186 protein-coding genes and 6 pseudogenes (2 of these 192 cut by a window edge) are annotated in these 230,686 nt (G+C 73.9%); 113 read left to right on the plus strand and 79 right to left on the minus strand.

Translation table 11 applies throughout. The features are described from left to right. Positions 1-162, minus strand: the 5' portion of a protein-coding gene (locus tag BX286_RS32055; protein ID WP_100864876.1) for a DUF5988 family protein. The gene continues 51 nt to the left of window position 1, outside the view; only the first 162 of its 213 coding nucleotides appear in the window; it begins with the start codon at positions 160-162; the stop codon falls past the left edge of the window. 49 nt (positions 163-211) lie between these two features. Next, positions 212-511 (minus strand): annotated as a pseudogene (locus tag BX286_RS32060) (cytochrome P450); the annotation flags it as partial. A 73-nt stretch (positions 512-584) separates the two neighbouring features. Here BX286_RS32060 and BX286_RS32065 point away from each other — a divergent pair. Then, complete coding sequence (locus tag BX286_RS32065; RefSeq protein ID WP_100864680.1) at positions 585-1,511, plus strand: hypothetical protein; 927 nt, start codon at positions 585-587, stop codon at positions 1,509-1,511. Here the strand turns inward: BX286_RS32065 and BX286_RS32070 are convergent. Then, positions 1,504-2,118: a hypothetical protein gene (locus BX286_RS32070; protein WP_100864679.1), complete on the minus strand. Its 615-nt coding sequence runs from the start codon at positions 2,116-2,118 to the stop codon at positions 1,504-1,506. The genes BX286_RS32065 and BX286_RS32070 overlap by 8 nt on opposite strands. Positions 2,119-2,610: 492 nt before the next feature. On the opposite strand from BX286_RS32070, the gene BX286_RS36825 reads away from it, so the two are divergent. Then, on the plus strand, positions 2,611-2,943 hold the full coding sequence (locus BX286_RS36825; RefSeq protein ID WP_187344238.1) for a transposase: 333 nt from the start codon (positions 2,611-2,613) through the stop codon (positions 2,941-2,943). Between the two features lie 348 nt (positions 2,944-3,291). Here the strand turns inward: BX286_RS36825 and BX286_RS32080 are convergent, their stop codons facing one another. Continuing rightward, positions 3,292-4,509 (minus strand): VCBS repeat-containing protein, encoded by a 1,218-nt coding sequence (locus tag BX286_RS32080; protein ID WP_121017185.1) that lies wholly within the window; start codon positions 4,507-4,509, stop codon positions 3,292-3,294. Between the two features lie 624 nt (positions 4,510-5,133). On the opposite strand from BX286_RS32080, the gene BX286_RS32085 reads away from it, so the two are divergent. Next, complete coding sequence (locus tag BX286_RS32085; RefSeq protein ID WP_079423877.1) at positions 5,134-6,207, plus strand: BTAD domain-containing putative transcriptional regulator; 1,074 nt, start codon at positions 5,134-5,136, stop codon at positions 6,205-6,207. Positions 6,208-6,280: 73 nt separating this feature from the next. On the opposite strand, the gene BX286_RS32090 is transcribed toward BX286_RS32085, so the two are convergent. Together BX286_RS32090 and BX286_RS32095 are read right to left on the minus strand one after the other, a co-directional pair. Beyond that, positions 6,281-7,297 (minus strand): alpha/beta hydrolase family protein, encoded by a 1,017-nt coding sequence (locus tag BX286_RS32090; RefSeq protein WP_237292587.1) that lies wholly within the window; start codon positions 7,295-7,297, stop codon positions 6,281-6,283. 83 nt (positions 7,298-7,380) lie between these two features. Next, positions 7,381-9,840 (minus strand): penicillin acylase family protein, encoded by a 2,460-nt coding sequence (locus tag BX286_RS32095; RefSeq protein WP_121017187.1) that lies wholly within the window; start codon positions 9,838-9,840, stop codon positions 7,381-7,383. Positions 9,841-10,053: 213 nt separating this feature from the next. Between BX286_RS32095 and BX286_RS32100 the strand changes: the two genes are divergently transcribed. The 7 genes from BX286_RS32100 to BX286_RS32130 all read left to right on the plus strand — a co-directional run bounded on the left by BX286_RS32100 (position 10,054) and on the right by BX286_RS32130 (position 18,608). Beyond that, on the plus strand, positions 10,054-11,040 hold the full coding sequence (locus BX286_RS32100) for an alpha/beta hydrolase-fold protein (RefSeq protein ID WP_107438218.1): 987 nt from the start codon (positions 10,054-10,056) through the stop codon (positions 11,038-11,040). Further along, positions 11,037-12,542 (plus strand): peptidoglycan DD-metalloendopeptidase family protein, encoded by a 1,506-nt coding sequence (locus BX286_RS32105; RefSeq protein WP_121017189.1) that lies wholly within the window; start codon positions 11,037-11,039, stop codon positions 12,540-12,542. Before BX286_RS32100 ends, BX286_RS32105 begins: the two co-directional genes overlap by 4 nt. Before the next feature lie 441 nt (positions 12,543-12,983). Next, positions 12,984-13,277, plus strand: coding sequence for a hypothetical protein (locus BX286_RS37660; RefSeq protein WP_237292585.1), 294 nt, complete (start codon positions 12,984-12,986; stop codon positions 13,275-13,277). Between the two features lie 501 nt (positions 13,278-13,778). After that, a complete protein-coding gene (locus BX286_RS32115; RefSeq protein WP_185117342.1) occupies positions 13,779-14,588 on the plus strand; it encodes a serine/threonine protein kinase in 810 nt (269 codons plus the stop codon). Beyond that, a complete protein-coding gene (locus tag BX286_RS32120) occupies positions 14,585-16,027 on the plus strand; it encodes a serine/threonine-protein kinase (RefSeq protein WP_079423868.1) in 1,443 nt (480 codons plus the stop codon). Before BX286_RS32115 ends, BX286_RS32120 begins: the two co-directional genes overlap by 4 nt. Positions 16,028-16,779: 752 nt before the next feature. Continuing rightward, positions 16,780-17,487, plus strand: coding sequence for a DUF6426 family protein (locus tag BX286_RS32125; RefSeq protein WP_079423866.1), 708 nt, complete (start codon positions 16,780-16,782; stop codon positions 17,485-17,487). Further along, positions 17,487-18,608 (plus strand): Fic family protein, encoded by a 1,122-nt coding sequence (locus BX286_RS32130; protein ID WP_079423864.1) that lies wholly within the window; start codon positions 17,487-17,489, stop codon positions 18,606-18,608. Before BX286_RS32125 ends, BX286_RS32130 begins: the two co-directional genes overlap by 1 nt. Before the next feature lie 94 nt (positions 18,609-18,702). On the opposite strand, the gene BX286_RS32135 is transcribed toward BX286_RS32130, so the two are convergent. Continuing rightward, positions 18,703-20,547 carry a BTAD domain-containing putative transcriptional regulator gene (locus BX286_RS32135; RefSeq protein WP_121017791.1) on the minus strand — a complete coding sequence of 615 codons (1,845 nt, stop codon included), beginning with the start codon at positions 20,545-20,547 and terminating at the stop codon, positions 18,703-18,705. A 267-nt stretch (positions 20,548-20,814) separates the two neighbouring features. On the opposite strand from BX286_RS32135, the gene BX286_RS32140 reads away from it, so the two are divergent. From BX286_RS32140 to BX286_RS37665, 3 genes and pseudogenes are all read left to right on the plus strand, one after another. Further along, a complete protein-coding gene (locus BX286_RS32140) occupies positions 20,815-23,649 on the plus strand; it encodes a LuxR C-terminal-related transcriptional regulator (RefSeq protein WP_121017192.1) in 2,835 nt (944 codons plus the stop codon). 397 nt (positions 23,650-24,046) lie between these two features. Beyond that, positions 24,047-24,478 (plus strand): VOC family protein, encoded by a 432-nt coding sequence (locus tag BX286_RS32145; RefSeq protein WP_079423860.1) that lies wholly within the window; start codon positions 24,047-24,049, stop codon positions 24,476-24,478. 33 nt (positions 24,479-24,511) lie between these two features. Then, positions 24,512-24,661, plus strand: a pseudogene (locus BX286_RS37665) (ATP-binding protein); the annotation flags it as partial. 383 nt (positions 24,662-25,044) lie between these two features. Here BX286_RS37665 and BX286_RS32155 read toward each other — a convergent pair. From BX286_RS32155 to BX286_RS32170, 4 genes are all read right to left on the minus strand, one after another. Continuing rightward, positions 25,045-25,431, minus strand: a complete 387-nt coding sequence (locus BX286_RS32155) for a hypothetical protein (protein WP_148710317.1) — start codon at positions 25,429-25,431, stop codon at positions 25,045-25,047. A 95-nt stretch (positions 25,432-25,526) separates the two neighbouring features. Then, the gene (locus tag BX286_RS32160; RefSeq protein ID WP_079423855.1) at positions 25,527-26,876 is read right to left on the minus strand and encodes a cation:proton antiporter; all 1,350 of its coding nucleotides are present in this window, start codon (positions 26,874-26,876) and stop codon (positions 25,527-25,529) included. A 40-nt stretch (positions 26,877-26,916) separates the two neighbouring features. Then, positions 26,917-28,350, minus strand: a complete 1,434-nt coding sequence (locus tag BX286_RS32165; RefSeq protein WP_100864672.1) for an FAD-binding oxidoreductase — start codon at positions 28,348-28,350, stop codon at positions 26,917-26,919. 95 nt (positions 28,351-28,445) lie between these two features. After that, entirely contained in the window at positions 28,446-30,032 is a 1,587-nt protein-coding gene (locus BX286_RS32170) for a hypothetical protein (RefSeq protein WP_121017198.1), read from the minus strand. A 323-nt stretch (positions 30,033-30,355) separates the two neighbouring features. Here BX286_RS32170 and BX286_RS32175 point away from each other — a divergent pair, with 323 nt between their 5' ends. The 7 genes from BX286_RS32175 (at position 30,356) to BX286_RS32205 (ending at position 41,823) form a co-directional block, all read left to right on the plus strand. Next, a complete protein-coding gene (locus BX286_RS32175) occupies positions 30,356-31,528 on the plus strand; it encodes a cytochrome P450 (protein ID WP_261993571.1) in 1,173 nt (390 codons plus the stop codon). A gap of 211 nt (positions 31,529-31,739) precedes the next feature. After that, positions 31,740-32,693 (plus strand): prolyl aminopeptidase, encoded by a 954-nt coding sequence (gene pip / locus BX286_RS32180; RefSeq protein ID WP_079431530.1) that lies wholly within the window; start codon positions 31,740-31,742, stop codon positions 32,691-32,693. A 13-nt stretch (positions 32,694-32,706) separates the two neighbouring features. Next, positions 32,707-34,248: an NAD(P)-binding domain-containing protein gene (locus BX286_RS32185; protein ID WP_185117343.1), complete on the plus strand. Its 1,542-nt coding sequence runs from the start codon at positions 32,707-32,709 to the stop codon at positions 34,246-34,248. A 29-nt stretch (positions 34,249-34,277) separates the two neighbouring features. Then, positions 34,278-35,495 carry an acetyl-CoA carboxylase biotin carboxylase subunit family protein gene (locus BX286_RS32190; protein ID WP_100864670.1) on the plus strand — a complete coding sequence of 406 codons (1,218 nt, stop codon included), beginning with the start codon at positions 34,278-34,280 and terminating at the stop codon, positions 35,493-35,495. 65 nt (positions 35,496-35,560) lie between these two features. After that, the gene (locus BX286_RS32195; protein WP_121017200.1) at positions 35,561-38,611 is read left to right on the plus strand and encodes a glycoside hydrolase domain-containing protein; all 3,051 of its coding nucleotides are present in this window, start codon (positions 35,561-35,563) and stop codon (positions 38,609-38,611) included. A gap of 54 nt (positions 38,612-38,665) precedes the next feature. Then, positions 38,666-39,934: an MFS transporter gene (locus tag BX286_RS32200; RefSeq protein ID WP_187344239.1), complete on the plus strand. Its 1,269-nt coding sequence runs from the start codon at positions 38,666-38,668 to the stop codon at positions 39,932-39,934. Further along, positions 39,931-41,823 carry a non-ribosomal peptide synthetase gene (locus BX286_RS32205; RefSeq protein WP_079423843.1) on the plus strand — a complete coding sequence of 631 codons (1,893 nt, stop codon included), beginning with the start codon at positions 39,931-39,933 and terminating at the stop codon, positions 41,821-41,823. Before BX286_RS32200 ends, BX286_RS32205 begins: the two co-directional genes overlap by 4 nt. 63 nt (positions 41,824-41,886) lie before the next feature. Here BX286_RS32205 and BX286_RS32210 read toward each other — a convergent pair whose 3' ends face one another. Beyond that, positions 41,887-42,894: a LysR family transcriptional regulator gene (locus BX286_RS32210; protein ID WP_121017793.1), complete on the minus strand. Its 1,008-nt coding sequence runs from the start codon at positions 42,892-42,894 to the stop codon at positions 41,887-41,889. 99 nt (positions 42,895-42,993) lie between these two features. Here BX286_RS32210 and BX286_RS32215 point away from each other — a divergent pair, with 99 nt between their 5' ends. Further along, positions 42,994-44,181 carry a M6 family metalloprotease domain-containing protein gene (locus BX286_RS32215; RefSeq protein WP_121017202.1) on the plus strand — a complete coding sequence of 396 codons (1,188 nt, stop codon included), beginning with the start codon at positions 42,994-42,996 and terminating at the stop codon, positions 44,179-44,181. A gap of 68 nt (positions 44,182-44,249) precedes the next feature. Here the strand turns inward: BX286_RS32215 and BX286_RS32220 are convergent, their stop codons facing one another. Continuing rightward, on the minus strand, positions 44,250-46,004 hold the full coding sequence (locus BX286_RS32220; protein ID WP_187344240.1) for an ABC transporter substrate-binding protein: 1,755 nt from the start codon (positions 46,002-46,004) through the stop codon (positions 44,250-44,252). 219 nt (positions 46,005-46,223) lie between these two features. On the opposite strand from BX286_RS32220, the gene BX286_RS32225 reads away from it, so the two are divergent. Beyond that, a complete protein-coding gene (locus BX286_RS32225; protein WP_100864666.1) occupies positions 46,224-47,489 on the plus strand; it encodes an alpha/beta fold hydrolase in 1,266 nt (421 codons plus the stop codon). A 61-nt stretch (positions 47,490-47,550) separates the two neighbouring features. Next, positions 47,551-48,729 carry a M6 family metalloprotease domain-containing protein gene (locus BX286_RS32230; RefSeq protein WP_121017205.1) on the plus strand — a complete coding sequence of 393 codons (1,179 nt, stop codon included), beginning with the start codon at positions 47,551-47,553 and terminating at the stop codon, positions 48,727-48,729. Between the two features lie 78 nt (positions 48,730-48,807). Here the strand turns inward: BX286_RS32230 and BX286_RS32235 are convergent, their stop codons facing one another. The 4 genes from BX286_RS32235 to BX286_RS32250 form a co-directional block, all read right to left on the minus strand. Then, positions 48,808-50,070 (minus strand): MFS transporter, encoded by a 1,263-nt coding sequence (locus BX286_RS32235; protein WP_159036882.1) that lies wholly within the window; start codon positions 50,068-50,070, stop codon positions 48,808-48,810. A gap of 16 nt (positions 50,071-50,086) precedes the next feature. Further along, positions 50,087-51,022, minus strand: coding sequence for a RimK family alpha-L-glutamate ligase (locus tag BX286_RS32240; RefSeq protein WP_121017209.1), 936 nt, complete (start codon positions 51,020-51,022; stop codon positions 50,087-50,089). Between the two features lie 194 nt (positions 51,023-51,216). Then, on the minus strand, positions 51,217-51,774 hold the full coding sequence (locus tag BX286_RS32245; protein WP_079423830.1) for a TetR/AcrR family transcriptional regulator: 558 nt from the start codon (positions 51,772-51,774) through the stop codon (positions 51,217-51,219). A 5-nt stretch (positions 51,775-51,779) separates the two neighbouring features. Next, positions 51,780-52,142 carry a DUF1304 domain-containing protein gene (locus tag BX286_RS32250; RefSeq protein WP_079423828.1) on the minus strand — a complete coding sequence of 121 codons (363 nt, stop codon included), beginning with the start codon at positions 52,140-52,142 and terminating at the stop codon, positions 51,780-51,782. A gap of 237 nt (positions 52,143-52,379) precedes the next feature. Between BX286_RS32250 and BX286_RS32255 the strand changes: the two genes are divergently transcribed. Next, complete coding sequence (locus tag BX286_RS32255; protein WP_398898848.1) at positions 52,380-52,901, plus strand: DM13 domain-containing protein; 522 nt, start codon at positions 52,380-52,382, stop codon at positions 52,899-52,901. Positions 52,902-53,070: 169 nt separating this feature from the next. Beyond that, positions 53,071-53,385, plus strand: a pseudogene (locus tag BX286_RS32260) (dienelactone hydrolase family protein); the annotation flags it as partial. Positions 53,386-53,387: 2 nt separating this feature from the next. On the opposite strand, the gene BX286_RS32265 reads toward BX286_RS32260, so the two are convergent. The 3 genes from BX286_RS32265 to BX286_RS36185 all read right to left on the minus strand — a co-directional run bounded on the left by BX286_RS32265 (position 53,388) and on the right by BX286_RS36185 (position 57,139). After that, positions 53,388-54,278: an NUDIX hydrolase gene (locus tag BX286_RS32265; protein ID WP_187344241.1), complete on the minus strand. Its 891-nt coding sequence runs from the start codon at positions 54,276-54,278 to the stop codon at positions 53,388-53,390. A 79-nt stretch (positions 54,279-54,357) separates the two neighbouring features. After that, positions 54,358-56,352 (minus strand): ABC transporter ATP-binding protein, encoded by a 1,995-nt coding sequence (locus BX286_RS32270; RefSeq protein WP_121017794.1) that lies wholly within the window; start codon positions 56,350-56,352, stop codon positions 54,358-54,360. 514 nt (positions 56,353-56,866) lie between these two features. Then, a complete protein-coding gene (locus tag BX286_RS36185; RefSeq protein WP_148710318.1) occupies positions 56,867-57,139 on the minus strand; it encodes a hypothetical protein in 273 nt (90 codons plus the stop codon). A gap of 428 nt (positions 57,140-57,567) precedes the next feature. Between BX286_RS36185 and BX286_RS38125 the strand changes: the two are divergent. Further along, a pseudogene (locus tag BX286_RS38125) lies at positions 57,568-57,699 on the plus strand (hypothetical protein); the annotation flags it as partial. Positions 57,700-57,734: 35 nt separating this feature from the next. On the opposite strand, the gene BX286_RS32285 reads toward BX286_RS38125, so the two are convergent. After that, a complete protein-coding gene (locus BX286_RS32285) occupies positions 57,735-60,221 on the minus strand; it encodes an MDR family MFS transporter (RefSeq protein WP_121017215.1) in 2,487 nt (828 codons plus the stop codon). A gap of 207 nt (positions 60,222-60,428) precedes the next feature. On the opposite strand from BX286_RS32285, the gene tsaD reads away from it, so the two are divergent. The 12 genes from tsaD (at position 60,429) to BX286_RS32345 (ending at position 70,798) form a co-directional block, all read left to right on the plus strand. Further along, positions 60,429-61,487, plus strand: a complete 1,059-nt coding sequence (gene tsaD, locus BX286_RS32290; protein ID WP_121017217.1) for a tRNA (adenosine(37)-N6)-threonylcarbamoyltransferase complex transferase subunit TsaD — start codon at positions 60,429-60,431, stop codon at positions 61,485-61,487. A gap of 199 nt (positions 61,488-61,686) precedes the next feature. Further along, positions 61,687-61,947 (plus strand): BON domain-containing protein, encoded by a 261-nt coding sequence (locus tag BX286_RS32295; RefSeq protein ID WP_079423818.1) that lies wholly within the window; start codon positions 61,687-61,689, stop codon positions 61,945-61,947. Beyond that, positions 61,944-62,729: a metallophosphoesterase gene (locus tag BX286_RS32300; RefSeq protein ID WP_079423816.1), complete on the plus strand. Its 786-nt coding sequence runs from the start codon at positions 61,944-61,946 to the stop codon at positions 62,727-62,729. Before BX286_RS32295 ends, BX286_RS32300 begins: the two co-directional genes overlap by 4 nt. A gap of 356 nt (positions 62,730-63,085) precedes the next feature. After that, a complete protein-coding gene (locus BX286_RS32305; protein WP_187344242.1) occupies positions 63,086-64,036 on the plus strand; it encodes a SagB/ThcOx family dehydrogenase in 951 nt (316 codons plus the stop codon). 3 nt (positions 64,037-64,039) lie between these two features. Continuing rightward, on the plus strand, positions 64,040-65,128 hold the full coding sequence (locus BX286_RS32310; protein ID WP_121017221.1) for a hypothetical protein: 1,089 nt from the start codon (positions 64,040-64,042) through the stop codon (positions 65,126-65,128). Then, complete coding sequence (locus tag BX286_RS32315) at positions 65,125-66,489, plus strand: YcaO-like family protein (RefSeq protein ID WP_121017223.1); 1,365 nt, start codon at positions 65,125-65,127, stop codon at positions 66,487-66,489. The genes BX286_RS32310 and BX286_RS32315 overlap by 4 nt, the downstream gene beginning before the upstream one ends. Beyond that, positions 66,464-67,234 carry a CPBP family intramembrane glutamic endopeptidase gene (locus BX286_RS32320; protein WP_121017225.1) on the plus strand — a complete coding sequence of 257 codons (771 nt, stop codon included), beginning with the start codon at positions 66,464-66,466 and terminating at the stop codon, positions 67,232-67,234. The genes BX286_RS32315 and BX286_RS32320 overlap by 26 nt, the downstream gene beginning before the upstream one ends. Next, positions 67,231-67,992: a type II CAAX prenyl endopeptidase Rce1 family protein gene (locus tag BX286_RS32325; RefSeq protein ID WP_079423806.1), complete on the plus strand. Its 762-nt coding sequence runs from the start codon at positions 67,231-67,233 to the stop codon at positions 67,990-67,992. The genes BX286_RS32320 and BX286_RS32325 overlap by 4 nt, the downstream gene beginning before the upstream one ends. Then, positions 67,989-69,014: an ABC transporter ATP-binding protein gene (locus BX286_RS32330; RefSeq protein ID WP_121017229.1), complete on the plus strand. Its 1,026-nt coding sequence runs from the start codon at positions 67,989-67,991 to the stop codon at positions 69,012-69,014. Before BX286_RS32325 ends, BX286_RS32330 begins: the two co-directional genes overlap by 4 nt. Before the next feature lies 1 nt (position 69,015). Beyond that, positions 69,016-69,765: an ABC transporter permease gene (locus BX286_RS32335; protein WP_079423802.1), complete on the plus strand. Its 750-nt coding sequence runs from the start codon at positions 69,016-69,018 to the stop codon at positions 69,763-69,765. Between the two features lie 2 nt (positions 69,766-69,767). After that, entirely contained in the window at positions 69,768-70,655 is an 888-nt protein-coding gene (locus tag BX286_RS32340; RefSeq protein ID WP_187344243.1) for an SAM-dependent methyltransferase, read from the plus strand. After that, positions 70,652-70,798 carry a respiratory nitrate reductase subunit gamma gene (locus BX286_RS32345; protein WP_185117345.1) on the plus strand — a complete coding sequence of 49 codons (147 nt, stop codon included), beginning with the start codon at positions 70,652-70,654 and terminating at the stop codon, positions 70,796-70,798. The genes BX286_RS32340 and BX286_RS32345 overlap by 4 nt, the downstream gene beginning before the upstream one ends. Positions 70,799-70,812: 14 nt before the next feature. Here the strand turns inward: BX286_RS32345 and BX286_RS32350 are convergent, their stop codons facing one another. Further along, complete coding sequence (locus BX286_RS32350) at positions 70,813-71,571, minus strand: ABC transporter ATP-binding protein (RefSeq protein WP_261993572.1); 759 nt, start codon at positions 71,569-71,571, stop codon at positions 70,813-70,815. Between the two features lie 143 nt (positions 71,572-71,714). Between BX286_RS32350 and BX286_RS32355 the strand changes: the two genes are divergently transcribed. The 4 genes from BX286_RS32355 (at position 71,715) to BX286_RS32370 (ending at position 79,741) form a co-directional block, all read left to right on the plus strand. Then, entirely contained in the window at positions 71,715-74,984 is a 3,270-nt protein-coding gene (locus BX286_RS32355; RefSeq protein WP_121017235.1) for an FtsX-like permease family protein, read from the plus strand. Beyond that, positions 74,981-77,851, plus strand: a complete 2,871-nt coding sequence (locus tag BX286_RS32360; protein WP_121017237.1) for a hypothetical protein — start codon at positions 74,981-74,983, stop codon at positions 77,849-77,851. The genes BX286_RS32355 and BX286_RS32360 overlap by 4 nt, the downstream gene beginning before the upstream one ends. Next, positions 77,848-78,816 (plus strand): ABC transporter ATP-binding protein, encoded by a 969-nt coding sequence (locus tag BX286_RS32365; protein WP_100864661.1) that lies wholly within the window; start codon positions 77,848-77,850, stop codon positions 78,814-78,816. The genes BX286_RS32360 and BX286_RS32365 overlap by 4 nt, the downstream gene beginning before the upstream one ends. A 184-nt stretch (positions 78,817-79,000) precedes the next feature. Next, positions 79,001-79,741: a class I SAM-dependent methyltransferase gene (locus BX286_RS32370; RefSeq protein ID WP_079423792.1), complete on the plus strand. Its 741-nt coding sequence runs from the start codon at positions 79,001-79,003 to the stop codon at positions 79,739-79,741. A 100-nt stretch (positions 79,742-79,841) separates the two neighbouring features. On the opposite strand, the gene BX286_RS32375 is transcribed toward BX286_RS32370, so the two are convergent. The 4 genes from BX286_RS32375 to BX286_RS32385 form a co-directional block, all read right to left on the minus strand. Next, positions 79,842-80,954, minus strand: a complete 1,113-nt coding sequence (locus BX286_RS32375; protein ID WP_121017239.1) for an aliphatic sulfonate ABC transporter substrate-binding protein — start codon at positions 80,952-80,954, stop codon at positions 79,842-79,844. Between the two features lie 218 nt (positions 80,955-81,172). Further along, positions 81,173-81,271 (minus strand): putative leader peptide, encoded by a 99-nt coding sequence (locus BX286_RS38130; protein WP_398898851.1) that lies wholly within the window; start codon positions 81,269-81,271, stop codon positions 81,173-81,175. 138 nt (positions 81,272-81,409) lie between these two features. Next, positions 81,410-81,868, minus strand: coding sequence for an Rrf2 family transcriptional regulator (locus tag BX286_RS32380; RefSeq protein ID WP_079423788.1), 459 nt, complete (start codon positions 81,866-81,868; stop codon positions 81,410-81,412). Positions 81,869-81,963: 95 nt separating this feature from the next. Next, the gene (locus BX286_RS32385) at positions 81,964-83,148 is read right to left on the minus strand and encodes an acyl-CoA dehydrogenase family protein (RefSeq protein WP_121017241.1); all 1,185 of its coding nucleotides are present in this window, start codon (positions 83,146-83,148) and stop codon (positions 81,964-81,966) included. 774 nt (positions 83,149-83,922) lie between these two features. Between BX286_RS32385 and BX286_RS32390 the strand changes: the two genes are divergently transcribed. Genes BX286_RS32390 through BX286_RS32400 form a run of 3 tightly spaced genes read left to right on the plus strand, consistent with a single transcriptional unit; the run spans position 83,923 to position 87,544 of the window. Then, entirely contained in the window at positions 83,923-84,978 is a 1,056-nt protein-coding gene (locus BX286_RS32390) for an NAD(P)-dependent oxidoreductase (protein WP_261993573.1), read from the plus strand. Continuing rightward, entirely contained in the window at positions 84,972-86,279 is a 1,308-nt protein-coding gene (locus BX286_RS32395; RefSeq protein WP_121017243.1) for a DegT/DnrJ/EryC1/StrS aminotransferase family protein, read from the plus strand. Before BX286_RS32390 ends, BX286_RS32395 begins: the two co-directional genes overlap by 7 nt. Next, entirely contained in the window at positions 86,276-87,544 is a 1,269-nt protein-coding gene (locus tag BX286_RS32400; protein ID WP_123995884.1) for an MFS transporter, read from the plus strand. The genes BX286_RS32395 and BX286_RS32400 overlap by 4 nt, the downstream gene beginning before the upstream one ends. 100 nt (positions 87,545-87,644) lie before the next feature. On the opposite strand, the gene glpK is transcribed toward BX286_RS32400, so the two are convergent. The 3 genes from glpK to BX286_RS32415 all read right to left on the minus strand — a co-directional run bounded on the left by glpK (position 87,645) and on the right by BX286_RS32415 (position 91,678). Then, positions 87,645-89,162 (minus strand): glycerol kinase GlpK, encoded by a 1,518-nt coding sequence (glpK, locus tag BX286_RS32405; RefSeq protein WP_079423779.1) that lies wholly within the window; start codon positions 89,160-89,162, stop codon positions 87,645-87,647. A 39-nt stretch (positions 89,163-89,201) separates the two neighbouring features. Continuing rightward, positions 89,202-90,050 (minus strand): MIP/aquaporin family protein, encoded by an 849-nt coding sequence (locus BX286_RS32410; protein ID WP_079423776.1) that lies wholly within the window; start codon positions 90,048-90,050, stop codon positions 89,202-89,204. Positions 90,051-90,250: 200 nt separating this feature from the next. Then, entirely contained in the window at positions 90,251-91,678 is a 1,428-nt protein-coding gene (locus BX286_RS32415; RefSeq protein WP_237292572.1) for an amidohydrolase family protein, read from the minus strand. Positions 91,679-92,034: 356 nt separating this feature from the next. On the opposite strand from BX286_RS32415, the gene acs reads away from it, so the two are divergent. From acs to BX286_RS32435, 4 genes are all read left to right on the plus strand, one after another. After that, positions 92,035-94,014 carry an acetate--CoA ligase gene (gene acs / locus BX286_RS32420; RefSeq protein WP_121017245.1) on the plus strand — a complete coding sequence of 660 codons (1,980 nt, stop codon included), beginning with the start codon at positions 92,035-92,037 and terminating at the stop codon, positions 94,012-94,014. A 203-nt stretch (positions 94,015-94,217) separates the two neighbouring features. Next, entirely contained in the window at positions 94,218-94,970 is a 753-nt protein-coding gene (locus BX286_RS32425; RefSeq protein WP_079423770.1) for an N-acetyltransferase, read from the plus strand. 59 nt (positions 94,971-95,029) lie between these two features. Continuing rightward, positions 95,030-95,251 carry a translation initiation factor IF-1 gene (infA, locus tag BX286_RS32430; RefSeq protein ID WP_079423768.1) on the plus strand — a complete coding sequence of 74 codons (222 nt, stop codon included), beginning with the start codon at positions 95,030-95,032 and terminating at the stop codon, positions 95,249-95,251. 137 nt (positions 95,252-95,388) lie between these two features. After that, positions 95,389-96,468 (plus strand): LacI family DNA-binding transcriptional regulator, encoded by a 1,080-nt coding sequence (locus tag BX286_RS32435; RefSeq protein ID WP_079423766.1) that lies wholly within the window; start codon positions 95,389-95,391, stop codon positions 96,466-96,468. Here BX286_RS32435 and BX286_RS32440 read toward each other — a convergent pair. The 4 genes from BX286_RS32440 to BX286_RS32455 all read right to left on the minus strand — a co-directional run bounded on the left by BX286_RS32440 (position 96,452) and on the right by BX286_RS32455 (position 101,051). Then, positions 96,452-97,162, minus strand: coding sequence for a sulfite exporter TauE/SafE family protein (locus BX286_RS32440; RefSeq protein ID WP_121017247.1), 711 nt, complete (start codon positions 97,160-97,162; stop codon positions 96,452-96,454). The two genes, BX286_RS32435 and BX286_RS32440, sit on opposite strands and share 17 nt — an antisense overlap. Continuing rightward, on the minus strand, positions 97,159-98,589 hold the full coding sequence (locus BX286_RS32445; protein WP_121017249.1) for an amidohydrolase family protein: 1,431 nt from the start codon (positions 98,587-98,589) through the stop codon (positions 97,159-97,161). The genes BX286_RS32440 and BX286_RS32445 overlap by 4 nt, the downstream gene beginning before the upstream one ends. Positions 98,590-98,623: 34 nt before the next feature. Beyond that, entirely contained in the window at positions 98,624-99,973 is a 1,350-nt protein-coding gene (locus BX286_RS32450; RefSeq protein WP_079423760.1) for a uracil-xanthine permease family protein, read from the minus strand. A gap of 283 nt (positions 99,974-100,256) precedes the next feature. After that, positions 100,257-101,051: a helix-turn-helix domain-containing protein gene (locus BX286_RS32455; protein ID WP_261993574.1), complete on the minus strand. Its 795-nt coding sequence runs from the start codon at positions 101,049-101,051 to the stop codon at positions 100,257-100,259. Between the two features lie 397 nt (positions 101,052-101,448). Between BX286_RS32455 and BX286_RS32460 the strand changes: the two genes are divergently transcribed. The 5 genes from BX286_RS32460 (at position 101,449) to BX286_RS32480 (ending at position 107,484) form a co-directional block, all read left to right on the plus strand. Beyond that, the gene (locus BX286_RS32460) at positions 101,449-102,861 is read left to right on the plus strand and encodes a phenylacetate--CoA ligase family protein (RefSeq protein WP_079423757.1); all 1,413 of its coding nucleotides are present in this window, start codon (positions 101,449-101,451) and stop codon (positions 102,859-102,861) included. Then, positions 102,858-103,799 (plus strand): hypothetical protein, encoded by a 942-nt coding sequence (locus BX286_RS32465; RefSeq protein ID WP_121017250.1) that lies wholly within the window; start codon positions 102,858-102,860, stop codon positions 103,797-103,799. Before BX286_RS32460 ends, BX286_RS32465 begins: the two co-directional genes overlap by 4 nt. A gap of 112 nt (positions 103,800-103,911) precedes the next feature. Beyond that, positions 103,912-104,424 carry a GNAT family N-acetyltransferase gene (locus BX286_RS32470; protein ID WP_079423754.1) on the plus strand — a complete coding sequence of 171 codons (513 nt, stop codon included), beginning with the start codon at positions 103,912-103,914 and terminating at the stop codon, positions 104,422-104,424. 106 nt (positions 104,425-104,530) lie between these two features. Further along, positions 104,531-106,909, plus strand: coding sequence for a SpoIIE family protein phosphatase (locus BX286_RS32475; protein ID WP_315974772.1), 2,379 nt, complete (start codon positions 104,531-104,533; stop codon positions 106,907-106,909). Positions 106,910-107,109: 200 nt separating this feature from the next. After that, entirely contained in the window at positions 107,110-107,484 is a 375-nt protein-coding gene (locus BX286_RS32480; protein WP_123995888.1) for a hypothetical protein, read from the plus strand. Positions 107,485-107,496: 12 nt separating this feature from the next. On the opposite strand, the gene BX286_RS32485 is transcribed toward BX286_RS32480, so the two are convergent. Then, positions 107,497-108,321, minus strand: coding sequence for a class I SAM-dependent methyltransferase (locus BX286_RS32485; RefSeq protein WP_261993576.1), 825 nt, complete (start codon positions 108,319-108,321; stop codon positions 107,497-107,499). Between the two features lie 121 nt (positions 108,322-108,442). Between BX286_RS32485 and BX286_RS32490 the strand changes: the two genes are divergently transcribed. The 9 genes from BX286_RS32490 (at position 108,443) to BX286_RS32535 (ending at position 119,017) form a co-directional block, all read left to right on the plus strand. Continuing rightward, the gene (locus BX286_RS32490; protein WP_079423743.1) at positions 108,443-109,186 is read left to right on the plus strand and encodes an IclR family transcriptional regulator; all 744 of its coding nucleotides are present in this window, start codon (positions 108,443-108,445) and stop codon (positions 109,184-109,186) included. Between the two features lie 97 nt (positions 109,187-109,283). Next, complete coding sequence (locus BX286_RS32495; protein WP_079423741.1) at positions 109,284-109,610, plus strand: putative quinol monooxygenase; 327 nt, start codon at positions 109,284-109,286, stop codon at positions 109,608-109,610. Positions 109,611-109,756: 146 nt separating this feature from the next. Next, complete coding sequence (locus BX286_RS32500) at positions 109,757-111,034, plus strand: hypothetical protein (protein ID WP_148710319.1); 1,278 nt, start codon at positions 109,757-109,759, stop codon at positions 111,032-111,034. Positions 111,035-111,118: 84 nt separating this feature from the next. After that, complete coding sequence (locus BX286_RS32505) at positions 111,119-111,733, plus strand: TetR/AcrR family transcriptional regulator (protein ID WP_079423737.1); 615 nt, start codon at positions 111,119-111,121, stop codon at positions 111,731-111,733. After that, positions 111,717-113,351 carry an isovaleryl-CoA dehydrogenase gene (locus tag BX286_RS32510; protein WP_121017254.1) on the plus strand — a complete coding sequence of 545 codons (1,635 nt, stop codon included), beginning with the start codon at positions 111,717-111,719 and terminating at the stop codon, positions 113,349-113,351. The genes BX286_RS32505 and BX286_RS32510 overlap by 17 nt, the downstream gene beginning before the upstream one ends. A gap of 130 nt (positions 113,352-113,481) precedes the next feature. After that, positions 113,482-114,651, plus strand: a complete 1,170-nt coding sequence (locus BX286_RS32515; RefSeq protein WP_100864651.1) for a S8 family peptidase — start codon at positions 113,482-113,484, stop codon at positions 114,649-114,651. 222 nt (positions 114,652-114,873) lie between these two features. After that, positions 114,874-115,983, plus strand: coding sequence for an IS630 family transposase (locus BX286_RS32520; RefSeq protein WP_100861852.1), 1,110 nt, complete (start codon positions 114,874-114,876; stop codon positions 115,981-115,983). Between the two features lie 55 nt (positions 115,984-116,038). Beyond that, positions 116,039-117,247, plus strand: a complete 1,209-nt coding sequence (locus BX286_RS32525) for an IS701 family transposase (RefSeq protein ID WP_121017256.1) — start codon at positions 116,039-116,041, stop codon at positions 117,245-117,247. A gap of 225 nt (positions 117,248-117,472) precedes the next feature. Beyond that, entirely contained in the window at positions 117,473-119,017 is a 1,545-nt protein-coding gene (locus BX286_RS32535; RefSeq protein WP_079423731.1) for an IS1182 family transposase, read from the plus strand. A gap of 59 nt (positions 119,018-119,076) precedes the next feature. Here BX286_RS32535 and BX286_RS32540 read toward each other — a convergent pair whose 3' ends face one another. The 8 genes and pseudogenes from BX286_RS32540 to BX286_RS38135 form a co-directional block, all read right to left on the minus strand. Next, on the minus strand, positions 119,077-119,430 hold the full coding sequence (locus BX286_RS32540) for a UBP-type zinc finger domain-containing protein (protein WP_100864650.1): 354 nt from the start codon (positions 119,428-119,430) through the stop codon (positions 119,077-119,079). Then, positions 119,427-120,932, minus strand: coding sequence for an ATP-binding protein (locus BX286_RS32545; protein ID WP_121017258.1), 1,506 nt, complete (start codon positions 120,930-120,932; stop codon positions 119,427-119,429). Before BX286_RS32545 ends, BX286_RS32540 begins: the two co-directional genes overlap by 4 nt. Further along, positions 120,929-122,605: an FAD-dependent oxidoreductase gene (locus tag BX286_RS32550; protein ID WP_079423725.1), complete on the minus strand. Its 1,677-nt coding sequence runs from the start codon at positions 122,603-122,605 to the stop codon at positions 120,929-120,931. The genes BX286_RS32545 and BX286_RS32550 overlap by 4 nt, the downstream gene beginning before the upstream one ends. A 244-nt stretch (positions 122,606-122,849) precedes the next feature. Beyond that, positions 122,850-123,638 (minus strand): crotonase/enoyl-CoA hydratase family protein, encoded by a 789-nt coding sequence (locus BX286_RS32555; protein WP_079431522.1) that lies wholly within the window; start codon positions 123,636-123,638, stop codon positions 122,850-122,852. Between the two features lie 203 nt (positions 123,639-123,841). Continuing rightward, positions 123,842-124,987 (minus strand): galactokinase, encoded by a 1,146-nt coding sequence (gene galK / locus BX286_RS32560; RefSeq protein WP_121017261.1) that lies wholly within the window; start codon positions 124,985-124,987, stop codon positions 123,842-123,844. Continuing rightward, the gene (gene galT, locus BX286_RS32565; protein ID WP_121017263.1) at positions 124,984-126,015 is read right to left on the minus strand and encodes a galactose-1-phosphate uridylyltransferase; all 1,032 of its coding nucleotides are present in this window, start codon (positions 126,013-126,015) and stop codon (positions 124,984-124,986) included. Before galT ends, galK begins: the two co-directional genes overlap by 4 nt. A 42-nt stretch (positions 126,016-126,057) precedes the next feature. Further along, positions 126,058-126,558, minus strand: a complete 501-nt coding sequence (locus BX286_RS32570; RefSeq protein WP_261993577.1) for a substrate-binding domain-containing protein — start codon at positions 126,556-126,558, stop codon at positions 126,058-126,060. 83 nt (positions 126,559-126,641) lie between these two features. Next, a pseudogene (locus BX286_RS38135) lies at positions 126,642-126,713 on the minus strand (hypothetical protein); the annotation flags it as partial. Between the two features lie 342 nt (positions 126,714-127,055). On the opposite strand from BX286_RS38135, the gene BX286_RS32575 reads away from it, so the two are divergent. After that, the gene (locus BX286_RS32575) at positions 127,056-128,294 is read left to right on the plus strand and encodes an acetyl-CoA carboxylase biotin carboxylase subunit family protein (protein ID WP_079423719.1); all 1,239 of its coding nucleotides are present in this window, start codon (positions 127,056-127,058) and stop codon (positions 128,292-128,294) included. Positions 128,295-128,371: 77 nt separating this feature from the next. On the opposite strand, the gene BX286_RS32580 is transcribed toward BX286_RS32575, so the two are convergent. Then, positions 128,372-129,340 (minus strand): glycosyltransferase family 2 protein, encoded by a 969-nt coding sequence (locus tag BX286_RS32580; protein WP_187344244.1) that lies wholly within the window; start codon positions 129,338-129,340, stop codon positions 128,372-128,374. 229 nt (positions 129,341-129,569) lie between these two features. Between BX286_RS32580 and BX286_RS32585 the strand changes: the two genes are divergently transcribed. The 4 genes from BX286_RS32585 to BX286_RS32600 are packed head-to-tail and all read left to right on the plus strand — an operon-like array spanning position 129,570 to position 136,576. Further along, entirely contained in the window at positions 129,570-130,847 is a 1,278-nt protein-coding gene (locus BX286_RS32585; protein WP_079423715.1) for an FAD-dependent oxidoreductase, read from the plus strand. Continuing rightward, positions 130,844-132,676 carry an aminotransferase class I/II-fold pyridoxal phosphate-dependent enzyme gene (locus BX286_RS32590; protein ID WP_100864644.1) on the plus strand — a complete coding sequence of 611 codons (1,833 nt, stop codon included), beginning with the start codon at positions 130,844-130,846 and terminating at the stop codon, positions 132,674-132,676. The genes BX286_RS32585 and BX286_RS32590 overlap by 4 nt, the downstream gene beginning before the upstream one ends. Next, positions 132,676-135,138, plus strand: a complete 2,463-nt coding sequence (locus BX286_RS32595) for an HAD-IIIC family phosphatase (RefSeq protein ID WP_121017265.1) — start codon at positions 132,676-132,678, stop codon at positions 135,136-135,138. Before BX286_RS32590 ends, BX286_RS32595 begins: the two co-directional genes overlap by 1 nt. Further along, entirely contained in the window at positions 135,131-136,576 is a 1,446-nt protein-coding gene (locus BX286_RS32600; RefSeq protein WP_079423708.1) for an SDR family NAD(P)-dependent oxidoreductase, read from the plus strand. The genes BX286_RS32595 and BX286_RS32600 overlap by 8 nt, the downstream gene beginning before the upstream one ends. A gap of 8 nt (positions 136,577-136,584) precedes the next feature. On the opposite strand, the gene BX286_RS32605 is transcribed toward BX286_RS32600, so the two are convergent. Then, positions 136,585-137,334: an HAD family hydrolase gene (locus BX286_RS32605; RefSeq protein WP_159036875.1), complete on the minus strand. Its 750-nt coding sequence runs from the start codon at positions 137,332-137,334 to the stop codon at positions 136,585-136,587. A gap of 59 nt (positions 137,335-137,393) precedes the next feature. Here BX286_RS32605 and BX286_RS32610 point away from each other — a divergent pair, with 59 nt between their 5' ends. The 24 genes from BX286_RS32610 to hypE all read left to right on the plus strand — a co-directional run bounded on the left by BX286_RS32610 (position 137,394) and on the right by hypE (position 162,847). Then, the gene (locus BX286_RS32610) at positions 137,394-139,283 is read left to right on the plus strand and encodes an amino acid adenylation domain-containing protein (RefSeq protein ID WP_148710320.1); all 1,890 of its coding nucleotides are present in this window, start codon (positions 137,394-137,396) and stop codon (positions 139,281-139,283) included. Continuing rightward, positions 139,280-139,528, plus strand: a complete 249-nt coding sequence (locus BX286_RS32615; protein WP_159036874.1) for an acyl carrier protein — start codon at positions 139,280-139,282, stop codon at positions 139,526-139,528. Before BX286_RS32610 ends, BX286_RS32615 begins: the two co-directional genes overlap by 4 nt. Before the next feature lie 12 nt (positions 139,529-139,540). Next, the gene (locus BX286_RS32620; protein ID WP_079423700.1) at positions 139,541-140,860 is read left to right on the plus strand and encodes a condensation domain-containing protein; all 1,320 of its coding nucleotides are present in this window, start codon (positions 139,541-139,543) and stop codon (positions 140,858-140,860) included. Beyond that, positions 140,853-142,094, plus strand: coding sequence for an MFS transporter (locus BX286_RS32625; RefSeq protein WP_159036873.1), 1,242 nt, complete (start codon positions 140,853-140,855; stop codon positions 142,092-142,094). The genes BX286_RS32620 and BX286_RS32625 overlap by 8 nt, the downstream gene beginning before the upstream one ends. Before the next feature lie 48 nt (positions 142,095-142,142). Next, positions 142,143-142,844, plus strand: coding sequence for a ribonuclease H (locus BX286_RS32630; protein WP_079423696.1), 702 nt, complete (start codon positions 142,143-142,145; stop codon positions 142,842-142,844). 119 nt (positions 142,845-142,963) lie between these two features. Beyond that, the gene (locus tag BX286_RS32635) at positions 142,964-145,657 is read left to right on the plus strand and encodes a SpoIIE family protein phosphatase (RefSeq protein WP_398898853.1); all 2,694 of its coding nucleotides are present in this window, start codon (positions 142,964-142,966) and stop codon (positions 145,655-145,657) included. 204 nt (positions 145,658-145,861) lie between these two features. Beyond that, positions 145,862-146,488 (plus strand): hypothetical protein, encoded by a 627-nt coding sequence (locus tag BX286_RS32640; RefSeq protein ID WP_121017271.1) that lies wholly within the window; start codon positions 145,862-145,864, stop codon positions 146,486-146,488. A 397-nt stretch (positions 146,489-146,885) separates the two neighbouring features. Next, positions 146,886-147,299, plus strand: a complete 414-nt coding sequence (locus BX286_RS32645; protein WP_121017273.1) for a DUF3040 domain-containing protein — start codon at positions 146,886-146,888, stop codon at positions 147,297-147,299. A gap of 57 nt (positions 147,300-147,356) precedes the next feature. Beyond that, on the plus strand, positions 147,357-147,728 hold the full coding sequence (locus BX286_RS32650) for a hypothetical protein (RefSeq protein ID WP_079423689.1): 372 nt from the start codon (positions 147,357-147,359) through the stop codon (positions 147,726-147,728). 198 nt (positions 147,729-147,926) lie between these two features. Continuing rightward, positions 147,927-149,699, plus strand: coding sequence for a hydrogenase maturation protein (locus BX286_RS32655; RefSeq protein WP_121017275.1), 1,773 nt, complete (start codon positions 147,927-147,929; stop codon positions 149,697-149,699). A 69-nt stretch (positions 149,700-149,768) separates the two neighbouring features. Further along, positions 149,769-150,824, plus strand: coding sequence for a hydrogenase expression protein HypE (locus tag BX286_RS32660; RefSeq protein WP_079423685.1), 1,056 nt, complete (start codon positions 149,769-149,771; stop codon positions 150,822-150,824). Positions 150,825-150,901: 77 nt separating this feature from the next. Next, positions 150,902-152,686, plus strand: coding sequence for a nickel-dependent hydrogenase large subunit (locus BX286_RS32665; protein ID WP_079423683.1), 1,785 nt, complete (start codon positions 150,902-150,904; stop codon positions 152,684-152,686). Further along, on the plus strand, positions 152,683-153,204 hold the full coding sequence (locus BX286_RS32670) for a hypothetical protein (protein WP_100864639.1): 522 nt from the start codon (positions 152,683-152,685) through the stop codon (positions 153,202-153,204). The genes BX286_RS32665 and BX286_RS32670 overlap by 4 nt, the downstream gene beginning before the upstream one ends. Continuing rightward, on the plus strand, positions 153,201-153,836 hold the full coding sequence (locus tag BX286_RS32675; protein ID WP_100864638.1) for a DUF5947 family protein: 636 nt from the start codon (positions 153,201-153,203) through the stop codon (positions 153,834-153,836). The genes BX286_RS32670 and BX286_RS32675 overlap by 4 nt, the downstream gene beginning before the upstream one ends. Further along, complete coding sequence (locus BX286_RS32680) at positions 153,833-154,528, plus strand: DUF6084 family protein (protein WP_121017277.1); 696 nt, start codon at positions 153,833-153,835, stop codon at positions 154,526-154,528. The genes BX286_RS32675 and BX286_RS32680 overlap by 4 nt, the downstream gene beginning before the upstream one ends. Continuing rightward, positions 154,525-155,943, plus strand: coding sequence for a hypothetical protein (locus BX286_RS32685; protein ID WP_121017279.1), 1,419 nt, complete (start codon positions 154,525-154,527; stop codon positions 155,941-155,943). The genes BX286_RS32680 and BX286_RS32685 overlap by 4 nt, the downstream gene beginning before the upstream one ends. Continuing rightward, positions 155,940-156,476: a hydrogenase maturation protease gene (locus tag BX286_RS32690; protein ID WP_107438212.1), complete on the plus strand. Its 537-nt coding sequence runs from the start codon at positions 155,940-155,942 to the stop codon at positions 156,474-156,476. Before BX286_RS32685 ends, BX286_RS32690 begins: the two co-directional genes overlap by 4 nt. Next, complete coding sequence (locus BX286_RS38140) at positions 156,473-156,577, plus strand: DUF6893 family small protein (RefSeq protein WP_398898854.1); 105 nt, start codon at positions 156,473-156,475, stop codon at positions 156,575-156,577. Before BX286_RS32690 ends, BX286_RS38140 begins: the two co-directional genes overlap by 4 nt. Positions 156,578-156,680: 103 nt before the next feature. Next, positions 156,681-157,058, plus strand: a complete 378-nt coding sequence (locus BX286_RS32695) for a hydrogenase maturation nickel metallochaperone HypA (RefSeq protein ID WP_079423675.1) — start codon at positions 156,681-156,683, stop codon at positions 157,056-157,058. Positions 157,059-157,060: 2 nt separating this feature from the next. Then, a complete protein-coding gene (gene hypB, locus BX286_RS32700; protein ID WP_079423673.1) occupies positions 157,061-157,927 on the plus strand; it encodes a hydrogenase nickel incorporation protein HypB in 867 nt (288 codons plus the stop codon). Further along, complete coding sequence (hypF, locus tag BX286_RS32705) at positions 157,927-160,302, plus strand: carbamoyltransferase HypF (protein WP_121017281.1); 2,376 nt, start codon at positions 157,927-157,929, stop codon at positions 160,300-160,302. The genes hypB and hypF overlap by 1 nt, the downstream gene beginning before the upstream one ends. Continuing rightward, a complete protein-coding gene (locus BX286_RS32710) occupies positions 160,271-160,624 on the plus strand; it encodes a HypC/HybG/HupF family hydrogenase formation chaperone (RefSeq protein ID WP_079423669.1) in 354 nt (117 codons plus the stop codon). Before hypF ends, BX286_RS32710 begins: the two co-directional genes overlap by 32 nt. Next, positions 160,621-161,793, plus strand: a complete 1,173-nt coding sequence (gene hypD / locus BX286_RS32715; protein WP_121017283.1) for a hydrogenase formation protein HypD — start codon at positions 160,621-160,623, stop codon at positions 161,791-161,793. The genes BX286_RS32710 and hypD overlap by 4 nt, the downstream gene beginning before the upstream one ends. Beyond that, positions 161,786-162,847: a hydrogenase expression/formation protein HypE gene (gene hypE, locus BX286_RS32720; RefSeq protein WP_121017284.1), complete on the plus strand. Its 1,062-nt coding sequence runs from the start codon at positions 161,786-161,788 to the stop codon at positions 162,845-162,847. Before hypD ends, hypE begins: the two co-directional genes overlap by 8 nt. A 22-nt stretch (positions 162,848-162,869) precedes the next feature. Here hypE and BX286_RS32725 read toward each other — a convergent pair whose 3' ends face one another. The 4 genes from BX286_RS32725 to BX286_RS32735 form a co-directional block, all read right to left on the minus strand. Next, positions 162,870-163,172: a DUF1876 domain-containing protein gene (locus BX286_RS32725; protein ID WP_079423663.1), complete on the minus strand. Its 303-nt coding sequence runs from the start codon at positions 163,170-163,172 to the stop codon at positions 162,870-162,872. Positions 163,173-163,336: 164 nt separating this feature from the next. Beyond that, positions 163,337-164,086, minus strand: coding sequence for a 3-hydroxybutyrate dehydrogenase (locus BX286_RS32730; protein ID WP_260338135.1), 750 nt, complete (start codon positions 164,084-164,086; stop codon positions 163,337-163,339). A gap of 199 nt (positions 164,087-164,285) precedes the next feature. Beyond that, on the minus strand, positions 164,286-164,453 hold the full coding sequence (locus BX286_RS36830; RefSeq protein ID WP_167747563.1) for a hypothetical protein: 168 nt from the start codon (positions 164,451-164,453) through the stop codon (positions 164,286-164,288). 131 nt (positions 164,454-164,584) lie between these two features. Further along, on the minus strand, positions 164,585-166,162 hold the full coding sequence (locus BX286_RS32735) for an alpha/beta hydrolase (protein ID WP_121017286.1): 1,578 nt from the start codon (positions 166,160-166,162) through the stop codon (positions 164,585-164,587). 173 nt (positions 166,163-166,335) lie between these two features. Between BX286_RS32735 and BX286_RS32740 the strand changes: the two genes are divergently transcribed. Then, positions 166,336-166,860: a GNAT family N-acetyltransferase gene (locus BX286_RS32740; protein ID WP_121017287.1), complete on the plus strand. Its 525-nt coding sequence runs from the start codon at positions 166,336-166,338 to the stop codon at positions 166,858-166,860. A gap of 139 nt (positions 166,861-166,999) precedes the next feature. Further along, entirely contained in the window at positions 167,000-167,689 is a 690-nt protein-coding gene (locus tag BX286_RS32745; RefSeq protein ID WP_121017289.1) for a phosphatase PAP2 family protein, read from the plus strand. A gap of 25 nt (positions 167,690-167,714) precedes the next feature. Here BX286_RS32745 and BX286_RS32750 read toward each other — a convergent pair whose 3' ends face one another. Continuing rightward, complete coding sequence (locus BX286_RS32750) at positions 167,715-168,983, minus strand: serine hydrolase (RefSeq protein ID WP_260338116.1); 1,269 nt, start codon at positions 168,981-168,983, stop codon at positions 167,715-167,717. A 422-nt stretch (positions 168,984-169,405) separates the two neighbouring features. Here BX286_RS32750 and BX286_RS32755 point away from each other — a divergent pair, with 422 nt between their 5' ends. The 3 genes from BX286_RS32755 to BX286_RS32765 all read left to right on the plus strand — a co-directional run bounded on the left by BX286_RS32755 (position 169,406) and on the right by BX286_RS32765 (position 171,801). Further along, the gene (locus BX286_RS32755; protein ID WP_261993660.1) at positions 169,406-170,206 is read left to right on the plus strand and encodes a PP2C family protein-serine/threonine phosphatase; all 801 of its coding nucleotides are present in this window, start codon (positions 169,406-169,408) and stop codon (positions 170,204-170,206) included. Positions 170,207-170,286: 80 nt separating this feature from the next. After that, positions 170,287-171,258 carry an MASE1 domain-containing protein gene (locus tag BX286_RS32760; protein WP_121017290.1) on the plus strand — a complete coding sequence of 324 codons (972 nt, stop codon included), beginning with the start codon at positions 170,287-170,289 and terminating at the stop codon, positions 171,256-171,258. Positions 171,259-171,339: 81 nt separating this feature from the next. After that, on the plus strand, positions 171,340-171,801 hold the full coding sequence (locus BX286_RS32765) for a MarR family winged helix-turn-helix transcriptional regulator (RefSeq protein WP_079423651.1): 462 nt from the start codon (positions 171,340-171,342) through the stop codon (positions 171,799-171,801). 176 nt (positions 171,802-171,977) lie between these two features. On the opposite strand, the gene BX286_RS37080 is transcribed toward BX286_RS32765, so the two are convergent. Both BX286_RS37080 and BX286_RS37085 read right to left on the minus strand, forming a co-directional pair. Then, positions 171,978-172,334: a hypothetical protein gene (locus BX286_RS37080; RefSeq protein WP_079423648.1), complete on the minus strand. Its 357-nt coding sequence runs from the start codon at positions 172,332-172,334 to the stop codon at positions 171,978-171,980. A 61-nt stretch (positions 172,335-172,395) separates the two neighbouring features. Then, positions 172,396-172,851: a zinc-binding dehydrogenase gene (locus tag BX286_RS37085; RefSeq protein WP_222842067.1), complete on the minus strand. Its 456-nt coding sequence runs from the start codon at positions 172,849-172,851 to the stop codon at positions 172,396-172,398. Positions 172,852-173,079: 228 nt separating this feature from the next. Here BX286_RS37085 and BX286_RS32775 point away from each other — a divergent pair, with 228 nt between their 5' ends. Together BX286_RS32775 and BX286_RS32780 are read left to right on the plus strand one after the other, a co-directional pair. Beyond that, positions 173,080-173,481: a ribonuclease domain-containing protein gene (locus tag BX286_RS32775; RefSeq protein WP_100864862.1), complete on the plus strand. Its 402-nt coding sequence runs from the start codon at positions 173,080-173,082 to the stop codon at positions 173,479-173,481. Positions 173,482-173,638: 157 nt separating this feature from the next. Continuing rightward, positions 173,639-174,847: a cytochrome P450 gene (locus BX286_RS32780; protein ID WP_121017292.1), complete on the plus strand. Its 1,209-nt coding sequence runs from the start codon at positions 173,639-173,641 to the stop codon at positions 174,845-174,847. Positions 174,848-174,890: 43 nt separating this feature from the next. Here the strand turns inward: BX286_RS32780 and BX286_RS32785 are convergent, their stop codons facing one another. The 3 genes from BX286_RS32785 to BX286_RS32795 form a co-directional block, all read right to left on the minus strand. Beyond that, positions 174,891-175,415, minus strand: a complete 525-nt coding sequence (locus BX286_RS32785) for a DUF5133 domain-containing protein (RefSeq protein ID WP_123995905.1) — start codon at positions 175,413-175,415, stop codon at positions 174,891-174,893. Positions 175,416-175,556: 141 nt separating this feature from the next. Continuing rightward, on the minus strand, positions 175,557-176,342 hold the full coding sequence (locus BX286_RS32790; protein WP_121017294.1) for a maleylpyruvate isomerase family mycothiol-dependent enzyme: 786 nt from the start codon (positions 176,340-176,342) through the stop codon (positions 175,557-175,559). Positions 176,343-176,389: 47 nt separating this feature from the next. Beyond that, on the minus strand, positions 176,390-177,052 hold the full coding sequence (locus tag BX286_RS32795; protein ID WP_100864624.1) for a TetR/AcrR family transcriptional regulator: 663 nt from the start codon (positions 177,050-177,052) through the stop codon (positions 176,390-176,392). Between the two features lie 133 nt (positions 177,053-177,185). Here BX286_RS32795 and BX286_RS32800 point away from each other — a divergent pair, with 133 nt between their 5' ends. After that, positions 177,186-178,622 (plus strand): amidase, encoded by a 1,437-nt coding sequence (locus BX286_RS32800; RefSeq protein ID WP_100864623.1) that lies wholly within the window; start codon positions 177,186-177,188, stop codon positions 178,620-178,622. Positions 178,623-178,713: 91 nt separating this feature from the next. Here BX286_RS32800 and BX286_RS32805 read toward each other — a convergent pair whose 3' ends face one another. Continuing rightward, positions 178,714-180,060 (minus strand): cytochrome P450, encoded by a 1,347-nt coding sequence (locus tag BX286_RS32805; RefSeq protein ID WP_398898855.1) that lies wholly within the window; start codon positions 180,058-180,060, stop codon positions 178,714-178,716. A gap of 166 nt (positions 180,061-180,226) precedes the next feature. On the opposite strand from BX286_RS32805, the gene BX286_RS32810 reads away from it, so the two are divergent. Further along, positions 180,227-180,715 carry a DUF4440 domain-containing protein gene (locus tag BX286_RS32810; RefSeq protein WP_079423633.1) on the plus strand — a complete coding sequence of 163 codons (489 nt, stop codon included), beginning with the start codon at positions 180,227-180,229 and terminating at the stop codon, positions 180,713-180,715. Here BX286_RS32810 and BX286_RS32815 read toward each other — a convergent pair. Further along, the gene (locus tag BX286_RS32815) at positions 180,673-181,650 is read right to left on the minus strand and encodes an SMP-30/gluconolactonase/LRE family protein (RefSeq protein ID WP_100864621.1); all 978 of its coding nucleotides are present in this window, start codon (positions 181,648-181,650) and stop codon (positions 180,673-180,675) included. The two genes, BX286_RS32810 and BX286_RS32815, sit on opposite strands and share 43 nt — an antisense overlap. A 201-nt stretch (positions 181,651-181,851) precedes the next feature. Between BX286_RS32815 and BX286_RS32820 the strand changes: the two genes are divergently transcribed. Then, positions 181,852-182,565, plus strand: a complete 714-nt coding sequence (locus tag BX286_RS32820) for a hypothetical protein (RefSeq protein ID WP_121017298.1) — start codon at positions 181,852-181,854, stop codon at positions 182,563-182,565. A gap of 57 nt (positions 182,566-182,622) precedes the next feature. On the opposite strand, the gene BX286_RS32825 is transcribed toward BX286_RS32820, so the two are convergent. Next, complete coding sequence (locus tag BX286_RS32825; protein ID WP_121017299.1) at positions 182,623-183,354, minus strand: DUF4232 domain-containing protein; 732 nt, start codon at positions 183,352-183,354, stop codon at positions 182,623-182,625. Between the two features lie 465 nt (positions 183,355-183,819). Here BX286_RS32825 and BX286_RS32830 point away from each other — a divergent pair, with 465 nt between their 5' ends. Together BX286_RS32830 and BX286_RS32835 are read left to right on the plus strand one after the other, a co-directional pair. Next, positions 183,820-184,530 carry a tRNA-dependent cyclodipeptide synthase gene (locus BX286_RS32830; protein ID WP_121017301.1) on the plus strand — a complete coding sequence of 237 codons (711 nt, stop codon included), beginning with the start codon at positions 183,820-183,822 and terminating at the stop codon, positions 184,528-184,530. Continuing rightward, on the plus strand, positions 184,527-185,723 hold the full coding sequence (locus BX286_RS32835) for a cytochrome P450 (RefSeq protein ID WP_079423622.1): 1,197 nt from the start codon (positions 184,527-184,529) through the stop codon (positions 185,721-185,723). The genes BX286_RS32830 and BX286_RS32835 overlap by 4 nt, the downstream gene beginning before the upstream one ends. 74 nt (positions 185,724-185,797) lie before the next feature. Here the strand turns inward: BX286_RS32835 and BX286_RS32840 are convergent, their stop codons facing one another. Beyond that, entirely contained in the window at positions 185,798-186,211 is a 414-nt protein-coding gene (locus BX286_RS32840; protein ID WP_079423620.1) for a rodlin, read from the minus strand. 210 nt (positions 186,212-186,421) lie between these two features. Here BX286_RS32840 and BX286_RS32845 point away from each other — a divergent pair, with 210 nt between their 5' ends. The 3 genes from BX286_RS32845 to BX286_RS32855 all read left to right on the plus strand — a co-directional run bounded on the left by BX286_RS32845 (position 186,422) and on the right by BX286_RS32855 (position 189,236). Next, positions 186,422-187,414 (plus strand): GlxA family transcriptional regulator, encoded by a 993-nt coding sequence (locus tag BX286_RS32845; RefSeq protein ID WP_079423618.1) that lies wholly within the window; start codon positions 186,422-186,424, stop codon positions 187,412-187,414. 140 nt (positions 187,415-187,554) lie between these two features. Continuing rightward, positions 187,555-188,199, plus strand: a complete 645-nt coding sequence (locus BX286_RS32850) for a cysteine hydrolase family protein (protein ID WP_237292559.1) — start codon at positions 187,555-187,557, stop codon at positions 188,197-188,199. 68 nt (positions 188,200-188,267) lie between these two features. Continuing rightward, positions 188,268-189,236, plus strand: coding sequence for a TAXI family TRAP transporter solute-binding subunit (locus BX286_RS32855; RefSeq protein ID WP_237292558.1), 969 nt, complete (start codon positions 188,268-188,270; stop codon positions 189,234-189,236). Here BX286_RS32855 and BX286_RS32860 read toward each other — a convergent pair. The 5 genes and pseudogenes from BX286_RS32860 to BX286_RS32880 form a co-directional block, all read right to left on the minus strand. Next, complete coding sequence (locus BX286_RS32860) at positions 189,215-189,493, minus strand: sensor histidine kinase KdpD (protein WP_187344245.1); 279 nt, start codon at positions 189,491-189,493, stop codon at positions 189,215-189,217. The two genes, BX286_RS32855 and BX286_RS32860, sit on opposite strands and share 22 nt — an antisense overlap. 274 nt (positions 189,494-189,767) lie before the next feature. Beyond that, positions 189,768-190,613, minus strand: a pseudogene (locus BX286_RS38145) (HAMP domain-containing protein); the annotation flags it as partial. A 23-nt stretch (positions 190,614-190,636) separates the two neighbouring features. Beyond that, positions 190,637-191,356, minus strand: a complete 720-nt coding sequence (locus BX286_RS32870; protein ID WP_100864617.1) for a response regulator transcription factor — start codon at positions 191,354-191,356, stop codon at positions 190,637-190,639. Positions 191,357-191,398: 42 nt separating this feature from the next. Next, a complete protein-coding gene (locus tag BX286_RS32875) occupies positions 191,399-192,760 on the minus strand; it encodes an MFS transporter (RefSeq protein ID WP_185117347.1) in 1,362 nt (453 codons plus the stop codon). A 175-nt stretch (positions 192,761-192,935) separates the two neighbouring features. Then, positions 192,936-193,319, minus strand: a complete 384-nt coding sequence (locus BX286_RS32880) for a hypothetical protein (RefSeq protein WP_123995913.1) — start codon at positions 193,317-193,319, stop codon at positions 192,936-192,938. Between the two features lie 316 nt (positions 193,320-193,635). On the opposite strand from BX286_RS32880, the gene BX286_RS32885 reads away from it, so the two are divergent. Next, a complete protein-coding gene (locus BX286_RS32885) occupies positions 193,636-194,253 on the plus strand; it encodes a CAP domain-containing protein (protein WP_237292557.1) in 618 nt (205 codons plus the stop codon). 135 nt (positions 194,254-194,388) lie between these two features. Beyond that, complete coding sequence (locus BX286_RS32890) at positions 194,389-194,865, plus strand: hypothetical protein (protein ID WP_100864616.1); 477 nt, start codon at positions 194,389-194,391, stop codon at positions 194,863-194,865. A gap of 6 nt (positions 194,866-194,871) precedes the next feature. Here BX286_RS32890 and BX286_RS32895 read toward each other — a convergent pair whose 3' ends face one another. Beyond that, positions 194,872-195,747: a dienelactone hydrolase family protein gene (locus BX286_RS32895; protein WP_121017306.1), complete on the minus strand. Its 876-nt coding sequence runs from the start codon at positions 195,745-195,747 to the stop codon at positions 194,872-194,874. 171 nt (positions 195,748-195,918) lie between these two features. Further along, positions 195,919-197,319 carry a hypothetical protein gene (locus tag BX286_RS32900; protein ID WP_079423608.1) on the minus strand — a complete coding sequence of 467 codons (1,401 nt, stop codon included), beginning with the start codon at positions 197,317-197,319 and terminating at the stop codon, positions 195,919-195,921. Between the two features lie 349 nt (positions 197,320-197,668). Between BX286_RS32900 and BX286_RS32905 the strand changes: the two genes are divergently transcribed. Next, complete coding sequence (locus BX286_RS32905) at positions 197,669-199,774, plus strand: efflux RND transporter permease subunit (RefSeq protein WP_121017308.1); 2,106 nt, start codon at positions 197,669-197,671, stop codon at positions 199,772-199,774. Here the strand turns inward: BX286_RS32905 and BX286_RS32910 are convergent. Then, complete coding sequence (locus tag BX286_RS32910; protein ID WP_107438210.1) at positions 199,753-200,412, minus strand: intradiol ring-cleavage dioxygenase; 660 nt, start codon at positions 200,410-200,412, stop codon at positions 199,753-199,755. The two genes, BX286_RS32905 and BX286_RS32910, sit on opposite strands and share 22 nt — an antisense overlap. A gap of 134 nt (positions 200,413-200,546) precedes the next feature. Further along, a complete protein-coding gene (locus BX286_RS32915; RefSeq protein ID WP_079423602.1) occupies positions 200,547-201,224 on the minus strand; it encodes an MBL fold metallo-hydrolase in 678 nt (225 codons plus the stop codon). Between the two features lie 141 nt (positions 201,225-201,365). Between BX286_RS32915 and BX286_RS32920 the strand changes: the two genes are divergently transcribed. Further along, positions 201,366-202,274, plus strand: coding sequence for a GlxA family transcriptional regulator (locus tag BX286_RS32920; protein ID WP_079431509.1), 909 nt, complete (start codon positions 201,366-201,368; stop codon positions 202,272-202,274). 91 nt (positions 202,275-202,365) lie between these two features. Here BX286_RS32920 and BX286_RS32925 read toward each other — a convergent pair whose 3' ends face one another. The 12 genes from BX286_RS32925 to BX286_RS32985 form a co-directional block, all read right to left on the minus strand. Next, positions 202,366-205,413 (minus strand): tetratricopeptide repeat protein, encoded by a 3,048-nt coding sequence (locus tag BX286_RS32925; protein ID WP_121017309.1) that lies wholly within the window; start codon positions 205,411-205,413, stop codon positions 202,366-202,368. Further along, positions 205,413-207,287: an HSP90 family protein gene (locus BX286_RS32930; RefSeq protein WP_079423600.1), complete on the minus strand. Its 1,875-nt coding sequence runs from the start codon at positions 207,285-207,287 to the stop codon at positions 205,413-205,415. Before BX286_RS32930 ends, BX286_RS32925 begins: the two co-directional genes overlap by 1 nt. Before the next feature lie 69 nt (positions 207,288-207,356). After that, entirely contained in the window at positions 207,357-208,334 is a 978-nt protein-coding gene (locus tag BX286_RS32935; RefSeq protein WP_261993579.1) for a hypothetical protein, read from the minus strand. Positions 208,335-208,448: 114 nt separating this feature from the next. After that, positions 208,449-209,033, minus strand: a complete 585-nt coding sequence (gene thpR / locus BX286_RS32940) for an RNA 2',3'-cyclic phosphodiesterase (protein WP_100864610.1) — start codon at positions 209,031-209,033, stop codon at positions 208,449-208,451. 27 nt (positions 209,034-209,060) lie between these two features. Further along, a complete protein-coding gene (locus BX286_RS32945) occupies positions 209,061-210,302 on the minus strand; it encodes an alkaline phosphatase family protein (RefSeq protein ID WP_121017311.1) in 1,242 nt (413 codons plus the stop codon). Positions 210,303-210,395: 93 nt separating this feature from the next. Beyond that, positions 210,396-211,421, minus strand: coding sequence for a galactokinase (locus tag BX286_RS32950; RefSeq protein ID WP_261993580.1), 1,026 nt, complete (start codon positions 211,419-211,421; stop codon positions 210,396-210,398). Next, positions 211,418-213,814, minus strand: a complete 2,397-nt coding sequence (locus BX286_RS37950) for a class I SAM-dependent methyltransferase (RefSeq protein ID WP_315974773.1) — start codon at positions 213,812-213,814, stop codon at positions 211,418-211,420. The genes BX286_RS32950 and BX286_RS37950 overlap by 4 nt, the downstream gene beginning before the upstream one ends. Continuing rightward, positions 213,811-214,992 (minus strand): glycosyltransferase, encoded by a 1,182-nt coding sequence (locus tag BX286_RS32960; RefSeq protein ID WP_121017313.1) that lies wholly within the window; start codon positions 214,990-214,992, stop codon positions 213,811-213,813. The genes BX286_RS37950 and BX286_RS32960 overlap by 4 nt, the downstream gene beginning before the upstream one ends. Then, the gene (locus tag BX286_RS32965) at positions 214,989-215,774 is read right to left on the minus strand and encodes an alpha/beta fold hydrolase (protein ID WP_261993581.1); all 786 of its coding nucleotides are present in this window, start codon (positions 215,772-215,774) and stop codon (positions 214,989-214,991) included. The genes BX286_RS32960 and BX286_RS32965 overlap by 4 nt, the downstream gene beginning before the upstream one ends. 43 nt (positions 215,775-215,817) lie before the next feature. Next, positions 215,818-216,225 (minus strand): acyl carrier protein, encoded by a 408-nt coding sequence (locus BX286_RS32975; protein WP_261993582.1) that lies wholly within the window; start codon positions 216,223-216,225, stop codon positions 215,818-215,820. Beyond that, a complete protein-coding gene (locus BX286_RS32980; RefSeq protein ID WP_121017316.1) occupies positions 216,215-220,942 on the minus strand; it encodes a type I polyketide synthase in 4,728 nt (1,575 codons plus the stop codon). Before BX286_RS32980 ends, BX286_RS32975 begins: the two co-directional genes overlap by 11 nt. Beyond that, positions 220,935-229,091, minus strand: a complete 8,157-nt coding sequence (locus BX286_RS32985; RefSeq protein WP_261993583.1) for a type I polyketide synthase — start codon at positions 229,089-229,091, stop codon at positions 220,935-220,937. The genes BX286_RS32980 and BX286_RS32985 overlap by 8 nt, the downstream gene beginning before the upstream one ends. 496 nt (positions 229,092-229,587) lie before the next feature. On the opposite strand from BX286_RS32985, the gene BX286_RS32995 reads away from it, so the two are divergent. Together BX286_RS32995 and BX286_RS37675 are read left to right on the plus strand one after the other, a co-directional pair. After that, a complete protein-coding gene (locus BX286_RS32995) occupies positions 229,588-230,481 on the plus strand; it encodes a LysR family transcriptional regulator (protein WP_121017318.1) in 894 nt (297 codons plus the stop codon). A 130-nt stretch (positions 230,482-230,611) separates the two neighbouring features. Continuing rightward, on the plus strand, positions 230,612-230,686 hold the start of the coding sequence (locus BX286_RS37675; protein WP_261993584.1) for an Ig domain-containing protein. It continues 1,167 nt past the right edge of the window; 75 of the gene's 1,242 nt are visible here — the first part of the coding sequence; its start codon is at positions 230,612-230,614; the stop codon falls past the right edge of the window.

Below are 230,686 nucleotides of genomic sequence, written 5' to 3' on the forward strand. Positions count from 1 at the left end.
CTGCGCCGTGTCCTGCGCGCGCTCGGTGCGCCTGAAGTGCTCGTATCCGCCCCGGAAGAGCAGCTTCACGTCCGCTCCCGCTTCGGGCTGGGCGACGACGCGTTCTGTGAGGTCCGCGGGGCCGCCCTCAAGGACGGCCTTCGCGGTGTCGGAGTCGTTCATGATGCAGAGCGTAGCCATCCGGGCTCCGGTTTCCGCGGCGGTGCGGCCGTCAGGCCCTGGTGTCGCTGAAGGGCCACCGGGCTTTCCGGGGTGTCCGGGGACGGTCCGCGCGGGCCGGCCGGGGCCGGTATCCCGGCGGGGTGGGGTGGCAGGTGCGCGGTCCACCGCCGAAGGGCATGAACGCGTACTTGGGCAGCGGACCGGCGGGGGAGCGGCCGGTCCAGCGGTCGGGGCGGAACGTGTCCGGCTGGTGGTAGTGGCGGGGGCCGCGCTGGAGGACGAAGGGGCTGAAGGCGACGCGCTGCCCGGGGCGCAGGGGGTAGCCGGCGAGTCCGGTGGGCTCTTCGACGGGTCTCGGTGTCGGTCAGCCGGACGGGCGGCCATGACGTGCGGCTCCCGGGTGGGGCGGACAGACTGGCCGCATGCCCGTGAAGGCGCGGCGGCCGCCGACGGCCCCTCCTCAGAGGTCCTTCCTCGACGTGGCGGCGTTGGTCGCGGCGCCCGGGACAGTCGTCCTCGGGCTGCTCTACTACTTCGGCAACCAGTACAACGAGGCCTACTACCGGGCGTTCGGCGTCCCGCCCAGCGACCTGCCCCTCTCCATCCAGGCCGTCCTCGCGCGCAGCCCCCAGGCCGTCTTCTTCCCGGTCTGGGTCCTGCTCGTCTGCGGCTTCGTCGTGCTGCTCGCCCTCGGCTGGCTCGGGCACGCCCTGGCCCGCCCGGAGAACGAAGGACGGCGCCGCACGGCGTATCGCGCGCTGCTGGCGGTGGGCCTGCTCCTGGGGGTGGTCGGGGGCTACCCCGTGTTCTTCCGGGCCGACCTGTTCACCTTCCTCCCCGCGGGCTGGCCGCGCGGGCTGCTACCCACCCTCGTGGTGGCCCTGGGCGCCAGCCTGGCCTTCTTCGCCGTTCAGGTGCGCCTCGGGCAGCACGATCCCTGGCGGCGGAACCGTCGGGTTCGTGATGCCGACCGGCTGTGGCTCCTGTCCGGGGCGTTGCTCTTGGGGATGCTGACCTTGAGCCTGTTCATCGGCATGTCCCGGTACGCGGCGATGGCGGGCGAGGCACAAGCGGAGACGGACGCGAACAGCGGTATGAGGCGGTTCCCGGCGGTGGAGGTCCTTTCGCGCCTGCGGCTGGTTCACCACGCCACTGACATCGGCTTCGAGGACCTGGGGGCCGGCGCCGGGCCCTACCGTTATCAGTACCGGAACTTCCGCGTCCTGTTGAAGACCCCGACCCGCTTCTACCTGGTCCCTCACTTCGCCCGGTACAAGGACAGCGTGACGGTCGTGCTCCCGGACGACGACGGCACCGTACGGGTGGTGATGAAGGGCTCGGTCAGCTGAGCTCGGGCTCAGGTGTCGAGGTCTCGGTCTCCTCAGGGGTTTCCGAGGTCTCAGCCGGCGCCGGCGTCGGGGATTCGGAGGCCGGTGCTGTCGAGGCAGCGACAGCCTCTCCGGTCAGGGTCACCGAGAACGTCGGCCCCTCGGCGGTCGGAGCGGTGACCTTCCCCGTCCACGTTCCGGCCTCCTGGGTGGTGTGGCTGACCTGGACGCGGCAGGTCTCCTGCGGTTGGAGCGTGACGCCCGTGCAGCCGTCCTTGACGATCGAGAGCTCCCCGCTGTCGGTCGTGGCCCTCAGCGGCTGGACGGTCAGGGGCACCTGCTGGTCGTTGGACAGTTCCATGGTGCCTCCGGCGGGCTCGTCGAGCTGCGTCGTCGGCACGGCGAGCGTCGAGTTGTCGTTGGAGTCTCCGTCGGTGCCGGGGAAGACCTTTCCCAGGTCCTCGCCCCTCGGCACGGTAGGCGTCGTCGGAACGTCGGTGTTCGTGTCGGTGGGAGCAGTGTCGCGCGTCGGGACGGGCTCGGGCTCGGATCCCCCGCACGCTGTCGCCGTCGTGATCAGGGCTGTCAGCAGCGCGACCGCCGCGCAGCCGCGTCTGATGTCCGGCATTGGTGTCCGTCCCTCCGCTCCGGATTGGGGCCGCGGCCCAACGTCGCACAGCGACTCGCCGTAAGCACGGAACCCGCGCGGTGACACCGCGCCAGGGCCCCGGGCGGCGGAACACCGACCAGGTGTCCGTCGTAGGCGGGGTCATGGAAGAGGCGCCGAGGCTTGTCCGGTTCTGTGGCGGACATCAGCGAAACCGTACGCGCTATCTCTATGCCGGCGCCTTCGAGCAGCGCCGAGGTGTAGTCGATGGTGGCCCCGGTCCAGACATCCTCGTCCACGAGGACGATCGGCTTGGCCGCGATCGCCCCCGCTTGCTCCTGTGGACTGGGCCACCCCGGCGGGCACGACTGTTCCATGCGTGAACGACGAGACGCGGATGTTCTTCCCGCGCGGGGTCGGGCTCGCCCGCGGGTGCGGCGGCCGTTCGTGTCCGCATGGGCTAATTGCGTGGCGCCTGGCGCGGTCGGCGGCGGCTCACCAGGGCGCTGGCCCATGCCTGGCGGCGCGATTCCCGGGCCATGCCGGAGGTTCAAGGCCGGAAGGAGCCACGAGGCCGCCAGCGCGGCCCGAGCCGAACAGGAGACCGTGACCCGGCAGGCCAGATACGCCCTGCGCGCCGGAATCGAGGGCGCCATCGACCAGGCTCTCGACGTCACGGGGATACGCCAGGCCTGCTACCGCAGACTGCCGAAAGTCCGCCTCCAGCACGCCTTCTCCGCCGCCGCACTCAATGTGATCAGACTGGACGCCTACTGGAGCGATCAACCCCTCGGCCGCACCCGCACCAGCCGTCTCGACCAACTGGCCCACACGCTCACCGTGTGAACAGCCGGAATTGAGCACCAGAGTCCGGGCTCTCGTCCCCATGCTGCTTGAAGAGAGCCGGTGCGGGCCCTGCTGGTCCTGACGAACCGGGAAGTCGCGCGCCCGATGTACGGAGAGCAAACCGAGTTGACACCTGCGCGGGTCAGAGCAGAGCCCCAGTGACAAGCGACCGCGGCAGTCACAGTCCGCGACCGGCTCGGGGATGCGACCGCGGCCCAGGTGCTGTGGAGCGCACCCAGGCTGATCTGCGTCGCGGACCTGCGGAGGACGCCCCGAGCACCGACGTTTGAGGCCGTGGCGGGCGCCCTCCGCAGCTCCCGTCGGCGGATCGGATCCGCGGAGGGGCGGCTAGTTGACCGCCGGCCCGGAATTGTTCAGCCAGGCCCACTCCGACCAAGTGGCGAAGCCGGTCTGCCACTTGTGGTAGACACCGGCGCCGCTGGTCGCGAACACCTCGATGCGCCCGTCGGCGTCGTTGCCCGCGGCGATCTCGGTGCCGCCGCCGCCGAAGGTCTCCCACTCCGAGTACGGCGCGTTCGGGCGGGTCTGCCAGGCGTGGCTCGCGGCGGTGGCGTTGATCGCGAACACCTCGACGCGGCCGTCGGCCGACCGCGAGTGGGTCAGCTCGGCGTTGGAGATCCCTCCCATGCCCGCCCATTCCGACCACGAGGTGGGGCCGGTCTGCCAACGGTGGAACACACCGGTGGAGTTGGAGGCGAACACCTCCAGCCTGCCGTCCTGGTTGTAGCCGGCCGTGAGGTCGTGTCCGCCGCCGCCGAAGTTCTCCCAGGCCGACCAGGCGCCGTTGACCCCGGTCTGGTAGAGGTGCTGGAAGGTGGTGTCGGAGAGGGCGAAGACTTCGAGTCGGCCGTCGGGTGCGGTTTCGAGGGCGAGGCGTGAGGTCGCGGGGCCGCCGCCGGTGCCTTCCCAGTTGGCCCAGTTGCCGCTGGGTGCGGTCTGCCAGCGGTGGAAGACTCCGTTGGTGTTGGAGGCGAAGACTTCGATGCGGCCGTCGGCGTTGTTGCCGGTGGCGAGTCGGTAGCCGCCTCCGCCGAAGTTGGCCCAGGTGGACCAGGAGCCGTTCACCGCGGTCTGCCACATGTGGTCGAAGGTGCTGTCGGAGAGGGCGAACACTTCGAGTCGTCCGTCGGCGTTGGCCGCTACGGAGAGTTGTGCGTTGCGGGGTCCGCCTCCGAACCGCCACTGCGACCAGACGCAGCCCCGGTCCTTGACCGCCTGCGTGACCATCCGCGCGCAGGACACCTTGTAGGCGTCCATGTAGCCGGCCATCTTCGCGTGCAACTGCGGGTTGAGCTGGTCGGCCATGATGCCGTCGGCGGCCGACGGACCGGCCGGATCACACGGCACGGTCGGAATGGCGAAGCCCTGGGGGCCGCTGAAATACCGGGAGACCCCGGAGTGGTCCTTGCCCGGAACCGGAACCGGAACCGGAACGGGCGCGTGTGCGGCGACGGCGACCGAGGCAGTCATCCCGACGGCCAACGCCCAGGTGCCGGCCACGAAGGCCAGTCTGGTGAACACGCGGCGCAAATCAGTTATCGCCATTGTCTGCCCTTCTGTCGTGAAGTGAAATGTGCGGAGTTCACGCGATGCCCGGCCCTGCGGAAGTGCCCACCCAGCCCCACCGGTACTGCCGTTGATCGCGAACACCTCGACCCGGCCGTCCGCCGAACGGTCCGAGGTCATCTCGGAGTTCGCCGGGCCGCTCATTCCCTCCCAGCCGGACCAGGCGGAAAGGACTGGGCCCGCCAGATCACCTCGCTACGGGTGATCGGGCCGCCGCGGTCGGACGAGACGGCCGCCATCGCGGCAGTGGGCGCGGTCGCGGCGATGGCGGCCGCGCCGGCTATCAGCAGCAGGAGCACTCTGCCGCACCGTGATCTCAAAGCCGTCACCGGAACCCCTCCCGTCGTCGGCGGCCGACAGTAGGGCGCGCCGATGAAATGCCGATGGAATCGGCAACTCCCTTGGATGGGAGGGCAGATGGGCCAACGGTCCTACGCCGCGGGGGCGGCGCAGTGTCCAGGGATGTCGGGGGCTCCGCGTCTGTCACTCCGGATCGTTCCGGATGCCTGGCCCGGCGCTCTCCCCCCTACTTTGTCGACGGCTTCCGCCAGACCTGCGGAACCGACCGACCGAACCGATCAGCCCGGAGCCCGGGGAGCAGCGATGCCGACGACAGCCACCACCTGCCGACCGATCGCCACTGCGCTCGGGCACCAGGAGCGCAAGGTGCTCCACGCGGTCGGCTGCGGCCTGCGGGACGACGAGATAGCCGCCGCTCTCGCCCTTTCCGAGGACGCCGTCGCCGGACACCTCGCGCGGGTCCTCGTGAAACTCGGGCTGCGCGACCGGGCCGCCGCCATCGTCCACGCCTTCGACAGCGGCCTGGTCGTCCCCGGCAGCGGCCCGCGTACGCAGGCGGCGAACCCGGCGCCGCGGGCCCCCACCCGCCGCGATGCCGGACCGACGATGCAGATCTCCCTGCTCGGACCGCTGCAGGCATGGCAGGACGGGCGGCCGCTGAAGCTGGGGCACCTGCGCCAGCAAGCCGTACTGGCGGCGCTCGCGCTGTGCGCGGGCCGCACGGTCGGTCAGCAGGAACTGCTCGACGGAGTATGGGGGATGGACTCGCCGGTCACGAACGTGGTGCCGGTGTACATCTACCGGCTGCGCAAGACCCTGCGCACCGGGGACGGCCGCCCCGACGCGGTGATCGAGCACGACCGGTGCGGCTACCGGCTGGTCTCCGGCCTGGTCGACGTGGACGTATCCCGCATGGAGAAGCTGGTCACCGACATCGCGACGGCCGACCGGGCGGGAGAGCCGGCGGAGGCGGTCCGCCTGTGTTCGCAGGCGCTGGACCTGTTCCGCGGGGAGCCCCTGGCCGGCCTGCCCGGGCCGCTCGCCGAGCTGGAGCGGTTGCGGCTCACCGAGCGCCGGATCACCATCGCGCAGCGGAAGCTGGAGTGGCAGCTGCGGCTGGGGCAGCATTCCGAAGCGGTCGCCGAACTGTTCGCCCTGTCCGCGGCCCACCCCCTGCACGAGCCGGTGGCCGCGATGCTGATGCGGGCGCTGTACCGCAGCGGCCGACGGGCCGACGCGCTGACCGTGTTCGACCAGGTCCGCCGTCGCCTGGCCGACGAACTCGGCGTTCCTCCGGGCCGGCTGCTGCAGCGGACGCGCCAGTTGGTCCTGCGCGGGGACGAAGCGGGCCTCGGCCTCACCACGGCGCCGAGGTGACCGCGCCACCGTGGTGACCGGGCCGCCACCGGACCGGGCCGCCACCGGATCGGGGCGGCCCGGCTCCGCGCGGTCAGGAGGCGAAGGACCGTTCCAGCCGGGGAACCAGGTCCTGGAGGTCCGCTTCCCAGCACCAGGCGTTGTGGCCGCCGTTGCAGTTGGTGCCCCAGCCGGCGCCGTCGCCGTAGTCCACGTAGTGGTAGGGCATGCGCAGGGCGTCCATGCTGTCCTTGACGTGCTTGGACGCGCTCTCCACCCAGAACTCCAGGTCGGTGACGTCTCCGCGTCCGTTGCCCACGTAGATGGAGACCCCGACTCCCGCGAGCTTGTCCATGTGCGCCGCCGGATCCACCTCGTTGAACCTCCAGTCGGCGTTGAACACCGGGTAGGGCGAGCCGAACGCGGCGTCACTGTCCACGCCGGGGGAGTAGCCGACGAGGGAGGCGACGACGGCCATCCGCAGGTCCATGGACCGGACCGACAGGTCGATGTCTCCGGACAGGGACGCGGTCTGGCCGAACAGGTCGGGGCGGACCTGGGCGTAGTGCAGGGCCCCGAACCCGCCCATGGAGACACCGGCGACGGCCCTGGCCTTCTTGGCGGCGATGGTCCGCAGGTTCGCGTCGATGAACGGAATCACCTGCTTGAGGTGGAAGTTCTCCCAGTTCTGGGCACCGGCCGCGGTCCTCTGGTTGAGCCAGTTGGCGTACCAGCCCCGGGCACCCCCGTCCGGGATGACGGTGATCATTTCGTTCGAGGTGGTCAGCGCCGGGTAGTTCTGCTGGATCGGGTCGTCGGGCGAACCGTGCAGGAAGTACAGCACCGGGTAGCGCCTGGCCGGGTCGGCGTAGTAACCGCTCGGCAGGATGATCTTGATGTGGTGCTTGCCCGAGACCTCGGGTGTGGTCACGGTGATGTAGAAGTTGGTGGGACCGCCCACCGTCGTGTCGACCTGGGTCAGGCCGAACCCGTCCGTCATCCTCGGCGGTTCGGTGCCTTCGGCGGCCTGGGCCGAACCGGCGGGCAGCGCCATTCCCACTACGGCGGCCATCAGGGCCACCACCATGCGCCACCGACTCGATGTCCTCATCACAGCGTGCTCCCTCGTGAGCCTTGTCGTTGCGCGGGTGCGGGACCGATCGGGAGACCGGTCCCGGTTCAGGACCTTCGGTCTCAGTCCAGGACCTTGACCTCCAATGCCGGCGAGGCCGCGATCTGCTCCTCGGTGAACCGCTCGGTCACCCACTGGCCGGCCGAGAACAACTTGGTCTGGTCGGCGTAGTGCGGTGAATTCGGGTTGGCCGACTGGGAGTAGGCCAGTACGGAAGAGGCCTGCGGCGGACCGTCGGCGGTGAACCGCACCTGCTGGACGAAGCTGGAGCCGAAGGTGATGTCCATCTTGCCGTCGACCGAGCCGGGGGTGACCACGTTCAGCACGCCCAGCTCGTGGACCGCCCCGTGGATCGGGATCTGCTCGCCGTTGCGCGTGATCTTCTGTACGTCCGACAACGCCGCGTTCAGCGGGATCCCCGCGTTGCGGAAGGCGATGACCGTCCGGCCGAACGCGTCGCGGACGGCGGAGCTCCCGGAGTCCAGCGAGTTGGGGGTGTGCACCGGGTCGTTGGGGTCGAAGGGGATCCGCCACGGCAGCTTCTCCACCGACTGGCCGCCGAGCAGGGCGTACCAGTAGTTCTCGAACAGCCAGGACCCCCGGCTGTCCGCCGTGAAGTCGTGGCTCTTCCACCCGGCCAGGATCGGGCAGGCCTCGCTCACGTTGACCAGCTGGCCGTCCACCAGGATGAGCCCGAAGGGCTGTGCCCGGCACATCGCCACCGTGGCGTCGAGGGCCAGATCGGCGGCCCGGCTGTTGTCGGCGAACAGCAGCTGCCGCATGTCCTCCGGCGTGAACCCCCGGCCGGGCAGGCCGTCGGTTCCGTTGATCCGCTTCTGCGCGGTCAGGATCAACTCCTGGGTGCGCAGCGACCGGGGCGCCGCCGTGTCGCCCATCACCCGGGGGAAGGACAGCGGTTGCTCGGGGTTGGCCAGCCAGGCGCTGTCGTTGGCGTTGCCGACGAAGTCCTGGCGGATCAGCCGCGGCTGCTTGTGCGGGTCCAGCAGCCCCGGTGCGACCGCGTTCGGATCGGCGGGCCAGTCACACGCGCTGCGTTTGCCGTCGAAGATGGAGACCGGCGGCACGTTCGGCAGCCGCAGCACCTGGTTGAACAGAGCCTGCCCGGTCAGGGTCAGGCACGACTGGGCGTGCTCGTCGGTGATGTTCGGGGTGGCCTGGATGTCCGCGTACAGGGCGTTGCCCTTGCGGTCGGAGGCGACGGTGTTGAAGAAGGGGACGCCCTGCGTGGTCTCCAGGGTGTTCACCACCTCGTCGACGTCCTTGGCCTGGTCGAGGTGGAACCAGGTGTTCAGCGCCCGCAAGTTGTCCATGTTCACGTCGCGCACCGCGTGCGCGCTGACCACCCAGGGCAGCGGCACGGTCAGCACCTGTGTGGTGATCGGGCCGTAACGCGTCGCCCACAAGGTCCTGTTGACCCTGCCGATGGAGCCGTCCGCGTTCAGCACGTCGACACCGACCTGCTGTGAGGTCATCGCCTCCCAGGCGCCGTCGACCAGGTAGTTGGTCGGGTTCAGCGGATCGACCTGTACGTCGAACAGCCCGAAGGGGGCCACCGTGGCGACGGTGTGGCTCCAGGCGACATCGTCGTTGTGCCCGATGTTCACCGCGGGGAAGCCGAGCAGGCTGGCCCCGGAGACATTGATCCTGCCCGGGATCGTCAGCTGGCTCTGCCACATCCGGTTCTTGCCCTGCCAGGGGAAGTGCGGATTCGCGAGCAGCATGCTCGTGCCCCCGGACACGCCCTGCGAGCCGACCGCCAGCGCGTTGCTGCCCATGCTCTGCTGCCGGCTGACCGCCATCGCGTCGCGGATCTTCGCCGCGGTCTCCGCGGCCGAGGAGGCCGGCGGGGCGGCGCCCGGAGCGGCGGCCGAAGCCCCCGGGGGAGCCGCGTTCACCTGGCCGTCGAGCAGCACGTCCGCGGTGCCCATGATGATCTCGGCGTGCGCGTGCCGGTAGACGTCCAGCTCCGTGATCGGCCGCACCCACGCCTTGCCGCGGCAGGCCGGGTCGGTGATGTGGTCCACGCCCGTCTCGGCCAGGTACCTGTTGTACCCCTGGACGTAGCCGCGAATGGCCTCCTTGACCTCCGGCTCCGGCCCGCCCGGCGCGGGCAGGTCGATCAGCCGTTCCACCACCCGGTTGTCGTTCATCCGCTGGAAGTAGAGGTCGCTGTTGAGGTTCGTCGTGGTGTTCTGGTGCTCGCCGGGGCTCGCCTTGCCGTCCGGCCCCAGATAGCGGGACCGCTGGGCGTTGACCATCAGATAGGTGTCGGCCAAGGTGCAGATGTTGTCCTTGGCCGCGGCGTATCCGTAGCCCGTGCCCAGTCCCGCCCAGTCGGAAGCGATGATGTGCGGGATTCCGTACTCGGTGTAACGGATGGTCGGCTTGTCGGGCGCCTGTCCCGGAGCCGGCGCCCCGGTGGCCGCCATCGTGCTCAGCACCGCCGCCACCGCGGCCGTGGCCACCATCGGCAGCCTCGCTCTGAATCTCCTCCGCGCCATCGAGCCGTCCTTCCCCTGTGGTCCGGGCCTTCGTCTGACCGCGGCCACGCTAGGGAGGAGCGATGAAATCCCGATGACGCCGGCTCCGACAGTTCCCGACAGGCCATAGCCGACGCGCCCACCCCTGTCAGTCCGGAATCTTCCGGGGTCTCCCGGCCCGGCACCGTTGCTACCTTCCGGACGCATCGTCAGGCTCCCGATCAGGAGGACACAGTGAGCGCGCAGCACCCCAGCCGCAGGAACATCCTGAAGACCGCCGGTGCCCTCACGGCCGCGATGGCCATGGGCGGCGCGGGAGTCCTCGCCGCCGCGTCGACCGCTTCCGCCGTCGGTGACATTCCCGGCCTGCACATCACGGAACGCGGCGAGCAGGATCCCCGGATGTGGTACTACCGGTTCCAGACTTCCGCCATCGGCGGCTGGACCCCGGCCGTCAACGTGCTGCTCCCCGACGGCTACCACACCAGCGGGCGCCGCTACCCCGTCCTCTACCTGCTGCACGGTGGCCTGGAGGACTTCATCACCTTCGACCGGTTCCACGACATCCGGGGTCTGACCGCCTGGAAGGACCTCATCGTCGTGATGCCCGACGGCGGGCGCGCCGGCTGGTACTCCAACCCGGTGAGCTCCAACATCGGTGCCCGGAACTGGGAGTACTTCCACATCGGTCAGCTGATCCCGTGGATCGACGCGAACTTCCGCACCTACGCCGAATACGACGGCCGCGCCGTCTCCGGGTTCTCCATGGGCGGCTTCGGCGCCCTGAAGTACGCGGCCAAGTACTACGGCCACTTCGCCTCGGTCAGCGCCCACTCCGGCCCGGCCAACCTGCGCGGGGGCAACGGTGACCTGGTGACCCACTGGGCCAACGCCTCCTCCGCCGCGGTGGAACTGAACGGCGGCAGCATCTATGGCGTGCCCTTCTGGGACCAGGCCCGGGTCAGCGCGGACAACCCGTGCGAGCGCATCGAGAGCTACCGGAACAAGCGGGTCTTCCTGGTCGCCGGTACCAGCCCCGAGGACATCCAGGGTTACGCCAATGAAACCCTGGTGCTGGCCACCCAGCGGGAGTTCAAGTGGAACCTCGACCGCGCGGGCATCCCCTACGAGCAGCACGAGGTGGGCGGCGGTCACTATGTCCGCCGGGATCTGCTGCAGGACGACATCAACGGCATCATCGACCGGCTGCGCAAGGCGTGAACGGCCCCCTGAGCCGCGTCCTCGCGGCGACTGCCGTACTCCTTGCGGCGCTGTCGGTGCCGGCCGCCACGGGTTCGGCCGAGGCCCGGCCCGCCGAGCTCACCGCGGCCTGCCCGACCACCGGCTGGGTGTCCCAGCACTTCCACAGCGGCCACAACGGCGTCGACATCGCCAACGACGTCGGGACACCGATCTACGCCGTCGGCGACGGCGAAGTGACCATCTCCGGATACACCGGCGACTACGGCCAGTGGATCCGCGTGCTGCACCCCGACGGGCGGATCTCCGAGTACGGGCACATGTCCCGCCGCGACGTCTCCGTGGGCGACCACGTCGTGGCAGGCCAGCAGATCGCCCTGATGGGCGCGGAGGGCACCGACGTCGACGGCTCCCACCTCCACCTGCGGATCTGGGGGGACCGGTCCACCTCCTACGGCATCGACCCCGAGGTCTACCTGGCGGAGCGCGGCGTCGTCCTGCCCTGCACCCCCGGCAGCGGGCCGCGCCCCAAGCCGCCGGTGTATCCGGCGGAGTCGGGCCGCGTGGTGTCGGCGCGGTCGGCGGACGGACGGCTGGAGGTGTTCGCCGCCGGCGCCGACGGGGTGCACCACGCCTGGCAGCAGGAAGTGAACGGCAACTGGTCGGCCTGGGAACCGCTCGGCGGGCCGGGCAACGCCGAACTGGCGATCGCGCCCAATGCCGACGGCCGTCTGGAGATGTTCGCCCTGTCGGGCAGCACCTTCCAGCACCGCTGGCAGCTCTCCCCCTCCGGCGGCTGGTCGAACTGGGAGACCTTCGGCGGTGGCGGCCGCGACACCGCGGCCGGTGTCAACGCCGACGGCCGCATCGAGGTCTACGCCTCAGGTCCGGTCGGCCTCTTCCACCGGTACCAACTCGCCCCCAACGGCGGGTGGTCGGAGTGGGAGGCCACCGGCGGCGGCCCCGCCGACAGCCGGGTGGAGATGGAGAAGTCGCCCGACGGCCGCCTGGAGGTGTTCGCCCTGGGCGCCGACACCTTCCAGCACGCCTACCAGACGGCCCCCAACGGCGGCTGGTCGACGTGGGAGACCTTCGGAGGCGGCGGCCACGACCTCACCGTCGACCACAATGCCGACGGCCGCCTGGAGGTGTTCGCCTCCGGCCCGAACGGGGTGTTCCACAAGTACCAGACCAGCACGGTCAGTTGGTCGGGCTGGGAGGGGACCGGCGGTCCCGCCGACGCGCAACTCAGCAGCGAACGCACACCGGACGGCCGGGTCGAGGTCTTCGCCATGAACGGCAGTACGGCCATGCACACCTGGCAGCGCGCCGTCAACGGGGCGTACGGCGACTGGAACGCCTTCGGCGGCGGCACCGAGGTCACGGCGGCCACCAACGCCGACGGCCGGATGGAAGTCTTCGGCACCAACCACACCGGCACCTTCCACACATGGCAGACCGGCTTCTCCACCTGGTCCGAATGGACCTGGCTCAACACCACCGCCGGCCCCACCCAGGGCTGACCGGTCTCCGGCCGCCCCACACGCGCTCTCCGTGGCCGGCCGTGCCCCCCCGTTCGGGCACGGCCGACCACGCGGCCCCTCTGGAGAGACTCATGCCCGCGATCAGCAGACGCACCCTCCTGCGGGGCGCCGCCGGGGCGGGCGCGCTCCCGTTCCTGGACACCGGCCGGACCGCGACCGGCGCCTCCCACGTCGCCGATGCCCTACCACCCGCCCGGTGGGCCGGCGCCGGCCCCTTCGCCTACGTCTACGACCCGTCCACCCCCGCGGGCCCGCGCTACCTCAACGACCACACCCTGATCAAGGCCCAGGGCCACTGGCACCTGTTCAGCATCTTCGGGGACAGCGCTCCACGCGGCGAATCCCCGGACAGCACGGGGGAGACCTCCTTCGTCCACGCCTCCGCGCCGAGCCCGAACGGTCCGTGGACCACCCACGCTCATGTACTACACGGAGCTCTCCAGCGCGGGCGGCCACCATGTCGTGGCCTTCCGGCGGTCCGCCGATCTGCTGCACTGGAGCGAGCCGGGCGTCGCGTTCACCGACGCGACCACGGACACGACCGTCTCGGTCACCGAGTTGCTTTCCACCGGGCGGACGCACGTCTTCGCCGTCACCGCCGAAGGCCGGATGCGCACCCGCGTCCAGGACCGGCCGAGCGGCGGATGGCGGCCGTGGACGGCCTTCGGCGACCGGGCGGTCGCACCCGTCGTATCGGGCAGCCCCGCGCTCTGAGCGCGGAGGGCGGTGCGTGGAGGGCGGCGTGTGGAGTGTGGATTTCGCCAAGTGAAAGGGGAAAACGGGAGGGCAGGCGGCGCCGTGATCCCCCGGGCACGGTGACCTTCCCCACCCTGCCGGGGCCGGGGCAGGCCACCGGCCAGGCCACCGGCGGCCACGGCCGGAGGGACGGATACCACTCCGATGCCCCTGTACCGGCCGCACCGTCTGCTGCTCCGATCCGTTCGGCAGAGAGTCGAAAGCAGCCCCAAAGCACCACTGTTGACACGGAGTCGACGTGGCCCGGCACACAACGGGCGGCCCTTGCGTGAGGGTGGGTCAGGCGGATGGGAAGGGAGACCCGGGAGGCTTCCACGGCCGCCAGGGTGGGCGTCCCGACCCGGCGGAAGCCGGGCAGGCGCCGCCCTGCCGAAGTGGCCGAAGTGCGCCGATGAACTCCCTTGAGAGATGAGTATTGTTCCACTCGTCCGAGCAGCGACGCGTGGAACAGGGGGAACCGTGAGCGGTGTAGTCGTCCACCTGCCGCAGGGGTGCAGTGGCGCCGACGGCGGCGAACCGTACGGTGACCCCGTGACGCTGCGGCTCGGACCGGGCGAGGCCGCCCGCTTCGGACGGGGCTCCGCGACGGTCCCCGTCGAACTGCGCCTCGCCGACCCGGCGATCTCCCGGCTCGCCGGGGAGATCCGCGTCGCCGACGACCACTGGCAGCTGACCAACCACAGCGCCACCCACAGCTACCTGGTGGAGAACCCGGAAGGAGCGGGGGAGTACCTGAGGGTCCCGCCGCGCCGGGTCGGTGCGCCCGTCCCGTTCGAGTTCTCACGCGTGGTGCTGCCCACCCGCAGCGACGTCACCGTGTCCTTCCAGGTGTTCGCGCCCGACCACGTCTATCTGGACCCGGACGCCATGGGCGCACCCTGGGGCCGCCTCACGGTCACGGCGTACTCCCTGGACGAGACGGCCGCCTACTTCCTCGTACTCGTCGCGCTCTGCGAACCGCGCCTGCGCGACCAGTCCCGCGTGGCGGTCCCCACGACTCCCCAGATCGTCGAGCGGCTCAGGGGACACCCCACCTGCGGCACGCTGACCGCCCGCGCGATCAGCTCGCACATCGACTACCTCGCCGAGGAGAAGCTGCGCATCGGCGCCCCGGACCTGCGCGAACCCGGCAGGAGCGAGCGCCGCAACGGCAAGCGGGAGGAGATCGTCGGGCTCGCGCTGCGGTTCGGGCTCGTACGGGAGGAGCACCTCACGCTGCTGCCGCCCCTGACGGGGGCCGGCGGGCGGGAGCGGCAGAGCAGGCGATGACGCCGCCGAACGGCCTGCGCGACACCACGGAGTGCGAGCGCAGGGACCTCCTGCCGCCCGGCTACCGGGTGCGGGACTGGGCGGTCACCGACTTGATCGGGTCCGGGGGCTGGTCCACGGTCTACGCGGCACGGCCGGCCGACGGGTACCCCGGGCGGACCGGCGGCGCGGCCCCTGCGGGCGGGCCGGCGGGACCAGCCGACGTCGCGCTGAAAATCATGCCGACCGCCGGGTACGCCCCGCGCCAGACGCGCAGGATCGTGGAATCCGCGCGCCGCGAGGTCGAACTCGGGCGCAGGGCGGGCCACCCCCGGCTGATCGGTCTCCTGGACTCCTTCGTCCTCGCCGCACCCGACCGCCCCTCGCTGGACGGCGCGATCGTGCTGGTCATGGAGCGGGCCGCGGGCAGCCTGCGCGAACTCCTCGACGCGGGGGTGGCCGAGGCCGACCGCCCCCGGCTGATCGCGGGGATCTGCGAGGGACTGGCCCACCTCCACCGCTCGGGCTGGGTCCACGCCGATCTCAAGCCGGAGAACGTCCTACTGGGCACCGACCGTTCCGTGAAGCTCTCGGACTTCGGCCTCGCCACCGAGATGACGGGCACGCACGGGTACGCGCCGCCCATGGGCACCCTGGACTACCTCCCGCCCGAGCGCTGGCGGGCGCCGCTCGGGGAACTCGGCGTACAGGTCCGGCCGAGCGCCGACATCTGGGCCCTGGGCATCATCATCCACGAGGTGTTCGCGTCCGGCGCCTCCCCGTTCTCCGGCGCCACACCCATGGCCCGGGGCGCCGCCGTGCAGGGGTACGGCGAAGGGCGGGTGGCGCTGCGCATGGACCACGCGGTGCCGCCGTTCTGGCGGGCGCTGGCGGCCGACTGCCTCGCCCCCACTCACGCGGCGCGCGCCCCGCACACCGCCGAGAGCCTGCTCGCCCGTATCGCCGCCGAACAGGGAACCCGCGGGACGGGGGCGGGACGGCTGCGGGGCCGGGCCCGCGCCGCCGTCCTGGCCACCGCGCTGTGCGGGATCGCGGGCGCGACCCTGTGGTCGGACGCGGTGCGGGCGAGCCCGTCCGCACCGCCCGGTGGCGCGGAGGCGAAGGCCGGCGCGATCCGGGTGTTCAACGCCGAGAAGGGGTGTCGGGAGCGGGCCGACCGGGACCGGCAGTGCAGTCTGGGCCTGGCGATCGACCCCCGGCGGCCGTACGCCGCGGACAACGTCGTGGCGACCCGGGTGTGGCACGGCGACGTCCTCGCCGCCGACTGCCAGGTGTCCGACGGGCAGCCCATCATCAACGAGGAGGACCAGCAGTCCACCCGCTGGTTCCGCGTCCGCCTCCCTCCCGGCTCCACACCCCCCACGGCCTGGCTCCCCGCCGTACGCACGAAGGACCGGCCGGCCCTGCCGGGGTGCCCGGCCCCCACGACCGCGCGCTGATCCGCGGGGGCTGCCGCCCAGGTGGGTCGGGAGGAGGATGAAGGGAGGCCGACAGGGCGAGCCGGGGGACCGGGCCATCGGCCCCAGGCCCGCTCACCGTGGGTGAAGGAGCTCCGTTCGTGGTCGCGTCAGAGACGGTCCGGGCCGGGTCCGGGACAACGCGATGGGCCCGGTGGGCGGCTTGTCGCATCGCCGCGTGACGGGCATCCAACCCTCTGCCCCGTCGGCTGCCACCCGGTGTCCCGCGGCCTGGGCGGCGGGTTGTGATCCGGTCTACCCGCGGTTGCGGACCGGTATGGGGGCTGCTGGGGGGGGGCCTCACCGGGGGCCGGCGGGCCCGCGGTGAGGCCCGCGCCGCTGCCGACGGAGCCGCGTACGGGCCGCTGACCTGGGTCACCACCGTTTGCATACCGGTGGTCGGGTGTTGCCGAACTCCCGCCTCCTAACTTCTGCTCATGCCGGACCGCGGGCTTCGCGGTCGGCCCGGTCCCCACCACGCCAGGGAGATTCACATGGCTGCGAACGCCGACCCCACCGAGGAGCGGGCCGAGGACGTCGCCGAGGTCGAGGCGCACAGCTCGGTGCTCGACGCCTAGGGCCCGGCAAACGGCATGGACCAGGGCCAGACCTCCTCCATCAGCGTGGTCGGCGCGACCGCCGCCGAGGTCTGATCACCGAAGCGGCGTGCCCGACGCCACGCCGGGCACCCCTCTTCTCGCATCGCCAGACAGCTCTCTCAGGGAAAGCAGAGAATGAACCTCAGGAAATTCGTGGTGGCCGCCGCACTCGGCGCCACCGTGCTCACCGCCGTGCCCGCGCTGGTCGCCCCGCACCCGGCTGCCGCCGACGGCTGCTGGGGCGAGTACTACAGCGACTGCCAATGGGACCCGGGCGCGGGCTACGACCCGGGCGGCTCGGGCGGTGGCGACTACGGCGGTGGCGACTACGGCGGTGGTGGCGGTGGCGAAGTGGTCATCATCCCGGGCTCGAAGGAGTCGGAGCCCGCTGAGCCCGCCTACCCCGGCGACCCGAGCTACAGCTACGAGTCTGACAGCAGCGGTGCGAGCGGCGGGGGCAGCAGCGGCGGCGCGGACTCCGCCGTCCCCTTCCGCGAGGGCGAGAAGGCGAAGCTGAGGCTGCCCTGCAAGAGGAACGACGGCCCCGCGCCGATGAAGTGGAACGAGAGCTCCAAGTACACGGTGAGCTACAAGGTCAGCGGGAACATCTCGGCCACGGCGGCGAAGCTGCTCACTGTCTCCGTCGGCGGCGAGCTCAACTCGACGACCGAAAAGTCCATCGGCTTCGAGATCACGCTCAACCCGGGACAGGGCTTTGCGCTGGACGTGGAGTACCAGACCAAGGAATACATGATCACGACGACGAACTGGCTCGGTCAGACCACCGTCGAGTTCGCGAACGTCACCGCGCCGACCGGCGCGATCACGGCCGTCCCCTGCTGATGCACGACCGTTCCACCACGGCGGCGGTGCGACGGGTGCTTCCCGTCGCACCGCCGCTCGACGCCGTCGCGATCCCGCCCGCCGCCCGCCGCCGGGCACTCGACGGGCTGGCCGAGCTGACGGCCGCAACCCGCACGCATCTGGACGACCCCGACCTCTTCCACCGCCCCCGGTGGCGGCCCAAGCTCCACCTGAACCGCATCGCCGGAATCGACCCGGCACAGCTGGCCGAGCAACTCGCCGCCGCGGCCGAGACACGGAGCGCGACCGGCCTGCTCGCCGTCCACTCGGTCCGCGCCGAGCTGCTTGAACACCCCGGCCGACGACCCTGCTTCACCCCGGACGCGCTCGCCGAACTGCACCGCATGCTGATCGCGGGGGACCCCAACATCACCGCCCGAGGCGGCTTCCGCCGCTCGTCCTCCACCGTCACCTGGCCCGACGGGCAGATCTTCTCGATCGCGACCGCGGCGGGTCCGCAGTTGAGGGAGCGGATCGAGTACTGGCACCACTGGGGCACCCGCACCACCGCGCCCCCGCTGGACGCCGCCGCGCTCGCCATGGCAGGACTGCTGACGATCCATCCGTTCGCTGACGCCAACGGCCGCACCGCCCGCCTGCTCGCCCAGTGCGACCTGGTGGCGGCAGGCCTGTTGCCCGGCCTGCTGCTCGATCTCGACGCCTGGGCCGAACAGCACCACGCCGAGCACGACACGGCCCTGGTCGCCGCGGCCGACGGCGACCTCACCCGCTGGGGAGCACTCTTCGCCCGCGCGGTGACCGAGACCGCCCGGCACCGCACCCGCACGCTCACGGCCCACGGCCGGCTGCTCGACACCGCCCTCGCGCAGGTGACCGACGATCCCGCGGCCGTGGCCGTCCTCACCCAGCTCCGCGCCGCACCGGCGGTCTCGGCCGCCTGGCTGCGCGACCGCGTCGCGCACGAGCCGCAGCCGGCGCTGGACCGCCTGCGCGCAGCAGGCATCCTCACCGACCACCCCCGCCTCCCCGGAGCACTGATCCACCCGCAGCTCCTCGAACTGCTCGACACCCCCTACCGGCCCGACCCGGAGAGGAAACCCGACGATGCCGAAGGAGGAGGGCCCGCCGCGCCGCGCTGACGGCCCATGCCCGCAGGCCGGAGGCGCGATGCCGCTGGTACCGGCATCGTCCCCCAGTCCGCCTCCGCTCCCCCGCCCCTCCACGGAGGCTCGGTCAGCGCACACTCGGCTCCCACCCGTGCTGTTCGGCGGGCGTCGTCCACCGGGCCTGCTCCCGGGCGAGCAGGCAGGTGAGGTGCGGCAGCGTGTACACCGCCAAGTGCGCGGTGACCTCGCTCGCCGGCGAGAGGACCAGCCCGGCCTCGATCAGCCGCTCGATCTGACGCCGTGCCGCGTCCGGAGCGCACCCCAGCGCGACCGCCGCACGCTCCGCGGTGAACACCGACGGGCCCGGCAGCGCCCCGAGCCGGACCAGCGCGGAACGATGGGAGTCCTCCAGCCGCCGCCACTCCTCGGCGACCAGTGACCGCACGTCGAGGTCGCCCACGGCGAGTTCGTCCAGCACGATGCGCGGATCGGACAGCCGGTCCGCGTACTCCGCGAGCGGCAGGTGCCGCAGCACGGTGAGTTTGAGGCCGGCCACGCGGACCGCGAGCGGGAGCATGCCGCAGGACCGCACGACGCGTTCGGCCGCCGCCAGGTCGCCGCGCACCCGGCCGGTGATCCGGTCCAGCAGGTCCAGCGCCTCCTCGACGGAGAACGGCGGCAGGTCCACCCGATGGGTGCCGGCCAGCCCGGCGAGCCGGGTCCGGGCCGTGACGATGACACTGCTCTCCCCGGTGCCGGGCAGCAGGGGGCGCACACTCGCCTCGTCGGGTGCGTCGTCCAGCACGAGCAGTACTCTGCGGTCGGCCAGCCAGTCCCGCCACAGCGCGGTGGCCTGGTCGAGGTGTTCCGCCGACCGGATGTCCCGGCCCGCGTACCGCAGGAGTTCGGCCGCCACCGACGCGGGTGACCGACGGGATCCGTCCGGCTCGCGGAGCCTGAGGTGGATCCGGCCGTCGGGGAAGCGGTCCGCCATGCCGTGCGCGGCGTGGACCGCGAGGACGGTCTTGCCCACGCCGGCCGGTCCGGTGACCAGGGCGACGGCCCCGCCGTCCGACACCGCCACCAGCAGTTCCCCGAGTTGCTCGCCGCGACCGGTGAAGTCGCAGACGTCGGCGGGGAGCGCGACGGGTGCGCGGCGCTGTGCCGCCCCGCTCGGCCGACCGGGGCACGGGGCGTGCCCGTCGTCGGCGAGGATCGACTCGTACAGCGTGGTCAGGGCGGCGCTCGGGGGCAGTCCCAGTTCCCTGGACAGGAGCTGTCGTACCTCCTCGTACCCGGCCAGGGCCTCCGCTCGGCGCCCGCAACGGTGCAGTGCCGACAGGTGCGCCGCCCGCAGCCGTTCCCGCATCGGATGCCGTTCCAGCAGGCCCGTTGTCACCTCGACGACCTCCGCGGGCCGGCCCGACTCCAGCCCGGCCTCGGCCCAGTCCTCGCAGACCGCGAGGTAGCGGCCGACCAGCAGGCCGGCCTGCCCCCGCACCAGCTCGGAGCAGCGCAGCTCGGGGAGCGGCGGCCCGGTCCACAGCCGCCTGGCGCGGTCGAACAGATGGAAGGCCGCCTCGAGTTGGCCATCCGCAGCGGTCTGCCGCGCGGTCCTGGCCAGCGCCTGGAACCTGAGGACGTCCAGCTCGGGCTCGGCGAGCCGCAGCAGGTAGCCCCCGGGCCCGTGGACGATCCGCTCTCCGGCGCTGTCCAGCGTCCTGCGCAGGGCCGAGACGTAGACCTGGATGTTCTTCCGCGCCGTTCGGGGCGGTTCGTCGGCCCAGACGGCCTCGATCAACTGGTCGACCGGGACGAACCTGTTGGGACGGCAGAGCAGCATGGCGAGGACGACCCGCTGTTTGAGCGGGCCGAGCGCGAGCAAGTCGTCCCCGACCTGGACCGACATCGGCCCGAGGAGGGAGAACCGGACGGCTGCCATGCCCTGCCGTACGACCGGCATCTCACGCATGGTCACGGTGTACCAGCCTTTCGGTAGCGGAAGCGACCCCAGCTTCATCGGCCGCGGATCCGCAGACGTCGGGGGAACCACGTAATCGCTGTACGTATCTGCCGGAGTCGCTGTACGTATCCCTCCCGTGCCGCCGCGGTGACGGCGTATGCGTCCCCGTGGCCGCAGTCAGTAGAATGATCACGCTGCTTCACATGTGGAAGTCGAGCCGCCCGTCCGGTATCTGTAAGGTTGTCATATACACGTCCCAAGAGGGAGGACGGCGCCATGGCCGCAGTGCGTCCTCCGGCCGCCAGCGGGCTTCTCGTCGGGCGAGAGGCCGAACTCGACGTTTTCAAATGGTCATTGGCGACATTGAGTGACGGTCGGGGCTCGATCGTCGAGCTCTCTGGGGAACCCGGCAGCGGGAAGACCCGCCTGGCCACCGCCCTTGCGCAGCTGGCCGACCAGCGGGGGATCCCGGTGATCCGCACCCGCGCCCTGCGTGGCGGCTCCCTCCCCCTGCAGGTGTTCCACGATGCCTGGCAGGCACGGCGGGCGGCCGGCGGTCCGCGGCAGCGGTTCGACGAGGCTGCCGGCCGGCTCGCCGAATGGGCCGCGGGCTGCGTCCTCGTGCTGGACGATGTCCACCTGTGCGATCCGGACTCGACGGCGCTGCTGGTACGGCTGGTGCGCTCGGTGCCGCCCGCCCCGTTCCTGCTCGCCCTCGCCCACCGCCCCGGCCGGACCGCACCCGAGCTGCGCGAGGCCCTGGCCGAGGGGGCGCGCACCGGAACGGTGACGCAGGTCCAACCGAGCCCCCTCACCCCCGAAGCCGTGGCCGCACTGCTGGCCGACCGGCCCGCCCCCGCGGGCTCCGGACCGCCCACCCCGGCCGAACTCCAGGACTACGCGGCCGGGTTGTGCGCCGCGGCCGAAGGCAATCCGCAGTACGCGCAGCTGCTCATCGCGGCCAACTGGCACCCCGCGTACTGGCCCGACCGCGCCGGCACCGACAGCGCCGGGCTGCTTCGCACCGCGGAACCGCTGATCGCCGAGTTCGACGCGCTGTCACCGCAGGCCGTGCTCACCGCATCGGCCGCCGCCGTGGTCGGCAGCCCGTTCCGGCCGGAGGACATCGCCCGGATCTCCCAACTGGGAACGGACCCCACCCTCGACGCACTCGCCGAACTGGAGGCCGCGGACCTGGTCCGCCGGGCGGACTGGCGAGGCGGCTTGGCCTTCCGCCACCCCGTCGTCGGCCACGTCGCGCACGAGCGGGCCGGGCTCTCCTTCCGGCTGCGCGCCCACCGCCGGGCCCTGGACCTCATCACCGCCCGGGGCGGCCGGGCCCACGACCGGGCCCGGCACGCCGAACAGCTGCTCGGCAGCGACGCCGCACTCGCCGCGCGCGCCCTGGCGGACGGGGCCACGGAGATCGCCGCACAGGAACCGGGGGCCGCTGCGCACTGGCTGCGACTCGCCCTGGAATCCCTCCCCGACTGCGAAGCCGGCGCCGCCGCCCGCAACGAGCTGGAACTCGCCTGCTGCCGTGCGCTGATCGACTCGGGCCAACTCGACGAGGCCCGCACCCGCGCGCACGACCTGCTGGGACACCGGGCGGCGGCACTTACCGGACGGCAACTCCTCCACGCCCACGCCGTCTGCGCCGGCGCCGAACGACAGCTCGGCCGGTTCGCGGAGGCGACCGCCATCACCGACACCGCCCTCGGCCTGCTCCCGCGTCCGCTGCCCCGCCCGCTACCGGCCGAAGCCGTCGAACTGGTCGTCGAGCACGGGCTGGTCCACGTCCTGAGCGGAACGCACGACCAGGCCCGCGCATTGCTCCGGCAGGCCGTCCAGGCCCTGGGAGAGACCGACCGCACCAACGAGGCGAACCACGCCGTCCTCCGGGTACTCGACGCCCTCTGCCACACCCACTCCAGCGACGCGGCCGAAGCGATCGACGAAGTCGCCCACTGCGCCAGGCTCGTGGATGCCCTCCCGGACCCGCACGCCGGACGCACACCCGAGACCCTCGCCCTACTCGGCAGCGCCGAACTCTACCTCGAACGGTTCACCGACGCGGCCCGCCACCTGAGCCGAGGACTTACCACCGACCGCAGACGCCACCTGCGCCCCGTCCTGCTCCACCGGCTCCTCGGACTCGCCATAACCGAACTCTGGACCGGCCACCTGGACGCCTCCCACCAGCACGCCCGGGGAGCTGAGAACCTGGCCGGCTCCCTGGGCGTACCACCCGCGGTCACCCTGGCACAGGCGATCAGCGCGCTCGCGCTGATCTGGACCCGCGGACAGGAGTACGCCGGTGCCGCCATCGCCCTCACCGAGGAGGCGACCGGCGCCGCCCCAGCCGGCCACAGCTGGTGGACCGCCTCGGCGACCTGCCTGCTCGCCCACGCCCGACTCCTCGCCGGTGACCCCGCCGGATGCCGGCGGACCCTGCTGGACCCCGGGCGCGGCAGACAACTCCCCCACGTCAGACCCTTCTCACGGCCTTACATGCTCTCCCTGCTGGCGACCGCCACCCTCGACCTCGGCGACCGCGAAGAAGCACAACACCTCATCAAGACCGCCGAAGCGGAAGCCGACCGCCTCGGCCTGCCCGTCCAACAGGCCCACGCCCTCGCCGCCCGCGCCCACCTCCACGCGACCGACGGCGAACACCACGCGGCGGCCGCACTGTTCGCCCTCGCCGCCGACGCGTTCCAGTCCGCCGGGACGCCCGTGCAGTACGCCTGGACGCTGGCGACCGGAGCACGCTCCTTCCACCAGGCCCACGGCGCGGCCGAAGCTTTCGCGCGGCTCGACGCCGCCGAGGCGATCGCACGCACCCGCGGGGCACTGCTCGTCGGGCAACTGGTGACCCGCGCGCGAACCGAACTCGCCGCCGACTCCCGCACCGCGCACCCCTTGGGCCTGCTCAGCGGCCGCGAACGGGAGATCGCCGAACTGGCCGCGACGGGCCTGCGCACCCGCGAGATCGCCGAACGGCTCTTCCTCAGCCCCCGCACAGTGGAGACCCACCTCTCCCGCGCCTACCGCAAACTCGACGTCTCCTCCCGCCTCGCCCTCTCCGACCTCCTGCGCCGCGCCGGCTAGCCCTGTAGTCCGACATCGCCGATGTCCCGGACGGTGGGTCCCTCGCCGCGGAGAGCCAGGTACTTGCTGATGATGTCCGTGATCCGGCGCTGGGTGTGGGTCAGATGGACGCTCACGCAGCGGGTGCCACTGGCCGGCGCGCGCGGCGTGGACGAAGGCAGCCGGGAGGGGAACGGCCCGTTCTGTGGGTGATGGCATGTCGTCGAGGCCCGCGTCTGATCGGGATCGGGGTCCCGGCTCTGTAGCTGATCGCCTCATCTTGCCGAGGGGAGCGCTGACCTCGGTTCCCCCCTGCGACCGCATGACACAGCAGCGGTAGCAGGCGCCTCCTCCCGACCACGTGCGGACCTCCCGACCTGCGGAGATGAGCAGGGCCGGGCCCTGTTATCGTACGCCGATGCCAACGATCAAACAGTTCCAAGTGACCTTCGACTGCACGGAGCCTGCGCGCCTCGCCGCCTTCTGGTGCGAGGTGCTGGGCTACGTCGTGCCGACGGTCCCGGAGGGCTTTGCCACGTGGGAGGAGTACCACCGCACGCTGCCGCCCGAGGATGAGGTCTACTTCGCGTGCACTGATCCCTCGGGAATGGGCCCGCGCTTGCTCTTCCAGCGAGTCCCCGAAGCCAAGGTCGTCAAGAACCGGATGCATCTCGATGTACGGGCCGGCGTCGGGCTCGTGGGTGAGGAGCGCCTGGCCACACTCGAGGCCGAATGCGCACGGCTGATGGCGCTCGGCGCGAAACACGTGCTGACGCAGCGCGCCGATGGCGTCAACGAATCGTGCATCACGATGCAGGACGTCGAAGGCAACGAGTTCTGCCTCGCCTGATAGTCCTCCGACACTGCGAGGTGGGGAGCCGCCTCCGAGGCCGCGATTAAGGGCTACCGGATCCGCTACACGCTCACCACGAAGCTGGTGGACGAGCTGGTCGAGGCCGCCGACGTGGTGCGGCTCAACAAGACCGTCACCCGCAACGGCCGCGTCGATCTCCTCTGCATCGACGAACTCGGCCCCTGTCGCCGCGTTGCCGAGCACCGGGTGAACGCATCTGGATACACCACATACAGTCATCTGTCTCATGACCAGGGGTGTCCAGAGTGGAGGTGGGCCGGCCGGGGGTGTCGGTCAGGGGGCGGATGAGGTAGCGGCCGCGCAGGCCGCCCTTCGCGGTGGCCCGGTGGGCCTCGGCGGCGCCGGTCACCAGCAGGCGAGCGGCCCGGCCACCCGGGTGCCGACGGCCAGATCGACGCCGGGGCCAGCCGCGTCCACGAGGCCGGCGCAGTCCCAGCCGCCCGTCTTTCCGAGCCGGTGTGCCGTGTCGTTCGCTCCGGTGCGTTGCTCCGGCTATGAGGGACGGATCGATCGCGCGAAGGGAAAGGCGAGGTCGGTGCCTGTCAGCGGATGATCTGGTGCAGGGGACAGCGGTCGCGCTTCCGTGGTGACGGGCACGGATTCCGCGGTTGGACGGCGAGCATCGCCCGGCGGCCGGGCCGCAACAGCGTATCCGCCTGACCCCGCTGGGCCACCGGCTGAACCAGGACCTGCGGCCGGGCTACGACCAGACCCAGGCCGGCCTCGACCGCGCGATCGCCGACGTCCGCAACACACACGGCGCGCTGCGCGTTGGCTTCGTCGGCGCGGCCGCCGGGCAGGTCGTCCACCAAGCCCGCGACCTGTTCGCAGAACGCGAGCCGGACCTCCGACACCCCGCCCATCGACTGCGCGCCGGTATGGCTCAAAGCAAGCAACAGCCCTCGCATCCGCGCCTTCGCCCGCGCCACGCAAGAGGTCGCCAACCGCATCTACCTCGCCGCCACGCTCCAGGGTCCACCCCCACGGCCACTGCGTGCCCCGCCCCCGCTCGGCCAAAGGAGGGTCAGGCGTGCGCCGGCTCGTCCTGGGAGTCCGTGGCGGGTGCAGTTGCGCCGGGTGCCGAGGAGGTGGGCATGCGCTTCTCGTACCGTTCGGGCAGTGCCCACCGGTACAGCGGCATGGCGCTCGCGGTGGTGATCACGGCGACCAGCACGAGCATGGAGAACACCTCGGACGTGATCATTCCTTGTGCCAGGCCGATGTTGATGAAGATGAGGATCATCAGACCACGAGCGTTCATCAGGCCACCTACGGCCCAGGACTCACGCCAGCTGAACCCGATGGTGCGCATCGCGGCGGCGCAGCCGACGTACTTCCCGATGAAGCCCGCGACCAGGATGAGCAGGAACGGAACGAGCATGGACCAGCCAGCGATGCCGCCCAGCTCGGTGTTGAGCCCGGAGAAGGCGAAGAAGATGGGCAGCAGCAGCACACAGACGACATCCATCATCCGGCTGTGCAGCGCCTCGCGGAACGCGGGGTTGCGGGGCATCGCCAGCCCGGCGATGAACCCGCCGAACACCGAGTAGATTCCGATGTAGTCGGTGAACAGGCCGGACAGCAGCACGATGCCGACGATGAGGTACATCTGGTCGAAGCCAAAGGTGCCGGTGCGCTCCACCCGGTCTCCCAGCGGGCGCAGCAGTGGCCGGACGACGAGAAGCATGACGGCGGCGAAGACGGTGGTGAGGCCGATGGTGCGCACCACGTGCATCGCGCCTGCGCCGGTGTGCATGGCCGAGAGCACGGCGAGGAAGCACCAGGCGGCCGCGTCGTCGACGGAGGCGCCGAGCAGGGTCATCCGACCGAGCGGGGTGTTCTGCAGGTTCCGTTCGTACAGGATGCGGGCGAGCATCGGGAACGCCGTGATCGACAGGGCACCACCGACGAACAGGGCGAATTCGAACGTGCTGACATCGGGGCGGGAGAGCTTGTCGTACAGGACATGCGCGGCTGCGGCGCCGAGCAGCAAGGGTGGGAGGATGCCGGAGACGGCCAGCACGGCTGCGTTCCTGGTGTCTTTCGTGCCCTGGCCGGAGCTGTGCTCAAGACCGGTTCCCACCAGGAACATGAACACCGTCAGGCCGATGGTGCTCAGGACGTACAGGATGGGCTTGACTTCAGGGGCGAAGACGAATTCCTGGGCCGTGGGGAAGAGTGCGCCGAGCAGGGTGGGGCCAAGGAGGACGCCGGCGACCATCTCGCCGAGCACGCGAGGCTGCTTGACGAGCATCGCCAGCCGCCCACACAGGGCCGATGCGGCCAGAATGACCACGATCGCGGGCAGGACCTTGAGGACAAGTTGCAGATTCTTGTCGGTGGTGACGGATGCCAGATAGGTGGCGTGCTGCACGGGGACTCCCCTCGGTGATCACGTCGGTGCCGGACAGGCCTTAGCTCCATGCCTTGTAGTAGGCACTCAGCGTGTTCCGCAGGGTGTCGTTGAGCTTGGGGATGAACTCGGCGGGCGGGGTGAAGCAGGGGTGCAGCGCGTCGATCGTGTCGGCGTAGCTGCGGCGCAGCTGCTCTTCCATGCGCTCCGGCCACTCCGGCGTCACCCGCCACCGGGTCTCGTAGCCCGAAGCCATCATCTGGTCAACCACCGAGTCGAGGATTTCCTGGCGGGTGCCGGAGGGCAGCGGGGCGCGCACCGGGGTGAAGGCGGCCAGCTCCGCTACGAGTGGCCGGCCGTCCTCGATCGACGTCGCCATATGCTTGGCCAACAGCGGCGATTGGTGCAGCCCGTCGCGGTAGGTTCCGGTTGCCAGCCAGAGGCCGTCCATGCCTGCCGAGCCGACGAGCGGGAATCCATCGACCGGGACCGGGCGGTTGCCGACCTGCACGGCGCGGACGGCTCCGCGCGGCAGCCCCGAGTAGAGCTGGTCCACCGCGCACTCCAGGAGGAATTGGAGGTCCCGCACGGTGGCGTACTTCCGGGGATGTTCGGACAGGACATTGGTGCCACCCACGTAGAGGGTCCCCTCGCTCCGCGGAACGCAGTGGATGCCGCAGGCGAACGCCCGATTGGGGCTGCGCAGGACACTGCGCGGAAGACTTCTGTCCGGGGTCTCGACCAGCGCCGAGACCCCGTATCCGCTCACCATCGGGGGAATCTGCCGGCGGAGGTCCTCGACCTGGCCCAGGAGTTCCAGTGAGCGGGCGCCCGCGGCCACCACTACCTGCCCGCACGGCAACAGCCGACCGTCGGTGAGGCGTACCCCGAGGACCCGGCCGCGCCGCACCTCGACCGCGTCCGCCTCGGCGTCGACCGTCTCGCCGCCCAGCGCGCTGAACGCCTGGTCGAGCTTGGCCAGCAGCCGGTGGGCGTCGACCGCGTGTTCCCCCGGAAGGTGGATTCCGCGCAGCGCACGGGCCAGCTCGTCGGGGGAGAACCAGTCCAACTCCTCCGGGTCGATCAGCTCGTGGGGTTCCCGGTACTCGCGAAGGGCGGTCTCGATGGCCCGGAAGTTGGCCGAGTCGACCGCAGCCGTTCCGGCGGTGTTGAGTACCACCACGGTGCCGTCCGCGGTGAACAGGGTCTCCTCGGATCCGGACGCGGCGGCCAGTTCGCGGTCCCAGTCCGGCCATTCCGCGCGGGCCCGGTAGTCCGTCGCCAGCTTGGCCCGGCCGCTCGGGGTGGCCAGCATCGACGAGGTGACCTCTCCGAAGCACCCCAGCATCGCGCCGGCGGCTGACGAGGCCGCGAACGGGCGGCCCTCGGCTCCGATCCGGGTCACTGAGTGCCCTCTTCGCACCAGTTCGAAGGCGACGGACGAGCCGACGGCACCATTGCCGACCACAATGACATCCGGCCTGGGACTGTCCATGGAATATCCTCCAGATCACCTTGCGCGGACGCGTGGGACGATTGTCGGGTCATCGCCGCGGACGGCTTCGCGGCGGGCGGCTTCGCGGCGGGGAATCACACGGGCACGTCGAGGATCAGTTCGTCACGCAGGCGGACCCAGGTCTGTCGCCCGCTTTGGTAGTAGACCTCCTGGTAGCGGATCTGCACTGCCTCCAGCGGGCCGCGATCCAGCCGGTAGGCGGGCAGATCGCCCCAGTAGTACAGATGGCCCCCGGGTGCTTTGAGCCACCGTAGGGAGCGCGGGAGCGGGCTCTTCGGGACCCCCTCGTTCAGGCGGGCAAAGAGTTCTCGAAGGTAGGAAACGTGCAGGGCGCGGTCCTCGTCGTCGCGGTAGACCCGGCCGTACTCGCGCTTGATTTCGGCCAGGTCCTCTCCCTCAAGCCGTAGCGCGTTGAGGCGGTCTCTGACATGTGCGTCCTCCACGCCGCCCAGCGGAAACGTGACGAACTCCTCGTCCGTGAGCGCATATCCGCGCATTCGGGAGAACTCTCGGTCGAAAGGACTCATGAAGCCGTTGTGAATCCTGAAGACCTCGCCGGTCGATGTTCGGCCGGTCCAATAGACTCTCGCCACGAACGGCGTATCCCACCAGCCGAGCTTGCTCGGCCGCCACGCCAGGCCGGACAGCACGGCGAGGAGGACCGCCATGGTGATCAGCCAGGATTCGACGCCGAATACCGGGGCGGGCGCCGCGCTGAGAGCCATGATGAGCGCAATGCCGACTGCAATGTTTTCCCAGAAGAAAATCCCGGAGGTGATGAAGACCACGAGGCTGAATACCACCGCGATGGAGATTGCCGCGACGGTCAGCCCGCGGGAGAGAAAAGCCGTGAATCCCAGACCTTCGGCCACGATGGTGCCGGCATTCATCCAGACGGCGACCGTGGCGAGCGGCCGGAGGATCCGGCGGACCTGCCGCTCCGTCAGGAAGCGGGCCCAGCCCCAGGAGTAGGCCGAGGCGACCAGGTGGTCGGTCCGGTTCTTCGTCACCCAGTCCCACGGCCGCGGCCCCAGCCGCAGCTTGCTCACGCAGGCGACCACGTAGTGCGACAGGAAGACCGCTACGACCAGCACGAGCAGGACGGAGCCGGTCTCCGGTGCGCTCCTCGGCGCCAGGTGCTCATGGACCCCGGCCGTCACCGACCAGGCGAACGTCATCTTGAGGATGCGGATCGCCGCCTTGGAATGATGCGTCCAGGCACCGAGCCGTCCGCACAGCAGGATCAGGGCAAGCATGCCGCATTGCGGCCAGACGAGCGCCGCACCGCCGGTCGCTGCAATCACCAGGCGATCGACGCGTTGCCAGGAGAGGCCGCGGGAAACGTCGTAGTCGAAAGTCAGGCACTTCCACAGGACAGCCGCCAGGGCTGCGGTCGAAACCCAGGAGGCCGGGGCATCCGGGGTCCGGCCCAGGACCAGCGCGATCGCAGTCAACGGGAGAAACACCAGAGCGGTGTGGACGGCGCCGCGCCCCGGAACGGCGGCATCCGGATACAGGCCGTTCGAACCCGTGGCGGGAAACCTCCCGGACCCGAGAGCGTATGCGCCCCATTTCATGGCCGGGGAAATTGCCAGTCGGTACAGCGCGAATGTGCCGACCACATCGCAGGCGTCCCACAGCCAACGGACCGACGGATCCATTGAACCTCCTAAAGGGCCGTGCGGCAGGGTAGCCAGACGGTGCCGACTGGCACAATACATTCCAGGTAGGCTTGAGGAAGCGATTGCTGAGGGGCGGTGTAAACCCTCCCATCTCGGGCAAAACGAGATTGTGCGGGAATTGTCAATTCCTGTCCGTCTGTAAAATTCTTCGCAGTGAGTGCCTCTTGACACCGAACCGGAGGCTCTGCATGCTGATCATTAGAGCGCACGCCGGTAACCGGATTTCCCCATTCCTACAGGTCAAGCTGTTGCGCGCCCGTTCACCGCATGGGAACGGGCGCGCGTGAGGGGTTTGATAGCTCATGCCTGGTACGAGCGTTTACAATCCGCTGCACCCCGACACGTTGGCCAATCCGTATCCGCTCTATGCAGACCTCCGCGAGCAGACACCAATTTTCTGGCACGAGCAGTCGAATTCGTGGGCATTGACGCGTTACCGAGAATGCCGTGAGGTTTTGCGGGACAACGAAACCTTTGCTCGGGACCGCCGCAGGGTCGGGGTCGAGGTTCCCGAATTCCTACAGAACATACAGACCCTCGATCCGCCCGCGCTGACTCCGCTCAAGACCGTGCTCTCGGACGCCCTGCGGAGCCAGGACCTGGACGCGATGGGGCAGCGGGCCCGCAGAAGCATCGAGCGCCTCTTCCTCGCCCTGGCCGGACGCGAGCGGTTCGACTGGATCCACGAGGTCGCGGCCCCCGTCGCGCTCTCGGTCACCTCGGAGCTGTTCGGCGTCGAAAAGCCGGCGCAGGACCTGTACGTACCGCTGTCGGACAGCATCGCGAGACGGATGGACGTCGGCCTCGACCCAGGCCGCGCCGCCTCGGGCGACGAAGCCAAGAACCAGCTCAACAAGCTGGTCGAACAGTGGTACGCGGCCGCGGACCGACCCGGGGTGCTCTCCGTGATCAGGCGTACGGGCGGCAAGGCCGGGGTTCCGGAGCACTACATCCGCAACACCACGGGCGTCATGTTCAACGCCAGCTACGGCACGCTGTTCGCCACCATCAGCAATGTCGCCCTGGCGCTCGTGCAGCACCCCGAAGCACTGGAGGCGATTCGCCGCCGCGGGAATGAGAAATTGCTGGAGACCGCGGTCGACGAATTGATCCGCTTCGAGGGCCCCGCTCAGGGCACCAGCAGGGTCGCCGTCCGTCCGACCACGATCGCAGGCCAGCCGATCGAACGCGGTGACGTCGTCCTCGCCCTCGTGGCCTCGGCCAACCGCGATCCACGGGAGTTCGAACGCCCCGAGGAACTGGTGCTGGACCGCGCGCCCAACCGCCACCTCGCCTTCGGCTGGGGCCTGCACGGGTGCCTCGGCGCAGTGTTCGGACGCATCGCCGTCCGAGAGATCATCTACTGCCTCGCCGAGGCCCCGGATCTCTGGTTGGCGGGAACGCCGAAGCGGCGCACCACCGCGACCGTGCGCAGTCTCGACCTCCTTCCCCTCACCTTCCGGCAGCCGGGCTGACCCGCCGCAGCAACCTCATGGAGCCACGGGCGTCCGCCCGTGAAATCGGAGCGCCGAGATCGGAGAGGGGGGAGGGGCCATGAGCTACGACCACTGATCAGCAACGGCGCTCAGTGTGCTCCGGGACCTGGCAACGGGTCCCGGAGCACGCTGAGGGCCCCGCAGGAGGAGTGGGCGCCACAGGCGGAAGGTACTTTCGGGGAGTATGCGGATGGGTCCCTTTCCAAAGATCGAACCGTACGACTGGGGATTTCTCGATGTTGGTCACGGGCACCGGATCTACTGGGAAACGAGCGGGAATCCGGACGGGGTGCCGGCGCTCGTCCTCCATGGCGGCCCCGGCTCGGGCAGCAGCCCGGGACTGCGCAGCATCTGGGATCCGGAGCGCTACCTGATTGTCCAGATGGACCAGCGGAACTGCGGCCGGAGCACCCCGTCCGCCGCCGATCCGGCCGTCCCGCTCACCCACAACACCACGCACGATCTGATCGACGATGTCGAAAGGCTGCGGGACCACCTCGACGTCGACCGGTGGGTGCTGTGGGGCGGTTCGTGGGGGACGACCCTGGCGCTGGTATACGCGCAGAAGTATCCGGAACGGGTGCGGGCGCTGCTGCTGGTCTACCTGATGCTGAACCGCCCGGCAGACCTGCGGTGGCTCTACCACGACGTGGGTCGCTACTTCCCCGCGGAGTGGCGGGAGTTCCGTTCCGGGGCGGGGGAGGGCGCAGGGGAGGACCTGGTGGCGGCATACCACCGTCTCCTGAACGAGAGTGGCGACGAGGCGGTGCAGCGGGAGGCTGCGCGACAGTGGTGCGCCTGGGAGGAGACCGTATCGAGCCTTGATCCGGGCTGGCGGCCGTCGCCGCGCCTGGCCGATCCCGACTACTGCCTTGCCTTCGCACGGATCGAGGCGCACTACTTCAGCAACGACGCCTGGTTGACGGAGGATCAGGTACTCCGGGACGCCCACCGTCTCACGGGCATACCCGGCGTGATCATTCACGGCCGGGAGGATCGGGCGAATCCGTACGACATGGCGTGGCTGCTGGCCGAAGCCTGGCCGGACGGTGAATTGGTGACACTCCCGGGGGGCCACACCACGGGGAAACCGAGCAGTGACGCGATGCTGGCCGCCGCGGCCCGGTTCGCGCAGCTGCCTTGACCGGGAGAGCGATGTGACACCGGAAATTCTCGACTGCCTGATTGTCGGTGCCGGACCCGGCGGCCTCCAGGTCGCCGCATGCCTCCGGGAAGAGGGGCTGACCTACGAGATCGTCGAGCAGGGGGGTATTCCCGGATCCTTCTTCACCACCTATCCCCGACATCGGCAGTTGATATCGAGCAACAAGCGCTACACCGGCAATGACGACCCGGAATTCAATCTGCGTATGGACTGGAACTCGCTGCTGTCGGACGATCCCGACCTCAGGTTCACCCGGTATAGCGAACGGTATTTTCCGGCCGCCGACGACATGGTCCGCTATCTTGCGGACTTCGCCTCCGCGCGCGAACTGAATATAACCTACAATCGGAGGGTCGTGTCGATCTCCCGATCCGCGGGGGTTTTTGCTGCGGTCGACGATTTCGGTGACACGCGCCGAGCGCGCCGCGTGGTCATCTCCACCGGGGTGAGTCTGCCGAATATCCCCGATATTCCGGGCATCGAGCTCGCCGAGCAGTACGCGACCGTCTCCGTGGACCCGAACGACTTCATCAACCAGCGCGTCCTCGTTCTCGGCAAGGGGAACTCGGCGCTGGAGACGGCCGACAACCTGATCGAGACGGCCGCGGTCATACACATCGCGGGGCCCAACCCGGTGAAGCTGGCATGGAAAACTCATTTCGTGGGCCACGTCCGTGCGGTCAACAACAACTTCCTCGATACCTACCAGCTGAAATCGCAGAATGCGGTCATCGATGCGGAGCTGGTGGAACTCAACAAGGATGCGGCCGGATATCGGGCCACGTTCAAATTCACCCGCGCAACAGTGGAACACACCTACGACCGAGTGATCGTCTGTACCGGTTTCAGGTTCGACTCCGCCATATTCGCGGAGGATTGCCGACCGCGGCTCGCCATCGACGGGCGATTTCCCGAACTCACCGGCACCTACGAGTCGAGCAACGTCAGCGGCCTGTACTTCGCCGGCACGCTCACGCAGCAGATCGATTTCAAGAAGTCCACCAGCGGGTTCATCCACGGCTTCCGCTACGGGGCCCGCGCCCTGGGCCGGGTGCTGGCGCACCGCCACCACGACAGGCCGTGGCCGCGGCGCCGGGTGGGCAGGTCGGCGCAGGAGCTGACGGCGGCGGTCATCGGGCGGATCAACCGGTCCTCCGGGCTCTTCCAGCAGTTCGGTGTCCTGGCCGACGTGCTGGTCCTCCCGCCGGACGGACCCGCCAGGTACTACGAGGAGGTTCCGGCGCCGTACCTCGCAGACGGCATGGTCGACGAGGAACGGGACGACGCGTTCTCCATCACCCTGGAGTTCGGTCCGGACCACGACACGGTGGACCCGTTCGTCCCCCGGCTCTCGTCCTCGGTGCTCGGAAGGGAGCACATCGATACCTTCCTGCACCCGGTGGTCCGGCACTACCGCCGCGGAGAGGTCGTCGGGACCGTGCACCTGCCGGACGATCTGGAGAACCGGTGGGACCGGCCCGACGTGCACGTCGAACCGCTGGCCGAGTTCTTCGCCCATGCGGTGTCCGGCTGAGCCCGGGGGCGATGAGGGAGGGAAGACACGTGCACCTGGTTCTCCTCGGCGCACAGACCGAAGCGATCGACGAACTCGCGGATCTGGGCCACACGCTGACGGTGCTGTACACGGAGCGGAACCTGGGCCTGGTCGAGCGATCCGCCGACCGCATCGCGCTCCGGGGCTTCGTACCCTCCTACGACTGCCCAGAGCTGGCCTGGTCGGCGCTGCTCCACCTGGGCGTGGCGGACGAGGTCGACGCCGTGATCCCGCTGCACGAGATGGCGGTGGTCTCGGCGTCGGTCCTCAACCGCCTCCTCGGCCTCGCCGAGCGCATCGATCCGCGCACCGCGATGGCCGGCCGGGACAAGGCGTTTCAGAAAACCCTCTGGTCCGCGCGGGGGGTACCGACCGCGCGGTTCCGCACGGTCACGAACACTCCGCGGTCGCTCGACGAACTCCGCGCGAGCATGGGTGATCTCCGGGGGCCCTTCGTCGTCAAACCACCGGCCCTCGGAGGGACTCGGCTGGTGACCTCCTGCGCGAACCCCCCCGAGGTCTTCGAAGTGCTCCGGGACACCCCGGAGCTGCGCCATGCGGTCATCGAGGAGCGCCAGCCGGGGGACGAGTGGCACTTCGACGGGACGCTCGTCGGGGGACGGATCGAGAGCTTCATGGTCTCCCGGTACCTGGCGCCGCTGATCGAGACCAAGTCGGGGCGCACCAACTGCTCAATCGCCTACCCGGTCGGCCGGAACCCAGGGCTCTACGCCGAGGCGAGGGCGTTCGCCCAGTCCGCGGTCGACGCCCTGATGGGGACCTGGGGCGTCTTCCACCTGGAGGTGTTCGGCGGCCCGGGGAACTTCGTCGCCGGGGAGCTGGCGTGGCGGCCTTCGGGCGCGTTGGCGAGCCTGACCGCCCTGCACACCATCGGGGTGAACCTGTGGGGGGCGCACGCACGGTTGCTGGCCGGCGAGGAGGTGACCCCCGGGACGCCCGCACCGGACTCGGTGGTCGGCTTCGCCTGTCTTCCGGTGCAGCCCGGTGCCAGGAACGGCATCAGGCAATCGGACATCGAGGCACTTGAGGGTGTGCGCCACGTGCGGATGAAGATCGGAGTCGGCGAAACCATGGGAGAGCCGGTGTCCAGCACCGTATGCGTCGCGATGGTCCTCGTCGAGGCGCCGGATCTGGAGTCCTTGGAACTCCGAATCGAGGACGCGTGCCGGCGCACTCGTGAACTGCACGCCGAACTGAGCGGATGAGCGGCCGGCGCCCCCGCCACCCTGCCCGATGTGTGGTCCGTCCCGGCCCGCCGGAAAGGAATGCCGTGAGAGCTGTTTCGCCACCGGGCGATGTCCGCACCGACGAGCGGGAGCGCCCGCACCCCGAACTCGACTGCGCCGTCGGCCTCTGGGACTCGCGGCTGTTCGGAAACCACCGGATCGTCGTGCGCGTCGCCCGGTACGCGCGGGCCGTACGCGTTGTGTTGCCCTGGCGGCGCCAGGACGAGAACCCGCACAAAGTCGACTTGATCGTGGTCTCCGCGCGGTCCGGGGAGCGGGTGCGCAACGTCGTGCGCCTGTGTTCCGACCCCACCAGCGGCGAGATCGTCTTCGAGCCGATCGACGGCCTCGGCGACTACTACGTCTACTACCTGCCCTACGCCCTCCTTGGCGCCCGGAACTACCCGAAGGGCTACTACCTGCCGTGGCGTCCGCTGGAGAGCCCGCAGTGGCGGTTCGCCGTCGGGGCGGACGACCCCCGGGCGGTGGCCTCCATGGTGCAGGCCGAAGCAGTGGCCTACCACGCCGCCGGGGAGCGCGAGAGCTTCGCCCCGATGGGCTTCCCCGCCTCACCGGACGAGCTCCAGGTGCTGCGCCGGCGCCATCCGGGGAAGAACCTCCTCCTCTTTCCGGAGTCGCGCTCGCGCCCGGTGGAGATGACCCGGAGCATTCCGGCGCTCTGGATCCGGCGGGGCGCGTATGTGCCGCTGGACGCCGTCGTGCGACGGGGGGAGTTCTTCGCCTTCCAGGTCGGCGTCTATGCGTTCTCCGACGCCGAGGTACGGGTCGACACCGGGGCGATGCCCTGGCCAACCCGGTCGCTGCTCACCGAGGGGGTCCGGGCCGACGGATCGGAGTTCACGAATCGTCCGGTCCGGCTCCTGGGCGGGGAGGTCCGGACGCTCTGGTTCGTCACGGAGGTACCCCCGGACGCCCCCTTCGGCGGTCACACGGGGAGCATCCGAATCGGGCCCGAGCACGCGTGCGTCACCCTCGGTGTGACCGAGGGCGAACCGGTCGCCGACGGAGGGGTGCGAGACCTCCGGTCGATGGCCCGACTCGGCTGGCTGGACTCACGAAAAGCGCAGGACCACAGCCTGGTGGCCCCCTTCCGGCCGGTGGCGGTCGACGGCGGGCGCCGCCGGATGGAGATCCTCGGGCGGTCGGTGGTGCTGGGCGCCGACGGGTTTCCCGAGCGGATCGCCTCCACCTTCTCCGACGAGGTGACCACGTTCGGCGGGGCCGAGCGCGCCATCCTGGACGGTCCGGTGCGGCTCGACGTGGGCAGGGAGCTGGAGCCTTGCCACGCAGTGGAGATCCAGCAGCCGGGGGACGCCACTGCCACCTGGCGCCAGACCCTCTCGGGGGAGGGCTGCACGGTGCGCGTCTCGGCGGCCTTCGAGGCCGACGGATGTCTGGAGTACCGCTGCGAGCTGACGGCGGAGGGAGGTCCGGTGACGTTCCCGGACGTCCGTCTTGTCGTACCCCTCCGGCGCACTGTCGCCCAGTACCTCATGGGCCTCGGCCGGCCGGGCGGGCCCTGCCCCGAGGAGTTGGACTGGACCTGGGACGTGGCGCGGAAGAACCAGGACTCGGTGTGGGTGGGCGACGTCAGCGCCGGGCTCCAGATCTCCTGGAAGGACGACTCCTACCGGCGCCCGCTGAACAGCAACTGGTACCGGGGCTCGCCGCTGGTGGAGCCCCGGTCCTGGGGGAACGGAGGGCTCGGCGGGGTGCAAGTGCGGAAAACCGACCGCGCCGTGGCGGTCGAGGCGTACTCCGGCCCGCTCCGCCTGGAGGCCGGCGAGGCGCGCCGCTTCGACTTCAGGGTACTGGTGACGCCCTTCAAGACGATTTCGACCCGGCGGCAGACGACGGAGCGGTACTACCACGCGCCGAACCGGGCGGAAGAGGTCTCCGGGGCCGGAACGCGCCCGGTCCCGATCAACCATCCCGGGTCCCCGGACGAGATTCGGGAGTACGGCGCGACGGTGGTCAACATCCACCATGCCACAGAGGTGATGCCCTACATCAACGACCCGATGCTCAGCGCCGATTCCCTGGCCGCGTACGTCCGTCGCGCCCATCTGGCGGGGCTTCGGGCGAAGGTCTACTACACCGTGCGGGAGCTGCCGTCCGCCGCCCCGGAGTGCCAGGCGCTGAGGGCGCTGGACGGGGAAGTCTATGCGCGAGGTCCGGCACTCGGCCCGAGCGGACCCAACGTCGGCCACATGTGGCTCCAAGAGCATCTGGCCGGGGGCTTCATCCCGGGGTACGCCTCGTCCAACGTCGACGACATTCCCATTGTGACCAGCGGCGAGTCGCGGTGGCTCAACGTATATGTGTGCGCACTCGACTGGCTCGCCAGGGAGTGCGGGATCGACGGCATCTACCTCGACGAGGCGGGATTCGACCGCACCACGATGAAACGCGTCCGAAAGGTCCTCCAGCGGCACTGCAGCGATCCGCTCATCGACCTGCACTCCGCCAGTCAGTACCGGGAGGCCGACGGTTTCGCCTCCTCGGCGAATCTTTACATGGAGCACTTTCCGTATGTGGACCGGCTCTGGTTCTCCGAGTACGTCGACTATGACGAGATCGATCCCGTTCGCTGGCTCGTCGAGCTCTCCGGTGTCCCGTTCGGCCTCCTGGGGGAGATGCTGGAGAACGGGGGAAACCCGTGGAAAGGCCTCCTCTTCGGTGCCACCGCCCGGGCACCCAGAGTCGATCTTCGTCCGCTGTGGAGGTTCTGGGACTCGGTCCGCCTGCCCGAAACCCGCATGATCGGCTGGTGGTCCGGCTCCGCGCCGGTGGTGACGGACCACGACGAGGTCTTGGCCACCTCCTGGATCGGCGCCGGGTACGCCGTCGTGGCTCTGGCAAGCTGGGCTCCGGGGGACGTGGACGTTTCACTGGAGATCGACAAAGCTGCCCTCGGTTTCGATGACGTGGTGATCGAGTCCCCGGAAATCGAAGGATTTCAGCAGGCGATGGTGGTCAGCGGGGCCGAAAAGATCCCTATACCCTACAACCAAGGCCGTGTGCTCGTTCTCCGCGGAACTCCTTCCGAGGAAGTCCCGCCGCAGTCCTCGTAGGTCGCGGGGTGTATGAGAGCGTTTCCACCGCGACATTTCCGGAGGTTCCCGCAGGTGCGCTCACCTCTCTTGGGGCAGACGGAGTTCCGGTGGTTCTTCTCGGGACGTCTGATCTCACTCCTCGGCAGCTCGATGGCTCCGGTCGCCCTCGCCTTCGGCGTCCTCGACTCGACGGGGAGCATCACCGACCTCGGGGTCGTGCTGGCGGCCCGCATGGTGCCGCTGCTCGCGTTCCTCTTGGTCGGCGGGGCGACGGCCGACCGGTTCTCCCGGAAGACGGTCCTGGTCTGCGCGAACCTGGGGCTGACGCTGACCCAGGGCACCGTTGCCGGACTCGTGCTGAGCGGCCACTTCTCGATGCCGGCTGTCGCCGCGCTCTCCGTACTCGACGGCGTCCTCACCGCGTTCATGACGCCGGCCCTGCGCGGCATCGTCCCGCAACTCGTCGACAAGGACCAACTCCGCCCGGCCAACGCCCTCCTGGGATCAGCTCGGAACGCGACCAAGCTCCTCGGGCCGAGCCTGTCGGGCGTCCTCGTCGTCGCGGTCGGCAGCGGCCCCGCCATCGCCTTCGACGCGCTGAGCTACCTCTTGGCCGCGGGCTGCCTGGTCCGCCTGGCCCTCCCGCCGAGCGCGCCCGCCGAGCGCTCAGCCCCGCTGCTCACCGACATCCGGGCCGGATGGACGGAGTTCCGCCGCATTCGCTGGGTGTGGCGGGTGACTCTCTCCTTCTGCCTGATCAACCTGGTGCAGACCGGCACCTGGCAGGTCCTCGGGCCCTCTCTCACCAAGCAGCTCGGCGGCGAGGCGCTATGGGGCGTCGTGCTCAGCGCGCAGGGCGCCGGGATGCTGGTGATGAGCACGCTCCTGCACCGGCTGACGGCCCGCCACTTTCTCAGGCTGGGGCTGCTCATGGGCGCGCTCGGCGCCCTGCCGTTCCTCGTGCTGGGCGCGAGGGCAGACGCCGGATGGCTGGTCGGGGCCGCGTTCGTGGCCGGACTCGGCGGATCCATCTCCGGAATCAGCTGGGACACCTCGCTCCAGGAGCACGTACCCGCCGGCGTCCTCTCCCGCGTCACCTCCTACGACGACCTGCTCTCCTACATCGCCATCCCGGTCGGGCAGCTCTGCGTCGGCCCGCTGGCCCATGCCTTCGGCGGCTTCCGGGTGACCGTGATCGCCGGCATCGTCTACGCCCTCACGGCCGTGCTCCCCCTGGCCTCCGCTGCCGTACGTCGACTGCCCCACGCCCAGCCCGAACCCGCCGGAGCGGCCGCCGACCACTGCCCCACCGCCACACCCTCTGGAGGAACGACGCCATGACCAGCGCAGTCAGCAACCAGTCGGCCGGCCCCGGGGGCCGCCTGAGCGGGTGGACCGGAGACGTCTTCGAGATACCTGCGCTCACCGTCCACGAGCTCTTCGAGCGCGCGGTCCGCGCAACGGGCACGGGGGACGGCACAGGTCCCGAGACGGTCGCCGTGGTCCACGGTACGCGCACAGTGACCTACGGCGAGCTCGACCGGCAGGCCGACCGCGTCCGGGACGGGCTGTTGGACGCCGGGGTCGCGAGCGGCGATGCGGTCGGCCTGTGCCTACGCCGTTCCCCCGAGCTCTTCGCCGCGATGCTGGGCGTCCTCAAGGCGGGTGCCTGCTACCTGCCGATGGACAGCGCGGATCCGGACGAGCGGCTGCGCCATGTCGTGGACCAAGCCGGCGGCATCGGCGCGTACGTCGTCGACGGATCCCGCGACCTCCCCGTCGGCACGGCCCGGGTACTCGTTCTGGACGAGCCGTGGCGTGCCGCGGCCGGGGAGGAGGGGGGCGGCGGGGGCGGAGGTGGCCGGGCGGTCGGTCAGGACGCCGCGGCATACGTGCTCCACACATCAGGGTCGACCGGCCGCCCGAAGAGCGTCGCCCTGACCCACCGGTCGCTGGTCAACATGCTGCTGTGGCACGACCGCACCCGCCCCGGCACCTGCCGCTCCCGGACCGCCCAGGTCTGCACCGCGAGCTTCGACTTCTCTTTCCACGAGATCTTCTCCACGCTCTGCTTCGGCGGCACCCTCGTAGTCGCCGACGACGAGGTCCGGCGCAACCCCGTCGCGCTGGCCGGGTTCCTCTCCGAGCAGCACATCGAGCGGCTGTTCGCCCCGGTGACCGTACTCAAGCAGCTGGCGGAGGCCGCCGCCGGGGGCACGGCCCCGCTGGTGCTCGCCGACGTGGTCACGACGGGGGAACGGCTCCGGGTCACGCCGGCGATGGCCGAGCTGTTCGGCCGCAGCGGCGCGCGGCTGCACAACCACTACGGCGCGACCGAGTTTCAGGACGCTGCCACTCACACCCTCAGCGGCGACCCCGGCAGCTGGCCCGCGAGCGTCCCCATCGGCAGGCCGATCGACAACGTCCGGGTCTACCTGCTGGACGCGGAGCTCCGGCAAGTACCGGTCGGCGCCGAGGGCGAGGTGTGCGTGGCGGGCGCGGGAGTGGCTCGGGGCTATCTCGGGAGCCCCGAGCTGACCGCCGAGCGCTTCGTCCCGGACCCCTACGGGGACGGCCTGCTCTACCGTACGGGCGACCTCGGCCGTGCCACGGCGGACGGCACCATCGAATGCCTGGGCAGGATGGACGATCAGATCAAGATCCAGGGCATGCGTGTCGAGCCCGGCGAGATCGAGGCGCTGCTGAGCGCTCGTCCGGACGTCCATGAGGCGGCGGTCCTCGCGCACGAGCTGGACGGTCACCCCCGGTTGGTGGCGTACCTGGTGCTGCGGAAGAAGGCGCGCCGGGACGGGGCGACTCGGCGGCTGCACCGGCACCTCGCCGGACTGCTTCCTCCGTACATGATGCCGGATGCCTACGTCGTCCTCGACGCGATGCCGCTGACCCCGAGTGGGAAGACGGACCGGCGCCGGCTCACTCCGCCCGCCGTCTTCGAGAGGCTTCAGGACGCCGGGCCCGCCCGCCCGGGATCACCCACCGAACAGCTCGTCATCGAGGTCTGGCAGGACGTCTTGCGCCTGGACTCGGTAGGCGCCGAGGACAACTTCTTCGAGATCGGCGGAACGTCCCTGCATGCGGTCGAGGTTCAGGACCTGCTCGCCGGGCAGCTCGGCCTCTCCGTCTCCGCCGCTGACATCTTCCGACAGCAGACGGTGCGGGAGCTGGCCGCCCAGCTCGACCGGGCGCGGACGGGCACCGGCCACGGTTGAGGTTCCAGGACTCTCCCGCTCTACCGCTCCCCAGACCGTGGGCCGGCGGCGGCATCCACTGCGTCACCCAGCAGCATCCGGTGCCGTATCGGGGCCGCGGGGGCCGGCGTGCGGGAGCCGGGCCAGGTCCGGGTGGCGGCGGCGCCAGTCCGCGTAGACCGGGCTGGCGGCACAGGTGTCCAGGTAGCCGGCCGCCACCGTGCGCAGGACGGCGTCGCCGTGGGGGGCCAGCGGGCCATCATGGTGCCAGGCCAGGACGTGGCGGTACCAGAGCGGGTTGCCCGCGAGGGGGCGGACGGTGAGGCCGGGGGTTTGCGCGAAGGTGGCCTGGCAGAGGCTGACGGCCAGGCCCGCGCGGACCAGTTCGATCAGCTGGCGTCCCTCGGCCTCGTGCGGGGCGGAGGGGCGGCGGCCGGCCAGCGCGCACACGGAGGACCAGTACTCGCTGGTGCGGTCGCCGTCGGGCCGGGGCATCGCCCAGTCGTGGTCGGCCAGTTCGGTCAGGGACACGGCCTCCTGGCCGGCCAATGGGTGGGTCGCGGGCAGCAGGGCGAAGACGGGTTCGGTGACCAGGGGGGTGAGGATCACCCCGTCGCGCGGGGGCAGGACCTGCTCCGGGTGGTCGCCGAGGACCGCCGCCTCCAGGCGTCCGGCGGCGAGTTCGTCCAGGAGCGTGACGGGGGAGTAGTGGCATCGGGACGTCACCTCGGCGTCGGGCAGCAACGTTCCTATGGCCAGGACGAGGTGGCCGATGAGGGGCGCGCCGACCGATCCGATGCGCACCCGGTCCGGGGCCGCCAGGTGGCGGGCCGCGCGGGCGGTGTCGGCGAGGAGCGCGTCGATGCCCGGCAGGACGGCGTGGGCCCGGGCCAGCACCAGCTCGCCGAAGGCCGTGGGCGTGGCTCCGGCCCGCCGCCGGTCGAAGAGGACACCGCCGAGCATCGACTCGATGCGGCGCAACTGCGTGCTGAGGCCCGGCTGGGTCATGGACAGCGCGGCGGCGGCCCGCGTGAGGCTGCCGGCCTCGGCGATCGCGCACACCACACGCAGGTGCCGTACCTCCAGTTCCATGCCGCGCATGTTATGGAGCGACGACAGCTTTCGGACAGGAGCCGACTCCCGTCAATCTTATGTGAAATGTCACACATGGCAATGGGAGGTTACGCATCCATGAGACCCATCCACCGCCTGGCCGCCTCGCGCGGGCTGCCGGCTGCCCTGGCCGCCGTACTGCTCCTCCTCCTGCTGGTGGCGCCGCCCGCCGGCGCCGCTGACAGCCCGTCGGCCTGCGCTCTGCGCGGCACCACCGGCTGGACGGACGAGGGACACGACACGGACTACTCGGTGTTCCGGCGTCCCGCCGGGACGCTCAAGGTCGCCATGGTCTTCGTGGACTTCCCGGACGCGCGGGCCACCGAGGCCCCGAGCGAGGACTCGGCGCAGATCACGCCCGGGGCGGACTGGCTGTGGTACGCCTCGTACGGCAAGGCCTGGCTCGCGATCGACCAGTACCAGCGGTGGGTCCGCATGCCCCGCGCCTCCACCGACTACGGTTTCGCGCGCGGCCTGGACCACGAGACGCACGAGGCGTACGTCAAGGACGCGGTGGCGGCCGCCGATCCATACGTGGACTTCTCCGGCTACGACATGGTGTACGTCGTGCCGACGCGCAACGCGGCGGCGATCTCCTTCACACCCACGTACGTGTACCAGCCGGGCACGGCGGGGGTGGTGGCCGACGGCCGCCGCATCTCGTGGGCGGTGACCTCCGGCCAGGACATGTGGCACTGGGGTGCCAAGCTGGTCGCCCACGAGACCGCCCACACCTTCGGGCTGCCCGACCTGTACGCCTTCGAGACGGGCAGCGACGCGCACCGCTTCGTCGGCGGCTGGGACGTGATGGGCCTGATCGGCGGCCGGGGGCCGCAGTTCCTCGCCTGGCACTCCTGGAAGCTCGGCTGGACCGGCGACGGCCAGGTCGTGTGCCGGGCCTCGAAGGGCAGCGACACGGTGTACCTCACGGCGGTCGAGTACGGCAGCGGCACCAAGCTGGCGGTGATCCGCACCGGCCCCACGACCGCGTACGTCGTCGAGTCGCGGCGCGGGATCCAGGCGGACGCGGGCTCCTGCTCGACCGGCGCCCTGATCTACCGGATCGACGCTTCCGTGCGGACCGGCCAGGGGCCGGTCAGGGTGGTGGACGCCAAGCCGGCCGCCGCACCCGCCGGCGGCTGCCGCCCGCTGGACGACGCCCCGTTCTGGGCCGGCGAGTCGTTCACCGACGCGGCGGCCGGGGTGCGGATCGACGTCCTCTCCGCTGACGGCTACGGCGAGACCGTACGCATCACGAAGGCGTAGGAGCGGCGCGGACGCGGCAGTGCCCCCGGCTCCGCACCAAGGAGCCGGGGGCACTGCGCGGGGCGGGGTCAGCTGCCGCTCCTCGCCGGGTTCTTGAGCCCGATCGTGGCGTAGTCGAGCTGGCCGCCGAAGGACGTGTGGCCGAAGGCACCCGCGACGTTGGTGCCGATCAGCAGCGGCATGCGCTCGATGACGGCGGGCGCCGTCGGGGCCTTGGCGAGGATCTCCCCGTCCAGCTGCCGCCACGCCGCATTGGCCTGCGCGGTGTCGGTCATGCCGGCGATCTCGTCCATCCGCTTCATCGTCGCCTCGTCGCGGAAGAGCGAATGGTTGCCGGAGTTCCCCTTCTCCTTGATGTAGCGGCCGTCGAAGAGGAAGGGCAGGAAGGTGGAGCCGGAGGGGTAGTCGGGGCACCAGCCGGTGTAGACGAGGTCGGTGCGGTTCCTGGTGTCGCCGATGGTGTCGTAGAAGGCCGAGGGGTCGACGGCCTCGATCGTGACCTTGATCCCCGCCCTGCCCAGGGACTGCTGGACCGCCTCGGCAACGCCCTTGTCCCCGTTGGAGACGGTGATGGAGGTCGTGAACCCGTCGGGCTTGCCCGCCTCCTTCAGCAGCTGCTTCGCCTTGTTCACGTCACCCGTGGCCGGGATCCCCAGCGTGTCGGGCTGCTTGCCGCCGAAGAGCGTGCCCGGCATGAGCGCGGTGGCCAGGTCGTTCAGGGCCGGGCCGCCCGAGGCGGTCAGCACCGCTTCGCGGTCCAGGGCGTACTGCACGGCCCGCCGGACCAGGACGTTGTCGAAGGGGGCGCGGCCGGTGTGCATCTGCACCATCTCGGTGCAGTTGCTCGACTCGGCCAGCAGCCGCGCCCTGACGTCGGCCTTGGTGAGCACCTTGGGGGTGCTCTCCGGGCGCAGCTTGCCCCAGGAGACGGCAGAGGCGTCCACGCCCTCCGAGGCGATGAGCCGGTCGTCGATCTGGTTGGCCCTCAGCCCCATCACCACGACCAGCCTGTCCGGGTACGCCTTGCGCACGGTGTCCGTCGCCGGGTCCCAGTGCGGGTTGCGGACCAGCACCAGCCGCTTGTCCCGGTCGTACGACTCGATCTTGTACGGGCCCGAGGAGAACGGGCGGCTGTCGTACTGGGGGCCCTTGTCCTGGGCCGGGGGCACCGGGGCGAAGGTGGGCAGGACGGTGGCGTTGGGGAATTCCGCGAAGGGCTTGCGGAGTTCGAAGACGATCGTGTGGTCGTCCGGGGTCTTGACGGAGTCGAGGTGCTGCCCCTGGGCGGGGCCCCGGTAGCCCTCGGCGCCGGCCAGGTAGCGGGCGGCGTAGTCCGGGCCGCCGGGCAGGTCGGGGGAGAAGGACCGCTCCACGTTGTACTTGACGTCCTGGGCGGTGATCGGGGTGCCGTCCTCGTAGGTGAGGCCCTTCTTCAGCCTGAAGGTCCAGGTCTTGGCGCCGTTGGAGGAGACACCGAGGTCCTCGGCGAGGTCGGGGACCAGCTCTCCGCCCTTCGTGCCCGGTTCCGGCTTGTACGCCACCAGGGTGCGGTAGAGCAGCCGGGTGCCGAAGTCCATGTCGCCGATGACCCAGTTGCGGGCCGGGTCGAGGTGGGTGAAGTCCTGGTCGGACAGGACGGTCAGCGTGCCGCCCTTCTGCGGAGTGCCGCCGACGGTAGCCCCCGCGTTGGCGAGGGCGGAGTTCTTCACGTCCTTGTCCTGCCGACTGCCGCCGGAGTGGCTGCCGGTGGAACAGCCGGCCGTGCCGAGTGCGAGGGTCGCCGCCAAGGCGGTGGCGACGGCGTGGAGAGTGCGCTTGTTCATCAGTGGTCACTTCCGTGAACAGTCGGACAGCCCGAGGCTGAGGAGGGAGGTTGGAATGTGACCGATAACATAGTTATGTGAAATGGCACTCACAATTGTCGCGCCTCCATAGCGCGGAGTTATGGGTAAGTGAGGGCTCCACCGCCCCGGTTGGGTCGCGCCATGCTGTCCCGCGATGTCACACGTCACCGTGCGGCCATGCGGCCGCGAAAGGGATTCATGAACCCCGCGTACGCGACCGCCGACCACGTCTTCACCGTTCCCCTGGACCACACGGCCCCGAACGGACCGACCATCGAGCTCTTCGCCCGGGAGGTCACCGACGCACGCCACGTGGACCGGCAACTCCCCTGGCTGCTCTATCTGCAGGGCGGCCCCGGCGGCAAGTCGCCCAGGCCGTCGGCCGGTTCACCCGGCTGGCTGCCCCAGGCCCTCACCACCCACCGGGTCCTCCTCCTCGACCAGCGCGGCACGGGCCGCTCCGCACCCGTCACCGCCCGCGCGGCCGCCCGCTTCGCCTCACCGGCCGGCCTGGCCGACCACCTCGGCCACTTCCGCGCCGACTCGATCGTCGCGGACGCCGAACTGATCCGCCGGAAGCTGTGCGGTGACGAGCCCTGGGAGACCCTCGGCCAGAGCTACGGCGGCTTCATCACCCTCACCTATCTCTCCCAGGCCCCCGAAGGCCTGCGGGCGTGCTACGTGACCGGCGGCCTGCCCGGCCTCTCGGCCACCGCCGACGACGTCTACGCCCGTACCTACCCCCGGGTGCGCGACCGCGTCCTGGACTTCTACGCCCGCTACCCCGACGACGCCGCCCGGCTGCGCGAGATCGCCCGCCTGCTGACCGCCACCGATGTGCGCCTGCCGGACGGAGACCGGCTCACCCCCCAGCGCCTCCGCACGCTCGGCCTCGTCCTCGGCATGGGCGACGGCTTCGAGCGGATCCACTGGCTGCTCGACGAATCCCTCGACGCGCAAGCGAAGCCCACCGACACGTTCCTGCACCAGGTGATGACACTGACCGGCTTCACCGACAACCCGCTCTTCGCCGTCATGCAGGAGAGCTTGTACGGCCAGGGAGCGGGGCCGACGGGCTGGGCGGCGTCCAGGGCCCTGGCGGCCTTCCCCGAGTTCGCCGAGGACGCCGACCCGCTCCTGCTCACCGGAGAAATGATCTACCCCTGGATGTTCCGCGAGATCCAGGGCCTGCGCCCCTTCGCCGACGCCGTCGACCTGCTCGCCGAACGCACCGACTGGCCACCGCTGTACGACCCCCGCCGCCTCGCCGCCAACCGGGTCCCGCTCGCCGCACTCGTCTACCACGACGACATGTACGTGGACGCCGGGCTCTCCCTGCGCACCGCGCGCGAGGTCGGCGCCACCCGGGTATGGGTCACCAACGAATGGGAGCACGACGGCGTCACCGCCTCCGGCGGCCGCGTGCTGTCCCGCCTGATGGACCTGGCCGCGGGCCGCGCCTAGGGCCTCCCCTCCCTCCTCCACCCTCCCTCGCACCCCTCAACCTGCCTCCGACGGGAGAGACATGACCAACCCGCTCCGCCGCCTGCTGCCGCTCCCCGCGGCTGTCGCCCTCGTCTCCTGCCTCTCCGCCCCCACCGCGGCCGCTGCCCCCGGCCCGCCGGACCCCGCCGCCGGCTGCGCCCTCCCCGGCCGGACCGGCTGGACGGACGAGGGCCATGACACCGACCGGACCCAGTTCCAGCCCGCCACCGGAACCCGCCGCGTCCTGACGCTGTACGTGGACTTTCCCGACGCCCCGGCCACCGACTCCACCGAGCCGTACGCCGCTCACCTCGCCCCGGCCGCCGACTGGATGGGCCGGGCGAGCCACGGCCGTCTGCGGCTGGAGAACACCCCGCTGCACCGCTGGATCCGGATGCCCGCCGACTCCACCTCCTACGGCTTCGCGCGCGGCCTCACCTTCGAGGCCCACGAGAAGTACCTCCGCGACGCGATCACGGCCGCCGACCCTTACGCGGACTTCTCCCGCTACGACATGGTCTACGTCGTCCCCGCCAAGGCGGCGACCGCCATCCCCTTCTCACCGACCTACCTGTACGACCCGGCGACGCCGGGCATCACCGCCGACGGCACCCGCCTCAAATGGGCCGTCACCTTCGGGCAGGACATGTGGCACTGGGGCCCCAAGGTCGCGGCCCACGAGACCGCCCACACCTTCGGGCTGCCCGACCTGTACGCGTTCACCGGCGCCCCCCACCAGTACGTGGGCGGCTGGGACCTCATGGGCGACATCGCCGGCCACGCCCCGCAGTACCTCGGCTGGCACTCCTGGAAGCTCGGCTGGACCCGCGACGACCAGGTGGCCTGCCTGCCCGCGTCCGGTCGCCGGACGGTACGGCTGACCCCAGTGGAACGGCCCGGCGGAACCAAGATCGCCGTGCTGCGGACCGGTGAGACGACGGCGTACGTGGCGGAATCCCGCCGTGCCGAGGGCAACGACGCGGCGGCCTGCTCCAGCGGCGTCCTCATCTACCGGGTCGACTCCGCTGCCCGGACCGGCGAGGGCCCGGTGCGGATCATGAACGCGAACCCGGCCGTGCCCCCGCCCGCCGGCTGCGCCCCGCTGGACCTGGCCGCGTACGCACCCGGACAGAGCTTCACCGACCCCGCGTCCGGCGTGCGCATCGACGTCCTCGCGGGCGGACGCACGGGAGACACGGTGCGGCTGAGCAAGGAGTGAACCCGGTCCGGGCGCGACCGCCGTTCACGCGGTCCCGAGCGACCCTGGCGGCCGGAGGACCTGCGGGGTCTGTTCCGATCACGCGTGGCCGGCGGGTGCCGGCCGGCTGAGGTGTGATCCCGGGGGTGTGGGCGGGTGTGGGTGGAGCAGGCCGACGGTGATGGCCGCGGCGGCGGATACGGCGCCGCCCAGGGCGAGCGCGGTGCGGGGGCCGGCGCTCTGTGCGATCCATCCGATCAGCGGGGCGAGCAGGGGTGTGGTGCCCAGGGTGGCCAGGAGGTACAGGCTCATGATCCGTCCGCGTATGCCGTCGCCGACGCCGAGCTGGAGGCGGGCCTTGGCGGCGGTGAGGAAGACCAGCAGCGCCGTTCCCGTCGGGACGAGCAGGACGAGGAACGTGACCGGTCCGGGCATCAGGGCGCAACCGGTCTCCAGCGTCCCGAAGGCGAGGGCGGGGGCCGCCAGTCGGCGGCCGGCCACCCGCGGGTGGCGGGCGGCCAGGAGCGAGCCGATGACGGAGCCGGCGGCCAGGGCGGTGTTGCCGAGCCCGAACACGGCGGCCGGGGCCCGGTAGACGCGTGTGATCATCAGCGCGGTGGTGATCTGGAAGTTCATGCCGAACGCGGCGACGACGGCGACGAGGACCAGGGTGAGGGCGAGCTCGCGGTGGTCGCGGACGTAGCGCAGGCCCTCTCGTACTTGCCGTTGGGCGCGGGGAAGCGGCGGGGCCGGGCGGCCGGCTCGGGGGTCCATGCGCAGGAGGCATGCGATCACGGTCAGGTAGGAGAGGGTGTTGGCGAGGAAGGCGGGGCCGGGGCCGAAGAGGACGATGAGGGGGCCGGCGAGCGCGGGGCCGGCCATGCGGGCGAGGTTGAGGGCGGCGCTGTTGAAGGCGAGGGCGCTGACGAGCTGGCCGGGTGCGACGGATTCTCCGATGAAGGCCTGCAGGGCCGGTTTCTCGACGACCATGGTGAGCCCGAGGGCGAGGGCCAGGACGTAGAGGGTGTCCAGGCGTGCTGTGCCGGTGGCGACGAGCAGGGCGGGGACCAGTGCGAGGGCTGCCATGACCGTCTGGGAGGCGAGCAGGATCCGGCGCGTGGAGTGCCGGTCGACGAGGACGCCGCCGTAGGGGCCGAGCAGCAGGAGGGGCAGGAACTGCAGGGCCGTGGTGATGCCCAGGACCGTGCCGTTGCCGTGTGACAGTTGCAGGGCCAGCCAGTCCTGGGCCACCTTCTGTATCCATGTCCCGGTGTTGGATGCCGTCTGGCCGAGGGCGAAGAGCCGGAAGGCCGGGCTTTTCAGCAGCGGCCACCGGTGCAGCCGGGGCGTGGGTACAAGCACGGGCGGGCTCCTCCGCCTATCGGTCCGACGATGCGTCTCGGCGTCCGCCAGCCGTGAGACGACGCCGGCAGGCTGCGGCGAGCGCGGGGGCGACCTCTTTCATCTCGGGCTGCCAGCCGGCGTTGGCGTTGACCTCGCAGACCGTGAAGTCGCCGTCCGGGGCGAACAACAGGTCCACGCCCGCGACCCCGAGCCCCATGACGGCGGCGGCCCGGACCGCTAGCTCCTCACCTTGGGGGTACCGGCCGGTACACGGCGCAAGGGACGCGCCCAGAGCCAGATTGGAACGGAACTCCCCTCCACTGGCGGTACGCACGACCGCCCCGGCCGCACGCCCGTCGACGACCACCACCCGCAGGTCCCGGCCGTGGGAGGACGCCACGTACTCCTGGAACAGACAGGCGGCCTCCGGTGCGAGCCCGTCGTGCACAGCCCGGAGGGTGTCGGCGTCCGGCGCCAGGAACACCTGCTCGCCGCGGTGCCCCCGCACCGCCTTCACCACGCACGGCTGCGGTATCCCGCCACCGGTCACCGCATCCAGCGAGCCACCCGCACCCATGAAGGTCTCCGGCACCGCGAGACCCGCTGCCGCGAGCCGCTGCACCTGCCAGAACTTGTCCAAACAGGCCAGGACCGCATCCGCCGGGTTCAGCAGGACACTGCCCATCGCCTCCAGGTGCCGCAACAGCGAGACCTCCCTGCCCACCTCCGTTCCCGGCGTCCACACACGTCCGTACGCCACCCGGGGAGCCGCCACCACACACCCGTCCCGACCACGCAACGTCAGGCCGTCCGGCCCGGCCCCCATCAACAGCTCACCGCTGCTCACGACAGCGAACCGGTCACCGAACTCCTCCTCCAGAGCCGTCCTGATCAGCCCGGTCACCGGCCGCCGCGACAGACCGGCACCCAGCACCAGCCACACATCGGCCCCGCGGCCCGCCACATCCATACGCCTCGCACCACGACCAGCCACGGACACCCCGAATCCTCCCGATCACCAGGCCGCCGGACAGTCCGCCACCCCTACCAAGCCCTGCCCATATCAGGCGATGGCAGGCAGAACGCCCTGGGTCTCACTCAGATGGCGCAGGCCGGGGTCCGGGTTGGGTCCCCATCAGACGCTCAGGCAGGGGTGACCGGCGCTTACGGCAGGGGGGTGCGGTGGAGGCTGATCAGCAGGCGCCAGACGCGTCCCGAGATCTCGGCGGGGGAAGCCTCGATGAGGCCGTGCAGCCAGTCGGCGAGCACCCCGGCGAAGGCGGAGGCCACGGCGGAGGCGATGAGGTCGGGCTCCGGTGCGCCGGCCAGGGCGCGTTCGGCCCGGCTGCGGGCCCGCAGGTCCCGGTGCAGGGCGTGGCCGAGCGGACCGCCGCCGCCGGGGCGGAGCAGCTCCCGGTAGAGCCCGGCATGCCGGGGGAGACCGTCGAAGAACTCGACCAGGGCGGGCGGCGGGCTCGCCGGGTCGGGGACGCCGCGCCAGGCGTGCAGGGCGTCCACCGCCTCCCGGACGATCTCGGCGCAGGTGTCGACGGCGAGCGCCTCCAGGTCGGCGTAGTGCAGGTAGAACGTGGCCCGGCCTACGCCGGCCCGGCGTGCGACGGCGGAGACGCCGACCTTCTCCAGCGGGCGGCTCCCGCACTCCTCCAGCAGGGCCTGCCGCAGCCTGGCCCGGGTCCGCTCGGTGCGGGGGTCCTCCGGCACGCCCCTCACCCGGCCGGCAGGACGGCGCCGAGCGCCAGGGCCCCGGGCAGGGCCTGCGCGATCAGGATGCGACGGTTCGCGGTGAGGCCGCCGTAGATCCCGGCGACCACCACGCAGACGAGGAAGAAGACCCGGACCCGGAAGGCGGTCGGGTCCCCGGCGAACAGGCTCCAGACCAGCCCGGCCGCCAGGAATCCGTTGTAGAGCCCCTGGTTCGCCGCGAGGCCGGCGGTCGCGCGGGCGAGCTCCGCGTCGAAGCCGGAGAGCTTGCGGCCGGGCGGCCGCTCCCACAGGAACATCTCCAGCACCAGGAAATACACGTGCAGCACGGCCACCAGGCCCACCAGCACCGTCGCGGTCGTCTCCATCGGCGTGACCCCGCCCCTTCGTCATTAATGGACAGGTGTCCAGAATAACTGGACAGCTGTCCATGATGTCAATCTCCCACCGCAAGGGCTGTGGGTCCGGCGGCCGCCCGGTCCGCCGTAAGACTTCCGTCAGGGGTGGACCTGTGGCCGCGGGGTCCGGGATGCCGTTGAATGCGTGTCTGAGTACGGACGAAGGGGCGGGTCGTGGGACGTTGGGGCAGGCGGAGCGGGCCGCTGGTGACCGGAGCGGCGGCGCTGGCGGTGGTGTTGGTGGCGGCGGGGCTGTACTGGTTCCAGCCATGGAAGCTGTGGCAGGACCAGGCGATCAGTGAGGCGCTGCCCGGCGCGGCATCGTCTGCGTCGGCGCCTGGTCCGGCGGCGGTCGCGCCCCCGGCCGCCGACCGCCCGCAGACCGTTTCCGGCGGACACCTGATCAGCCACGAACACACCACCACCGGCACGGTGAAGGTCGTCCGGCTGGCGGACGGCTCGCACGTCCTACGGCTGGAGGGGCTGGACACCAGCAACGGGCCGGACCTGCGTGTGTGGCTGACCGACGCCCCGGTGAAAGAGGGCGTGGCGGGCTGGCGTGTGTTCGACGACGGCAAGTACCTCAGCCTGGGCAAGCTCAAGGGCAACAAGGGCGATCAGAACTACCCGATCCCGGCGGGTGTGAAGCTCTCCGAATACACCAGCGTGACGATCTGGTGCGACCGCTTCGACGTCTCCTTCGGCGCCGCGGCCCTCACCGCGCCCTGACACCCCGACCGGGCGGCAGGGGCGATGCTGCCATGACGAGGCCGACGGCCAAGGCACCCCGTCGGCCGGCGCAGCAGCGGACGCCACGCTCAGCGAGTACCGTCGGCGAGTACCGCCAGGGCCACGGCCAGTCGGAGCAACGCGTACGGTCGAGTATCCGGCCGACGGTGTGACGAGGATCGGGCACCTCGCGCTCCCGGCCGGTGTCGACCGCCGGCCCGCGGTGCTGCTCGGCCCAGAGGGCATGGGGCTCAGCGAGGTCGAGCGCCGCAGGGCCGATGCTCTCGCCGAGCTGGGATACGTAGCGCTGGCCTTCGACCTTCACGGCGGGCGCTGTTTGGGTGACCCCGAGGAGACGCTGGCCCGTTGCATGCCGCTGCTCGCTGATCCCGACCGGATAGCCGCCGTCGGGTCGGAAGACCCGATCATGCCGCCCGCGCAACGGAACGCGTTCACCGCCGAGATGCAGGCCGCGGGCGTCGACTGTCAGGTCCAGCCGAGTTCGGTGTAGGTGCGGCCCGCCCGGATGCCTTCGATCGCGGCGCGGGTGTAGGGCACGATCCGGTCGGGGAGGGCCTCGGCGGGCCACCAGTCCCAGGACACGCAGCGGTCCGGCTCGCGGACCTGCGGTGTGCCGGTCCACTGGTGGGCGCGGAAGACGAGCTGCATGCGCGGCCGGCCGCCGGGATGGTCCACCACGTGCACGACGTGCACGAGTTCGACGTCGGCCGGATCCACGTCGATGCCGGCCTCCTCCTGCGCCTCGCGGACCAGGCAGGCGACGGCGGACTCCTGCTCGCAGTGCCCGGCGAGGAAGTGGTGGGTCGTGGCCGCGAACGCCGAGTCGGGGTGCCGCAGGCCGAGCAGCACCTTGCCGCCCTGCTCCAGGTAGAGGTGCACGCCCACGACGTTGAGGCGCGCCCGCCCTCCGTTACGGGTCTGCACCGGGACCGGGGCGAGGGTGGGGGCCTGGGCCTGGTGGAGGTCGATGACCTCCTTCGTCCACGGGCACATCGTCAGGTACCGGATGGTGCCGGCGTCGAAGTGCCGGAACATGATGCCCTCGGGACACGGCAGGCTGTCGGCGTCGCCGTCCCAGGATCCGAGGTAGACGCGGATCCTGCCCTTGACCCCGTCGGGGCCCCGGCTGTCGACCACCGTGAACTCCTCCAGCGGGACCACCAGACCGGTCTCCTCCAGCAGTTCCCGCTCCACCGCTTCCCGGGAGGACTCCGCTCCTTCGCGGTCGCCGCCCGGGATGCTCCACGTCCCCGGGTCGCAGATCCTCTTGTTGGCGTCCCGCAGGTGCAGCAGGTAGCGGCCTCGGGAGTCGACGAGCAGCGCGGCGGTCCCGCGGGGGTCGTCGGTCAGGGTCATCACAGGCTCCTTGAGGTGGGGGTGCGGCGGACGCGCCGGCAGGGCGGCCGGCGGCAGACGAGCGGGGACGGGCCGGTGCTCAGGAGCGGTCCCTTGCGGCCGGTGCGTCGTGGTCTCCGGTGGCCTGCGCCGGTACGGAGGCATCGAAGGCTGCGGCCTGGACGAGGTAGGCGTCGCGGAAGTCACCGGTGCCGGTCTTCTCATGCATCAGCTCGGCGAAGGTTCCCGACTCCGCGACCCGGCCGTCCTTGAGGACGTGGATCAGGTCGGCGTGACGTACGGAGTGGAGGCGGTGGGTGATGAGCACGATCGTCTGCCCGGTGGTCGAGGCGAGTGCCCGGATCTGGTCGAAGACGCGCTGCTCGGCGACCGCGTCCAGGGCGCTGGTGGGCTCGTCCACGATCAGGATGTCGGCTTGCCGGTACCGGGCGCGGGCGATCCCGATGCGCTGCCACTGGCCGCCGGAGATCTGGTGGCCGCCGCGGTAGCCCCGTGCCAGCAGGGTGCCGAGCCCCCGGGGCAGGTCCGCGAGGACCTCGTCGGCCCCGGAGAAGGCGGAGGCCCTCTCCACCGCCGGGTCGTCGATGGCGTGGCCGGGCTGGCCGATGCCGACGTTCACGCGGAAGGTGAACGGCCAGTGGTAGAAGTCCTGCGACATCAGGGCGACGCGTCCGAAGACCTGGTCGCGGTCGGCGGTTGCGGCGTCGACGTCGTCCCACCAGATCGTCCCGCCTCCCTCGTCGGGCAGGTACAGGCCGGCGAGCAGTTTGACCAGGGTGGACTTGCCGGAGCCGTTCTCGCCCACCAGCGCGATGATCTTTCCCGTGGGGAAGGCCAGGCTGACGTCGCGCAGCGTGGGCGCCGGCTCCTCGGCGCCGCTGCCGGGGTAGGTGAAGGTGACCTTCTCGAAACGGACCTCCCGCAACCGCTCGGGCAGCGGGACCCCGCCCACGGAGATGGCCCGGGTCCTCGCTTCCCGGCACAGTCGCTCGAAGTCGGCGACGAACAGCGATTCCTGGTGCAGCTCGGTGATCTGCAGCACCAGGGTGTCCAGACTCGCCGCGCCGGTACGGATGGCCAGCACGGCCGTGCCCGCGACGGCGAGTTCCATCGCCCCGCCCCATAGCAGCGCACCCAGGGCCCCGTAGGTCAGGAGGGTGGCGACGCCGCCGGCGCCGTCGGCGACCAGTCCGATCCGCGCGGCGCGGCGGGCCAGCCGGGTCTGCTCGCGCTCGCTGGTCTCGGCCATGGTCCGGAAGTGGCCCAGCAGGAACGGGCCGACGCCGTGGACGCGGACTTCCGCTGCCGCCTCCTTCTGGGTCAGCAGCTGGCCGAGGAGGTGCCCGGCCCGGGCGTGCTGGACGAAGGCGTGGAAGGAGATGTACTTCTGGCGGGAGATCATCAGCGAACTCCACGCGCTCGGCAGGGTCATCAGGACGAGCAGCGGCAGCAGCAGCGGGTGCAGGACGGTCAGCACGCCGGCCGCGGCGATGAGGGAGACAGCGGAGTTGAGGGTGTTGGTGCAGTAGCGGATCATGCGCCGGGCGGAGTCGGCCCCGTACCGGGCTGCGTCCAGGAGCCGGTGGAACTCGTCGTCCTCGATCGCTGCGAGCTCCGTACGGTGCACCAGCCCCAGGTACTGCTCGGTCGCGACACGCTGCACCTTCGGCTCCAGGGCTCCGGTGGCCGCCGTCGACGCCGACCGCAGCAGCGAACCGAGGAACGCCGTCACGGCCACGACCGTGAGGGCGGGCACCGCCTGCGTGAGGCGCTCGTTGGTGCTGCCGCCGGCGAGGATGTGCCCGAGGACACGGTTCACGGCGACCAGTCCCACGGCCTGGGCGACACCACGGCCGGCCTCGGAGGCCAGGACCACCCGCAGAGCGCGGGCGTCGGCCAGGCGCGCGAGCCGCAGGCCGGTCCCGACCAACCGCGGCAGTTGCTTCGCCATCGTCCACAGCCCGAGTTTCAGCCAGGCGCCTTCGTGCCGGTCCCAGCCGATGTCGTAGGCGAGCTCGCCACCGAAGAGGAGCCGCTCGGAGTCGGACACCGTCGCGGTGCCGGGTCCGGTCATGGTGCCCTTGCTCACGCGGCCCTCCCGGCATCCGGTCGTCGGTCGCGGCCACGGGAGGAGGGGGCGTCAACCGGGCGGCCATTTGCCGCTCGCGGGCACGGGGTGGACTGGGGATGTTCGATTGCGGCAGGAGCTTCGGGGCGGATCGGCAGGGGATGCACGGGGTCCTCCGGATGGGCGCACGGCTGGTACTGGTGCTCTAAGAACGGCTCCCGATCGGGCGAGTCACGGTCGGTTCCGGGGCGGACGGTGAACGAATGTTCTGGTCGGCGTTGGGGGGCTTGGCGTGCCTGAGGTGGCGGCGCTGAAACTCGCTCGAACAGGGTCGTGTCACCCGGCCGGGGGATTGTCGGCCCGACATGGGCGACACCATCGCCCTGCGCTGGGGCGCCCGGGTGCGGTCCCCGGCGGACCGGGGTCCGCACCCGTTTCGGACCGCCCTGGGCGGTTCTCCTCCTCCGGCAGCTCTGCCGGCTCGACGAAGGGACGCTCTCACAGCCATAGCGGGACGGCCTCACTCCCCGCCCAGTGCCTCCGCGTACTCGGTGAGCCGGCTCTCCTGGTCCCAGGTCAAGTGCCGGACTTCCCAGAGCAGGGCGGCCGTGTCGACCACAGCGGGTGTGAGCTCCCTGCCCTCCGCCGATCGGCGGACACCGGTCAGCTCGGCCAGTACGGCGACCGGCACGCCGAGCGTCGCGGCGAAGCCGTCGAGCATCTCCGCATCGATCTGCTTGGCCCCTCGACCCACCGCGCCGATGGTCGAAGCCGCCTTGCAGACACCGGACATCAGACACATCACCTTGGCCGTTCCCAACCAGTTCAGGTTACGGAGCGAGAGCATCCGGAGCAGGAGCGAGCCGAAGCCCGGTGGGTATTGCTCGTACGGGCGGGGCTTCCACGGAGTGAGCATGTTCGCCGGCGCGGTCATGGAACGCGCACGGGTACGCAACAGCTGCCGGCCCGGCACGGGCAGGGCCAGGCAGCGCGACACCAGGGAACCGGAAGCGCCGGCCGTCCCGTCGAAGAGCCACGCGGCTTCGGGTACGGGGAGTTCCGCGACGAGCAGGAAGTCGTGGGTGCGTAGCCCGGTCAGCTCCGCGAGGCCGTCGAGGAAGCCCTCGGTGGGCGGCCACGTGGGCGTGAGGCCAACCGCGCCGGCGAGGCGCGCCAGGCGTACGTCGGGTGCGGGGTAGGTCGGGGGTTCCAGGCCCTCGCCGTCGCCGCATGCAGGTCGCGCGGGGGCTCGCCGGGCACGGCTACCCGCGCGAAGCCGGCCCTGGTGTCCGGGGCATCCACTCGCCCCGCGTCCCGTCCACGCAGGAGGCGGCGGCCCTGCGGCTGCGGGGCGCGAGCGAACACGGGCCCGGACCAGCCGGCGCCGGTCACCTGGCGTTGGCGCCGGCCGGCCCGGGGGCCCGGGTCTTGACCAGCAGGCCGGCCACCAGCGCCGCCAGCAGCAGGGCGCCGGCCGCCCACCAGAGGGTGTCGGTGTAGCCGCGCAGCATCTGCTCGGACCGGTTCTCGTCCGACGAAGCGGCCAGACGGGCGCTGACGAGGGTTACGAGCAGTGCCCCGCCGATCGCCTCGCCCACCTGCTGGGCCATGAGCACGACCGCCGAGGCCGCGCCGGAGTGCTGCGGGGCGACGCCGGAGGTGGCGGTGGAGAAGAGCGGCCCGAGGGCCAGACCGCCGCCGGATCCGGCGAGGAGCATGCCGGGCAGCACATGGGGCCCGTACCCGCTGCCGGCGTCGGCGACGGCGAGGACCAGCGTCCCGGCGGCGGCCATGACCAGTCCCGACACGATCAGCACGCGGGGCGCGGTGCGGTGCTGGAGGCGCGCCGAGACCTGCGTGGCGGTGAGGCCGGCCGTGGCAGCCAGGGGCAGGAGCATCCCCCCGGTCATGGCAGGGCCGGCCCCGAAGACGTACTGCAGGTAGACGGTGAGTGCGGGGAGCAGCGTCAGGAGGCCGGCGCCGGTCAGGACCATCGCCAGGGCACAGCCGACGCGGTGGCCGTCCCAGCTGAGGTGCCCGGCCGACGGGGTGCCGGACGTCCTGGTCTGCCGCCACAGGAAGGCGATGAGCAGGAGGACGCCCACCGCGAGGAGGCCAAGGGCCAGGGGAGTGGTCCAGCCGAGCCGCCCGGCCTCGTCCATGCCGTGGACCAGGGCGGCGAGTCCGCCGGAACCGAGCAGCACGCCGAACCGGTCGGAACGGGCAGGATCGTCCGACGGGCGGCCCGGCAGCAGGGTGGCAGCGCCGGTCACCGCGAGGGCCGCGAGCGGGACGGCGGCGTACTGAGACATCCGCCAGGACGCCAGCTCCGCGAGCCAGCCACCCGCGAACAGCCCGAGCGCCCCGCCGCCGGCCGCGACCGCCCCGTAGATCCCGAAGGCCCGGGCGCGTTCCCTCGGGTCGGGGAAACCGGTGGACACCAGGGACAGTGCGGACGGTGTCAGCAAGGCGGCGAAGGCGCCCTGCAGGGCGCGCCCCGCGATCAGCAGACCGGGCTCGCCGGCCGAGCCGCAGAGGACGGAGGCCACCGCGAAGCCGGCCACGCCGGTGATCAGGGTCCGCTTGGCGCCGACGAGGTCGCAGAGGTACCCGCCGACGAGCAGCAGCCCGGCGAAGGCGAGGAAGTAGACCGTGACCGGGTTCCAGCCGTCGCCGGCGAAGCCGAGATCGGCCTGGACGGTCGGCAGGGCGATGCTGAAGCCCATCACGTCGAGCAGTACCAGCAGTTGCGTCAGGGCGATCACGCCCAGGCCCCACCAACGCCTCGGGTGCGGGGCCGCCGGGCCGGGGAGGGCGGCCGGGGGCGGCCCGAAGCCCCGCGCGGGGACGGACCGCGCCGCGGCAGTGGCCGGGGTCGTGGGCGCGTACGGGGGCGGCCCGGGCTCCGGCTGGTGCTGGCGCGGCACCGAGGGGATACGGGGGTCCGGCAGCGCGGCGGGTTCCCCGGCGGGTGTCTCGGGGGCCCAGTCCAGCAACCTCGCGGCACGGCGGCCGAGTTGTGCCAGCACCGTGCCCGGCAGCCACTCCCCGGCCTGTTCGACCGCCGTCCGGTCGGCCACCTCCTGGGGGGTCGGCCGGGCGGCGGGGTCCTTCTCCAGGCAGGCGCGGACGAGTGCGGTCAGCGGCTGCGGAACGCCGGTGAGGTCCGGTTCCTCCTCGGCGACCCGGAAGAGGTGGGCGTTCAGCCCGGAGTCGGCGGCACCGAACAGGAGCCGTCCGGTGGAGGCGTACACGAGGACGGCGCCGAGGCAGAAGACGTCGCTGGCGGGGGTGAGTTCGCGGCCGCGGACCTGTTCGGGAGACATGAAGCCGGGGGAGCCGATGAGCATGCCGGTGCGGGTGTGCAGGCTGTCCCCGGTGAGGCTGTCCATCGCCCGCGCGATGCCGAAGTCGATGACACGGGGGCCGTCGACGGTGACGAGCACGTTGGACGGCTTCAGGTCACGGTGGATCAGGCCCGCCTCGTGCACGGCCCGCAGGGCGACGGCCAGCCGGTTGGCGAGGGTGTGCACCGAGTACGCGGGCAGCGGCCCGAAGTCCTCGGCGACCACGGTGCGCAGGTCCGGTCCCGGGATGTACTGCGTCGCCACCCACGGCACGGCGGCCTCCGGGTCGGCATCGAGCACCGCTGCCGTCCAGTCCCCGCCCACCCGCCGGGCGGCGGCCACCTCGCGGGCGAAGCGCCTGCGGAACTCGGGATGGCCGGCGTGCTCGGCCTGTACGACCTTCACCGCGACGGTGCGCCCGCCCTCGGAACGGCCCAGATACACCAGACCCATGCCGCCCTCACCCAGCCGGGCGATCAGACGGTACGGGCCGATGTGGGTCGGGTCTGCTGCGATCAACTGGTCCACGGGGACGAAGTATGCCAACTGTCCGGCGGGGCGGCGGGCGTAGGCGAATCTTGCGCACGACGGCGCCCGGGTACGCCGCAGCGGTGTGATGCTTCCGCCTCCTCGACGGCGACCCGGCGAACGGGGGGCGGGCGCCGACGGAGTACCTTATTGCACACAATATGCAATTGCGTTACATGTGCGAAAGAGGTTGAAGTGGCAGCTCCGGTGGTGCTCGGGATCGAGTCGTCGTGCGACGAGACGGGTGCGGGCATCGTGTCCGGCGGGAGACTGCTGGCCCATGTCGTGGCGTCGAGCATGGACGAGCACGCGCGCTTCGGAGGTGTCGTGCCGGAGATCGCGGCCCGCGCGCACCTCCAGGCCTTCAGCCCCGTCGTGCAGGCGGCGCTGGACCAGGCAGGGCTGCGCCTGCGTGACATCCACGCCGTGGCCGTCACCACCGGCCCCGGCCTGTCCGGTGCGCTCCAGGTCGGCCTGGCCGGGGCGAAGACCCTCGCGTACGCGGCCGGGGTGCCGCTGTACGGCGTGCACCACCTCGCCGGCCACGTCGCCGCCGACACGCTGGAGCACGGGCCGCTGCCGAATCCGTGCATGGTGCTGATCGTCTCCGGCGGGCACACCTCGCTGCTCCTCGTACGGGACCTGGTGCGCGACCCGATCCTCCACCTCGGCGACACGGTCGACGACGCGGCCGGGGAGTGCTTCGACAAGGTGGCCCGCGTCTTCGGGCTGCCCTACCCGGGCGGACCCGCCATCGACCGCGCCGCCCGCGAGGGGAACCCGTGCGCCGTCGCCTTCCCGCGCCCGCTGACCGGCCCGCGCGACGCCCCGTACGCCTTCTCGTTCTCCGGCCTGAAGACCGCCGCCGCCCGGTGGGCCGAGCGGCACCGCCTGAGGGACGAGGAGATTCCGGTGGCCGACGGCGCCGCGTCGTTGCAGGAGGCCGTCGCGGACGTCCTCACCCGCAAGGCACTCGCCGCCTGCCGCGCGTACGACGTGCGCACGCTCGTGGTGGTCGGCGGGGTGGCCGCGAACTCGCGCGTGCGCGCCCTGGCCGAGGAGCGGTGCGCGGCCGCGGGGGTCGAACTGCGCGTGCCGCCGCTGACCCTGTGCACCGACAACGGCGCGATGATCGCCGCCGTCGGCGACCTGCTCGTCCGCGCCGGCTCGGACCCCGGCGGGCTCGACCTGTCCATCGACCCGTCGGCGCCCCTGGAGTACGCCGCCCTGCACCCCGTCGCCCGGCCGGCCGTGGGAGTGGCGTGAGGCCGTGAGGCCCCGGCGACCCCGGGTACGCGGCCAGGGGCGTCGATGTCCAGCGGCCCCTGCCCCACCGGTAGCGCTGTGTACGCGTCCGGTGACGGCGAGTGGCGCCCGGCGCCCGGCGGGCCCGCCGCCCGGGTTTGTGCCGCGTGGCCGGGGGCACGTGCCAACCGAGCCATCGAGGCCGGAAAGCAGGCCCGACATGAGTCCCCATGACCCCGCACTGCCCGAGTACCGGGCCCAGCACCTGCGTGAGCGGCTGGCGCAGGAGGACATCGCCGAACTCGGGGTCCGCGTCGAGCTGCGCGGCCCCACGGTCCTCGTCTGGGGGCCGGTGTCCAGCGCGGACTGCCGCGAGACGATCCTCCGCATCGCCGCGGAATCCCTGCACCCGCTCGCATGGCGCCACGACCTCACCGTCGTCAGCGCCCGTCCGCCCGACCGCGAGGAGGACCTGCCGTGATCCGCGTCGCGGCCGTGGGGGACATCCACCTCGCGCCGGGCTGCGAGGGCACCCTCCGGCCGGCCTTCGAGACCCTGGGGGACCACGCCGACCTGCTCCTCCTCGCCGGTGACCTCACCCGCCACGGCACGCCGCGGGAAGCCGCCGTCGTCGCCGGTGAGGTCGCCGGCCTGCCCGTGCCCGTCGTGGCCGTACTCGGCAACCACGACCACCACGGCGACCAGCCGCGCGAGCTCACCGCCGTCCTCGCCGAAGCGGGGGTGACCGTCCTCGAAGGGGAAGCAGTCGTCCTCGACCTCCACGGCACCACCGTGGGGGTGGCGGGGGCCAAGGGATTCGGCGGGGGATACGCCGGCCGCTCCGGCAGCGACTTCGGCGAACCGGAGATGAAGGCCTTCATGCGGCACGCCCGGACCTGCGCCGACGGGCTCCGCCGCGCCCTCACCACCCTGGCGGAGGCGGGCACCGACCTGCGGATCGCCCTGACCCACTACTCGCCGGTACCGGACACCCTGGCCGGCGAACCCCCCGAGATCCACCCCTTCCTCGGCAGCTACCTCCTCGCCGAGGCCATCGACGACATCGGCGCCGACCTCGCCGTCCACGGCCACGCCCACCTGGGCACCGAGCACGGGATCACGGCCGGCGGGGTCAGGGTCCGCAACGTGGCCATGCCGGTCATAGACCGGGCGTACGCCGTCTACCACCTCACTCCGCACCCCGCAGCACCGTCGCCCGCCACTCAGGCCTCCGGGCAGGCGGCGGCCCCGGGTCGGGCGTGAGCGCGAGGGATGTTCAACTGGGCTCTCAACAAAGGGAGTTGAGCCTGCGCGCGACCGCTTCTCGCCACCCTTGGCGGCTGCTACGCTCCAGGCGGCCTGCGGGTCGAGGCCTCGTTCTTCGCGTCCTCGATGGGAGGTGAGGAAACAATGCTGAGCTTCTCCGGCCAGGTCGGGAGCACCGCCACGGGCGGTGCGTTCGTCCAGGTGGCTCCGGGTGCCAGCACCACCTGTGGTGGCGGGAACTGCTGCTGCAGCTCCTGCTGCAGCTGGTAGCCGCCGGTGTCGGGCGGGGTCGCCGGCCCCGCTCGACGTCCATGCCGTCCCGAGCGCGGACCGTCGTCGAAGGAAAGGCCGAGATGTCACTGAAGGACTCGCAGGAAGCCGTATCCGACCACCTGGACCGCAACAGCCATATGGCGACGGTGGCGGCCTTCGGCCAGCAGCACACCTCCGTGTCGATGTACAGCGCGACGACGGTGGTGCGGGCGCCGGAGTCGGTGGTACGGGGGCGTTGGAGTCCGGCCGTGCACGGCTTCGTGGGGGAGGAGTTACTGCTCAACCACCGCCGCGGTGGGCGCGATCTCGGGATGCAGCTGGGCGTGTCCAGGTTCTACGGCCACGACGCCGTCCTCTCCACCGCGCACGGCGACCTCCAGGAGCGGCTGGACGGGGCGATCGCCCTGCCCCCGCACCGGCGGCTGCGCAGCGGCCTGACGGACACCGTCGCCGGCCGGCGCAGCGGCCGGGGCTTCTCGGGGAAGCCGGTGTCGCTGGAGGAGCTGGCCACGGTGCTGTGGCACGCGCAAGGGGTGTCGGGCAGCCTGCCGGTGCCGACGGCCCAGGACGGCGAGGCCGCGGTGGCGCTGCGCAACGCGCCCTCGGGCGGCGGGCTGTACCCGGTCCGGGTGGCGGTGCTGGCCCAGCACGTGAAGGGCCTGGCCCCGGGCGCGTACGCGTACCAGCCGCACAGCCACACCCTGTTCCCGTACCGGCCGGTGCCGCAGCAGGTCGAGCTGGCACGGCAGTTGCAGACCAAGGACGTGGAGGCGGACAAGGCCGCCCTGGCCCTGGTCTACGTCTACGACCTGTACTCCAACTCGCAGAAGTACGGGGACAGCGGGCTGGTGTTCGGGCTGATCGAGGTCGGCGGGATCTCGCAGAACGTGCACCTGGCCCGGACCTCGCTCGGCCTGATCGGCTGCGACCAGGGCGGGTACGACAAGCAGTCGCTGGAACGGGCACTCGACTGCGACGGCACCTCGCGCCACGTGGTCCACCTGACCCTCCTCGGACACGGAGAGGCCTGAGCCATGACCCTCGCACCCTCCGATTCGAGAGTCCTCCTGGCCACCTCGGTCCGGCTGCTCGCCGTGGAACCGGGCGTCATCCGGCTGCGCTGGGGGATCTGGAACTTCTCCGAGGTCAACGTCGACCTGCGGGCCGAGTCGGCGGCCGTCCGGGCCGCGATGACCGCGCTCTTCGAGACGCTGGCGGCGGGCAAGGCGGCCGACGGGACGTTCGCGGACGCCGCCGGCCTGACCCCGGTCGAACGGGCCAACCTGGAGCTGGCGGTCAACGAGCTGCGCCAGGCCGGCTTCCTCGCCCACGACCGCCCGTCCGAGCGCGGCGGGGAGATGGCCCGGGCCCTGCTCGGCAACCTGGACCTGTACGGCGCCGGCGAACCGGCCGCGGCGACGGTCGCCTTCGCGGCGGACTCGCCCAGCGCCTCCGCGTACGTGGCCGCCCAGGCCGAGGCCCTGGACCTGCCGCTGGAGCTGCTGCCGGCGGACTTCCTGGACGGGCTGCACGCCGCCGATCTGACCTCCGGGACGGGCGGCCTGGCCGCGGCGGACGCGCTGAAGCGGCTGAGCGCCACCGTGGAGCACTGCGACGCGCTGGTGGTCCACCTCGGGCAGGCCTCGATCCTGGCGCTGCGCGGCCTCAACCGGCTCGCCTGCCACCTGGGGAAACCGGTGGTCGTCGGCCTGGTCGACGGCCCGTTCGCCACCGTCGTGGGCGCCGACAGTCCGCGCACCGGCTGCCTGGAGTGCTTCGAACAGCGCTCCCTGGCCCGGCTGGAGGACCACATCGGCTACCACACCATGGCCGGGGCCACGGCCCCGCGCGGCACGGGACGGGCGAACGGCGTGGAGTCGCTGGTCTGCGCCCATCTGGTCAACGAGGCCGTGCTGCTGCGCTCGCTCGGCACCTCGCGCTTCCTGGGCCGGGCGCTGAGCATCTACCTGCCCACCTACGAGATCCAGGCGCAGGACGTGCTGCGGATCGGGACCTGTCCGGCCTGCGGCCACGTCGCCCGGGACGTCGTACGGGAGATCAACTTCAGCAGCCGGGTGATCGTCGACCGGCACGTGCGCGAGGCGCTCGGAGGGGGCCGATGAGCGCCATCCCGCTCCTGGGCCACCCCGGGATGGGTGCCGCACTCGCCCGCTACGAGCGGATCGGCGGCAACCAGGGCGGCATCCTGCCCGGCATGCTGGTCTCGGTCGCCGCCGTGGAGGGCGAGCCGTACCTGCGCTCGGCCACGGCCGCGATGCCCCAGTACCACCGGCTGGCGCTGGACGACCCGCACATGCAGATGCAGTACCACCTGGCGGGCTACGGCTCGACCCACGAGGAGGCGGTGACCCGGCTCACCGGTGAGGCGGTGGAGCGCTACGCGGCGATCATGGCCATGCCGCTGTTCGCGGACCGGATCGAGTACGCCTCGTACCGGTCGCTGTCCTCCCGGCACCGCGTCCTGCCCCTGGAGCTGCTGGGCGTCTTCGACGCCGGACAGCAGGCGCAGCTCGCCCGGATGATGCACCGGTATGCGCCCGAACCACCGGGCGAGGACGACGTGGTCGCCTGGATCGCATGTCCCTCGCTCACCCGGCCCGGGGAGGAGGTGTACCTGCCGGCGCAACTGGTCTTCCTCGGCTTCCGCAGCGACCCGGGCGCGGCCGACAAACTCTTCACCCCCTCCTTCTCGACCGGGACCGCGGCCCACGTGTCCCTCGACAAGGCGCTCCTCGGCGCACTCGTCGAAGCCGTGCAGATCGACGCGTTCATCCTCAACTGGTACACCGGCGCCAAGGCGCCGCTGATCGACCTCGACGCGGACGGGCACGCGCTGCTCGAAGCGGCCGGCCTGCACCCGGACGGCCCGTACGAGGTACGGGCGAGCCTGCTGACCCGGCCGGAACTGCCGCTGCCGAACATCGGGGTGACCCTGGTGCGCCGGGACGGGAAGCTGCCCTACATCGCCTTCGGGCTCCAGGCCGACCCGGATCCCCGGCGGGCGCTGCTGCGCGGCGCGGCCGAGGCGACCGCGATCCTCGGGATCGGCATGTTCAGCACCGTCTTCGACCTGCCCAACGTGCACTTCGCGCAGGCCGGTTCGGCCTACACCGACCTCGACACCAACGTGCTGTGGTTCGCCGCCCCCGGCGACGCGCGGCGCAAACTCGCCGCGGTGGAGAGCCGCGTGGACGGACGGACCGGCTTCGCCGGACTGCCCGGATACGCCGACGACGACACGGCCGCGATCCGCCGGCTCCTGAAGGACCTCGCCGGCGTCAGCGAGTTCGCCGGCTACCTGGACTTCACCCCGCCGGAGCTGGCCGACACCCCGTGGCGGGTGGTCCGGGCGGTCATCCCGGAGCTGCTGAGCATGTGCCTGCCCGGGTTCCCGCCGAAGGGCCACCCGCGGATACGAGAGCACGGGGGTGTGACCCATGTGGTCCCCCACCCGCTCCCTTGAGCTGCTGGTGCTTGCGGCCACCGTCGCGCCCGCCGAACTGATCCGCGTCGCGACGGCGTTCGGCCCCGCCGCGAAGGCGGGGGCGGACCGGGTACGGGCCGTCCGGAGGGGGCTGGTGGGTGTCCCCGCCGCCTACCTGGTGGTGACGGCGGCGGCCCTCGCCGTCGCCGCCGACGGCGGCTTCCTCCCGGACGCCCTGACCGGCGGGCTGACCGGCGGGCTGACCGGCGCACTGCCCGGGGCGCTGCCCGGCGTGCTCTGGCTGCCGGCCGCCGCCCTGGCCGGAGCGGCGCTGGTAGGCGGCGAGTTCGCGGTCGGCGCGGTGCCCCGGCTGGCTGCCGGGGCGGGGCTGCCCCGGCTCGCGGTGCACCGTGACGGCGGCGCGGCGGGCGGGGGGTACGCGGCATCCGTCCTGGCCACCGCGGTCGCCGAGGAACTGCTGTACCGGGGCCTGTGGATCGGCGTCCTGCACGAACGCCTCCATCTGCCGGCCGGTGTCGCGGTGGTGGTCGCCGCCGTGGCGTACGCGGGGGGACACCTGTTCTTCGGCGGACTCGCCGTGGCGCAGAAGACCCTGTCCGGGGTGGTCTTCGGACTGCTCATGCTGGTGTCGGGCAGCCTGGCGGTGCCCCTGGTGGCGCACCTCGCGCAGAACGGGGCGGTCTTGGCCCTGGGCGTCCGCCAGGAGCGGCAGCGGGACCGCGGGGCCCGCGCGGCCGCCGCCGGACGGGGGGCCGCCGGATGAGCGTGCCCGCCTTCGCCGCGCTCACCACCGGCGCGGTCGCCGTCTGGCTGGCCCTGTACCGGCTGCCGTTCAACGATCCGGCACGGCGCCGGCGGACGGCCCTGTGGCTCGCCGGACGGACCCGGCTGCGCCCGGAGGCGGCCTTCGCGGTGTTCGGCACCCTCGTGTACCTGGTCCTGGGCGCCCTGGCCCTGGCGGCGCTGCTGGCGTCCACGCCCCTCGCGCCCGGCCGGCTGTTCACCGTTCCCGGACCCGGGGCCGCGCTCGCCCTGCTGCTGGCGGTCCTCGGCACCTCCAGCAGCACCATCCTGTGCGTGTCCCTGCTCTACCGGCTGCGCCCGCGGACCGACGTCCCCGGCGAGATCGCCCGCATCCAGTGGATCGCCTCCGTCCTCGCCCTGCCCCGGCACTACCGGTGGACCGTCCCGGCGGCCGCGGCGCTGTTCGAGGAAGTGCTCTTCCGCGGGGTGGTCCTGCTGGGGCTCGGGGCACTGGGCAGCGGCCCCGCCTTCGCCCTGGCGTTCAGCACCTGCCTGTTCGCGGCCGGCCAGGTCGCCCTCGTGTCCACCCGTACCCAGGCGTACGTGCTGGGCACCTCCAGCCTCGTCCTCGGCGCGGTCGGCGGCCTGCTGACCCTCGCCACCGGCGGGGTGCTGCCCGCCCTGGTGCTGCACATGTCGTTCGCCGGCTTCTACACCAACCTCAGCGCCTCCCCGACCCGGGCAGCGCGCACCACCCCCGGGAGGCTCAGCCTGTGACCACCGACCAGCCGTCCGCCGACCAGCCGTCCGCCGACCCGGCGGCGGCCGCATCGCGACCGGCCCCGGGGGCGGGGGAGGGCGCCGTCGTGCACGCCGACCGGCTGACCGTCGCCTACGGCACGTTCACCGCGGTCCGCGACGTCTCGTTCCGGATCCGCCCCGGGGAGGTGTTCGGGCTCATCGGGCCGAACGGGGCGGGCAAGACCTCGGTCGTCGAGGCCGTCGGCGGCCTGCGGCCCGTCCGCAGCGGCAGGGTCACGGTCTTCGGCCACGACCCCCGCCGCGACCGCGACGCGGTCACCCGCCTGCTCGGCATGCAGCTCCAGGAGTCCCAGTTCCCCAGCCGGGCCCGGGTCGGCGAGCTGTGCGACCTCTACGAGGCCATCTACCGGGCGCCCGGTGCCGCGGCCGCGCTGCTGGAGGCCTTCGGCCTCGCCGGCCGCCGCCGCAGCCGGATCGCCGACCTCTCCGGCGGCATGCGCCAGCGGCTGGCCGTGGCCCTCGCCCAGATCGGCGACGTCCGCCTGGTCGTCCTCGACGAGCTGACCACCGGCCTCGACCCGCACCAGCGCCGGGAGACCTGGCGCTCGGTCCTCGACCTCGCCGCCCGCGGGATCGCGGTGCTGCTCACCTCGCACGCGATGGACGAGGTCGAGGCGCTGTGCGGCCGCGTGGGCGTGCTGCGGGCCGGGGAGCTCGTCGCGCTCGACACCCCGGCGAAGCTGACCGAGGCGCACGCGGGCCCGTCCACCTTCCTGGTCGACCTCGGGGACCCCGGCCGGGGCACCGGCCGGCCCGCCGGGATCGAGGAGCAGCTCGGCGGCCTCGGGCTGACCCGGCTGCCCGGAGCGCCGGACCGGCCGGAGTTCGCCGGCAGCTACCCCGCCGACTACGACCGCATCGTGCGCCTGGTGGCGCGGGCCGGACTCCCGGCGTCGGCGGTGAGCCGCCGTACCCCGGGCTTCGAGGACGCCTATCTGCGGCTGGTCGGCGCCACCGTCACGAAGGAAGGGGCCTGAGATGCCGGTGCTGTGGCCGATCGTCCGGTTCGAATGGCGGCGGATGCGGCGCAACTTCGCCCCGGTCTTCTTCGCCCTCGCCTTCCCCGTGCTGATGCTCTGCATGTTCGGCGGGATCTACGGCAACGAGCCGTCCGCGCAGTTCGACGGCCGCGGGACGGTGGACATGTCGGTGCCCGCCTACCTGGTCCTGGTCGTCGCCGTCACCGGGCTGATGAGCTTCCCGCTCGGGCTCGCCGAGTACCGCGACCGCAAGGTCCTCAAACGCTTCCGTGCGACGCCGGTCGACGCGTCCGCCTTCCTCGTCGCCCAAGGGCTGGTCAACCTCGCGCTGACCCTGCTCGGGGCCCTGCTGCTGGTCGCCGCCGGGTACCTGTTCTTCGGCCTCCACCTGCCGGCCACCCCCGGGGCGGCGGCCGCGACGGCCGGGGCCCTGGTGCTCTGCGCCCTCGCCATGTACGCGCTCGGGGGAGTGGTGGCGGCGGTCGCCCGGTCCGAACGGGCGGCGGTGGCCATCGCCAACCTGGTCTACTTCCCCATGATCTTCCTGTCGGGAGCGACCATCCCCCTGCAGATCTTCCCGGACGCCATGAAGACCGTCAGCGCCGCGCTGCCCGCGACCTACGCCGTCGAGCTGCTCCAGCACGCCTGGCTGGACGGCGCCGCCGACGTCGCCCTCGACCTGGGCGTACTGGCCGGCGTGGTCGTCCTGGGCACGGCGGCCGCCGCACGGCTGTTCCGGTGGGAGTAGCGGTGCCGGCCGCCTCCCCGCCGCCCCCCGGGCCGGCGGGCGCCTCCCCGCCGGCCCCCGAGGGGGTCCCCGCCACCGCCTACCTCACCGCGCTCGCCCGGGCCCGCGCGAGCGCCGAGCCGGACGGCGCGCTTCGCGATCCCTACGCCGAACGCTTCGCCCGCCTCTGCCCGGACCGCGTCGTCCGCGTCACCCGGAACACCGCGGGCCCGTCCGTCGTCGTCGCCCGCACCCTGGTGATCGACCGCCTGCTGTCCGGGCCGCTCCGGGACGGGGCCTGGGAGGTCTGCGTCAACCTCGGGGCCGGATTCGACGCCCGCACCCACCGCCTGGACTGGCCCGCCTCCTGCCGGGTGATCGAGGTCGACCGCGCCGCCGTCCTCGACCTCAAGGACCGCCTGCTGCCCGCCGCAACGGCCCGCGTCCCGGTGGAACGGCTGCGCTGCGACCTGCGCGACCCCGCCGCCCTCAGCGCGCTCCTGCGGCCCCGTACGGCGGGCCGCAGGACCCTCCTCCTGGCCGAGGGGCTGCTCACCTACCTCACCGCCGGCCAGGTCCGCGCCCTGGCGGCCGCGGCGGCCGAGGTGGCCGGCGCCGGCGGCGCGTGGATCTGCGACGTCCTCTCGCCGGCCTCCGCCCGCACCCTCACCGCCGCCGCCCGCTCCGCCGGAACGCCCCTGACCCTGCACGGCCTCCCCGACCTCGACGCCTTCGAGACCACCGGCTGGCACTGCACACACCTCGAACCCCTGCCCACGGCCCGGCCACCCGCCCGCGGAAGCGGGACGACCGGCCGGCTTCCGGACGGCGTGCTGTGGCTGAGCCGCAGTGCGCCTGCCCCCGGCTGCCGGCCGACGCGTACCCCCGCATCGCGGCGCTGCTCGCCATGACCCTGTTCGCCCTGTGGCCGTTCAGCCGGCTCGTCCACGCCTTCACCGCGCCGCTCGACAACGTCTTCCGCCCCTACGTCGTCTACCGCTCCCGCGGGGCCGCCGGGGGCCGCAGCAGGGCGGGCGCGCGGGTCGCCCGCTGACCCGCGCGCGGCCCCTACCCGGCGGCGGGCGCCGCGGCGTCCGCGCCAGGAACGACGATGCGGCCGTCGCGCAGTTCCACGACGCGGTCGGCGAGTTCGATCAGGTTCGGGTCGTGGGTGGCGACGAGGATGGTCACCCCCTTGCCGCGCACCACCGCGCGCAGCAGCTCCATGATCGACCGGCCGGTCTCCAGGTCGAGCTGGCCGGTGGGTTCGTCCGCGATGATCAGGTCGGGGTCGTTGGCCAGGGCGCGGGCCACCGCCACGCGCTGCTGCTGGCCGCCGGAGAGCTCACCGGGGCGCTGGTCGGCGTGGTCCGCGAGGCCGACCAGGGCGAGCAGGGTCCGGGCGCGCTCCTCGCGCTCCCTGGCGGGGACGCGGCGCAGCCGCATCGGCACGCCCACGTTCTCGGCGGCGGTCAGGACGGGGATCAGCCCGAAGGACTGGAAGACGAAGCCGATCCGGTCCCGGCGCAGGGCGAGCAGGCCCGCCTCGTCGAGGGTGGCCAGGTCGGTGCCGTCGAGGGTGATCCGGCCGCCGGTGGGGGTGTCCAGGCCGCCCAGGAGGTTGAGCAGGGTGGTCTTGCCGGAGCCCGACCGGCCCCGGAGGGCGGTGAGTTCGCCGCGGCGGACCTCGAAGGAGACCCCGCGCAGGGCGTGCACGGTCTGCGCGCCGCTGCCGAAGCTGTGGTGCACCTCCTCGGCGGCCACGATCGGCGTGCCGTCCTCCTGCTGTGCCACCGCGACCGTCGTCGTGTGCTGGTGTTCCGTCACCGTGCTCCCCCCGCTTCGGACTTCCGACCGCATTTGCGCATCTGTCCCGCCAATCACGCAAGTCCCTTCCGTGCTTCGACCGGATCTGACAACATCGTCCGCTATCCGGTACCGAAGGTCCGGACGGGGGAGGGACTGCACACGTGCTCGGCTTCGTCGTGCGCCGACTGCGCGGGCGATGGCCGCTCGCCGTCGCCGTACTGCTCACCGTACTGATCACCGCGACCGCGCTGACCGCGCTGACGGCCTTCACCCGCGGAGTGGGGCAGGAGGGGCTGCGCCGGGCGCTGACCGGCCCGGAACACTCCCGGACCACCGTCGTCGTCACCAGCGGCCAGGCCGTCTCCGCGCGCGCCAAGGACGACGAGGCCGTACGGGCCTACGCGGGCCAGGTCTTCGGCAGGCTCCCGGTGGCCTCCGAGAGCGTGGCCCGCAGCCGCTCCTACGGACTCCCCGGCGCCGCCGCCCCGGGCCGCGACGCCGACCTGACCCTGCTGGCCGCGCTCGGCCGCGAGCACGTACGGCTGCTCGCCGGCGCCTGGCCCCGGCCCGTCACCGCCCCCGCCGACGACCCCGCCCAACCGCTCCAGGCCGCCGTACCGCGCACCGCGCTCGCCCGCCTCGGCCTCGCCGAGTCCGCGCTGCCCGCGCCCGTCCGGCTGGACGACCGCTTCGGCGGGCCCCCGCTGACCGTGCTGGTCACCGGCGTGTACAAGGCCGCCGACCCCGACTCCGGGTACTGGCGGCTCGACCCGCTCGGCGGCCGAGAACTCCAGGTCGCGAGCTTCACCACCTACGGCCCGCTCATGGTGGACGACACCGCCTTCACGGCAGGCGGCATCCTCCAGAACTACCGCGGCACCCTCCTCACCCCCGACCTGCGCACGGTCACCACCGCCGGGGCCAGGACCGTCCGGGCCGCAGCCGACCCCGCCGGCGCCGCCCTGAAGAGCACCACCTCGCTCCAGGCCGCCACCGAACTGCCCGAACTGCTCGGCCGGCTGGACTCCGGACTGCTGGTCGCCCGCTCCACCCTGCTGGTCGGCGCCCTCCAGCTCGCCGTCCTCTCGGCCGCCGCCCTGCTCCTCGTCTCCCACCTCATGACGGCCCGCCAGGAACCGGAACGGATCCTGCTCACCGCACGCGGCGCCTCACGCCGGCGCCTGGGCGTGCTGAGCGCGGCCGAGTCACTGCTGCTCGCCCTCCCGGCCGCCGTCCTGGCACCGCTGCTCGCACCGCCCCTGCTGCGCCTGCTCGGCCGCTTCGGCCCGCTCGGACGGGTCCGCCTGGAGGTCCCGGACACCTGGCTGGTCTGGCCGGCCGCCGCCGGCTGCGCCCTGGCCTGCGTCCTGCTCACCACCCTCCCCTCCGCCCTGCGCGGCGCCTCGGCCGCCGTACTGCGCCGGGCCGGCCGCAGGCAGGCGCTGGTGACGGGCGCCGCACGCTCCGGACTCGACCTGGCCGTGGTGGCCCTCGCCGTCCTCTGCTACCAGCAGCTCTCCCACTACGGGGGCACCGACACGACGGCCACCGGCCCCGCCGACGGCGGACTCGGCGTGGACCCGGTCCTCGTCGCGGCCCCCGTCCTCGCCCTGTGCGCGGGCACCCTGCTGGTCCTGCGGCTGCTGCCGTTCGCCGCCCGGGCCGGAGGACGGCTCGCAGCACGCGGCCGGAGCCTGGGCCCGGCCCTGTTCGGCTGGCAGCTCGCCCGCCGGCCCGGCCGCGCCACCGGGCCCGTACTGCTGCTCGTCCTCGCCGTCTCCAGCGGGGTCCTGGCCCTCGGCCAGCACGCTGCCTGGTCCGCCTCCCAGCGGGACCAGGCGGAGTTCGCGACCGCCGGCGGACTGCGGATCACCGGCAGCAGCATGTCCCCGATGGGGCAGGGCGGACGCTACGGGTCCCTCCCGGGCGCCGACCGCCTGATCCCGGTGGTCCGCCAGGACCAGCCGCTGCCGGGCGGAGGCACCGCCGGCCTCCTCGCGCTCGACGCCGCCAAGACGGGCGAACGGGTACCGCTGCGCGCCGACCTGCGCGACGGCAAGAGCATGCGGGAGCTCTTCGCCCCGCTCGCGCCCGGCACCGCCGGCGCCCCGGCGGGGGCGCCCGCGCTCACCCTCCCCGGTGCGCCCCGCCGCATCGACCTCGACGTGACGGTACGGACCACCGGTACGAGCTACGCCGCCGTGAGCCTGCTCCTGCGCGACCGGTTCGGAGCCACCCACACGACACCGCAGGCCACCCTCCCCACCGGCGGCGACGCCACCCTCCGCTTCCCCCTCGACGCACTGACCGATGCTCCGATCGGCTCCGCCGCCACCCCGCTGGCCCTGGCGGGGATCGACCTCGCGTACGCCGGCGACGGCGGCCCCGCCGGCGACGGAGCCGAACTGACCGTCCGCCGGCTCGCCGTGTCCGACACCCCGGACGGCGGAGCCGTAGCGGTCGCCCCGGGCACGGGAGGCTGGCAGACGGCGCCCCCCGCGCAGCCCCGCGCCTCGGGGACCCCCGTCCTCTCCCCGCCCGCGGACGGCACCGCCGGCCTGCTCCGGCTGCGCTACTGGGGCGGGTTGGGCACCGAGAGGGGAGTCCACGCCCTGCTGTTCCCCGCCCCCGCCGCCCCGCCCGCCACCCCGGTCCCGGCCGTCGCCACCACCGGCTACCTGCGCTCCCTCGGCGCCGCCGCGGGCGACACGGTGCACATCACCGTCGACGGGGTGAGCGTCCCGCTGCGGATCACCGCCGCCGTCGAAGCCCTCCCCGTCGCCGGACGCACAGCGCTCGCCGTCGACCTGCGCACCCTCGGCCGGTTCCTGATGGAGACCGCCGGGCAGCAGCCGCCCACGCCCACCGAATGGTGGCTGCCCGCCACCTCGGCCGCCGACCCGCTCCCGGCCCGCGCGGCGGAGAAACTCCGCGAAGGGGTCAGGACCGAGCACGTCCAGCTGAGCGGGGAGATCACCGCAGGCCTGCTGGACGACCCGCTCAGCGCCGGCCCGCAGAGCGCGCTCGCCGCCCTCGCCGCCGCCTGCGCGGTCCTGGCCGCCATCGGCTTCGCCACCGCCACCGCCGCCGAACGGCGCGTGCGCGGCCGGGAGTTCTCCGTGCTGCTCGCGCTCGGCACCCCCCGCCGCTCGCTGGCCCGGGCCGCCGCCGCGGAGGGGGGAGTGCTGGTCCTCCTCGGGACCGCCGTCGGGACCGGGCTGGGCGTCGCCCTCGTCCACCTGATGGCACCCCTGGTCGTGCTGACCCCGGCCGCGCACCGGCCGTTCCCGCCCGTACGGGTGGACATGCCGCTGGGGCAGACCCTGCTGACGGCCGCCGCCATCGCGGCCGTCCCCCTGCTGTCGGCCGCCTCCGGCGGCCCCCGGGGCCGCGACATCGCCGCCCGGCTGCGCCCCGTGGAGGAGATGTGAGCACCCCGCCGCCGTCCGCGACCGAGGACGCCTCCGTGCCCCCTCCGCCGCCCGCCCGCCCCGGGCCCCCGCAGGCCGCCGGGCGGCCCGGTCCCCGGCCCGCGCCCTGGGTCAGGACCCGGCTGCGGGCCGCCCGCCTCGGCAGCGTCCTGGCCGCCGTGCTCGCGTTCGTCGCCGTCCTGCTGGCCGCCGCGCTGCCGCGCGCCCAGGACCGGGGCGCCGACCAGGCGCTGCGCGCCTTCCTCCAGCGCGGCGGGCCCGGCTACACCAGCCTGCTGACCACCTCTCCGCGCCCGCAGCAGGCGCAGGGCACGGACGCCCTCGACGCGACGCGGACGACCCTGCTCGCGCACACCGGGGACAGCTTCCACGTCGACCCGGGCACCGTGGTGTACGGCACCTGGACCGTCAAGGGCCGGGGCCTGCTGAACCCGGAACTCTCCGCCCCCTCCGGCCTGCCGCCCGTGATGCGCCTGCTGTACGTGCGCAACGCCCGGGCGCACGTCCGGCTGGTGGAGGGCCAGTGGCCCAACGACGCACCCGCCGCCGGCACGGCACCCGGCACCGCCCGCGGCGCCGCCGACGACGGCCCGCCCCTGCGGATCGCGCTCTCGCAGCGCACCGCCCGGACCATCGGGGCCCGCCTCGGATCGGTCCTGACCACGTCCTCCGTGCCCGGTGGCGGGCCCCGCGCCGAGGTCGTCGGCCTCTACACGGTCGCGGACGAGAGCGAGGACTTCTGGGTGGACCTGGGCTGCCTCGCCTTCGCCTGCGAGTACCACCAGGGCGAGAACAGCTTCTGGGGGGCCGACGCCCTGGTCGGGGCCGCCGACCTGCCCCGCCTGGACGGCTGGAGCTTCACCGCCGAGGACTTCTGGCGCCTGCCGGTGGACACCGGCCGGCTGCGGGCGGACCGGCTCGGCGCCACCGAGCAGGACATCGCCTCCTACATCACCGGGCCCGTCTCCGCCGAACTCGTCACACAGACCGGGCGCGAGATGCTCCGGACCAACTCCCGGCTGCCCGAGCTGTTCGCCCAGGCCAGGGCCCGCAGCCAGGCCGCGGCACCGCTCGCCGCGATCGGACCCGCCGGGGTGGCGGGCGTCGCCCTCGTTGTGCTGTGCCTGGCCGGCGCGCTCGCCGCCGACCGCCGGGAGTCCGAGCTGCGGCTGCTGCTCGCGCGCGGCGGCTCGCGCACCGGCATCGTCGGCCGGCTCCTCGCCGAGGGCGCCGTCACGGTGCTCCCGGCGGCCGCGGCGGCCACCGCGCTCGCCGTCCTGACGCTGCCCACGCCCCGGCTCGCGGCCTCGCTGCTCTGCGCCGCCGCCGTCGCCCTGCTCGCGCTGCTGGCCTTCCCGGTCCGTGCCGCCTTCCTGCTGTCCCCGCCGCGGCCGGCCGCGCGGTGGCGCAGGCCCGTGGCCGAACTGCTGGTCCTCGCCGCCGCCGGGGCCGCCGTGTGGGAGGTGCGCCGTCGCGGGGTCGCGCCCGCCGGCAGCGGCACGGACCCGCTGCTGATCGCCGCTCCGCTGCTGCTCGCGCTGTGCGGGGGCCTGCTGCTGGCCCGGGTGCTGCCGCTCGTCACCGGGGGGCTCGCCCGGATGGCCGGCCGCAGCCGCGGGCTGGTCGGCTTCCTCGGGCTGGTGCGGGCCGCGCGGGGCCCGGGCGGCCGGGGCGCGGGCACCCCGGTACGCGGCCGGACCGGCCCCTCCGTCCTGCCGCTGATCGCCCTGCTGCTGGCCGTCACGACCGGCGGGTTCGGAGCCGCGGTCCTGGCCTCCGTGGACGCGGGCCGCCTCGCGGCGGCGCACCGGACCATCGGGGGTGACGCGGGTGTCTCCGCGGTCGGGGCCGGGTCCCTCCCGGACGCGCTGGTGAAGTCCGCTGCCCGGCTGCCGGGCGTACGGACGTCCGTGCCGGTGTGGACCGACGACGACTCCTTCGTCCAGGGCACCGCCGAGGGCCGTACCCGGGTCACCCTGGTCGTCGCGGAGCCCGCCGCGTACGCGGAACTCTCCCGCGGCCTGGGCTGCGGCACCTTCGACCCCGCCCTGCTGGGCGGCGGCGGCACGGGTTCCGCCGACGCCCCCGTGCCGGTCCTGTTCAGCTCCGGTCTGGCCCGCAAGGCCGGGCCGGGCACGTACGCGCTGCGGCCGGGACCCGGCGGGGAGCTGCACGTACGCACCGCCGCAGTGACCGGCTGCACCCCCGCCCCGTCGGGCCCGGGCGGCGAGACCGTCGTGCTGCCGGCCGGTCCCGCGACGGCCCTGATCCGCGGCGGCGTCCAGCCCAACCGGTGGCTGGCCCTCGGGCCCGTCGACGGGGAGCGGCTACGCGCCCTGACGCGGACCGCCCGCTCCGGCGCGAAGCCGGCCGACGAACGCTACGTGGTGCGCACCAGCGCCGAGTACGTCGCCGAACTGGGCGCCGATCCGCTCCAGGGCTCCGCCGAGCGCCTGTTCTGGTCCTGCGTGGCCGCCGCGGCCGGATTCGCGCTGCTGGCCGTGCTGCTGACCCTGCTGCGCACCGTCCCCGAACGGGCGGCCCTGCTGGCCCGGCTGCGCACCATGGGGCTGCGCCGCCGTCAGGGCGTGGCCCTGATCCTCGCCGAGGCCCTGCCGCAGACCCTGGCCGCCGCCCTCGGCGGGGCCCTGGCGGCGGCGGCCGCGGTGGCCCTGCTGGGCCCGGCGATGGACCTGTCCACGCTGGTCGGCGCGAGCGCGCCGACCGGAGTACGGCTCAGCGCGGCGGCCGTGCTGACTCCGGCCCTGGGCCTGGCCGCGCTGGTCGCCGCGGCCGTGCTCCTGGAGGCGGCGACATCCGGGCGACGGCAGATCACCACCGAGTTGAGAGCGGGAGACCAGCGTTGAACACCGACCAGCCGACGTACGAGGAGCTGCACCGCAGGGCGGCGGCGGCCACCCGGGCCCGTACCCCCGCGCCTGACGCCGCGATCGCCTGCGACCGTCTGGTGCGGATCTTCAGCACGGACGGGATCGAGGTCCAGGCCCTCCAGGGGCTGGAACTGACCGTCGCCCAGGGCGACCTGGTGGCCCTCGTCGGAGCCTCGGGCAGCGGCAAGTCCACCCTGCTGAACATCCTGGCGGGCCTGGACGTACCGACGGCGGGCAGCGCGGCGGTCGCCGGCTACGACCTGCTGGAGCTGTCGGCGCGGGACCGGCTGCGCTACCGGCGCGAAGCGGTCGGGTTCGTCTTCCAGCAGACGGCCCGCAACCTGCTTCCCTTCCTGACGGCAGCTCAGAACGTTGCCCTGCCCATGCAGTTGAAGGGCGGAGGCGGCGGTGGCGGACGGCGCGGCGCGCGCGCCCGCCAGGCCGCCCGGGTCGCGGAGGTGCTGGACGCCCTCGGGATCGGCGACCTGGCCGACCGGCACCCGGCGCAGCTGTCGGGCGGGCAGCAGCAGCGCGTCGCGATCGCCGTGGCGATGGCCAACGACCCCGGCGTGCTGCTGGCCGACGAGCCCACGGGCGAACTGGACTCGGAGACCGCGGCCGCCGTCTTCGAGACCTTCCGCACCGCGAACAAGGAACTCGGCGTGACCGTGGTCATCGTGACGCACGACCCCATGGTGGCGGGCGAGGTCCGCCGCACCGTGGCGATCCGCGACGGCCGCACCAGCAGCGAGGTCCTGCGCAGTCTGGTCACCGACGAGCACGGCGAGGAATCCGTCAGCGAACGGGAGTACGTCGTCCTCGACCGCTCGGGCCGCGTCCAGCTGCCGCAGAAGTTCCTCGCGGCCCTGGGCATGGAACACCGCGTGGCGGTCGACCTGGCCCCGGACCACATCGAACTGCGGCCGGACGGGGCCGGCTGACCCGGTGTCGGAGGATCCTCCCGGAGCCGGGACCGGGTGCGCTCGTTTGTGCGCACCTCGGTGCGGCCACCAGGACTTTCGTGCATTTCACCAGTGCTGGGCGACCTCGGTCGCGGAGCAGACTTCCTGGTGAGGGCCGCGGCTCGTCATGAGAGCCGACGCCACAAATCGAGGGGGAACCACGATGAGTGGTCAGTTGTACGACGGTATCGGCGAAGCCTTCGAAGGCTTCAAGACCCTGCCCGTCATCCGCTACGCCGAGGTGCCGGGCTTCCTCGCCCTGGTCGGCGACGTCAGCGGCAAGTCCGTCCTGGACATCGCCTGCGGCACCGGCTTCTACAGCCGTGAACTCAAGCGCCGCGGCGCTTCCCGCGTCTTCGGGTTCGACATCTCCGGCGCGATGGTCGACGCGGCCACCGCGATCGAGAAGGCCGAGCCCCTCGGCATCGAGTACCAGGTCGCCGACACGGCCACCCTGCAGGTCTTCGAGGAGCCGTTCGACGTCGCCGTGGCCGTGCAGGCGTTCAACTACGCGAGCGAGGTCGCCGAGATCGAGCTGATGATGCGCAACATCCGGCGCAGCCTCGTCGCCGGCGGCTCGTTCTTCCTGTTCGTCCAGAACCCGGGCTACGACTTCGGCGGCCCGTCGCTGGAGAAGTACGGCTTCCTGTTCGAGTCGACCGGCAAGGACAACGAGATCGGACGGGGGATCCGCCTCACCGCCCTGCTCGACCCGCCGGTCTCCTTCGAGGCGGTCGTCCCGTCGAAGGAGACGTACGAGCGGACCCTGACGGCAGCCGGGTTCACCGGGATCGAGTGGGTCACGCTGGAGGTGTCGGCGGAGGGCGTGGAGAAGTTCGGCGAGGAGTTCTGGGCGGACCACGACGCCAACCGCCCGCTGACCATGATCCGCTGCACCGCCTGACCGGGACCGGCCGGGCCGGTGCGAGCTCGGGGGCCAGCGCCGGGGCACCGCACTTTCGCGGTGCCCCGCCGCCGTGTTCCGGCCGGGTGGGCCCGGGCGGCTACTTGGTTCCGAGGCCGGCGTCGGAGACCTCGGGCTTTCCGGCGGTCTTGAGGACCTTGTTGAGGAGCGTGAGGTCGTAGATGCCGGTGAGGTCGGGCTTGTCCAGGAGCTTGGCCTTGACGGCCCAGTCGGACTCGGTCTTCAGGGTGCCCGCGAGGGGGTCGTCGGTGACGAGGATGGACTGCCAGGCCGGGTCGAGGACCTTGGCGTCGAGTTCCTTGCCGCTGTCGGCCTTGAGCTTGGCGTTGGCGGAGGCCTTGGCCTTCTCGGGGTTGGCGTTGATCCACTCGTTGGTCTTGACGGTGCCGCGCAGGACGGCCTCGACGACGTCGGCGTGTTCCTTGAGGAACTTCTGGGACACGATGACGTTGGTGATGACGAACTTCTTGTCGGGCCACAGGGAGGTCTCGTCGAGGAGGACGGAGCCGCCGTCGGAGACGAGCTTGGAGGCGGTGGGTTCGGGGACCCAGGCGCCGTCGATGGAGCCCTGCTTGAAGGCGTCGGGGGTGACCTTGTTGTCGGTGCGGACGACGGAGACGTCGCCCTTGCCGGATTCGGGGTCGACCGTCCAGCCCTTCTCGGCGATCCAGTTGAGGAAGGCGACGTCCTGGGTGTTGCCCTTCTGCGGGGTGGCGATCTTCTTGCCCTTGAGGTCGTCGAGGGTCTTGATCTTGTCGGGGTTGACGACGAGCTTGACGCCGCCGGAGGCGGAGCCGGAGATGATCCGCAGGTTGGAGCCCTTGGACTTGACGTAGCCGTTGATGGAGGGGGAGGGGCCGATGAAGCCGATGTCGAGGGAGCCGCCGTTGAGGGCTTCGATCTCGGAGGGGCCGGCGTTGAAGGTCTGCGGCTTGATCTGGGTGGCGCCGAGTTCCTTGGCGATGAGGCCTTCCTGGAGGCCGACCAGGGCGGTGGCGTGGGTCAGGTTCGGGAAGTACCCGATGCGGACCTCGGACGCCGAGAGCTTCGCGCCGCCGTCGGTGGTGGCGCCGGCCGCCTTGGGCTCCTCCTTCTTCGCCTCGGAACCGTAGCCGCAGGCGGTGAGCAGCAGGGGGAGTGCGGCGGTGACGGCGAGGGCGCGAAGGGCGGTGCGCGATCTTGCGGCAGACACGGAGGTGTCCTTTCGGGGGATGGGATGCAGGGAAAGGCGGTGCGCGACGGGCGTCGAGGGGCATCGGCGTACACGGTTCCGCTCTGCGGCCCTCGGATGCGGGAGCGCCGTGGCGGGCCCGGTGAACCGGGACGCGGGCGGTGTCCGCAGGGCGGGCCGGGCGGACGGCCGGCCGGTCGGCCGGCGCTCCGCCCGTGGAGCCGGGCCGGGGAGCGGTGTCAGGAAGGCTGACAGATGGCGCTGGCGGTACGGGCCAGATCGATGTGCCGGCGGGAGATCAGGGACGGCGTACGCCGGGCACGGTGCGGTGTGCGCATGGGTCGCCTCCCTGGATTCCTAGTTTTCCCACCTGGTTGGTAGGCATCTTGGCAGACCGGGGTACCCGCCCCAAGAGGGTGACCGAATGGTGGACGCAGCCGTCTCGCGATCCGGGAAAGCGCAGGTGGGGCAGGGGGTCAGGGGTTGGTCCAGGCGCCCGGGGTGTGGGCCAGGGCGGACACCTCGGCGGGCAGTGCGCAGGCCGCGACGTCGGCGAGGGACACCCCGTCGAGGATCTCGCGGACGTTCGCCCTCAGGGCGATCCACAGGGGGAGCAACGACTCGGCGGGGCCGGTGTAGGAGAGGTCCGGCGGGCGGACCCCGCGCACCGAGACGAGCGGTCCGTCCACGACACGGATGACGTCGGCGATGCTGATGGACGCGGCCGGCCTGGCCAGCCGGTAGCCTCCGTTGCCGCCGCGCCTGCTGAGCACGAGGCCGCCGCGGCGCATGTCGCCGAGGATCCCCTCGAGGAACTTGTGCGGGATGTCCTGGGCCTCGGCGATGGCCTCGGCCTTCAGCGGCTCGTCGTCCTGCGAGGCGGCGAGCTGCAGCGCGGCACGTACCGCGTAGTCCGCCCTGGCTGAGATCCGCATGCGGACAGTATCGCGTACGGGGCCGGCCGCCGTCCCCCGCGGGTGCGCCGCGGCCTGCCGGGCGGGACCTCCGCCGCCCGGGTGGAAGCCCCAGGTCAGCGGAGGGCGGCCGCCACCGCGCGGTGCGAGCCGTTGAGGTAGTGCTCGCCGATGGAGCGCAGGCGGTGCGCGACCGGGCGCTGGGACGTCAGGACGCGGGCGTTGCGCCAGAACCGGTCGAGGCCGGGGGCGTCGGCGAACTCCAGTACCCGGGCGGTGATGTGCAGGGCGGCCTTCGCGGTGACGGTCTCGGCCGTGGCGACCAGGGCGGCGACGGCGGCGGCCTCCTCCGCGTCGGGCCGCGCACCGGCTTCGAGGGCCTGCGCCATCACCTCCGTCGCCCGGTCGGCCACGGCGGTGGCCGTCTGCGCGGCGGAGGCCAGTTCCCCGTAGGCCAGGAAGAGGTCGGGGTCCTCGCCGGGCAGCCGGTGGGCGCGGCCGCTGCGGCTGAGGTCGCGGGTCTCGCCGAGGGCGCCCTCGGCGATGCCGAGGCCGACGTGGCAGAGGGCGAGACGGAGCGCGGGCTCGGCGAGCGCCGTGAAGGGCGCGGCCGACTCCTCGTCACGCGGCAGGCGGCCCAGCACCTGCCCGGGCGCGACGGTGACGCGGTCGAAGACGGCCTCGCCCGCGCCGGCGACGCGCTGCCCGAGGCGGCCGCGGGCCGGTTCGACGCGCAGCCCCCGCGAGCCCTGCGGGACGCGCACCACCAGCACGTCCCCCGTCGCGGCGCACACCGCGTCCACCACGATCTGGTCGGCGGTGGCCACCGCCGTGTCCACGAGGCGGCGTCCGTCCAGTACCTGCCCCCCGGCCCGCGGCCGCAGGGTCAGGTCCGGCCGGCCGGTGTCCTCAAGGGGCGCCGGCGGGTGGACCGCGCCGGTCCACAGCCACTGTCCGCGCGCTGACTCCTCCTCCAGGGCGGCGGCTTGCTGGTCGGTGGCGTAGAACCGGCCGCTCCAGGTGTGCGCGTAGTGCCGGGCGAGCACTTCGCCGATCGACGCGTCCGCCGCGGACACCTCCCTGATGACGGCACATCCGGTCCGCCAGTCGGTCCCGCGGCCCGGCCTCGGCGGGGTGAGGGCCGCGGGCAGCCCCGCCTCGCGCAGCCGGGCCGTCTCGTCGGTCGGCGGCTCGCCCGCCTGGTCGCGGGCTATGGCGTCCGCGGCCAGGTCGTCCGCCACGTCGCGGGCGGTCCGCAGCAGCGCGCGGCGCCGTGCGTCGGAGGGAACGGCGGTGGTCATGTCGGCTGCTCCGGGAGGTCGTCGGGTGGCGCCGGGCCGGTCGCCGGGAGGCGCGCAGAGGGCGCGGGTGGAAGACGGCACCCGATCCCCACCTTTCCCACCGGATTGATAGGAATACTTGCCCGGGCGCGGCCTTCCCGGCAAGGGTGCGACCGGATGATGGACCGGGCGGTCTTGGGATCCGAGACGGTGCAGGTCAGGGGCCGGTCCCCGCACTCGAGGACCCCTCGGGGACAGGACCCTCCGTCAGCGGACGCCCGGGCCGGGGGAGTTCGTCCCTACGAGGCCGACCCGCGCGGACGGACAGGACCGCACGGGCGGGACCGCGCCGGAGGGCCGGACGGAGGACCGGACGGAGGACCGGACGGAGGGCCGGCCGGAGGGCCGCACGGGGGAACCGGCCATCCGGGCCCGCCGCGCGCGGGCCGCGCCATGCTTCCGGTTCGGGCGGAGCGGCTCCCTCCGCCCTTGGTCGTCACGGAAACGTACCGGCTCCGCTCTTCTCGCCGCCGCACGGCCGGAAGGCGGGCAGTCTCGGCCAGTCTCACCGGCCCCCCTTGCGTCGTCGGGGAGGCGGCGTGGTGAACTGGTTGAGCCGTAACCGATCAGGTGCGTGAGCGTCACCGCGGTCCGGGCCAGGGTTGAACAGCACCGCCGTTTTCGAGCGTACCGCCGGGTGCGCGGCGGCAGGCGGGTGCGCCCCGGGTGACCACCGGCCAGTGCGTGCGCCCGTACCCGTCGACTCCCTCGCCTGGAACCTCGAATGGAGCGATCGTGCACCACGGTCCGGACATCCCCGAAACCCCCTACGAGTCAGTGGCCGTCACCGGTGGAGCCGGTTTCGTCGGCCGGCACCTCGTCACGGCCCTCAGCCTGCTGTCCCGGAAGGTCACCGTCGTCGACCACGCCCCCCTCCCCGCCGAGCTCGAGACCCTGCCCGGCGTCTCCCACGTCCGCGCCGACCTGCGGGACTACGGCGAGACCTTATTGGCTCTGCAGAGCGCCGACGCCGTGTTCCACCTGGCCGGCAACGCCAGCGGCACCGAGTCGGTGGCCGACCCCCGCCGCGACTTCCAGCTCAACGCCCTCGGGACCTGCAACGTCGGCAACGCCTGCCTGGAACTGGGCGTGCGCCGCCTCGTCTACCTCTCCTCCGCCATCGTCTACGGCACCCCGCTCCACAGCCCGATCCGCGAGGACCACCCCACGCAGCCCTTCCTGCCGTACGGCGCCTCGAAGCTCTCCGGCGAACTGACCCTGCGCAGCCTGTACGCGACGGCCGGACTGCCCGTCGTCATCGGCCGGTCCTTCGTCGTCTACGGTCCCGGCGAGGACCCGCGCCGCGCGGGCGGCGAGGTCTCGCAGTTCCTGCGCTGGCACCTCAACGAACGGCCCATCCCCGTGGTCGGGGACATCGACCGCAAGCGCCGCGACTTCATCCACGTCGAGGACCTGTGCCGGGCCATGCTGGTCCTGGCCGCCCGCGGCGCCGACGGCGAGACCTACAACCTGGGCACCGGCACCGCCGTCTCGATGCGTGAACTGGCCGACGTGGTGGGCACGGCGACCGGACGGCCGGCGCTGCTGACCGCCGACACCTCCAGCCTGGCCGACAGCTTCACCCTCCTCGCCGACGTCACCCGGCTGACGGGGCTGGGCTTCACCCCGCGGGTCACGCTGGCCGAGGGGCTCACGGGCCTGGCCGGACTGCTCGGTGCCTTCCCCGAGGTCCCCTCCGCCCGGGCGGTGTTCCGCCGGGAGGCCCCGGCCCGCCGGAGGCTGACGGCGAGCGCCGCCGCCGGGGTCCGTGAGGAGGCCGGAACGTGCTAGCCGTCGACGGGGGTTCCCCGCTGCTGGCCGGGAACGAGGTGGCCCCCTGGCCGCAGGTCACCGACGCCGACCGCAAGGCCGTCCTCGACGCCCTGGACCAGGCGACCCCCTGGCACTGGCCCATGCGTACGGTCCGTGAACTGGAGGAGGCCTGGGCCGAGTTCACCGGCATGCCCTACGTCCTGGCCGCCAACTCCGGTACGGCCGCCCTGCACATGGCGATCGCGGCCGCCGGTGTGGAGCCGGGCGACGAGGTGCTCGTGCCGGCCGACACCTTCCTGGCCTCGGCCTCCTGCGTGCTCCAGGCCAACGCGATCCCGGTGTTCGTGGACACCGACATCGAGACGTTCAACATCGACCCGGCCCGGATCGAGGAGCGGATCACCGACCGCACCCGCGCCATCGTCGCCGTCGACCTCAACGGCCTGCCCGCCGACCACGACGCCCTGCGGGAGATCGCCGACCGCCGCGGCCTCGTCCTCATCGAGGACGCCTCCCAGGCCCACGGCGCCGTCTACCGGGGCCGCCCGGTCGGGTCGCTGGGCACGATGAGCGGGGCCAGCCTCAACGGGTCCAAGACCCTCTCCGCCCTCGGCGAGGGCGGCCTGTTCGCGACCCGCGACGAGGAACAGCACCGGCTGGCCCGGCGGGTGCTGATGTTCGGCGAGGAACTTCCCGGCCAGAGCCGCGACTACGACGCCCGCATCATGGGCTGGAACTACCGCATCGACGTCCTGGCCGCCGCCTTCGCCCGCTCCCAGCTCACCCGCCTGCCGGAGATGTCCCTCGCCCGGCAGGCCAACGGCGCGGCGCTCACGGACGCCCTCGCCGGCGTGCCCGGCATCCGTACGCCGGCCGTACCCGGGGACCGCACGCACGTGTACTTCTTCTACCCGCTGCTCGTCATGCCCGAGGAACTCGGACTCGACGGCCTTCCCGTCGCCGCCTTCCGCGACGCCCTCGCCCGGGCGGTGAACGCCGAAGGCCTGCACATCATGCGCTGGCAGCCGCAGCCCGTGCCCGGGCAGACCCTCTTCCAGGAGCTGCGCGGCTACGGCCGGGGCTGCCCCTGGAGCTGCGGACACGCCCGGCCCGGACACCACTACGATCCGGCGCACTACCCCGTGAGCGAGGAGATCTGCCTGCGCCGGCTGGTGCTGGGCCAGAGCTTCAGCTCGTTCGGGCCGCCCAACGACCACACGACGATGCGCCGCTACGCCGAAGTCCTGTACAAGGTCCTTGTCGAGGAACGGGAGGCGCTGATCGCCCTGACCCGGCGGACGGCCGACTCGGCGCGGTGACACGACGACAGGGGACGGAGCGGATGCGCAACGAGCCCGAGCCCGGTATCGCGGACGGACGGACGGCGCCGACGGCCCGCGACCGGAACCGGAACCGGAACGGCGACCGGAACCGGAGCGGTGGCCGGAGTCCGCGGGCCATGCGGCTGGCCGTCTGCGCGGTCTTCTTCGTCACCGGAGCCGCCTTCGCCACCTGGGCGGCCCGGGTCCCCGCCGTCCAGAGCCGGCTGGACCTGTCCGCCGGGGAGCTGGCGATCGCCCTCGTCGGCCTGAGCGGCGGGGCCTTCCTCGGGCTTCCGCTGGTCGGCGGCCTGGTGGCCCGGTACGGCAGCCGCAAGGTCCTGTGCGCGGGCCTGGTCGCCTACCTGGGCGCCCTCGCGAGCCTGCCGCACGTCCCGGACCTGGCCGTGCTGACGGCGGCCCTGGCCCTGTTCGCGTGCGGCAACACGGCCGTCGACGTCGCGATGAACACCCAGGGCGTCCTCGTCGAACGCGCCTACGGGCGCCCCGTCCTCGGCGGGTTCCACGCCATGTTCAGCCTCGGCGGGATCACCGGGGCCACGGCGGGCGGACTGGCCGCCTCCGCCGGGATCGGCATCCGGGCGCACTTCACGGTGGCGGCACTCGTCCTGCTGGTGGTGGCGGGCGCGGCGGCCACCGCCCTGGCCCCCGACCCCCCGCGGGCCGAGGGCCCCTCCCGGCGCGACCCCCTGCTGGCCCTGCCCGGCCCGGGCCTGTGGATCCCGGGCCTGGTGGCGTTCTGCGCGCTGATGGGCGAGGGGGTGGTCAACGACTGGGGCGCGGTGTACCTGAAGGAGGAGACCGGAGCCTCACCGGGCGCGGCGGGACTGGGCTACGCCGTCTTCTCCGCGGGCATGGTCGCGGGCCGGCTCACCGCCGACCGGCTGCGGTCCCGCCTCGGCACCGTCCGCTTCACGCTGCTGTGCGCCGCGGTGGCGGGTGCCGGGGCCCTCATCCCGATCCTGGTGGCCACGACGGCGGCGGGCTTCGTCGGCTACGGGCTGCTGGGGCTGGGCATGGCCGCCGTCATCCCGCTCGTCTTCGCCCACGCGGCCGGGCTGCGGCCCGAGCGCACCGGCTCCTCCATCGCCGCCGTCTCGGCGGTGGGCTACGTCGGCTTCCTGGCGGGACCCCCGGTCATCGGCGCGCTGGCGGAGGCGGCGACCCTGCGGTGGGCGATGCTCGTGCTGCCGGCGCTGATGGCGGCGATGGCGCTCCTGGCCACCCGCCTGCGCCGCGGCTGACCCAGGGACGGGCCGGGAGGGGCCCGCCCCGGGGCACGTCGGCGCCGGAGCGGGCCCGTCCCGGCCCGCTCCGGCGTCCGGCTCGCGTCCGGCCCGGCGGCTACTCGACCTTGGCCCAGTCGAGGGTGCGTTCCACGGCCTTCTTCCAGCCCGCGTAGCCCTCCTCCCGCTGCTCCTCGGACCACCGGGGCTCCCAGCGCTTGGACTCCTGCCAGTGGGTGCGCAGCTCGTCCGTGTCCCGCCAGAACCCCGTCGCCAGTCCGGCGGCGTAGGCCGCGCCGAGCGCGGTCGTCTCGGCGACGACCGGCCGGCTGACCGGTACGCCCAGCACGTCGGCCTGGATCTGCATGCACAGGTCGTTGGCGGTCACGCCGCCGTCCACCTTCAGCACGTCCAGGTGGACGCCGGAGTCCTGCTCCATGGCCTCCACCACGTCCCGGCTCTGGTAGCAGATGGCCTCCAGGGTGGCCCGGGCCAGGTGGCCGCTGTCGTGGTAGCGGGCGAGCCCGACGATCGCGCCGCGGGCGTCGGAGCGCCAGTACGGGGCGAACAGGCCGGAGAAGGCCGGCACGAAGTAGATGCCGCCGCTGTCCTCGACGGTGGAGGCCAGGCGTTCGGTCTCGGCGGCATCGTTGATGATCTTCAGCTGGTCGCGCAGCCACTGCACCGCGGAGCCGGTGACGGCGATGGAGCCCTCCAGGGCGTAGACCGCGGGCTGGCCCGCGAACTGGTACGCCACGGTGGTCAGCAGGCCGTGCCGGGACCGGACCAGCTCGGTACCGGTGTTGAGCACCAGGAAGTTGCCGGTGCCGTAGGTGTTCTTGGCCTCGCCCGGGGCGTAGCAGACCTGTCCGACCGTGGCCGCCTGCTGGTCGCCGAGGACCCCGGTGATGGGGATGGCGGCCCGCAGGGGCCGGGAGGAGCGGGCGTGCCCGTACGCCTCGGGGTGGGAGGAGGGGTTGATGGCCGGCAGCATCGAGCGGGGCACGCCGAAGAAGCCCAGCAGCTCTTCGTCCCAGTCGAGGGTCTCCAGGTCCATCAGCATCGTGCGGCTGGCATTGGTGACGTCGGTGGCGTGGATGCCTCCGTCGGGACCGCCGGTGAGGTTCCACAGCACCCAGCAGTCGGTGTTCCCGAACAGGGCGTGCCCCTGCTCGGCGGCCTCGCGGACCCCGTCGACGTTCTCCAGGATCCACTGGATCTTGCCGCCGGAGAAGTAGGTCGCCGGCGGCAGGCCCGCCTTGCGGCGGATCACGTCGCCCTGCCCCGAGCGTTCCAGCGCCGCGGCGATGGAGTCGGTACGGGTGTCCTGCCAGACGATGGCGTTGTAGTAGGGGCGGCCGGTGCGCGGGTCCCAGACGACGGTCGTCTCCCGCTGGTTGGTGATGCCGATGGCCGCCAGGTCGGTCGCGGAAAGGTTTCCGTGCCGCAGGGCGTTCTGGATCACGGAGTTGGTGCGTTCCCAGATCTCGACCGGGTCGTGCTCGACCCACCCCGAGCGGGGCAGGATCTGGGCGTGCTCCAGCTGGTGCCTGGCCACCTCGTTGCCCGCATGGTCGAAGATCATGAAACGGGTGCTGGTGGTGCCCTGGTCCACTGCGCCGACGAAATCAGCCATGGGTTGCCGCCTCTCTTGGGGCCGTCCTCGCGGGTCGGATCAGCTCTCGTCCGGGACCGGCACGCGCCCGGGGGGCTCCGGCTCGGCGGTCGGCAGGTACCGGCCGATGAAGAACTTGTACAGACCCGCTCCCAGCAGGCCGCCGATCAGCGGACCGATGATGGGCACCCAGAAGTAGAAGTGCCCGTACTGGTCCCGCCACGCTCCGCCGTACCCGGTGAGGAAGCTCGCCAGGCGGGGGCCGAAGTCGCGGGCCGGGTTGATGGCGTAGCCGGCGTCGGTGCCCCAGGCCATGCCGATCCCCACCACGATGAGGCCGACGATGAACGGGCCGAGGTTGGCGCCGGGGGCCGTGTTGAGCAGGTCGGTCACCGCGAGGATCAGCAGCAGCAGGATGGCGGTGCCGATGACCTGGTCGCGCAGCGCCCCCCATTCGGTGACCGGCAGGTTGGGGTTGCCGTTGGCCGGCAGCGTGGAGAACACGCCCTGCGTCTTGATGGTGTGGGTGGGGTCCGCCTTCGCCAGCGCCTCGGAGTAGTTCCAGCGCACGATGAGGGCGGCCACGAAGGCGCCGGCCGTCTGGGCCAGCGCGTACGGGGCCACGTGCTTCCACGGGAACCCCTTGAACGCCGCCAGCGCGAGCGTCACCGCCGGGTTCAGGTGCGCGCCGCTCAGCCTGGCGGCGACGTACACGCCGAGGGTGACGCCGAGGCCCCAGGCCCAGGCGATGCTGTCGTGGTTCCCGAGGCCGCCCGGCGGATTGGTGAGGGCGCCGCCGGCGACCACCTGGGCCACCACACCGACGCCGAACAGGATGAGGATCATGGTCCCCGCGAACTCTGCCGAGAGCTCGCCGATCAATCCGGACCTTTTGAGCCGCTCAGCCATGGGTGCCCGCTTCCCGCCGGCCAGAGACCGGCCGTCGACTGCCCCGAGTGCTCCGGGCCGGGCCTTTTGGATCGGATCCGATCAGACCTGATCCAGAACGCACGGCCTAGCGACATCGTAAGTCCGGCGGGGAGATCGGGCGCGCGGGCACGGCGACGGCGGAGCGCCTGCCCGTGGCCTCCCCGTCGCCGCGCCCCGCCCTACGCCGCCGAGCGCAGCCGGCCGGCCGCCGTCTCGGCCTCGCGGACCACCCGTGCCGGGTCGACGTCGACCAGCCGCCCGCCGAGTTTCAGCGGCCGGCCGTCCACGAACACGGCCTCGATGTTCTCGGGGCGCCCGTTGAAGACGATCTGGCCGATCCAGTCGAAGCGCGGGGCGAAGTTCAGCGCCGCCGGGTCGATGACCAGCAGGTCGGCCCGTTTGCCGGGGGTCAGGGAGCCCACCCGGTCCGCGAGGCCGATGACCTCGGCGCCGCCCAGGGTGGCCATCCGCAGCACGTCCTCGACCTGCGGGAAGACGCCGGCTTCGGTCGAGCGGGCGCGTTGCAGGCCGATGGCCGTCTTCATGAGCGCGTGGAAGTCGGAGGTGTCGTTGGTGCCGCCGTCCAGACCGAGGCCGACCTTGACGCCCCTGCGTCCGAGGTCCGACAGCCGCATGATGCCGGAGGCCAGCCGCATGTTGCTGAGCGGGCAGTGGGCCAGGCGCACGTCGTGCTCGGCGACGGCGGCGATCTCCGCGTCCGTGAGGTGGATCGCGTGGTTCATCAGCAGCCGGGGACCCAGTGCGCCGATGCCGGCGAGGACGCCCACGGGGTCGTCGGCGCGCATCTCCGGGCGTTCCAGGACGTGGGAGTTGAGCATGACCCCCAGGTCCTGGGCGAGTTCCCAGTGGGCGCGGTTGTCGGCCCGGGCGGCGCGGGACGCGTGGGTGGCGATCTGGAAGGAGCCGAGCGGGACCGGGTCGACCAGTTCCCGCTTCACCTTCGCCGCCAGCGCCCCGTCGGGGGCCGGGGGGTACAGGGCGTACGTGAACCGCAGGCCGGTGCCGGCCAAGGCCCGCACGTAGCTCTCGACGAGGTCGTACGAGAAGATGTCCACCCAGTCGACCAGCGTGGTCACGCCCGACTGCACGGCGTCGAGGGCGGCGAGGCGGACGAAGCTGTGCAGGGCGTCGGGGGTCAGGAGGCCGCGCTGGGGGTCGGTACAGGCCCGGAACCAGCCGAACAGGTCCCGGTCGGTGCAGCCGCCCCGGAACATCGCCTGCCACAGGTGGTTGTGGGTGTCGATGAACCCCGGCATGACCAGCTTGCCCGAACTCTCCACCACCCGGGCGCCGTAGGGCGCCGGCAGCGAAGTGCCGACGGCGGCGATGGCGCCGTCGCGCATCAGGACGTCGGCGTTCTCGAGGGCGCCGAGGGGGCCGCTGCCGAGGGCGGGGTCCATGGTGAGCACGAGGGAGGCCCGGCGGAGCAGGACCGTCGTACCGCCGGGGGCGGGCGCCACGGCCTGCCGGGGGAGTGCGGGGCGGGGGGCGCCGCCGAGGAGGAGCGGGGCGGCGGCGGCCAGCCCGAGGCCGGCGAGGAGACCGCGGCGGGTGGGGGCCGGGGGCGCGGTGGGGATGGACTGCATGCGTGTTACCTCCCGAGGGCTCCGTACGGAAGGCCCGCCCGGGCGGGAAGCTGACGGAGCGTCGGGCCGGGGCGGGAGAACACACGCAGCATTCCCAGTGGACGGCCATTCGATAGACGTCAGTGGAAAACTTTTTCCGAACTGGCCGCCCGTCGCCGCCCAGCCGGTCCCGCAGCCGGCGACCGGTTTGGGTGGATCCGTAGGGGAAAGGCGCCGGGTGCGGTGCCGGGCTGGCGGACCGCGGGTGAACCGGAGGACGGCAGCGCGGGCTGCGGACGAGCGGGTGCCGGCGCAGATGCCGTGCCGAGCCCAGAGCCGTGCCCGGAGGCGGGCGCGGGCCGGCCGGAGGAGTGGCCATGAGTGACCAGACCCTTTCCAACCTGTCGCACGAGGCGCGCCGCTTCCCCCCTCCGCAGGACCTCGCCGCGACGGCCAACGCCACCGACCGGACCCGGCTGGAAGCGGAACGGGACCGGCTCGGCTTCTGGGCGGCCCAGGCGCGGCGGCTCGAGTGGGCCGAGCCCTGGACCGAGGTCCTGGACTGGTCGGACGCCCCGTTCGCGCGCTGGTTCACCGGCGGCCGCCTCAACGTCGCCCGCAACTGCGTCGACCGGCACGTCGAGGCGGGGCACGGCGACCGGGTCGCCTTCCACTGGGAGGGCGAGCCCGGCGACACCCGGACCATCACCTACGCACAGCTGAAGGACGAGGTCTGCCGGGCCGCCAACGCCCTCACCGAGCTCGGGGTCCGGGAGGGCGACCGGATCGCGATCTACATGCCGATGATCCCCGAGACGGCCGTGGCGATGCTCGCCTGCGCCCGGATCGGGGCCCCGCACACCGTCGTCTTCGGCGGCTTCTCCTCCGACGCCCTCAAAGGGCGCATCCTCGACTGCGACGCCAGGGTGGTGATCACCGCCGACGGCGGCTACCGCAAGGGCGCCGCCACCGCCCTGAAGCCCGCCGTGGACAGCGCCGTGGCCGGCTGCCCCGGCGTGCGCACCGTGGTCGTCGTCCGCCGCACGGGCCAGGACGTGCCCTTCACCGAGGGGCGCGACGTGTGGTGGCACGAGCTCGTGGACCGCCAGTCCCCGCAGCACGACGCGCGGCCCTTCGACGCCGAGCACCCGCTGTACATCATGTACACCTCGGGGACCACGGCGAAGCCCAAGGGCATCCTGCACACCTCCGGCGGGTACCTGACCCAGGTCGCCTGGACGCACTGGGCGGTCTTCGACCTCAAACCCGAGCGGGACGTCTTCTGGACCGCGGCCGACATCGGCTGGGTGACGGGCCACTCCTACATCGTCTACGGGCCGCTCGCCAACGGCACCACCTCCGTCATGTACGAGGGCACCCCCGACACCCCGCACCAGGGCCGCTGGTGGGAGATCGTGGAGAAGTACCGGGTCAGCATCCTGTACTGCGCGCCGACCGCGATCCGCACCTTCATGAAGTGGGGCGAGGAGGTCCCGGACGCCTTCGACCTGAGCAGCCTGCGCGTCATCGGTTCGGTCGGCGAGCCGATCAACCCGGAGGCCTGGATCTGGTACCGGCGCGCCATCGGGGGCGACCGCTGCCCCGTGGTGGACACCTGGTGGCAGACCGAGACGGGCGCCCAGATGCTCAGCCCGCTGCCCGGGGTCAGCGTCTGCAAGCCCGGTTCGGCGATGGGCCCGCTGCCCGGCGTCGTCGCGGACGTGGTGGACGACCGCGGCGACCCGGTGCCGAACGGCTCCGGCGGCTACCTGGTGCTCACCGAGCCCTGGCCGGCGATGCTGCGGACCATCTGGGGCGACCGGCAGCGCTACGTCGAGACGTACTGGTCGCGGTTCCCGGGCCGCTACTTCGCCGGGGACGGGGCCAAGAAGGACGAGGACGGCGACATCTGGCTGCTCGGCCGCGTCGACGACGTGATGAACGTCTCCGGACACCGGATCTCCACCACGGAGGTCGAGTCGGCGCTCGTCTCGCACCCCAGGGTCGCCGAGGCGGCGGTGGTCGGCGCCGCGGACCCGACGACCGGCCAGGGCATCGTCGCCTTCGTCATCCTGCGCGCCGGTGCCGGCAGCGGCGACGACGGCGCGGGGCCCGGCGTCGCGGAGGAACTGCGCGCGCACGTGGCCCGGGAGATCGGCCCCATCGCCCGGCCCCGCGAGATCCTGGTGGTGCCCGAGCTGCCCAAGACCCGTTCCGGGAAGATCATGCGCCGGCTGCTGCGCGACGTCGCCGACCACCGCGCCCTCGGCGACGTCACCACCCTCACCGACAGCGCCGTGATGGACGTCATCAAGGAGCGGCTCCCCGCGGCGCAGGGGCGCGGGGAGGAGGAGTGAACCGCAATCGCCCCGCCGCCGGAAAACCGGTTGGGCGGGGGAGCGGCCGGCGGGTAGGGTGCGGAGCGCCGTGAAAGACCGCCAGGAGGTGAGACCCGTGAACGCTGTATCGAAGTGGGTGCTCCCTCCTCTCCCCACGGTGTGCGACTGACCCAGGTGTCGTCGGGAGTGCCCGGACCACGCACTCCTGAAAGGCGACAGCCATGGACCCAGTCATCATCACCCGCACCGCCGAAACCCAGTGGGAGGCCGTGTCGGACGGCCGGACCGTCGGCCACGGCGACATCTCGCACCGGCCCGACGGGCGGCTCTTCGTCAGCGTCGACGTGTGGCAGGACCCGGTCTTCGACCGGCTCGCCACCGCCGTGCTGGCGGACCTCCCCGCCACCCCGGTCCACACCCTCGTCGCCGCGGACGACCCCGGCCTCAAGGCGCGGTGGGAGCGCCTCGGCTTCGCCGTCGGACGCCGCGAGCGCGAATACACCCTCCCCACCGCCCCCGGGGCCCTCGCACCTCCCCCGGAGGTGGTGGTCCTGCCCGGCACCGAGGCGGACCCGGGGCGGCTGCGCGCACTGGACCGGGCGATCCGCGAGGAGGTCGAAGCCTCCGTCGGCTGGCGCACCATGCCGGCCGAGGTCGTGGCCGGGCCCACCGGCTCGCTGCCCCTGGACCCGGCGAAGTACGCTGTGGCGACGCGGGGCGGCCGGTACGCCGGGCTGGTCCGGGTGGCGGCGGTCCGCCGCCGGGCCCGGATCGGACTGATCGCCGTGCGGGCCGAGGACCGGCGCCACGGCATCGGGCGGGCCCTGCTGGCCCACGCGCTCGGGTCGCTCCACCACCGGGGCATCACCTCGGCCTGGGCCGAAGTGGACGAGACCAACACGGCCGCCCTCGCCCTCTTCGAAGGCGCGGGCGCCGAACGGACCGGCGGCTGCATCGAGTTGGTGCGCCACTGACCAGCCCCCGTGCACACGCACACGCACACCGAACCCTGAACCGAGAGAAACGGGACACCTTGCCGAGAACAGCCAAGGGCATCGAAGTCGAAGGCACCGTAGTCGAGTGCCTGCGCAACGCGACCTTCAAGGTGCAGCTCCAGAACGGGCACCAAGCACTCGCGCACATCAGCGGGAAGATCCGGAAGAACTACATCAAGATCCTCCCCGAGGACCGGGTGCTCGTGGAGCTGAGCCCGTACGACCTCACCCGCGGCCGGATCGTCTACCGGTACCGCTGAGCCGGCGAAGCGTGCGCCCGGGACCCCCGGGCGCACGCCCCCGGCCCGGCGGCCGGGGACGGGGCTGGAGGACGGCGGGCGGTTCGGCGAAGATGAGGGGACCGACCCGGCCGCCCGAGCGAGGAGCGTTTCCGCAGATGCCAAGTTCCGCTTCCGCTTCCGCCTCCGGGCTGCCGTCCGGCTCCGTCGGAGGCGCCCGCCGGCGCAAGCCCACGATCGCCGACGTCGCCCGGGCCGCCTCCGTGTCGCCGACCACCGTCTCCCATGCCCTGAACGGACTCGGCAAGGTCGACCCCCGGACCCGCGAACGCATCAAGCAGACCGCGGCCGAGCTCGGATACCGGCCCAACCTGCGCGCGCAGCGCCTGCGCAACGGCGAGGCCAAGGTCATCGCACTCGCCTCCTCCATGCCCTTCGCGGTGGCCGCCGGACCCTCCAGGCTCGGCTTCTACATGGAGATCGCCGCCGCCGCCGCGGAACGCGCCATGGTGCACGGCTACGCGCTCGTCCTGGTCCCCCCGGTGCAGTCCGGATCCCCGCTGCACTCCCTCGACATCGACGGCGCCATCGTGGTCGAGCCCGGCGAGGACGACCCGGCCGTCGCGCAGCTGCGCGAGCGGGGCCTGCCGTACGTGGCGCTCGGCCGCGAGGTGGCCGGGACGGACGCCCCGTACGTGGACCTGCGCGGCGGCGCCGTCACCGAACTGCTGCTGGACCATCTGCGCGAGCAGGGGGCCCGCCGTCCGGCGCTGCTGATCGGCGCCGGCACCCGCCACTCCTCCGTCGACGCCCGCGCCGCCTACGAACGCGCCGCCGCCGACAGGGGCTGGACCCCCGTCGTCGTGACCGCCCCGGAGGAGGGGGGCGAACAGGCCGGGTACGACGCCTGCGCGGCCCTGCTGGCCGCCCATCCGCGGACCGACGCCGTCTGCGCCCTCGTGGACGTCTTCGCGGTCGGCGCCGTCCGCGCCATCCGCGACAGCGGCCGGCGCGTCCCCGAGGACGTACTGGTCGCCACCCGGTACGACGGGCCGCGGGCCCGCACCTGCGAACCCCCGCTCACCGCCGTCGACCTGCACCTCGGCCGGGCGGCCGCCGACGCCGTCGAACTGCTCCTGTCCCGGCTGCGCGGGGTCGCCGCCGGGGCTCCGGCGGCGGCGCCCGAGCCCCGGGTGATCGCCCGCGCCTCCTCGCTGCGGGTCACGGAGCCAGGATGAGCACCGCACCGGAGACGAGCGCGAAGCCCAGGACCAGGGGGCGCATCCGCGCGGCGTCGATCCGGTGGTGCGCCAGCCGGCTCAGCCACGCCCCGAGGGCCAGCGCGGGCAACAGGGCTGCGGCCCAGCCCAGTTGACCCGGCGTGCCGTGGCCGGTGGCCAGGAGCAGGACGAGGGAGACCACCTCGCCGACCAGGAAGCACAGCGCGACCGTGGACCTCAGCTCCGCGGGCGGACGGTGCTGGTAGACCAGGGCCAGCGGCGGACCGCCCACCCCCGTCGCCGTCTCGGTGAGTCCCGTGACCACGCCCGCGCCCAGGTAGGCGGCCCGGCCCGGCACGAAGGCCGGCGCCGCCAGGCTGGCGGCCGCCGCCAGGACGGTCGCCACGCCGACGACGACGCCGAGCCGCTGCCCGGGCACGGCCCACAGCAGCAGGAGCCCGCCGGGGGTCGCGGCGAGCCGCGCCGCCGAGATCCAGCCCGCGCCCCGCAGGTCCAGCGAGTGCCGTTCGCGCCAGACCACGTAGAGGTTCAGCGGGATCATCGACGCGAGGACGAACACCGGCAGCAGCGAGGGGTCGAGCAGTCCGGCCACCGGGGCGACGACCAGCGCGAACCCGAGGCCGCTGGTCCCCTGGACGAACGCGGCGACCGCCACGACCAGGGCGAGGACCAGCAAGGTCGCGGCGCTCACCGGACGGCGCTCCCGGCCCGTGCGGCCGCGGAGGTCGGGTGCGCCCGGGTCACGCCGGCCCGTGCGACCACCTCGTCGGCCAGCTCCGCCGCCCGGTCGAGGAACGCGAGGTCGTCCCAGCCGACGGCCCGGCCCCGCCACATCCGCAGCCGGCCGGCGACGAACACGGCGGTGATCTGGTCGCGGTTCCCGCGTCGGACCAGCTCCCAGGGCAGGTCCCGGGAGATCCGTATCTCCGGGCCGCCGACGTCGACCAGCAGGAAGTCGGCGGCCGCCCCGGCGGCGATCCGGCCGGTGAGCGCCCCGAGGCCGACGGCGTCCGCGCCGCCCGGGCCGCCGCGGTCCAGCCAGGTCCAGCCCGCCCCGCAGGAGGAGTCCCCGGTGGCCAGGCCGTAGGCGAGGCGCTGGGCGAACTCGGCGGCCTCCACGAGGCGCAGCGCGTCGCCGCGGGTGCCGTCCGTGCCCAGGCCGAAGCGGATCCCGCGTTCGGCCATGGCGGTGGCCGGGGCCACGGCGTTGCCCTTCCACGCGCTGGCGACCGGGTTGTAGCTCACGGCGGCGCCCGCGTCGGCGAGCAGGGTGAGCTCGGACGGGGTGACCAGCGTGGCGTGGGCCGCGAGCAACTGCGGCCCCAGCGCGCCGGCTTCCCGCAGGTACTCCAGCGGGCGCAGCCCGTGCCGGACCAGGGAGCGTTCCACGGCGGCGAGGTGCTCGTTGACGTGGATCTGGACCACGGCGCCCGCTTCGGCGGCGAGCCGGGCGGTGTGCCGCAGGGTCCGCTCCGTGGCGGCCTCCGGTACCGGGACCGCCAGCGAGGGGTGGACCAGCTCCGCGCCCTCGTACCGGGCGAGGTGCTTCTCGGCGGCGGCCAGGACGGAGGCGGTGTCCTCCGTCCCCCCGGCCCCCGCGGGATCGGGGACGTCGTTGCAGACGAGCCCGAGGACGCAGCGGATCCCCGCGTCGCCCGCGGCCGCGGCCACGACACCGACGTCCACCGGGGCCCGGGTGCCGGCCTCGGCGACGGTGGTGAACCCGCCCCGCAGGGATTCCAGCGCCGACAGCTTGGCGGCCGTGTAGGCGGATTCCTCGTCCAGGGCCCCCTCGAGGGGGACCCAGACGCGGCGGAAGATCTCGGAGGGCTCGCCGAAGGCCAGGGCCGCGCCGAAGCTCTGCGTCAGGTGGTGGTGCGCGTCGACGAACCCCGGCATCAGCAGGTGCCCGGGCAGCCGGACCGGCGTCAGCCGGGGGTGCTCGCGCTCCAGCACGGCGGCCGGCCCGACGGCCTGGAAGGCGCCGCCGTCGACGACGGCTGCGTAGCCCTCCCGCAGGCCCTCGGGGGTGAGCACGAGGTCCGGGACCAGGAGCCGGGGGCCGTCGGCCGGCCGGCGGAGGTCGGGGAGGGGGCCGGCGGTGGTGTGGTGTCTCATCGGGAGGGTGCTCATCTCGTCTTTCGCGTAGGGCTCACACATGGGGCAGGGGAGCGGGGGCGCCCGCGTCGGCGGGAGCGAGGGCGGGGCCGGCGGCGCCGCGGGAGAGCCGGGGCCGTACGTGGTGGAACAGGACGTTGAGGAGCGCGGCGGTGAACGCGCCTACGGCCACGCCGCTTTCGAGCAGGATCCGGGCGCCGGAGGGCAGGCCCGCGTAGACGCCGGGGACCAGGATCGGCAGCAGGCCCAGCGCGATGGCGACGGCGCAGATGAACGCGTGCGAGTGCCGGTCCAGTTGGGCCTTCCCGAGCATCTGCACGCCGAGCACGGTGATGACGGCGAAGACCACCATGGCCGTGCCGCCGACGACGGCGGACGGGATGACGCTGATGGCGCGGATGACGGGCGCCAGGAAGCCGATGGCGATGAGGACCACGCCGGCGGCCGCGGTGACGAACCGGCTGCGCACCCCGGTGACCCGGACGATGCCGATGTTCTCGCCGCTGGTCACCATCAGCGGCAGCCCGAGGAAGCCGGCCAGGACGGACACCAGGGCGTCCCCGCGGACGGTGCGCGGTACGGCGGTGCGCGCGTCGATCTCCTTGCCGACGGTCTCCGCGTTGATCACGGTCTGCCCGGTGGCCTCGGCCATGGAGGCGAGGGCGTACAGCATCAGCGGCAGCGCGGCGACCAGGTGGAACTCGGGCGTGCCGAACGGCATCAGCTGCGGAGCGCTCAGGATCCCGCCCTCGGTGACCCCGCCGAAGTCGATCCGTCCGAGGGCGAACGCCAGCACGCTGCCGGCGATCAGGCCCAGCATCACGGCGAGTTGCCGCAGGACACCGCTGAACAGCCAGTAGAGGGCCACGGTGAAGCCGATCGTGGCCAGGCCCAGGGCCAGGTTCGCGGGGTCGGCGAAGCCCGGCTGGCCGGGACGCCCGGTGACGAGGAGCGCACCGACCTTCACCAGGTTCACCCCAACGATGACGATCATCGTGCCGATGACCAGGGTGGGGAAGTACTTCAGCAGGCGGGAGAAGACCGGCAGTACGAGGAAGGTGAAGACCGCGCTGATGATCACCGCCCCGGTGGCGGTGCGCACCCCGTGCTCGTCGGCGATGGCCAGGAAGAGGATCAGCGGGGCCCCGCCCGGCAGCATGACGAACGGCAGCCGGGGCCCGAACTTCCAGGGCCCCAGCGACTGGATCAGGGAGCCGACCCCGGACAGCACGAAGGCCGCCGAGAGGAGGTTCACGGTGAGCCGGGGGCCGAGGTGCAGGGTCGCGCTCATCAGGAAGATCGCCGAGACGGGGGTCGCCGCCATGACGAGGACGTGCTGGACGCCGAACAGGAGGATCCGGCTCAGCGGGCGGGACTGGTCCACGGGGTGGGGGAGTGTGCGGGGACTGGACACGTTCGAGCTCCGTTCGGCTCGCTCCGGCTTCGGCCGCGCCCCGGCTCCAGGGAGGAGCCGGGGCGCGGCCAAATCGATTTGGCCGCCAGTATGTGAGGGCCCCGAAGGCCCGTCAAGGGTTGCGGACGCATTGATTCCATCGCCGGCGGACGCCAGCCGCGCCGACGTGCCGGCCCGGGCCCGGAAAGCCGCTTCCCCCGCCCGCGGCCATGGCCGCGGGCGGGGGAAGCGGAAGCTCACGCCGGTCGCCGGCTCAGCGGACCCGCTCCGCTGCAGCGGCCAGTTCCGAAGCCCCCCGGTCCACGGCCGGTCCGCTCCGGCGCGCTCGCGCCCCCGGTTCCGGAAGCCGGGCCAGCCTGGCGCTGATCATCGATGCCGCGCGGCCCACGGCATCGCCCAGCGGGGGGATCAGCTTCCCGTCCAGGGCGGTCACCGCCACCGCGGCCACCACGTGACCGGAGGCGGCGCGCACTGGAGCCGCCACGCACGACAACGACTCCACGCAACTCTCGTGGTCGAACGCGAGCCCCCGCTCCCGGATCGCGGCCACCTCGCGCGCCCACGCGGCCGCCGTCCACCCCGCCGGCCGCCGCGGCACCGGCGCGGACGCCGCGAGGACCAGCTCCGCCGCGCTGCCGGGCGGCAGGACCACCCCCGAGCGCAGCGGGAAGACCTCGTCCACCTCGCCCCGCATGCCCCCCACGACGATGATGTGCCCCGCTTCGGGCACCGACAGGCTCAGGCTCACCCCGCCGGCGACCGCCGCGAGCTCCCGCAGCGGCTGCGCCGAAGCGGCCCGCAGCGCCCGCGCCGGATGCCAGGCCTGCCCCAGCCGGAACGTGCGCGGGCCCAGCCGGTAACGCCCTTCGTGACTCTGCACCGCGCCCAGCTCGACCAGCTGTCCGAGCAGCCGGTGGGCGGTGGCCTTCGGCAGCGCGGCGTCGTTCGCCAGCCGGGTCAGCCCCACCTCTTCGTCGTGCGCGAGCACTTCCATCAGAGCGAACGCGCCTTCCAGCACGCCGCGGCCCTCAGCGCCGGATCTGGCCATGAGGGTCCCCCTCTCAAGCAGGGGGCCGCCGATCGGACGGCCCCCACAATTCCCCGTTCGGGCCAGGTCAGTTGGGGTGCCCGTATGGATTCCCCTCAGTCGCCGGTCCGTTGAATGGACCCGATCATTGCCCGCTCGCCGCGATCGCGCCAGTGTGTTGTCCGTCAAGGGGCGCACCACCGAACCTCCGGCGGAGGCCAGGTGTTCGTCCACTCACAGCAAACAGGGGAGGCACATATGAGCGCCATCAAGACGAGCGCCAAGCAGTTCAAGTACGTCATGGGTGCCATGACGTCGGTCTTCTTCTCGTACTGCTCCGTCAGCTGACGCAGAGCCGAAATGGGGGGTGGGGGCGGCTTCCGCCCCCACCCCCTCGCTACGCCCAAGGGAGGCATGAGTGCTGGAGACCGGTGTCCGGCAGGTACGGGTGGCGCTGTCCATGGTGTTCGGCCGACGGCTGAGCGCACGGACCGTGGAGCGGCTGGTCGCCGACGCTCTTGCCACGCTCGAGGAGTTCGGCTCGCTGGGCGACGACGTCGACGAACTGGCCGACGGGCCGTTCACCGACCCGGACGAGCGCCGGGAGTTGCAGAACCGCGCGCTCCGGCGGACCGTGCGCAAGCTCGCCAAGCGCTCGCCCTTCTACCGCGAGCTGCTCGCCGGAGTGGACCTCGAGGGGCTGACCACCGAGACGCTCACCCGCATCCCGGTCACGCGCAAGGCCGACCTGATCGAACGCCCCGCCGACTTCCTGTGCAGCGCCCCGTACCTGGCGACGCAGACGACCGGCACCACCGGCCGTCCCGTCCAGATCTGGCTCTCCCGCTACGAGATGGAACTCTGGCCCGCGCTGATCGCGCTGTCCCTCGTCCTGCGCGGCGAACTCGGCCCCGGCGACCGGATGCAGATCAACCTCAGCTCCAGGGCGACGGCCGCCGTACAGGAGGACGTCGCCGTGTGCCGGCTCGCCAACGCGTCGTGCCACGTCGTGGGGCAGATCCCGCCGGACGAGTCCATCGAGCACCTGCTCGGCCGGAACGGCACCCGGCCCACCATACTCACCGGCGCCCCCAGCTACCTGGGCCAGCTGGTGACCGCCGCACGCCGAAGCGGCTACGGCCCCGACGACTTCGGGCTGCGGGCGATCTACGGCGGCGGGGAGATGCTGTCGCGGAACCTCATGGACGCTCTGCGCGAGACGTTCGGGGCCGAGGTCGTCGGCGACGCCTTCGGCATGACCGAGCTGCTGCCCGTCGGCGGCCGTACCTGTAGCCGGCGCCATCTGCACATCGATCCCAACATGGGGTACACGGAGGTGCTCGACCTGGAGACGGGCGAGCCCGCCGCGCCCGGCCGGCTCGGCGAGCTGACGGTCACGCCGTACTACCCCTACCGGGAGTGCATGCCCGTCCTGCGGTACAACACCGGTGACGTCGTCCGCGCCCTGGAGGAAGAACCGGACTGCGAACTGGCGATGGTGCCCGCGGTCTCCTACATCCTCGGCAAGGCGGGCCAGCTGCACCGCACCAGCGACGCCGTCGTGACCCCGCGCGAGATCGTGGAGGCGCTGGACGGTACCCCCGGGCTGCCGTTCCCGCTGCGCCACCGGGCAGCCGTCGGGGCCGACGGCCGACTCCATGTGGAGGTCGCCGCCAAGGAGGTCACCGCCGCCGAAGTGACCGAGCGGCTGCGGGCCCAGGACATCGATGCGGACGTCACGATCCTGCCGCTCAGCGACGAGGAGGCCGCGCGGCGCTTCCCCCTCCGCTGCGACCTGTTGGAGCACACTTTCACCCGGAGCCCCGCATGACGGTCTTCTTCCAGCTCGCGGTCACCAGCGCCCTGGCGCTCGCAGTGTGCGCCGGAGCGGTCCACTACTTCCGTACCGTACGCGCGACGAGGCCGCCGGTCGGCGTCTTCGACGGCCGCGACATCTTCGTGATGATGGGCTTCGTCCTGGCACTGCCGTACGTCTACCTCGCGCTGCCCGGCGCCGTCCTGCCGGTCGTGCTCGCCCTCGTCTTCGCGGGCGGGCTGTCCGTCGGCTACCAGCCCGTCATCGGCAACGGCCGGCTGCGCTGGGCCCTGATCGCCGCGCTGATCGCCGCCGTGCTCGGCGCCCACCTCGCCTTCGGCGACACCTCCGCGCCCTACTGGATCCTCAACAGTTGCGTCGTCGGCCTCGTCGTGGTCTCCGCCACCAACATCAACGTGCAGGGCGGGATGCGGCTGAGGAACGTTGCCTGGTTCCTGCTCGCCCTCACCCTCTACGACGCGGTCTTCGCCTGGGTCGTGCCCCTGACCGAGGAGCTGTCCGAAACCGTACAGGGCTATCCGTTCGCCCCCGCGGCCGGGCTGCGCATCGGAGAGGACCTCGGCGCGGTGGTCGGCATGGGCGACCTGCTGGCGTACGCCCTCTTCACCACCACCGCCCACAAGGCGTACGGGAAGGCGGGGCTGTGGACCGGGACCGCGCTGGTGCTGCTCTTCGGCGTCGTGGCCCCCGTGGCCGCGCTGCACATCGCCGGCGCGGTCACCGGCCACGTCCCGGCGGTGATGCCCGCCCAGGTGTTCTTCGGCCCGGCCGCCTTCATCGGCCACCTGCTCCTGCGCCGCCGCGGCCCCGAGCGGCGGATGGCCGAGATCGTTTTCGGCCGCGACCGGCTGGGAACGCCCCGGCAGCGGCCGTCCCGCACCGCACCGGCCCGGCCGTCGCCCTCCGGGCCGGACCTGATCGTGAGCGGCTAGTGCTGTGGCTGGAAAGGTTTGCCGGTTCGCGGTGTCCGGTGCGGTGCATCGCAAGGCGGAGGGCCGCGGCTCGTACGGTGAACCTTTCCGGTCACAGCACTAGGGTGGCGCGATGATACGTGTACGGGACATGGACGCGGCCGACATCGAGGCCGTCGCGGCGATCCGGGTCCGGGGCTGGCAGGCGGCGTACGCCGGCCTGGTCCCCCGCTCCCACCTGGACGCGATGACGGTCGAGGACGACGCCGCCCGGCGCCGCGAGTGGTTCGCCCGGCCCGGCCGGACCTCGCGGGACCTCGTGGCGGCCGACGACCGCGGCCCCGTCGGGTGGCTCTGCTACGGCCGCCCCGAGGACGGAGAGCCGGAGGGCACCGGCGAGGTGTACGCCCTGTACGCCGCCCCGGAGCTGATCGGCACGGGCATCGGCCGCGCCCTCCTGGACGAGGCGCACGCCCGGATGCGCGCCGAGGGGTTCACGGCGTCGGCCCTGTGGGTCCTCGACGGGAACGAACGGGCCCTGCGCTTCTACGAGCGGGCCGGCTACCGGGCCGACGGCCGGTCCCAGGACGACGCGTACGACGACGGGACCGTCCTCACCGAGCTCCGCTACCGCCGCGGGCTCTGAGCCCGGCGAAGGTCGGTTTCCGGCCGGTTCGGGCGCCGCCGTCCGTGGCGGCACCCGGGTGAACGCCGGGGAGTGGCATCCTCGACTTATGGAGGAGGACGAGGCCGTGCCCCGGTCAGAGGGCACAGCACCGCAGATGCTGGCCCTGGCGAAGGTGGTGGCCCGGCTCCGCGCCGAGGTCGAGGACCTGGAGGCGGGAGCCGCGACGGCGGCCGTCCTCGAACGCGCCAAGGGCGTGCTCATGGCCCGGCAGGGCCTGCCCGCGGACGAGGCGTACGAGCTCCTGCAACGCCGCGCCGAAGACCACCGGCGCACCCTGACCGAGGAGTGCCTGCTCACCCTGGGCGGTGCCGGCTGGCCCCCCGTCCGGGCCGCGGACGGCCGGCGGAACGCACCGGCGGGGACGGTGTTCCGCACCGGCGGGTACGCCCCCGGCGGGGCGTCCGGCGCCGGACGGAGCGCCCTGCCGGACCGGCTGGCCAAGGCCCTGGCGGCCACCAGCGGCCCCGCCGAGGTCGCGGAACTGCTGCGGACGGCCCTGAACGAGCCCGCCGGGGTGGACGCCGTCATGATCTACACCCGCGACCCCGCGGGAAGCCTGGAGCTGGCCGGGCACGCCGGTATCGACGGCGCCACCGCCCAGCAGTGGAGCCACCTCCCGCCGCTCGGCAGCCTCGCCGTGCTGGAGGCCCTGACCCGCCGGCGGCCCGTGTGGGTGGAGGCCCCCGACCAGGCCTCCGACGGCTACCTGCGCATCGGAGCCCACCCCGAACGGTGGCTGTCGCGCGCCTGGATCCCGGCACCGGGAGCCCCCTCCACGACCGCCGTCGGCTTCTTCCGCCGCGAACCCGGGCCGTTCGACCACCGGACACGGGACCTGCTGCTCCGGGTGGTCCGGCTGTGCGGCGGGGCACTGGGCGCGCCGCCGGCGGTGCGCCCAGTGCCCGCCGAGGAGGACGTCACGACGGTCCAGCAGATCTTCGACGTGCTGTCCGGGCCCGCCGTGCTCCTCACCCCCGTGCGTGCGGCGGACGGCTCCGTGGAGGACTTCCGGATCGACGCGGCGACCGCGGAATCCGTCGATGTCGCGGGCCGCAAGGGCAAGGAACTGGTCGGCCGCACGGTCCTCGAGACGTATCCCACGGTGGCCGGGAGCCCCCTGTGGGACGGCTACCTGGACGCCCTCGCCACGGGCACCGTCTACGAGGGACTTCCCTTCACCTACGAGGAGGTCGCCGCGGGGGTCCCGCGCCACTCCGTCTTCTCCGTGCGAGCCTCGCGCGTGAGGGACCGGCTGGTGGCCTCCTGGGCCCGCCTCGACACCAGCGACCTGGAGGCGCGCCGGCTGGCCGACCTCCAGCGCCTGGGCAACCTCGGGTGGGCGAGCTGGAACCTCACCACGGACACCATCACCTGGTCCGATCAGGTCTACACCGTCTTCCGGCGCGACCCCGCCCTGGGGCCCATCCCCCTGGAAGAACTCCCCCGCCACGTGCTGCCGGACGACCTGCCGGGACTCGGCCGCGCCGTCCAGCGGCTGCTCGAGGACGGCGCCGGCATGGACCAGCCCTTCCGCATCACCACCAGGGACGGGGTGCGGCACCTGAGGATCGTCGCCGAGGCCGGCCACGACACGGACGGCACCCCGGTCGAGGTGCACGGCTTCGTCCAGGACGTCACCACCCAGCGCGACATCGAGATCGCCCTGCGCGAGAGCGAACGCGCGAACCTCGTCCAGCGGGGCATGCTCCGCGCCGAACGCTCCCTCGCCGCACGGCTCCAGGAAACGCTCCTGCCCATCCCCGAGCAGTCCCTGGAACTCGCCGGGCTGTGCGTGGACGTCGCCTACCTGCCCGCCGACGCCGGGGTGAACGTGGGCGGCGACTGGTACAGCGCCATCCCCCTCCCCGACGGCTGCGCCCTCTTCGTCGTCGGGGACGTCGCCGGGCACGGCCTGGCCGCCGTCGGCACGATGGCCCAACTCCGGTTCACCGCCAAGGGGATGGCCGTCACCGGCTCGGCCCTCCCCGACGTCCTGGGCCGGCTCAACGCCCTCCTGCTCCACACGGCCGCGGAACCGTCCGGGGCCGCCACCGCGACCATGGTGATGGCCCGCTACCAGCCCGAAGGCCACCGGCTCAGCTGGGTACGCGCCGGACACCTCCCGCCGCTGCTGATCCGCGACGGCCGGGCGCAGTTCCTCCCCCAGCCGGAGGGGAACCTGCTCGGCGCCGCCGCCGAGGTGGCCTACGGGCAGGAGGTCATCGGTCTGCTGCCGGGCGACCACCTGCTGTTCTACACCGACGGCCTCGTCGAGGACCCCGGCGTGGACATCGAGGAAGGCCTGGCCGCCCTCGCCGCGACCGCGGCCCGCCTCGTCCGGGAGGGCCGGGCCGACACCCTCGCCCGCACCCTGGCCGCGGGCCGCACCCCCCACCGCGACGACATCTGCGTCCTGGACGTCCACCTGCCCCCGGAGCCGTAACGGACAACGGCCGTACGGCTTCCGGCCGTGCCCGCCCCCTCCGGACGGTCCGCAGGAGCTCCCCCTGCCCGGCCGCGCGGTTGCTTCCGGCGGCCCGGCACCCCAGGATGGCCGGATCGTGCGTACGCGCCGCTCCCAGGGGTACGAGACACCTGGCATGGAGGGGGCCCGTACCGGGTGTCGAAGACAGGGAGAGCGGTGTGAGGAAGAGTGTGATCGCCAGGGCGGTACCCGTGGCGCTGCTGGCAGGGCTGCTGCTGGCCCCGCTGCCGGCGAATGCGGCGGCGGCGCCCACGGCCCAGCGCGCAGGCGCGGCCGGCGCCGCCGTGGCGGCCGCCGCCCCGGCCGGTGTCCTGGCCGGATCCGTCCGCGGGACGAGCGTGACCGCCTCCGCCCACACGCAGGCGTCGGGGGTGTCGAAGGACAGCAAGAAGAAGTCCAAGAAAAAGAAGAAGGGCATCCTCGGCAAGCTGGGCACCGCCGCGCTGGTCGTGGGCGTCCTGGTCGTGCTGCTGATCGTGGCCGCCGTCATCGCCGTCGTCGTGATGGCAGGCCGCCGCCGCCGGCGCGGCTGACGGCCCCGGCGGCTACGGGCGGACGGCCGTGATCACGTAGTAGTCGAGGAGGCCCTGCTCCCACGCCGCCCGGAAGTTCCTCGGCCAGGTGCCCGGCTTCCACTGCGCGGAAAGCCAGTGGTCCCAGCCGGGCCAGACCGAGGGGCCGATGGACTCGCAGCGGACCTCGGTCAGCCCCGACCGGGCCAGGGCCCCGGTCAGTTCGGAGGGCGGGCGGGCGATGTCCAGCCCGTCCGCGAAGGTGTCGAGCAGCTGCGCCAGCCGGGGCGCCGCCCCGGCGTCCGGGGTGAAGAAACTGGTCACGGCGGCCCGGCCGCCGGGCCGCAGCACCCGGGCGGTCTCCGCCGCGAACCGTGCCAGGTCGTCGAAGTGCTGGGCGGCCTCCACGCTGTAGACGCAGTCGAACTCCCCGTCCCCGAACGGCATCTCCTCCGCGGCCCCGCGCACCAGCCGGAGCCGCTCGGGCCCCGGCCCCTCCAGTAGCCCGGCGTTGGCCCGCCGGGCCCGTTCCAGCTGCTGGGGGTGGATGTCCATACCGGTGACCCGGGCCGGACCGTACTCCCCGACGGCCAGGGCGCAGCCCACGCCCAGCCCGCAGCCCACCTCCAGCAGTTCCCTGCCGCCGAGAGGGCCCGCGCTGTCCAGCACGCGCCGGTACAGGTCCTGCTGACTGCGGATCCGGTCCTCCACCGTCGGCGCGCCGTCGAGGTCCTCGGGCCGCCAGTAGCCGAAGTTGATGAAACCGCCGGCGAACACGGGGACCGCGCTGAGGTCCGCGGGACCGTACGTCTCCCGCACGGTCGCCCGCATGTCGTCGGGCCGGTCGGCTCGGGTCATGGGTCCACCTCCGTGCCCAGTGTGGCCGTACGGTGACGTCCTGTCGACGGCGCCTGCCCGCCCCCCCCCCGCGTAGGCTGGGGCCCGTCCTGCCGCCCACCCACGGGGAACCACCAGCACCATGGCGCACACCGGTCCGCAGTCCCTCGACCGCGCGCTGGCCCTCGTCGACGCGGTGGCCGCGGCGCCCGGCCCGGTCAGCGCCAAGGCGCTGGCGCGCACCGCGGGCTGCTCCCTGTCCACCGCCTACCACCTCCTCGGGCCGCTCACCGACCGCGGCTACCTGGTGCGCACGGCCCGCGGCTACGCGCTCGGGCCCGAGCTGCCCCGGCTGCACCGCAGCTTCCTGCACCAGCTGGCCCCGGCCCCGGGCATGCCCGGCCTGCTCGCCCGGCTGCGGCGGGCGACCGGCGGCGAGTCCTACTACACGGCCTACCGGGGCGGGGTGATCACCGTCGTGGACACCACCGCCCCCGTCACGGACACCGCGAACCCGTTCGCGCCCGGCCGTGAGACCCGCGCCCACGCCACCGCCCACGGCAAGGCCCTGCTGTCCCGGCTGACCCCGCGGGCGCGGCGGCGCTACTTCGACGCGCACGGGATGGCCCGGCTGACCCCGGCGACCATCACGAACGCCGAGGCCATGGAGGCGGAGCTGCTGCGGGTCCGTGCGGCGGGCTTCGCGGTGTCGGTGGGGGAGGCGGACCCGGCGTGGACCTGCCTGGCGGTCGCGCTGCCGCCGGTGGGGGACGAGCGGGACACCGTGCACGCGCTGTCGGTGTCGGTGCCGACGCAGGAGTTCCGCCGCCGCCCGGAAGGCATCCGTGCCGCCCTCGCGGAGGCGGCCGAGGGCCGGATCCGGTGAGGCTCCCGCCCGCCGCCGCCCCGCCCGGATTCCGGCCCTGCCGGAATGGCGGGCGGCGGACGTGCGCGGGGGCCGCCCCGCGTGCCAGGCTGGCCGCATGATCTTCATCGCCGTCAGGTTCGACGTCCGCCCGGAGCACAGCGACAACTGGCTCACCCTCGTCGACGACTTCACCCGCGCCACCCGGTCCGAGCCGGGCAACCTCTTCTACGACTGGTCCCGCAGCGTGGACGACCCGAACAAGTACACCCTGCTGGAGGCGTTCACCGACGCCGAGGCCGGCGCCGCACACGTCGCCTCGGAGCACTTCAAGGCCGGTATGGAAACGCTCGCCGGAGCCATCGCCACCACCCCGGAGATCATCCACGTCGAGGTGCCCGGCCAGGGCTGGAGCGCCATGGCCGAACTGTCTCCCCGCGACTGACCCCGCCCTCCCCGCACCCCGTCGCCGTGACGGCCCGTTCCGGTACGAGACCGGGACGTTGCCGTCACGTCGCGGGGATGGACGCCGTGGCTCCGTGGCCGAAAACTGTCCTGGCAGGAGCAGGCTGACCCCAGGGGGATTGCGCCATGAGCGACGGCAGAGGTGGACCGGACGTGCCCCGTCCGGAGAACGACGCGCCGGTCCCGTCCCACGGGACGACCCCGGACGCCGGTGGAGGCTTCACCGACCCGGCCCCGGGCGGGGACGGCATCATCGTCCAGGGAGGGCGCACGGCTTCGGGCCCGCAGGACCCGTCGCGGGCGATCGGCCCGAAGCAGGACGACCCGCGGGCGATCGGTCCGAAGCAGGATGACCCAAGGGCCATCGGTCCCAAGCAGGATGACCCCCGGGCCATCGGCCCGAAGCAGGACGACCCAAGGGCGATCGGTCCGAAGCAGGATGACCCGCGGGCGATCGGTCCGAAGCAGGACGATCCCCGGGCCATCGGCCCGAAGCAGGACGACCCAAGGGCGATCGGCCCGAAGCAGGATGATCCCCGGGCCATCGGTCCCAAGCAGGATGACCCCCGGGCGATCGGTCCGAAGCAGGATGACCCGCGGGCGATCGGTCCGAAGCAGGATGACCCCCGGGCGATCGGCCCGAAGCAGGATGATCCCCGGGCCATCGGTCCCAAGCAGGATGACCCCCGGGCGGTCGGCAGGGGCATCATCGTCCAGGGCGGACGCACCGGGCACCCGGACAAGAAGGCCCGTCAGAAGCAGGCCAAGAAGAAGATGAAGACCATGGCGCTGGTCATCGGCGGCGTCATGGTGATGGCCGTCGGCGGGGTCTTCGTCGGCCGGCAGCTGGGCCACGACCCGGCGACCCTCCAGCCGCAGGCGGCCGCCACTCCCACCGCCGCCGTCTCCGGCGCAGCCCCCGCCCCCTCGGCCTCCACCGACGGCGGCGGCCCGGCGCCCGCCCCCACCCCCACCGGCTCGCCCACGGAGGCGGCGGCCTCACCCACGCCCGCCCCCTCCCACCCGCCCACCCCCGGCGCCGGCAACCCCGCCCCGGTCCCTCCCACCACGCCCCCGGCGCCGCCCAAGCAGTCCGGCGCCCCCGCCCCGGTCGCCGTGCCGACGCTGTCGCTGCGCCCGGCCAGCGTCCGGGAGTTCTGCGCCAACGGCGAATGGCCGAGCACCCTGGTGGTGCGCAACAGCGGCGGCGGGAACCTGAACTGGTCGATCGGATCCCTGCCCTCCGGGGTCACCGCCACCGCGGGCAGCGGGTCCCTGGCCGCCGGAGCCTCCCAGGTGATCACGCTCGGCGGCCGGACCGAGCAGCAGCCCCCTGGCGGCCGGTTCACCATCGGCTTCTCCAGCAACGGCGGCAGCGGCCAGGTGACGGTCACCTGCGCCTGAACCGGCCGGAGACTTCCCCGCCGGTCCGAACGGGCGCCGCCCGGGGCTGGTGTGAAGCAGTGAATCACTGCTTCAATCCTTCCCATGCCCTACCGCCGCCCACCCGCCGTTCAGGCCCGGCTCGACGCCCGTCGGGACCGGGTGCTGGAAGCCGCCGTCCGTCTGCTGTCGAGGGAGGGGTACGCCGGCTGTTCCGTCGCCGCCATCGCGGCGGAGGCCGGCATCTCCACCGGGAGCGTCTACCAGTCGTTCTCCGGCAAGTCCGAGCTCGCGGCCGCCCTCTTCCGGACCCTTGTGGTCCGGGAGGTGGCGGCCGTGACCACCGCCGCGGACCGTCCCGGGACCGCCGCGGAGCGGGTGGCCGGAGCCGTGGAGACCTTCGCCTCGCGGGCGCTCCAGGCCCCTCGGCGGGCCTTCGCCCTGCTCGCGGAGCCGGCCGACCCGGCCGTCGACACCGAACGCCTCGCCTTCCGGCGGGCGTTCCGCGACGTGTTCGCCCGGCAGATCGCCGCGGGCACGGCCGCCGGCGAACTGCCGCCGCAGCTGCCGGAGCTGACCGCCGCCGCACTGGTCGGCGCCATCGCCGAGGCGCTGGTCGGACCCCTCGCCGACGGCGACGCGGCCCCCGGCGAGGTCATCCCCGCCCTGCTCACCTTCACCCGGCGCGCCCTTGGAGGACACGATGCCCCAGACGCATGAGGTCACCAACCAGGTTCCACCGCACCACGGTTACGACGCCGCGGCCGACCCGGCCCTGCTGGAGGCCCTGGCCCGCGAGGGCGCCGGCTGGGCCGCCCCCGAACTCCACCGGCTCGGCGTCCTCGCCGGATCCGAGCAGGCCGCCGAGTGGGGCCGGCTGGCCAACGAGAACGAGCCGGTCCTGCACACCCACGACCGCTACGGCCACCGCGTCGACGAGGTCGAGTTCCACCCGTACTGGCACCGGCTGATGGAAACCGCCGTCTCGCACGGGCTGCACGCGGCCCCCTGGACGCAGCAGGAGCCGGGCGCGCACGTCGCCCGCGCCGCCAAGTTCATCGTCTGGAGCCAGGTCGAGGCCGGCCACACCTGCCCGGTCTCCATGACCTACGCCGCCGTCCCGGCGCTGCGCGCGGCCCCCGCCCTGGCCGAGTGGCTGGAGCCGCTGCTCGCCTCCCGCACGTACGACTTCGGGCTGCGCCGGCCCGACACCAAGCGCGGGCTGATCGCCGGGATGTCGATGACGGAGAAGCAGGGCGGCTCGGACGTCCGCGCCAACACCACGACCGCCGCCCCGGCCGGAGACGGCACGTACCGGCTGACCGGGCACAAGTGGTTCACCTCGGCGCCCATGTCCGACGTCTTCCTCACCCTGGCGCAGGCCCCCGGGGGACTGTCCTGCTTCCTGCTGCCCCGGGTCCTGCCCGACGGCACCCGCAACCGGCTGCACCTCCAGCGCCTCAAGGACAAGCTCGGCAACCGCTCCAACGCCTCCTCCGAGATCGAGTACGACGAGGCGTTCGGCTGGCTGGTGGGGGAGGAGGGCCGCGGGGTCGCGACCATCATCGAGATGGTCAACATGACCCGGCTCGACTGCGTCCTGGGCGGGGCCTCCGGCATGCGGCTCGGCCTGGTCCGGGCCGTCCACCACGCCACCCACCGGCGGGCGTTCGGCAAGGCACTGATCGACCAGCCCCTGATGCGCAACGTCCTGGCCGACCTGGCACTGGAGTCCGAGGCCGCGACGGCCGTCGCGATGCGCCTGGCCGGGGCCACCGACCGCGTCGCGCGCGGGGATTCGGACGAGGCGCTGCTGCGCCGGCTGGGCCTGGCCGTCACCAAGTACTGGGTGTGCAAGCGCGCTCCCGCGCACGCCGCCGAAGCCCTCGAATGTTTCGGCGGCAACGGCTACGTCGAGGACTCGGGCATGCCCCGCCTCTACCGCGAGGCTCCGCTGTCGTCCATCTGGGAGGGCTCGGGCAACGTGGCCGCCCTGGACGCGCTGCGTGCGATGGCCCGTCAGCCGGGGAGCGTCGAGGCCTTCTTCGCGGAGGTGGGCCTGGCCGCCGGGGCCGACCGGCACCTGGACGCGGCCGTGGCCGGGCTGCACAAGCAGCTCGCCGACCCCGCCGAGGCCGAGTACCGGGCCCGGCAGCTGACCGAGACCATGGCCCTGGCCCTCCAGGCCTCGCTGCTGGTGCGGCACGCCCCGGCGGCGGTCGCCGACGCCTTCTGCGCGTCCCGGCTGGGCGGGGAGCACGGAGGGGCTTACGGGACCCTGCCGACCGGGGTGGACACCGGGGCCGTCCTCGACCGGGCCGTGACGCCGGCCGTCTGAGCCGGGGCCGCTCCGGCGGCCGGCCCGCGGGCCCCTCGCCTCCGGCCGGAACCGGAGCCCCCGTCCGGGGCGTCTGGGCGGTAGACGAGGGGCAGCCGCGGCGGCTGCCGAGAGGAACGGGGGACAAGCGATGGGGCGGGACACGAGACGCACGGCGGGCACGGTGGTGCCGGCTGCCGCGGCGGCGCTGGCGCTGGCACTGGGCCTCACGGCCTGCGACCCGTCGGCGAACCCGCAACCCGCGGGGCCCGCCCCGTCCGCCGCGGGATCCGGCGCCGCGCAGGCCTCCCCGTCCGCCCGGCCCCCGGCCACCGGCGCACCGCACCCGGGCGGCGGCTCCTCGGGCAGCGCCCCGGCAAGTCCCGCGCCCTCGGGCCACACCGGCGCCGCCCCGTTCGCGCGTACGGGCGTCCCCTGGAACCTGGACCGGCTCGACCAGCGCACCCGCCCCCTCGACGGCCGCTACGCGGCGGGTGCGGACGGCAGCGGCGTCCACGTCTACGTGCTCGACACCGGAATGGACCTGGGGCACGCCGAGTTCGCGGGCCGCGCCACCGCCGGAGCCGACTTCGTCGGCGCCCCCGACACCGGGGACTGCGCCGACAGCAGCGGACTCGGGCACGGCACCTTCGTGGCCGGCATCATCGGCGGCCGTACCTACGGGGTCGCCCCCAAGGCCGCTCTCGTACGCGTCCAGGCCATCGCCTGCGAAGAGGGCGGAGGCAGCAGCGGCCCCGGCACAGGCGCCCCGGCGGCTCCGGAGGCCTCCATCGTCAAGGCCGTCGAATGGGTGACCGCCCACGCACAGCGCCCGGCGGTGGTCAACATGTCCCTCAATCTCCAGACCCGCTCCCCGGCGCTCGACGCGGCCGTACAGCACCTTGTCGAGTCCGGGATCCCGGTGGTCGTCGCGGCGGGCAACTTCAACGACGACGCCTGCGGACACTCCCCGGCCGGCGCCCACGGAGCCGTCGTGGTGGCCGCCTCCACCGCCGGCGACCGCCACTGGCAGGACACCGAGAGCTTCGGCTCCGGACACGGCTCCTGCGTGGACCTGTACGCACCCGGAGACCAGATCACCTCCGCGTTCGCGGGCGGCGGCACCGGCACCAGCGACTCCGCCGCCACCTCCTGGGCCACCCCGCACGTGACCGGTGCCGTGGCCCTCTACCTCTCGGCGCACCCCACCGCCACCCCCGCCCAGGTCCGCACCTGGCTCACGGCGCAGGCCGACCGCGACGTCCTCGGCGCCGTCCCGCCGGGCACCCCCAACCGGCTGCTGAACACCTCCGGCCTCTAGAGCGTGAGGCCCACGGGCCCTCACGGGAACGGGTGCGGGTGCAGCGGGAGTTCCGCGTGCCGCAGCGGGGCGGCGGCCCGGCCCAGCCGGTGGGGGACCTCCAGCAGCCGGGGCAGTCCCAGGGTGCGCCGATCGCACGCACCGAACGACCCGGCCTGATCCGGCGCGAATTGTCAGACAGGCCCTAGTGTCCTGAGTCTTAAATTTCCATATAGTTGAGGCATGACGCGCCCGGGACCGAAGCTTGCGCCGCTGGATTTGACTGATGCTGAGCGATCAGTGTTGGAGGGGTGGGTGCGGCGGCGTAAGTCCGCGCAGGACATGGCGATGCGGGCCCGTGTGATCCTGGCCTGTGACGATGTCGGGGAGGACGGCTTTCCCGTGTCGACGCGTGCGGTGATGGAGCGGGTCGGGGTGTCCCGCGACACCGTCTCGAAGTGGCGTAAGCGTTTCCTGGCGGACCGTCTCGACGGGTTGTCGGACGAGCCGCGTCCGGGCCGGCCCCGCACGGTGATGGACGAGCAGGTCGCCGATCTGATCGCCCGGACGCTGGAGTCGAAGCCGGAGAACGCCACGCACTGGTCGACCCGGTCGATGGCGAAGAAGACCGGGCTGTCGCAGTCGACCGTTTCCCGGGTGTGGCGGGCTTTCGGCTTGCAGCCGCACCGGTCCGAGACGTTCAAGCTATCCACGGACCCGTTCTTCGTCGACAAGGTCCATGACGTGGTGGGGCTGTATCTCGATCCGCCGGAGCGGGCGCTGGTGCTGTGTGTGGACGAGAAGTCGCAGATCCAGGCGCTGGACCGGTCCCAGCCGGTGCTGCCGATGATGCCCGGGGTGCCCGAGCGGGCCAGTCACGACTACGTCCGCGCTGGCACCACCACGCTGTTCGCGGCCTTCGACGCGGCCACCGGCAAGGTGATCGGGTCCCTCCACCGCCGGCACCGGGCCGAGGAGTTCAGGAAGTTCCTGAACAAGCTCGACAAGGAGATCCCTGCCGGACTCCAGGTCCACTTGATCTGCGACAACTACGCGACCCACAAGACCGCGGCGGTCAAGAAGTGGCTGCTGGCCCATCCCAGGTTCCACATGCACTTCACGCCCACCAGCTCGTCCTGGCTGAACCTGGTCGAGCGGTGGTTCGCCGAGCTGACGAACAAGCGGATACGGCGAGGAGTCCACAAGTCGGTCCAGGCGCTGGAGAAGGACATCCGCACCTGGATCGACTCATGGAACGAAGACCCCAAGCCGTTCATCTGGACCAAGACTGCCGACCAGATCCTCGAATCCCTCGCCTCGTACTGCCGACGAATTACCGACTCAGGACACTAGTAGTGCTTTGTTAGCCGGTCTTGTCACGTCGGGTGTCTGGTAGTTCGCTGGCTGTATGAGGGCTGGGGAGCTTGCGGCGGTGCGGGGTCGGTTGGAGGAGTTCGCTTCCGAGGTGTTCGCGCCGTTGGTGCGGCCGGACTGGCTGGAGAAGGGGCAGCTGTATCTGCGGGGCTTGCTGCTGGACGGCCGACGCAAGTCGATGCAGCCGATGGCCGAACGCCTCGGGGTGGATCATCAGCGGTTGCAGCAGTTCATGACGTCGTCGACCTGGTCGGTCGATCAGGTGCGGGCCCGGCTGGCCTGGCGGGCGGTGCGGGCGGTGCAGCCGCAGGTGTGGGTGGTGGACGACACCGGTTTCCCCAAGGACGGCAAGGCCTCGCCCGGAGTGGCCCGGCAGTACTCCGGCACCCTGGGCAAGGTCGGCAACTGCCAGATCGGCGTCAGCGTCCACGCTGCCTCGGACACGGCCTCGTGCCCGCTGTCCTGGCGCCTGTTCCTGCCGCAGTCGTGGGACGTACCCGAAGCGGAGGCACGCAGGCGGGCCTGCCGGATACCCGAGAGCGAGCACCACCGTCCGAAGTGGGAGCTCGCGCTGGACATGCTCGACGAACTCGCCGGGATCGGCCTGCGGCCCGCCGCGCTGGTCGCGGACACCGGTTACGGTGCGAACGTCTACTTCCGTCACGGTCTGGAGGAGCGGGGCCTGGCCTACGTCCTGCAGGTCAAGGGCGAGATGACCGCCCACGGCGAGGAAGCGGTGCCGCACCAGCCCGCCCATGGCAGGCTCGGCCCCAGGCCGCTGCCCCGCTACCGCACCCGGCCCGTCCCCTTACGCGATCACGTGCTGGCCGCGGGACGCCACCGGGGCCGGGCCGTGACCTGGCGCAAGGGCTCGAAGGCGGCGATGCGCTCGCACTTCGTGCTGCTGCGGGTCCGCCTCGCGGGCCGCCGACCCCAGCCCGCTCCCGATGGAACCATCCCGCTCGTCTGGCTGATCGCGCAATGGCCCGAGGGCGAGAGGGAACCGGTGAAGTACTGGATTTCGAACTTGCCGGCGAACATTCCCGCCAAGGACCTGGTCCGGTTGGCGAAGTCCCGCTGGCGGATTGAGCACGACTACCGAGAGCTGAAGACAGCGTTGGGGCTGGATCACTTCGAGGGCCGGTCCTTCACCGGCTGGCACCGCCACGTCACCCTCGTGACCGCCGCTCACCTGTTCCTGACCGAACAGCGGAGGAGCCCAAAAGCCCCGTCCAGGGTCTGACGCTCTACCAGGCCCTGGACCTCCTCCAACACCTCCTGGCGACCTGGACCGGCACCTGCCCCACCTGCCGACAAACCGTCCCCTGGCAGCCCTACGACACCACCTAACAAAGCACTACTAGAAGACTGATGAAGATGTTGGGTTCTGGCCCCGCCGCGTCAGCGGTGGGGCCAGACTCGTGTTGTGGTTCAAGGGGAGTGGGTCGGGGAGACGGTCGGACCTGATGTGTGGGCGACGTGCCGGGAGTTGATTCCGGCTGGGAGTGTGTTCGCGTTCCTGGCCGAGCACCGTGGCCGGTTGTTCCCCGCGGCGATGTTCGCGGACATGTATCCGTCGGCGAACGGGCGGCCGTCCATGCCGCCGCAGATTCTGGCCGCGGCGATCACATTGCAGGCCCTGCACGGCATGTCGGACTTCGAGACGGTCCAGGAACTGCGGTGTGACCTGCGGTGGAAGGCCGCGTGCGGGCTGGGACTGCATGACACCGCGTTCGACCCGTCGCTTCTGGCGTACTTCCGGCGCCGGCTGGCCCGCTCCACCAGCCCGAACCGGGCCTTCGAGGCCGTGCGGGAGGTCGTGAAGGCCACCGGTGTCCTCAGGGGCAAGCACCGGCGGGCACTGGACTCCACCGTGCTGGACGACGCGGTCGCCACCCAGGACACCGTCACCCAGATCATCGGCGCCATCCGGGTGGTGATCCGGGAAGTCCCCGGCGGCGCCGAGGCTGCCGCCGCGCAGTGCACCGCCCACGACTACACCGACCCGGGCAAACCCCGCATCACCTGGAACGATGCCCAGGCACGAGCCAACCTGGTCGACGCGCTCGTCGGCGACGCGGTCAGACTGCTCGGGCATCTGCCCGAGCAGGAACTGGGCGAGAAGGCAGCGAACGCGGTCGGCATCCTCGCGCTGGTCGCCGGGCAGGACGTGGAACCGGCCGAGGACTCCGACGGCCGTGACGGCCGCTGGCGCATCACCCAAGGGACCGCCCCGGACCGGATGATCTCCACCGTCGACCCCGAGTCCCGGCACATCCACAAGACCCGCTCCCATCAGCAGGACGGATACAAGGCCCACCTCGCCGTCGAGCCGGAGACCGGGTTATACACCGCCGTCGCCCTGCGGCCCGGGGCCGGGCCAGAGCACCACGAGGCAGCCGTCGGCCTTGAACTGCTGGCCGAGGAGGACACCCCGGTGGACGCCTTCGGTGACACCGCCTACTCCACCGGCGACGCCCGCCAGGCCCTCGAAGAGGCCGGACACCGGCTGTTCCTCAAACCCGCCCCGCTGCGGCCGGCCGTCCCAGACGGCTTCACCCTCGACGACTTCGCCATCGACACCTCGGCCGCCACCGTGACCTGCCCCCAAGGCCACACCGTCGGCCTGTCCGAGCCCGGCGGCCGCCACCACCAGCGCAGGGCCGTCTTCGGGAACGTGTGCACCCGATGCCCGCTGCGTGAGCAGTGCACCAAGGCCAAAGCCGGACGCGTCCTGACCATCCGCCCCCACCACGATCTCCAAGCCGCGGCCCGCCGCCAGGCCGCCACCGACCCCGCCTGGCAGGCCGACTACCGCCGCTGGCGGCCACCAGTCGAACGTGCCGTCGCCTGGCTCGTCCACCACGGCAACCGCCGACTCCGCTACCGGGGCACCATCAGCAACAACGCCTGGCTCCACACCCGAGCAGCCGCCCTCAACCTCCGCCGCCTGATCAACCTCGGACTCACTCACACAGGCGGCACCTGGCACCTCGCACCGGCCATCACATAACCAGAGGGGCCGCCCGGCCTACGGCCGGACGGCCCCTCAACAAGATCTTCATCAGTCTTCTAGCGGTGGAGGTGGTCCAGCCAGTCCGCGGGGACGCGGTCCGCGGGACCGGGGGCCGGCTGGGCGGTGGGGTGGGCGGCCGGCGGGGTGAGTTCGGGGCCGGACTCGTACATCGTGTCCGTGGCGTAGTTCCAGAACCAGGCCTCGCCCGGCTCGAAGCTCTGCACCAGGGGATGGCCGGCGGCCTTGAAGTGGGCGGTGGCGTGCTGGGCCGGAGAGGAGTCGCAGCAGCCGACGTGGCCGCACTGGGCGCAGCGCCGCAGGTGGAACCACCAGCCGCCCACCGCGTCGCAGTCCGCGCAGCCCGTGCCGCTGGGCGGGACGCTCGGGTCGATGCCGTCGATCTCGGTCATGTGCGCTCCTCCGTGGTGGCAGGGTCGGTGCCCGCACCGTGCTCGGGTCCGGGTCCGGGGCCGGCTTGTTCCTCCGGGGCGGTCAGCGGCAGCAGGACGCGGAAGCGGGTGTCTCCCGGTACGGACTCGACCCCGAGGCTGCCGTGGTGCCTGTTGACCACGATCCGCCAGGAGATGTCCAGGCCGAGGCCCGTGCCCTCGCCGACCGGCTTCGTGGTGAAGAAGGGGTCGAAGATGCGGTCCCTGATCTCGGGGGGCACCCCCGGCCCGGTGTCGCGGAACTCCACCAGCAGCCGGTCGCCCTCCCGCGCCGTGCGGACCGTGAGCGTGCCCTTGCCGCCGCCGCTCCCGATGGCGGACACCGCGTTGTCGATCAGGTTGGTCCACACCTGGTTCAGCTCCGCCGGATAGGCCGGCACCTCGGGCAGGGTGCGGTCGTACTCCTTGACCACCCGCACCCCGGGGCCGATCTTGCCCGAGAGCATCAACAGGGTGCTGTCGAGGAGTTCGTGCACGTCGGCGTCGCGGTGCGGGGCGCGGTCGAGCTGCGCGTACTGCTTCGCCGCGTCCACCAGATGGGAGATCCGGGTGGTGGAGTCGTCGATCTCGTCCATCAACAGCTCGGTCTCCACCGTGTAGTTGAGCCAGCCGACCGCCCCGGGCAGGATGTCCTCGGCCACCGTCGCCGCGACCTGCTCCAGCCAGTCCGTGTCCAGTCCGGCCTGGACGAACACCGGTGCGATCCGCCAGCCCTCCGGGATGCCGTGGTCCTCCAGCCAGTCGCAGAGCTCGTCCTCCCGGTCGGCCGCCTCCAGCGGGCTCAGCACCGGTGCCTTGGCCACCCGTTCCGCCGTCCGCTCCTGGATGTCGATCAGTTCGGCCAGGGCCTCGCGCGAGTACGGGCCCCGGGCGATGACGGCCAGCTTGTGCCGCATCTTGCCCACCCGCTCGCGCAGCGCCGCCGTGGCCCGGACGGCCGCCGCCGCCGGGTTGTTGAGCTCGTGCGTCAGCCCGGCCGACAACGAGCCCAGCGCCAGCAGGCGTTCACGCTGGCCGATGGCCCGCTGGGTGTCCTTCGCGCCGAAGAACAGGCCCTCCAGCAGGTGCGCCGCCATCGGGAACCACTCCTGCATGATGTCCGCGAACGACTGCGCGGGCAGCACGAAGAACCGTGTCGGCTCCGTCACCCGCATCGAGTTGACGTACCTCTGCGGGACCCGGTCGCCCAGGTAGGCCTGCATGGCCCCCGCGTACACCCCGCGCTGCGAGGTCCGGCTCACCTCCACGTCGTCCGCGCCGACCCTGCGGTACAGCACGACGGTGCCCTCGAGCATCACGTAGAAGCAGGTGGCCGGTTCGCCCTCGGTGTACACCGGACCGGCTTCGAAGCGCTCCACCCGCCCCTCGCGACACAGTCTCCCCAGCTGCTCCGCCGAGAGCTTCTCGAACAGGAACAGCGAGGCGATCTCCCGCGGGTCGCAGGACGCCTCCCGCCCGCTCACGACTGCTCCAGGTACCGGTGCACCAGCATGACGGCCATGGCTCCCTCTCCCACCGCGGACGCGACCCGCTTCGCCGACCGGGCCCGCGCGTCGCCCGCCACGAACACCCCGGGAATGTTGGTCTCCAGGTGGTACGGCGGCCGGTCCAGCTCCCATTCGGCCGGCGGCCGCCCGTCCGGCGTGAGGTCCGGTCCGGCGAGGATGAACCCGTGCTCGTCGCGCAGCACCGTCCCGTCCAGCCAGTCCGTGAGCGGGGCCGCGCCGATGAACACGAACATCCACTGCGCGTCCACGAGTTCCGTGGCCCCCGTCACCGCGTCCCGCAGCACCAGCCGCTCCAGGTGCCCCTCGCCCTGCGCCGCCTCCACGACCGTCCGCGGCCGCACCGCGATGTTCGGCGCCTCCTGGATCTGCTGGATCAGGTAGTACGACATCGACGCCGCCAGCGACTCCCCGCGCACCAGCAGCGTCACCGACTTCGCGCCCCGCGCCAGGTACACCGCCGCCTGTCCGGCCGAGTTGGCCCCGCCGACCACGTACACGTCCTGCCCCTCGCAGGAGGCCGCCTCGGTCAGGGAGGAGCCGTAGTACACCCCGCGCCCGGTCAGGTCCTCGCAGCCCGGCGCCCCCAGCTGCCGGTACGACACCCCCGTCGCCAGGATGACGCTGTGCGCGGCGACCGACGAGCCGTCGGAGAAGCGCACCACGCGCGCCGGGCCGTTCACCTCCAGCCCCGTGACCTCGCGCGCCGTGAGGATCTCCGCACCGAACCGGGTGGCCTGGCGCCGGGCGCGCTCGGTGAGCTGGGCACCGGAGACCCCGTCCGGGAAGCCCAGGTAGTTCTCGATGCGGGAGCTCTGTCCCGCCTGCCCGCCGGTCGCGGACCGTTCCACCAGCACGGTGCGCAGCCCCTCGGACGCCCCGTACACCGCCGAGCCCAGCCCGGCCGGGCCGCCGCCGATGACGACCAGGTCGTAGAACGCGGCGGCCGGGGTGGTCGCGAGCCCCACGTGGGCGGCCAGCTCCGCCACCTCCGGCTCGATCAGCGCCGTCCCCCCGGCGGTGACCACCAGGGGCAGCCGCAGCCCGTCGGCCCCGGCCGCCTCCAGCAGCCGCCGCCCCTCGGGCTCGTCGGAGGAATACCACCGGTAGGGCACCTGGTTGCGGGCCAGGAACTCCCGTACCTCGGAGGAGCGCGCCGACCAGCGGTGCCCGACCACCTTGGTGGCGGGCACCGGCCGGTAGTCGCTGGAGCGCCAGGCGGAGAGGAGGTCGTCCAGAACGGGGTAGAGCTTCTCCTCCGGCGGGTCCCACGGCTTGAGCAGGTAGTGGTCGAGGTCGACGACGTTGATCGCGTCGATGGCCGCGTGGGTGTCGGCGTACGCGGTCAGCAGCACCCGCCGCGCCCCCGGATACACGCCGAGCGCCTGCTCCAGGAACTCCACCCCGTTCATCTGCGGCATCCGGTAGTCGGCGAGGATCACGGCGACCAGGTCGCCCCGCAGCTTCAGCTCGCGCAGCGCCTCCAGGGCCGACTCCCCGGACTCGGCGCGCACGATCCGGTACCCCCCGCCGTAGTGCCGCCGCAGGTCACGGGCGATGGCGCGGGACACCCCCGGATCGTCGTCCACGGTGAGGATGACGGTCCGCGCCGCATCGCCGGCCTGTGCCATGCTCCTCCGCCCTGCGCGCTCGGGACGACCGGCGCGCGAGGCCTGCCCGACCGCGCCGGCTCCTGCCCATCGTAGGTTCGATCGCCCGCGACCGCTCCGGCACCCGGCCGCACGGGCCGGGCGGTCCGGGCGGGCGCCGGGCGAAAAGGCAGGTCGGGGGCTCGGACGAGGCGGCCCGGGCCCGGGCGGAGGAGGGTCCGGGACCGGCGCCGGCCTGCGGGCCCCGCCGGCGCGCGGCGGGGCCTCAGCCGGTGAACGAACCGTGCCGCCCGGCCCCGGACGCGAAGCGCGCGGCGCCCGCCAGGGTCTCGCCCGCCGCCAGGGGCACCGTCCCGTGCCGCAGCTCGTTGGCCAGGGCCTCGGGCTCGGCCAGCCCGTGCTGCTCGCGTACGGAGAGCCGGTCGTGGCGCAGGCACAGCTGGGGGAAGCCCGCGATCTCCCGCGCGAGCTCCTCCGCCGCCGCCCGGGCCCGCCCGGCTGGTACGAGCCGGTTGGCCAGCCCGATCGCGTGGGCCTCGGCGGCCGGAACCGGGCGGCCGGTGAGGATCAGGTCCATCGCCCGGCTCTCGCCGATCAGCCGCGGCAGCCGCACCGTACCGCCGTCGATGAGCGGAACCCCCCACCGGCGGCAGAACACCCCGAAGACCGCGTCCTCCTCCACCACGCGCAGATCGCACCACAGGGCCAGCTCCAGCCCTCCGGCCACGGCGTGACCGGCGACGGCCGCGATCACCGGCTTGGTCAGCCGCAGCCGTGTCGGCCCCATCGGGCCGTCCCCCTCGGGCTCCACCCGGTTGCCGCGCCCGGTGCCGACGGCCTTGAGGTCGGCGCCCGCGCAGAACGTCCCGCCCTCGCCCCACAGCACCGCGACCGCCGCCCCCTCGTCGGCCTCGAACTCCCGGAACGCCTCGGCCAGCTGCCGTGCCGTCGGACCGTCCACGGCGTTGCGGGCCGCGGGCCGCGACAGCACCACCGTCGTCACGGGCCCGTCGCGTTCGACGCGGACGGCGCGGGCGGCATCGGCTTCGGTCATGGCGGCATTCTCGCGTGGGTGCGGCCCGTTGACCAGCTCCGGCCGACGGCCCGGCGGCAGATCACGCCGGACGGGCCGCCGGTTCTGCCGCGCCGGTCCGCCGCCCCGGTCGCCGGTCACGCCGGACCGGTCGCCGGGGGCGCCCACGCGCCCATGCACCCGGCGGGCAGGTGGCCGAGGGGGCCGGCCCCGCCGCCCGGGCCTCAGCCGATGCGCCGGGCGCCCGCCGACGGTACGGCCTCCAGCGCGACCGGAGCCCGGAACCCGGCCGACGCGAAGGCGTCCGTCACCGCGCCGGTCACCCGCGCGGCCTCCCCGGCCCGGACCAGGGCGATCACCGAGCCCCCGAAACCGCCCCCGGTCATCCGGGCCCCCAGCGCGCCCGCCGCGACGGCCGCTTCCACCGCGAGGTCCGTCTCCGGGCAGGAGACCCCGTAGTCCTCCCTCAGTGAGGCATGACCCTCCGTCAGCAGCGGCCCCAACGCCCGCGGTTCGCCCGCCGCCAGCCGCTCCACCGCCCGGCCCACCCGCGCGTTCTCCGTGACCACGTGCCGGACCAGCGGCACCAGGCCGGCCGGCAGCCGACCCAGCGCCCCGGGCAGCTCCGCCTCCCCGAGGTCGCGCAGCGCGGGCAGTCCCAGCAGCCGCGCCGCGCGTTCGCAGCCGGCCCGCAGGGCCGCGTAGGCCCCGTCGGCCAGGTCGTGCTTGACGCGCGTGTCGAGCACCAGCAGCCGCAGCCCGTGCCCGGCGAGGTCGAAGGGCACCTGCCGGACCTCCAGGCTGCGGCTGTCCAGGTGCAGGGCGCTGCCCTCGGCGCAGCACACCGAGGCCATCTGGTCCATCACCCCGCACGGCACCCCGGCGAAGGCGTTCTCCGCGTACTGGGCCACCCGCGCCAGCTCCGGCCGCTCCAGCCCCAGCCCGTGGAGCTCGTCGTACGCGAGGGCCACCGCGCACTCCAGCGCCGCCGACGAGGACAGCCCGGCCCCCGTCGGCACCGTGCTGTCCAGGTGCAGGTCCGCACCCCCCACGGGCAGCCCCCGCCCGCGCAGCGCCCACACCACCCCGGCCGGGTAACGGGCCCAGCCGGACACCGTGCCCGGGGCGAGGTCCGCCACCCGCAGCTCGGTGACCCGGCCGTCACCCTGGGCGCTGTGCAGCCGCAGCAGCCCGTCGGCGCGGCGGCGCGCGGCGAGCACGGCGGTCTGCGGCAGCGCCATGGGCAGGGCGAACCCGTCGTTGTAGTCGGTGTGTTCACCGATGAGGTTGACGCGGCCCGGCGCCGCCCAGACGCCCTCGGGCGCCTGGCCGTGGATCCGTTCGAACTCCCGGCGCACGACCGCGTTCACCCGGCCTCCCGCAGCCGGCGCGCCGCCGTCTCCGGGGCCACGTCGTTCATGAACGCGTCCATCCCCGACTCGGTCCCCGCCAGGTACTTGAGCTTGTCGGCGGTCCGCCGGACGGTGAACAGCTCCAGGTGCAGGGCGAGTTCCTTGCCGCCGCTCAGCGGGGCCTGGTGCCAGGCGGAGATGTACGGGGTGGGCCCGGCCGTCGGCCCGAAGAGCCCGTCGAAGCGGCGCAGCAGGTCCAGGTACAGCCCGGGGAACTCGGCCCGCTCCGCCTCGTCGAGCCCGCGCAGGTCGGCCACCCGGCGGTGCGGGTACAGGTGGACCTCGTAGGGCCAGCGGGCGGCGTACGGGACGAAGGCCGTCCAGTGCTCCCCGGCCAGCACCACCCTCTCCTCGGCGGAGCGGGCCTCGGCGAGAAGGTCCTCGAAGAGGTTGCGCCCGGTGGCGGCCCGGTGCGCGGCCGCCGCCGCCAGGTGCTTGGCGGTGCGCGGGGTGGGGGTGGAGAAGGCGTAGATCTGGCCGTGCGGGTGGGGCAGGGTGACGCCGATCTCCGCGCCGCGGTTCTCGAAGCAGTACACCTGCGCCACCCCGGGCCGGGCCGACAGCGCGGCGGTGCGGTCGGTCCAGGCGTCCAGCACCAGCCGGGCCCGCCCGGGGGAGAGGTCGGCGAAGCCCGCCTCGTGCTCGGGGGTGAAGCACACCACCTCGCACCGCCCGGCGGCGCCGGAGAGGGAGGGGAAACGGTTCTCGAAGACGGCCACCTCGTAGTCGGCGGCCGGGATCTCGCTCTGCCGCCCGTCCCGCGAGGGGCACAGCGGGCAGGCGTCGGCGGGCGGGTGGTAGGTGCGGGTCTGCCGGTGGGCGGCGATGGTGACCCAGTCGCCGGTGGCCGGGTCCCGGCGCAGTTCCGGGCTGCTCTCCACGCGGTCCAGCGGGCGCCGGTCCTCGGCGGTGCGGTCCCGGCCGGGGGAGCTGTCGTAGTAGATGAGTTCGCGGCCGTCCGCGAGCTCGGTGACGGTCGTGTACACGTCCTCGCCTGTCTGTCGGGGGAGTGCGCGGGAAAGATGCGGTCAGGAGGGGGCGACCGGGGCGGTGGAGGCACGGATGACCAGCTCGGGGTCGAAGAGCAGCTCCCCCGCGGGCACGTCCCGGTTGCCGACCAGGACCGGCACGCCGCGCGCCACCTCCAGCGCCGGCCGGTCCGCCGGCTGCCGCACGGTGGTCAGCGGCGGGTCGGTGAACTCGGTGATGCCCGTGCCGTCGTAGCCGACCACCGGCACGTCCCCCGGCACGGACCGGCCCTGGCGGCGGATCCGGCGGATCGCGCCGAGGGCCATCCAGCCGCTGGCGGCGGCGATCGCGGTGGCGCCGAGCTCCCGCAGCGCGGCCGCGGGGGCCTGCCCGCCCTCCACGGTGTACGACTGCCGGATCACCCGGCGCCCGGCATCCTCGATGCCGCGCCGGGCCATGGCGTCGAGGAACCCCTGCACCCGCCGGTCCGCGGGCCGGTTGCCGGCCGGGCCGGAGGCCATGCCGATCCGCCGGTGGCCCAGCCGGTACAGATGGTCCACCGCCGGCTCGGCGGCGAGCAGGTCGTCGGTGGCATCGCCCGCTCGACCGCGTCCCGGGTCTTGCGCGACACGCCCTGGCGGCGGTTGACGACCCGGCTGACCGTCGCCCCGCCGACCTGCGCGCGGGCCGCGACGTCGGTGATCCCTACCTTCATCGGCGTCCTTCCGTGACCGTGAGCGACGCCAGGCCGCCGCGGGGGACGGCCAGCGTGTGCGGCCCCTCCGCGAGCGGGGCCGACGCGGACTCGATGATACGGCCGTCCGGGGCGTGGATCACGCGTGCGACCTCGGCCGGACCGCCCCGCACCGCGAGCCGGCCTCTGCCCTGGCGGTACCGGCCCCGGCCTCGGTACCGACCCCGGCCTCGGCCCTGCCGTCCCGCACCCCTCCCGGCGGGCCGCCGCACCCCGCCGGGGCCTCCGGCGGTGGACACCCGGTCGGCGGGGCCTCGACGGGCGCTCGAGGACGGGGCCAGGACGGCTGCCTAGCGTGGCGGCATGCGCACACTGCCTCTTCTCGCCGTGGTATTCGACCGCGGGTCGGCCGGTTCCGTGGAGATCCTGGCCTCCGCCCGCAAGCTGTGCTCCGTCGTGTTCGTCTGCGACGAGGACCTTCCCGGCTCGGCCGGCTCCGCCGCCCGGCTCGCCGAGGTGGCCCGGGTGCTCGACGTCACCGGTCTGTCGCCCGCGGAGCGCCGCTCCGCGCTCCGGGCCCTGCGGCCCGACGGCATCACCACCTTCAGCGAGTACCGGCTCGCCGCCACGGCGGAGCTGGCCGAGGCCTGCGGGCTGACCTTCCACCCGCCGCACGTGGCGGCCGTCCTGGTCGACAAGGAGCGGCAGCGGACCCGGCTGCGGGAGGCCGGGGTGCAGTCGACGCGCTGCGTCGCGGTGCGGACCGCGGCGCAGGTGCCGGCGGCGCTCGCCGAGGTCGGGCTGCCCGCGGTCGTCAAACCGCGCTCCGGAGCGGGCAGCGTGGACACCTGCCGGGTCGACAGCGCCGAGCAGGCGGTGGCGGTGGCGCAGGAGTTCCTGGCCGGCGGCGGGGCGGAGTTCGTCCTGGAGGAGTACCTCGAAGGGGACCCGGACGCCGCCGGGCCGGGGTTCGGGGACTACGTGTCCGTGGAGTCGGTCAGCTCCGGCGGCGCCGTCCGCCACGTGTGCGTGACGGGCAAGCTGCCGCTGGCCGAACCCTTCCGGGAGACGGGCATGTTCCAGCCCGCCGCACTGCCCGGCCCGCTGGCCGAGCAGGTGCTCGGCCTCACCGGGGCGGCCCTGCGCGCCCTCGGCGTCACCGACGGGGTCACCCACGTGGAGATCAAGCTGACCCCCGACGGCCCCCGGCTGATCGAGGTCAACGGCCGGATGGGCGGCTACGTGGGTGCCCTGCTGCGCCGCTCCACCCGCTTCGACCTGCTGCGGGCCGCGCTGCGCGCCGCCCTGGGGCTGCCGCTGGAGATCCCGGAACTGCACTTCCCCGCAGTGGAGTTCGTCTACTTCCTGACGCCGCCCGCCGACGCGGGGGCCACCCTCGCGGGGATCCGGGGGCTCGACGAGGTGGCCGCCATGGAGGAGGTGTGGCAGGTCAAGGCCGACCCCGGCGCCGGCCGCTCCCTGCACTGGCGCGCCGGTACGGAGGGCCACCTGGGCACCGTGCACGGCACCGCCGCCGACCACGACCGGCTGCGCGCCGCCGTCGGGGCCATCGGCGCGGCCATCCGGCTCGAATACGCCTGACCCCCCGGCCCGCCTGCCCCCCCGGCCCGCCGCGCCCCCCGGCCCGGCGGGACACGTTCGGGCACGGAGCCCGGTCGCTACAGCGGGATCGTCGGGTCCAGGGGCTCCCGCAGCCGCCGCGCCACGAGCGCCCGTACCGGCGCCGCCAGCGGTGCGAGGTCCCACCAGTTCCGCGGGAACATCATCCGGAACAGGCGCAGGTTGCGCAGCGCCACCGCCGTCGGCCGCAGGGGTACGCAGGACACCAGCAGGGCCGTCCGCAGGGCGCGCAGCTGGTGCGCGGGCCGCCGCGAGACCAGCAGCGTCTGGGCGAAGGCGTTGCGGTAGGCCCACCACATCATCTCGTGCCGCTCCGCGCCGATCTGCATGCGCGTGTTCGGCTCGCCCGCGTGCGGGTCGGCGGAGTGGGCCAGATCGGCGGAGAGGTGGTGCAGGCGCGGGTAGCGGTCGGCGACCCGCCACAGGAGGGTGCCGTCGAGCCCGAGGCCGTGGGTGAACTCGAACGGCAGGTTGCTCGGCAGCTCGTCCTGGAAGACCTCGAGCAGGTCGGCCCGGCGCATCAGGGTGCAGGAGGCGCTGACCGGCACCTGGTCCTCGACCGTCGCCGACCGCACCAGGAACTCCAGCGAGGACATCCGGCCCTCGCGCCGCCGGTAGAACGTCTTGGGCCGCTCGTAGTGCCACGTCATCGCCGTGAACACGAAACCGACGGCCGGATCCCGGTCGAGGACCTCCACCGAACGGGCGACCGCCTCCGGCGATATCCAGTCGTCGGAGAAGAGCAGCTTGACGTATTCACCCTCGCTCAATTCGAGCGCACGCCGCCAGTTCCGGACCCGCGGCAGCAGTTCGTCATTGCGGTACGCGCGCACCCGGGCATCGGAATCGGCCAATTTCCTGATGACGTCCCAGGTGTCATCCGTGCTCGCATTGTCGACCACGACCACTTCAATGTCGCTATACGTCTGGTCGAGAGCGCTGCGTATCGCACGCTCCACTTCCACGGGCCGGTTGTACACCGGCACACAGATGCTGACCTTGGCCACCGCACGCTCCCTTTCGTCGAGTGGCACATTCAAGCACAGGATTGTCAACTATCCCGCCGGATACGGCACATGGCCATTCAAGGCGCCCTGGACAATTGGTCTTGACAACCCGTTCACCCCGTGTTTGGTTTATTTGGCGATCAGTCCAGAAAATCCCGGCCCAACTCGTCGGTTGGCACAGACGGTTATGCGGCGGGACCTGTTGACCATGTTCTTGGGGGAATCTCTCTTGCCGTCTGCCGACCAGTACTTCGGCCTGGTGTTCTGCGGTGGAGGACCCGCAGCGCTCGGCCCGATCATCGCCGCCGCCCGCTCCGGCCGGCTCGACGCGCTGCTCGACCGGGGCGTCGCGCTGGTCGAGCCCGGCCCGGTGGGCCCCGGGGGCCTCGCCCACTACCGCATCGGCGCCAACTCCCTCGGCGGCCCCTTCCTGGAGTGCCTCGACGGCCTCCCCGCCACCGGGCCCTTCGCCGCTCTCCACGACCTGCCCGAGACCCGGCTGCTGAGGGAGCACGCCGACGAGCACCCGCCGCTCTCGGTGGTCGCGCCCTTCCTCACCCGGCTCGGCACCGTCGTGACGGGCCTGCTGGAGGCACATCCGCGCTGCGCCGTGTTCACCGACCGGGCCGAGGCCGTCCGGCTCACCGCCGACGGGGTGGCCGTCACCACCGGCGCGGGCCTCGAACTCACCGCACGCCGCGCGGTGCTGGCCACCGGAGGCCGCCCGCTCGGCGGCTACGCCGACGCCGAGGTGGTTCCCGGCCTGGAACTCGCGCCGTACCGGGACAAGGTGTGCCACTCCTCGTCGCTGATCGACGCCCGCCACACCCCGCCCGCCGCCCGCGGCAAGGCCGTGGTGGTCGGCGGATCGCACAGCGCCTGGTCGGCGGTCGACCTGCTGCTGGCCGGGGGGACGGACACGGTCACCGTCGTCCACCGCACCGGCCTGCGGCTCTTCTACGACGGAGCCGACGCCGCGCGCGCCGACGGCTACCCCTTCGATCCGGTCCTCGACGTCTGTCCCCTCAACGGCCGCGTCAACCGCTACGGGGGCCTGCGCGGCCGCGCCCACGAACTGGCCCGGGCCGCCCTCGGCCTCCCCGGCGCCGCCCCGGCGCCCGTACGGCTCCTGCGCGCCGGGGACCCGCAGGACACCGAGGCCGCCCACAAGGCGCTCGCCGAAGCCGACGTCATCGTCATGGCCAACGGCTTCGAGGCCGACCTGCCGCCCCTGGGCCACGCCGACGGCACGCCGCTCGTCCCCGCCACCGGCCCCACCGGCACGCTGGTCACCGACCGCGGCCACCTCGTCGACGTCCACGGCACCGCCCACCCCCGGCTCCTCGCCTACGGGCTGGGCGCGGGGCTGGCCCCCTCCGCCGACATCGGCGGCGAACCGAGCTACACGCGCAGAGCGGACGGCGTCTGGCTCTACCAGCACGACATCGGCGAAATCGTCCTCGACGACCTGATGCACGAAGCGACCACGGGGGAGACCCACTCATGAACAGGCCTACCAAGGCCGTCGTCCTGGCCGCCGGGCTCGGCCGACGCCTCGGACTCCACCACGCCAAGCCGCTGCTCCCGGTGGCCGGCCGGCCCATCCTGCTGCGCACCCTCGACCACCTGGCCGCCGCCGGGGTCCGCGAGACCGTCCTCGTCGTCGGCTACCTCGCCGACGAGGTGCGCGCGGCGGTCGGCGACACGCACGCCGGCATGGCCGTGACCTACGTGGAGTCCGACGCCTACCGCACCACCAACAACGCCTACTCCCTGTGGCTGGCCCGCGAACAGCTCGACCGGGACGTCTACCTCGTCGAGGGCGACGTGGTCTTCGACCCCGGACTGCCCCTCGCCCTGGCCGCCGCCGACGCGGAGGTGGCCACCGCCGTGGCCCCGCACCGCCCCGGCATGAACGGAACCGTCGTCACCCTCGACGCGGCCGGCACCGTCTCGGCGATGCTGCTGCCCGCCCAGCAGGGCCCCGAGATCGACCTGGCCGGCACCTACAAGACCGCCAACGTGCACCTGCTGCGCGCCCGCTACCTGCGCGAGGAGTTCGTCCCGGCCCTGGAAGCCCTCATCGCCGACGGCGGCCACGGCGCCTACTACGAACTGGTCCTCGCCGACACCGTCACCGCCGGGCGCTTCCCGCTCCACGCCGTCGACTGCGCGCACCTGCGCTGGTACGAGGTGGACGACCTCACCGACCACGCCGCCGCCGAATACCTCTTCGCGGACTCCGAGGACCGGCTCGCCCTCCTGGAGAACCTCCACGGCGGCTACTGGCGCTACGACCTGGTCGACCACCGCCTCCTCTACAACCTGTACTTCCCCCCGGCCCCCCTGGTGGACGAACTGGCCCGGGACTTCCGCGACGCCCTCGTCCACTACCCCGTGGGCCACGGCGCGCTCCAGCAGCTGCTCGGCGCCGCCATAGGCCAGCCCGCCGAACGCCTCGTCGTCGCCAACGGCGCCTCCGAACTCATCAAGATCCTCGGCAGGCTGGCCGGGCGCACCGCGCTCGTCGTCCCCGGCTTCAACGAGTACGAGGCCGTGTTCGACGAGGCGGACGTCCACCGCATCCACCTGCCCGCCCCCGCCTTCACCATGGATCCGGAACGGGTGGCCGGAGAGGCACGGCGGGCCGGCGTCCGCTCCGTGATCATCACCTCGCCCAACAACCCCACCTCGATGGCGGTCCCGCGCGCCGACCTCGTCACCCTCGCCCGCCTGCTGGCCGACGACGGGATCCGGCTCGTCGTGGACGAGTCCTTCGTGGACTTCTGCGCACCCGGGCACAGCCTGGAGCCCGACCTCGCCGAACTGCCCGGCCTGACCGTCGTCAAGAGCATGAGCAAGGTGTACGGCATCGGCGGACTGCGCCTGGGCTACCTGCTCTCGGCCGACACCGCCTTCGTCGCCGACGTCCGCGCCGCCCTGCCCATCTGGAACGTCAACGGCTTCGCCGAATCCTTCCTGCGCCTGCTGCCCCGCTACCGGGACGCCTTCGCCTCCAGCTGCGACCGGGTCCGCCGCGACCGCGACGAACTCGCCGGCCTCCTCGGCGAACTGCCCGGCGTCACCGTCTACCCCCCGGACGCCAACTACGTGATGCTGCGCCTGCCCGCGGGCGCCTCCGCCCACGAGGTGGTCCGCCGCACCTTCGCCGAACACGGCATCCTCGTCAAGGACTGCGGCGGCAAGTCCATGCCCGACGGCGACCGCTACCTGCGGGTGGCCTGCCGCGCCCCGCAGGAGAACCGGCGCCTGGCCGAAGCCCTTGCCGAAGTGCTGGTCGGCGAGCCCCACCCGCTGGCCACGGGAGCCTCCTGATGCGCCACGCCTCCCGCCGCGACGAACTCCTGGCCGCACTGAAGTCCGTCCTGGGCCCCGACGACCGCCTCGTGGTGCTGCACTCCTCGCTGTTCGCCTTCCGCACACCCGCCGAAGGGCTGCGCGGCGACCTCCTCGCCGCCCTGCGGGCGCTGGTCGCCGAGGGCGTCACGGTGGCCCTGCCGGCCGTCACCTTCGAGTTCTGCCGCACCAAGGAGTACCACCACCGCACCTCCGCCCCGAACACCGGCGTCCTGGTGCAGTGGTTCCTGGACCTGCCCGAGGTACGCCGGACCCCCCACCCGGTGTACTCCTTCGCCGTCGCCGGCCCCCTCGCCGACGAGCTGACCGCCTGCCCCGGCGACACGGCCTTCGGGGCCGGCACCGTCTTCGAGGTCTTCGAACGCCATGCCGCGCGCATCGTCACCCTCGGGGCCGACTGGAACTCCTGCACCCAGGTCCACCGCTACGAGGAACTGGCGAAGGTCCCGTACCGCCATCCGATGACGGTGAGCGGCACGGCGGACTTCGGTGCCGGGCCGGTGCCCCTCGACCTCGAGATGATCGTCCGCGACACCGCCCTGGACTCGGTCCTGGACTTCGCCCCCGTCTTCGACCGGCTGCGCGCCGACGGCCTGCTCGCCCGCACGGGTCTGTGGGACGCCGCCGTGGAATCGGTGTCCGTCACCGACCTCGCCCGCGTCTGCGGGGAGCTGATCGGGGCCGACCCGTACGTCCTGCTCCGCGAACCCCGGGTGATCGAGCACCGGGCCCGCCAACTGGCCGCGGAGCCCGTGCGGATGGCCCTGCTCGGCACGCGCAACCTGGAGGTCCTCGCCGCGCAGACGGCCGCCGAGGGCAGGCGGATCCTCGGCCGCGCCCCGTACACCCTCCACGTCCCCGAGTACGGCACCCTCGCCCGCGAGGTCCACGACCCGGGCTCCGCCCTGCGCCGGTTCACCCCGCACGCCTCCTTCTTCACCGACCGGCTGGAGGACGTCCTCTCCACCGACACCCTCGGCCCGGGCGACGGCGAACGCCTCGCCGGGGCCGTGGACCACTACACCGGCCTGGTCCGCGCCTACGCGGCGACCACCGACCGGCCCGTCTTCGTGCTCTCCTTCGCCCCCCTGCAGCCCTCCGCCGCCGACACCGGGCCCCTGTGGCGCGAGGCCGACCGGCTGCTGCGCGAAGCCCTCGACGGCCACGACCACGTCCACGTCGTCGACCTGCCCGAGGTCATCGCCCGCACGGGCGGCGGCCCCCTCGTCGACCAGCGGCTGTGGCTGGTGGGCCGGGTCCCCCACGGGGCGGCCCTGAGCCGCGCCCTGGCCCGCAGGTTCTGGGGCCTCACCCTCTCCGTCACCGGCCGCACCGCCCGCGTCATCGTCACCGACCTCGACAACACCCTGTGGCACGGCGTCGTCGGCGAGGACGGCATCGACGGCATCCAGGTCGGCACCGACCACCCCGGAAACGCCCACGCCCGGCTCCAGCACGCCCTCAAGGCCCTGCGCGACCAGGGCGTGGCCCTCGCCATCAGCAGCAAGAACGACGAGGACCTCGCCCTGCGCGCCATCCGCGAGCACTCCGGGATGGTGCTGCGCGAGGAGGACTTCGTCGCCACCGAGATCAGCTGGCGCCCCAAGGCCGAGGCCATCGCCGACATCGCCGCACGCCTCAACGTGGGCCTGGCCAACGTGCTGTTCCTCGACGACAACCCCGTCGAGCGGGCCCGCGTGAGGGAGTTCCTGCCGCAGGTGATCGTCCCGGAGCTGCCGGAGGACCCCGCCGGGTACGCGGACGCGCTCCTCGACGACCCCCACACCACCGTGTTCAACGTGACCGAGGCCGACCGGCGCCGCACCGAGCAGTACCGGGCCCGCGCCCAGGTCGAGCGCCGGCGCGCCGGCTTCGAGCGCATCGAGGACTTCTACGCCTCGCTCGGCACCACCCTGCACATCAGCCCCCTGACCGAGGGCAACACGGCACGAGCCGAGCAACTGTGCGCCAAGACCAACCAGTTCAACACCACCACCCGCCGCCACACCCGGGCCGAACTGCGCCGGCTGGCCGCCGCGCCCGACTCGGACGTCCTCGTCCTGGGCGTCGCCGACCGCTTCAGCGCACGCGAGGACCTGGGCCTGCTGGTGCTCACCCACGAGGGCGGCGAGACCACCGTCGACAGCTACCTGCTCTCCTGCCGCGTGCTGGGGCGGGGCGTCGAGACGGGCGCGCTGCGCTGGCTGGCGGCCTCCCTCGCCGCCGCGGGACGCACCCGCCTGCACGGGCTCGTCACCCCGACCGAGCGCAACGCGCCCTGCCGCACCGTCTTCGCGGACGCGGGCTTCGGCCCGGGAGCGGCCGAGGGCACCTGGCGACTGGACCTGACCGGCGAGCACCACGCCCCGGCGTGGCTGGACGTCGCCGACCACACCGAGGCGGAGAACCACCGTGCATGACGTCACACCGGGCGACAGCGCCCACAGCAGCCACACCTTCACGGCCGCCGAGTTCGAGGCCTTCGCCGCCGTGACCGGTGACCACAACCCGATCCACCACGACACCGCACACGCCGCCGAGACCGAGTTCGAAACCCCCATCGTCCCGCTCGTGATGACGCTGGGCCCCGTCTCCGCGCTCATCGGCATGGTGCTGCCCGGCCCCGGCGCCGTCATCCTCGGCACCGAGTTCCGGCCCGTGCGCGCCGTCGCCTTCGACCGCCCCGTCCACTACTCCCTGCGCGTGCTGTCGGTGAGCCCCGCCACCGGCGTGTTCACCTGCCGGGTGCTGGCGTACCAGGACCGCGAGGTCGTCCTCGACGGCGAGGTGCGCACCACCGTGCGGGCCCCGCGCCCGCGCCCCGACGAGACCACCGGCGGCCGCCTGGTCCCCGCCGGCGCGCCCCGCACCGCCGTGGTCACCGGCGCGGCCGGGGACATCGGCTCCGCCGTCGCCCGGGCCCTGGCGGGCCGCGGCTGGGACCTCGCGCTGGTCCACCGGGGCGGCGCCGGGGAAGTCGTCGCCGACTGCGAGCGCGCCGGGGTCACCGTGCACTCGGTGACGGCCGACCTGGCCGACCCCGCCGCCCGCGAGGCCGCCGCCGCGAAACTCGCCGCCCTGGAGCCGGCCCTCGTCGTGCACGCGGCGGCCGCGCCGCTGGCGGCCGGGTACCGCGAGCACCTCGACGTCGGCTACGCGGCCCTGCGCGACCTGGCCGACGCGGTCCTCGACGGCATGCTGCTGCGCCAGCGCGGCTGCTTCGTCCTGATCGGCTCGGAGGCCGTCCGCTACCACCCGCGCGGCTGGTCGGACTACGTCGCGGGCAAGGCCGCCGCCGAGAGCGTGCTGCACGGCATCGACCGCCACCACGGCGCCCACGGCATCCGCTCCGTCGTCGTGGAGCCCGGCTACGTCCAGGGCCGCTACTCGGCCGGCGTCCGCCCGGCCGGCCTCGGGCTGCTGCCCGAGGAGGTCGCCGACCTGGTCGCCGCCGAGGCCGAGGACACCGGCGCCCCCGCGCGGCGGCTGTGGCTCACCCCGGACGGGACCGCCCGCTTCGCCCTCGACGGCGGCCGCGAGGACGCACCCGACGCCCCCCGCTCCGCCGGGGCCGCCCCGGCCGGTGCTCCGCAGACCCCCTCCGTCCCCGGCCCGGCCGCCGCACCGGGCGGGGTCGCCGACCGGGTCGAAGCCGCCGTACGCCGGGTGCTGGGCCCCGCCGCCGACGTGCGCGGCGGCGGGGTCGGTCTGACCCCCGGCTGGGACTCCCTGGCGCAGCTGCAGATCGTGCTCGCCGTCGAGGAGGAGTTCGGTGTGCGCCTGCCCGCCGCGAGCCTCACCGGCGCGGGCCGCTTCGACCAGCTGTGCCGGACCGTGGAACAGCGGGCCGCGGCGTGAGCGTGCGATCAGCTCCAGCAGGGGCACTGCGCCGGGCGGGCGGCGAACACCTTGTCGCCGCCCGGCTCGGCGGGCACCCGGCCGGGCGGCGGAACGAGGGTGAAGTCGGCCGCGGGGTCGACCTCGTCGAACGAGCCGAACAGGTGGGTGCGCGGGAACCAGTCGCCGAACGGCGTCGTGGCCGGGCCGATGCCGATGAACTCGCTGCCCGTCGCCACCGCGGCCCGTACGTCCCACGGCCCGTCGCCCACGCACACCACCCGCTCGAAACCGCCCCCGGCCCGCTCGACGGCCTGGTGGACGGCCTCGCGCACCAGGTGCTCGCGGAAGGTGTGCTCGCTCGCGGTGGACACCGGCCCGGCCGCACCCCCCTCCAGGGGCGCCAGCTTGGCCGCGGTGACCTCGCGCAGACCGCCGGTGGCGAAGGCCACCGCGTACCCGTCGTCGGCGGAGAGGGCCCGCAGGAAGGACCCGGCGCCCGGTATCTCCTCCACACCCTCGCGGGCGGTGGCGGCCAGGAAGTGCTCGTGCAGCAGACCGGCGAACCGTCCGCGCTCCGCCTCGTCGGGGAGCCGGCCCGTGTGGTGCCGGAAGACCTCGCGGAAGATCCACGAGTCCGTGTGGTGGGTGTACCCGCCCCACGCCGAGTCGACGTCCGTGAGCCCGCAGTCCCGCAACGCCGCGGCGAACGCGGCCTGGTGGGGGGCGACGCTGCGCAGCAGCGTGCCGTCGATGTCGAAGACGATCAGGGTGGTCAAGGCCTGCTCCCTCGGTCGGATGTCAGCATTTTTCAAGATCGTAGGGGAAGGGACTGGACATGCCGTCGAGCGTGACCGGGCACACCACCCGGCTGGTACGGCTGGACGCGGACACCGTCGCGGCGGCCGATGCGCTCGCCGCAACGGCGGGCACCACCGCCGAGCGGCTCCTCGGCGCCGCCTGCGCCGCGCTCACGGCCCGGCTGGTCCGCACCGCGCACGGGCCCCTCGCCGCGGGCCTGCTCCGCGCCCCCGCCGAAGGGCCGTCCGCCGTCCGCCTCCCCGACGGGGCGGCGGAGTTCGCCCTCGACGGCGTTCCCGAGGACATCGCCGCCGTCCTCGCCGAGCGGGCGGACCGGTTCGCGGCCGCCGCGCTCGCCGAGCCCGAACGCCCCCTCGGCGACCTGGACCTGACCGACGGGGCCGACTGGGAGCTGCTGTCGGCCTGGTCCGGCGAGGACACCGAACCGGTCGGGGAGCCCGCGTACCGGATGTTCGCCGACTGGGCGCGCCGGCAGCCCGACGCGGTCGCCCTCTCGGCCCCGGGCACCACCCTGACCTACCGCGAACTCCTGGAGTACGCCGGAGGCATCGCCCGGGAGCTCACGGCCCGGGGCGTCCGCCCCGGCGACGCCGTCGGCCTGCTCTTCGAACGCGGTCCCGGGGCCGTCGCGGCGACCGTGGCCGTGGCCCTGGCCGGGGCCACGGCCGTCCCGCTCGACCCGGCCTACCCGGACGAACGGCTGCGCCTGATGCTGGAAGGACCCGGCGTCGTCCTCACCCTGACCGACGGCGACGGCCCGCGGCCGCCCCTGGGCGCGGCCCTCTCCATCCGCGGCATCACCCCCGCCGCCGGGCCCCCGGTGCCTCCGGCCCCCGAGACTGCCACGGTGATGTACACCTCCGGCTCCACCGGCCGGCCCAAGGGCGTGAGGCTCACCCACCGGGGCATCGCCCGCCTCGCCCGCGACGCGCGCATCGACTTCGGCCCCGGCGACACCGTCCTGCACCTGGCGCCCGCCACCTTCGACGCGGCGCTGCTGGAGGTGTGGTGCACCCTGGCCCGCGGCGCCCGCCTGGAGATCGCCCCCGCCGGCCCGCTCACCCTGACGGAACTGGCCGACCTGGTCACCGGACGGGGCGTCACCGCCCTGTGGCTCACCGCCGGGCTCTTCCACCAGCTGGCCGAGCACCGCCCGGACGCCTTCGCCGGGGTGCGGAAACTGTTCACCGGCGGCGACGTCGTCTCCCCCCACCACGTCTCCGCCGTACTCGCCCGCCACCCCGCGCTGACGGTGGTCAACGGCTACGGACCCACCGAGAACACCACCTTCACCTGCTGCGCGCCGATCAGCGAACCGCCCCCGCCCGGAGCGGCCACCGTGCCCATCGGCACCCCGGTCCGCGGCACCCGCGTCTACGTGGTCGACCCCGGCGGCCACCCCGTCCCGCCGGGCGTCCCCGGCGAACTGTGGGCGGCCGGCGAAGGCCTGGCCGCCGGCTACCTCGGCCGGCCCGAGCTGACCGCCCGCGCCTTCCCGGTGCCCGCCACCGGCCGGCTGCGCGGCGTCCGCTGCTACCGCACCGGCGACCTCGCCCGGTTCCGGCCCGACGGAGCACTGGAGTTCCTGGGCCGCGAGGACGGCCAGGTCAAGATCAACGGCCACCGGATCGAACCCGGCGAGATCGAACAGGCCGTCCTGGCCCAGCCCGGCGTCCGCGGGGCCTGCGTCCTGGTGGAGACCGACCCCCTCGGCGGGAAGCGGCTCGCCGCCTACATCGAGGGCGACGACCGCGCCCTGGCCAAGGCCGTGCGCGCGGGCCTGCGCGCCGTCCTGCCCGGCTACCTGGTCCCCGCCCGCTACATCGTCATCGACAGCCTTCCGCTGACCGCCAACGGAAAGACCGACCGAAACCGGCTGCGCGCCGGAGAATGCGAGCCCCGATGAGCACGTCGTCCGTACGGGAGACCGTCGCCCGGATCTGGTCCGAGGTCCTCGGCACCGGCATCGACGAGGAGTCCGACTTCTTCCTCCTCGGCGGCCACTCCCTGCTGGCCACCCAGATGGTGGCCCGGCTGGAGGCCGCCCTCGGCGTCAAGGTCACCATGCGCGAGGTCCTGGAGTACCCCGAGTTCGGCGAGTTCGCCGACCTGGTCGCCGAGCGCGCCGACACCGACCGCACCCCCGCCTAGGAGCCCCAGCAGATGTCCGCACCACTGTCCCTGCCGACCCTGAGCTACCAGGAGGGCCGGCTGCTGATGGACGAGCGCAGCCGCGCCCTGGGCGTGCCCTCCGTCCGTACGATCTCCCAGGCCTACCGGGTCCGCGGCCCCCTGCGGCTGCCCGTGCTCGACGAGGCGCTGGACCGGCTGGCGCAGCGCCACGAGGCCCTGCGCACCCGCTTCGACGGGCCCGGCCGGCAGAGCGTCCACCCCGCCGTCACCCTGCGCGCCGCCTTCCACGACGCCGCCGGGGACGAGGCGGCGGCGGTCGCCCGGGTACGGGCCGAGGCGGACCGGCCGCTGCCCGCGGAGCGGGACGAACGCCTGCGGGTCAGCGTGGTGCGCGTCGGGGACGAGGACCACTTCGTCGTCCTCGTCTTCGACCACCTGGTGGTGGACGGCTGGGCGCGCGGGGTCCTGACCCAGGAGCTCTCCGTCCTCTACGGCGCCCTGGCCGCAGGACGGGAGCCCGGGCTCCCCGAGGTCGCGTACACCTACCAGGACCACGTCCGCGAGCAGAACGGCCTGCTGGCCGGCCCCGAGGGCGAGCGGATGATGTCCTTCTGGCGCGAGCGCCTGGCCGGCCCGGGCGCCATACCGAGGCTGGAGGTCCCCAAGCGGGAGCCCGGCGCCGCGCCGGAAGGCGGCTACGAGGCGCGCCGGCTGCCGTCGGGCCTCGTCGACGACATCAGGAAGTTCGCGGCCCGGGAGCGGGTCACGCTGTTCATGCTGGTCCTGTGCGCCCTGGACGTCGCGCTGCGCGAGTCCACCGGCCGCGACGAGCAGGCCGTGGCCGTCAACGTCTACAACCGGGAGACCGAGGGCCGCGAGAACCTGGTGGCCCCGCTGGCCGAGCTCCTCGTCGTCCGCAGCGACCTGGCGGGCGCCGGCACCTTCCGGGACGCGCTGCGCCGGGTGCGCGGGGACAGCCTCGACGCCCAGGAGAACGCCGCCGTCCCCTTCGCCGAGCTGGTCAAGGCCTTCAACCCCGGCGAGTACGCCGACCCGGACGCCCCCATCGGCGTGGTCCTCAACATGCTGTACGCCCAGCTCCACGGGGAGGGTCTCGACCTGGCACCCGCCGTGACCACCCCGTTCCCGCTGTCCGACGAGGGGTTCCGCCCGCGCAGCGAGCTGATGCTCGTCGGCGAGGCGGGCGGCGACGAGCTGGCGCTGACCGCCTACTACCAGGCGGACCGGCTGCCCGCCGCCTTCGTCACCGGCCTGCTGGACCGGATCGTCTCCCTGCTGGAGGCCGTCGTGGACGATCCGCTGCTGCCGCTGGACGGCCCCCGTGCCTGAGCGCCGCGACGAGATCCTGCTGCGCGCCGCGTACATCGTCTCCACCTGCGGGGACTGGGTGTTCCGCTTCGCGATGCCGATGCTGGTGCTCCAGCTGACCGACTCGGCCTTCCTGGCCGCGTTCACCTACGCGCTGGAGTTCGTCCCGTACGTCCTGGTGGGGCTGTTCAGCGGGGTGGTCGCGGACCGGGTGGACCGGCGCCGGCTGATGACCGGCTGCGATCTGGCCTCGGCCGTGGTGGTCGCGGGCATCGGCCTGCTGTGCCTGCTGGACAGCCCGCCGGTGTCCGCGGTGTACACGGCCGCGTTCGTCCTGGCCTGCATGCGACCGCTGTACTTCCCCGCCTTCCAGGGCTTCCTGATGGAACGGGTGCCCGAGGAGCGGCGGGCGGTGATGAACGCGTGGGTCCAGGGGTCGGAGAGCCTGCTGAACATGCTCGGCCCGATCGCGGGCATCAGCGTGGTCGCCTTCCTCGGGCCGGCGGCGGCCAGCGGGGTCAACGCGGTGTCCTTCGCCCTGTCCGCCGTGCTCATCCTGCTCACCGCCGCCGCCCCGGCGACGGCCGCCACGGCCCCGCTGCGCGAGGCGCTGCGCGGGATGGGCCCGGACCTGCTGACCGGGTTCCGGCTGCTGTTCGCCGAACCGGTGCTCCGGTCCGGGACCATCCTGCTGACCCTGACGAACTTCGCCGTGCACGCCGTCGAGGCGAACCTGGTGTACGTGGTCACCGAGGCGACGGGGCAGTCCAGCTTCGTCCTCGGCCTGGTCGTCGCCGCGCAGGGCGCCGGCGCGGTGGCGGGCGCGGCCGTCGTGCCCCGGCTCCTGGGGCGCCACAGCGAGGGCCGGCTGCTGACCGTCGGGATGGGCGCGCTCGCCGCCTCCCTGCTCGCCCCGGCCCTCACCGCGGACGTCCGGCTCCTGGCCCCGGCCTGGGCGGTGGCGGGCGCGGCGACCTCGCTGATCGTGGTGGGCTGGTTCACGTACCGGCAGAAAGTGGTGGACGCCGAGTTCATGGGCCGCGTGGTGGCCGTCAACCGGGCGGTCTCCTTCGCCGCGATCCTCCCGGCCGCCCTCCTCGGTGGCTGGGTGGCCGCCGCCTTCGCCCCGGCGGCCCTCTTCGCCGGCGCGGGCGTCGTGCAGGCCCTCGCCTTCGTCGCCACGGCGGCGGGCCTGGTCGGCAGGGCCGGCCGCGGCCCGGCCGTGGAGCCCGCCGCCCGGCAGCCGGTGCCGTGATCCGGTCCGGTGGCCGTCCGCGCCCCCGGGATAGGGCAAGATCGGGGGATGTCTGATCGCATCATCGCCGCCTGTGACGGGGCGGCCAAGGGAAACCCCGGCCCGGCCGGATGGGCGTGGGTCATCGCGGACGCCGAGGGCCGGCCCGAGCGCTGGGAGGCCGGCCCCCTGGGGCGGGCCACCAACAACGTCGGCGAGCTCACCGCCCTCCAGCGCCTGCTGGAGGCCGTGGAGCCCGGTACCGCGCTCCAGGTGCGGATGGATTCCCAGTACGCCATGAAGGCCGTCACCCAGTGGCTGCCGAACTGGAAGCGCAACGGCTGGAAGACCGCCGCGGGCAAGCCCGTCGCCAACCGCGAGCTCGTCGAGAGCATCGACGCCCTGCTGGCCGCCCGGGACGTGGAATTCCGCTACGTCCCGGCCCACCAGGAGGGCGGCGACCACCTGAACGCCATCGCCGACCAGGCGGCCAGCGACGCCGCCGTCAGCCAGGAACCCGCCGGCACCGCCCACGGCGCCACCGCCCTCCCCGTGCCCGCCCCGGCCCGCACGGCCCCCGCGCGCACGGCCCCGGCCCGCCGGACGGCCCCCGGGAGCGCCCCCGCCCGCTCCTCCGGCGCACGCACCATCACCGCGAAGTTCCGCGGCACCTGCCCCTGCGGGCAGCCGTACGCGGCGGGCGAGAAGATCGCCAAGCTGGGGACCCGCTGGGGCCACCCCGACTGCCGTTCCGCCGCCGCTCCCGCCTGACCGGACGGGCCCCGCGGCGACATCACGCCCGGCGCGCCGCCGCGCCGGGCGCCGTGGGCGCCCGGAAGTGCTACAACTGGGTGCGTGACCCCTTCTCGCCACCCGTGCCGGGCACGTCGGTGCGGTCACCTCTAGGCAGCCGATCCAGAAGCGTCGCCAGACAGGTATTCGTCCTCCAGGTGGCGATCGTGGTCTTGCTCGCAGCCGGTGCGCTGCTGGCGCTGGTCCTCCAGTCGCGGCACGACGTCGACCGCGAGGCCCGCAACCGGTCCGTGGCCGTCGCGCAGACCTTCGCCCACTCCCTGGGCCTCCAGGCGGCGCTGAAGTCCCCCGACCCCTCGGCCGTCCTGCAGCCGCTCGCCGAACGGACCCGCAAGGACGCCGGGGTCGACTTCATCGTGGTCATGGACACCCACGGCATCCGCTACACCCACCCCCAGCCGGACCGCATCGGCAAACGGTTCGTCGGCACCATCGGCCCCTCCCTCGCCGGGCACACGTACACCGAGAGCGTGGACGGCCCACTCGGCAAGGAGATCCAGGCGGTGGTGCCGGTCACCGCGGCCGACGGCAAGGTCGTCGGCCTGGTGTCGGCGGGCCTCACCGTCAAGAACGTGACCGGCGTCGTCAACCGCCAGCTCCCCGTCATCCTGCTCTCCATCGCCGCCACCCTGGCCCTGGCCACCGCCGGCACGGCCCTGATCAGCAGACGGCTGAACCGGCAGACCCACGGGCTGGGCCCGCTCGAGATGACCCGCATGTACGAACACCACGACGCGGTGCTCCACGCCGTCCGCGAAGGGGTGCTGATCATCGACGGGGACGGGCGGCTGCTGCTCGCCAACGACGAGGCCAAACGGCTCCTCGGCCTGCCCGACGACGCCGACGGCCGCCACGTCGGGGACGTACCGGGCCTGGACCACCGGATGGCGGACCTGCTGCTCTCCGGCCGGGTGGCCACCGACGAGGTGCTGGAGACCGGCGAGCGGCTGCTCGTCGTCAACCAGCGGCGCACCCACCCCCGCGGCCGCGCCGACGGCGGCACGGCGGTCACCATCCGCGACTCGACCGAGATGCGGGTCCTGACCAGCCGCGCGGAGACCGCCCGCCGCCGCCTGAAGCTGCTCTACGACGCGGGCGGCGACATCGGCACCACCCTCGACGTGGTCCGCACCGCCGAGGAGCTCGCCGACGTCGCCGTCCCCCGCTTCGCCGACTTCGCCACGGTCGACCTGGCCGAACCGGTCCTCGACGGGGACGAACCCGGACCGGGCGCCGACATGCGCCGCACCGCGGTCAGCGGCATCCGCGCCGACCACCCCCTCTACCCCCGCGGCCTGCTCATCGACTTCCTGCCCTCCACCCCCCAGGCGCGCGGCTACGGCACCGGCGAGGCCGAGCTGGTGCCGGACCTCTCGGCCGAACCGGGCTGGCTCGCCCAGGACCCCCCTCGCACCCGCGCCATCATCGACTACGGGATCCACTCCCTGATCGCGGCCCCGCTCACCGCCCGGGGCGTGGTCCTCGGCGTGGTCAACTTCTGGCGCTCGCGCAAGCCCGAGCCCTTCGACGAGGACGACCTGTCGCTGGCCGTGGAACTCGTCGCCCGCGCCGCCGTCAGCATGGACAACGCCCGCCGCTACACCCGCGAGCACGCCCTCGCCGTCACCCTCCAGCGCAGCCTGCTGCCGCGCGCCCTGCCCGAGCAGAGCGCCGTGGACGTGGCGCACTTCTACCTGCCCGCGCAGTCCGGGGTGGGCGGGGACTGGTTCGACGTGATCCCGCTGCCGGGCTGCCGGGTCGCGCTGGTCGTCGGGGACGTCGTCGGACACGGACTGCACGCCGCCGCGACCATGGGACGGCTGCGCACCGCCGTGCACAACTTCTCCTCGCTCGACCTCGCCCCGGACGAGATCCTCGCCCGCCTGGACGACCTGGTCCAGCGCATCGACCACGACGACGAGGGCGACGGCGCGACCGGCTCCGTCCTCGGCGCGACCTGCCTGTACGCCGTATACGACCCGGTCTCCCGGCGCTGCACGCTGGCCCGCGCCGGACACCTCCCGCCCCTGGTGGCCGCCCCCGACGGCACCACCGAGATCGTGGACCTGCCGGCCGGGCCCCCGCTCGGGCTCGGCGGCATGCCCTTCGAGACGGCGGAACTGGAACTGGCGGAGGGCAGCCGGCTCGTCCTGTACACCGACGGGCTGATCGAGGAGCGCGGCCGGGACATCGGCGAGGGGCTGGAACTGCTGCGCACCGCGCTGAGCGGCTCCGACGGCGACCCGCGCGAGACCTGCCGGGACATCCTCGACCTGCTGCTGCCCGCCCGCCCAGCCGACGACGTGGCCCTCCTCGTCGCCCGGACCCGGACCCTCGGCGCGGACCGGGTCGCCCAGTGGGACGTCCCGCTCGAACCGAGCGCGGTCGGCGAGATCCGCAGCGCGGCCGCCCGCACCCTGGAGGACTGGGGCCTGCCCGGGCTCGGCTTCGCCACGGAGCTGATCCTCAGCGAGCTGGTCACCAACGCCCTGCGCCACGGCAGCGGCCCGGTACGGGTGCGGCTGCTCCACGACCACGGCCTGACCTGCGAGGTCTGGGACGGCAGCAGCAACGCCCCGCACCTGAGGTACGCCGCCACCACCGACGAGGGCGGACGCGGCCTGTTCCTGGTGGCGCAGCTCAGTGAGCACTGGGGCACCCGCTACACCGCCGGCGGCAAGGTCATCTGGGCGGAGCTGGCGCCGCCCGGCTCCGGCGAGGGCGCGGAGGCGGATCCGACGGCCTTCCTCCTGGACGCCGAACCCCTCTGAGGGGCCCCGGGAGGGGCCCGCTCCGCCCCACCCGCGCGCCCCCGCACGGGCTTACCGCCGGTACCCCTTCCGGGTATCCCTTCCGAGGCCCCCCGATGATCATCCGCGGTGGCCCATAAGGGAGAATCCGGAACGCCGGGCACGACCATCCCGGCGGCACCGCACCGGTTACCACCGGCCCTACGCACGACAGGAGCACGCCCGTTGACCGAGGACAGGCGCGAACAGGTCCGACCCTTCCTGCGTGCGGGGGAGCACCTTGTCGCCGTGTGCGCGTACGAGCTCGGACCGGGCGTACCCACCCCGCCCGAGGACCTGCTGCCCCCGGCCGATCCCTCCTCCCTCCACCGCCGCATCGAGGCGAAGCTGCCCAAGCCGCTGGCGCAGCTGGTGCGGACCCGGGTGATCGACCCCCGGCGTTCGCGGCCGGCTGCGGCCGCCGCCGTGGACCGGCTGCCGGACGCCGTGGACCAGCTCGGCACCCGCCTGATGCACGGCAAGAGCATGGAGGGCGGCTGGGAGAGCACGGCCGGGCGCTTCCTCATCAGCCGGGCCGGAGCCCGCGGCTCGGTCACCGGCGTCCTCGCCGTCACCGACCGGCGCTGGTTCGGCCTCACCGACGTCTCGCACCTGTGGCAGTCGACGCCCGTGATGAAGGAGTACTGGGAGGCACCCCGCTCGGCCGTCGCCGCCGTGCGCGCCCGGCCGACGGGCGTGCTCCAGCGGGGCCGGATGGACCTGGAGTTCACGGACGGCTCCTGGGTCGCCCTGCTGGCGTCCGTACCCGCGCAGGCGGTCCCCTTCGCGGAGGCGGCGGCCCACTACCGCTGAGCCCGGCCCGGGCCCCCCGCGGATGCCCGGCGCCCGGGAGCGCCGGCACGGGCGTGCCCGTCCCGGGCGCGTTATGCCGTGGTGTCCGGTCCCGCCACCGGCGCTGAGCCCGGCCTGGGGCCTGTCGGCAAAGTCCCGTCTGCCCCGCGACGCTCCCCCGGCTACCGCTGGGAGGTGCCCCCAGGCACGCACTCTCGCCGCACCGGGAGCACGCACCAGACGCCGCGGGGCCGCCCTCCGGGCGACGACGGGACTTTGACGACAGGCCCTGGGGCCGTCACGCGCTCCGGCCCCGGGAGCGCCCGCCCGGGCATGCCCCCCGGCACGTACCGGCGCCGGCACCACGTCCTCGGCCGACGGCCGCCCGGGACACCCCCCGGCCCCGCCCCAGGCGCGCATGGCCGCCGTGGCGGCGGGGAAGACGCCCGGCCACAGCCCCGCGAGCCGGCGCGAGCCGGCCGCCGACGCGCAGGAGGCCGTGATGGACGGCAGCGGACTCTCGCACCGGGAGCGAAGGGCCCTGACCGCGATCGAACGCGCCCTGCGCGCGGACCCGCGCTTCGACCGCGCCATGACGTTCGGCACCCGCCTCTTCCCCCAGGAACCCGACCCGGCCGGCCGGCCGCGCGGCGCCCGCCACGGCGCGCTGACCGGCACGGTCTGCGCCATGGCCGTGGCCGCCCTCGCCCTCCTGCCCCTCGCCGTCGCCACCTCCGAGCCCGCCCTCATCGCCGCCTTCACCTTCTCGTACGCGGCCACCCTGGCCGGGCTGTTCGTCCTGGTGCGCCGCTGGTGCCGGCGCGGCGGCTGAGTGCCCCCCCGGGCCGGGCCCGGGATTGCCGGGACGGCCGGCGGGCAGGCGCCGTGCATGACCTTCGAGCACCCCGCGAAGAAGACCGGCACGGGCCGCCGCGGCCGCTTCGAGACCCTGGCCGAACTGGCCTCGAACTTCACGAGCTCCGCGGCCTTCCTGCTGCTCTGCGTGACCCTGGTGGCCGGCTTCGCCGCCGTCCACGTGGCCCGGCTGCCGGTGGAGTGGCAGCACCTGGCGGGCGACGCTATGGGCGCCCTGTCGCTCCTGCTGCTGGCCCTGCTGAAGAACTCCGAACGCCGGGCCGAACACGCCATCCAGCGCAAGCTCGACGCCATCGCCGCCGCCCTCCTGGAGCAGCAGGAGGGCGACTGGAGCGAGGCCCACCAGGACCTGGAGGACGCCATCGGCATGGAAGACCGGCTCTGACGGCACCCCGCCGGCCGTCCCCCCGGGGCCGACTGGCCCCCGGCCGGGCCGCTTTCGAGTGACACCGCCGCCCGCCTGCGCCCCCGCACCGGGCCGGACCCGCCACGATCGCAGGCGGCCGGTCATGAACCGGTCACGATCTGCCGATCGGGCCGGACGCCACCGCGCCCCGGACCCCGGACCGCCGCGGGAGACCACGTGCACGTCCTGCTCCTCGCGAGCGCCTTCAACAGCCTCACCCAGCGGGTCCACGCCGAGCTGCGCGACCACGGCCACAGCGTGGCCGTCGAACTCGCCCTCGCCGACCGCCCCCTCGCCGAGGCCGTCCGCGACCACGCCCCCGACCTCGTCCTCGCGCCGATGCTGCGCACCGCGATCCCCGAAGAGGTCTGGTCCGCTCACCCCTGTCTGATCGTCCACCCCGGCCCGGTCGGCGACCGCGGCCCCTCCTCCCTCGACTGGGCCGTCCAGGAGGGCCGCACCCGCTGGGGGGTGACCGTCCTGCAGGCCGAGGCCGAGATGGACGCCGGCCCCGTCTGGGCCACCGCCGAGTGCACCGTCCCGGCGGTCGGCAAGAGCGACCTCTACCGCGGGGAGATCGCCGACGCGGCCCTGGAGGCCGTCCTGCTCGCCGTGGAGCGCTTCGCCGGCGGAACGTACGTCCCGCGGCCCCAGCACGCCACCGAGGCCCGCCCCGCCCTGCGCCAGGAGGGCCGCCGCATCGACTGGGAGAGCGACGGCACCGAGCGGATCCTGCGGGTGCTGCGCGCCGCCGACTCCCGGCCCGGCGTACGCGACGAACTGCTCGGCGCGCAGTGGTACCTGCACGGCGGGCACCCCGAGGACCGGCTGCGCGGCCGCCCCGGCGAACTGCTGGCCACCCGCGCCGGAGCCATCTGCCGGGCCACGGCCGACGGCGCCGTGTGGATCCCGGAGCTACGGGCCCGCCAGGCGCCCGGAGAGCCCCCCGCCCCCCGCCTCCCGGCCGTCCTCGCCCTCGGCGACCGGCTGCCCCCGCTGCGCGAACACCCCGCGCCCCTGCACAGCGGCCCCCGCCGCCGCACCTGGTCCGACATCCGCTACCGGGAGGAGGGGCAGACCGGCTTCCTCTCGTTCTCCTTCCCCTCCGGCGCCATGGACACCGGCCGCTGCCGCCGGCTGCTGGAGGCCTACCGGAACGCCCTCTCCCGCCCCACCTCGGTCCTCGTCCTCGGCGGCGGCCGCGACTTCTTCTCCAACGGCATCCACCTGGGCGTGATCGAGGCCGCCGCCGACCCGGCCGCGGAGTCCTGGGCCAACATCAACGCCATGGACGACCTGGTCGAGGCGGTCCTGACCACCACCGACCGGCTCGTCGTCGCCGCCCTCGGCGGGAACGCCGCCGCGGGCGGGGCCATGCTCGCCCTCGCCGCCGACGAGGTCTGGTGCCGCTCGGGCGTGGTGCTCAACCCCCACTACCGCCTGATGGGCCTGTACGGCTCCGAGTACTGGACGTACACCCTGCCGGCCCGCGTGGGCGCGGCCACCGCCTCCCGGCTCACCGAGGACGCCCTGCCGCTGAGCGCCGGCGCGGCGCTCGCCCTGGGCCTGTCCGACCGCACGGTCGCCTGCCCGCCGGAGGCCTTCGCCGAGGAGACGGCGCGGCTCGCGGCCCGCCTCGCCGGCCTGCCCGCCACCTCCGCCCGGATCGCCGCCAAGAAGGCCCGCCGGGAACAGGACGAGGCCCGGCGCCCGCTGGCCTCCTACCGGGAGGCGGAACTGGACCGGATGAAGCACGTCTTCGACGACCCGCACGCCCCCTACCACGCCCTGCGCCGGGCCTTCGTCCGCAAGGAGCCCGCCCGGCAGACCCCGCCCCACCTCACGCGCCGCACCGCCCCCGCCCCCGCACCCGGCGCCGGCCGCCCGGACGGCCCCGTCGTCACTGGACCGGCCGTACAAGACAGCGCGTCCCCGGCGGGCTCCTGCTAGCAAGGAAGCGGTGCGGTCCGCCGCCCGCCCCCTCCCCACCCCCCGCATCCCCTCCGAAGGAGGCCCCGCATGGATGCAGCAACGTCGGACCAGGCAGAGGACCCGACGATCCACATCCTCTGGATCAACGCCGGACTGAGCTGTGACGGCGACTCGGTCTCCCTCACGGCGGCGATGCAGCCGAGCATCGAGGAGATCGTCACCGGGGTCCTGCCGGGCCTGCCCAAGGTGGCCGTGCACTGGCCCCTGATCGACTTCGAGTGCGGTCCCGTCGGCGGAGCCGACACCTTCGTCGAATGGTTCTTCAAGGGCGAGCGCGGCGAGATCGACCCGTTCGTGCTCGTCGTCGAAGGATCCATCCCCAACGAGTCGATCAAGCCCGAGGGCTACTGGTGCGGCTTCGGCGACGACCCCCGCACCGGCCAGCCGATCACCACCAGCGAGTGGATCGACCGGCTCGCCCCCAAGGCGCTCGCCGTGGTCGCCATCGGCACCTGCGCCACGTACGGCGGCATCCACGCCATGGAGGGCAACCCCACCGGCGCCATGGGCGTGCCCGACTACCTCGGCTGGGACTGGACCTCCAAGGCCGGCATCCCGATCGTCTGCGTGCCGGGCTGCCCCATCCAGCCCGACAACTTCTCCGAGACCCTGACCTACCTGCTGTACCAGGCGGCGGGCTCGGCCCCCATGATCCCGCTGGACGACAAGCTCCGGCCGACCTGGCTGTTCGGGCAGACCGTCCACGAGGGCTGCGACCGCGCCGGGTTCTACGAGCAGGGCCAGTTCGCCCACACCTACGACTCGCCGCAGTGCCTGGTCCGGCTCGGCTGCTGGGGTCCCGTCGTCAAGTGCAACGTCCCCAAGCGCGGCTGGATGAACGGCATCGGCGGCTGCCCGAACGTGGGCGGCATCTGCATCGCCTGCACCATGCCGGGCTTCCCCGACAAGTTCATGCCGTTCATGGACGCGCCCCCCGGCTCCCACGTGTCCGCGAAGGCCAGTGGCGCCTACGGGGCCGTGGTCCGCCGGCTGCGCGCGGTCACCCTGCACACCGTCGACCAGGAACCCAAGTGGCGCCACGCCGGCGGCAAGCTCACCACCGGCTACCGCCCGCCCTGGTGACGGACCGCCCTCCCCGCGGTCCGCACCGATTCCGTCCCGCTCCACCCCGTACCGAACGAAGGGTCACGGCACAGACGATGGCACCGAAGACGAACGCGGCCGGCGACGGCAGCGGCCTGGTCGAGATGGCCTGGGATCCGATCACCCGGATCGTGGGCAGCCTCGGCATCCACACGAAGATCGACTTCAAGCAGAAGCGCGTCGCCGAGTGCTACAGCACCTCGTCGGTCTTCCGCGGCTACAGCGTCTTCATGCGAGGCAAGGACCCCCGCGACGCGCACTTCATCACCAGCCGCATCTGCGGCATCTGCGGGGACAACCACGCCACCTGCTCCGTCTACACGCAGAACATGGCCTACGGGGTCAAGCCGCCGCACCTCGCCGAGTGGATCATCAACCTCGGCGAGTCGGCGGAGTACATGTTCGACCACAACATCTTCCAGGAGAACCTGGTCGGGGTCGACTACTGCGAGAAGATGGTCCGCGAGACCAACCCCGGCGTCCTCGAACTCGCCGAGCGCACCGAGGCCCCGCACGCCGGCGACCACGGCTACCGCACCATCGCCGACATCATGCGCTCCCTCAACCCCATCGAGGGCGAGTTCTACCGCGAGGCCCTCCAGGTCAGCCGGTACACCCGCGAGATGTTCTGCCTGATGGAGGGCCGCCACGTGCACCCCTCCACCCTCTACCCGGGCGGCGTCGGCACCATCGCCTCCGTCCAGCTGTTCACCGACTACATGAGCCGCCTCATGCGGTACTGCGAGTTCATGAAGCGGGTCGTCCCGCTCCACGACGACCTGTTCGACTTCTTCTACGAGGCCCTTCCCGGCTACGAGGAGGTCGGACGGCGGCGCGTGCTGCTGGGCTGCTGGGGCGCCCTCAACGATCCGGAGTACTGCGACTTCACGTACGCCAACATGACCGACTGGGGACGGAAGATGTTCGTCACCCCGGGCGTCGTCGTGGACGGCAAGCTGGTCACCAACGACCTCACCGAGATCAACCTCGGCATCCGCATCCTGCTCGGCAGCTCGTACTACGACGACTGGGAGGGCCGCGAGCAGTTCGTCACCCACGACCCGCTCGGCAACCCCGTCGACCCCCGCCACCCCTGGAACCAGCACACCATCCCCGCCCCGCAGAAGCGCAACTTCGACGACAAGTACAGCTGGGTGATGTCCCCCCGCTGGTTCGACGGCAAGGACCACCTGCCGCTCGACACCGGCGGCGGCCCCCTCGCCCGCCTGTGGTCCACCGCCCTGTCCGGGCTCGTCGACGTCGGCTACGTCAAGGCCACCGGCCACAGCGTGATCATCACCCTGCCGCGCACCATGACCAAGCCGGAGACCACCTTCGAGTGGAAGATCCCGAAGTGGTCCAACGCGCTGGAACGCAACCGCGCCCGCACCTACTTCCAGGCCTACGCCGCCGGCATCGCCCTGCACTGCGCCGAGCAGGGCCTGGCCGAGGTCCGCGCCGGACGCACCCAGACCTGGGAGAAGTTCGAGGTCCCGGACCAGTCCATCGGCTGCGGCTTCACCGAGGCCGTCCGCGGCGTCCTCTCCCACCACATGGTCATCCGCGACGGGAAGATCGCCAACTACCACCCGTACCCGCCCACCCCGTGGAACGCCAGCACCCGCGACACCTTCGGCACCCCGGGCCCCTACGAGGACGCCGTGCAGAACACGCCGATCTTCGAGGAGAACGCCCCGGAGAACTTCAAGGGCATCGACATCATGCGCGCCGTGCGCAGCTTCGACCCCTGTCTGCCCTGCGGGGTCCACATGTACGTCGGCGGCGGCAAGACCGTGAAGACCATGCACGTCCCCACCGGCCTGAGCGGACTCGGCGGATGAGCGCCGCCGCCGACGCCCGGCAGGCGGGCGCACGCGTCGAGGAGGTGCTCGACGGGCTGGCCGCCTCCGGCGACCGCGCCGCCTGCGCGGCCGCCGAGGAACTCGTCCGCGTCCTCATGGAGTTCTACGGGGCCGGCCTCGCCCGGATCACCGAGCGGCTCGGCGCCGGGGCCCTGGCCCCGCTGCTGGACGACGACCTCGTGGCGAGCCTGCTCACCCTGCACGGCCTGCACCCCGAGGACGTCGACACCCGCATCGAGCGGGCCCTGCGCAGCGCCGGCACCCCCGCCCGGCCCCTGGGCTTCGACGCCGCCACCGGGGTCCTGCGGCTGCGCACCACCCCCGCCGAGTCCTCCGGCTGCGGCTGCGGCTCAGGCGACCCCACCCGCGCGGCCCTGGAGGACGCCCTCGCCTGCTTCGCCCCCGAGGTGACCGGCGTCGACATCGAGACGCCCGCACCCCCACCGCCCCTGCTCCAGATCGGCACCCGCCCGCACACCCCGGCCCGGGTGCCGTGACGGGCCCCCGCCCCCGGGGGCTGCGCCGCTTCACCGGCCCCCGCCCGCCCCGCCCCGAGAGCTGCGAACTCTGCGGGACCCCCGTACCCCCGGACGGCCACCGCCACCTGGTGGAGACCGAGAAGCGGGCCCTGGTGTGCGCCTGCACCGCCTGCGCCCTCCTCTTCGACCGGCCGGGCACCCGCACCGGCCGGTACCGGGCCGTCCCCGACCGCTATCTCGCCGACCCCGGCCACGAGCTGGACGACGCGGCCTGGGAACGGCTGAGGATCCCCGTCGGCGTGGCCTTCCTCTTCCGCAACGCCGCCCTCGGCCGCCTCGTCGCCCTCTACCCGAGCCCCGCCGGAGCCACCGAGAGCGAACTCGACCCCGACACCTGGCAGTCCGTCCTCGGCGCCGGCCGGCTCGCGGGCCTCCTCGAACCCGACGTGGAGGCCCTGCTGCTGCACCACACGCCCGGCCGCACCACCTGCCACCTGGTCCCCATCGACCTCTGCTACGAACTCGTCGGCAGGATGCGGCTGCTCTGGCGCGGCTTCGACGGCGGCGCCGAGGCCCGCGCCGCCCTCGACACCCTCTTCGCCCACGTCGAGGCCCGCGCCCGGATCCTCGCGGAGGCCGGCCCCTCATGACGGACCTCACCTTCACCTGCACCGGGGTTCGCGCCGACCCCTACGCCGCCGGGCCCACCCTCGTCCTGCGGCTGCGCATCACCGCGGCGGCCCCCGACACCCGGGTCCACGCCCTCGCCCTGCGCTGCCAGATCCGCATCGAACCGGCCCGGCGCGGCTACGGCCCCGAGGAGGCCGAAGCCCTCGCCGACCTGTTCGGCGACCGCTCCCGCTGGGGGAGCACCCTGAGGCCCGTGCAGTTCGCCCAGGTCGGCGTGATGGTGCCGGGGTTCACCGGGGAGACCGAGACCGACCTCGTCGTCCCCTGCACCTACGACATGGACATCGCCTGCGCCCGCTACTTCAACGCCCTCCAGGACGGCGAAGTCCCCCTGCTGCTGCTCTTCTCCGGCACCGCCTTCACCGGCGCCGGCGGCTTCCGCGTCGAACCCGTCCCCTGGGACCGCGAGGCCGTCTGCCGGATGCCCGTCGCCGTCTGGCAGGAGATGGTCGAACAGCACTTCCCCGGCTGCGGATGGCTGCGGCTGCCCCGCGACACCATGGCCGAACTGCTCGCCTACCGCTCCCGCCACGCCCTGGCCTCCTGGGAGACCACCCTGCGCGCCCTGCTGGCCGCCGCCGAACCCGCCCCGCCGCCGCTCCCGCTGCCCGGCACGCCCGCACCCCGCGTCACCGAGAGGGCCGCCCCATGACCACGACGGCCTCCACCACCACCGCCCACCGCTCCGGCCGCCGCTTCGAGACGGCCCGCCAGGTGGCCGACGCCGTCCTCTTCGAGGGCTACGTCCTCTACCCCTACCGGGCCTCCGCCGCCAAGAACCGGATGCGCTGGCAGTTCGGCGTCCTCGTGCCGCCCGCATGGGCCCCCGCCCAGGGCGAGCACAGCCTCCAGCGCACCGAGATCCTGATGGAACCGCGCGGCGCCGCCACCCTCTCCCTCGAACTGCGCTTCCTGCACGCCCAGCGCCGGACCGTGCAAGAGGCCCACGACGACGGCACGTTCACCGACACCGCAGGCCTCCACCTGCCCGACCGGGTCCTGGTCCCCTGGGACGAGGGCACCGAGGAGCGGGTCGAACTGCGCGTGGCCGTCCCCGAACTGACGCAGAAGGAGATCGTCCTCCCCTTCACCCGCCCCGCCCGCGAGGACACCGAACCGGTGCTCGACGACCGCGGCCGGACCGTCGGCCGCCTGGTCCGGCGCACCCAGGAGGTCGAGGGCGTGGTACGCCTGCACGCGGAGGAACTGGAAGGACCCTACCGGGTCCTGAAACTCACCGCCGTGGTCGAGAACACCAGCCCCTGGACCCCCGACGGCCCCGCCGCCCGCGAGGAGGCCCTGCCCCGCTCGCTGGTCGCCGCCCACCTCCTGCTGGGCCTCGCCCCGGGCTCCTTCCTGTCCATGACCGACCCGCCCGAATGGGCCCGGTCCGCCGTCGCCGCCTGCGCGAACCTCCACACCTGGCCGGTCCTGGCCGGCGAGGACGGCCGCGCCGACGTGGTCCTCTCCTCCCCGATCATCCTGGAGGACCACCCCGCCATCGCCCCCGAGAGCGCCGGGGCGATGTACGACGCCACCGAGATCGACGAGATCCTCGCCCTGCGCACCGCCGCCCTCACCGACGAGGAGAAGCGCGAGGCACGCGGCACGGACGCGCGCGCCGCGGCCGTCGTCGACCTGGCCGACACCCTGCCGCCCGAGGTACTGGAACGGCTCCACGGGGCGGTGCGCTCCCTGCGCGGCGCCACCGGGGGGACGGCGCCCGGGGAGCCCCCGCCGGACGCCCTCTTCACCCCGGACACCCCCTGGTGGGACCCGGCCGGCACCGCCCCCGCCGAACCCGCGCCCGAGCGGGTCCTGGTCGACGGCACACCCGTCGGCCCCGGCAGTCGCGTGACGCTCCGCCCCGGCCTGCGGCGCACCGACGCCCAGGACCTCTTCCTCCAGGGCCGCACCGCACGCGTGGAGGAGGTCCTGCACGACGTCGACGGGGGAGTGCACCTGGCCGTGACCGTGGAGGGCGACCCGGGCGCCGACATCCGCCGCGAACAGGGCCGCTTCCTGTACTTCCAGCCCGACGAGGTGACCGCCCTGGAGGAGCCGTGAGCGGCCGGGTCCTGATCGCCGGCATCGGCAACGTCTTCCTCGGCGACGACGGCTTCGGCGTCGAGACGGTGCGGGCCCTGTCCGCGCACGCCCTGCCCGGCCACGTGGAGGTGGCCGACTTCGGCGTGCGCGGGGTGCACCTGGCCTACCAGCTCCTCGACGGCTACGACACCCTCGTCCTGGTCGACGCCACCCAACGCGGCGGCGACCCGGGCACCCTGTACCTGATCGAGGAGCCCGGCTCCGCCCCGGCGGGCGCCGGCCGCCCCGTCCTGGACGGCCACCACATGACCCCCGACGCCGTCCTCGGCCTGCTGGGCACCCTGTGCGCCGGCACCGGTTCCCGCCCGCCCCGGCGCACGTACGTCATCGGCTGCGAACCCGCCCTCCTGGAGGAGGGCATCGGGCTGAGCGCCCCCGTGGCCGCCGCGGTGCCGGAGGCCGTACGGATGCTCCTGGACCTCCTGCAGGCCCAGGAGGCGGAGCCCGGGCCGGACCCAAGCAACCGGTGCGAACTGAGGAGAACCCCATGAAGAAGGCCTTCGTCTGCGGAGCCGTCGCCCTGGCCGTGGCCGCCGTACTCGCGCAGACCTTCCCCGACATCAAGCGCTACCTGCGGATCCGCCGCATGTGACCCCGCGCGTCCGAACGGAGGACGGGGCGGGCGGCGCGTCGGCGCGCCCGCCCCGCCCGCTGCGGTCCCGCCGCTGTAATGGGGCCCGGCAGGACGGAGTCCGATGCACGAGATGTCGATCGCCATGGCCGTCGTGGACCAGGTGGCGGAGGCGGCCCCAGCCGGAGCGGCACGCTCCGTGAGCCGGGTGGAGCTGGAGATCGGGGAACTGGCCGGTGTCGTCCCCGACGCCCTGGCCTTCTCCTTCGAACTGGCCTGCACCGGCACCCCCCTCGAAGGCGCCGAACTCGTCACCCACCGCGTGGCGGCCCGCGCCCGCTGCGCTTCCTGCACGGGCGAGTGGGCCGTCGGCATGCCCCCCGACCTGACCTGCCCCCGCTGCGCGAAGGCCACTCCCGTGGAGCTCCTCTCGGGGCGCGAACTGCGGATCCTGCGCGTGGTATGGGACGACGCCCTCGAACCGATCCCCGAGGAGGCCTGACCGTGTGCCGAGAGGCCGACCTGCGACGAGCGGTGCTCGCGAAGAACGACGGGGCCGCGCAGGCCCTGCGCGCCGAACTCACCGCCCGCGGAACGACCGTGGTCAACCTGCTCTCCAGCCCCGGGAGCGGGAAGACGGCCCTGCTGGAACGCGAGTTGACGCTGGCCCGGGAACGGGGCGTGTCCGTGGCCGCCCTGACGGCCGACCTGGCGACGGAGAACGACGCGACCCGGCTGGCCCGTTCGGGCGTCCCCGTCCAACAGGTCCTCACCGACGGCCTGTGCCACCTCGAAGCGCACATGCTGGGCCGTTACCTGGACGGCTGGCTCCCCGAGGACACCCGCCTCCTGTTCGTCGAGAACGTCGGCAACCTCGTCTGCCCGGCCTCCTACGACCTGGGCGAGTCCCTGCGCGTGGTCCTGGCCTCGGTGACGGAGGGCGAGGACAAGCCCCTGAAGTACCCGACCGCCTTCGGCCCGGCCCAGCTGGTGGTCATCACCAAGACCGACATCGCGGAGGCCGTCGGCTTCGACGAGGCCGCCTTCCGCGCGAACGTCCAGCAGGTCAACCCCGGCGTGCGGATCCTGCGCACCTCCGCCCGCTCGCTGGAGGGCACGGGCCTCCTCCTGGACCACGCCCTGGCCATCGCGGGGGGCACCCGCGCCCACAACCCGGTGATGTCCCGCCACGCACACCCCCACACCCACACCCACGAACCCCACCACGACCACACCCATGACCACGACCACGGCCACGGACCGGCGCAGCCGCCGGAAACGGTTCGGGGCCGGCCCGGGGACGGCCCCGCGGGATCCCCGCCCGCGGTCCACCCGGCACCGGCCCCCGCGGGCACGGCCGGGCTCCACTGATGGAGGCCGCGGAACGCCGCCGCGTCACCGTCCGCGGCGTGGTCCAGGGCGTCGGATTCCGCCCGTACGTCTACACCCGCGCCACCACCCTCGGCCTGGCCGGCCACGTCACCAACACCCCCGAAGGCGTGGTCGCCGAGGTCGAGGGCCCCCGGTCTGCGGTGGCGGCGTTCTGCGACCGGCTCGCCGCCGACGCCCCGCCCCTGGCGGTCGTCGACACCGTCGACCACCGCCCCCTCCCGGCCACCGGCGGCGCCGGTTTCACCATCATCGCCTCCCGCACCGGCGGTCCGCCCCGCACCCTGGTCTCCCCGGACACCGCCACCTGCGCCGACTGTCTCGCCGAACTCGCGGACCCGGCCGACCGCCGCCACCGCCACCCCTTCATCACCTGCACCCACTGCGGACCCCGCTTCACCATCGTCACCGGGCTGCCCTACGACCGCGCCCACACCACCATGGCCGGCTTCCCGATGTGCCCCGACTGCGCCCGCGAGTACAGCGACCCCGCCGACCGCCGCTTCCACGCCCAGCCCGTCGCCTGCCCGGCCTGCGGCCCCCGCCTGCGGCTGCTCACCGGCCGCCCGCCCCGCGCCGCCACCACCGCCGACCCCGTCGCACGGGCCCGCCGGCTGCTGGCCGAAGGCGCCGTCCTCGCCGTGAAGGGCCTCGGCGGCTACCACCTGGCCTGCGACGCCGCAAACGCCGAAGCCGTGGCCGGACTGCGCCGCCGCAAGGAACGCGGGGACAAACCCTTCGCCCTGATGGCCCGCGGCCTCGACGACATCGAGCGCATCGCCGAACTCGGCCCCGGCGAACGGGAACTGCTCACCGGATCCGTCCGCCCCATCGTCCTGCTCCGCCGCCGGGCCGCCACCGCCCCGGAGCTCACCGACGCCGTCGCCCCCGGCAGCCCCGACCTCGGCGTGATGCTCCCCTACACCCCCCTGCACCACCTGCTGCTCGGCCTGCCCGGCGACCCGCCCGGACCCCGCCTGCTCGTCATGACCAGCGGCAACCTCTCCGGTGAACCCATCGTCACCGACGACGACGAGGCCCTGGAACGCCTCGCCCACCTCGCCGACGCCTGGCTCACCCACGACCGCCCGATCCACGTCCCCTGCGACGACTCCGTCGTCCGCCTCTGCGACGGACAACCCCTGCTCCTGCGGCGCTCGCGCGGCTACGCCCCCCTGCCGCTCACCCTCCCCCTGACCGTCCCCGCCACCCTCGCCGCCGGCGGCGACCTGAAGAACGCCCTCTGCCTCGGCGAAGGCGGGCGCGCCTGGCTCTCCGCCCACATCGGCGACATGGACGACCTCGCCACCCAGGACGCCTTCGCCCACGCCCAGCGCCAGCTGTCCGCCCTCACCGGGGTCGCCCCCGCCCTGCTCGCCGCCGACCGGCACCCCGGCTACCGCTCCGGCCGCTGGACCCGCGACCACGCGGCGGGCCGCCCGCTGGTCCCCGTCCAGCACCACCACGCCCACATCGCCTCCGCCCTGGCCGAACACGGCCACGACGGCGGCAGCCGGGTGATCGGCGTCGCCTTCGACGGCACCGGCTACGGCGACGACGGCGCCGTCTGGGGCGGGGAGGTCCTCCTCGCGGACTACCGCGGCTACACCCGCTTCGCCCACCTCGCCTACGTCCCGCTGCCCGGCGGCGACGCGGCCGTGCGCCGCCCGTACCGCATGGCCCTGTCCCACCTGCGCGCCGCCGGCCTCGCCCGGACCCCGGACCTGCCCTGCACCGCCGCCTGCCCGCCCGGTGAACTGCGGGTACTGGAAACCCAGCTGGAGCGCGGACTGAACTGCGCGCCCACCTCCAGCATGGGCCGGCTCTTCGACGCCGTCTCCTCCCTCGCCGGGATCTGCCAGCAGGCCGGCTACGAGGCCCAGGCCGCCGTCGAACTGGAGGCCGCAGCCCTCCAGGCGCCACCCGACCGCGGCGCGTACGCCTTCGGCCTGCGCCTGCCGCCGCCCGGCGCGACGGCCCCCGTGACCGCCGACCCGGCGCCCGTCCTGGCCGCCGCGGTGGCCGACGTACGGGCGGGCACGCCCCGCCCGCTGATCGCCGCCCGTTTCCACGCGGCGGTCGCCGCCCTGGTCGCCGACCTCTGCGTGCTGGCCCGCGCCGGACACGGCCTGGAGACCGTCGCCCTGACCGGCGGGGTCTTCTGTAACACCCTCCTGTCCTCCGCGTGCGCCCGGACGCTGCGCGCGCGGGGGTTCACCGTCCTGCGCCAGCACCGGGTGCCGCCCAACGACGGCGGCCTGGCGCTCGGCCAGCTCATGGTGGCGGCAGCCACCGCCACGCCACACCCACCACAAGGAGACGCCCATGTGCCTGGCGGTACCCGGCAGAGTGCTTGAGATCGGGGAGAGGGACGGCACCCGCATGGCCACCGTCGACTTCGGCGGCGTACAGAAGGAGGTGTGCCTGGAGTACCTTCCGGACCTCCGGGTGGGGGAGTACGCCATCGTGCACGTGGGCTTCGCCCTCCAGCGGCTCGACGAGGAGTCGGCCCGCAAGACCCTCGGCCTGTTCGCCGAACTCGGCATGCTCCAGGAGGAGTTCGGCGACCCGTGGGAGCAGGCGGCCCGGTTCGGCGACGAGGAGGGCCCCTTCGGGGAGGACGACGGCGAAGGCCGCCCGGCCGAGGCGGCGGCGACGCGGAAGGAAGTGGGGCAGTGAAGTACATCGAGGAATTCCAGGACCCCGCCCTGGCCCGCAGGCTGCTCGACGACATCCGTGCCACGGTCACCCGCCCCTGGGCGCTGATGGAGGTCTGCGGCGGGCAGACCCACACCATCATCCGGCACGGCATCGACCAGCTCCTGCCCGACGAGGTCGAGCTGATCCACGGACCCGGCTGCCCGGTGTGCGTCACCCCGCTCGAGGTCATCGACAAGGCCCTGGAGATCGCCTCCCGCCCCGGGGTGATCTTCTGCTCCTTCGGGGACATGCTCCGCGTCCCCGGAACCGGCCGCGACCTCTTCCAGGTCCGCGGCGAGGGCGGCGACGTACGGGTGGTGTACTCGCCCCTCGACGCCCTCAAGACCGCCCGGCAGAACCCCGACCGCGAGGTCGTCTTCTTCGGCATCGGCTTCGAGACCACGGCCCCGCCCAACGCCATGACGGTGTACCAGGCCAGGAAACTCGGCATCACCAACTTCAGCCTGCTCGTCTCCCACGTCCGGGTCCCCCCGGCCATCGAGGCGATCATGCGCTCGCCCAGCTGCCGGGTCCAGGGCTTCCTCGCCGCCGGACACGTGTGCAGCGTCATGGGCACCGCCGAGTACCCGGAGCTGGCGGACCGCCACCGCGTCCCGATCGTCGTCACCGGCTTCGAACCCCTGGACATCCTCGAAGGCGTACGACGCGCCGTACGGCAGCTGGAACGCGGCGAGCACACCGTCGAGAACGCCTACCCGCGCGCCGTCCGCCCCGAGGGCAACCCGGCCGCCCTCGCCATGCTCGCGGACGTCTTCGAGGTCACCGACCGCGCCTGGCGCGGCATCGGGACCATCCCGGACAGCGGCTGGCGGCTGTCCGAACGGTTCCGCGAGTACGACGCCGAACACCGCTTCCGCGTCACCGGCATCACCACCCGCGAGCCGGCCGCCTGCCGCAGCGGCGAGGTGCTCCAGGGGCTGATCAAACCGCACGAGTGCGAGGCCTTCGGCACCCTGTGCACCCCGCGCAGCCCGCTCGGCGCCACCATGGTCTCCAGCGAGGGCGCCTGCGCCGCCTACTACCTCTACCGGCGGCTCGACCTGGGGCCCGGCCCCGCCCGGCCCGCCACCACCCCGGACCGGCCCACCGTCCCGACCGCCCCGCTGGAGGCGAGCCCCGTTGCCTGAGACCGCACTCGACATCACGGGCTGGACCTGCCCGGCCCCCCTGCGCGACCGGCCCCGCGTGGTGATGGGCCACGGCGGCGGCGGAGCCCTGTCGGCGGAGCTGGTCCAGCACCTGTTCGCCCCCGCCTTCGGCGGCGAGGCCCTGGCCCGGCTCGGCGACTGCGCGGCGCTGCGCGTGGGCGGGCTCCGCCTGGCCTTCTCCACCGACTCCTACGTGGTGCGCCCGCTGTTCTTCCCGGGCGGGAGCATCGGCGGCCTCGCCGTCAACGGCACCGTCAACGACCTCGCCATGGGCGGTGCCCAGGCCGCCTACCTCTCCTGCGGGTTCATCCTCGAAGAAGGCGTGGAGATGGCCACCGTCGCCCGGGTCGCCGAGGACATGGGCGCCGCCGCGCGGGCCGCCGGCGTGGAGGTGGCCACCGGCGACACCAAGGTCGTCGAGATGGGCCACGGGGACGGCGTCTACGTCAACACCGCCGGGATCGGACTGATCCCGGACGGGGTCGACCTGCGCCCGCAGCGCGTCGTACCGGGCGACGTGGTGATCGTCAGCGGTGAGATCGGCCTGCACGGGGTCGCGATCATGAGCGTCCGGGAGGGGCTGGAGTTCGGCGTCGACATCGAGAGCGACTGCGCGGCCCTGGGCGGTCTCGTCCGCGCGATGCTCGCCGTCACCCCCGACCTGCACGTCCTGCGCGACCCCACCCGCGGCGGGCTCGCCGCCGCCCTGAACGAGATCGCGGCCGCCTCCGGCACCGGCGTCGTGCTGCACGAGGGACGCGTCCCGGTCCCGGAGGCCGTGGCGAACGCCTGCGCCATCCTCGGGCTCGACCCGCTCTACGTCGCCAACGAGGGCAAGCTGGTCGCCTTCGTCCCCCGTGAGCACGCCGAAGCCGTCCTCGACGCCATGCGCGCCCACCCGCTGGGCCGGCACGCGGCGGTGATCGGCGAGGCCGTCGAGGCCCACCCGGGCCTGGTCGTGGCGCGCACCGGCCTCGGCGGCACCCGTGTCGTGGACCTGCCGCTGGGGGAGCAGCTGCCCCGCATCTGCTGACCGGGACCCGCTGCCCGCCCGGCTACTTCGCCGGGCGGGCGTCGTCCGGCCAGCCGTACCCGGTGCGCGGCGGGTCGGGCACGGCCCCCACCGCCGCCAGGTCGCGGTCGGCGGCACGCATCAGCCGGGCGGACAGGTCGCGCATCGCCCGGCTCGCGGCCAGCTCGTCGCCGATCGCGGGCACGTCCACGTCCTGCGGATTGCACCGGGCCCGGCCGCTGCCCGTGATCGTGGTCCTGCCGTTGTCCAGCACGGCCCGGGCCCTGGTGGTGCCGTCCTCCTCCACGAGGTAGAGGTCCACCCTCCACTCCTCGGCGTGTGTCATGTCCTGCCTCCTCGCCGTGGCCGGGCCCCGTTCCCAGGATCCCCCCGCGCGCGCCGCACGCAAAGCCCGCGCCCGCCGGAATTCCACCACCGGCCGACGCGGGAAGGGCTCGTGCCCCCGGCCGGATCCGGTACGGCGGCCGCGGCCCGGACACCGTCCGGGCGTCAGGCGGCGGTCCAGCCGCCGTCCATCGGCAGCGAGGCACCGGTGACGTGCGCGGTGTGCGGGCCGCACAGCCACACGGCGACCGCCGCCACCTCCTCGGGCTCGATCAGCCGCTTGATGGCCGAGCCGCGCAACAGCACCTCCTCGACGACCCGTTCGGCGGGGATGCCGTGCGCCTCGGCCTGGGCGGCGATCTGCCGCTCCACCAGCGGGGTGCGGACGTAGCCGGGGCTGACGCAGTTGCTCGTCACCCCGTGCGGGGCGCCTTCCAGGGCGGTGACCTTGCTCAGGCCCTCCAGCCCGTGCTTGGCCGCCACGTAGGCGGACTTGAAGGCGCTGGCCCGCAGTCCGTGCACGCTGGAGATGTTGACCACCCGCCCCCAGCCGCGCCCGTACATGTGCGGCAGCACCCGGCGCAGCAGCAGGAACGGGGCGTGCACCATCACCCGCTGGATCAGCTCGAACCGCTCGGGTGGGAACTCCTCGATGGCGGCGACGTGTTGCAGACCCGCGCTGTTGACCAGGATGTCCACGGCGGGCGGGAGGCCGTCGATGGCGGCGGGGTCGGCGAGGTCGGCCGTGTGGGCCGTCCCGCCGACGGCCGCGGCCACGGCCTTCGCCGCGTCTGCGTCCACGTCCACGACGTGCACGAACGCCCCGGCGTCGGCCAGGGCCACGGCGCAGGCGCGCCCGATGCCGCTGCCGCCGCCGGTCACCAGGGCCACCCGGCCCGCGGGGCCGGGCCCCATGGGGCCGCCGCCGTCCGCCGGGGCGGGCACGCCGGCGCCGGACGCGATGCTGGAAGATCCGCTCGTCATGTACCGAACGGTAGGGACCCCCGCCGCCGTCTGCCGATGTGTGCCGCCCCCACACTCCGCCCGCCGCCCATGGCGGGAACCGACAGGGGTGGAGCGGGTGCGCGGGTCAACCGCGAGGGGTGAAGCCCGGTTAGTGGGTGCGCCAGCCCGGCAGTCCGCCCGACGGGGGCCGGCCCGCCATCACCTGGGCGAGGTGGCGGAGGATCTCCTCCGCCTCACGGCGGACCTGACCCGGCACATCGCCTCGCTCGCGTACGAGCCGGTCGTAGATCGGCGCTTCACTGCTGGTGCTGCTCACTTAGGACGTCGCTCCCCTGAAGCCGGCACCGGCGGCCGGGCGGCACAAGTGTAGGTGGCGGAATCCCGGCACCCGAACACAGGTCGGTACGGGTGCCGGGGCAAAGGCCCGAACAGGGGGCAAAGCGGAACTCAGGAGCAGACGGTCCCGTCCGCCGGAGCGGTGCCGTCGACGAGGAACGCGTCGACCGCCTTGGTCGCGCAGGCGTCCTTGCCGTAGACCCCGTGCCCCTCGCCCTTCACCGTCAGGCTGACGCCGACGCCCCGGCCGAGCGCGTCGGCCATCCGCTTCGCGCCCTCGACCGGGGTGGCCGGGTCGCCGGTGTTGCCGATGACGAGGATCGGGGCCGCGCCCTCGGCGGCCACCTGCGGCTTGTCGGACGTGCCGCGCACCGGCCAGTCGGTGCAGACGAGCAGGCCCTTGGCCATGGACGGCCCGAAGACCGGGGAGGCCGAGCGGAAGGCGGGCTCCTGGGCCCGCATCTCCGGCACCGTGTAGCGGCGGCTGGTGTCGGCGCAGCCGATCGCGGTGTGCGCGGCGTCGGTGTTGTCGTAGTGGCCGTCCGCGCCGCGCCCGCTGTAGGCGTCGGCGATGGCGAGCAGGTTGTTCCCGGTGCCGCGCTGTTGCAGCTCGGCCAGGCTCTGGACGAGGTAGTCCCAGGTCCGCTTGTCGTAGAGGCTGGCGGCGATGCCGGTGAGCGCGAGGTCGGAGGTGAGCTTGCGGCCGCTCTTGGTGGGGGCGGGCTCCGTCTCCAGCTTCTTCAGCAGCTCGCCGATCCGGCGGTTGCCCTCGTCGGTGCCGGCGCCCGTGGGGCACTTGGCGGCGTACTTCTCGCGGCAGAACTCCATGGCGTGCTCCAGCGCCTGCTGGAACCCCCTGGCCTGGCCGAGGCTCGCCTGGAGCTCGTCGGAGGTGGGGTCGACCACGGCGTCGAACACGGTGCGGCCGACGTTCTTCGGGAACAGGTGGGCGTAGACGCCGCCCAGCTGGGTGCCGTAGGAGATGCCGAAGTAGTTCAGCTTCGCGTCGCCGAGCACCTGCCGCATCAGGTCCATGTCCCGTGCGGTGTCGGCCGTGCCGACGTGGGGGAGGAGCTTCGCCGAGTTGCGCCGGCAGGCCTCGGTGTACGTGCGGACGGGGGCGAGGGGGTCGTCGCCGGAGGGTGCGGGCCCCGCGTCCAGGGCCTTGTCGTCCAGACAGAGGACGGGGGCGGTGTTGCCCACGCCGCGCGGGTCGAAGCTCACCAGGTCGTAGACGGCGCCCAGCTTCTCGTAGTGGTCCGCCGCGTGCGGGAGGGTCTTGACGCCGGAGGCGCCGGGGCCGCCGAAGTTGTAGACCAGCGAGCCAAGACGCTTGCCCGCGTCGGTGGCCTTCTTGCGGATCAGCGCCACGTCCAGGGTCTCGCCGTCGGGCTTGGCGTAGTCCAGGGGCGCCTTCATCGTCGCGCACTCCCAGTCCCCGCCCGGGGCCTTGCCGCCGCCCTGCGCCGCCGAGGGCGCCGGGCACGGGGCCCAGACCGGCCGCTGCCCGGTCAGGGCGGCGGGCAGCGCCGCCGGCGCGGTGGGGGCGGGGGCGCTGGCGGAGGCCGAGGGCTTCATCGCCGCCGGGGCCTTGGCGCCGCCGTCGCAGGCCGCCAGGACGGGGACCGCCAGCAGCGCGGCGGCGGCCACGACGGCCGTCCGTACGGGGCGGCGTATGGGGTGGGGCATGCGGGAGCTCCTGGGGGCGCGGGCGTTGCGGTGCCTTCGGGTAAACGGGTGGCAAACTATCCGATCGCGTCGCGGCCGCATCGCCCGGGGGTGGGCCGAGCCGGCGGGGGAGGAGCACGGGCGGGACCGCATGCTCCTGAATACCGCGACGACCGCACTGTTACGGTCGGGGTATGCCCGAACTGATCGCCCCCTCTCCCCACCTGCACTCCTCCTGGCTCGACGCGCGGGCGGAATGGGGCGCCGACGCCCACATGGACGGCGCCGGACTGGGCTCCGACGACGACGTGGAGACCGCCGAGGGGTTCGCCGCCTGGACCGAGCGCCTGCGCCGCCAGGCGGACCGCACGACGGCGGTCGAACAGGGCCGCGTCCACGCCACCTACTGGTGGATCGCCGAAGGCGACACCTACCTGGGCGCCATCGACCTGCGCCACTACCTCAACGCCTTCCTCCTCGACGCCGGCGGCCACATCGGCTACAGCGTCCGCCCGTCGGCGCGCCGGCGCGGCCTGGCCGGCTGGGCGCTGGGCCAGGTCCTCTACGAGGCCCGGCTGATGGGCATGGACCGGGTCCTGCTGACCTGCGACCCCGGCAACGAGCCCTCGGAGCGCACCATCGAGGGCGCCGGCGGCGTCCTGGAGGACGTACGCGAGACCCTGATCGGCCCCAAGCGCCGCTACTGGATCACCCTCTGACGAGTACCCACCCCTCTCCCCTCCCCCCGGTCACGGCCGTCACCCGCGCCCAGTACTAAAGTGCGGTGGACCCCGTACGACGGGGCGCCGGACGGGCCCCGCCCGCCGCGCCCCGCCAGGATTCCGAGAGGCGGCGCGCATGGACGGCCCCGCCCCCGACGGACGGCCCCCGGCCGGCCTGCGGGGCCTCACCCCGGCCGCCCGGACGGCCCTCGCCGCCTCGGCCGCCTTCGCGCTGCTCACGCTGTGGGTGATCCTGGCGGCGGCCCGGCCGCTGCCCTTCGACACCGGCCCGCACGCCTGGTCCCTGGCGCACCGCCCGCCCGCCGCCCTGGACGTGGCCCGGGCCGTCACGGCGACCGGTACCGGGGTCTGGCCGTACGCCCTGGTCGTCCTCGCGGGCCTCTACGCCGGCCGCGCCGTCCGGGACCGGCTCGCCACCGTGGCCGGGCTCGCGCTGTGCCTGGCCCTCGGGCAGGGGGTGCGGCGCGCGCTGATGTCGCTCGTCGCCCGGCCGAGGCCTCCGGCCGCCGACTGGGCCACCCACGCCGCGAACTGGTCCTTCCCGTCCGGCCACGCCACGACCGGCGCCCTGACCGCGGGACTCCTGCTCGTGGCGCTGGCCCTGCGCGGCTCGCCGGGCCCGGCCAGGACCGCCGCCGCCGCGCTGATCGTCCTCTGGGGGGCGGCGGTGGGCCTGAGCCGGGTCTACCTCGGCGTGCACTGGCTCTCCGACGTGCTCGGCGGCTGGCTCCTCGCCACCGCCTGGCTGGCCCTCGCCGCCCTCGTCCGCCGGTCCTACCGCAGGGGGGCCGCCGCCAGGACATAGGCGACGGGCCCCCGGCGGGAGGACGTCAGCGGGCGTGGCGCTCCGGCAGGTCCACGTCGGCCGGGGCCGAGGCGAAACCGCGGGCCTTCGCGGCGGCGGCGGGCTTCTTGCCGCAGAACGCGCCTTCCAGGGTCGCGCCGAGGGCCGTGTTCGCGACGCCCCGGTTCGAGGTGTTCGCCATCGCCGTCATGCTGCGCTTGCCGTCGCGGGTGGTGAACGCGTAGGTGTAGAAGCCCTGGACGGTGCCCGTGTGCCCGTACACCGAGGTGCCGCAGGACAGGTCGTAGCGGCGCAGGCCCAGCCCGTAGAAACGGGTGTTCGTCGCGTCGGCCGGGGTCATCGTCAGCATCTGGTCCAGCAGCTTCGGCGCCACCAGCTTCCCGCCCGCCAGCGCGGACATGAACGTGCTGAGGTCCGCCGGGCTGGAGATCATCGCGCCCGCCGACTGGGCCCAGGACACGGTCTGCTCGGTGGAGTCGACCAGCGGGGAGCCTGCCTCGTCCGGAGTGAGGTAGCCGTGGGTGTGCAGCCCCGCGATCCGCGTGTCGGGGTGCACGTACGAGGTGTCGCGCAGCTTCAGCGGCTTGATGATGCGGCGCTCGTACTCCTGGGCCACCGCATGCCCGGTGGCCTTCTCGATGAGCATGCCGACGACCACGAAGTTGGTGTTCGAGTACTGGTACGAGGCCCCCGGCTCCGCCGTCCTGGGCTCGGCCAGCGAGAGGTCCACCAGTCCCCGGTAGGTGAACACCTTGTTGCGGACGGCCTCGAAGCCGGGCACGGTCTTGTCGAACATGGCGTTCGTGTAGTCCGCCAGACCGCTGCGGTGGCTCAGCAGGTGGCGCACCGTGATCCGGTCGTCGGGCAGCAGCCCCGGCAGATAGCGGTTGACCGGGGCGTCCAGCTCGATCTTCTTCTCGTTCACCAGCTGGAGCAGCACGACGGTCGAGAAGGTCTTGGTGACGCTGCCGATCCGGAACCGCGCCCGGGTGTCCATGGCCGCGCCCGTGACCTTGTCGCGCACGCCCTCCGTCGCGCTCACGACGCGGCCGCCCTCGGTGATCCGGGCCAGCGCGCCCGGGGCCCCGGCGGCGAGGGTGTTGCGCAGCGCCTGGTCGACGGCCTCCATGTCGGGCGCAGGCAGGGCGGGCCCGGCGGCGCGCAGCGCCTCGGGGGAGGGGGCGGTGGCGGCCTGGGCGGCGGTGGCGGGCGCCACGCCCGCGACCACGGCCAGCAGGGCGGCGCCGACGGCCAGACGGCGGTTGAGGGGGCGGCGGTTCGCGGACAGGGGCACGTTGCTCCTCGGCTCGGTGGGTGCCTTCCCGGGCCCGGGGGGTCAGCCAGGGTGATCGCGAGCCTACCGAGGGCGCCGCGCCCGCCTGATGCCCCGTCACTGCTCAGGTGGCCGAAACTCGTTGTCCGTTCCTATGGGGAGCCAGGCGCGGCACCCCGGGCGCCGGGCCGGGGCCGCCCCGTGCCGGCACCCACTCCGGCCGGATCCGCGACGGTGCCCGCCGCGCGCCCGGGAGCGGCCCCGGGGCAGGACGGGCCGCCGGCCCTAGGCGCCGTGACACCGGGCGGGCGGGGACGAGCCGAAATATGATGTGCCTGGGTCTTTCGCACAGCGGGAGCAGAGAGGCAGATGGACGTACCCCGGAGTGGTCCGTGACCCCGCGCCGGCGGCCCCCTCGGCCGGCCAGCGCCGATCTGCTGACCATGCTGGGGCGGCTCACCGCCCAGGCGCGGGAGGGCGCCCAGCTGCACCACGCCCGGGTCGAGCTGGCCGAAGCCCTCCAGCGCGAGATGCTGCCGGCCTCCCTCCCCGTCCTGCCGGGGCTGCGGACCGCGGCCCGCTACGCGCCCGCCCAGCACGGCCTGGACATCGGCGGCGACTGGTACGACGGCTTCCGGCTGCCCGAGGGCGCCCTCGCCTTCTCCATCGGCGACGTCCAGGGACACGACGTCGCGGCCGCCGCCTTCATGGGCCAGGTCCGGGTCTGCCTGCGCGGCGTGTCGGCCGTGGTGGCGGACCCGGGGGAGGTGCTGGGCCGGGCCAACGACGTCCTGCTGTCCATGGACTGCGAACTGTTCGCCACGTGCAGCCTGCTGCGCTTCGACCCGCACACCGGCGAAATCCAGGGGGCCCGGGCCGGCCACGTCCCCGCGGTCTGGGCCACCGTCGACGGCCGCCACGGCATCGCCGAGGACGCCGGAGGACCCCCGCTGGGCCTGGTCCCGGGCGCGGGATACGGGGTCACCCGGCGCAGGCTGACGGCGGCGGGGTCCATCGTCCTGCTGACCGACGGCGTGGTGGAAGGGCCGTCGTTCCCGATAGAGGCGGGGCTGGAGCGGGTGTCGCGGATCGTCCGGGAGGGCGCGGGCGGCGATCCCGGCGAGCTGGCGGCCGAGGTGATGAAGGTGGCCGACTCCACCGGCCACGCCGACGACGCGGCGGTCCTCGTCATCAGCCACGACGGCCCCGCGACCGCCCCGGACGGACGGGCCGCGGGCGGCTGAGGGGTGGCTCACGGGCGGCTGAGGGGCGGCCGACGGGCGTGTCACGCCCGGACCGGACGCCCGGGCTGTTGTCTGATGCTGTGGTGCGCACCCTGCAATGGCGACGAACGGGCGGAACGCTCCTGCTGGTCCTCGCCGTCGCCGCCGCCTACTACGCGACCGGCTGGCTGGGACTGCTGCGCCAGGTGGTCGTCGGGGGCGCCGTCGTCACCCCGCTGTGGCCGCCCACCGGGATCGCCCTGGCGGCCCTGCTCCGGTTCGGCCCGCGGGTCTGGCCGGGACTCGCCGTCGGCACGTATCTGGCCATCGAGCAGCTCGCCGCGTTCCACCCCGCCGACCTGGGCATCGTGGCGGGCAACGTCCTGGCTCCGCTGTGCGCGCTGCTGCTCCTGCGCGCGGCCGGATTCCGCCCCGAGCTGGACCGGCTCCGGGACGGACTGGCCCTGGTCTTCCTGGGCGGGCTGCTGCCGATGCTGATCAGCGCCACCGCCGGGACCTGGACGCTGGTGCTCACCGGCAACCTGCCGGCGGGCAACTTCTGGCCCACCTGGTCGGCGTGGTGGGCGGGGGACACCATGGGGGTGTGGCTGGTGACCCCGCTGCTGCTCGCCCTCCACTGGGCGCCGCTGCCCCGAGATCCCCTGCGGGTGGCCGAGGCGGCGGCCCTGACGGTTGCGACCGCCGCCGCCACCGTGGCCGCCACGCACAGCACCCTGTCCGTGCTGTTCCTGGTCTTCCCGCTGCTCATCTGGGCGGCCGTGCGCTTCCAGCTGGCGGGGGCGGCGCCCTGCGCCCTGCTCATCTCCGTCCTGGCGATCTGGGCGGCGACCGACCACGCCGGACCGTTCGCGGGCCGGACCCTGCTGGAGACCATGGTCAACCTCCAGGCCCTCAACGGCGCGGCCGCGCTGACCGGTCTGCTGCTGGCGGCCCTCGTCGCCGAGCAGAACAACGTCAGGCTGAGGATCGAGGAGGCCTGCGAGGAACTGGCCGAGGTCGTCGCCCAGCTCTCCCCGGAGCGCGGGGACCAGGACCCGCGGGGCCGGCTCTGACCCGGGGGCGGGCGCGATTGCTGCACATCTCCTTGACTCCTCAAGTTTCTCCCCTATCCTTGAGGGGTCAAGGAGGTAGCAATGAGTGATGCGCTGGATGTGTCCCTGCGCTTGGTGAAGGCCCAGACCGCCCTCGTGCGGCGGTTCGACTCCCGGCTGGGGGCCCTGTTCGGGGTCAGCCTGGCCGACTTCCTGGTGCTGCTGCACCTGGGGCGGGCCGAGGGCGGCCGGATGCGGCGGGTGGACCTCGCCGGGGCCCTCGGGCTCACCGCCTCGGGCGTGACCCGCGGGCTGGCGCCCCTGGAGCGGATCGGCCTGGTGGTGCGCGAGGCCGACGCCCGTGACGCCCGCGTGGCCTACGCGGCCCTCACGGACGCCGGGCGCGAGCGCCTGGCCGACGCCCTCAAGGCCGCGGAACAGGTGGCCGCCGACGTCTTCGCGGCACCGGAATGGGCCGGCGCCGACATCGCGGAACTGAGCGCCCTGCTCACCCGCCTGGGCGGCACCGGCCTCCCCGAGACCCCCGCCACCACCACCCCCTGACCGCCCGCAGCCCCCTGCCCGCCCGCCGTACGGCGATGGCCGCCGGCGTTTAGGCTGGCGGGTTGGGGCAGCTGTTCCGGCGGGTGGTGCCGCCGACGGAGGTCATGCCCCGCAGGGCGGCGGGCAGGGGATCCGGAGACTTCGGCCGCAATCATCTTCGTTGCGCGTAGCTGCGGTCAGCCAGGTAGGACGGTCCTGCGCGCTACAGGTCGCCAGATGAAGGCATCGGCAATCTCGTCGTGGAGCGGATCCCTTTGCCACGTATCGGTGATGTCCGTCCAGTGACGGAGGACGGCCTTGCCCGCTGACTTCGGCGTATCAAGGTCGTAGGCGACATCGAAGCAGTAGACACGGCCGTCCCCGTCGATGCACTGTCCGGACTCGTGGTCGCCGCCATCGCGGAAGAGATTGACCAGCACGGTCGTAGCCGGGTCGAGCCCCTGATTTTCGAGGAGGCGCCTGAGCCGCTTCCAGAGATCGAGCGAGCTCGTGCGCAGGAGGTGTGTGTATTGAACGTGCACGGCCTGGGACATGAAACCCGATCTTGTGCGACCTTCACCGAAAGCGCCAGTTAGGCGCGTCGGGCTTTCGACGTCAGTCGGGCGGTGATGCGCGCCGGCAGTGATGCGCGTCGGGGCCGGCCCGTCCGGGCGGCCCCGACGTGCCCAGGGCCGTACGGCGACGACGATCTTCCCCACCGGGGAGCCCCGCCTCCATGGAGCGGTGCGCCTCCACGATCTCGTCCAGGCCGAACACCCGGTCCCCGACCGGCTCGGACGAGCCGTCGCGCAGCCCCGAGGTGACGAAGGCCTCCGCCCGGCGCAGCCGCCCGGGATCGGTGGTGATCTCCTGGGCGGTGAAGGTCCTCATGTTCAGCGCGGGCAACCCGAGTTCGAACCCCGGGCACGGGGTCGGCTCGCCGCTCGGCGCCCCGTGCATCAGCAGGATGCCGCCCGGGGCCACCGCCCTGCCCGGCTCCAGGACGCCGGGTGCCGCGACGGCGTCGAAGACGAACTCCGCTCCCGGCCCCCGGTGAGGGCGCCCCCTCACGGGAGGAAGAGCCGGAGAGGGTCTTCCCCCGGCCTCCTGCGTGCCGTCGTGACCGCGCCGGACGGGCCCTGGCGGCCGGCGCTCTCAAATGGAACGGTCCCCTCGGGGAACGGCGCTTTAAGGACCGGGGCAGTTCGTGCCGCACCCGGTGCCACCTCGGTGAACAGCCGTGGAACACCCATGAGTTGACGTTGACGACCCCGGCTCTACGCGCGTTGTGTGGGGCGCATGAGGATTCCCCCACGCTTCGCGGCCCTGGCCGCCGCGGCCGCCGTCGCCGCCACCCTGTTCACCGGTCAGGCCGCCACGGCCGCCCCCGCCTCCGCGCCCGCCGCCGTCGCCTCGGTCGGCAGCGTCTGTTACTCCGCCCTGCCCGACGAGGCGTACGACACCCTCGAACTCATCGACCAGGGCGGCCCGTTCCCGTATTCCCAGGACGGCATCGTCTTCCAGAACCGCGAGCACGTCCTGCCGACCCAGACCACCGGCTACTACCACGAGTACACGGTGATCACCCCCGGATCGCCGACGCGCGGGGCCCGACGGATCGTCACCGGCGAGCAGTACAGGGAGGACTACTACACCGCCGACCACTACGTCACCTTCCGGCGCGTCAACTTCGGCTGCTGACCAAAGAAACGGTTACCCCCTGAGGCCCTTCCTCACCCTCTCCGCGGCGGTGGGGGAGGGCCCGGTCCGCCATGCCGGTCACTCCACGACTACTGTGGAGTACACACGCATCGACGTGTCACCGAGCAGGCAACACGTGCAACCAGGGGGAACGAAAATGGCGCCCGAGCCCGAAATAGTCGATCTGCTGGAACTGAGCCCGGACTTCGTCCGCGATCCGTACCCCGTCTACGCGCAGCTGCGCGAGCGCGGCCCGGTCCACCACGTCCGCACGGCGGACGGCGAGGAGTTGTGGCTGATCGTCGGGTACGAGGCCTGTCGTACCGCGTTCAACGACCCGCGGCTGAGCCGTGACTGGCTCCGCTCCGGCGACATCGGCCAGATCATCAACGTCGAGCAGGACAATCCGGCGCTGGCCCACATGCTGATGGCCGACCCGCCGCACCACACCCGCCTGCGCCGCCTGGTGGCCCGGGAGTTCACCCCGCGCCGCATCGAGGCGCTGGCGCCCCGGCTCCAGCAGATCACCGACGAACTGCTCGACGCCATGGAAGCGAACGAGGACCGCCAGGCGGACCTCCTGGAGGCGCTGGCCTTCCCGCTGCCGATGACCGTCATCTGCGAACTGCTCGGCGTGCCCGGCCTGGACCGCGACGCCTTCCGCGCCTGGTCCAACGAAGCGGTCGCCCGCACCAGCCCCGAGGCCGAAGCCGCCGCCTACGAGGGCATGATCGCGTACCTGACCGGACTGATCGACGCCAAGCGCGCCGAACCCGGCGACGACCTGCTCAGCGCGATGATCCACGCCGTCGACGAGGGCGGGGACCGGCTCTCGCCGTCCGAGCTGATCGGGATGTCCGTCCTGCTGCTGATCGCGGGCCACGAGACCACCGTCAACATGATCGGCAACGGGATGCGGGCCCTGTTCGCCCACCCCGAGCAGCTCGCCGACCTGCGTGCGGACCTCGGTCTGCTCGACGGTGCGATCGAGGAGATGCTCCGCTACGACGGCCCGGTCGAAACCTGCACCGAGCGGCTGGCCCTGGAGGACGTGGAGATGGGCGGAGTGGTGATCCCCAGGCGCTCCACCGTGCTGATCGCCATGGCCGACGCCGACCGCGACCCGGCCCGCTTCGAGGACCCGGACCGCTTCGACATCCGCCGTGACGCCCGAGGCCACATCGCCTTCGGGCACGGGCTGCACTACTGCCTCGGCGCCCCCCTGGCCCGGCTGGAGGGCCGCATCGCCCTGCGCTCGCTGCTGGAGCGCTTCCCGGAGCTGACCGGCGACGCGGACGAGGCGAAGCTGCCCTGGGTCCCCGGCATGCTGATCCGCGGTGTGAAGCGGCTGCCCGTCCGCTGGTGACGTGCTTCCCGGGGCCCCGTCTCCCGGGGCCCCGGGACAGGCCCTACTCGGGGGCGGCCGACAGGTGTTCCTCCGCCGCCAGGACCGCCTGGTGCGTGCTGGGACGGCCCATCAGGACGCACAGGGTGTAGGCGACGTCGTCCATCGCCCGCAGGGTGCCCGGGTCCGTGGGCGCGGCCGCCAGGCGGGCCTGGCAGCCGCGCAGCCGGGACAGGACCTCCTCGGTGCGCAGCCGGCTCGGCCGGATCCCGACCGTCTGGACCGCGCCCGGGCGGTGCGGGGCGCGGGCCGCCTCCAGGGACCGGCGCAAGGCCCGTTCGATCCGTACGGGCATCGGCATCCCCAGGGTCCCGGCGACCATCGCCGCCGCCACCTCCACCGCTGTTACACGTGCCAGCTCGGCGGCCGCCAGCAGGATCTGTTTCGCCTCGCGCACCGAGCACGGGGCCGCCGCCATCAGCAGGCCCACCGCCCAGGTGTGGGTCGGGCTCTCCCCGGGCGGCCCTCCCCGTGCGGGAGCGACCTCGGCGGAGAGGGCGGGGGACGGCGGATCACCAGGAGACGCCACGAGAGGATCCCTTCAGCCCGAGGCCGCGGTCTGCGGCGACGAGAAGCACGTCAGGCCTGCCCGCCCCTCGCGGGACGTGTCCTCTCCCACGCTGACACACCCGGTGGACATCCGCATCGCGTGCCCGGCCCTGCGGGGGGCTCAGAACTCCGAGTTGGCGAACCAGAGGTCCAGCAGCTCCCCGTCCCCACCGGCCTCCACCGTCGCCGCCGAGCGGTCCAGGCGGCCGTAGAGCAGCAGGAGCAGGTCGGCGGCCGGGGCGCGCACCACGGCGTCGGCGGCGACCCCGCCCGCGCCCCCCTCCGCTGCGCCGTCCGCGACCACGCCGAAGCCGTCGGGCCGCAGCCGGACCAGCCACGAGCCGTCCGTGTCGGTGCACTCGAAGCGGATGGTCCGGTCCGCTGCGCGCAGACCGGCCACCTTCGGCGCGAAGAGCGCGGCGTAGGGCAGGTTGACGAGGAACTCGTCCACGCCGTCGTGGGCGAGCGCGCGGTCGACGGCCGAGGGCAGCCCCAGCGCCCGCTCGGCGTCGACCCGGTGGACCAGGGTCTCGAACGCCATCCGGCGCACCCAGAAGCGGGCGTGGCCGTCGGCACCCCAGACCCACATGGGCGCGTCCAGGTCGGTGCCGGCGAACACCTCTGCCGCCTCGGCGGCGCCCTCGGCCAGCCAGTCGGCGTAGCCGTCCGCCCGCTCCGGCAGCCGCAGGTCCACGTCACGGCCGGCCGGCGGCGCCTGGATCCGCTGCCGCAGCAGCACGGAGAACCACCGGTGCACGCTTCCGGCGTGCCGCGTCAGGTCCGTCAGGTCCCAGCCGGGGCAGGTGGGCACGGGGGCCGTCATGTCGGCACCCCGGACCAGGTCCACGAACCGGGCGGCCTCCGCCGCCACGGCCGCCCGGTGGTCGAGCTGGTCGGCTGTCTTCATGCTGGGAGCCCTTCTGGCCTGATCGGATCGATGCCCCAGGCACTCTTTCACAGCCCGGCCGGCGTCCCTCCACCGGCTCCGCCGCCGCCCCCGTGCCCCCATAGCCGGGTCAGGTGCCCGTGCAGGACGTCCCGGGCCTGGCGGGCGGTGAGGTGCCCGATGAGGACGTGCGTGGTGAGGCCGTCCGCGAGGGCGAGCAGGGTGCGGGCCTCCTGGCGGGGGTCCGGCGGCACGGGCGCCGGCACGGGCGCAGGCACGGGCGCCGGCGCGTCCTCGGCGGCTTCCGTGAGGAGGCGGGCGAACATCGCCTCCAGCTCGGCGTAGTTCGTCCGGAGCGATTCGGCCAGAGGTGCGCTGACCGCCGCCTGGGCGACGAACGCGAGCCAGACCCTGGCCTCCGCACGGTGCTCCTCGCGCAGCAGGGCCACCTCCGTGGCCGCGTGCCCCAGCGCGGACGCGGCCGACTGGGCCGGGCTGCGCACGAGGCGGGCCCGTACCCGCTCACCGATCCGTTCGCCGATGTGCCCGAGGGTGAACAGGAGCATCTCGTCCCGGGTGCGGAAACAGCGCTGCACGGCCCCCATCGACACCCCGGCCCGCCCCGCGACGTCGCGCAGGGTCACGCCCTCCAGCCCGCTCTCGTCCGCGAGCCCGCACACGGCCCCCGCGATCAGCCGGCGCCGCTCCTCGTGGTCCACCTGCTTCGGCACGTCCCTCGCCTCCCTCTCGGCATCCGCCTCCGGTACCCCGCAGCTTATTCGATGCAAGCGCATCGGTTCCCGTATAAGGTTCCGATGGTTCCGATGCAACCGCATCGAAACGATATCGGGAGAGGGAAGAACCATGCCGGAAGAACTGTGGCGGAAGACGGCCGCCGCACAGGCGCAAGCCGTGCGCGGCGGCGAGGTGTCCGCCGCCGAGCTGGTCGAGAGCCACCTGGAACGCATCGCCGAGGTCAACCCCACGGTGAACGCCGTCACGCAGCTGATGGCGGAACGGGCCCGCGCGGACGCGGCGCTGACCGACCGCCGCCGCGCCGCCGGCGAGGAGCTGGGCCCCCTCGCGGGCGTTCCCTTCACGGTGAAGGAGACCACCCCCGTCGAGGGCGTACCGACCACCTTCGGCGTCCCCCGCTTCCGCGACCTGGTGGCCCGGGCCGACGCACCGCCCGTGGCCCGGCTGCGCGCCGCCGGGGCCATCCCCATCGGCCACGCCAACCTGCCCACCCTGGTCCTCGCCGGAATGCACACCCGCAGCGAGCTCTTCGGCGACACGGTCAACCCGTGGGACCCCTCCCGCACCCCCGGCGGCTCCAGTGGCGGCGACGCCGTGGCCGTCGCCACCGGCATGGCCGCCCTCGGCCTCGGCAACGACTCCGGCGGCTCCATCCGCGTCCCCGCCCAGTTCTGCGGGGTCGCCGGACTGAAGCCCACCACCGGCCGCTTCCCCGCCGACCACCGCGTACTCGGCCCCGACGACCCCGGCCCGGCCTCCCAGGCGCTCGTCACCGACGGCCCGTTCGCCCGCAGCGTGGCCGACCTCCGCCTGGCCTACGAGGCACTGGCCGGCACCGACCCCCGCGACCCGAGGGCCGTCCCCGTCCCCGCCTACGGGCCCCCGCTCCCCGGACCGGTGAAGGTCGCCGTGGTGGCCGACCCCGGCGGCCGGGGGGTCCACCCCTCGGTCCGCGCCGCCGTCGCCGACGCGGCCGCCGCGCTCGCCGACGCCGGCTACGAGGTGTGCGAGGTCCCGGACGTACCGCGCCTGGAGGAGACCCTCGACGCCTACGACCGCATCACCTGCACCGAGTTCGCCCCGGCCTGGCCGGCGGTCCGCACCCTGCTGGGGGAGGGCGGGGACCGCTACATCCAGCTGGCGATGGAACGCACCCCGCCCGCCACCGCCGCCGAACTCGTGAAGCTCACGGGCACCTGGCTGGGCATCCGGCGTTCCTGGGCCGAGTTCCTCGACGCCTGCCCGCTGGTCCTCGGCCCCTCGTTCACGGAGCCGCCGGTCGAGCCCGGGCTGGAGTCACGCGACCGGGCGGGCCGCGACCGGGTCGCCTCCGGCATGCGCCTGTGCACGGCGACCAGCTTCGCCGGCGTCCCGGCCGTGGCGGTCCCCACCGGCCTGCGCGACGGGCTCCCCGCAGGGGTGCAGATCATCGGGCGGCCCTTCAGGGAAGACCTCTGCCTGGCCGCCGCCCAGGCCGTCGAGGACCGCCTCGGGGTCCTCACACCGGTCGACCCCCGAAGCCGGGCCGCCCTCACCGGATCCTGACGGACGGCGAGGACCGTGTTCGAGCTCCGGAGACTATCGCGTTCGCTGGGCAGCCCTGGCGCGGTGGCCCGCCCTGACAACCGGGCAGGCCCTACCCCCCTGCCGGGGCGAGCCTCGCAGGGGTCGGGCCGTCGGGGCGGACCGTGAGGCCGTACGTGGCCCCGCCCGGGACCGAGGAGAAGGCCGGGGTGTGCAGCGGCAGCAGGTGTTCCAGCAGCACCGTCGACTCCCGCAGCGCGAACTGCGTGCCCAGGCAGGCCCGGGGGCCGAGCCCGAAAGGCAGGTACGCGCCCGTCAGCGCGGGGCGGCCCCCGGCCGTGAAGCGCCGCGGGTCGAAGCGCTCCGGGTCCGGCCACAGCGCCGGGTCACGGTGCGTCAGGTACGGGCAGACCAGTACGTCGCTGTCCGCCTCCACCGCGTACCCGGCCACGGTGTCGGCCTCCGCCGTGTACCGGGGCAGGATCCAGGCCGACGGGTACAGCCGCAGCGTCTCGCTGACCAGCGCCTGGACCGCCTCCCTGCGCTCCGGTGAGCCCTGCGCTCCGGCGGCCAGCGCCTCCTCGCGGGCCTGCGGGTACCGGTCGAGCAGCAGGTACAGCCAGGTGAGGGTGGTGGCCGTGGTTTCGTGCCCGGCCACCAGCAGCGTCACCAGCTCGTCGCGCACCAGCGCGTCGGTGTACTCGGGGCGGTCCTCGCCGGCGTCGACCAGCACCTGGAGCAGCCCCGGCCCGTCGGGGCCCGCCTCCCCGCGCCGGGCGGCGGCCACCGCCTCCCGGGCCACCGCATCGATCCGGGCCAGGTCCGCGCCCACCGAGTCCCGCGCCTCCACGGCATCGGCCGGCAGGGTCGGCAGCGCCGCCACCACGGCCGCGACGGAGGCCAGTTCGCGGGCGGTGGCCGGGTCCAGGGCATGGCCGGTGAGCGAGCGCCAGATGGTGTCCAGGGCGAAGCGGCGCATCTCCTCCCCGACGTCGAAGACCTCCCCGGTGCGCGCGTACCCGGCCCACCGGGCGGCCGCGGTCCGGGCCGCCCCGGCGATCCGCTGCTCGTAGCGGCGCATCCCCGTCCCGGTGAACTGCGACTGGAGCAGCCGCCGCTGCCGCTTCCAGGCCCCGCCCGTCGCGGCGAGCACCCCGTCACCGATCAGCAGACGGGCCCGGTGGGAGCGCTTGACGTACCGGTCGGGGTGCAGCGCCAGCACGTGCTGCACGGCCTCCGGCCCGGTCACCAGCACGGTGGGCCGGGGCCCCAGCCGGACCGCGGCGACCCCGCCGAGCCGCTCGCGCGCCCGCGCCAGCAGCTCGATCAGCTCCCCCTTCCCGGAGCGCCACGACTCGACGGCCGCCGCGTCCAGTTCGGGTACGGGCACCGGCGCGGGTCCCCCGCCCGGTCCGGACGGCTGCCGGGGGAACCGCGCGGGAGCGGCGTCTGTGGGCACGGGGCTTCTCCTGTCCGGCCGTCGGCCCGGCCGTCGAGAGGTGCTGGACAACCCGGACTGTACGCGGACGGGCGGGCCCCCACCCGCCGTACGGATCTTCTCGAGCGGGCCGGGGACGCATACGATCCTTCGGGTACAGCGGCGTACGACCTGGGGAGGGACTACCGTGTCCGACGTGGACTGCGGCGTGAAGAGCGAACTCGACGAGCTGATGAAGGTGTTCCTCGGCGCGTTCACCAACACCGGCGGCAGAGCACCCGACGTCGACGCCGTGCGGAAGGTGTTCATCCCCGAAGGGATGATCATCAAGAACCTGGGGGGCGAGCCCGTCGTCCACGACCTCGACTCCTTCATCGAACCCCGGCGCAGGATCCTCACCGACGGCACGCTGACGGATTTCTCGGAATGGGAGGTGGCCGAACGCACCGAGATCTTCGGATCGATCGCCCACCGTTTCAGCGAGTACCGCAAGTCCGGCCGCCACGGCGGAGTGTGGTTCGAGGGCGAGGGCCGCAAGACCACCCAGTTCGTCCGCACCCCGGCGGGCTGGCGGATGAGCTCGATGGCCTGGGACGACCTCCCGGCCCCGACGGGCGACGGCCCCGGGCGGGCTCAGCCCCCGGCGGCGTCCTCCGCCCCGTCCGGCACCTCGTAGATCCCCCCGTCGACCCCCGCCCGGTACAGCCGGCCCGCCGAGAAGCCCTCCCCGCCGCGCCCGTACACCAGCTGCGTGGACAGCCGCAGCTCCGGGCCGGCTGCGACGGCGCACAGCGCCCCGTCCTCCACCCGCCAGACCTCGCCCGCCGCATGGGTGGCGATCAGCGGCCGTCCGCGCCCGTCGAGGGTGAGCCCGTCCGGCAGACCCGCCGCATCGGTCCCCGTGGCCGAGGCCCAGCGCCGCGGGTGCCCCGGGTCCCCGACGGAAATGCGGTACACCCCGGGTGCGAGGGTGGTCTGGACGACGTACACCTCCGCCCCGTCCGGGGACACCGCGATCCCGTTGGGCCGCGGCACCCTTGCCCACGCGGGATCCACCCGGCCGTCCGGGGTGACGCGTCCGATGCCCGTACCGCCGAGGGTCGTCGTGTACACGGTCCCGTCGGGCGCCAGGGCCACCCCGTCGATCCCGCCGAGCCCCGAGGCGTACACGCCGACGGCCCCGGTCTCCGGGTCCACCTCCAGCAGCTTCGAGACGGGCAGCAGGTCCCCGGTCAGCGAGTGCGCGAGGTCGTTGCCCGTGCCCACGAGCAGCTTGCCGTCCTCGCGCACGACGATCCCGCCGTTGGCGCCGATGTCCCCGGTGAGCGCGACGGGGGCGGCGCCCGGGGCGTCGATGCGGTAGACGCGGCCGCTGAAGTACGCGGTGGCGAACATCCGGCCCCGCCGGTCCACCGCGATCGACTCGGTCCAGTCCGGCACGTGCGCCACCTGCACCGGCCCGCCCGCCGCCGGGGGCCCGCAGCGCGGCGCCGCCCCGGCCGGTGCGGCGGGTACGAGGACCCCGGCCCCCAGCACCCCCAGCGCGGCCAGCGCCGCCATCCCGCGCCCGCGCCGGCGCACCCCGCCGTGCCACACCGCGTTCCACCCCATCGGTTGCCCTCCCCGGCCGTGGGCCCTGCGCCCCGTGCAGTATCGGCTCGCGCGCCCTGCCCGACGACCGGTTCCCGGGCCAACTCCGCCCGCGGACAGGCCGGAACCCTCCCCTCGCAGGCACCCGGACCGGGTGCTGACCGCGTCCACGGGGGCACATGTGACGATGACCCCGGCACATCCGCACCACATGGGGGGACCATGCGCACCCGTACCACCACAGCCGGCCTCGCCGCCACCCTCGCGGCACTCCTCGCCCTGACGGGGTGCAGCTCGTCGGACGGCGGCCCGCACGCGGCCGCGAGCACCCCGGCGGCCGCGCCCGCGCCCGCGCCCGTGCAGGGCGGCGGTTCGGGGTACGAGGGCCCCCGCCCCCAGGACCAGAACCTGCTGGCCTGGACGGGCGACCCCAACGACGCGGGGCACGTCACCGCCCAGTCGGCGGCCGGGGTCGGCGGCCGGATCACCCTGGTGCGGATCGGCCTGCGCGAGCAGATCACCTGGTCGAACATCTGGCTGGGCCTGGCCGGCGTCGACGCGAACGCCCGGCTCTCCGACTGCTACCTCGGCGTGTACGACGCCACCGGCAAGCTCGTGGCGTCCACCGCCGACATCTCGCCCCAGCTGATGACCGACGCGGTGGCCAAGCCACTGCCCCTGACCAAGCCGTTCACCGCCGCGCCCGGAACCTACTTCATCGCCCTCCTGCTGAACGGGAACTGGGCCACCAACGCCCTCACCCTGAAGGCGACCGGCGCCGGCATCTCGGTGAACGCCGGTCTGACGCCCCCGGCCCTGCGCTACAGCACGGTCCTGACCGGCCAGACCTCGCTGCCGCCCGTCCTCAACCTCGCCGAGCAGTCCACCAGCACGATCAACACCGGCTGGGGCAGCCAGTGGTACGGGATCTCCTGACCCCTCCCCGGGCGCCCGCCCGGCCGGGGACGGCAGGGCCCGGTCAGGAGGGCCCGGTCAGGAGGGCTTGGTCAGCGAGAAGGGGGTGACCGTCACCTTGTTGTCGCACTCGGCGAACTGTCCGTCGTCCATGGCGATCTGGTGCGAGCCCGCGCCCGGGACACGGATGACGAGCGTGGGGAAGACCACGGGCGTGGAGCCGGAGACGCAGTAGCCGTCCGCCTCGCCCTGGACGTTGACGAAGGTCAGCTTGGTCCAGGCGCGGGCGCCGGGGGTGAGCGACACGGGGGCGGCCGTACCGCTGTTGGTGGTGGCCAGCGGGAGGTTCTTGTCGGGTGAGCCGTTGCCCGCGCCCGCCACCTGCGGGAAGCCGTTCAGGGTGCAGTTCGAGCGGCTGGTCACCGAGACGACCACCGCCCCGGTCCCGGTACCGGGCGGGCGGACGTCGGCCTGGTGGGCCGGGGAGACCTGGACGTCCTCGATCGTGCAGGCCTTCGCCTTGCCGCCGGAACCCGGCGCCGAGGACGTCGGCTTCGCACTGCCGCCGCCCGTCCCCCCGCCGGCGGCGGAGGATCCCCCCGAGCCGCCGGAGGCCCCCGAACCCCCGGTCCCGCCCGTGCCGCCCCCGGCGGGCGTCGCCTGGGCCGCTCCCGAGGCCGCCGGCGGGGAGGAGGCCTGGGCGGCCGCGCCCGAGTCCCCGGCCGGGCCGCAGCCCGTCATCAGGGCGGTGGCCGCCGCGGCCGCCGCCAGTGCCGTGGCGGTGCGCCGAAGGCCTGCTGCGTACTGCATGGGGTGCTCCCGTTGTTCTCACGACCGGTCCCGCGCCGGCACTCGCGTACAGGGTCACGCCTCACACCCCGTCCGGGTTGCGCGGGCGCGCCGCTGTGGCGGTTCCGTGACATGACCTGGACATACGTGGCACGGTGCGGGCGATCCGTCCGGCAGGGACCGGTGCGGGGATTCTTTTCGGCCCCCGGTTCCGGCCACTCGGAACATGTGACCCATCGAGCGATCTTGTAGGGGAAAGGCGGCAATGAGCCAGTGAAGCCATCTGATCGCCACCTTGCGGGGCAGAACAACAATCCCACAGGCCACGGCTGTTGACTCGGGCAACATCTCCGTCCAGAAGCCGAGACGAACTGTGCGGTAATCCAACCGGAGCCGTGCTTTGCGGATAGGTTCTGAACGTCGCCGCCGCACCCGGGACACGGGGTCCGATCGGGGAATCGCGGCGACAGGGACGTGACCACTCCCATGACAACAGCAACACGGACCAGCGCCTTCCGCGTTGACCCCTACACCCCGCACTGCCAGGTCATCGCCGGTGAGGGCGACCACGCCGTCATCGGAATCTCGCCCGGCAATTCCTACTTCTCCGCCCAGCGCGTGCACGCCCTCGCAGAATGGGCCCTTGACAACTTCCGGCAGGCCGACCTCATCTACACCGATCTGCACGTGGCCGAAATGTATGTGGCCATGGGCTATCCGGAGGACGAGGCCCGTCGTAAAACGGTCAAGAACCTACGCGGTGTACGTGCAAAAGTGACGAACGCGGTGGCCGACATAGACCCATCGGGCACCCGCCTCAGGGGAAGGCCCATGTCCTCGCTCCAGGGCATTCCCGCCTACGACCGCATGCACGCGGACCTGATGGAACGCCTCGGCACCGATCCGGCGTTCGCCCAGACCGCGAACGAACTCGTGGACATCTTCCTCTCCTCCAAGGTGCTCGGCGGCCAGCAGCCCACCGCGCACCAGCGGAAGGTGTGCCTCGACTACGTGTGCGCCGAGGCGCCCCTGTTCCTCGACACCCCCGCGATCCTCGGCGTCCCCTCGTCGCTGAACTGCTACCACCAGGCGCTGCCGATGGCGGACCTGCTCTACTCGCGCGGCGCCGGACTGCGGGCCTCCCGCAACCAGGGCCACGCCGTCGTCACCCCCGCCCCCGAAGGAGACCAGCTGTGACCACCCACGCGGAGCCGATCCTCGACTTCCCGTTCACGTGGGACGGCACCCACCTGCCCGCCCAGATCGGCGAACTCGCCCCGGTGGTGAAGGTACGCACCATCGCCGGCGCCGAGGCCTGGCTGGTCTCCTCGTACGAGCTCGTCAAGCAGGTCCTGGAGGACGACCGGTTCAGCCTCAAGAACACCTCCGACCCGGGGGCGCCCCGCCAGTACGCGCTGACGATCCCGCCCGAGGTCGTCAACAACATGGGCAACATCACCGGAGCCGGCCTACGCAAGGCCGTGATGAAGGCGATCAACCCCAAGGCCCCCGGCCTCCAGGAATGGATGGAGGGGCACGCCGCCGAGCTGGTCGAGCGGATGCTGCGGCACGGAGCCCCCGTCGACATCCGGTCCATGTTCACCGACCCCTTCTCGGAGGCGATGCACTGCCAGATCCTCGGCATACCGCACGAGGCGGCCCCGCTGCTGTCGGAGTCGCTCCCGATCGCGTTCATGAACAGCCCCCGGGAGATCCCCGCGGCCCGGCTGAACTGGGACCGCGACATCGCCTACATGACCGCCCGCCTCGACGACACCGAGCAGGGCCTCATCGGCGACCTGGCCAAGCTCCGCGGCACCGAGGGCTACGAGCACGTCAGCGACGAGATGTTCGCGACCGTCGGCGTCACCCTGTTCGGCGCGGGCGTCATCTCCACCGCCGGCTTCCTCGCCATGGCGCTGGTCACCCTCCTCACCCACCCCGAGGAGGCCGACCACCTGGCCGGCCACCCCGAGCTGATGCCCCAGGCCGTGGACGAGCTCCTGCGGATCAACCTGTCCATCGGCGACGGCCTGCCCCGCCTGGCCATGGAGGACATGACCCTCGGCGAGGTCGAGGTGAAGAAGGGCGAGCTGGTCCTCGTCCTGCCCGAGGGAGCCAACTTCGACCCCTCCGTGTTCCCCGACCCGCACCGCCTCGACTTCACGCGGGCCAACTCCTCCGCCCACTTCTCCTTCGGCGGCGGCTCCCACTACTGCCCGGCCACGGCCCTCGGCAAGAAGCACGCCGAGATCGGCCTGCGCGCCGTCCTCGCGGCGATGCCCCGGCTGCGGCTGGCCGTCCCCGTCGAACAGCTCGTGTGGCGCACCGGCTTCATGAAGCGCCTCCCCGAGCGTCTGCCCGTGATGTGGCAGCCGTCGGCGCGGTGACCGCAGGCCGCCCCCGCTGAGGGCACGCGAAGGCCCCCCACCCCGGAAGGACCGGGGTGAGGGGCCTTCGCCGTTCAGCTGCCGGCGGAGGCGTTGCCGGACAGGACCGGGATGTTGTCCAGGATGTGCGAGAGCGGCTCGTCGCCCTTGGCCTGGGTGGAGTTCTCGGTGCACTGCTGGTCCTGCGGGTTGGACAGGACGTTGATGTCCTGGACGCCGATGTTGGCCACGAGGGCGACCACGGACTGGGCGTTGACCTTCGCCGGCAGGGCGATGCAGGGCTTGTTGAGGGTGCCCTGGACCACGGAGAGCTGGGGGCTCATGTCGCCGGCGGTCTTCTGGTTGCCGTAGATCTGGGCGGCGTCGTTGCCGTTGACGGTGTTGATCCCGTTGTCGTTGCCGATGGCCATGGCCGGGGCGGCAGCGGCAGCGCCCGCGCCGATCGCGGCGGCGGTGGCTACGGCGGTGACCATCATCTTCTTCAGCATGCTCGAAAGGTTCCTTGTCTGGCGGAAGACCCGTCCCCCCGACGGGGAGGTCGCCCTGGTAACGGGGGTACGCCCGACGGGGTGACGCAAGGTCATCCGATCGCCGGTCGCGGCTTCGGCCGGCGGTGGAAGCCCCCCTTCGGGCCTGTGTCCGAATGTGACGGGGAAGCGTCATTGCGGCCATGCGGCGCCCGCGGGGAGGATGGGCGCATGCCCACCGCACACCGTGTCGTCATCGCGGTCTTCCCCGATGTCGACCTCCTCGACGTCACCGGCCCCGCAGAGGTCTTCGCGCTGGCCAACCGCGAGACCGCGGGCCGGGCCGGCTACGAGGTCCGCCTCGCCGGGGCCGCCGTCGGCGCGGTGCGCACGTCGGCGGGCGTGCGGCTGCTGACCGACGTGGCCTTCGCCGATGTCGGCGCCGGGGTGGACACCCTCCTCGTGCCGGGCGCGGTCGACATGGCCGAGGACGGGCCCGTCGCCCGGATCGACGAGGAGGTCGTCGCCTGGGTGAGGGAGACCGCTCCGCACGCCCGGCGCGTCGCCTCGGTGTGCGTGGGCGCCCATCTGCTGGCCGCCGCCGGGCTGCTCGACGGGCGGACGGCCACCACCCACTGGTCGACGGCCGCCCAGCTCGCCGCAGAACACCCCGGCGTCACGGTCGACCCGGACCCCATCTTCGTGCGGACCGACCGCGGCCGGCTGTGGACCGGGGCCGGGATCAGCGCCTGCCTCGACCTCGCGCTGGCCCTGGTGGCCGAGGACCTGGGCGAGCAGACCGCGCTCGCCGTGGCCCGGCAGCTGGTGATGTACCTCAAGCGGCAGGGCGGCCAGAGCCAGTTCTCGGTACCGCTCAGCCGCCCCGCAGCCGGGCGCCGGGAGATCGACGAGCTGCGGCTGTGGATCGCCGACCACCCCGACGCCGACCTGTCCGCACCGGCCCTGGCCGCCCGGATGTGCCTGAGCGAACGGCACTTCGCCCGCGTCTTCAAACAGGAGACGGGCACCAGCCCCGCCGCCTACGTCGAAGCGGTCCGCGTCGAACTGGCCCGGCGGCTGCTGGAGACCACCGACTGCCCGCTCGACCAGGTGGCGGCCGGCTCCGGGCTCGGCTCCGCGGAGACCCTGCACCGGGCCTTCCGGCGCCAGCTCGCCACCACTCCCGCGGCATACCGGCGCCGCTTCCGCACCCAGACGGCCTGACGGCCTGACGGGCCGCAACACCGGCACACCCGAACACCCCGATGTCCCCCGGCGGACGGCCGGGCGGAGCGCTGCGCCCTGCCGCTTCCGCCGGCCCGCATCCCGAACGAGTACCGATCAGAACCGATGAGAGGCATCCAGTGAGCACCACGACCGCGAACACCGCCGCCACCACCGCGTCCACGACCCTGCGCGACCTGAGCGGGCTGGAGAACCGGCCGCCCCGGCTGGCCGAGTCCGTCCTGATCATGATCGACTTCCAGAACACCTACCGCACCGGCGTGATGGCCCTGGAGGGCGCCGAGGAGGCCGTCGCGGCGGGCGCCCGCCTGCTGGAGCGGGCCCGCGCCGCCGGTACCCCGGTCGTGCACGTCGTCCACGACGGCGGCGAGGGCAGCCCGTACGACGTCCGCGAGCACATCGGCGCCCTCAGCGAGGAGGTGGCCCCTGCCGACGGCGAACCCGTCGTGGTCAAGAACTTCCCCAACGCCTTCCACGCCACCGAACTGGAGAAGACCCTGACCGGCCTCGGCTTCGCCGCGGGCAGCGGCAAGGACCTCGTCCTCGCCGGGTTCATGACGCACATGTGCATCACCTTCACCGCCCAGCAGGCCTTCAACCTCGGCTACCGGCCCACCGTCGTCGCCGAGGCCACCGCCACCCGCGCCCTCGCCGCCCCCGACGGCACCGTCCTGCCCGCCGCGGCCCTCCAGAGCGCCGCCCTGACGACGATCACCGACATGTTCGGCGTCGTCGTCCCCACCGCGGCCGGCCTGCGCCCCTGACCCGGGCTCGGACCCGGGCCCTGACCCGGGCCCTGGTCCGATCCCCGGCACGCCCCTAGGCTGCCGCCGTGAGCAGCGCGCAGACCGGACGCCGGCACCTGATCGGGGCCGGCCTCTGCGCGCTCGCGGCGGCCCTGGCCGGATGCTCCGGGAGCTCCGGCCCCGGGCCCCGGCTCCGGCTGGCGACCGGGCCGCCGGGAGGCCCGTACAACGCCTTCGGACAGGCCCTCGCCCGGGCGGTCGCCGACAGCGGGAGCCCGCTGCGGATCGTGCCCGTCCCCACCGCCGCCAGCGTGGACAACCTGCGCCGGCTGGACGAGGGCTCCGTCGACCTCGCGCTGTCCATGGCCGACGTCGCCGAGGACGCCGCCCTGGGGCGCGAGCCGTTCGCACGCCGCGCCCCGGTGACGGCACTGGCCCGCGTCTACGTCAACTACACCCACCTCCTCGTCCCGGCCGCCGGTCCCGCCCGCTCCGTCACGGACCTCGCCGGGCGCCCGCTCGCGGCCGGCGCCGCCGGGTCCGGGGTCCAGGTCCTGGCCGGCCGCCTGCTGAGCGCCGCCGGACTGACCACGGGCCCGTCCCCGGCGGACGAACGGCAGCTGGGCCTGGCCGAGTCGGCGGCGGCGCTGCGCGCGGGCACCGTCGACGCCGTGTTCTGGTCCGGCGGGGTACCCACCCCCGCCCTGACCGGCCTGGCCCGCGAACTCCCCCTTCGCTTCCTCCCGCTGGACGGCTACACGGGAGCCCTGCGCGGCCGCTACGGGCCCGTCTACACGGCGGTCACCCTGCCCGCGGGGGCCTACGGACTGACCGCCCCCGTGGGCACGGTCGGCGTGGGCAACTACCTGCTGGCCCGCCCGGACGTGCCCCCCGCCGCCGCCCGCGACCTGCTCCGGGTGGTCTTCGACCGCCGCCACGACCTGCTGCGCGAGGTGACGGCGGGGGTGCGGCTGGAACCCCGCTTCGCCATCTCCACCGGCCTGGTCCCGCTCCACCCGGGCGCCGTCGCCCACTACCGCTCGGTGTACGGCTGACCCTCCGCGGGGCACGGCAGCCGGAACGCGAAGACCAGGCCCCGCGGATCGTTCCCGGCGACCTCGAGCCCGCCCCCGCTCAGCCGGGCGATCTCCTCGGCGATGGCCAGCCCCAGCCCGCTGCCGGGCACGTTCTGGTGCTCGGGGGCGCGGGCGAAACGCCCCAGCAGCAGCTCCCGCCGGCCGGCCGGCACCCCCGGCCCGTCGTCCGCGACCCGCACGAGGGCCTGCCCGCCCGACGGACCCGAAACGCGCACCTTCCACCCGGCCACCGGACGGCACGAACTTCACCGCGTTGTCCAGCAGCGCGTCCAGGATCCGACCCGCCGCGTCCGGCAGGGCCCGTACGCGCAGCTCCCGGGGAAGGCCCTCGGCCGCGAGCTCCAGCCCCGCGGCACGGAAGACCGGCTCCCAGGCCTCCACCCGTCGCCGTACCGCCCCCGCCAGGTCCTGGTCCGCGCGCCGCGCCGTCCCGGACTCCACCCGCGCCAGCTCCAGCAGCCCGTCCAGCAGCTCCTCCAGCCGCTCCGCCTCGTCCAGCGCCCGGGCGTGCTCGGCCAGGCCCGGACCCGGCACGATGTGCGGTTCGACGTTCTCCAGCTGGAGCACCAGCGTGGCCAGGGGGTTGCGCAGCTGGTGCGAGGCGTCGGCGACGAACGCCCGCTGGCGGCCCAGGGAGTCGGCGACGGCCTCCGCCATCCCGTTGAAGTGGCCCCGCAGCCGCCGCAGTTCCGGCGGCCCGGTGTCGGAGACGGCCCGGGCCCGCAGGCTCCCGGCCGCCAGCCCCTCCACCGCCCGGTCCAGGTCGAGGACCGGGCGCAGCAGCCAGCGGGTGATCCCCGCCGCGACCAGGGCCGCCGCCGCGAACGCGGTGACCGCGCCGGCGGCGATCAGCGCCCAGCGCAGGGTCACGTCCCGGCGGGCCGCCCCGGTGGGCACGGTCATCAGCACCGCCCCGTTGACCCGTTCGTCCCGCCCCACCGGCTCGGCTAGCACCACGCGGTCCGGGCCCCAGGGGCGGACCGTCGGCAGCCGGTCGGTGGAACGCCCGGTGAGGGCCCGCCGCCGGGCCTCCGACGCCGCCTCCGACGCCGCCTCCGGCGCGGTGCGTGCGGCGGGCCCCGCTCCCTGCGCCCGCGCCACCGTCGCCCCCGCCGCGTCGACCACGGTCACCGAGGCCCCGTACAGCTGCGCGTACCGGCCGATCTCGGCGGACAGCTCCGCCCGGTCGGCCTCGGTGCCCGTCCGGTCCGCGAGGTCGGCGAACCGGACGGCCTCCGAACGCCGCTGGAGCAGCAGGTGCTCGGTCCGCCCCCGCGCGTAGGCGTCGGCCAGGGGCACGCACAGCAGCAGCGCGGCCACCCCCATGAGCACCATCAGCACCACGAGCAGCCTGCGCCTCACCGGTCCGCGCCCCGCTCCCCGCGTACGGCCGGGTCCGCGCCGAGCTGGTAGCCGAACCCGCGCACCGTGCGCACCAGGCCCGGACGGCCCGTTTTGGCGCGGATGCCCGCCACGTGCACGTCCAGGGAGCGCGAGGCGGCGAGGAAGGCGTCGCCCCAGATGCGGTCCAGGATCTCCTCGCGGGAGTGCACTTCGTCGGGGCGGGCGGCCAGCAGTGCCAGGACGTCGAACTCCCGCCGGGTCAGCCGGACTTCACTCCCGGCCACGGTGACGGTCCGCCCGGCCGGGTCCACCTCCACGTCCCCGGCGCGCACGGCCCGGCCGCCGGCGCCGGCCGGATCGCCGCCGGGCGACCCACCGGGGACCTGCGTCCGCCGGCGTACGGTGTCGATCCGGGCGATCAGCTCCGCCATCCGGAACGGCTTGACCACGTAGTCGTCTGCGCCCGCCCGCAGCCCCTGCACCACGTCCCGCTCCTCGCAGCGCGCCGTCACCACGATCAGCGGCGCGTCGCAGACGGTGCGCAGCCGCCGCAGCAGTTCCAGCCCGTCGAGGTCGGGCAGGCCGAGGTCGAGCAGGACGAACCCGGCCTCGTGGACGTACCGCAGGGCGTCCAGCGCCCGGCTGACCCGGCGCACGGTGTGCCCCCGCCGGGCGAGGGCGGTGCCCAGGGCCCGGGCCATGCGGTCGTCGTCCTCGACCAGCAGCGCGTGCACCGCCACCTCCCCGCACCCCGGACCCCAGCACCGGCCGGCAGCCTATCGCGCCGCCCCCGCACCGGCCGGCGCCGGCTGCGTCCCCGCCTCCTCCTCGGCGCGGCTGAGCGCCGCGTTGCGGGTGTCCGGCATCAGCACGTACGTCACGAGCGAGACGAGGGCGCACCCGGACACGTACCAGAAGAACATCCCCTCGTGCCCGCCCTTCTTGAACCACAGCGCCACGTACTCCGCGGTGCCGCCGAAGAGCGCGTTGGCGATCGCGTACGGCAGCGCCACGCCCAGGGCCCGCACCCGGGTGGGGAACAGCTCGGCCTTGACCGCCGCGTTGATGGAGGTGTAGCCGGTGACGATCACCAGGGCCAGCAGGGACAGGCCGAGCGCGGACCAGTACGAGGACGCCGAACCGAGCGCCGTCATGATCGGGTAGGTGCCGACGGTGCAGCCCACGGCGAAGGTGATCAGCAGCGGGCGGCGGCCGATCCGGTCGGAGAGCATCCCGGCGAAGGGCTGGAGCACCGCGAAGAGGGCGAGGGCGGTGAAACTCACCAGTGTGGCCGTGTTCTTGGCCATGCCGGCGCTGCCGACCAGGTATTTGGTGAGGTAGGTGGTGTAGGTGTAGTAGGCGACGGTGCCGCCGAGGGTGAGCGCCATGACCAGCCCCGCCTGCCGCCGGTGCTCCCACAGGGCCTTGAGCGAGCCGCGCGCACTGTCGTCGTGCGCGCCGCCCTCCTGGAACGCGTCGGTCTCCTGCAGCCGGCGCCGCAGCCAGAACACCACGACCGCGAACACCGCGCCGAGGACGAACGGGATCCGCCAGCCCCAGCTGCCCAGCTGCTCCTTGGTCAGGGTGTGCTGCATCGTGATCAGGATCCCCAGGCCGAGGAGCTGGCCGCAGGTCATGGACACGTACTGGAACGAGGAGCCCAGCCCGCGGCGGTCGCGGGCCGAGGCCTCCGTCAGGTAGGTGGCACTGGCCGCGTACTCGCCGCCGATGCTCATCCCCTGGAGCAGCCGGGCCAGCAGCAGCACGACGGCCCCGAAGTAGCCGGCCTGGCCGTAGGTCGGGGCGACGGCGATCAGCAGGGCGGCCACCGACATCATGCTGACGGTCAGCGTGAGCGCGCTCTTGCGCCCGTGCCGGTCGGCGGCCCGCCCCAGGACCCACCCGCCGACCGGACGCATCAGGAACCCGACCGCGAAGATGCCGGCCGTGTTCATCAGCTTGGTGGTCGGGTTGTCGCCGGGGAAGAAGGAGTCGGCGAAGTAGATGGCGAAGCTGGCGTAGACGAACCAGTCGTACCACTCCACCAGGTTCCCCAGGGACCCCCCGACGAGCGCGAGACGGCGCCTGCGGCGCTCCTCCCCGGGCGGCGGACCGAGTGCGACGGAGGACGAGGACATGGCGGCTCCAGAGGGAAGTCCCTGATGGGGAGGGGTGGCACCCCCGGATGCGGGGGAGTGCCCAGACTGGATCCGCCACCGCACCCGGACAAGGCCCGTCACCCAGATCTAACGTTCCGCTAAGAAAACCGCGCGTCCCCGGGCGTCCGCGCCGGGGCCAGGGGCCGCGCGGGGGTCAGCGGCCGCCGGCGCCGAGGCGTCCGGTCTCCGCGTCCACCGCGGGGAGCTCGTCCTGCCGGTCCATGAGCTCCAGCTGCTCTCGGTAGCCCACCAGAGCGGTGAACAGCAGCTGCTCCCAGCCGTGTTCCTGCGCGTGCATGCGGCGTGCGGCCGCCACCGCCTCGGCGCGCAGGGCCAGGGCTATCTGCGGCCGGTCGGCGAACTGGAGACTGTATTCGCCCAACGCCCCGGCCAGCCGCGGCAGATAGGCCAGCGGACTCACCTGGACCAGGACCCGGTAGGCGGCGACCTCCTGCCGCAGCGGGAGGGTGCCGGATCCGAGGAGGGCCACGCGGGCTCGCAGGACAGCGTCGTGATTGATGTGCGCCGTGGGATTCATGAGGGAGATTCTGAAAGCCGCACACACCCCCAAACAAGGGCAATGGGCTGTGCTTTCGGTCCTACGAAAACCGCCTCTGACCTGTCATGATGGATACGTCTTCACCCCTGTGCCCGGCCGGGCCCGCAGCCGCGGGAGGGCTGCGTGGCGATCAGTGGGGCCCGGTGGCAGGCTGGGACGGGAAGCCGCGGCGCTGGGGCGTCTCCACGCCGGTCGGCACACCCGACGTCCGACACCGGATGGCCGGATACCTGACACCCGACAGCCGGTGTCCGACGCCTGATTCCTGTTCGTTTCCAGCAGGAGGTGGGACCCCGTGAGCAACCACGTGAGCAGAAGACTCGCTTCACCGACCCGTATCGCCCTGACCCTGGCGACGGCCGGATGCCTCGCCGCCACGCTCGTACCGGTGGCGGCCGCGCCCGCGTCGGCCGCGTACTGCGACCCCGCCGCTTCCGCCCGCTCCCCGGGCGGCGGCGCCGACGCGGCGAGGCTCGCCGTCGCGTGCCTCATCAACGCCGAGCGCACGCAGCGCGGACTCCAGCCCCTGACCAGCAACCCGTCCCTGACGGCGGCGGCCCAGCAGCACACCGCCGCGGCCGTGCAGCTGAAGTGGTGGGGGCCGGGGAAGGACGCGCACACCAACCCGCAGACCGGCTCCACCCCGCAGAGCCGCATCAAGGCGGCCGGCTACTGCCCGAACCCCCGGTCCTGGGCCGTCGCCGAGATCGCGTACACCGGCTGGGGCACCTCTGGCACCCCGAAGGCCGCCGTCACCTGGTGGATGAACAGCCCGGGCCACCGCAACATCATCCTGGACGGCTCGCTGCGCGAGTACGGCAGCTGGGCCCAGGAGGGAGCGGCCGACCCGGCCGGAGCCGGGGCGAGCGGCGCCGGTACGTACGTGGTCACCTTCGGACGCTGCCAGCAGTGACGGCGCCGGCGGCAGTGGCGGCGGTGACGTGAAGTGACGGGCCCGCGCCCAGCGGGTGCGCGGGCCGCCCGGATGGGCAAAGCTGGACGTGTGGCGGCAGCGCCGACAGCGGAGCCGACTGGCGAGGAGGGGCTCGTGGACGCTTCAGGAGACGGGCGGCGCGCCCGCCCGGCCCGGCCGCGGGGACGCAAGGCCGGACTGCTGTGCGCGGCGGCCGCCCTGGCGGCGGTGTCCGCGCCCGCGGCGGCGCAGGCCCCCGCACCGGCGGACCCGTACCCGGTGGTGGTCGTGGACTGCTTCTCCGCCGCCCAGGTGCGGCCCGAGGAGTACATCCTGGCCTGCGGTGACGGCAACAACCGCCTCGTCGGACTCCGCTGGGACACCTGGGGCGCGGGCACGGCGACCGCGACCGGCACCGACATGGTGAACGACTGCCGTCCGTACTGCGCTGCGGGCCGTTTCCGCCCCTACCCGGTGAAGGTCACCCTGAGTGCGCCCCGGCCCTGGCCCACGCACCCCGGTGTCCAGCGCTTCACCGTGATCCGGCTGCTGTACACGGACACCGCGCCGGAACCCGTGCACAAGGACGTCACCTACAAGCTCGTGTACTGACCGAACTCACCCGGCGACGCCGGTCCCCTCCCCGGCCCCGTCCCCGGATCCCACCCGGGGCCCCTTCCCGAGCAGCTTCTCGCGGAACAGGTCCAGTACGGTGTCCAGCGCCTGCCGGGTCGGTTGCCCGGGCTCGTCGACGAGGTGCTCTGTGAGGACGGAGTGCGGCGGCATGGGGCTCTCCGGGTTGGCCGCGTCGTCCTCCAGCTCGACGGCCACGAAGGCGTCCCCGAGCGCGCGGCGCAGGAACGCGAACCGCTCGCCGGGTACCAGGCGGTCGCTCTTGAACCGCAGCCCCAGGACCTGGAGCCCCTCGCGCTCGCAGCGCCCGCGTACGACGGCCAGTTCCCGGGGGCTGATGTCGATCGAGCCGGCGCGGCCCGGCGTCCACGGCAGGGGGAGGGACGGCTGGGACAGCACGGGGGCGAGCATCCGCTCGTCGGTGGCCATGGCGAGCGCGAAGCCGCCGGTCAGGCACATCCCGACCGCGCCGACCCCCGGACCGCCGCAGCGCTCGTGCTCGGCGGCGGCGAGCGCGCGCAGCCAGCCCACCACGCGCGAACTGCGCCCGGTGGCCAGCACCGTGAACTCCCGGCTGACGCACACCTGCCCCATGGCCGAGCCCACGGCGCGGGCGGCACCCGCCCAGCCCGCGGTCGAGGGGTTCGCGTCCCGCCCGGGCGTACCGAACAGCACCGGGAGCACGGCCGTACAGCCGGCGTCCGCCACGCGTGCGGCGAACTCGAGGACCTTGGGGGTGATGCCGGGGATCTCGGCGATGACGATCACCGCCGGGCCGGTCCCGCGGCGCAGCACCCGGCGGGTGACGCCGTCGTGGGTGAACGTGCTCTTGGCGAACCCGGCCAGGTCGTGGTTAGCCACGGCCTCCCCTTCCGTCGGACTTCCTGGACGGCCTCAAGTTACCCGCACGTAGCGACCGTTGGTCAAGGTCTTGGGGTGACGCGTCGTGCGGGCGGCGCCGCCATGGCCCCGGAGCCGCAGCGGGCGAAGGCCCCGGAGGGGAGCCTTCGCCCGGCGGTGGGGCGGGCCGGGTCAGCGGCCGGTGCCGCCGCTGGTGAGGGGCCATTCGCGGTGGAGGGTGCCCAGGGGGATGCGGCGTTCCAGGACGGGGGTGCCGAACAGGGAGAGCTGGAAGTGGAGTTGGCCGCTGAGGTCGAGGCCGCCGTACAGGGCCCAGGCGCCGCTCACCGAGGTCTTGCCGTCGGTGGACGCGGACGCCTTGGCGTCGGCTTCGCCGCGCAGGTAGGGGGCGAAGTCGGCGCCGACGCCCACGGCACCGTACAGGCCGACGGAGGCCTCGGCGCCCACGGCGGCCTTGACCCGTCCGGAGGCGGCGACGGTGGCCTTCACCGGGGTGCTGTGCACGGCCGAGGTGCTGACCGGGGTCCAGCCCTTGCCCGTCGCGTAGCTGCCGCCGACGCGGAAGTCGCCCTTGACGTCCTGCTGGACGTCGAGGGTGACCTGGCCGTCGGCCTCCACCTGGATGTACGCCGTCAGGTCGAGGTTGACCACGACCGGGACCGGGCCCACCTGGATCACGGGGGCGCTGTGCAGCTTGGCGAACGGGATGCGCTTCGGCGCGCCGGTGCTCGCCGCCGCGCGGCCCTTGAGGGCCCACTGCGAGGACCAGTCGCCGCTCATGCCGAGGAAGGCCGCGCTCGGTGCGGAGCCGATCTTCGTCCCCGTGTACGAGAACTCCACCTGCGGGGCGAGCTGGACGAAGCCGGACACCGAGGCGCCGGCCGAGGCGGGGGCGTCCTTGGCGGTGTCGACGGCGGCGTTCACGTCGAGCCGGAGGCTGCCCAGCGGCAGCTTCGCGCCCTCGGCGCCGAATCGGGCGCCGTCGCCCTTGGCCCAGGAGAAGGTGACCCCCTTCAGCAGGGGTTCGACGGTCATGGAGGACGGGTCGACCTTGACCTTGCCGTCGGCCTTGGCCTCGCCGAGGGCGGCGGACAGGGTCGTGGGGGCGGTCTTCACCTCGGTGCCGCGGTCGGTCTGCCCGACGACCTCGGTGACCTTGGCCAGGAGCCCGTCGGGGGCGCCGGGCGCCGGGGCGCTGGCGATGACATCGCCGGCCGCCACCGGCTTGGCGGGGGCGGGGGAGCCGTCGGCGGGGGAATTCCGGCCGTCCTTGGGGGGCTTGGGGGCCGCGGCTATGACGGCCCGCCCGCTGCCCTTGTCGTAGGAGGCGACCCGCAGCGAGGACTTCTCGGGCCGGCCGTCGCCGGTCGCGGTACGGGCCAGCGGCGTCGGGTCGGCCGAGCCCTGGGGCGCGGCGGCCACTTCGAGCTGCTGGGAGCTGCCCGCGGCCGGGGCGCCGGGCGCGGCCGCCGGGCCGGCGGAGTCGGTGTGCGCCGGGGAGGCACAGCCGGCGGTGGTGAGCGCCAGCGTGGTCAGGCCGGGGAGCAGGAGGCGTTGGGTGAACGTGCGCACGTGGGAAGAACCGTTCGGTAAATGGGGGGATCCGAGTGCGTTACCGAGAAGTAACGTGAGGGTCGATCATGACATGAGCAGACCGGTGCGGTCATCTCGGGTTCCGGCCAACTCGCCTGCGCCGCCTGAAGGTTGAAACTTCAAAAGCGGGGGCTGGTGGGCCGGGTGGCTGACAGCGGCGGCCCGCCCGCCACACCGGCACCGGCCCGTCGTTGAAAGGGCGGCCTCCCGCCCGCCCAGCCCGCCAGCCCATCGACCGGAGCCCCCCCATGACCGCAGTCGCCCACCCCCTCCGGACGGCCGTGCCCCCCGTCTGCGGCTGTCCCTCCCGCTCCGCGACGGGCCGCGGATGCCGGGGCTGAGCGGGATCCCGGCCCGGCTGGCCCGGGTCTGCGTACGACGGCACGTGCTCGTCCTGACGGCCTGGCTGCTGCTCCTGGGCGCCGGCCTGGCCGCCGCCGGCCCGGTGACGGCCCGGCTGGACCGCCGGCCCTGGAGCGTCGCCGCACACGAATCGGTCCGGGCCAACCGGCTGCTGGAAGCGGCCCGGCCCTACGGGACGCAGATCGACGCCGTGGTCGCCGGACTCCCCGCCCGCGACCCGGCGCTGCGCCGCGAACTGACGGCCGCCCGCCGCGACCTGGCCGCGCTCCCCGCAGTCCACAGCGTCACCCCCCTCACCGGCACCGCCGCCTCCGCCGACGGGCGGGCCGTCCTGCTCTCCGTACGGCTCGGCCGGGCCCTGTCCGACCCCGCCCGCCGCCGCTGCGAACACGCCGTCGAAGCCCGGCTGCGCGCCGTCCACCGCGCCCTGCCCGCCGCCGAGGTCACCCTCGGCGGCAGCGACCGGGCCCGCGCCGAAGTGGCGGCCCGCACCGTGGCCGACACCCGCCGCGCCGAGCTGATCACCCTGCCCGTGACCCTGCTCGTGGTCTGCCTCCTCTTCGGCGGCTTCGTGGCGGCCGCCGTTCCGCTCGCCGCCGCCGTGGCCACGGTCGCCGCCGGGATGCCGTGGCTCCTGCTGCTGTCCCGCTGGTACGACCTGACCTCCCCCGTGCTGTCCACCACCACGATGGTCGGCCTCGGACTGGCCGTGGACTACTCGCTGCTGATCGTCGGCCGGCTGCGGGAGGAACTGGCCGACGGCCACGACACCGCCGACGCCGTCGTCCGGACCATGGGCAGCGCCGGCCGCTCCGTCCTGTTCGCCGCGCTGGTCATCGCCGCGGCGCTCAGCGGACTCGCCGCCTTCCCCAGCGACTTCTACGCCTCCGTCGGCCTGGCCGCCGCCGGCACCGTCCTGCTCTCCCTCGCCGCCGCCGTCACCCTCACCCCCGCACTGCTGGCCGCCTGCGGCCCGCGGATCGGCGCGCGCGGCCACCGGGACGCCGACGAGGGGGTCTTCGCCGCCCTCGCCCGCTGGACCCGCCGGCGCGCCCCGGCCGTCGCCCTCGGCGTCGGCGTCCTCCTCCTGGCCTCCGCCGCGCCCTTCCTGCACGTCCGCCTCGAAAACCCGGTCGGCGAACGGCAGCTGCCGCCCGGCAGCGAGGCCCGGCACTTCGCCGACCTGGTCGCCGGGCGGTTCCCCCAGCACCGGGCCGACGCCGTCGTGGTCGTCGCCCGCACCGACCCCGCCCGGCTCGGGGCCTGGGCACGGGATCTGGCCCGCCTCCCCGGGGTGGAGACCGTCGGACCGGCCACCGCCGCCGGGCCCGGCGTCTCCGTCGTCCGCGTGGTCCCCGTGCACGACACGACCCCCGGCACGGCCGACCGCCTCGTCGGCGAGGTCCGGGCCGACCGCCCGGCCGGCTTCCCGGTCTGGGTGACCGGCCGCAACGCCGTGGACGCCGACTTCCGGGCGGAGGTCGTCCGCCACGCCCCGCGCGCGGCCGCCGTCATCGCCCTCGTCAGCTACGTCCTGCTCCTGCTGATGACCGGCTCGCTGCTCCTGCCGCTCAAGGCGATCCTGATGAACACCCTCTCCCTGGGGGCCTCGTTCGGCGCGCTGGTCCTGGTCTTCCAGGACGGCTGGTGCGCCCGCCTCCTGGGCGTGCACACCCTCGGCGGGCTCGGCTACTGGCTGCCGGTGGTCGTCTTCGCGCTGGCCTTCGGCCTGTCGATGGACTACGAGGTCTTCCTGCTCTCCCGCATCCAGGAGGCCTACCGGCGGGGAGCCGACAACGACCTCGCGGTGGAAGCCGGCCTCCAGCGTTCCGCCGGGGTCATCAGCTCCTCGGCCCTGCTGATGTGCATCGTCTTCACCGGGTTCGCGACGGGCCAGGTCCTGGTGATGAAGCAGCTCGCGACGGCCCTCACCCTCGTCGTCGTGGTCGACGCCACCCTGGTGCGCTGCCTGCTGGTCCCGGCCACCATGACCCTGCTCGGCCGGGCCAACTGGTGGGCTCCGGCCCCGCTGCGCAGGCCCGCCGCGGTTCAGGCGATGCCGACGGTGTAGGCGGCCCGGTAGCCGCCGCCCTCGGCCACCGGCGCCAGCGTCATGGTGCCGCCGGCCGCCCGGTACCGGTCGTCGTGCGCGTTGGGGCTGCGCGGCGCCTTGCGCCGGGCGTACGGCTGCCGGGCGTAGACCTCGTGCAGGACGTCCTCGGGGAAGAAGAACTGCGAGGTCGTCTCGGTGTGCGCGTCGGGCCGCACCTTGAAGTGGATGTGCGGTGCCAGGCCCGCGTACCAGCCGGGCACGATCGTGCGGAACACGCACCGGCCGGAGGCGTCGGTGGTCTGGACCCCGCGCAGGAAGTTCTCCCGCCCCTCCGAGTAGACCCCGGCGGCATCGGCCTGCCAGATGTCGACGGCGGCCCCGGCGAGCGGACGGCATCCCGCCGACGCCCGCACCACCGTCAGATCCAGCCGCAGGGGCACGCCCGCACGCCCGTCGGTGACGTCCGAACGGGTCCGGCCCGGCCCGGAGTAGTTCGGACCCGCCCCCGCCGTCACGGCCAGCACGCACCCGGGCGCGGTCCCCGCCGCCGGTGCGGCGGCCGGCCGGGCGCAGCCGGCGAGGGCGGCGACGGAGGCCGATCCGGCGGCCAGCAGCAGGGCACGACGACTGCTCGGGAAGCTGCCGTGGTCGGTCATGGAACCTCTCCCGCCTACGCCCGGGGCCGCCGACCCGGACGGCCGCCCACCGCAGCCCACGGTGCCGCACCCCGCCACCGCCTCCCACGACCGACACACGGCCGACCGGGCGTCGCCGGACCGCCCGCCACGGCCTACACCGGCACGCCGTCGCCCGCCTCGAACGGGGCGCCGTGTCCCGGGACGACCAGGTCCGCCACGGCCAGGACGCGCAGGCGGGCGGCGCGCAGCGCCTCGCGGTCCGGGGCGACCGGATCGTCCGCCGGGCCCTCGGCGTGCCACCACAGGTCGCCGGCGAAGGCCACCACACCCGAAGCCGTGCCCGCCAGCAGGGTGATGTCCTCCGGGCTGTGACCCGGGGTGTGGATCAGGCGCAGGGAGGGGGTGAGTTCGTAGCCCTCGGCGTCGCGGGCCGTCCACCGGTGGCCCAGGTACTCCGCCTTGTGGTCGTGGATCCTGGCCTTGGGGAACAGGCCCGCGTTCATGATGTTGTCCGGGTGGTGGTGGCTCAGCACCACGTCGGTGATGTCGTCGGCGCCGAGGCCCAGTTCGGCCAGCGGATCCAGGATGTGGCCCGGGCTCGCCACCATGCCCGGATCGAAGATCACGTGCCGGCCGCCGTCGCCGACGTAGGAGACGGTGGCGGCCACACCGGGGCCGGTGGAGCCGACGTAGCCGGTGTTCAGGACCGCGTAGACGGCGCTGCGGCCGGTCGGTGCGTCGGTGTCCGCGCCGTCCGGTGCTCCGGCCGGTGCTTCGGCCAGTGCTTCGGTCGGTACTTCGGTGAGTGCTTCAGTCAGTGCCTCGGTCATGACCCCATTCTTTTCGCCGGGCCGGCGTCCCACGAGTGGCATCGATGACACCGATCGCAGGATTCGTGCCACACCTGGCAGACTGCCTCCGTGCAGCAGCCCTTCCTCACCGTCGCCGCCTACGCCCCGCCCGGCGTCGGCATGCTCGCCGTCGGCATCGTCACCGAGGTGTTCGGGCCGAGGGGGGAGGGGATGCCGGCGTTCGACTTCGCCCTCTGCTCCGACCGGCCCGGCGCCGTGCCCACCGATCTCGGCGTGCCCCTCTCCCTCACGCACGGCCTGGACCGGCTGGCGGAGGCGGACCTCGTCATCGCCCTGCCCTGGACCGGCTTCCGCACGCCCCCCGCCCCGCCCGTCCTCGAAGCCCTGGCCGCCGCGCACCGGCGCGGCGCGCTCGTCGCCGCCCACTGCGTCGGCACCTTCGCCCTCGCCGCCGCCGGGCTCCTCGACGGCCGCCGGGCCACCACCCACTGGCGGTTCACCGGCCTGCTCGCCGAGCGCCATCCCGAGGTCAGCGTCGAACCCGACTCCCTCTACATCGACGAGGGCACCATCGCGACGGGCGCCGGAGCCGCCGCCGGATTCGACCTCTGCGTGCACCTGATCCGCCGGGAGCACGGAGCCGCCACGGCCAACGCCGTGGCACGGGACATGGTCCTGCCCTCCCACCGCGACGGCGGGCAGGCCCAGTACCTGGCGGCGCCCGTACCGGAGAACTGCCAGGACGAACGCCTCTCCGACGTGCTCGCCTGGGCCCGCGCCCACCTGCACGAACCGCTCCCCGTCGAGGAGCTGGCCCGGCGCGCCCTGATGAGCAAGCGCTCCTTCGCCCGCCGTTTCACCGCCGCCACCGGCACCACCCCGCACGCCTGGCTGCGCGGCCTGCGGCTGAGCAGCGCCGAGGAACTGCTGGAGACCACCGACCTGCCCGTCGAGGAGATCGCCCGACGGGTCGGCTATGGCAGCGCGGCCGTCCTGCGCGAGCAGTTCGTCCGCCGCCGGGGGATCCCGCCCCGCTCCTACCGCAGGTCGTTCACGAACTCGCCGTAGCAGAAGGGCGGTCGTACGGGGAGGGGTGGTGGTACGGATCCACCGCCCCTCCCCGTCCCGCGTCCGGCAGCGCCGGTCGACGGGCGGGGGGTCAGCCCTCCTGCCGGGCGGAGGTGATGTCCTGGCGGATGCCCTCCAGGATGCGCGCCGCCTCCGGGAGGCCGCGCTGCTCGCAGCGGGCGGCGCCCGCCGCGAGACGGGCCGCCGCGGCCTCGGGGCGGTCCAGGCCGTTGAGCTCGATCAGCGCCGCGATGCGCACCGCCTCCGCGCGCGCCTCCTCGCCGTGCTGTCCGCCCCCCTCGTGCGCGGCCACCGACGCCTCGGCCTCGGCCAGCGCCTCCGTGAAGCGGCCGGCGTCCGCGAGGACCAGCGCCCGCCGGTAGCGGATGCTGCCGTGCTCGAACCAGAGGGTGAACCCCTCCGCGTCCCGCGGCGCCGCCGCGCACACGGCGTCGGCCTCCGCCAGGTGGGCGAGGGAGGCCTCCACCCCTTCCGCGCCGCGGGCCGACTGGTTGAGGCGGGCGAACTCGCGCATCATCTGCGTGATCACCGAAGGGTTGGGCGCCTGCTCGTGCGTGGCGACCGCGCGGGCGTACGCGGCCCGGGCGGCGTCCCAGCGGTCGGCGGCGGCCAGCGCGACCGCCGCCTCCGAGGCCACCGAGGTCAGCACCGCCTCGCCCTCCCCGCCCCAGGCCGCGGCGGAGTCGGCCAGCCGCAGGAACTCCTCGGCGGCGGCCAGGTGCTCCTCCAGCTCCCGCAGCCCCCGGGCCAGGCTCAGCCGGCCCTGGGCGAGCAGGCGCGGATCGAGGGAGCCGGCGGCGGCGTCGGCGACCACCGACTCCAGGACGGCCACGGCCTCCGCGGCCCGGCCGGTGCCCCGGAGCAGGTCCGCGAGCTGCAGCCGCACGTCGGCCGCCTGGTCGTGGTCGCCGTCCCGGTCGAACCGGTCGGCGGCCTCGGAGAAGTGCCGTACCGCACCGGCGGTGTCACCGGTGTGCGCGGCCGCGTGGCCGAGCATCGAGTAGGCGGGCGCCAGCGGGAAGGCCGGGTCGCCGTGGCGGACCGTGAGGGCGATCGCCTGGTGCAGCAGCTCCACGGCCTCGTCGTGCCGCCCCTGCGCGATCAGGAGCTGGGCGAGGACCGCCCGCGGCCGGTTGCCCTTCCAGGGACGCTCGGAGGCGCCCGAGGCCAGCTCCTCCAGCACGGCCCGCAGCTCCCGCTCGGCGCGCTCGGTCTCCCCCAGACGCAGGGCGAGGTTCGCCGTGAACTCCAGCGCGGCAGCCGCCTGGTGGGGCGCGGACAGCCGCACGGACTGCGAACGCAGGGCGCCGGCGGCCGCCTCGAACCACTCGCGGGTGGCCGCCGACACCTCCGGCGCCTCCTCCATGGCCTGGTGGAAGGCGGCGTACGCCGGCGCGTACAGCACCGCCAGGTACCGCCGGGCGGCGATGCTTCCCGGTCCGGTCCCGGCGACGGGGGCGTCGGCCCCCGGCACGTCGTACGCGGCGTCCGCGTCGGTGCCCGCGGCGAGAAGCGCTTCCGCCTCGCGCACCAGCGCCTCCAGCCCGGCCCGTACCGCGGCCGCTCCGGAAGTACCGGCGTCACCGGCGCCCTCGTCCCCGGAGCCGGGCCGCACCGTCCACGCCAGCGCCATCGACCGGGCCGTCAGGGCGTCCCAGACCATGCCGGCCCGCTCGAACAGGGCCGCGGCCTCCGCCATGGCCTCGCAGGCCTCCCGGTCGAGGTCCCGCACCCGCAGGCCGAAGGCGCGCTGCTCGGCGAGCTCGGCACGCAGCCGGCCCTCCGGCCCGAGCCGTTCGTCGTGCACGTGGCCCTCGGCGTCCACCGCCTCCGCGATCCGTGCCCACAGCGGGGCGTCGCCCGGATGCCCGAGGGCGTCCAGCCGCCGCGCCTCCCGCACCAGTTCGACGAAGCCGGCCGGAACCTCCACAGCCCCGGCAGCGGGGACGTTCGGCGAAGGCGCAGTGGAGGACGTCCCGGTGGCGGCCGTACCGGCGGCGGCCGTACGCGTCACGGCCGTACGCAGCCCCAGCGGCAGCGGCTCCTCCAGCAGCGGCCCCCGCTCCAGCCGGGTCCGGCGCCGGTCGCCCTGCTCCGTCGTGCCGTTGCGCGCGTCGAAGGCACCGGCCAGCCGCTCCGCCTCCGCCCGTACGGTGGCCAGCAGCTCACCGGCCGTCCAGTTGCGCCCCGGCGGCCCGGCGACCGGGGTGCCCGCGTGGCCGTCCGCCACGAGCCGGGCGAGCAGCACCTCGACACCGGTCAGGAACCCGAGACGGTTCAGCGGGGCGCCGGCCGCCTCGAACAGCGGCCGGTTCTCGGCGAGGATCTCCAGGCCCCGGCCCTCGTTGCGGGTGAGCGCGCAGAACTCCAGGTGCAGCCCCACCTCCTGCTGCATCCCGGTCTTGCCGCGCACCGCCCGGTATCCGGTCAGGTGGTGCGCCCGCGCCTCGTCGGTCCGGCCCAGCCGCACCAGCGGCAGCAGGGCCCGCGCCTGGCTCGACTGCGGCTCCTCCGCGCACGAGGAGGCCCCGGTCAGCACCGGCGCCCACAGCTCCAGCGCCGCCGCGTCCTCACCCGACCGCACCCGGTGCAGCGCGTGGGTGCGGGTCTCGCAGGCCTCGCAGTCGCTCAGCCGGGTCCGGGGGCGCGTCGCCCACAGGTCGTAGGCGTCCTCGACACCGCTGCCGGTGTGGGCGGCCAGGTGGTAGCGCATCGCCGCCACCGGCTGCACGCCGTGCCCGTCCGCCTCGTACCGCTCCCGCATACGGCCGATCCACGCCTCGATCACGGCCGTCGGGACCTCGGGCACCTGCAGCAGGGAAGTGGTCACCCACTTGAACCGCCACAGGATCTGGTCCGCCTCCCACTCGCTGAACGCGCCCGGCGAGTCCTCCCACAGCTTCAGCAGCCGGGCGAACACCACCGGCGCCTTGCGGTGCTCGCCGGTGAACTCGTACGCCGTCATCAGCTCCATCAGCGCCGTGACCAGCACCTCGGGCTTCTCGAACGGCTCGGCCGCCTCGGCCAGCTCCTCGGCGGTGACGGTGCGCTGCAGCCCGTGCGGGCGGTCGTGGTTCTCACGCAACGCCTCGAACACGGCCTCCGGGGTGTCCAGCATCACGGTTCCTTCCGGGAGTCGGCGCCGGACGCGGCGCTGTCGCCGCCCCCGCCCGAGGGGTGCATGGCGTGGGTGAGCAGGCCGATGAAGGCCCGGTTGAGCAGGGCGCTCTCGCTCGCCTTGAGCGGACGGCGGCTCAGCAGCAGCGCCTGCCCGTACAGGGACTCGGCGGCGGCGACGGCGAGCCCGCGCTCCTCGATCGTGACGGCCTGGCGCACCAGCGGATTGAGGTGGTTGAGGACCAGCTGGGCGCGCGGGGTCTCACTGCGCAGCGAGCCCAGGATGTCCGCCCACAGGCCGTCGCTGTCGGCGGCCAGAGAGGAGCGGGTCCGCTCGTGGCGGGCCTCCCGGTTGTCCAGCAGCAGCGCCGGCGCCGTCACGGGCTGGAAGTCGCGCAGGACCACGTCGCAGTCCTGGGCGGCGATCACCTCCCGCGCGATGCCCAGGAACGCCGCCGCACGGATCTCCGCCGACGGGTCCACGGCGTCCAGGTGCGCGGTGACCGTGGCCGGGTCCAGGTCCGTCACGGCCGTGCCCGGCCGGATCTCCGGCAGCCGGTGCACCAGGTCCCGGTCGTAGGTGTAACCGCCGTTGACGACGCCCAGGCCGGCCGCGGCGGCGATCGGCGCGACCTGCCGGAACTCCTCCACGCTGCGCGTGACCAGGACGGTCGCGTGGGTCCTGGCGAACTCCTCCAGGGTGACGTTGCCGTCCGTGGTCTCGAACGGCAGCCACGGCAGCACGATCCGCAGCAGCTCGTCGTCGTAACGGGCCAGCGCCTTCACCGCGAGGTGGTGGACGTCGATGAACCGGTGCAGCAGCGCCGGATCGCTCGCCGCCAGCCCGGTGAGCCAGTCCCGGATCCGCACGCCCAGCGCGTCCCGGACCGCCGACAGCGTGCCGTCCTCGTACAGCGCCTCGCGGGAGGCCGTCGGGCGCAGGCTGGAGGTGTCGATGACGCAGCGCACGAAGAACGCCCAGTCGGGCAGCAGTTCCGTCGCCCGGTCGGTGAGCAGCATGCCCTTGAGGTGCACGCGGTGGCCCGCGCGCTGCGCCGGGCTGAGCGCCGTCGGCAGGACGTAGGCGACACCGCGCAGCCCCGCCGCCGGCAGGTCGAGCTCGATCGTGTCGAGCGGCACGAAGTCGAAGACGTCACGGCAGTAGGCGGCCAGCGCCTCGCGGCGGGCCAGCGGCGAGCGGTGCTCGCGCTCCCACGGCGGGGCCGCGTCGATGCGGACGCTGTCGCCGTCCGGTCCGGCGACCGTGACCTCGTACGGCAGCAGGCTCCCGTAATGGCGGGCCAGCTCGACGACCCGGGCGGGGGCCGTCCACTCGGCGTTGTCGGCGCGCGGGCGCAGCCGCACCGTGGTGCCGGGTGCCACCGCGGCGTCGGCCGGCAGGGTGCGGATGGTGTAGCGGCCGTCGGAGTGGCCGCGCCACTCGACGGCGGGCGCGGCGGGGTCGCCGGCGTGCCGGCTCACCACGGTGATCTCGTCAGCGACGACGAAGCAGGCGAGCAGGCCGATGCCGAACTGCCCGATGAAGTCCCCGCGCGCCGCGTCGAGCCCGGCACCGTCGAGGCCGCCGTCCGTGGTGCGCTTGGAGCTGCGGCCGATGGTGGCGAGGAAGCGGTGCACATCGGCCTCGGTCAGGCCGATGCCGCTGTCGGTGACGGTGAGCCCGTCCCCGGTGCGGACCGTGATGGTGGCGGGCGCCGAAGGATCGGCCGCGCGGCGGGCCGTGATGGCGTCCACCGCGTTCTGCAGGAGCTCGCGCAGGTAGACCCGCGGGCTGGAGTAGAGGTGGTGGGACAGCAGATCCACCAGGCCTCGCAGGTCGACCTGGAAGGTGTGGGCGGACTCGGATGGGGACACCGTGGAAGACTTTCGGTAGGCGCGCCGCACGGCGTCGGTGCCGGGCGGCGGGGCGGAGGCTCGGGTCGGTCAGGCGCCGACGGACGCGCGGTGCCGGCGGTAGGCCAGGACCGGGTCGGCGGGGTTGACGTAGTGCCAGGGGAACTCGGTGACGGTGTCCGGCGCCGCCTCGAAGCAGCGGCGCGACATCCGCGACTCCCCGGCGAGCGAGAGGGCCAGGGCGAAGCTGTTGCACACCTGCGCCCAGCCCCTGCCGCGTTCGGCGTCAGGATGCAGGACGGACCGCTCGGCGGCCTCCCGCAGCGAGGCGGCGGTCTCGTCGCGGCGCATGTACTGCCGGCCGGGCCCTTCGCCGAGGGCGATCCAGTGCTCGATGTGCGCCACCGCGACGAGCTGTCCCAGCGGGCTGCCCTCGGGCGCGCCGAGCATCGACGCGCGGGCGAAGGCGTGCATCTCCTCGTGCGAGCCGCCCCATTTCAGGCAGACCTGCTGCAGATGCTGCTGGTGGGCCCGCAGATGGTGCGGGGCACGCCGCACCACGGCCTCGAACCGCCGCCGCGCGAGGACGGGCCCGACCTCCAGACCGCGTCCGCTGACCTGGAGGAAGTGCCACGGCTCGACCCACGCCGGCTCCAGCTCCGCCGCCCGGAACAGCAGTTCCTCGGCCTGGCGCAGCCGCTCGTGGAACAGCTGGAAGCGCTCGCGCGAGACGTCCTTCGCCTGTGCCCGGGTCCGGGCCTCCCAGGCCCAGCTCACCTGGCGGGCCCCGGCGACCACCAGCGGCAGCGCCGGATTCGGCTCCGCCGCGACGGCGTCCCCGATCCACTCCTGCACGCCGGCGGTCTCGCCGACCGTCCACAGCAGCCAGGTGCGGTCCTCGCCCTCGGGGTGCGCCGCGAGCCCGTCCCGCACCCCGGCCCAGTCCGCCGCCTCGGCGGCCTCCCGGATCCGCGTCACCGCGGGATCCCCGAAGTCCTGCTCCAGCCGCTCTGCGGATCTGCCCGCCCATCGCTTCAGCGACAGCCCCGCCCCCCGGAGCAACGCCATGACCCACCCCTTGATGTGCACGTTCTCGGACAGGGGACATCCGTCTCCGCCCCCGTGGAGGTAGTGAGTATCACGGCCATCCGTGGTTCGCACAACCGTTTCCCCGCCGGGCGCTCAGCCGTCGCCGCCGAAGCCCCACGACTCGATGTCCCGGTAGTGGATCGGGCCCGGGCCGCGCCCGGTGTTGCTGCCCACCAGGTGCAGGCGCGCGGTGTGCCACGGGCGGCCGGAGAAGCCGGTGAGTCCGGCGGCGGCCTGCGGGACGCTCGCGGTGTCGCCGCGGCGGGCGCGGGCCAGCGTCAGGTGGGGGCGCAGCGGCCGGCCCTCGTAGGGGATGCCGCACTCCCGGACGAGGGAGCGGACCTCGGAAGCCAGCAGGTGCAGCCCCTCGAGGTCCCCGTCGATCCCGGTCCACAGCACCCGCTCGTCGAAGTGCCCCCCGCCGCGCAGCGCCAGCCGCAGGGGGCGGCGTATCGCGGCGAGGGCGCGGAGGGGCCCGTGCAGGCGGGGGACGGACACGACCGGGAGCTCGCCGAGGAAGGCCAGGGTGACGTGCCAGTCCTCGATCCGGTTCCACCGCATGCGCGGGTACGCCTCGTAGGCGGGCAGCAGCTCCCGTTCCAGCTCCTCCTTGGCGTCGTCGGGCGGGGCGAGGGCGATGAACACGCGGACGGTCGCGCTGTGGGTCTGATGTTTCACATGGGACTTCGTACCGTGCCGGGGCCGTCAGAACCAGCTGACGGTCAGGGGGAAGGCGGCGGTGACGGTGGCGCCGGTGGAGTCGGTGGCGGTCGCGGTGACCTGCGCGGTGCCGGTGGCCCACGGCTTCCCGGTGATCCGGCCGGTGCCGGCGTCGACGGTGAGGCCGAAGGGCAGCCCGGTGGCCGCGTAGCGGACCGGGGCCTTTCCGCCGGTGGCGGTGAGCTGGACGGTGCACGACTGGTTGAACGTGCAGGTCTGCGGGCCGGGGTTGGCGAGGTGCAGACCGCCGGGGGTGGGCGTGGGTGTCGGGGTGGGGGTCGGTGTGGGTGTCGGGGTCGCGGAGCCGGTGAAGACCTCCGTGATCGGCTGGACGGCCGCCGCGTTGCCCGCGTGCGTGGCCGTGCCGAACAGGTCCTCCAGGGTCCGCAGCAGGTGGTGGTGGCTGTAGGCCGTGGAGTACGTGCCCGTCTTGACGTTCGCCCCGTAGAAGACCGTGGCGATCTGGTTCGAGCCCAGGTAGTTGTCCTCGTCCCAGGTCAGCACCAGCAGGCTGTTGTGGGTCTTGGCCCACTGCGCGTACGCGTCGAGGTTGTTCCTGGTCCAGGTGTCTCCCGTGCCGACCGCGCAGGAGTGCATGTCGTTGCAGAGGTTGGGGATCACGAACGACAGGCCGGGGAGGGAGGAGAAGTCGTCGCGCGGGAACTGGGCCCAGGTCTTGCCGGTGTTCAGCGGCACGTTCTTGAAGGCGAACCAGGGGTTGTGCTTCTGCGCGTACTGGCCGCTCGTACAGGCGGTGGAACCTTCGGCGGGCAGGTCCTCGTTGTACGTCGCGAAGGTCCTCCCGGCCGCGATCACCTCCTGGCCCAGGTTCGGCGCGGTCATGGACTGCGGGGTGTAGCAGCCGTCCCCGGTGATGCCCTGGGTGGCGCCGGAGTACAGGTTGAAGTAGTTGGGCTGGCTGGGGTGGGTCAGGGCCTTCATCCCGGTCAGGCTCGCGCCGCCCGAGGCGAGTTGGTTGATGTACGGGGCGCTCGCGTTGCCGATGACCTCCCCGTACTGCTTGTTCTCGAAGACGGCGACCACGACGTGGTCGTACGCCGGCAGCGCGGCCGCCGCCGGCGTCTGCGTGGTCCTGCTGTCGGCTGCCTGCGAGGTGGCGACCGTGAGGGCGCCCAGCAGGCCGAGCGCGCCGAGCGTCCCGGCGGCGGCCGTGACGGCGGACCGCCTGCGGGATCTGTGTCCGGCGCGGGGCGAATGAGTGGGCATGGGGTGTTCCTCCTCGGGGTGCGGTTCGGTTTGATGCAGTTCGGGCCGATCCGGTTCGTTCGGTTCGAGCCGGTTCGGTTCGAACCGGTGGCGTCAGTCCTCGCGCCGGGCCGCCCCGGCCACGGCGACGTTCAGGAAGCGCGGTACGGGCCGCTCCCGCGCGCGGAAGTCCTCCGTGACGGCCGCCCGCACCGCCGCCAGCCGGGACGCGGGCAGCAGGACCAGCGCGCTCCGCGCCGGTCCCGGCCCGGGCGGCCAGGCGCTCAGGGCCCCCGCCCGGCGGGCCAGTTCCACGGCCCGGGCCAGCTCCGCCGCCCGATCCGCCGGCTCCCCGCGCACGGCCACGAGCACCAGGCGGGCGTCCGAGGCGGGCGGGTCGAAGGCGCTGTAGCGGTGGGGCCGTGGCCCGGTCCCGAGCAGCAGCGCCCTGCCGGGCAGCGCGAACAGCACGGCCCGGCGCAGGGCGTCGTCCCCGTCCGGAACCGCTGCCGCCAGCAGCCGGGCCAGCCGCGCCCGGTCGGGCTCCGTCCCGCACGGAGCGTGCACGTCGGCCACCGCGAGCGCCACCGCGCAGTCGGCCGGCTCGGCCGTGGCCAGCCCGGCGGCGTCCGTGAGGGAGCCCTGCACGTGCAGGTCGCTCCCGCCCAGGCCGTGGCCGGCCCGGGCCAGCGCGCGCAGCACCGCGTACGGGCGGGCGGCCCAGGCGGGGGCGGCGGGCGCCGGCCCGGAGAGGGCCAGCGGCAGATCGCAGCTGTCGGCGGGGTGGCCGAGCGAGCTGAGCCGCACCATCCCGTCGTCCCGCGGCGCCGCGGCGGCGGCAACGGGCCAGCCGGCCGCCGCGACGAGCCCGGGGGAGCCCAGGTGGAAGGCGTGGGGCGCGCTCCAGACGGCGGCGGGCGGCCGCCCGTGCGCCGCCTCGAGGGCGTGGGCGACGAGCCGGAACAACGGGTCTGCCCCGGCCCGCCGGGCGAGGCCACCGCCGGAGCCCGGTCCGGTGCCCGCGGCGCCGGAGCCGGTCGGGCCGCCCTCGGGGGGCGGGGGCGGGGTGGTCGCAGCGGCCGGGGGCGTCGTCGGGTGCGCGGGGGCTCCGGTGGCGGGCCGGTGGGGCGGGGGCGTCATCGGGTGTCCTTACGGGCCAGCATGCGGTAGGCGTTCCCGCCGTCCGTGGCGCGGGCCGCCGCCGTGCGGAGGGCGTCGAGGACCGCCGCGGCGGCGAAGCACGGCACGGCCGCCGCGCGTACGGCCCCCGCGCGGACCCGGGCGCCGGTCGTGGCCGGGGGACCCCAGGGCCGGTCCGGATCCGGGCACAGCCGGGTCGCGGTCAGGGCCACCGCGCCGAAGAAGTCGTTGCCCTGGTGGGCGGGGCCGTGTTCCTCCGCCAGCACCGTGAACCCCCGGTCGGCCAGCGCCTCCCGCAGGTTCGCGGCCGGCATCAGGTGCTGGTGCTGCGGCTGGAACCAGGGCAGCCAGGCCGGCCCCAGCAGCGCGGCCATCCGCGACTGCGGATCGGGGAGCTCGATCGCCAGGAAGCCGCCCGGTGTCAAGGCGATGGCCGCCGCGTCCAGTTCGGCGAGCGGATCGCGGGTGTGCTCCAGGTAGTGGTACATGCTGACGACCTCGTACCGGCCGGCCAGCTTCTGCGCGTACTCCGGGAACTGTCCCCGGAAGCCGGCCTCCACCCAGCCGCGCCGTTCCGCCTCCAGCACCCCGTCGCCCATGTCGAGCCCGTCGAACCGGGTCCCGGGCCAGACCGTCCGTGCCGCGTTGCAGAAGTGCCCGTGCCCGGTGCCGACGTCCAGCCAGGACGCCGGATCGGCGTACGGGAGGAGCATCTCGGCCCGCCGCCGGTACGTGGCACCGAGCCGCCCGAAGACCTGGCCGGCGCCCTCGCCGCCGCGCCCGTCGTAGAAGTCCCGGTAGTAGAACTCCAGCCCCTCCGGCGTCAGCCGGGGGTTCTGGAAGACGTGCCCGCAGTCACCGCACCGCTCCAGGGTGAACCGCCCGGGCTTGCCCTGGAGCAGGTCCGGCACCCGGACGCGGACCGTGAGCCGGTCCGAGCCGCACCAGGGGCAGTCCGGCCGGCGCGGTTCGAGGAACCGCTCCGTCCCGCCGGACAGGTCGGCCCGGTACGCGGCCGCCACCGTGGCAGCGGTGTCCCGTCCGTCCTCCCGTCCCTGGCCGGCTGCCGCCAGTCCCGTCCGCAGGGCGGTGCGCAGGGAGCGCACCGGCCGGGCGGCGGTGGCCCGGGCCAGGTCGGCGGGGCGCAGCGGGGAGCGGGGGCCGCCGAGCGCGAGGTACGGCTGGAGCCAGTACAGCCCGGCCGCCGCCGCCCCCCACCGGCCCTGGCGCAGGGCGACGCCGCCGAGCAGTGCCAGCCCGGCCAGCTGGGCGACGGACACGGCTCCGGGCGGCAGCCCTTGCGCCCGCAACTCGGCCACACGGGCCCGGCCCGCCACTGCCCCGTTCCGGGGCGGCCCGGCCCTCCGCGTTCCGCCATCCGCCGCCCCGGCCCCCTGGTCCTCGGCGTTCCGGAGCCCGGCCCTCAGCGCCTCGGTCTTCCACCGCCCGGCCACCACCAAGGCGGCCACCAGCGCTCGGCTCTTCCGGGCCTTGGCCCAGCCAACCGCTACCCGTGGCTTGCCGAGGCCCGCCGCCCGGCCCTCGGTCGACGGATTCGCGGCTGCCAGTGCCCCGGCCGCGCCGCCCCGGGGCTCCGGGGCCGCGTACGGCAGGGCCCCGGCTCCTTGGGCCCCCGCCGTCTGAGCCCCCGCCGTCTGAGCCCCCGCGGCCTGGGCTTCGGCCGGTGGTGCCGTGGTCCGCCGGGGCTGCGTCGGCCCGGGTGTTGCCGCCGGGGCCTTTGCCGTCTCAGGCCCGGCGGCCCCATGGGGTCCGGTCCCTCGGCGCCCCGGCGCCCCCGCCTCTGCCGCCACCAGCGGTGCCGTTGCGGACCCGGTGGCCTGGGACGGGCCGGGGCCTGCGGTGGGGCGGGACGACAGGCCGCAGCTCAGGCCCGGGGCGATGGCCAGGCCCGTGGCTCCGGCGGCGTACTCCTTCAAACGCCGGACCAGCGCCATGAGTTCCGCCGGCTCCGGCCGGGGGCCACCCGGCTCCACCCCTGCCCGTGCCAGCACCTCCTCGGCGACCAGGACCGCGAACCCGGCGCCACGCCCCTCCCCGAGGCGGTCCTGCCGGTACCCGGTGGGATCCACCAGGCGCAACAGGCCCAGGACCCGTTCGGCCTCGAGATCGGCGGGCAGCAGGTCCAGCACCCGCAGCCCCTCCCGGTCCGCGTACGCGCGGGCCGCCAGGAAGGTGGCCGCGTCCGGCACCACCCCCGGGGCGGTGAGCAGCCGCCACCCGGCGGCCCCGGGCAGCCCGGCCGCCGCCGGCGGGGCGGCGGGCAGCACCGGGACCGCGCGGAGCCGCCGGCCGGCCCGTACGGTGCCCGCGCCGAGCGCGGCCAGGAGCACCGCAGAGGTCCAGCGGACCCGGGAGAGCGGGGGACTCGTCATGTCAGCTTCTCCAACCGGTCGGCCGCGGCGGCGGCTCCGCCCGCCGCGGAGAAGGAGGCCTGGATCCGCCGGGCGGCCCGGCGGGGGCCGGGCCGGTCCAGCACGGCCGTGAGCGCGTCACGCAGCTCCCCGGCCCCGGTCCGGGCGAACCGGAGCCTGACCCCGGCCCCCGCGAGGACGACCTGCCGGGCCACGATCGGCTGGTCGTCCCGGATCGGCGCCACCACCAGCGGCAGTCCGAACGCCAGCGCCTCGCAGACGGTGTTGTGTCCGCCGTGGCAGACCACCGCGTCCAGGTGCGGCAGCAACTCCAGCTGCGGCACCCGCTCCTGAAGGATCATGTGTCCGGGTGCGTCCCCCACCAGCGCGGCGGGAGCCGCCAGCACCAGCTGCACCCGTGCGGCGAGCTGCGCGGCCGCGCCCAGTACGGCCCGGTAGAACCGGGCGCCGGCCTCCTGGTTGAGGGTGCCCAGGGACACCAGCACCCGCAGCCGGTCCGGGTCCAGCCGCTGCCACGGGAACCCCGGAACGGCCGGGCGGGCCCCGAAGGCCGGCCCCACGAAGGCGTAGTGATCCGGGTACCCCTCCTGCGCGCCCACGAGTCCGGGCGTCGAGAAGACCAGCACCAGACGGTCGGAGAAGCGCGGGTCCCAGCCCCCGCCGGTGTCGCCGAACTCCGCCAGCAGCCCCGAGATCCGCTCGTCCACCCACTCCCCGACCTTCGGGAAATCGGCGAAGGGACGGGTGAGTTCGGCCGACGTGGTCGCCGAGGTCACCCACGGAATCCCGAGCCGCCGCGCGACCAGCGGCCCCGCCAGGGCCTGCTGGTCGCAGACCATCAGGTCCGGCGCGAACCCGGCGGCGGCCCGCTCCACCCCCGGCACCATCGCCCGGGCCAGCGGCACCAGCGCCTCCTCCCACAGGAACCGCAGCGCCCCGACCCCGCGCAGATCACGCCACCGCTCGTGCAGCGCCGCATAACCGCCCGCCGCGCCCCCGCCGCCCGCGTCCTCCTCCCCGGCCGGCAGGATCCGGGCCCGGCCGGGCAGCAGCCGGGCCAGCGCCGGCGCAGGCCCGGTCCACGCCACCTCGTGCCCCCGGGCGGCCAGTTCGGCCCCCACGGCGACGGTCGGATTGACGTGCCCCGCCAGCGGGGGCACGGTGAAGAGCACCCTCATGGCACCAGAGCCCCCGCCCGCGGCCGCCGGGCCGCCGTCGCACCGAGATGGGCCAGGACGGCGCGCCGCAGCACCCCGCTGCTCTCCTTGAGCACGTCGTGCCCCAGCCCCGGCAGGATCCGCAACCTGGCACGCGCCGCGTTCCGGACCAACTCCCTGGCACCCGGAACCAGTTCGGAGTGCTCCCCGCACACGACCAGCACCGGGCAGCGCAGCCGGGCGTAGTCCGCCGGGGTGAAGGTCCGGCTGCGGGCGATGTCGTCGATCAGTGAGGTGTGATTGAGGAGCGCCTCCGCGATGGCCGTGAGACGGGCGGCCTTGCGCAGGCGCAGCCCGAGCAGTTCCTCCGGCACCGGGCTGTCCTCCAGGCTGAGGGCGGCGGCGGACAGGGTGTCCAGCATGTTCTCCACCCAGGGCCCGCTGAGCGGCGGTTCGAGGAGGGTGAGCCCGGTGACCAGGTCGGGCCGGGCCAGGGCGGCGTGCAGGGCAAGGGTGCCGCCGTAGCTGTTGCCGACCAGGTGGAGCGGGCGCCGTCCGAGGCCGAGCGCGCCGAGCAGCCCGAGGAGGTCCGCCACGGCGGTGTGGCTGTCGTAGCCGGAGGCCGGGCGCTCGGTGCGGCCGTGGCCGCGCAGGTCGTACAGGAGGACCTCGTGCCCGGCCCGCGCGGCCGGCAGGGCCAGGGGGCAGTAGAAGGAGGACAGGTTGTCGACGACGAGCCCGTGGAGGAAGACCACCAGCGGCTCGTCGGGGCCGGCCGGCACGGCGGCCGGCAGCTGTTGCACGTGTAAGCGCAGGGAACCCGCGCGGACGAAGGACACGGCGGCCTCAGCCGGCCGCGCGGGACGAGGACGACGAGGACGACGAGGACCCGGAGGGCGACGAGGACCCGGAGGGCGACGAGGACGGGGAGGGCGACGAGGACGACGAGGGCGGGGAGGCGGACGGGGTGCGCGCGAGCGAGTGATGGGTGATCCGGCCGATGTGGGTGACGAGTTCACCCACGGACATGGCCAGGATCGCCTCCATGTCCTTCTCCGCAAGGAAGCCCATCAGGTCCACCTCCGCGCCGTAGCGGTGGTGCAGCGCCTCGGCCAGGGCGACGAACTCGACGCTCTCCAGGGCGAGGTCCTCGTTGAAGGTCGTCCGCATCGTCACCTCGTCCGCGAGGAGGTACTCGTCGCCGACGATCTCCACCAGCATGCCGGTGATCTCGGCGAGGACGTCAGATGCCATGGTGTGTCTCCGTGAGGTCGAAGGGGACGCCGGCCGCCGGGCCTTGGGCGGTCCAGGCGACGACGTGGTCGGGCGGGGCGGTGCCGGACGGGGCGGTGCCGCCCGGGTGGGTGCCGGGCGCGGCGGTGGCGGCCGGGGTGGTGGAGAGCAGGGTGGTGCGGACCGGGTACGGGTGGCCGCCGGGGGAGTGCACCAGCAGACCGCCGCCGTCCGGGCCGGCCTCCGGGTCGCCCGAGACCCGCCAGTCCCGGGGCCGGCCGCCGAGCCCGCGGCCCTCCGCCTTGGCCGCGGCCTCCTTGGCGCACCACAGGGTGGTGAGCGCGGAGGCCAGGCCCGTACCCGCCTCGGCGGCCAGGGCCTCGGCGAGGCGGAGTTCACCCGGCCCCAGCGCGATCCGGACCAGCGCGTCCGGGTCGGCGGTCACCTGCTCCACGTCGATCCCCAGCGCCCGCCCCGGCCCGGCGAGGGCGACGGCGATCCGGTCCTTGTGGGCGATCGTCAGCCGAAGGCCCCGGGTGAGCGGGCCCAGCGCCAGCGGACGGCCCGCGGGATCGTTGCCGACGGGCACCTCCACCGGGAACACCGGACCGGCGCCACCGTCCCACAGCACCTGCCGCAGGGCGTCCTTGGCCGCGATCCGCCCCAGCAGCCACGGCCCCCGGGCCCGCGGCGACAGCCGCCCGTACGCCTCCCGTTCCGCGGCGCCCAGGTAGCGGCGCATCACCAGCTCCTGGGAGGCGGGATCGCTCCAGCGCCGCCGGGCCAGGCACCAACCCCCCGGCTGGGGTTCGCCGATGCCGCACACCTCGGGGGTGAACTTCATCGGCCAGACCCGTTCGTCGGCGCCGAAGCGGCGGTACGTCCACCCCTCGATCCGGGCCCACACCCCGCCGTCGGCCCGGACCAGCTCGAGGTCCCCGCGCACGGTGACCTCCCGCACCTCGCGCACCCGGGCGGTGACGCGCAGCAGTTCGCCGGGCGCCGGCGGCGGCCCGTAGAAGCGGATCCGGCCGACGGTGGCCGGGAACACCAGCCGGTCCACCGGGAGCCGCAGCTGCATCCAGTGCCCGAACAGCTGGCCGGCGGCGTCGAGGAGGGCCCCCGGGGAGGGGAGCGCCCGCACGACCCCCTCGATGCCGTCCGCGGCCACGGTGCGCACCTCGTGCACGGCGGCGAAGCGCGGCCCGTGGAACATCCACCGGTCACGGTAGAGCGCCGCCGCGCTGACGGGGGCGGGGCGCGGGTCGCGCAGGGGAGCGGCGTAGGGGGCGGGCGGCCGCTCGTACCGCTCGCCGAACAGGACGACGACGGAGGCGTACTCTCCGATCGCCACCCGGAGCCGCCCCGGCCCCTCGTCGCGGACCTCGGCCACGACGTCGAGGGCCGGTTCCACGGACAGCCAGCGCAGGGCCCGCACGTCCTCGAACCCGGTGACGGCGAGGCCGCGCGGGGCGTACCGGCGGGCGGCGTCGGCCGCGAGCTCCAGCATCGTGGTCATGGGCACGACCGGGAACCGGTCGGATTCCTCGGGCCAGCCGTCGGGCTGGAGGTACACGCAGTGGTCGCGCACGTAGGGCAACGTGGCGAGGGAGATCCGCAGGCCGAGCTTCCCCGTGGCCCTTCCCGCACCGTTGGTTACCACGGGCGCCGGGCCGACCCGCTGTCCCGGCCCCGGCCCCGGCGGCCGCGTGCCCGTGCCGGCGGCCGGCCCCAGCAGGCTCCCGGCGGACCCGGGGTCGGCCCCGGCGGGCGGGGCCGACGACAGGCCAGGCCGGGCCCCGTCCGGGTGGCCACGCACAGCGGCCTGTGCCGCCTGTGCCGCTTGAGCTGTCTGGGCTGCCTGCGAGACCTGACCCGCCTGAGCGGCCCGGCCCGCCGTGCCGGTGGCGTGCGACGAACCTGCCGTCGATGCCGCCGGTAGGCCGCCGAGGGCGGTCCGGGCCCCTTCGCCCAGGCGGACGAGCGGGGAACCGAGATCCAGCGGAACGGCGCGCCCCCGGGTAGCGGGCCCGGTGGCGGCCTGGGGCGGGGCCGGCCGGGAGACGGGGGCGGTGGACGGGGACGGGGACGGGGGCGCGAGCCTGGCCCAGTCAGGGGTGTGGCCCTCCGCCCAGAGGGCCGCGCAGAGACGGTTCAGGGACGCCAGTCCCGTCAGCCGGGGGGAGGAGGCCGCCACCGACAGGTGGGGGCGGTCGCGCAGGGTGTCCTCGACGAACCCCGGCAGGCTGCCCGGCCCCAGTGTGACGAAGCTGCGCACGCCCTCCTCCTCGTACAGCCGCAGCGTCAGCTCGCGGAAGCGGACCGGCTCCAGGAGGTGGCGTACCACCAGCTCCCGCACCTCCCGCTCCCCGGAGGGGAACGGCGCGCAGGTCGTGGCCGACCAGACCGGCACCGCACCCGGCCGCAGCGGCAGCCGGGCGAACGCGGCCCGGACCTGCCCGAGGTACGGCTCCCACATCGGGGTGTGGAACCCCGAACGGAACGGCAGTTCCTGCCCGAGCACCCCCTCCCCGCGCAACCGCGCGACCACCGCCGCGACTTGGTCGGGCTCACCGCAGACCACCGACTGGTGCGGGCAGTTGTCGTGGCTGACCACCACCCGGTCCAGCCCGTGCAGCGCCGCCCGCGCCCGCCCGGCACCGCAGCCCAGAGCCGCGTACACGAGGTCCGGGACCTTCAGCGAGCCCGGCCGCAGCGAGTCGAGGAAGGCGTCGGCCGCCTCCTGCGGGTAGAGGCCGGCGGCGACCATCGCCGCCCACTCCCCGAGGCTGTGCCCCGCCAGCACGTCCGCCCCGATGCCGAGCGCCGGCAGCACGCGGGCGAAGAAGCGGCCCGTCGCGAGGGCGTCCAGGGCCCGCTCCACGAGCCCGTCACCGTGCCCGAGACGGGGCCGGGGCAGTGCCAGCAGGTCCGCCACGTCGTCCACCACCGGGGCGAACTCCGGCTCCAGGCCCGGGAACAGGAACGCCGTGCGCCCGCCCAGCGGCGCCGGACTGAACCACACGTCCCCGCGCCCCCGCCAGGCCCGCCCGCGCGCCACCGCCTTCGCGGCCAGCGCGAGCCGCTGCGGGCTCGGCCCGACCACCGCGAGCCGGCAGGGCCCCTCCCCTCCGGACACGGGAGCATCCGCGGCCAGCAGGGCCGCCAGCCCGGCCGGGTCCTGCGCCGCCAGCAGCAGCACGTCGCCGGGCGCGCGCGGAGTCCCCACGGGCACGGCCGGCCCCGCCGGAGGCAGGAACCTGCGCACCGGAAGCGCCGCCGGCCGGCCGGCGGCCGGAGCCTCCTCCAGCACCACGTGCGCGTTGATCCCCCCGAAGCCGAAGGCGTTGACCCCCGCCCGGCGCGGGCCGGCCCCCCGCTCCCACGGCTCGGCGGCGGTCACCGGCCGCATCCGGGTCCGGGCCAGATCCGGGTGGGGATCCTCCAGGTGCAGCGTCGGCGGCAGCACCCCCTCGTGCACCGCCAGTGCCGCCTTGATCAGTCCCGCCATGCCGGAGGCCTGCATGGTGTGCCCCAGCATGGACTTGACCGACCCCAGACCGACGCCCGGCCCGTCGCCCCGCCCCGGCGGCCCGAACACCCGGGCCAGGGTGTCCAGTTCGGCCGCGTCGCCCACCGGCGTGCCCGTGCCGTGCGCCTCCACCAGTCCCAGCGCGCCCGGCTCCCGCGGATCCAGCCCGGCCTCCCGCCAGGCCCGTTCCAGCGCCCTCACCTGGCCCGCGACCAGCGGGCTCATCAGGCTCGCCGCCCTTCCGTCCCCGTCCACCCCCGTCCCGCGGACCACCGCGTAAACCCGGTCGCCGTCCCGCCGCGCGTCCGCCAGCCGCTTCAGCAGCACCACCCCGGTCCCCTCGGACAGCAGCGTCCCGTCCGCCCGCCGGTCGAAGGGGCGGATCCGCTCGCTCGGGCTCAGCGCCCGCAGCTGTGTGAACACGCTCCACAGGGTGGCGATGTGGCAGTGGTGCACCGCCCCCGCGACCACCACGTCGCAGCGCCCGGCCGCCAGCAGCCCGACCGCCTGGTCCACGGCGAGCAGCGAGGAGGCGCAGGCCGCGTCCAGGGTGTAGGCGGGACCGCGGAAGTCCAGCCGGTTCGCGGTCCGCGCGGCGGTGAAGCTGGGAACCAGCCCGATCGACGCATCGGGCCGCTCCGGGCCCAGCGCCGCCTGGAACGCCGACCGCACCTCCGCGATCCGCCGTTCCCCGAGCTCCGGCGCCACCTCCCGCAGCGTCTGCGCCAACTGGTGTGCCGTGCGCACCCGTTGGTCCAGCCGGGCGGTGGCCACCCCCATGAACCCGCCGCGCCCCAGCACCACACCGATCCGGGAGCGGTCGGCCGGCAGCCGCCCCTCACCGCCCGCGTCCGCGATCGCCTCGGCCGTCGCGTGCAGGGCCAGCAGCTGATCCGGCTCCGCCCCCTCCACGGCGGCCGGCATGATCCCGAACCGGGTCGGGTCGAACTGGGCCAGCCCGTCCACGAATCCGCCGCGCCGGCAGTAGAACCGGTCCCCGGCCGGGGGACGGCCGGCGGCGGCGCCCTCCGGGTCGTAGTACACCTCCGGGTCCCACCGCTCCGGCGGAACCTCGCCGATGCAGTCCGCACCGGAGAACAGGTTGCGCCGGTACGCGGCCAGGTCGGCGGCTCCCGGGAACACCGCGCCCATTCCGACGATCGCCGCGTCGGACGGCCGCGGGCCGCGCGGCTGCCGCTCACTCATGGCCGTCCCCCTCCGCGGGCACCGGTGCCGCCGCCGTCAGGACCACCTGTACGTCGTTCCCGTACGCGAGTTCACCGAGGAACGCGGTGGTCCCGGCGTCCGGATCGATGAGCGGGATCCCGCGCTCCGCGTACGCCCGCGCCAGCTCGGGCGTGACCATCCCGCCCGCCTCCGCCGCCCACGGACCCCAGTCCACGGACAGCACCCGGCCCGGGAAGGACTGCGCCCAGGTGTGTGCGAGGCCGTCGAGGGCGTCGTTGGCGGCGGCGTAGTCGCTCTGCCCGCGGTTGCCGTACACCCCGGCGACACTCCCGAACAGGGCCAGGAACCGGGGCGCGGGGCCGGACCCGTGGTCGGCGGCCGCGGCGGCGAGGTGACGGGCGCCGGCCACCTTGGCGGCGAACACCTCGGCGAAGTCCTCCGGCCGCTTGTCGCGCAGCAGCCCGTCCCGCAGCAGTCCCGCGCCGTGCACCAGCCCGTCGAGCCGCCCGTGCCGGGCCCGTACGTCCGCCACGACGGCCCGCACCGCGTCCTCGTCCGTGACGTCGGCGCGGTGGTAGCGGACGGACGCCGCCACACCGGCCAGGGCGGCCAGGGTCGCGCGCACCTCCCGCTCGGCGAGGATCCGGGAGGCGGCCGCCTCGATCTCGGCGGGGGTCCGCAGGCCCGAGGCGATCAGTGCGGCGCGCAGGGCGACCCGGTCCTGGGCCTGCCCGAACCCGTCGGGGGCGGCGGGGGGTTCGGGAGTCCGCCCGATCAGCTCGACGTGGCACCCGGTGGCGCGGGCCAGCGCGAGAGCCGTCCGGGCGGTGATCCCCCGGGCCCCGCCGGTGAGCAGCACCACCGAGTCCGGGCCGAGGGGCGGCGCGGGCTCGCCGGCCGCGTACAGCGGGGCGGGCACCGGGCGGCGGACGAACCGGGTGCCGTCCAGGGCGTAGCCGACGGAGACGGGCCCGTCATCGCCGGGCGCGCAGCCGAGTTCCGCGAGCAGCCGGGCGGCGATCCGTGCGGGCTCCTCCTTCGGGTGGACCTCCACGGCACGGACCAGCGCGCCGGGGAATTCCAGGGCGGCGCTGCGGGCGAACCCGTGCAGACCGGCCCCGGCCGTACCGGGCACACCGGCGAGGACCAGCCGGCCGGCGCCGCCGACCAGGGCCCGCCGCAGCCCGGCGAAGGCCCCGGGCAGCGCGGGCTCGCCGCCGCCCCGCAGCCCGGACAGCTCGACGATCCCGTCCCAGCCGCCCTCGGCGGCATCGAGCACCCCGACCTCGGCCCCCTGATCCCGCAGCAGCCCGGCGAGGGAACCGGCCACCCCCTGCCCGTCCCCGACGACCCCGACGCGCAGCCCGCGCAGCCGCCCCGGCTCCCCGTCGGCCGCCCCCACGGGAACGCGCTCCACCCGGAGCCGCACGACCGCGCCCGGTCCAGGGGCGGCCTCAGCGCCCGGCCCCTGCCCCCGACCCCCAGCCGGGGCTGCCGTCGCCCACGCTCCTGCGGCCGGTCCGGGGTTCCCGGCCCCGGCGGCAGGCGTGGCAGCACCCGGGCCCGTGCCCGTGTCCACGAGCGCGGCCGAGTCGGCGCCCGTGAGCGCGGCCGGGACGGGCTCCGGCGGCCGGGCCGGTTCCGCTTCGCCCGCGTGGCCGACGACCCAGTCCACGATCCCGCGCAAGGTCTTGATCCGGGACAGCTCCTCGACCGCCGTCCCCTCGGATCCTCCGGCGTCCCGGGGGAGACCGATGCGGTCGGCCAGGGCGCCGATGATCTCCACCCGCTTGATGGAGTCGATGGACAGGTCCGCCTCCAGGTCCAGCCCGGGGTCGAGCATGTCCGGGGGATAGCCGGTCCGCGTCTGGACGATCTCCAGCACCACGTCCATGACCTCCTCGGCCGTACGAGGCCCCCCGCCGCCGGAGCCCGTGGCCCCGGGCGGCACGCCCGGTCCGTCCGCCGCCCAGGGCGCGGACGCCGTGGCACCGTCCGCCCCGGCCAGGGGCGTCCAGCCGGCCCCCGTGTCCGTCGGCCCGGCCCACGGCGAGGGCGCCGCCCGGGGCGCCGGTTCCGGCATCCACCCGGTGGCGGAGTCCGCCGGTGCCACCCCGGGCAGGGCTCCGTTCAGGGTCCCCCGATCCAGGGGCCACCCGGTGGCGGGGTCTGCCGGTGCCCCCCAGGGGCCGGCTTCCGCCGGGGCGCCGGCCTCCGCTTCGGCTGCGGGCGACCACCCGCCCCCGGAACCGGCCGGTGCCGCCGCGGACGCCGCTTGTGCCCAGGCGGCCGGGTCCACCGCCGGTCCAAGGCCCGTACCGACGGCGGCCACGGGCGGTTCGCCGCTCCGGGCCGCACCGGCCGGCCCGGGAAGGGCGGATGCCCCAGCCCCCAGGTACCCCAACAGCACCTCCCGCTGCGCGGCGACCAGTTCGCGGGCCCCGCGCAGGTACTCCAGCACGGCCGCGTCCCGGGGCCCGGCGGACGGGCCACCGGTCCCGTACGGCGTCGGCCCGAGGGCGGAGGGGGCGGCCGCCGCCCCCGCGGGGGCGTCCCGGAGCCCGGCCGGGCGGTCCTCGGCCCGGGCCGCGGCGCTCCGGGAGCCGACGGATGGGAAACCGGCCCCGTTCAGCGGGTGGTCCGTCACCCCGTGCGGCGTCGTCCAGTGGTCGGAGGACGGGACCGCCGCCCCGTTCATCGGGTGGTCCGTCACCCCGTGCGGCGTCGTCCGGGGGCCGGGGGACGGGACAGCCGCCGCGGGCGGAGCCGTGCGCGGGTCGGGCGGGTAGCCCGTTGCCCCGTGCGGCGTCGTGCGGTGGCCGGCCACCGGGACACCCGCCCCGGGCGGGGCCGTCCAGGGGTCGGACGGGTGGGCCGCCGTCCCGTCCGGCGTGAGCCAGGGACCGTACGGGTGGCGGGCCGCCACCGCGTCGTGCGCCGTCCCGGCTTCCGGCGCGTACACGACGCTCCCCGGCGCCATCACAGGACCCGACGGCCGAGCGCCCGGTTCGGGCCGGGCGGGGCGGTGGCCGCTCGCGGCGGGGGCCGGGGCGGGGCCGGAGGCCGCGGCCGCGAGGGGGACCCGGCGGGCCGGGTGGAGACCGCCGGGTACCGGGGCGCCGGCGGCGGTGCGGACCAGGTGGCCGTCGACCAGCCAGCCCGGGCGGTTCGGAGCCCGCTCCGGAAGGCGCCGGGTCCGGCCCCGGAACAGGGCCTCCGGGGCCACCGGTACGCCCGCGGCCACGAGTTCCGCCAGGGCCGTCACCAGCCGCACCAGGCCGTGCTCGCCCGGCACGTCCAGCGGGACCACCGTGTGCGGCCGGCCCTGGAGGATCCTGCCGACCAGCCCGGAGAGGACCCGCCCGGGGCCCGCTTCCACGAAGGTCCGCACCCCGGCCGCGTACATGGCCTCCACCTGCTCCACGAACCGGACCGGTTCCGCCACCTGCCGCGCGAGCAGGGCCCGTACGGCATCCGCGCCGGCCGGATACGGCTGCGCCGTGGTGTTCGACCACACCGGCACGGCGGCCCCGCCCAGTTCCGTACCGGCCAGCTCGGCGGCGAGGGCCCCGGAGGCCCCCGCGATCACCTCGCTGTGGAAGGCGCAGGCCACCGGGATCGGCTGCGCCGACAGGCCGGCCTCCCGCAGTGCTGACACCGCCCGCTCCACCGCCGCCGCCGGGCCCGAAACCACGCACTGCCGCGGTGCGTTGTGGTTCGCCACCACGCACCCGGCCCGCTCGGCGATCTCCCGCACCTCCTCCGGGGCCGCCGACACCGCCGCCATCGTCCCCGGATCCGCCCCGGCGGCCGCCAGGATCGCCTCCGCACGGCGCACGCTCAGCCGCAGCAGCTCCGGCATGCCGTACACCCCGGCCGCCCACAGCGCGGTCAGCTCCCCGTACGAGTGCCCGGCCACGGCGTCCGGCCGTACGCCGAGCCGCCCGAGCAGCAGGTGCGCGGCCGCCCCGGCCAGGCCCAGGGCCGGCTGGGCCACCCGGGTGTCGGTGACCGCGGCCCGCCGCGCCTCCCGCCCCGCGGCGCCGAAGGCCGCCGGCGGGAACACCGCCTGGACGACGTTCGCCGGGGCCTCGTCCAGCAGTTCGCGCAGCGGCGGGAAGGCGGTGAACAACTCGCCCAGCATGCCCGGGCGTTGGCTGCCCTGACCGGGGAAGAGGAACGCCGTCCGGCCCGGATCCGCCGACTCCTCCCGTACGTGCACCCCTGCGCCCGGAGTGAAGGTGCGGGCCCGCTCCAGGCGGGCCGCGAGCTCCGTCAGGTCCCCGGCCACGACCGCGACCCGCACCGGACCCGTGCCCGAGGCGGCCGCCTCCGCCGCGAGGTCCCGCAGGGCCCACGGCCGGCCGGCCGCGTCGTTCTCCTCCAGCCGCGCGGCGAGCCGTGCCATCGCCCGGCCCGCCGCCCGCCGGTCCTCGCCCCGGAAGCAGAACAGCTCGGCCGGCCACTCCTCCAGTCCGTGCGCCGGCTCCCCGGCGCCGTCGTAACCGGCCAGCACGGCGTGGTAGTTGGTGCCCCCGAAGCCGAAAGCGCTCACCCCGGCGATCCGCCGGCGCGCGGGCACGGCCCACGGCCGGGCCTCCGCGTCGAAGAAGAAGGGACTGTCCGGCTCCCGCCAGGCCGGGTTCGGCGACTCGATGTGCAGGGTGGGCGGCCGTACGCCCGCGTGGACCGCCCGGGCCGCCTTGATCAGCCCGGCCAGCCCGGCCGCGCACTTGGTGTGCCCGAGCTGGGACTTCACCGAGCCCAGCGCACACGAGCCCGGAGCCGCCCCGGAGTCGGTGAACAGCTCGGTGAGGACCGCCAGTTCGGTACTGTCCCCGACGACCGTACCGGTTCCGTGCGCCTCCACCAGCCCCACCTCGGCCGGGCTGACCCCCGCCCGGGCGTAGGCCCGTTCCAGCGCCCGGCGCTGTCCTTCCGGCCGGGGCGCGGTCAGGCCGAGCGACCGCCCGTCACTGGCCGACCCGACCGCCTTGACCACGGCGTACACCCGGTCACCGTCCCGTTCGGCGTCCGCGAGGCGCTTGAGCACCAGGACGCCGGCCCCCTCGCCGAGGGCGATCCCGTCGGCCGCCGCGTCGAAGGGCCGGCAGCGGCCACCGGGGGAGAGGGCGCGGACCGAGGAGAACATCAGGTAGTCGTTGATGCCGTTGTGCACGTCGGCGCCCCCGCACAGCACCATGTCGGCGTCCCCGTCGCGCAGGTGGCGGCAGGCGAGGTCCAGGGCGGCCAGCGAGGACGCGCAGGCCGCGTCGACCGTGCAGTTGGCGCCGCCCAGGTCGAGCCGGTTGGCCACCCGGCCGGCGATGACGTTGGCCAGGACGCCGGGGAAGGAGTCCTCGGTGAGCCGGGGCAGCTGCCCCTCCAGCCCGGCCGGTACCGCTCCCAGGTAGGACGGCAGGAGCGCGCGCAGCCCGTACGCGCCCGCCAGCTCCGTACCGGCCTCCGCGCCGAAGACCACGGCCGTCCGGGACCGGTCGAACTCCCGTCCCTTGTCGTAGCCGGCGTCGGCGAGGGCCCGCGCGGAGATCTCCAGGGCCAGCAGCTGGACGGGTTCGATCCCGGCCAGGGAGGCCGGCGGGATACCGTGCGCGAGGGCGTCGAAGGGTACCGGGCCGAGGAAGCCGCCCCACCGGGAGGGGGTGCGCTCGCCCGCCCGCGCGGGGTCGGGATCGTAGTAGAGGGCCGGGTCCCAGCGCTCGGCCGGCACCTCGGTGACCGCGTCCGTACCGTCCAGGATCCGCGCCCAGTAGGCGGCGAGGTCGGGGGAGCCGGGGTAGGCGCAGGCCATGCCGACGATGGCGACGTCCAGCGGTGCGGCGGCGTCCCGCTCGGCCTCCTGCGGGACGAGGAGTTCCCGGGCCCGCCGTTCCAGGAACCGCGTCGCGCCCTCGGTCACCTGGGCGTGCAGCTCGGCGACGGTGGTGGTGGCGTTCCGCAGGGTGGCGGCCTGCCCGAGCATGAACAGTCCGTCGGTGTACTGCTGTTCCTCGTCCACGGCCTCCAGCCGGCCCGCACCGGCGGGAACCGGCGGCCCGGCCGGGAGGGGTCCGCCGACGGCTTCCGGCCCACCGCTGGCGCCGGGCGCGGGCAGCTGGACGGGCCCACCGCCGGGGCCGGGCGCGGGCAGCCGCTCCGGCGCGCCGCCCGGTCCGCCCTCCGATCCGGCGATGCCTTCCGCCCGGGCCATGCCCTCAGGCCCGGCGATGCCTTCCGCCCGGGCCATGCCCTCGGCCCGGGCCATGCCCTCGGCCCGGGCCATGCCCTCGGCCCCGGCGATGACTTCCAGCCCGGCGACGCCCTCGGCCCCGGCGATGCCTTCCGCCCGGGTGACGCCCCCCGGCTCCCCGCTGCGTCGACGCAGTCCCTTCGCCGCGATGCGCAGGCGGCCCAGGTTGAGCCGTTCGAGCTCCTGCCACACCGCGCGCGGTTCCGCCCCGTCGTCCGTGAGGCGCTGCCGCGCGGCCTCGAAGGCGTCGGCGTACGGGGTCGGTGCGCAGCGCGTGGCGTGTCCCGGGGCGGTGTGCAGCAGGACGGTCTCCGTGCACTCGACCGCCGTCCGCTGGAAGACGGGGAGCACGGCCCCGCAGTCCACGGCCTCCCGGGTGAACAGGTAGGCGGTGCCCATCAGGACGCCGATCCGCGCGCCCCGCCCGGCCAGCGGTGCCGCGGCCGCCACCGCCATGGCGGCGGAGCGTTCGTCGTGGATGCCGCCCGCGAACAGCACGTCCAGTTCCCGTGGTTCGGGACAGGACAGCAGGAGCTCGATCTGCTCCTCCCACAGCGGGAAGGAGGCCCGTGGCCCCACGTGCCCGCCGCACTCCAGCCCCTCGAAGACGAACCGCCGTGCCCCCTCGGCGAGATACCGCTCCAGCAGCCCCGGCGAAGGCACGTGGAGGTGGGTCCGGATCCCGGCCGCCTCCAGGGGCGCCGCCTGTGCCGGGGTGCCGCCCGCGATGATCGCGTACGGGGGGCGGGCCCCGGCCACCGCCGCCAGCTGCTCCCGTCGCAGCGCCTCCGGGGCGAAGCCGAGCAGGCCCACCCCCCAGGGGCGGTCCCCCAGCCGCGAGGCGGTCTCGGCCAGCAGGGCACGGACGTCCGGGCCCTCCATCACCGCGAGCGCCAGGTACGGCAGCCCGCCCGCGGCGGCGACGGCCTCGGCGAAAGCCGCCTGATCGCTCACCCGGGTCATGGGACCCTGCGCCACGGGGAACGGACGCTCCAGCGGCCGGGCCCGTACGGCGGTCTCGAGGTGCCCGGTGACGGCCGCCCGTACGGCCTGGACCACTCCGCCGGTGGTCCGGTGACGGGCGGCCAGCCGGGCCGCCGAGGCCCCGTCCTGCCCGACGGGCAGCAGCTGCGCCCGCAGGTCCCGGGCGCCGAGCAGCGCGGGCACGGGCCCCTCGGGCGGGGTGAGATCGGGCCGGGTGAACACCCGGTGCCCGTCGGCCAGCCGGGTCTCGGACCCGTCCATGGCCCGCAGCACCGCCGCCACTTCGGCGGGCAGCGCGTCCTCGGCCTCGGAGGTCAGGGCGAGTTGTACGTCGAGCAGCACTCCGGCGGCCCCGCCCGCCACCGCGGCGGCCGCGGTGTGCGGCCCGATCCCCCCGCAGACCCGCACGGGAACCCCGGGCCCGGAGTCACCGAGCAACTGCTGCAGGAGCACGAAGGAGGTGGCCCCGCCCACCCGGCCGCCGGACTCGTGCCCCTTGGCGACGAGCCCGTCCGCTCCGGCGGCCACCGCCGCGGCCGCCTCCTGTGGGCTGGTGACCTCGGCCCAGAGCCGGGGCCGGCCGGCCGCCGAGGCCCAGGCGGCCAGCCGGTCCGGGGTGTACCGGGCGGGGTCGGCCAGCAGCACGGTGTCCACCTCGGGCGGCAGCTCGTCCGGGCCGGTCGGGCAGCCCGCGGGCACCCGTACGCCGTACCGGCCGTTGCCGTTGCCGCCGCTCGCGTCACCGCCGCGGCCGAGCAGCCGGGCCAGCTCGTCGAAGGCGCGCCGTGCGGCATCCGGGTCCCGGCCGAGGTCGAGCAGCCCCAGGGCCCCGGCGCGCGCGGCCGCGCTCACGACACGGGGGTGCGGCTCCTCGAACGGGCTGACCACGACGACCAGATCGCGGATGGCGGCGGACTGCGGGGGAGGGGTCACGGACGCTCCTCTTCCAGTGCTGTGTGACATGACGCAGTGCGGGCGGAAGAACGGGGGAGAGCGGGGTGAGGCGTGCGGTGACGCAGTGAGGCGGCGGCTGCCATCACGGGGCCGCGGGGAGCACGCGGGCGGCGGGAACCCGGATGTGTACCGGATTGAACAAGGGTCAAGCTCCCGGCGCCGCGATGCATCGTGCGAGCGGCGTCGCGCACTGTCAACAGCCATGCGGAACACCCCCCTTCGCGCCCCCGGAGCCCCTGCGGGCCCTCGTGCGGGCCGTCGGCGCCGGCGGCCCGGCGCCCCTCTCCGTCTGACCAGCGGCATCGGCGGCGGGGGGCCCGTGCACCGGAGCACGCGCGGGCGTACGGAGGCGCCCCCGGCTCATGCCGCACCGGCATGCCTTGCCGCCCATCCGGTATGAACGGGCCCCGGGAATCGTGCAGTTGTTCATCCAGGCGCTCTTACGGCGGCATGCTCACGCCGTTACCGTCCGCTCATGACCCCCACGCTCGCGCAACTCCGCTACCTCGTCGCCGTCGCCGACTGCCGGTCCATCACGGGCGCCGCCGCCTCCGTCTTCGTCGCCCAGTCCGCCCTGTCAAGAGCCGTCCAGGCCATGGAGCGCGACCTGGGCGTCGAGCTGCTGGCCCGGCGGGGAAGGGGGGTGGACCTCACGCCGGAGGGGGCCCGGGTCGTCCGGCTGGCCCGTACCGTGCTCAACGCGGTGGAGGCCATCGACGACATCGGGACCCCCCAGGGCCGGGGCCCGCAGGCCACCCTCACCCTGGTCACCACCCCCACGCTCGCCCTGGACCTCGCCACCGACCTGGTCGCGGGCTTCACCGCCGGCCGGCCCGGCGCGGAGGTCAAGGTCCAGCAGCACGACAGCAGGGAAGCGCTGGTCCAGGAACTCAGCCAGGGGCGCGCCGAGCTGGCGCTCGTGGACCTGCCGGTGGACACGGAGCTGACCTCGCACTTCATCCAGGAGCGCGAGGTGGTGCTGATCTCCCCGATCGGCACCCGCCTGCCCGACCCGGTCCCCCTGCGCATGCTCGACGGACTGCCCATGGTGCTGCCGAGCCCCGGAACGGGCCGCCGCACCGAGATGGAGGCCATGTTCAGCTGCCTGGGCGTCCGGCCCGTCCCCTCCCTGGAGGTCGACGAACGCCTCGCCTGGGTGACGGGGGTGACGGACGGCCGCGGCTCCCTCATCTGGTACCGGGACGTCGTCTTACGGGCCTTCGGCACCAGGGCGGAGATCCGCTCCTTCTCCCCGCCCCTGCTGCGCCCGGTGGGCATCGCACACCCCCGCCGCCCGCTGAGCCGCACCGCCCGCGCCTTCATCGCACACGCCGGCCGCAAGGCTCCGGTCCGCGAACCGGCGCGTTGAACGGGCTCCTTGACGGGTGCGCTGGGCCCGGCGCGCCGAACGGCGGTATGCCCGCACGGCATTGGACGATGCTCGAACGGGCGTCGCCCGCCCCTGGCGATGTCCGCCGCGCCCCACTCCCATGGTCCGCATGCCCCGACTCCTGACACCCCCACGGGCCGCCGCCCTCGCGACCGCTGCCCTGGCCACGCTCCTGCCCGCGCTG

This window comes from Streptomyces sp. 3211.6 (genome assembly GCF_003634815.1).
GTDB lineage: Bacteria > Actinomycetota > Actinomycetes > Streptomycetales > Streptomycetaceae > Streptomyces > Streptomyces katrae_A.

Bases quoted from the DNA above. Each gene is read 5' to 3' on its own strand.
- BX286_RS32065 (WP_100864680.1), top strand. From the start codon at position 585: ATGCCCGTGAAGGCGCGGCGGCCGCCGACGGCCCCTCCTCAGAGGTCC.
- BX286_RS32070 (WP_100864679.1), bottom strand. From the start codon at position 2,118: ATGCCGGACATCAGACGCGGCTGCGCGGCGGTCGCGCTGCTGACAGCC.
- BX286_RS36825 (WP_187344238.1), top strand. From the start codon at position 2,611: ATGCCTGGCGGCGCGATTCCCGGGCCATGCCGGAGGTTCAAGGCCGGA.
- BX286_RS32080 (WP_121017185.1), bottom strand. From the start codon at position 4,509: ATGGCGATAACTGATTTGCGCCGCGTGTTCACCAGACTGGCCTTCGTG.
- BX286_RS32085 (WP_079423877.1), top strand. From the start codon at position 5,134: ATGCCGACGACAGCCACCACCTGCCGACCGATCGCCACTGCGCTCGGG.
- BX286_RS32090 (WP_237292587.1), bottom strand. From the start codon at position 7,297: ATGAGGACATCGAGTCGGTGGCGCATGGTGGTGGCCCTGATGGCCGCC.
- BX286_RS32095 (WP_121017187.1), bottom strand. From the start codon at position 9,840: ATGGCGCGGAGGAGATTCAGAGCGAGGCTGCCGATGGTGGCCACGGCC.
- BX286_RS37660 (WP_237292585.1), top strand. From the start codon at position 12,984: ATGTACTACACGGAGCTCTCCAGCGCGGGCGGCCACCATGTCGTGGCC.
- BX286_RS32120 (WP_079423868.1), top strand. From the start codon at position 14,585: ATGACGCCGCCGAACGGCCTGCGCGACACCACGGAGTGCGAGCGCAGG.
- BX286_RS32125 (WP_079423866.1), top strand. From the start codon at position 16,780: ATGAACCTCAGGAAATTCGTGGTGGCCGCCGCACTCGGCGCCACCGTG.
- BX286_RS32130 (WP_079423864.1), top strand. From the start codon at position 17,487: ATGCACGACCGTTCCACCACGGCGGCGGTGCGACGGGTGCTTCCCGTC.
- BX286_RS32135 (WP_121017791.1), bottom strand. From the start codon at position 20,547: ATGCGTGAGATGCCGGTCGTACGGCAGGGCATGGCAGCCGTCCGGTTC.
- BX286_RS32140 (WP_121017192.1), top strand. From the start codon at position 20,815: ATGGCCGCAGTGCGTCCTCCGGCCGCCAGCGGGCTTCTCGTCGGGCGA.
- BX286_RS32145 (WP_079423860.1), top strand. From the start codon at position 24,047: ATGCCAACGATCAAACAGTTCCAAGTGACCTTCGACTGCACGGAGCCT.
- BX286_RS32165 (WP_100864672.1), bottom strand. From the start codon at position 28,350: ATGGACAGTCCCAGGCCGGATGTCATTGTGGTCGGCAATGGTGCCGTC.
- BX286_RS32170 (WP_121017198.1), bottom strand. From the start codon at position 30,032: ATGGATCCGTCGGTCCGTTGGCTGTGGGACGCCTGCGATGTGGTCGGC.
- BX286_RS32175 (WP_261993571.1), top strand. From the start codon at position 30,356: ATGCCTGGTACGAGCGTTTACAATCCGCTGCACCCCGACACGTTGGCC.
- pip (WP_079431530.1), top strand. From the start codon at position 31,740: ATGGGTCCCTTTCCAAAGATCGAACCGTACGACTGGGGATTTCTCGAT.
- BX286_RS32205 (WP_079423843.1), top strand. From the start codon at position 39,931: ATGACCAGCGCAGTCAGCAACCAGTCGGCCGGCCCCGGGGGCCGCCTG.
- BX286_RS32210 (WP_121017793.1), bottom strand. From the start codon at position 42,894: ATGGAACTGGAGGTACGGCACCTGCGTGTGGTGTGCGCGATCGCCGAG.
- BX286_RS32215 (WP_121017202.1), top strand. From the start codon at position 42,994: ATGAGACCCATCCACCGCCTGGCCGCCTCGCGCGGGCTGCCGGCTGCC.
- BX286_RS32220 (WP_187344240.1), bottom strand. From the start codon at position 46,004: ATGAACAAGCGCACTCTCCACGCCGTCGCCACCGCCTTGGCGGCGACC.
- BX286_RS32225 (WP_100864666.1), top strand. From the start codon at position 46,224: ATGAACCCCGCGTACGCGACCGCCGACCACGTCTTCACCGTTCCCCTG.
- BX286_RS32230 (WP_121017205.1), top strand. From the start codon at position 47,551: ATGACCAACCCGCTCCGCCGCCTGCTGCCGCTCCCCGCGGCTGTCGCC.
- BX286_RS32240 (WP_121017209.1), bottom strand. From the start codon at position 51,022: ATGGATGTGGCGGGCCGCGGGGCCGATGTGTGGCTGGTGCTGGGTGCC.
- BX286_RS32250 (WP_079423828.1), bottom strand. From the start codon at position 52,142: ATGGAGACGACCGCGACGGTGCTGGTGGGCCTGGTGGCCGTGCTGCAC.
- BX286_RS32265 (WP_187344241.1), bottom strand. From the start codon at position 54,278: ATGACCCTGACCGACGACCCCCGCGGGACCGCCGCGCTGCTCGTCGAC.
- BX286_RS32270 (WP_121017794.1), bottom strand. From the start codon at position 56,352: ATGACCGGACCCGGCACCGCGACGGTGTCCGACTCCGAGCGGCTCCTC.
- BX286_RS36185 (WP_148710318.1), bottom strand. From the start codon at position 57,139: ATGTCCGGTGTCTGCAAGGCGGCTTCGACCATCGGCGCGGTGGGTCGA.
- BX286_RS32295 (WP_079423818.1), top strand. From the start codon at position 61,687: ATGAGTCCCCATGACCCCGCACTGCCCGAGTACCGGGCCCAGCACCTG.
- BX286_RS32305 (WP_187344242.1), top strand. From the start codon at position 63,086: ATGTCACTGAAGGACTCGCAGGAAGCCGTATCCGACCACCTGGACCGC.
- BX286_RS32310 (WP_121017221.1), top strand. From the start codon at position 64,040: ATGACCCTCGCACCCTCCGATTCGAGAGTCCTCCTGGCCACCTCGGTC.
- BX286_RS32315 (WP_121017223.1), top strand. From the start codon at position 65,125: ATGAGCGCCATCCCGCTCCTGGGCCACCCCGGGATGGGTGCCGCACTC.
- BX286_RS32320 (WP_121017225.1), top strand. From the start codon at position 66,464: ATGTGGTCCCCCACCCGCTCCCTTGAGCTGCTGGTGCTTGCGGCCACC.
- BX286_RS32325 (WP_079423806.1), top strand. From the start codon at position 67,231: ATGAGCGTGCCCGCCTTCGCCGCGCTCACCACCGGCGCGGTCGCCGTC.
- BX286_RS32335 (WP_079423802.1), top strand. From the start codon at position 69,016: ATGCCGGTGCTGTGGCCGATCGTCCGGTTCGAATGGCGGCGGATGCGG.
- BX286_RS32345 (WP_185117345.1), top strand. From the start codon at position 70,652: ATGACCCTGTTCGCCCTGTGGCCGTTCAGCCGGCTCGTCCACGCCTTC.
- BX286_RS32370 (WP_079423792.1), top strand. From the start codon at position 79,001: ATGAGTGGTCAGTTGTACGACGGTATCGGCGAAGCCTTCGAAGGCTTC.
- BX286_RS38130 (WP_398898851.1), bottom strand. From the start codon at position 81,271: ATGCGCACACCGCACCGTGCCCGGCGTACGCCGTCCCTGATCTCCCGC.
- BX286_RS32380 (WP_079423788.1), bottom strand. From the start codon at position 81,868: ATGCGGATCTCAGCCAGGGCGGACTACGCGGTACGTGCCGCGCTGCAG.
- BX286_RS32385 (WP_121017241.1), bottom strand. From the start codon at position 83,148: ATGACCACCGCCGTTCCCTCCGACGCACGGCGCCGCGCGCTGCTGCGG.
- glpK (WP_079423779.1), bottom strand. From the start codon at position 89,162: ATGGCTGATTTCGTCGGCGCAGTGGACCAGGGCACCACCAGCACCCGT.
- BX286_RS32410 (WP_079423776.1), bottom strand. From the start codon at position 90,050: ATGGCTGAGCGGCTCAAAAGGTCCGGATTGATCGGCGAGCTCTCGGCA.
- BX286_RS32415 (WP_237292572.1), bottom strand. From the start codon at position 91,678: ATGCAGTCCATCCCCACCGCGCCCCCGGCCCCCACCCGCCGCGGTCTC.
- acs (WP_121017245.1), top strand. From the start codon at position 92,035: ATGAGTGACCAGACCCTTTCCAACCTGTCGCACGAGGCGCGCCGCTTC.
- BX286_RS32425 (WP_079423770.1), top strand. From the start codon at position 94,218: ATGGACCCAGTCATCATCACCCGCACCGCCGAAACCCAGTGGGAGGCC.
- BX286_RS32435 (WP_079423766.1), top strand. From the start codon at position 95,389: ATGCCAAGTTCCGCTTCCGCTTCCGCCTCCGGGCTGCCGTCCGGCTCC.
- BX286_RS32445 (WP_121017249.1), bottom strand. From the start codon at position 98,589: ATGAGACACCACACCACCGCCGGCCCCCTCCCCGACCTCCGCCGGCCG.
- BX286_RS32455 (WP_261993574.1), bottom strand. From the start codon at position 101,051: ATGGCCAGATCCGGCGCTGAGGGCCGCGGCGTGCTGGAAGGCGCGTTC.
- BX286_RS32465 (WP_121017250.1), top strand. From the start codon at position 102,858: ATGACGGTCTTCTTCCAGCTCGCGGTCACCAGCGCCCTGGCGCTCGCA.
- BX286_RS32470 (WP_079423754.1), top strand. From the start codon at position 103,912: ATGATACGTGTACGGGACATGGACGCGGCCGACATCGAGGCCGTCGCG.
- BX286_RS32485 (WP_261993576.1), bottom strand. From the start codon at position 108,321: ATGACCCGAGCCGACCGGCCCGACGACATGCGGGCGACCGTGCGGGAG.
- BX286_RS32490 (WP_079423743.1), top strand. From the start codon at position 108,443: ATGGCGCACACCGGTCCGCAGTCCCTCGACCGCGCGCTGGCCCTCGTC.
- BX286_RS32495 (WP_079423741.1), top strand. From the start codon at position 109,284: ATGATCTTCATCGCCGTCAGGTTCGACGTCCGCCCGGAGCACAGCGAC.
- BX286_RS32500 (WP_148710319.1), top strand. From the start codon at position 109,757: ATGAGCGACGGCAGAGGTGGACCGGACGTGCCCCGTCCGGAGAACGAC.
- BX286_RS32505 (WP_079423737.1), top strand. From the start codon at position 111,119: ATGCCCTACCGCCGCCCACCCGCCGTTCAGGCCCGGCTCGACGCCCGT.
- BX286_RS32510 (WP_121017254.1), top strand. From the start codon at position 111,717: ATGCCCCAGACGCATGAGGTCACCAACCAGGTTCCACCGCACCACGGT.
- BX286_RS32515 (WP_100864651.1), top strand. From the start codon at position 113,482: ATGGGGCGGGACACGAGACGCACGGCGGGCACGGTGGTGCCGGCTGCC.
- BX286_RS32520 (WP_100861852.1), top strand. From the start codon at position 114,874: ATGACGCGCCCGGGACCGAAGCTTGCGCCGCTGGATTTGACTGATGCT.
- BX286_RS32525 (WP_121017256.1), top strand. From the start codon at position 116,039: ATGAGGGCTGGGGAGCTTGCGGCGGTGCGGGGTCGGTTGGAGGAGTTC.
- BX286_RS32540 (WP_100864650.1), bottom strand. From the start codon at position 119,430: ATGACCGAGATCGACGGCATCGACCCGAGCGTCCCGCCCAGCGGCACG.
- BX286_RS32550 (WP_079423725.1), bottom strand. From the start codon at position 122,605: ATGGCACAGGCCGGCGATGCGGCGCGGACCGTCATCCTCACCGTGGAC.
- BX286_RS32555 (WP_079431522.1), bottom strand. From the start codon at position 123,638: ATGACCGAAGCCGATGCCGCCCGCGCCGTCCGCGTCGAACGCGACGGG.
- BX286_RS32575 (WP_079423719.1), top strand. From the start codon at position 127,056: ATGCGCACACTGCCTCTTCTCGCCGTGGTATTCGACCGCGGGTCGGCC.
- BX286_RS32590 (WP_100864644.1), top strand. From the start codon at position 130,844: ATGAACAGGCCTACCAAGGCCGTCGTCCTGGCCGCCGGGCTCGGCCGA.
- BX286_RS32595 (WP_121017265.1), top strand. From the start codon at position 132,676: ATGCGCCACGCCTCCCGCCGCGACGAACTCCTGGCCGCACTGAAGTCC.
- BX286_RS32610 (WP_148710320.1), top strand. From the start codon at position 137,394: ATGCCGTCGAGCGTGACCGGGCACACCACCCGGCTGGTACGGCTGGAC.
- BX286_RS32615 (WP_159036874.1), top strand. From the start codon at position 139,280: ATGAGCACGTCGTCCGTACGGGAGACCGTCGCCCGGATCTGGTCCGAG.
- BX286_RS32620 (WP_079423700.1), top strand. From the start codon at position 139,541: ATGTCCGCACCACTGTCCCTGCCGACCCTGAGCTACCAGGAGGGCCGG.
- BX286_RS32630 (WP_079423696.1), top strand. From the start codon at position 142,143: ATGTCTGATCGCATCATCGCCGCCTGTGACGGGGCGGCCAAGGGAAAC.
- BX286_RS32645 (WP_121017273.1), top strand. From the start codon at position 146,886: ATGGCCGCCGTGGCGGCGGGGAAGACGCCCGGCCACAGCCCCGCGAGC.
- BX286_RS32650 (WP_079423689.1), top strand. From the start codon at position 147,357: ATGACCTTCGAGCACCCCGCGAAGAAGACCGGCACGGGCCGCCGCGGC.
- BX286_RS32660 (WP_079423685.1), top strand. From the start codon at position 149,769: ATGGATGCAGCAACGTCGGACCAGGCAGAGGACCCGACGATCCACATC.
- BX286_RS32665 (WP_079423683.1), top strand. From the start codon at position 150,902: ATGGCACCGAAGACGAACGCGGCCGGCGACGGCAGCGGCCTGGTCGAG.
- BX286_RS32670 (WP_100864639.1), top strand. From the start codon at position 152,683: ATGAGCGCCGCCGCCGACGCCCGGCAGGCGGGCGCACGCGTCGAGGAG.
- BX286_RS32680 (WP_121017277.1), top strand. From the start codon at position 153,833: ATGACGGACCTCACCTTCACCTGCACCGGGGTTCGCGCCGACCCCTAC.
- BX286_RS32685 (WP_121017279.1), top strand. From the start codon at position 154,525: ATGACCACGACGGCCTCCACCACCACCGCCCACCGCTCCGGCCGCCGC.
- BX286_RS38140 (WP_398898854.1), top strand. From the start codon at position 156,473: ATGAAGAAGGCCTTCGTCTGCGGAGCCGTCGCCCTGGCCGTGGCCGCC.
- BX286_RS32695 (WP_079423675.1), top strand. From the start codon at position 156,681: ATGCACGAGATGTCGATCGCCATGGCCGTCGTGGACCAGGTGGCGGAG.
- hypF (WP_121017281.1), top strand. From the start codon at position 157,927: ATGGAGGCCGCGGAACGCCGCCGCGTCACCGTCCGCGGCGTGGTCCAG.
- BX286_RS32710 (WP_079423669.1), top strand. From the start codon at position 160,271: ATGTGCCTGGCGGTACCCGGCAGAGTGCTTGAGATCGGGGAGAGGGAC.
- BX286_RS32725 (WP_079423663.1), bottom strand. From the start codon at position 163,172: ATGACACACGCCGAGGAGTGGAGGGTGGACCTCTACCTCGTGGAGGAG.
- BX286_RS32730 (WP_260338135.1), bottom strand. From the start codon at position 164,086: ATGGGGCCCGGCCCCGCGGGCCGGGTGGCCCTGGTGACCGGCGGCGGC.
- BX286_RS32735 (WP_121017286.1), bottom strand. From the start codon at position 166,162: ATGCCCCACCCCATACGCCGCCCCGTACGGACGGCCGTCGTGGCCGCC.
- BX286_RS32740 (WP_121017287.1), top strand. From the start codon at position 166,336: ATGCCCGAACTGATCGCCCCCTCTCCCCACCTGCACTCCTCCTGGCTC.
- BX286_RS32745 (WP_121017289.1), top strand. From the start codon at position 167,000: ATGGACGGCCCCGCCCCCGACGGACGGCCCCCGGCCGGCCTGCGGGGC.
- BX286_RS32755 (WP_261993660.1), top strand. From the start codon at position 169,406: ATGCTGGGGCGGCTCACCGCCCAGGCGCGGGAGGGCGCCCAGCTGCAC.
- BX286_RS32765 (WP_079423651.1), top strand. From the start codon at position 171,340: ATGAGTGATGCGCTGGATGTGTCCCTGCGCTTGGTGAAGGCCCAGACC.
- BX286_RS37080 (WP_079423648.1), bottom strand. From the start codon at position 172,334: ATGTCCCAGGCCGTGCACGTTCAATACACACACCTCCTGCGCACGAGC.
- BX286_RS32775 (WP_100864862.1), top strand. From the start codon at position 173,080: ATGAGGATTCCCCCACGCTTCGCGGCCCTGGCCGCCGCGGCCGCCGTC.
- BX286_RS32780 (WP_121017292.1), top strand. From the start codon at position 173,639: ATGGCGCCCGAGCCCGAAATAGTCGATCTGCTGGAACTGAGCCCGGAC.
- BX286_RS32790 (WP_121017294.1), bottom strand. From the start codon at position 176,342: ATGAAGACAGCCGACCAGCTCGACCACCGGGCGGCCGTGGCGGCGGAG.
- BX286_RS32800 (WP_100864623.1), top strand. From the start codon at position 177,186: ATGCCGGAAGAACTGTGGCGGAAGACGGCCGCCGCACAGGCGCAAGCC.
- BX286_RS32815 (WP_100864621.1), bottom strand. From the start codon at position 181,650: ATGGGGTGGAACGCGGTGTGGCACGGCGGGGTGCGCCGGCGCGGGCGC.
- BX286_RS32820 (WP_121017298.1), top strand. From the start codon at position 181,852: ATGCGCACCCGTACCACCACAGCCGGCCTCGCCGCCACCCTCGCGGCA.
- BX286_RS32825 (WP_121017299.1), bottom strand. From the start codon at position 183,354: ATGCAGTACGCAGCAGGCCTTCGGCGCACCGCCACGGCACTGGCGGCG.
- BX286_RS32830 (WP_121017301.1), top strand. From the start codon at position 183,820: ATGACAACAGCAACACGGACCAGCGCCTTCCGCGTTGACCCCTACACC.
- BX286_RS32840 (WP_079423620.1), bottom strand. From the start codon at position 186,211: ATGCTGAAGAAGATGATGGTCACCGCCGTAGCCACCGCCGCCGCGATC.
- BX286_RS32845 (WP_079423618.1), top strand. From the start codon at position 186,422: ATGCCCACCGCACACCGTGTCGTCATCGCGGTCTTCCCCGATGTCGAC.
- BX286_RS32875 (WP_185117347.1), bottom strand. From the start codon at position 192,760: ATGTCCTCGTCCTCCGTCGCACTCGGTCCGCCGCCCGGGGAGGAGCGC.
- BX286_RS32880 (WP_123995913.1), bottom strand. From the start codon at position 193,319: ATGAATCCCACGGCGCACATCAATCACGACGCTGTCCTGCGAGCCCGC.
- BX286_RS32905 (WP_121017308.1), top strand. From the start codon at position 197,669: ATGCCGGGGCTGAGCGGGATCCCGGCCCGGCTGGCCCGGGTCTGCGTA.
- BX286_RS32910 (WP_107438210.1), bottom strand. From the start codon at position 200,412: ATGACCGACCACGGCAGCTTCCCGAGCAGTCGTCGTGCCCTGCTGCTG.
- BX286_RS32915 (WP_079423602.1), bottom strand. From the start codon at position 201,224: ATGACCGAGGCACTGACTGAAGCACTCACCGAAGTACCGACCGAAGCA.
- BX286_RS32920 (WP_079431509.1), top strand. From the start codon at position 201,366: ATGCTCGCCGTCGGCATCGTCACCGAGGTGTTCGGGCCGAGGGGGGAG.
- BX286_RS32925 (WP_121017309.1), bottom strand. From the start codon at position 205,413: ATGCTGGACACCCCGGAGGCCGTGTTCGAGGCGTTGCGTGAGAACCAC.
- BX286_RS32935 (WP_261993579.1), bottom strand. From the start codon at position 208,334: ATGGCGTTGCTCCGGGGGGCGGGGCTGTCGCTGAAGCGATGGGCGGGC.
- BX286_RS32945 (WP_121017311.1), bottom strand. From the start codon at position 210,302: ATGCCCACTCATTCGCCCCGCGCCGGACACAGATCCCGCAGGCGGTCC.
- BX286_RS32950 (WP_261993580.1), bottom strand. From the start codon at position 211,421: ATGACGCCCCCGCCCCACCGGCCCGCCACCGGAGCCCCCGCGCACCCG.
- BX286_RS37950 (WP_315974773.1), bottom strand. From the start codon at position 213,814: ATGACGAGTCCCCCGCTCTCCCGGGTCCGCTGGACCTCTGCGGTGCTC.
- BX286_RS32960 (WP_121017313.1), bottom strand. From the start codon at position 214,992: ATGAGGGTGCTCTTCACCGTGCCCCCGCTGGCGGGGCACGTCAATCCG.
- BX286_RS32975 (WP_261993582.1), bottom strand. From the start codon at position 216,225: ATGGCATCTGACGTCCTCGCCGAGATCACCGGCATGCTGGTGGAGATC.
- BX286_RS32980 (WP_121017316.1), bottom strand. From the start codon at position 220,942: ATGAGTGAGCGGCAGCCGCGCGGCCCGCGGCCGTCCGACGCGGCGATC.
- BX286_RS32995 (WP_121017318.1), top strand. From the start codon at position 229,588: ATGACCCCCACGCTCGCGCAACTCCGCTACCTCGTCGCCGTCGCCGAC.